The organism is Tepidibacter aestuarii (assembly GCF_934924865.1).
In the GTDB taxonomy this organism is placed as follows: Bacteria; Bacillota; Clostridia; order Peptostreptococcales; family Peptostreptococcaceae; genus Tepidibacter_A; species Tepidibacter_A aestuarii.
Genome location: NZ_OW235315.1, coordinates 3,056,585 through 3,287,270, shown reverse-complemented (window position 1 = coordinate 3,287,270; position 230,686 = coordinate 3,056,585). Strand labels below are relative to the sequence as shown.

175 protein-coding genes, 14 tRNA genes, 11 rRNA genes, 2 pseudogenes and 1 riboswitch (1 of these 203 only partly in view) are annotated in these 230,686 nt (G+C 31.6%); of the genes and pseudogenes, 164 read left to right on the top strand and 38 right to left on the bottom strand.

What is annotated here, in order from left to right; all coding sequences use genetic code 11:
• Positions 1 to 32: 32 nt before the first annotated feature.
• From M2214_RS15880 to M2214_RS15860, 5 genes are all read right to left on the bottom strand, one after another.
• Positions 33 to 689 (bottom strand): OLD family protein, encoded by a 657-nt coding sequence (locus M2214_RS15880; protein ID WP_248480978.1) that lies wholly within the window; start codon positions 687 to 689, stop codon positions 33 to 35.
• Positions 690 to 700: 11 nt separating this feature from the next.
• Positions 701 to 943: a hypothetical protein gene (locus tag M2214_RS15875; protein WP_248480976.1), complete on the bottom strand. Its 243-nt coding sequence runs from the start codon at positions 941 to 943 to the stop codon at positions 701 to 703.
• Positions 944 to 956: 13 nt separating this feature from the next.
• Positions 957 to 2,417: an AAA family ATPase gene (locus M2214_RS15870; RefSeq protein WP_248480969.1), complete on the bottom strand. Its 1,461-nt coding sequence runs from the start codon at positions 2,415 to 2,417 to the stop codon at positions 957 to 959.
• 21 nt (positions 2,418 to 2,438) lie between these two features.
• On the bottom strand, positions 2,439 to 3,452 hold the full coding sequence (locus M2214_RS15865; RefSeq protein ID WP_248480967.1) for a metallophosphoesterase family protein: 1,014 nt from the start codon (positions 3,450 to 3,452) through the stop codon (positions 2,439 to 2,441).
• Between the two features lie 104 nt (positions 3,453 to 3,556).
• A complete protein-coding gene (locus tag M2214_RS15860) occupies positions 3,557 to 4,270 on the bottom strand; it encodes a copper amine oxidase N-terminal domain-containing protein (protein ID WP_248480965.1) in 714 nt (237 codons plus the stop codon).
• Positions 4,271 to 4,703: 433 nt separating this feature from the next.
• Here M2214_RS15860 and M2214_RS15855 point away from each other — a divergent pair, with 433 nt between their 5' ends.
• The 5 genes from M2214_RS15855 (at position 4,704) to M2214_RS15835 (ending at position 16,532) form a co-directional block, all read left to right on the top strand.
• Positions 4,704 to 6,065: a S41 family peptidase gene (locus tag M2214_RS15855; RefSeq protein ID WP_248480963.1), complete on the top strand. Its 1,362-nt coding sequence runs from the start codon at positions 4,704 to 4,706 to the stop codon at positions 6,063 to 6,065.
• A gap of 161 nt (positions 6,066 to 6,226) precedes the next feature.
• A complete protein-coding gene (locus M2214_RS15850; RefSeq protein WP_248480961.1) occupies positions 6,227 to 7,822 on the top strand; it encodes a CTP synthase in 1,596 nt (531 codons plus the stop codon).
• An 893-nt stretch (positions 7,823 to 8,715) separates the two neighbouring features.
• Positions 8,716 to 12,363: an S-layer homology domain-containing protein gene (locus M2214_RS15845; RefSeq protein ID WP_248480959.1), complete on the top strand. Its 3,648-nt coding sequence runs from the start codon at positions 8,716 to 8,718 to the stop codon at positions 12,361 to 12,363.
• Positions 12,364 to 12,559: 196 nt separating this feature from the next.
• Positions 12,560 to 15,838 carry a preprotein translocase subunit SecA gene (secA, locus tag M2214_RS15840; RefSeq protein ID WP_248480957.1) on the top strand — a complete coding sequence of 1,093 codons (3,279 nt, stop codon included), beginning with the start codon at positions 12,560 to 12,562 and terminating at the stop codon, positions 15,836 to 15,838.
• Positions 15,839 to 15,860: 22 nt separating this feature from the next.
• Entirely contained in the window at positions 15,861 to 16,532 is a 672-nt protein-coding gene (locus tag M2214_RS15835; protein WP_248480955.1) for a DUF6042 family protein, read from the top strand.
• A gap of 539 nt (positions 16,533 to 17,071) precedes the next feature.
• On the opposite strand, the gene M2214_RS15830 is transcribed toward M2214_RS15835, so the two are convergent.
• The gene (locus tag M2214_RS15830) at positions 17,072 to 20,068 is read right to left on the bottom strand and encodes an S-layer homology domain-containing protein (RefSeq protein ID WP_248480953.1); all 2,997 of its coding nucleotides are present in this window, start codon (positions 20,066 to 20,068) and stop codon (positions 17,072 to 17,074) included.
• A gap of 363 nt (positions 20,069 to 20,431) precedes the next feature.
• Here M2214_RS15830 and M2214_RS15825 point away from each other — a divergent pair, with 363 nt between their 5' ends.
• The 16 genes and pseudogenes from M2214_RS15825 (at position 20,432) to M2214_RS15755 (ending at position 55,416) form a co-directional block, all read left to right on the top strand.
• Positions 20,432 to 22,126, top strand: a complete 1,695-nt coding sequence (locus M2214_RS15825) for a phospho-sugar mutase (protein WP_248480951.1) — start codon at positions 20,432 to 20,434, stop codon at positions 22,124 to 22,126.
• A 211-nt stretch (positions 22,127 to 22,337) separates the two neighbouring features.
• Entirely contained in the window at positions 22,338 to 24,806 is a 2,469-nt protein-coding gene (locus M2214_RS15820; protein WP_248480949.1) for an S-layer homology domain-containing protein, read from the top strand.
• Between the two features lie 219 nt (positions 24,807 to 25,025).
• Complete coding sequence (locus M2214_RS15815) at positions 25,026 to 27,437, top strand: S-layer homology domain-containing protein (RefSeq protein ID WP_248480941.1); 2,412 nt, start codon at positions 25,026 to 25,028, stop codon at positions 27,435 to 27,437.
• Between the two features lie 254 nt (positions 27,438 to 27,691).
• On the top strand, positions 27,692 to 30,103 hold the full coding sequence (locus M2214_RS15810) for an S-layer homology domain-containing protein (protein WP_248480941.1): 2,412 nt from the start codon (positions 27,692 to 27,694) through the stop codon (positions 30,101 to 30,103).
• Between the two features lie 555 nt (positions 30,104 to 30,658).
• Positions 30,659 to 33,064: an S-layer homology domain-containing protein gene (locus M2214_RS15805; protein WP_248480939.1), complete on the top strand. Its 2,406-nt coding sequence runs from the start codon at positions 30,659 to 30,661 to the stop codon at positions 33,062 to 33,064.
• Positions 33,065 to 33,516: 452 nt separating this feature from the next.
• Positions 33,517 to 36,216: an S-layer homology domain-containing protein gene (locus M2214_RS15800; protein ID WP_248480937.1), complete on the top strand. Its 2,700-nt coding sequence runs from the start codon at positions 33,517 to 33,519 to the stop codon at positions 36,214 to 36,216.
• Positions 36,217 to 36,388: 172 nt separating this feature from the next.
• The gene (secA, locus tag M2214_RS15795; protein ID WP_248480935.1) at positions 36,389 to 39,667 is read left to right on the top strand and encodes a preprotein translocase subunit SecA; all 3,279 of its coding nucleotides are present in this window, start codon (positions 36,389 to 36,391) and stop codon (positions 39,665 to 39,667) included.
• 26 nt (positions 39,668 to 39,693) lie between these two features.
• Positions 39,694 to 40,365 (top strand): DUF6042 family protein, encoded by a 672-nt coding sequence (locus M2214_RS15790; protein ID WP_248480933.1) that lies wholly within the window; start codon positions 39,694 to 39,696, stop codon positions 40,363 to 40,365.
• Between the two features lie 139 nt (positions 40,366 to 40,504).
• Complete coding sequence (locus tag M2214_RS15785; RefSeq protein ID WP_248480931.1) at positions 40,505 to 42,949, top strand: Ig-like domain-containing protein; 2,445 nt, start codon at positions 40,505 to 40,507, stop codon at positions 42,947 to 42,949.
• 11 nt (positions 42,950 to 42,960) lie between these two features.
• A complete protein-coding gene (locus M2214_RS15780) occupies positions 42,961 to 49,359 on the top strand; it encodes an IPT/TIG domain-containing protein (RefSeq protein ID WP_248480929.1) in 6,399 nt (2,132 codons plus the stop codon).
• Positions 49,360 to 49,362: 3 nt separating this feature from the next.
• On the top strand, positions 49,363 to 50,979 hold the full coding sequence (locus M2214_RS15775; protein WP_248480920.1) for a hypothetical protein: 1,617 nt from the start codon (positions 49,363 to 49,365) through the stop codon (positions 50,977 to 50,979).
• A gap of 336 nt (positions 50,980 to 51,315) precedes the next feature.
• On the top strand, positions 51,316 to 52,779 hold the full coding sequence (locus tag M2214_RS15770) for an S-layer homology domain-containing protein (RefSeq protein WP_248480918.1): 1,464 nt from the start codon (positions 51,316 to 51,318) through the stop codon (positions 52,777 to 52,779).
• Between the two features lie 81 nt (positions 52,780 to 52,860).
• Positions 52,861 to 52,980: pseudogene (locus tag M2214_RS18470) on the top strand (helix-turn-helix domain-containing protein); the annotation flags it as partial.
• A gap of 150 nt (positions 52,981 to 53,130) precedes the next feature.
• Entirely contained in the window at positions 53,131 to 53,403 is a 273-nt protein-coding gene (locus M2214_RS15765; RefSeq protein WP_248480916.1) for an exodeoxyribonuclease X C-terminal domain-containing protein, read from the top strand.
• Positions 53,404 to 54,158: 755 nt separating this feature from the next.
• Positions 54,159 to 54,713: an RNA polymerase sigma factor gene (locus M2214_RS15760; RefSeq protein ID WP_248480914.1), complete on the top strand. Its 555-nt coding sequence runs from the start codon at positions 54,159 to 54,161 to the stop codon at positions 54,711 to 54,713.
• Positions 54,706 to 55,416, top strand: a complete 711-nt coding sequence (locus M2214_RS15755) for a DUF4367 domain-containing protein (protein WP_248480905.1) — start codon at positions 54,706 to 54,708, stop codon at positions 55,414 to 55,416. Before M2214_RS15760 ends, M2214_RS15755 begins: the two co-directional genes overlap by 8 nt.
• A gap of 28 nt (positions 55,417 to 55,444) precedes the next feature.
• On the opposite strand, the gene M2214_RS15750 is transcribed toward M2214_RS15755, so the two are convergent.
• Entirely contained in the window at positions 55,445 to 55,906 is a 462-nt protein-coding gene (locus M2214_RS15750; RefSeq protein ID WP_248480897.1) for a DUF6147 family protein, read from the bottom strand.
• Between the two features lie 208 nt (positions 55,907 to 56,114).
• Here M2214_RS15750 and M2214_RS15745 point away from each other — a divergent pair, with 208 nt between their 5' ends.
• From M2214_RS15745 to M2214_RS15735, 3 genes are all read left to right on the top strand, one after another.
• On the top strand, positions 56,115 to 56,834 hold the full coding sequence (locus M2214_RS15745) for a hypothetical protein (protein ID WP_248480895.1): 720 nt from the start codon (positions 56,115 to 56,117) through the stop codon (positions 56,832 to 56,834).
• Positions 56,835 to 56,995: 161 nt separating this feature from the next.
• The gene (locus M2214_RS15740) at positions 56,996 to 57,508 is read left to right on the top strand and encodes a hypothetical protein (RefSeq protein WP_248480893.1); all 513 of its coding nucleotides are present in this window, start codon (positions 56,996 to 56,998) and stop codon (positions 57,506 to 57,508) included.
• Positions 57,509 to 58,029: 521 nt separating this feature from the next.
• Positions 58,030 to 58,206, top strand: a complete 177-nt coding sequence (locus M2214_RS15735; RefSeq protein ID WP_248480891.1) for a hypothetical protein — start codon at positions 58,030 to 58,032, stop codon at positions 58,204 to 58,206.
• Positions 58,207 to 58,380: 174 nt separating this feature from the next.
• Here M2214_RS15735 and M2214_RS15730 read toward each other — a convergent pair whose 3' ends face one another.
• Positions 58,381 to 58,638 (bottom strand): hypothetical protein, encoded by a 258-nt coding sequence (locus M2214_RS15730; protein ID WP_248480889.1) that lies wholly within the window; start codon positions 58,636 to 58,638, stop codon positions 58,381 to 58,383.
• Between the two features lie 142 nt (positions 58,639 to 58,780).
• On the opposite strand from M2214_RS15730, the gene M2214_RS15725 reads away from it, so the two are divergent.
• The gene (locus M2214_RS15725; RefSeq protein ID WP_248480887.1) at positions 58,781 to 59,413 is read left to right on the top strand and encodes a hypothetical protein; all 633 of its coding nucleotides are present in this window, start codon (positions 58,781 to 58,783) and stop codon (positions 59,411 to 59,413) included.
• A 334-nt stretch (positions 59,414 to 59,747) separates the two neighbouring features.
• Positions 59,748 to 61,013: a hypothetical protein gene (locus M2214_RS15720; RefSeq protein ID WP_248480885.1), complete on the top strand. Its 1,266-nt coding sequence runs from the start codon at positions 59,748 to 59,750 to the stop codon at positions 61,011 to 61,013.
• Here M2214_RS15720 and M2214_RS15715 read toward each other — a convergent pair.
• On the bottom strand, positions 60,979 to 62,307 hold the full coding sequence (locus M2214_RS15715) for an IS3 family transposase (protein WP_248480883.1): 1,329 nt from the start codon (positions 62,305 to 62,307) through the stop codon (positions 60,979 to 60,981). The genes M2214_RS15720 and M2214_RS15715 overlap by 35 nt on opposite strands.
• 237 nt (positions 62,308 to 62,544) lie before the next feature.
• Between M2214_RS15715 and M2214_RS15710 the strand changes: the two genes are divergently transcribed.
• The 3 genes from M2214_RS15710 (at position 62,545) to M2214_RS15700 (ending at position 67,005) form a co-directional block, all read left to right on the top strand.
• Positions 62,545 to 64,182 carry a bifunctional metallophosphatase/5'-nucleotidase gene (locus M2214_RS15710; RefSeq protein WP_248480881.1) on the top strand — a complete coding sequence of 546 codons (1,638 nt, stop codon included), beginning with the start codon at positions 62,545 to 62,547 and terminating at the stop codon, positions 64,180 to 64,182.
• A gap of 72 nt (positions 64,183 to 64,254) precedes the next feature.
• Positions 64,255 to 65,166: a hypothetical protein gene (locus M2214_RS15705; protein WP_248480879.1), complete on the top strand. Its 912-nt coding sequence runs from the start codon at positions 64,255 to 64,257 to the stop codon at positions 65,164 to 65,166.
• Positions 65,167 to 65,595: 429 nt separating this feature from the next.
• Positions 65,596 to 67,005, top strand: a complete 1,410-nt coding sequence (locus M2214_RS15700) for a Na+/H+ antiporter NhaC family protein (RefSeq protein WP_248480877.1) — start codon at positions 65,596 to 65,598, stop codon at positions 67,003 to 67,005.
• Between the two features lie 59 nt (positions 67,006 to 67,064).
• Here M2214_RS15700 and M2214_RS15695 read toward each other — a convergent pair whose 3' ends face one another.
• The 7 genes from M2214_RS15695 to M2214_RS15665 form a co-directional block, all read right to left on the bottom strand.
• On the bottom strand, positions 67,065 to 68,225 hold the full coding sequence (locus tag M2214_RS15695; RefSeq protein WP_248480875.1) for an iron-containing alcohol dehydrogenase: 1,161 nt from the start codon (positions 68,223 to 68,225) through the stop codon (positions 67,065 to 67,067).
• Positions 68,218 to 69,456, bottom strand: coding sequence for an S-methyl-5-thioribose kinase (gene mtnK, locus M2214_RS15690; RefSeq protein WP_248480873.1), 1,239 nt, complete (start codon positions 69,454 to 69,456; stop codon positions 68,218 to 68,220). The genes M2214_RS15695 and mtnK overlap by 8 nt, the downstream gene beginning before the upstream one ends.
• 36 nt (positions 69,457 to 69,492) lie before the next feature.
• A complete protein-coding gene (locus tag M2214_RS15685) occupies positions 69,493 to 70,545 on the bottom strand; it encodes an S-methyl-5-thioribose-1-phosphate isomerase (protein WP_248480871.1) in 1,053 nt (350 codons plus the stop codon).
• Between the two features lie 28 nt (positions 70,546 to 70,573).
• Positions 70,574 to 71,875 (bottom strand): Na+/H+ antiporter NhaC family protein, encoded by a 1,302-nt coding sequence (locus M2214_RS15680; RefSeq protein WP_248480869.1) that lies wholly within the window; start codon positions 71,873 to 71,875, stop codon positions 70,574 to 70,576.
• 128 nt (positions 71,876 to 72,003) lie between these two features.
• Positions 72,004 to 72,666, bottom strand: coding sequence for an L-fuculose-phosphate aldolase (locus M2214_RS15675; protein ID WP_248480867.1), 663 nt, complete (start codon positions 72,664 to 72,666; stop codon positions 72,004 to 72,006).
• A 93-nt stretch (positions 72,667 to 72,759) separates the two neighbouring features.
• Positions 72,760 to 73,680, bottom strand: coding sequence for a sugar-binding transcriptional regulator (locus M2214_RS15670; RefSeq protein WP_248480865.1), 921 nt, complete (start codon positions 73,678 to 73,680; stop codon positions 72,760 to 72,762).
• 247 nt (positions 73,681 to 73,927) lie between these two features.
• Entirely contained in the window at positions 73,928 to 74,872 is a 945-nt protein-coding gene (locus M2214_RS15665; RefSeq protein WP_248480863.1) for a magnesium transporter CorA family protein, read from the bottom strand.
• Positions 74,873 to 75,165: 293 nt separating this feature from the next.
• On the opposite strand from M2214_RS15665, the gene M2214_RS15660 reads away from it, so the two are divergent.
• A complete protein-coding gene (locus M2214_RS15660) occupies positions 75,166 to 75,357 on the top strand; it encodes a hypothetical protein (RefSeq protein WP_248480861.1) in 192 nt (63 codons plus the stop codon).
• Positions 75,358 to 75,567: 210 nt separating this feature from the next.
• Here the strand turns inward: M2214_RS15660 and M2214_RS15655 are convergent, their stop codons facing one another.
• Complete coding sequence (locus M2214_RS15655; protein WP_248480859.1) at positions 75,568 to 76,866, bottom strand: L-cysteine desulfidase family protein; 1,299 nt, start codon at positions 76,864 to 76,866, stop codon at positions 75,568 to 75,570.
• Positions 76,867 to 76,984: 118 nt separating this feature from the next.
• Positions 76,985 to 77,197, bottom strand: a pseudogene (locus tag M2214_RS15650) (IS6 family transposase); the annotation flags it as partial.
• Positions 77,198 to 78,030: 833 nt separating this feature from the next.
• Between M2214_RS15650 and M2214_RS15640 the strand changes: the two are divergent.
• A complete protein-coding gene (locus M2214_RS15640; RefSeq protein ID WP_248480857.1) occupies positions 78,031 to 78,222 on the top strand; it encodes a hypothetical protein in 192 nt (63 codons plus the stop codon).
• A 255-nt stretch (positions 78,223 to 78,477) separates the two neighbouring features.
• On the opposite strand, the gene M2214_RS15635 is transcribed toward M2214_RS15640, so the two are convergent.
• The gene (locus tag M2214_RS15635; RefSeq protein ID WP_248480855.1) at positions 78,478 to 79,014 is read right to left on the bottom strand and encodes a sigma-70 family RNA polymerase sigma factor; all 537 of its coding nucleotides are present in this window, start codon (positions 79,012 to 79,014) and stop codon (positions 78,478 to 78,480) included.
• Positions 79,015 to 79,955: 941 nt separating this feature from the next.
• On the opposite strand from M2214_RS15635, the gene M2214_RS15630 reads away from it, so the two are divergent.
• From M2214_RS15630 to M2214_RS15620, 3 genes are all read left to right on the top strand, one after another.
• Positions 79,956 to 81,137, top strand: a complete 1,182-nt coding sequence (locus M2214_RS15630) for a M20 metallopeptidase family protein (RefSeq protein WP_248480853.1) — start codon at positions 79,956 to 79,958, stop codon at positions 81,135 to 81,137.
• Positions 81,138 to 81,149: 12 nt separating this feature from the next.
• Complete coding sequence (locus M2214_RS15625) at positions 81,150 to 82,682, top strand: AbgT family transporter (RefSeq protein ID WP_248480851.1); 1,533 nt, start codon at positions 81,150 to 81,152, stop codon at positions 82,680 to 82,682.
• A gap of 69 nt (positions 82,683 to 82,751) precedes the next feature.
• Positions 82,752 to 83,183, top strand: a complete 432-nt coding sequence (locus M2214_RS15620) for a VanZ family protein (RefSeq protein WP_248480849.1) — start codon at positions 82,752 to 82,754, stop codon at positions 83,181 to 83,183.
• 332 nt (positions 83,184 to 83,515) lie between these two features.
• On the opposite strand, the gene M2214_RS15615 is transcribed toward M2214_RS15620, so the two are convergent.
• From M2214_RS15615 to M2214_RS15605, 3 genes are all read right to left on the bottom strand, one after another.
• The gene (locus M2214_RS15615) at positions 83,516 to 83,671 is read right to left on the bottom strand and encodes a YvrJ family protein (RefSeq protein WP_248480842.1); all 156 of its coding nucleotides are present in this window, start codon (positions 83,669 to 83,671) and stop codon (positions 83,516 to 83,518) included.
• Between the two features lie 49 nt (positions 83,672 to 83,720).
• Positions 83,721 to 83,939, bottom strand: coding sequence for a DUF2922 domain-containing protein (locus M2214_RS15610; protein ID WP_248480840.1), 219 nt, complete (start codon positions 83,937 to 83,939; stop codon positions 83,721 to 83,723).
• A gap of 86 nt (positions 83,940 to 84,025) precedes the next feature.
• Positions 84,026 to 84,247, bottom strand: coding sequence for a DUF1659 domain-containing protein (locus M2214_RS15605; protein WP_248480838.1), 222 nt, complete (start codon positions 84,245 to 84,247; stop codon positions 84,026 to 84,028).
• Between the two features lie 123 nt (positions 84,248 to 84,370).
• On the opposite strand from M2214_RS15605, the gene M2214_RS15600 reads away from it, so the two are divergent.
• From M2214_RS15600 to M2214_RS15520, 17 genes are all read left to right on the top strand, one after another.
• A complete protein-coding gene (locus tag M2214_RS15600; protein ID WP_248480829.1) occupies positions 84,371 to 86,560 on the top strand; it encodes an S-layer homology domain-containing protein in 2,190 nt (729 codons plus the stop codon).
• A gap of 122 nt (positions 86,561 to 86,682) precedes the next feature.
• A complete protein-coding gene (locus M2214_RS15595; RefSeq protein ID WP_248480827.1) occupies positions 86,683 to 88,260 on the top strand; it encodes a YcdB/YcdC domain-containing protein in 1,578 nt (525 codons plus the stop codon).
• Between the two features lie 168 nt (positions 88,261 to 88,428).
• Positions 88,429 to 90,255 (top strand): oligoendopeptidase F, encoded by a 1,827-nt coding sequence (gene pepF / locus M2214_RS15590; protein WP_248480825.1) that lies wholly within the window; start codon positions 88,429 to 88,431, stop codon positions 90,253 to 90,255.
• A 127-nt stretch (positions 90,256 to 90,382) separates the two neighbouring features.
• Positions 90,383 to 91,297 carry a DUF4430 domain-containing protein gene (locus tag M2214_RS15585; RefSeq protein ID WP_248480816.1) on the top strand — a complete coding sequence of 305 codons (915 nt, stop codon included), beginning with the start codon at positions 90,383 to 90,385 and terminating at the stop codon, positions 91,295 to 91,297.
• Positions 91,298 to 91,389: 92 nt separating this feature from the next.
• The gene (galU, locus tag M2214_RS15580; RefSeq protein ID WP_248480814.1) at positions 91,390 to 92,268 is read left to right on the top strand and encodes a UTP--glucose-1-phosphate uridylyltransferase GalU; all 879 of its coding nucleotides are present in this window, start codon (positions 91,390 to 91,392) and stop codon (positions 92,266 to 92,268) included.
• A gap of 11 nt (positions 92,269 to 92,279) precedes the next feature.
• The gene (locus tag M2214_RS15575; RefSeq protein ID WP_248480812.1) at positions 92,280 to 92,564 is read left to right on the top strand and encodes a Dabb family protein; all 285 of its coding nucleotides are present in this window, start codon (positions 92,280 to 92,282) and stop codon (positions 92,562 to 92,564) included.
• A gap of 340 nt (positions 92,565 to 92,904) precedes the next feature.
• Positions 92,905 to 93,525, top strand: coding sequence for a TetR/AcrR family transcriptional regulator (locus M2214_RS15570; protein WP_248480810.1), 621 nt, complete (start codon positions 92,905 to 92,907; stop codon positions 93,523 to 93,525).
• A 14-nt stretch (positions 93,526 to 93,539) separates the two neighbouring features.
• Positions 93,540 to 94,661 carry an efflux RND transporter periplasmic adaptor subunit gene (locus M2214_RS15565; protein ID WP_248480808.1) on the top strand — a complete coding sequence of 374 codons (1,122 nt, stop codon included), beginning with the start codon at positions 93,540 to 93,542 and terminating at the stop codon, positions 94,659 to 94,661.
• 12 nt (positions 94,662 to 94,673) lie between these two features.
• Positions 94,674 to 97,790 carry an efflux RND transporter permease subunit gene (locus M2214_RS15560; protein ID WP_248480806.1) on the top strand — a complete coding sequence of 1,039 codons (3,117 nt, stop codon included), beginning with the start codon at positions 94,674 to 94,676 and terminating at the stop codon, positions 97,788 to 97,790.
• Positions 97,771 to 98,883, top strand: a complete 1,113-nt coding sequence (locus M2214_RS15555) for a TolC family protein (RefSeq protein WP_248480804.1) — start codon at positions 97,771 to 97,773, stop codon at positions 98,881 to 98,883. The genes M2214_RS15560 and M2214_RS15555 overlap by 20 nt, the downstream gene beginning before the upstream one ends.
• Before the next feature lie 187 nt (positions 98,884 to 99,070).
• Positions 99,071 to 100,981, top strand: a complete 1,911-nt coding sequence (locus M2214_RS15550) for an S-layer homology domain-containing protein (RefSeq protein ID WP_248480802.1) — start codon at positions 99,071 to 99,073, stop codon at positions 100,979 to 100,981.
• Between the two features lie 17 nt (positions 100,982 to 100,998).
• Positions 100,999 to 101,352 (top strand): response regulator, encoded by a 354-nt coding sequence (locus tag M2214_RS15545; RefSeq protein ID WP_248480800.1) that lies wholly within the window; start codon positions 100,999 to 101,001, stop codon positions 101,350 to 101,352.
• Positions 101,353 to 101,493: 141 nt separating this feature from the next.
• On the top strand, positions 101,494 to 102,516 hold the full coding sequence (locus M2214_RS15540) for an HlyD family secretion protein (protein ID WP_248480793.1): 1,023 nt from the start codon (positions 101,494 to 101,496) through the stop codon (positions 102,514 to 102,516).
• 9 nt (positions 102,517 to 102,525) lie between these two features.
• Positions 102,526 to 103,653, top strand: a complete 1,128-nt coding sequence (locus tag M2214_RS15535) for an ABC transporter permease (protein WP_248480791.1) — start codon at positions 102,526 to 102,528, stop codon at positions 103,651 to 103,653.
• The gene (locus tag M2214_RS15530; protein ID WP_248480788.1) at positions 103,637 to 104,764 is read left to right on the top strand and encodes an ABC transporter permease; all 1,128 of its coding nucleotides are present in this window, start codon (positions 103,637 to 103,639) and stop codon (positions 104,762 to 104,764) included. The genes M2214_RS15535 and M2214_RS15530 overlap by 17 nt, the downstream gene beginning before the upstream one ends.
• Positions 104,742 to 105,233, top strand: a complete 492-nt coding sequence (locus M2214_RS15525) for a MarR family winged helix-turn-helix transcriptional regulator (RefSeq protein ID WP_248480786.1) — start codon at positions 104,742 to 104,744, stop codon at positions 105,231 to 105,233. Before M2214_RS15530 ends, M2214_RS15525 begins: the two co-directional genes overlap by 23 nt.
• A gap of 2 nt (positions 105,234 to 105,235) precedes the next feature.
• Positions 105,236 to 106,618 (top strand): TolC family protein, encoded by a 1,383-nt coding sequence (locus M2214_RS15520; protein WP_248480776.1) that lies wholly within the window; start codon positions 105,236 to 105,238, stop codon positions 106,616 to 106,618.
• Positions 106,619 to 107,058: 440 nt separating this feature from the next.
• On the opposite strand, the gene M2214_RS15515 is transcribed toward M2214_RS15520, so the two are convergent.
• A complete protein-coding gene (locus M2214_RS15515; RefSeq protein WP_248480774.1) occupies positions 107,059 to 107,727 on the bottom strand; it encodes a hypothetical protein in 669 nt (222 codons plus the stop codon).
• Positions 107,728 to 107,859: 132 nt separating this feature from the next.
• Between M2214_RS15515 and fsa the strand changes: the two genes are divergently transcribed.
• The 3 genes from fsa (at position 107,860) to pdxT (ending at position 110,244) form a co-directional block, all read left to right on the top strand.
• A complete protein-coding gene (gene fsa, locus M2214_RS15510) occupies positions 107,860 to 108,501 on the top strand; it encodes a fructose-6-phosphate aldolase (protein WP_248480772.1) in 642 nt (213 codons plus the stop codon).
• Between the two features lie 290 nt (positions 108,502 to 108,791).
• Entirely contained in the window at positions 108,792 to 109,667 is an 876-nt protein-coding gene (gene pdxS / locus M2214_RS15505) for a pyridoxal 5'-phosphate synthase lyase subunit PdxS (protein WP_334302866.1), read from the top strand.
• 1 nt (position 109,668) lies between these two features.
• Positions 109,669 to 110,244: a pyridoxal 5'-phosphate synthase glutaminase subunit PdxT gene (pdxT, locus tag M2214_RS15500; RefSeq protein ID WP_248480761.1), complete on the top strand. Its 576-nt coding sequence runs from the start codon at positions 109,669 to 109,671 to the stop codon at positions 110,242 to 110,244.
• A 60-nt stretch (positions 110,245 to 110,304) separates the two neighbouring features.
• On the opposite strand, the gene M2214_RS15495 is transcribed toward pdxT, so the two are convergent.
• The gene (locus M2214_RS15495; RefSeq protein WP_248480759.1) at positions 110,305 to 110,994 is read right to left on the bottom strand and encodes a polysaccharide deacetylase family protein; all 690 of its coding nucleotides are present in this window, start codon (positions 110,992 to 110,994) and stop codon (positions 110,305 to 110,307) included.
• Between the two features lie 344 nt (positions 110,995 to 111,338).
• On the opposite strand from M2214_RS15495, the gene glpX (M2214_RS15490) reads away from it, so the two are divergent.
• The 27 genes from glpX (M2214_RS15490) to atpC all read left to right on the top strand — a co-directional run bounded on the left by glpX (M2214_RS15490) (position 111,339) and on the right by atpC (position 134,632).
• A complete protein-coding gene (gene glpX / locus M2214_RS15490; protein ID WP_248480757.1) occupies positions 111,339 to 112,340 on the top strand; it encodes a class II fructose-bisphosphatase in 1,002 nt (333 codons plus the stop codon).
• Positions 112,341 to 112,438: 98 nt separating this feature from the next.
• Positions 112,439 to 113,407, top strand: a complete 969-nt coding sequence (glpX, locus tag M2214_RS15485) for a class II fructose-bisphosphatase (RefSeq protein WP_248480755.1) — start codon at positions 112,439 to 112,441, stop codon at positions 113,405 to 113,407.
• 310 nt (positions 113,408 to 113,717) lie between these two features.
• Positions 113,718 to 115,088, top strand: coding sequence for a transcription termination factor Rho (gene rho, locus M2214_RS15480; RefSeq protein WP_248480753.1), 1,371 nt, complete (start codon positions 113,718 to 113,720; stop codon positions 115,086 to 115,088).
• 97 nt (positions 115,089 to 115,185) lie between these two features.
• A complete protein-coding gene (gene rpmE, locus M2214_RS15475) occupies positions 115,186 to 115,386 on the top strand; it encodes a 50S ribosomal protein L31 (protein WP_248480751.1) in 201 nt (66 codons plus the stop codon).
• A 289-nt stretch (positions 115,387 to 115,675) separates the two neighbouring features.
• A complete protein-coding gene (locus tag M2214_RS15470) occupies positions 115,676 to 116,260 on the top strand; it encodes a thymidine kinase (RefSeq protein WP_248480748.1) in 585 nt (194 codons plus the stop codon).
• Positions 116,261 to 116,418: 158 nt separating this feature from the next.
• The gene (locus tag M2214_RS15465) at positions 116,419 to 117,120 is read left to right on the top strand and encodes a nitrite/sulfite reductase domain-containing protein (RefSeq protein ID WP_248480746.1); all 702 of its coding nucleotides are present in this window, start codon (positions 116,419 to 116,421) and stop codon (positions 117,118 to 117,120) included.
• 59 nt (positions 117,121 to 117,179) lie between these two features.
• Positions 117,180 to 117,614 carry a hypothetical protein gene (locus M2214_RS15460; RefSeq protein WP_248480741.1) on the top strand — a complete coding sequence of 145 codons (435 nt, stop codon included), beginning with the start codon at positions 117,180 to 117,182 and terminating at the stop codon, positions 117,612 to 117,614.
• 447 nt (positions 117,615 to 118,061) lie between these two features.
• Complete coding sequence (locus M2214_RS15455; RefSeq protein ID WP_248480740.1) at positions 118,062 to 119,018, top strand: DUF1385 domain-containing protein; 957 nt, start codon at positions 118,062 to 118,064, stop codon at positions 119,016 to 119,018.
• The gene (gene prmC / locus M2214_RS15450; protein WP_248480739.1) at positions 118,975 to 119,820 is read left to right on the top strand and encodes a peptide chain release factor N(5)-glutamine methyltransferase; all 846 of its coding nucleotides are present in this window, start codon (positions 118,975 to 118,977) and stop codon (positions 119,818 to 119,820) included. Before M2214_RS15455 ends, prmC begins: the two co-directional genes overlap by 44 nt.
• 40 nt (positions 119,821 to 119,860) lie before the next feature.
• The gene (gene prfA / locus M2214_RS15445; RefSeq protein ID WP_248480738.1) at positions 119,861 to 120,931 is read left to right on the top strand and encodes a peptide chain release factor 1; all 1,071 of its coding nucleotides are present in this window, start codon (positions 119,861 to 119,863) and stop codon (positions 120,929 to 120,931) included.
• A 154-nt stretch (positions 120,932 to 121,085) separates the two neighbouring features.
• Positions 121,086 to 121,763: a ZIP family metal transporter gene (locus M2214_RS15440; protein ID WP_248480737.1), complete on the top strand. Its 678-nt coding sequence runs from the start codon at positions 121,086 to 121,088 to the stop codon at positions 121,761 to 121,763.
• Positions 121,764 to 121,809: 46 nt separating this feature from the next.
• Positions 121,810 to 122,823 carry an L-threonylcarbamoyladenylate synthase gene (locus tag M2214_RS15435; RefSeq protein ID WP_248484891.1) on the top strand — a complete coding sequence of 338 codons (1,014 nt, stop codon included), beginning with the start codon at positions 121,810 to 121,812 and terminating at the stop codon, positions 122,821 to 122,823.
• Between the two features lie 482 nt (positions 122,824 to 123,305).
• Positions 123,306 to 123,755, top strand: a complete 450-nt coding sequence (gene rpiB / locus M2214_RS15430; RefSeq protein WP_248480736.1) for a ribose 5-phosphate isomerase B — start codon at positions 123,306 to 123,308, stop codon at positions 123,753 to 123,755.
• Between the two features lie 23 nt (positions 123,756 to 123,778).
• Complete coding sequence (gene upp / locus M2214_RS15425) at positions 123,779 to 124,408, top strand: uracil phosphoribosyltransferase (RefSeq protein ID WP_248480735.1); 630 nt, start codon at positions 123,779 to 123,781, stop codon at positions 124,406 to 124,408.
• Positions 124,409 to 124,718: 310 nt separating this feature from the next.
• Positions 124,719 to 125,207: a deoxycytidylate deaminase gene (locus M2214_RS15420; RefSeq protein ID WP_248480734.1), complete on the top strand. Its 489-nt coding sequence runs from the start codon at positions 124,719 to 124,721 to the stop codon at positions 125,205 to 125,207.
• A 21-nt stretch (positions 125,208 to 125,228) separates the two neighbouring features.
• Positions 125,229 to 126,266, top strand: a complete 1,038-nt coding sequence (locus M2214_RS15415) for a glycosyltransferase family 4 protein (RefSeq protein WP_248480733.1) — start codon at positions 125,229 to 125,231, stop codon at positions 126,264 to 126,266.
• An 11-nt stretch (positions 126,267 to 126,277) separates the two neighbouring features.
• A complete protein-coding gene (gene wecB / locus M2214_RS15410) occupies positions 126,278 to 127,423 on the top strand; it encodes a non-hydrolyzing UDP-N-acetylglucosamine 2-epimerase (RefSeq protein ID WP_248480732.1) in 1,146 nt (381 codons plus the stop codon).
• A gap of 269 nt (positions 127,424 to 127,692) precedes the next feature.
• A complete protein-coding gene (locus M2214_RS15405) occupies positions 127,693 to 127,923 on the top strand; it encodes an AtpZ/AtpI family protein (protein WP_248480730.1) in 231 nt (76 codons plus the stop codon).
• A gap of 4 nt (positions 127,924 to 127,927) precedes the next feature.
• Positions 127,928 to 128,320, top strand: coding sequence for an ATP synthase subunit I (locus M2214_RS15400; RefSeq protein ID WP_248480728.1), 393 nt, complete (start codon positions 127,928 to 127,930; stop codon positions 128,318 to 128,320).
• Between the two features lies 1 nt (position 128,321).
• Entirely contained in the window at positions 128,322 to 129,014 is a 693-nt protein-coding gene (gene atpB, locus M2214_RS15395; protein WP_248480710.1) for a F0F1 ATP synthase subunit A, read from the top strand.
• A gap of 51 nt (positions 129,015 to 129,065) precedes the next feature.
• Positions 129,066 to 129,323, top strand: coding sequence for an ATP synthase F0 subunit C (atpE, locus tag M2214_RS15390; protein WP_248484889.1), 258 nt, complete (start codon positions 129,066 to 129,068; stop codon positions 129,321 to 129,323).
• A gap of 68 nt (positions 129,324 to 129,391) precedes the next feature.
• The gene (atpF, locus tag M2214_RS15385; RefSeq protein WP_248480709.1) at positions 129,392 to 129,898 is read left to right on the top strand and encodes a F0F1 ATP synthase subunit B; all 507 of its coding nucleotides are present in this window, start codon (positions 129,392 to 129,394) and stop codon (positions 129,896 to 129,898) included.
• A complete protein-coding gene (locus M2214_RS15380) occupies positions 129,886 to 130,428 on the top strand; it encodes a F0F1 ATP synthase subunit delta (protein WP_248480707.1) in 543 nt (180 codons plus the stop codon). Before atpF ends, M2214_RS15380 begins: the two co-directional genes overlap by 13 nt.
• 16 nt (positions 130,429 to 130,444) lie before the next feature.
• On the top strand, positions 130,445 to 131,947 hold the full coding sequence (atpA, locus tag M2214_RS15375; protein WP_248480705.1) for a F0F1 ATP synthase subunit alpha: 1,503 nt from the start codon (positions 130,445 to 130,447) through the stop codon (positions 131,945 to 131,947).
• 27 nt (positions 131,948 to 131,974) lie between these two features.
• Positions 131,975 to 132,820, top strand: a complete 846-nt coding sequence (gene atpG, locus M2214_RS15370; protein ID WP_248480703.1) for an ATP synthase F1 subunit gamma — start codon at positions 131,975 to 131,977, stop codon at positions 132,818 to 132,820.
• A gap of 12 nt (positions 132,821 to 132,832) precedes the next feature.
• Positions 132,833 to 134,230, top strand: coding sequence for a F0F1 ATP synthase subunit beta (atpD, locus tag M2214_RS15365; RefSeq protein ID WP_248480701.1), 1,398 nt, complete (start codon positions 132,833 to 132,835; stop codon positions 134,228 to 134,230).
• Between the two features lie 6 nt (positions 134,231 to 134,236).
• Positions 134,237 to 134,632 (top strand): ATP synthase F1 subunit epsilon, encoded by a 396-nt coding sequence (gene atpC / locus M2214_RS15360; RefSeq protein WP_248480699.1) that lies wholly within the window; start codon positions 134,237 to 134,239, stop codon positions 134,630 to 134,632.
• A 12-nt stretch (positions 134,633 to 134,644) separates the two neighbouring features.
• On the opposite strand, the gene M2214_RS15355 is transcribed toward atpC, so the two are convergent.
• Complete coding sequence (locus tag M2214_RS15355; protein WP_248480691.1) at positions 134,645 to 135,577, bottom strand: hypothetical protein; 933 nt, start codon at positions 135,575 to 135,577, stop codon at positions 134,645 to 134,647.
• Positions 135,578 to 135,744: 167 nt separating this feature from the next.
• Here M2214_RS15355 and M2214_RS15350 point away from each other — a divergent pair, with 167 nt between their 5' ends.
• The 14 genes from M2214_RS15350 to M2214_RS15285 all read left to right on the top strand — a co-directional run bounded on the left by M2214_RS15350 (position 135,745) and on the right by M2214_RS15285 (position 147,066).
• On the top strand, positions 135,745 to 136,359 hold the full coding sequence (locus tag M2214_RS15350) for a coiled-coil domain-containing protein (RefSeq protein ID WP_248480689.1): 615 nt from the start codon (positions 135,745 to 135,747) through the stop codon (positions 136,357 to 136,359).
• Between the two features lie 94 nt (positions 136,360 to 136,453).
• Entirely contained in the window at positions 136,454 to 136,840 is a 387-nt protein-coding gene (gene acpS / locus M2214_RS15345) for a holo-ACP synthase (protein ID WP_248480687.1), read from the top strand.
• A gap of 2 nt (positions 136,841 to 136,842) precedes the next feature.
• Complete coding sequence (locus tag M2214_RS15340; RefSeq protein ID WP_248480685.1) at positions 136,843 to 137,292, top strand: CBS domain-containing protein; 450 nt, start codon at positions 136,843 to 136,845, stop codon at positions 137,290 to 137,292.
• 17 nt (positions 137,293 to 137,309) lie between these two features.
• Complete coding sequence (gerS, locus tag M2214_RS15335; protein WP_248480683.1) at positions 137,310 to 137,894, top strand: germination lipoprotein GerS; 585 nt, start codon at positions 137,310 to 137,312, stop codon at positions 137,892 to 137,894.
• 19 nt (positions 137,895 to 137,913) lie between these two features.
• Positions 137,914 to 139,074, top strand: a complete 1,161-nt coding sequence (gene alr, locus M2214_RS15330; protein WP_248480681.1) for an alanine racemase — start codon at positions 137,914 to 137,916, stop codon at positions 139,072 to 139,074.
• Between the two features lie 29 nt (positions 139,075 to 139,103).
• Positions 139,104 to 139,388, top strand: coding sequence for a CopG family ribbon-helix-helix protein (locus tag M2214_RS15325; protein ID WP_330651513.1), 285 nt, complete (start codon positions 139,104 to 139,106; stop codon positions 139,386 to 139,388).
• Positions 139,381 to 139,743: a type II toxin-antitoxin system PemK/MazF family toxin gene (locus tag M2214_RS15320; RefSeq protein ID WP_248480679.1), complete on the top strand. Its 363-nt coding sequence runs from the start codon at positions 139,381 to 139,383 to the stop codon at positions 139,741 to 139,743. The genes M2214_RS15325 and M2214_RS15320 overlap by 8 nt, the downstream gene beginning before the upstream one ends.
• 158 nt (positions 139,744 to 139,901) lie before the next feature.
• A complete protein-coding gene (locus M2214_RS15315) occupies positions 139,902 to 140,414 on the top strand; it encodes a hypothetical protein (protein WP_248480677.1) in 513 nt (170 codons plus the stop codon).
• Between the two features lie 55 nt (positions 140,415 to 140,469).
• Positions 140,470 to 142,530 carry a DUF5693 family protein gene (locus M2214_RS15310; RefSeq protein WP_248480675.1) on the top strand — a complete coding sequence of 687 codons (2,061 nt, stop codon included), beginning with the start codon at positions 140,470 to 140,472 and terminating at the stop codon, positions 142,528 to 142,530.
• Positions 142,523 to 143,647: a polysaccharide pyruvyl transferase CsaB gene (gene csaB / locus M2214_RS15305; RefSeq protein WP_248480673.1), complete on the top strand. Its 1,125-nt coding sequence runs from the start codon at positions 142,523 to 142,525 to the stop codon at positions 143,645 to 143,647. The genes M2214_RS15310 and csaB overlap by 8 nt, the downstream gene beginning before the upstream one ends.
• Positions 143,625 to 144,377, top strand: a complete 753-nt coding sequence (locus M2214_RS15300; RefSeq protein WP_334302865.1) for a WecB/TagA/CpsF family glycosyltransferase — start codon at positions 143,625 to 143,627, stop codon at positions 144,375 to 144,377. Before csaB ends, M2214_RS15300 begins: the two co-directional genes overlap by 23 nt.
• A gap of 18 nt (positions 144,378 to 144,395) precedes the next feature.
• Positions 144,396 to 145,262 carry a YitT family protein gene (locus M2214_RS15295; protein ID WP_248480669.1) on the top strand — a complete coding sequence of 289 codons (867 nt, stop codon included), beginning with the start codon at positions 144,396 to 144,398 and terminating at the stop codon, positions 145,260 to 145,262.
• Between the two features lie 56 nt (positions 145,263 to 145,318).
• A complete protein-coding gene (locus tag M2214_RS15290; protein WP_248480667.1) occupies positions 145,319 to 146,140 on the top strand; it encodes a transketolase in 822 nt (273 codons plus the stop codon).
• Positions 146,140 to 147,066, top strand: coding sequence for a transketolase family protein (locus M2214_RS15285; RefSeq protein WP_248480666.1), 927 nt, complete (start codon positions 146,140 to 146,142; stop codon positions 147,064 to 147,066). Before M2214_RS15290 ends, M2214_RS15285 begins: the two co-directional genes overlap by 1 nt.
• 25 nt (positions 147,067 to 147,091) lie before the next feature.
• Here the strand turns inward: M2214_RS15285 and M2214_RS15280 are convergent, their stop codons facing one another.
• A complete protein-coding gene (locus M2214_RS15280; RefSeq protein ID WP_248480664.1) occupies positions 147,092 to 148,171 on the bottom strand; it encodes a GerAB/ArcD/ProY family transporter in 1,080 nt (359 codons plus the stop codon).
• A gap of 363 nt (positions 148,172 to 148,534) precedes the next feature.
• Here M2214_RS15280 and M2214_RS15275 point away from each other — a divergent pair, with 363 nt between their 5' ends.
• The gene (locus M2214_RS15275) at positions 148,535 to 150,502 is read left to right on the top strand and encodes a sigma-54-dependent Fis family transcriptional regulator (protein WP_248480662.1); all 1,968 of its coding nucleotides are present in this window, start codon (positions 148,535 to 148,537) and stop codon (positions 150,500 to 150,502) included.
• Between the two features lie 381 nt (positions 150,503 to 150,883).
• Entirely contained in the window at positions 150,884 to 151,978 is a 1,095-nt protein-coding gene (locus tag M2214_RS15270) for a glycerol dehydrogenase (RefSeq protein ID WP_248480652.1), read from the top strand.
• Between the two features lie 114 nt (positions 151,979 to 152,092).
• Here the strand turns inward: M2214_RS15270 and M2214_RS15265 are convergent, their stop codons facing one another.
• Both M2214_RS15265 and M2214_RS15260 read right to left on the bottom strand, forming a co-directional pair.
• The gene (locus M2214_RS15265) at positions 152,093 to 152,566 is read right to left on the bottom strand and encodes a hypothetical protein (RefSeq protein ID WP_248480650.1); all 474 of its coding nucleotides are present in this window, start codon (positions 152,564 to 152,566) and stop codon (positions 152,093 to 152,095) included.
• Positions 152,554 to 152,889 carry a YtrH family sporulation protein gene (locus tag M2214_RS15260; protein WP_330651512.1) on the bottom strand — a complete coding sequence of 112 codons (336 nt, stop codon included), beginning with the start codon at positions 152,887 to 152,889 and terminating at the stop codon, positions 152,554 to 152,556. Before M2214_RS15260 ends, M2214_RS15265 begins: the two co-directional genes overlap by 13 nt.
• Before the next feature lie 179 nt (positions 152,890 to 153,068).
• Between M2214_RS15260 and M2214_RS18375 the strand changes: the two genes are divergently transcribed.
• Complete coding sequence (locus M2214_RS18375) at positions 153,069 to 153,368, top strand: iron-sulfur cluster biosynthesis family protein (RefSeq protein ID WP_334302864.1); 300 nt, start codon at positions 153,069 to 153,071, stop codon at positions 153,366 to 153,368.
• Between the two features lie 685 nt (positions 153,369 to 154,053).
• Here the strand turns inward: M2214_RS18375 and M2214_RS15250 are convergent.
• Complete coding sequence (locus M2214_RS15250; protein ID WP_248480646.1) at positions 154,054 to 154,374, bottom strand: hypothetical protein; 321 nt, start codon at positions 154,372 to 154,374, stop codon at positions 154,054 to 154,056.
• A 411-nt stretch (positions 154,375 to 154,785) separates the two neighbouring features.
• On the opposite strand from M2214_RS15250, the gene M2214_RS15245 reads away from it, so the two are divergent.
• A complete protein-coding gene (locus M2214_RS15245) occupies positions 154,786 to 155,868 on the top strand; it encodes a GerAB/ArcD/ProY family transporter (protein WP_248480644.1) in 1,083 nt (360 codons plus the stop codon).
• Between the two features lie 258 nt (positions 155,869 to 156,126).
• Here the strand turns inward: M2214_RS15245 and M2214_RS15240 are convergent, their stop codons facing one another.
• Positions 156,127 to 156,774, bottom strand: a complete 648-nt coding sequence (locus tag M2214_RS15240; protein ID WP_248480642.1) for a hypothetical protein — start codon at positions 156,772 to 156,774, stop codon at positions 156,127 to 156,129.
• A 750-nt stretch (positions 156,775 to 157,524) separates the two neighbouring features.
• On the opposite strand from M2214_RS15240, the gene M2214_RS15235 reads away from it, so the two are divergent.
• The 5 genes from M2214_RS15235 (at position 157,525) to M2214_RS15215 (ending at position 162,714) form a co-directional block, all read left to right on the top strand.
• Entirely contained in the window at positions 157,525 to 158,460 is a 936-nt protein-coding gene (locus M2214_RS15235) for a sulfurtransferase (protein ID WP_248480640.1), read from the top strand.
• Between the two features lie 145 nt (positions 158,461 to 158,605).
• Positions 158,606 to 160,177 (top strand): ABC transporter substrate-binding protein, encoded by a 1,572-nt coding sequence (locus tag M2214_RS15230; RefSeq protein WP_248480638.1) that lies wholly within the window; start codon positions 158,606 to 158,608, stop codon positions 160,175 to 160,177.
• Positions 160,178 to 160,341: 164 nt separating this feature from the next.
• The gene (locus M2214_RS15225; protein WP_248480630.1) at positions 160,342 to 161,310 is read left to right on the top strand and encodes an ABC transporter permease; all 969 of its coding nucleotides are present in this window, start codon (positions 160,342 to 160,344) and stop codon (positions 161,308 to 161,310) included.
• Between the two features lies 1 nt (position 161,311).
• A complete protein-coding gene (locus M2214_RS15220) occupies positions 161,312 to 162,202 on the top strand; it encodes an ABC transporter permease (RefSeq protein ID WP_248480628.1) in 891 nt (296 codons plus the stop codon).
• Positions 162,203 to 162,420: 218 nt separating this feature from the next.
• Positions 162,421 to 162,714 carry a hypothetical protein gene (locus tag M2214_RS15215; protein ID WP_248480625.1) on the top strand — a complete coding sequence of 98 codons (294 nt, stop codon included), beginning with the start codon at positions 162,421 to 162,423 and terminating at the stop codon, positions 162,712 to 162,714.
• A 21-nt stretch (positions 162,715 to 162,735) separates the two neighbouring features.
• On the opposite strand, the gene M2214_RS15210 is transcribed toward M2214_RS15215, so the two are convergent.
• Positions 162,736 to 164,538 carry a YcaO-like family protein gene (locus tag M2214_RS15210; RefSeq protein ID WP_248480623.1) on the bottom strand — a complete coding sequence of 601 codons (1,803 nt, stop codon included), beginning with the start codon at positions 164,536 to 164,538 and terminating at the stop codon, positions 162,736 to 162,738.
• A 154-nt stretch (positions 164,539 to 164,692) separates the two neighbouring features.
• The gene (locus tag M2214_RS15205; protein WP_248480621.1) at positions 164,693 to 165,025 is read right to left on the bottom strand and encodes a YlbF family regulator; all 333 of its coding nucleotides are present in this window, start codon (positions 165,023 to 165,025) and stop codon (positions 164,693 to 164,695) included.
• A gap of 164 nt (positions 165,026 to 165,189) precedes the next feature.
• Between M2214_RS15205 and M2214_RS15200 the strand changes: the two genes are divergently transcribed.
• Together M2214_RS15200 and M2214_RS15195 are read left to right on the top strand one after the other, a co-directional pair.
• Positions 165,190 to 165,618 (top strand): hypothetical protein, encoded by a 429-nt coding sequence (locus M2214_RS15200; protein WP_248480619.1) that lies wholly within the window; start codon positions 165,190 to 165,192, stop codon positions 165,616 to 165,618.
• Positions 165,619 to 165,804: 186 nt separating this feature from the next.
• On the top strand, positions 165,805 to 168,174 hold the full coding sequence (locus M2214_RS15195; RefSeq protein ID WP_248480617.1) for a Lon protease family protein: 2,370 nt from the start codon (positions 165,805 to 165,807) through the stop codon (positions 168,172 to 168,174).
• On the opposite strand, the gene M2214_RS15190 is transcribed toward M2214_RS15195, so the two are convergent.
• Entirely contained in the window at positions 168,171 to 168,737 is a 567-nt protein-coding gene (locus M2214_RS15190; protein WP_248480615.1) for a 5-formyltetrahydrofolate cyclo-ligase, read from the bottom strand. The genes M2214_RS15195 and M2214_RS15190 overlap by 4 nt on opposite strands.
• A gap of 273 nt (positions 168,738 to 169,010) precedes the next feature.
• Between M2214_RS15190 and ftsE the strand changes: the two genes are divergently transcribed.
• The 4 genes from ftsE to M2214_RS15170 all read left to right on the top strand — a co-directional run bounded on the left by ftsE (position 169,011) and on the right by M2214_RS15170 (position 172,971).
• Complete coding sequence (gene ftsE, locus M2214_RS15185) at positions 169,011 to 169,694, top strand: cell division ATP-binding protein FtsE (RefSeq protein WP_248480613.1); 684 nt, start codon at positions 169,011 to 169,013, stop codon at positions 169,692 to 169,694.
• Positions 169,687 to 170,574, top strand: a complete 888-nt coding sequence (gene ftsX, locus M2214_RS15180) for a permease-like cell division protein FtsX (protein ID WP_248480611.1) — start codon at positions 169,687 to 169,689, stop codon at positions 170,572 to 170,574. The genes ftsE and ftsX overlap by 8 nt, the downstream gene beginning before the upstream one ends.
• Positions 170,575 to 170,595: 21 nt before the next feature.
• The gene (locus M2214_RS15175; RefSeq protein ID WP_248480609.1) at positions 170,596 to 171,717 is read left to right on the top strand and encodes a murein hydrolase activator EnvC family protein; all 1,122 of its coding nucleotides are present in this window, start codon (positions 170,596 to 170,598) and stop codon (positions 171,715 to 171,717) included.
• A 102-nt stretch (positions 171,718 to 171,819) separates the two neighbouring features.
• On the top strand, positions 171,820 to 172,971 hold the full coding sequence (locus tag M2214_RS15170) for a S41 family peptidase (protein ID WP_248480607.1): 1,152 nt from the start codon (positions 171,820 to 171,822) through the stop codon (positions 172,969 to 172,971).
• 43 nt (positions 172,972 to 173,014) lie between these two features.
• Here the strand turns inward: M2214_RS15170 and M2214_RS15165 are convergent, their stop codons facing one another.
• A complete protein-coding gene (locus tag M2214_RS15165; protein WP_248480606.1) occupies positions 173,015 to 173,233 on the bottom strand; it encodes a hypothetical protein in 219 nt (72 codons plus the stop codon).
• 421 nt (positions 173,234 to 173,654) lie between these two features.
• Between M2214_RS15165 and M2214_RS15160 the strand changes: the two genes are divergently transcribed.
• From M2214_RS15160 to hprK, 36 genes are all read left to right on the top strand, one after another.
• Positions 173,655 to 175,170, top strand: a 16S ribosomal RNA gene (locus tag M2214_RS15160).
• A gap of 132 nt (positions 175,171 to 175,302) precedes the next feature.
• Positions 175,303 to 178,223, top strand: a 23S ribosomal RNA gene (locus M2214_RS15155).
• Positions 178,224 to 178,281: 58 nt separating this feature from the next.
• Positions 178,282 to 178,398: ribosomal RNA gene (gene rrf / locus M2214_RS15150) — 5S ribosomal RNA — on the top strand.
• Together the 16S, 23S and 5S rRNA genes form the textbook arrangement of a ribosomal RNA operon.
• A 430-nt stretch (positions 178,399 to 178,828) precedes the next feature.
• Positions 178,829 to 180,706, top strand: coding sequence for an oligoendopeptidase F (pepF, locus tag M2214_RS15145; RefSeq protein ID WP_248480604.1), 1,878 nt, complete (start codon positions 178,829 to 178,831; stop codon positions 180,704 to 180,706).
• A gap of 515 nt (positions 180,707 to 181,221) precedes the next feature.
• Positions 181,222 to 182,737 (top strand): 16S ribosomal RNA (locus M2214_RS15140).
• Between the two features lie 63 nt (positions 182,738 to 182,800).
• Positions 182,801 to 182,876 (top strand) — tRNA-Ala (locus M2214_RS15135).
• Positions 182,877 to 182,934: 58 nt separating this feature from the next.
• Positions 182,935 to 185,855: ribosomal RNA gene (locus tag M2214_RS15130) — 23S ribosomal RNA — on the top strand.
• A 48-nt stretch (positions 185,856 to 185,903) separates the two neighbouring features.
• Positions 185,904 to 185,977: transfer RNA gene (locus tag M2214_RS15125), tRNA-Gly, on the top strand.
• Between the two features lie 3 nt (positions 185,978 to 185,980).
• Positions 185,981 to 186,097, top strand: a 5S ribosomal RNA gene (gene rrf / locus M2214_RS15120).
• Between the two features lie 4 nt (positions 186,098 to 186,101).
• Positions 186,102 to 186,176, top strand: a tRNA-Asn gene (locus M2214_RS15115).
• An 8-nt stretch (positions 186,177 to 186,184) separates the two neighbouring features.
• A tRNA-Leu gene (locus M2214_RS15110) sits at positions 186,185 to 186,273 on the top strand.
• 6 nt (positions 186,274 to 186,279) lie between these two features.
• Positions 186,280 to 186,355: transfer RNA gene (locus tag M2214_RS15105), tRNA-Met, on the top strand.
• A gap of 4 nt (positions 186,356 to 186,359) precedes the next feature.
• Positions 186,360 to 186,434, top strand: a tRNA-Glu gene (locus tag M2214_RS15100).
• Between the two features lie 9 nt (positions 186,435 to 186,443).
• Positions 186,444 to 186,519, top strand: a tRNA-Val gene (locus tag M2214_RS15095).
• A gap of 7 nt (positions 186,520 to 186,526) precedes the next feature.
• A tRNA-Asp gene (locus M2214_RS15090) sits at positions 186,527 to 186,603 on the top strand.
• 29 nt (positions 186,604 to 186,632) lie between these two features.
• Positions 186,633 to 186,707: transfer RNA gene (locus M2214_RS15085), tRNA-Thr, on the top strand.
• 6 nt (positions 186,708 to 186,713) lie between these two features.
• Positions 186,714 to 186,799: transfer RNA gene (locus M2214_RS15080), tRNA-Tyr, on the top strand.
• Between the two features lie 8 nt (positions 186,800 to 186,807).
• Positions 186,808 to 186,884 (top strand) — tRNA-Ile (locus M2214_RS15075).
• A gap of 9 nt (positions 186,885 to 186,893) precedes the next feature.
• A tRNA-Phe gene (locus tag M2214_RS15070) sits at positions 186,894 to 186,969 on the top strand.
• Positions 186,970 to 186,984: 15 nt separating this feature from the next.
• Positions 186,985 to 187,101, top strand: a 5S ribosomal RNA gene (gene rrf / locus M2214_RS15065).
• 358 nt (positions 187,102 to 187,459) lie between these two features.
• Positions 187,460 to 188,975: ribosomal RNA gene (locus tag M2214_RS15060) — 16S ribosomal RNA — on the top strand.
• A gap of 63 nt (positions 188,976 to 189,038) precedes the next feature.
• Positions 189,039 to 189,114, top strand: a tRNA-Ala gene (locus M2214_RS15055).
• 58 nt (positions 189,115 to 189,172) lie between these two features.
• Positions 189,173 to 192,093: ribosomal RNA gene (locus tag M2214_RS15050) — 23S ribosomal RNA — on the top strand.
• A 47-nt stretch (positions 192,094 to 192,140) separates the two neighbouring features.
• Positions 192,141 to 192,214 (top strand) — tRNA-Gly (locus M2214_RS15045).
• Between the two features lie 4 nt (positions 192,215 to 192,218).
• A 5S ribosomal RNA gene (gene rrf, locus M2214_RS15040) occupies positions 192,219 to 192,335 on the top strand.
• 35 nt (positions 192,336 to 192,370) lie between these two features.
• Positions 192,371 to 192,487 (top strand): 5S ribosomal RNA (gene rrf, locus M2214_RS15035).
• Positions 192,488 to 192,883: 396 nt separating this feature from the next.
• Positions 192,884 to 193,171, top strand: coding sequence for a hypothetical protein (locus M2214_RS15030; RefSeq protein ID WP_248480602.1), 288 nt, complete (start codon positions 192,884 to 192,886; stop codon positions 193,169 to 193,171).
• A gap of 101 nt (positions 193,172 to 193,272) precedes the next feature.
• Entirely contained in the window at positions 193,273 to 193,488 is a 216-nt protein-coding gene (locus M2214_RS15025) for a hypothetical protein (RefSeq protein WP_248480600.1), read from the top strand.
• Positions 193,469 to 193,780 (top strand): YbjQ family protein, encoded by a 312-nt coding sequence (locus M2214_RS15020; RefSeq protein WP_248480598.1) that lies wholly within the window; start codon positions 193,469 to 193,471, stop codon positions 193,778 to 193,780. The genes M2214_RS15025 and M2214_RS15020 overlap by 20 nt, the downstream gene beginning before the upstream one ends.
• A gap of 372 nt (positions 193,781 to 194,152) precedes the next feature.
• Positions 194,153 to 196,147, top strand: coding sequence for an excinuclease ABC subunit UvrB (gene uvrB / locus M2214_RS15015; RefSeq protein ID WP_248480596.1), 1,995 nt, complete (start codon positions 194,153 to 194,155; stop codon positions 196,145 to 196,147).
• Position 196,148: 1 nt separating this feature from the next.
• The gene (uvrA, locus tag M2214_RS15010) at positions 196,149 to 198,980 is read left to right on the top strand and encodes an excinuclease ABC subunit UvrA (protein WP_248480594.1); all 2,832 of its coding nucleotides are present in this window, start codon (positions 196,149 to 196,151) and stop codon (positions 198,978 to 198,980) included.
• A 217-nt stretch (positions 198,981 to 199,197) separates the two neighbouring features.
• Entirely contained in the window at positions 199,198 to 200,028 is an 831-nt protein-coding gene (locus M2214_RS15005; protein ID WP_248480592.1) for a hypothetical protein, read from the top strand.
• Between the two features lie 138 nt (positions 200,029 to 200,166).
• A complete protein-coding gene (locus M2214_RS15000; RefSeq protein WP_248480590.1) occupies positions 200,167 to 200,535 on the top strand; it encodes an FMN-binding protein in 369 nt (122 codons plus the stop codon).
• A 64-nt stretch (positions 200,536 to 200,599) separates the two neighbouring features.
• Positions 200,600 to 200,709, top strand: a riboswitch (SAM riboswitch).
• Between the two features lie 149 nt (positions 200,710 to 200,858).
• Positions 200,859 to 202,175, top strand: coding sequence for a Na+/H+ antiporter NhaC family protein (locus tag M2214_RS14995; RefSeq protein ID WP_248480588.1), 1,317 nt, complete (start codon positions 200,859 to 200,861; stop codon positions 202,173 to 202,175).
• Positions 202,176 to 202,627: 452 nt separating this feature from the next.
• On the top strand, positions 202,628 to 204,433 hold the full coding sequence (gene uvrC, locus M2214_RS14990) for an excinuclease ABC subunit UvrC (protein ID WP_248480585.1): 1,806 nt from the start codon (positions 202,628 to 202,630) through the stop codon (positions 204,431 to 204,433).
• A gap of 43 nt (positions 204,434 to 204,476) precedes the next feature.
• Positions 204,477 to 205,400, top strand: coding sequence for an HPr(Ser) kinase/phosphatase (gene hprK, locus M2214_RS14985; RefSeq protein ID WP_248480583.1), 924 nt, complete (start codon positions 204,477 to 204,479; stop codon positions 205,398 to 205,400).
• A 161-nt stretch (positions 205,401 to 205,561) separates the two neighbouring features.
• Here the strand turns inward: hprK and M2214_RS14980 are convergent, their stop codons facing one another.
• Positions 205,562 to 206,920 carry an MATE family efflux transporter gene (locus tag M2214_RS14980; protein ID WP_248480581.1) on the bottom strand — a complete coding sequence of 453 codons (1,359 nt, stop codon included), beginning with the start codon at positions 206,918 to 206,920 and terminating at the stop codon, positions 205,562 to 205,564.
• A gap of 148 nt (positions 206,921 to 207,068) precedes the next feature.
• On the opposite strand from M2214_RS14980, the gene M2214_RS14975 reads away from it, so the two are divergent.
• The 12 genes from M2214_RS14975 to M2214_RS14920 all read left to right on the top strand — a co-directional run bounded on the left by M2214_RS14975 (position 207,069) and on the right by M2214_RS14920 (position 221,287).
• A complete protein-coding gene (locus M2214_RS14975; RefSeq protein WP_248480572.1) occupies positions 207,069 to 207,542 on the top strand; it encodes a MarR family winged helix-turn-helix transcriptional regulator in 474 nt (157 codons plus the stop codon).
• Positions 207,543 to 208,538: 996 nt separating this feature from the next.
• Entirely contained in the window at positions 208,539 to 209,015 is a 477-nt protein-coding gene (gene nuoE, locus M2214_RS14970) for an NADH-quinone oxidoreductase subunit NuoE (protein ID WP_248480570.1), read from the top strand.
• 45 nt (positions 209,016 to 209,060) lie between these two features.
• Positions 209,061 to 210,854, top strand: a complete 1,794-nt coding sequence (nuoF, locus tag M2214_RS14965) for an NADH-quinone oxidoreductase subunit NuoF (RefSeq protein WP_248480568.1) — start codon at positions 209,061 to 209,063, stop codon at positions 210,852 to 210,854.
• Positions 210,855 to 210,877: 23 nt separating this feature from the next.
• On the top strand, positions 210,878 to 212,680 hold the full coding sequence (locus M2214_RS14960) for an NADH-dependent [FeFe] hydrogenase, group A6 (protein ID WP_248480566.1): 1,803 nt from the start codon (positions 210,878 to 210,880) through the stop codon (positions 212,678 to 212,680).
• A 288-nt stretch (positions 212,681 to 212,968) separates the two neighbouring features.
• Positions 212,969 to 213,214, top strand: coding sequence for a TM1266 family iron-only hydrogenase system putative regulator (locus M2214_RS14955; protein WP_248480564.1), 246 nt, complete (start codon positions 212,969 to 212,971; stop codon positions 213,212 to 213,214).
• Positions 213,215 to 213,230: 16 nt separating this feature from the next.
• Complete coding sequence (gene hydG, locus M2214_RS14950) at positions 213,231 to 214,604, top strand: [FeFe] hydrogenase H-cluster radical SAM maturase HydG (RefSeq protein ID WP_248480555.1); 1,374 nt, start codon at positions 213,231 to 213,233, stop codon at positions 214,602 to 214,604.
• Positions 214,605 to 214,985: 381 nt separating this feature from the next.
• Positions 214,986 to 216,317 (top strand): [FeFe] hydrogenase H-cluster radical SAM maturase HydE, encoded by a 1,332-nt coding sequence (gene hydE / locus M2214_RS14945; protein ID WP_248480548.1) that lies wholly within the window; start codon positions 214,986 to 214,988, stop codon positions 216,315 to 216,317.
• Complete coding sequence (gene hydF / locus M2214_RS14940) at positions 216,295 to 217,527, top strand: [FeFe] hydrogenase H-cluster maturation GTPase HydF (protein ID WP_248480546.1); 1,233 nt, start codon at positions 216,295 to 216,297, stop codon at positions 217,525 to 217,527. The genes hydE and hydF overlap by 23 nt, the downstream gene beginning before the upstream one ends.
• A 268-nt stretch (positions 217,528 to 217,795) precedes the next feature.
• Positions 217,796 to 218,977 (top strand): MalY/PatB family protein, encoded by a 1,182-nt coding sequence (locus M2214_RS14935; RefSeq protein ID WP_248480544.1) that lies wholly within the window; start codon positions 217,796 to 217,798, stop codon positions 218,975 to 218,977.
• A 47-nt stretch (positions 218,978 to 219,024) separates the two neighbouring features.
• A complete protein-coding gene (locus tag M2214_RS14930; protein WP_248480542.1) occupies positions 219,025 to 219,843 on the top strand; it encodes a transporter substrate-binding domain-containing protein in 819 nt (272 codons plus the stop codon).
• Positions 219,844 to 219,872: 29 nt separating this feature from the next.
• Positions 219,873 to 220,541: an amino acid ABC transporter permease gene (locus M2214_RS14925; protein ID WP_248480535.1), complete on the top strand. Its 669-nt coding sequence runs from the start codon at positions 219,873 to 219,875 to the stop codon at positions 220,539 to 220,541.
• A gap of 11 nt (positions 220,542 to 220,552) precedes the next feature.
• Complete coding sequence (locus M2214_RS14920; protein WP_248480533.1) at positions 220,553 to 221,287, top strand: amino acid ABC transporter ATP-binding protein; 735 nt, start codon at positions 220,553 to 220,555, stop codon at positions 221,285 to 221,287.
• Positions 221,288 to 221,338: 51 nt separating this feature from the next.
• On the opposite strand, the gene M2214_RS14915 is transcribed toward M2214_RS14920, so the two are convergent.
• On the bottom strand, positions 221,339 to 221,710 hold the full coding sequence (locus M2214_RS14915) for a four-helix bundle copper-binding protein (protein WP_248480516.1): 372 nt from the start codon (positions 221,708 to 221,710) through the stop codon (positions 221,339 to 221,341).
• A gap of 266 nt (positions 221,711 to 221,976) precedes the next feature.
• On the opposite strand from M2214_RS14915, the gene M2214_RS14910 reads away from it, so the two are divergent.
• The 5 genes from M2214_RS14910 to M2214_RS14890 all read left to right on the top strand — a co-directional run bounded on the left by M2214_RS14910 (position 221,977) and on the right by M2214_RS14890 (position 227,850).
• Positions 221,977 to 222,117: a hypothetical protein gene (locus M2214_RS14910; protein ID WP_248480514.1), complete on the top strand. Its 141-nt coding sequence runs from the start codon at positions 221,977 to 221,979 to the stop codon at positions 222,115 to 222,117.
• Positions 222,118 to 222,704: 587 nt separating this feature from the next.
• Positions 222,705 to 222,941, top strand: a complete 237-nt coding sequence (locus M2214_RS14905) for a hypothetical protein (RefSeq protein WP_248480512.1) — start codon at positions 222,705 to 222,707, stop codon at positions 222,939 to 222,941.
• Positions 222,910 to 223,548, top strand: a complete 639-nt coding sequence (locus tag M2214_RS14900) for a response regulator transcription factor (protein WP_248480510.1) — start codon at positions 222,910 to 222,912, stop codon at positions 223,546 to 223,548. The genes M2214_RS14905 and M2214_RS14900 overlap by 32 nt, the downstream gene beginning before the upstream one ends.
• Positions 223,549 to 223,673: 125 nt before the next feature.
• Positions 223,674 to 225,425 (top strand): aerolysin family beta-barrel pore-forming toxin, encoded by a 1,752-nt coding sequence (locus M2214_RS14895; protein ID WP_248480509.1) that lies wholly within the window; start codon positions 223,674 to 223,676, stop codon positions 225,423 to 225,425.
• Between the two features lie 1,030 nt (positions 225,426 to 226,455).
• Positions 226,456 to 227,850 carry a PAS domain-containing sensor histidine kinase gene (locus tag M2214_RS14890; RefSeq protein WP_248480507.1) on the top strand — a complete coding sequence of 465 codons (1,395 nt, stop codon included), beginning with the start codon at positions 226,456 to 226,458 and terminating at the stop codon, positions 227,848 to 227,850.
• 132 nt (positions 227,851 to 227,982) lie between these two features.
• On the opposite strand, the gene M2214_RS14885 is transcribed toward M2214_RS14890, so the two are convergent.
• Positions 227,983 to 229,986 carry a methyl-accepting chemotaxis protein gene (locus M2214_RS14885; RefSeq protein WP_248480505.1) on the bottom strand — a complete coding sequence of 668 codons (2,004 nt, stop codon included), beginning with the start codon at positions 229,984 to 229,986 and terminating at the stop codon, positions 227,983 to 227,985.
• A 243-nt stretch (positions 229,987 to 230,229) separates the two neighbouring features.
• Positions 230,230 to 230,490, bottom strand: a complete 261-nt coding sequence (locus M2214_RS14880; protein ID WP_248480503.1) for a hypothetical protein — start codon at positions 230,488 to 230,490, stop codon at positions 230,230 to 230,232.
• Between the two features lie 167 nt (positions 230,491 to 230,657).
• On the opposite strand from M2214_RS14880, the gene M2214_RS14875 reads away from it, so the two are divergent.
• Positions 230,658 to 230,686, top strand: partial view of an H-type small acid-soluble spore protein gene (locus M2214_RS14875; protein ID WP_248480501.1) — the start only. The gene runs 166 nt beyond the window's last position; only the first 29 of its 195 coding nucleotides appear in the window; the start codon lies at positions 230,658 to 230,660; the stop codon falls past the right edge of the window.

The following is a 230,686-nucleotide window of genomic DNA, read 5'->3' as shown; positions in this document are numbered from 1 at the left end:
CTGTGTATAATGTGGATAAACAATGTGGATTATTAACAATCCACATTGTATTCATTAACATTAGAGATTCCGTTGTTCATGGTTACTACATATCTCTTGTCTGATATTTCGGATAAGTGGGTATTGTGAGTAACCATTATTATTTGTCTATTAAAGTTTGTGTTTATTTCTTTTAAGAATTTACCTACGTTTATGATGTATTCTTCTGATACATGCTTTGCAGGTTCATCTAGGATAAAAGGGCCTTCTATCATAGGCTTATGTGTTTGAAGCATACAGTATTTAAGCGTAAGAGATATTACATCTATTATACCTCCGCCTCGGCTGTCTTCTGGAGTATTTATTATCTTAGTATCTTCGTCTATTTGACTTATAACGTTAAAGGATGCCTCTGGGCGTCCTCTTTTTTGTTCAAATTCTATTTTAAACTCTATATTTTCCCCAGTTACGAATTGAAGTGCCTTAGTTACCATTACTTCGAATTTGTGTTTTACTTGTTCACGAGCAAATGTTGAACTTTCTTCAAGTAATAATTTTGCTTTTAAGAAAACTTCTTCTTGGGATCTAAAGTCTTCTATTTTCAATTTTATAGTTTTCATATCTTCTTCTATTTTTGATTTAATAGTTTTTTTATAGACTATGTAGTCTCTATATCTAGCGTATTTATCTTTTATTTCATTCAAGCTCATATAATCATCTCCTAGATATTAGGTATTGTATCGGGAAGCATCTCATTTATTTTTGAGATTAAATCCTGCTTTTCATTTTCTAGCTTAGATATTATTTCATCTAGTTTTTCTGGGTCGTATCCAAGAGATATTATTTCTTCTTTTAGGGTTTTTTCTTGCTTTTCAAGTTCCTCAAGTCTAGTTTCTGCTTTGTATTTGGTCATTTTGCCTTTTTCTATTTTATCTTTAAGTTCCTGTAACTGTTTTTCGTTCATTTTAAAATCCTCCTTATAAGTTAGATATTATATTTTGTACCGTAGTGTTATCTATATCATTAAAGCACGTTGGGCATTTTCCCATGTTTTTAAGCATATCGGAATATGCTTGTGTACATTGGTTTAGTCCTGCTTGTACTGTTTTTATGTAGTCTGATCCTTTTTTTAGCCTTAGTTTTGTATCTTTGTAGTTTGTGCTTAGTTGTTTTATTGTTTCAATTTTAGTTTGTATATTTGTATAGTCTAAGTGTAGTTTTTCTATTTGGTTAAAGTCTGGCATTTTGATTATGGCGTTTCTAAGTTTAGCTTTTTCATTTGATATTACTTTGTATTCTTTATTTATTTTCTGTAGAGACTCAGTTTTTGAGTTTAGATTTTGAAGTTTTAAGTATGTTTCGTTTATACTATCTATGTTTTGTAGTCTTGTAAGTGTTATTTTTAAGTTTTTATTATGGTTATCCAGATAATCTATTTTATTTTTCAGTAGTTGTATTTTACTTAGTTTATCTATTGTATTTATCAAGTTGCTGTTTATTTTTTCAGCTTCTTCTATGTTCGATAGTTTAGTTATAGTATCTTTAAGTAAATTTTTATTTGTATTTATCGATTTTAAAGAAGCAGATGTTTTTTGGAAGTTCAGAGATTCTTTGTGCTTTAATTCTAAGTCCTTTATGTTGAGTTGAGCTTCTTCTATATCAGATAGCTTGTCTATAACTTCCATGCATTTTGATTTTTGTAGTTTTATATTTTGTAGTGAGCTTATATACCTTTTAAGGGTATCTATGTTTTTCTCTGTTTTTTCAGCCTGAGATATAAAGTTTTCTATTTTAGAAAGCTTCTTTTCTTCTTCTTCGACGTCTTCGTATTGTTTTAGTTTTTCATTTAAAGCTTCGTATTCAGCTGATTTTTCTTTTGTTTTTCTGTTTATATCAAGTATGTCGGCTTTTATATCTCTTATTGATGAGTCGAATAAGTTGGCATTTATAAGTTTACCTATTGTCTTTGATCTTTGAGATCCATTTGATGATACCAAAAATGGAGGGTCTAGCTGGAAGGCAAAGTTTGGTATTTCAACTAAGTCCTTATCTATTTTAAGTATATTAACTCCACAGGCCTGAAGAACTTCTGGAATAGAGTCAACACCGAAGTTCTCGTTTTCAGATATATCTCCGTTTGGGTATTCTATTTTATATGTATTTTTAGAGGTTATTTTCTTTTTTCCACTTAGTTTTTTAGTACGAGTTATCTTTGTTTCGTCACTAAGGGTTAGTGTTACGCTGCATTCTTTAGTTCCTTGCCTTACCATGTTGTTTCCCTGAGGGTCGTTAAGTATTACCCATCTTATGGCTCTTATAATAGCTGATTTTCCTTTGTCGGATTCACCTATTATTGTGTTGAGGCCGTTTACAAGATCTAGGGTTGTGTCTTGGTGGCTTTGGAAGTTTTGAATGTGGAGCTGCTTTATATATTTCAAGTTCAAAATCCTCCTAACTTATTATTCGCTTGATAGACTTTCCTCAGCTATTGATAGTTTTGTAAGTGCATAGTCTACTACTTCTTTTTCCAGTTCTTTATTAGTTGCGATTTTTTTTACTATGCTTGTTATGTCCATTGATTCTATTGTTGATGCTACTTTGATTTCTCTCATGAATTCTTCTATTTGTATTTCTTTATATTGTGAGCTTTCTATATGAGATCTATCTAATACGTCTTCTCCCATTTGTTGCTTTAGAGGTATGAAGTCTAGTTTTATATCATCTTTTGATACTTCTATATATAGTACCCCAACTTTTCTTTTTATCTCAGTTTTATCTGATGATACTCTGGATAAAGATCCTGGATTTGCGAAGTACTTACCGTCTACTTGTATAGGTTCAAACCCTGCATGGTAGTGACCTGTTAATGTTAAGTCTGCTTTGGTTTCTTTAATCTGATCTATTGTTACTACTGTCATATGTGGGTTTAGTTGTTTTTCCATAAGCATACCGTGTATTATATGGATTGCTTTATTTCCATCTTTAGTATCCACAACATAGTCTTCTTTGATATCATCATGGTCTATACCAAAGTGAGAAGGAGTTCCCGTTATTTGGAGTGTGAGGTCATTTTTATTTATTATAAGTTTTTCTCCTTTGTACATAAGGTCTATAAGTCCTGCTTTTTCGAATAGTCCGAGTTGTGTTGATTTTATGTTGTCTATATTGTTACCGAATAAGTCGTGGTTTCCGGCAATTCCTATTATCTTATTAAAGTTTCTAAGTATTCTTGCTGTTCTTCCAGCCACTGCATTTGATACACTTGGGTTATCAAATAGGTCTCCTCCGAATAGTACAAAGTCGCAGTTTTTGGCTTTGGCTATATCATTTATTTGAGTAAGCTTATCAAGAACTGTATCCAAGAAGTTATCTTTTCTGCTTCTAGGATTTCTTCCACTTACGTGGACGTCTGTAAAGAATAGAGTTCTTATTACGCTGTCATTTCCATTTAAGGTTAGGTTGTTGTAGTCCAAAGAGAACACTCCTTTCTTATATAAGATTGTACATCTAAATTAAGATAATATAAAGTGGAATATAGTGCTTAAAAAAATAAAGCTGCTCAAATTGAGCAGCTTTACTAGTCTTCATATTCATATTCTATGTCTAAATCTCTATCGCTGTAATCGTATTCATATTCAGCACATTTGTCGTCATCTTCATCATATATGTATATTTGGATATCTTCTCTGAATTCGTCTGTTATTTCATCACATACTTCATCTTCTATAAAGTCTCTGAAATCTTTATCATCACGATCGCTCCAGTACTTAGAATCTCTCTCAAAGTCTCCAGTCATTTTAACCTTTATATCTCCATTAGAACGCTCTGATAGATCGTATTCAAACTCTAAATCTTTATATCCTTTAGTATATTCATCGTAGTCATCATTAAGCTTATCTTCTAAGTCTTCTAAATCTTCGTCATCATCATCGTCGTCGTCTTTAAGTCTTTCAATTTCAGCGTCCTTAGCTTTAAGTTGGTTTTTTAACATTTCTATTTCATATGAACTGTTATTGTTACCAAGAGATCCATCATCATGCATATAAACAGTCTTATTTCTATCATCCCAAGCAACATTAACTCCAAGGCTCTCTGATACGTCTCTTAAAGGAACATATACATTACCTCCGTATATAAATGGTTCGTTTGAGAAGTTAAGAGTTTTTCCGTTTAAAGACACTTTTATGTTATAGAAATAAGCAGTTATAGACTTAGTGTATCCACTTGAAAATGCTAGTGTTCCACATATTAGGATTAGTATGAATGTTAGGCATAAAATTCTTTTTTTCATTAAGTTACCTCCTTTGAAATTTGTATATATATAGGATATCGTAAAACTGTGCTATAATAAAAGGGTATTTTGAATTATTTTACATAAGAACATTTAAAGATTTCGTAGTATTTTTAGTTTAGTGGTTAATCGAAAAATAGAACTTATTGAAATAACGCTACTTGGTCAATATTTTAATAAAACTAAAGATTTCACCTTATTAAATATCCTAAAACTTCTGGAACTCCCTGCGGTCAGACACAGGAGTTTTTTAACGTATATTTAAACGGTGTAATCTAAGTTTTATAGAAAAATATTAACAAAAAAGTAGTTAACATTTAAATAAGTACCATTTTTAATTTGTGTTTAAGCGTAAATTATAGTTATTAAAATGCCACTACTTAGTTAATCGATATTAGTTAAATGTTTTGTAAAAATAGAAGAGGGTGAGAATGTGAAGAAGACGGGTAGATTTTTATGTAGTTTGGTAACTGTAATGATTTTGATTACAAACATTGCATTTGCTGATGATTTTGTTAAGAATGAGGAGTTCTTCAATGCTGTTAAGAAGTACATAATGAACAATTATGCAGGCGAGGTTACAGAAGATGAACTGTATGATTCAGCTATTAAAGGTATGTTTGAAAAGTTAGATAAGCATAGTATTTATATGGACAAGGAGACTAATGAGAGCTTTACTGAGTCTGTTAATGGAAAAATGTATGGAATAGGTGCTTTAATAAATGTTAAAGATGGTAAACTTAATATTGTAGAGCCAATAGAAGATTCTCCTGCTCAAAAGGCTGGTATTATGCCTGGTGATACTATAGTTGGTATAGAAGATGAAAGACTTGGAGAAATTAAGGATCTTAAAGAGGTTATCAATAAAATAAAGGGAGATAAGGGAACTAATGTTAACCTTACTATATCTAGAAATGGCAAGGAATTTAAAGTTGATATAAAAAGAGATGAGATAAAAATAAAATCTGTTAAGTATAGAGTAATAGAAGGAGATGTTGGGTATATTAAGATATCTCAGTTTACAACTGATGTAGAAGATGAAGTACAAGCTGCTGTTGATGAACTTAAGAAGCAAGGGATCAATAAAGCTGTACTTGATTTAAGGGGAAACCCAGGTGGAAGTTTATCTGCTGTAGTTGAAGTATCTAAACACTTCGTACCTAAAGGTAAGGTTGTTATAGTACGTGATGCAAAAGACAAGGTAATCAACCATTATTCAAAAGGTGAGGTTGCGTTTGATAAATTAGCTGTTTTAGTAGATGAAAATTCAGCATCAGCATCTGAGCTATTATCTGGTGCTATACAGGACACTAAGTCTGGAACTTTAATAGGGAAGACTACATATGGGAAGGGAACTGTTCAAACTATTCTTCCTTTAAAGAATGGAGAAGGGATTAAGCTTACAATAGCAAAGTACTATCTTCCGTCTGACAGAAGTATAGATGGTACTGGAGTTACTCCTGATATAGACTGTGATAGATATGATATAGATGCCGATAAGCTTATGGAGCTTGATAAAAATACAAAGTTATCTAAAGGAGATGCTGGTCTTGAGGTATTAGCTGTTCAGGAAAGGCTTGAGGCCATGGGATATGATATAACTGATCCTAAGGGAGTATATCAAGACTCTACATTTAAGGCTGTAGAGAAGTTTCAACAAGATACTGGTATTTATCCATATGGAGCAGCAGATTTAACAACACTAAGTAAAATCAATGAAGAATTTGTAAAATATATGCTTTCTGACAAAATGGACAAACAATTAAAAAAATCTATTGAAATATTAAAAAAGTGATGATACAATAGAGTAGTTGTTTAAAAAAAAGAAAATTTAAAAGCCTGACCCTAAAAGGGTGGTTTCTAATACATGGTAGGTCGCCCTTTCCTAGGGCGACCTACCCTTTTTTTAAGGAAAAAATTAAAATTTAAATAAATATAAATACAAGGAGGAACACAATGGCAACTAAGTATATATTCGTAACTGGTGGGGTTGTATCTTCATTAGGTAAAGGAATAACAGCAGCTTCACTTGGAAGACTTTTAAAATCTAGAGGACTTAATGTAACAATTCAAAAGTTTGACCCGTACATCAACATAGACCCAGGAACTATGTCACCTTACCAACATGGAGAGGTATTCGTAACTGAAGATGGAGCAGAGACAGATCTTGACCTTGGACACTATGAGAGATTCGTAGATATTAACTTAGGTAAGCACTCAAGTGTTACAACAGGAAAGATATACTGGTCAGTTCTTAACAAGGAAAGAAGAGGAGATTATCTTGGAGCTACAGTTCAAGTTATACCTCATATAACTAATGCAATAAAAGATAGAGCATATAAAGTAGGAAAAGAATCAAATGTAGATGTAGTTATAACTGAAATCGGAGGAACAGTAGGAGATATAGAGTCACTTCCATTCCTTGAAGCTATAAGACAAGTTAAGTACGATGCAGGTGAAGAAAATGTTATGTATATCCATGTAACACTAATTCCTTATCTTGCTAAATCAGGAGAGTTAAAGACTAAGCCTACACAACACTCAGTTAAAGAACTTAGAAGTATAGGTATTCAACCAGATCTATTAGTATGTAGATCAGAAAAACCTATATCACAAGATATGAAGGAGAAGATAGGATTATTCTGTAACGTAAAGCCAGATCACGTTATTCAAAACTTAGATGCCGAGACTTTATACAGCATTCCTTTAATGCTTAAAGAAGAAGGACTGGATCAACTAGTAGTAGACAAGCTTAAGCTTGATGCTAAAGATCATGACCTTACTAATTGGATTGAAATAGTTGAGAAAGAAAAGCAGCTTAAAAAGACTGTTAAAATAGCTTTAGTAGGTAAGTATGTAGAACTTCAAGATGCATATATATCAGTAGCTGAATCTTTAAAGCATGCAGGAATACACAATGATGCTAAGATTGATATAGACTGGGTAAATGCTGAAGATGTAACTGTTGATAATGCAGCTGAGTTATTTAAGAATACTGACGGAATATTAGTTCCAGGAGGATTCGGAGATAGAGGAGTAGAAGGAAAGATAGCTGCTGCTAAATATGCTAGAGAGAACAAGGTTCCTTTCTTTGGAATATGTCTTGGAATGCAACTGTCAGTAGTAGACTTTGCAAGACATGTTGCAGGTTTAGATGGAGCTCATTCATCAGAGCTTAACCCAGAAACTAAATATCCAGTTATAGCTTTAATGGAAGATCAAGAGGATATCGAGGATATGGGTGGAACAATGAGACTTGGAGTTTACCCATGTAAGATATACAAAGGAACTAAAGCTCATGAAGCTTATGGAGAAGATTTAGTGTATGAAAGACATAGACATAGATATGAGTTCAACAATGAGTACAGAGAATTATTAACTAAAGCAGGACTTATAATATCAGGAATATCTCCAGATGAGAGATTAGTTGAAATAGTAGAGCATAAAGATCACCCTTGGTTTGTTGCTGGACAATTCCATCCAGAATTCAAATCAAGACCAACAAGACCACATCCGTTATTTAGAGAATTTATAAAGGCTGCTGCAAAGTAGATATATTTAAGAGCTATATAGTAGAAAGTACTTTCTACTATATAGCTCTTTTTTTATTCATAAATTTAGATAAGTACTTAAGTGAAAAATGGAGGCAATTAAAATACCGCTACTTAGTCAACATTTTTGAGCAACGGAATTCATTAGAATTCGTTGGCGACATGAGTGTAAGCGAATTTTATACAACTAAAGATTATACCTTATAAGATATCCTAAAACTTCTTAAACTCCCTACGGTCAGACAAAGAAGTTTATTAACGTATATCTTAACGGCATAATTTAAGTTGTATGGAAAAATGTTAACCAAAAAGTATCTAACATTTTAATTACCTCAATTTTTTAGTTTGGTGGTTAATATCTGAAATCGCGTTTTAAAAAAGTTCTACAGACATACACGTAATTTTTTAATGAATTATTTAAGTTATAAAAACTAGACTGTAAAAATTAACCTTATGCCATGGTTATTAGAATTTAAGTTATATTTATACATAAAAGAAAGAATATTGAATAATGAGTTTAAAAAATAAGCGAATAAAATATGATAAATTTTCCAAGGAATAATTATCCTGAAAACTACTAATTGCAACCTATATAAGAAAAATATAACAAATATATTACAAAACAATTCTATTTTGTAATATATTTGTAATGGATTTTTTTCATGAATTAACATATAATTACTTTTGTAGGATCATAAGAAAATTTATCCATGTAAAATACAGACAAATATCTATAATATTACAAAAAAGTTGCCAATTATTACAAAAACATTACAAAGCAGCTTTCATTATTGACTGGAAAAATTTACAGTGGTATAATTTTCATGAATAATAAAGTAAAACCATTTTATAAAATAAATGGGTATTTACATAAATTAAGGGAGGAATTATAGGATGAAGAATACTAAAAAAGTTCTTTCAGTAGCTTTAGCTGGTGCTTTAGCATTCGGATCTATGGGATCTGCATTTGCAATGGACGCTAAGTTAACTGAAGGTATAGATAATCAAGACGTAGTAAAAGCTATTGAGAAATTAAATGCTTTCGATATAGTTAATGGTATGGAAGATGGAAAGTACCATGCAGAAATGGAATTAACAAGAGCTCAATTCTCTAAAATGTTAGTTGAAGCTTTAGGACTTGGATCAGCTGCTAAAAACAGCACTCACAAGCCAGCTTTCAACGATGTTGATGCATCTTGCCAATGGGCTTGGGGATACATTAATGTAGCTCAAGGACAAGGAATATTATCTGGATACCCAGATGGAACTTTCAAGCCATCTGCAAAAGTATCTTATGCTGAAGCATTAACTATGCTTGTTAGATCTTTAGGATACAAAGATGAGTTCTTAGCAGGATCTTGGCCAGGAAACTACATGGCAAAAGCTGCTGAAGTAGATGTAACTGACGGAGTTGAAGTTGAAGGAACTTCTGTAAACAGAGGAGCTGCTGCATTACTATTAAGCAATACTTTAGATGCTAATATAATAAAGCAAGCAACTTACGGAGATGAAGATAACTGGATAGTTGACGAAAATAAAACTTTAATCGAAGATAAATTAGATGTTGAGAAGTATGAAGATGCTCAAGTTATAGCTATACCAAGAGTAGACGGATCAATAGACAAAGATCAAATAAAGATAGCTTACAAAGATGATGATAATAAAGATAGAGAAAAAACTATAGATGTAGATTTAGAAAAAGTATCTATAGACAATTTACTTGGAGAAGGATTAAATGTATACTATGACACTACAGATAAAGAAGTAGTATTCGTAGAAGATGCTGATAAAGACTTCAAAACTTACTATGATGTAATAGATGAAGACGAAACAGTAGACGAAGATGAGTTCACTATAATCAATGCTGACAAAGAAGTTAATGTTGATGAAGATGTAGTGTACTATATAGACAATAAAGAAGTAAATCAAAAAGAATTTACAGAGCAAGCTAAAAAAGGAAACTTATTCGTTAAAGCTGTTGCTAATGAAAAAGGAAACATAGCTATAGTAGATGCTCAAGAGTGGGAAAAAGATGCTATTGTAGCAGTTAAAGCTGATGAAGACAAATTAACTTACTTTGATGCAGATGAAGACACTAGAGAAATAAAAGCTAAAGACTATGATAAAGTTGTAGTTATGGACGCTGCTGGAAATGTAATGAAGTTAGAAGACATCAAAGCAAATGATGTTGTATATGTAAATGATAAAGATTTAGATGGAGACGACTTAGAATTAGCTGCTGATAAAGATGAAGTTCTTCAATTAGTAGTTGTAAGAAATGCTGTTGAAGGTGCAGGAGAATCTTGGAATTCTTCAGAATTTGAAATAGCTAATAAAGATTATGATGTAGCTAAAAATGCAACTGTATCTGTAAATGAAAACAAAGATGTTGACTTATATGGAAGCTCAAGCAGCGAGTTAAATGATATAACTGGTGAAGATGCTAAAGTATTAGCATTATTAGACTTAGTAGGAGATATAAGACATATAACAACTGATGTTAAATCTTCTTCAGATGATTTATATGGGATAATCACAGGAACAGATAAGAGATATTCAGATGTAACTGTAAAAGTTCTTAACCCAGAAGGTAAAGAAGTAGAGTATGAATTAGATGTAGATACTGATGACTTTACAGCATATACAGATGCAGATGATGTAGCTGATCATGGTAAGAATGACATGATTAAATATACAGTAGACAAAGATGGAAAAATAGATACAATAGAAAAAATAAAATCAGTAGATGACACTGGTGTTATACCAACAGGAAAAGCAGGAACTGGTAAAGAGATAACTGAAAGTAGTATCGTTTTAGCAGATGGAACTCATATAGTATCTGACGATGTAGTAGTATTTGACTATACTGCAGCATATGAGTCAGGAAAAATCGGAGATGCAGATGATGCTGAAATAGTTAAGTGGGCAGACTTAGAAGATAAGACTGTTGCATCTAATACAGAGGTAGTTTATGCTAAGAATGATGATGGAGAAATTGAAGCTTTATTCTTCGTTAAAGATTTTGACTTAGTTGAAGATGATACATTAATGGGATATGTATTAAAGATCAACACTAAAGATGGAGATGAGTATGCTGAAATAATGCTTCCTGGAGCAACTGAAACTAAGAGATATGAATTAGATTCTGCATTTGATACAACAGGTAGCAATGCTAATATAGCTGAAGATACAGTTGTAAAATTCGTAGAGACTTCTAATGGAAAGATTAAGCCAGCTACAAGCTCTGATGTTGTTAAGTACACAGGAAAAGTAATGGATCTTTCAGGAAAGACTTTAGTAGTTCAAACTGATGCTAGTAGCTCAAGCTCAAAAGTTACTTTAAGATTAGCTTCAGATGCTCTTTACTATGAGACAGATGATGTTATGTCATACAGTGACTTAGATGAAAATGATTATGTGACTGTAGTTGCTGATAGAGGAATCGTTGAAGTAGTTAAGTTATATGATACAGATATGAAGAGCTTAGATGATGAAGCTGATAAGTTCTTAGATGAAGCAGGAGATAGTAGTGCAGATAGAACGGCTTGGTTAGGATTAAATGCTGATGATAATGATTCTACTCCAACTCCATCAGAAGACGGTAAGGTTACTTACATTAATGCTGATGGTAACATGATTGTAGGTGAAGACACTTATGAAATTGGTGCGACTACAATTCTTAAAGATGAAACTGGAAAAGTTATTGCAGTAGGTAAATCATCAATAGATAGTGCATTATCTGTAAATGATACAGTTAAAGATATAGTAGTAGAAAACGGAGTAGTTAAGACATTCGTAAGAGTTTCTACAGATGCTGAAATAGCAAATAAAGTAATAGCTTTAATTCATGATTTACCAGCAGCAGGTGCTGTAGCGGTAGCAGATAAAGCTGATATAGAAGCAGCAAGAGCAGCTTATGATGCATTAACAACTGCTCAAAAAGCTTTAGTTGATGCAGATGCAACAGATAATAATACTAGATTAGCTACACTTGAAGCTGAATTAGCAAGTCTTACAGTAGTAGAAGATGTAAAAGCATTAATAGCAGCATTACCAGCTTCAGCTGATGTAACAGTAGCTCACAAAGCACAAATTGAAGCAGCAAGAGCAGCTTTTGCTCCATTAACAGCAGCACAAAAAACAGCTGTAGGAGATATAACTAAATTAACTGATGCAGAAACAGCATTAGCAGATTTAGAAGCAGCATCAGCAGATGAAACAGATGTAGCAGATGCAAAAGCAGCTTTAACAACACTTGTAGTAACAAATGCTGATCAAGCAGCACCTAGTATAGCAGTACCAACTACTGCAAATGGAGTATCATATTCATTCGCAGCACCTGCTAACTTTAATGGAAATGATGATGTAACAACTCCAGGAGATGCAACTGATGCAGATCCAGTTGTTATAACAAGAGATGCTAGCACATTATTTACATTTGAAATCGAAGTAACATTTACAAAGAATGCAGCTACTGATACTAAAGTATTCGTAGTAACAGTTCCAACAGGAACAGATGCTGTAACAGTATCAGCAAAATAATTAAAGTAAATCATTGAGAATTTAGTTCTCAAATAAACAAAGACTCCGTAGGACTTGGGAGAAATCCCAAGTCCAAGGGGTCTTTTTTATTACATTTATTTTACATTATTACCAATCAACTTCCCATTTTCCCAAAATAATGATAAAATGGTACTTGTGAAATAATACCATAAAGCTTTACATGGGAGGAAATTATATGGCAGATCTTTTTGGGGGGATTCTTAATTCTCACGACAAAAAAATAAAACAATTAGAAAAAAGAGCTAATAAGATAATAAGTTTAGAAGATAAATATAAAGACTTATCTGATGATGAGTTAAGACTTAAGACTATAGAGTTTAAAAATAGAATACAAAGTGGAAGTACTCTTGATAGTATATTAGATGAAGCTTTTGCTGTTGTTAGAGAAGCTTCTTTTAGAGTGCTTAAAATGAAGCATTATCCTGTTCAGATAATGGGAGGAATTGTTCTTCATGAAGGTTGTGTATCTGAGATGAAGACGGGTGAAGGTAAGACTTTAGTAGCAACTTTGCCAGCTTATCTTAATGCACTTACTGGAGAAGGTGTATTCGTTATAACTGTCAATGACTATCTTGCTTCAAGAGATAGAGAAGAGATGGGTCAAATTCATGAGTTTTTAGGACTTTCTGTTGGACTTATCAAAAGAGGTATGATGCCAAAAGACAGAAAAGAAGCATATAAATGTGATGTTATATATGGAACTAATAGTGAATTTGGATTTGATTATTTAAGAGATAATATGGCTACTGTTAAAGAACAAGTAGTTCAAACTAGAAGAAATTTTGCTATAATAGATGAGGTGGATTCTATACTTATAGATGAGGCTAGAACACCACTTATTATAAGTGGTGAATCTTATAGACCTTCTGAATACTATATAACTGTTGATAGATTCGTAAAATCTCTTAAGAAAGAGGATTATGAGAAGGATAATGAAAGAAGAACTATCAACTTATCAGAATCAGGAGTTGATAAGGCTGAGAAGATTTTTAGTCTTAAGAACTTTGCTGATACTAACAATACAGAGCTTATACATCATATAAGACAGAGTCTTTATGCTACTCATATGTTTACTAAAGATAAGGATTATGTTATTAAAGATGGAGAGATTGTTCTTGTAGATAGATTTACAGGAAGATTAATGCCTGGAAGAACTCTTTCTAATGGTCTTCATCAAGCTATAGAAGCGAAAGAGAATGTAGAGATATCTAAAGAGAACAGAACTATGGGTATGATAACTTATCAGAACTATTTTAAGATGTTTAAGAAGATTTCTGGTATGACTGGAACTGCTTACACAGATAGAAAAGAGTTAAAGTCTACTTATGGAATAGATGTAATGTGTATTCCTACTAATAAACCTATCAAAAGAGTTGATAACAATGATTTAGTATTCGTTACTAAGAATGCAAAGTTAAATGCTATATTTAAAGAAATAGAGAAAAGACATGCAACAGGTCAACCTATACTTATAGGTACTACATATATAGATGAATCAGAGGAACTTAGTAAGCTCCTTAAGAAGAAAAACATTAAGCATAATATTCTTAATGCTAAGCAAGATGAAGGCGAGGCAGAAATTATAGGTAATGCTGGTCAAATGAGAGCTATAACTATAGCTACTAACATGGCTGGTCGTGGTACTGATATTAAGTTAGGTGAAGGCGTAGCTGATATTGGTGGATTATTTGTTCTTGGAACTGAAAGACATGATTCAAGAAGAATAGACAACCAGTTAAGAGGTCGTTCTGGCCGTCAAGGAGATATGGGAGAATCACAATTCTATATATCCCTTGAAGATAGCTTATTTGATAAAGTTAAGCCAGAAGTTATGGATAACATAAGAAAGCTTGTAGAGAAGCTTGGTCTTAAAGAAGATGAAGCTATACAAGATAAGCTAGTTTCTCAAGCAATAGCAGGGGTTCAAACTACTGTTGAGAATATGACATATAATATAAGAAAGTCTACTCTTGAGTTTGACCAAATACTTAATAAGCAAAGAGAGACTATATATAATGAAAGAAACAAGATTTTAAATGGCGAAGATATGAGTGATTTTGTTAAGGATATATTAAAGGATGTAATTACTGATTTAGTAGAGTCTCATACATCTATGAGTCCATATCCTGAAGAATGGGATCTTAAAGGGATACAAGATTACTTAAATGATCAATTATATTTTGATAATAAGATCAACTTTGATGATTTAACTGAACAAGAAATAGAAGATCTAAATAAAGAAGAGATAATAAATGATATTATAGAAGAAGCTTATAAGACTTATGAAGCTAAAGAAGAGATAATGGGAAGTACTCAACTTAGATACATAGAAAGACTTACTCTTATGAAGTCTATTGATGAGAAGTGGGTAGACCATTTAGATATAGTTGAACAGATAAGACAAGGTATTAACTTCCAATATATAGGTGGACAAAGCCCTGTCAGAATATTTAACCAAGAAGCATTTAAGATGTTTGATGAAATGCTAAGTGAAGTTAAAAAACTTACTGTTAAATCTTTATTCGTACTTACTGGTCTTAAGACTCAAATGGATAAAGAAGAAGAGATAAGAGAAGAAGAAAAAAGTGTTAAAATAGGCGAGTTAGAGGATAGATATAAGATAAATAGAAAGCATTTACCTAGAATACCTGCTAATCAGCCAAAATTAAGCTTTAATGTTGATATAAATGCTACACAAGATATAGCAGCAGATGTTATACTATGTTATATGGATAATGGTTTTGAAGAAAAACTTGAGGACTATGGAAAGAATGTTATAATCAATGGAGTAGTAAAAGTTGATTTTGATAAATATGAAAATAGAGATTGGAATATAGGATGGCATCAAGTTAAGGTTATTGTATCTGGTCAAGAAGCTATGCGTATAGATTTCTTAGTTACAGAGCCTGAATATATAGATGATAAGAATATGTTTAATGATATAAGATTTTTCTCTAATAAGTTATCTGATCTTAACTTTGAATTTAATGTTCCTGGATACAAGGAAGATAAGTTATCTTGTTCTTTAGTGTATAATAGAGATAAAAGAACTAAGATGTCTTTTGATGCTGCTGTTAAAGATGAAACTGTAAAGATAAAATTACCTAGACCATCTAATGGATGGAGAAATGGATTCCATGAGCTTATATTAGGGCTAGGAGAAAATAGTGTATTACCATTTGTTATAGTTGATTCTTATAGTGAACTTCAAGATAAGATAGATGTTCATTTTGATTTTGAAATAGGTGAAGATGAAGAGGCATTGATGAATGCTCAACTTATTAATATAGATGAAAAAGAAGTAATAGATAATATACAGATGAAGATAAATAAATCTGGAAGAGTTAAAGTTACTTTTGAGAAGAAAAAAGATAAGTGGTCAAAAGGAAAATACGAGTTCAGATTGTTTGCAATGAATCAAGTAGTATTAACAAAACATTTTATAATAGATTAGAAGAGATGGAAGGAGTTACAACATGAGGTCTAAAAAAGTAGTGAATTTAACGAAGGAAATAGAGTCTAAATTTTGGTTTAGATATTTGCCAGAGACAACTTATAAAACTTATTTAATGATGGCTCATTTAAAGATGAAAGGCTTAGAGGGCGAAGAAGGAACTAACAAATTATTAACTACACTTTTTGCTATAGAAAGTGAAACTGGAAAGTTAAAAGAAGAAAAAGAGAGAGTAATTAATAAGTTAGGAATCAAATATCCTACTAATAGAGTTGAGGATTTAGACATACTAGTTAAATACAATCTTGTTAAAGCAGTAAAAAATGAGAATGATGAATTAATATATCAATATAATTTCCCAATTCCAAACCCAGAAGAAGTTCTTAATTTAGATGAAGAAGAAAAAACTATATTACAAAACATAAGATTTGAAATCAAGCATCAAAATGCTTTTAATAATATATTAACTTTACTTATCAACAACAATGGTAACTTACTTACATCACTTGAGTACATATATGATACAACTAAGGTTAAACTTGCTGATATAAAGGATGTATTAGCTTACTTAGTGGATGAAGGATCTATAAATGTAAAAGCTGATAAAGAAGTTAAGAGCCTTAGAAAAGCTGATAAGGTTTATGTAAGTATAAATAAAGAGGTATTTGAGCAAAAGAGATTTGTTATATCTTAATATATAAAAAAACTGCACTCAATTGAGTGCAGTTTTTTATATTTGAGTAAAGGATGTGTGCAGACTAGTAGGTGAAAGTATCATATAGAGCTTGGTAGTGATAACCATTAGCTTAAGATAATGGTGCTACTGAGAAGTGAAATTTGAAGTAAGCTATCAAATCCGAAACAAAATATTTGACAAGTTGAGATACGATTTTATCTTTTGCATGTGCTTAGGATTTTTTATTGGTTCTACTTCATGAACTTTAGGAATCCTCCTCCTGCTGGTTAAATCTATTTTCACTTAGTTGCATATCCTTTCAATTTTGTTGACTTAGTTTAACTAATTCTTATTAGTCAGCATTCAGTTTTTATTTTTCATTGACTTAGTTCTCTCTATGCGTTGGTTTCCCTGTGTTTTTACGCTATTTATTTTCGCTGACTTCTTTAAGAAGTTAGCGAAAATAAAGTAAAAAGAAAAAACCTAGGAAAGATTTTTCTCTCTTAGGCTAGTTCTAGTTAATAACATATGTTCAAAATTTGTATTGTTTCAGAGTTCTATGCATCAGCATCATCCAAGTCAGCCGTTGGTACTGATGCTAATACATCTGCTGTTGCTGCTGTTCTTACTAATAATGTGTGTGCTCCACTTAAGTCAAGTGTTGCTGTTCCATCTGCTAATTCTGCTGTTACTGCTGTCCATTCATTAGCATCTAATTTGTATTCCATTGCTGTTGTTGCACTTTGTAATTTTGCTGCTGCACTTTCTGCATCATCTACTGTTACAGATGGAGCATCTGCTTGTGCTACTATTGTTGCTACTAATTTGAAATTAGTTGTTTTATTTGATTGTCTTACATATACTTTTCCTTCAGCAAATATTACTACTGTATTTGTATCTGAAGCTGCTGTCCAAGTTCCATTAGTTCCATCAGTAGAATCTAAGCTGTATTCCATTTCGGTAGTTGTTCCTGTAATGTTTCCTGCTGCTACATCGATTCCTGCTCCATCTAAACTAATTGAATCTACTTCATCAGTATCATCCAAGTCAGCTGTTGGTACTGATGCTAATGCATCTGCTGTTGCTGCTGTTCTTACTAATAATGTGTGTGCTCCACTTAAGTCAAGTGTTGCTGTTCCATCTGCTAATTCTGATGTTACTGCTGTCCATTCATCAGCATCTAATTTGTATTCCATTGCTGTTGTTGCACTTTGTAATTTTGCTGCTGCACTTTCTGCATCATCTACTGTTACAGATGGAGCATCTGCTTGTGCTACTATTGTTGCTACTAATTTGAAATTAGTTGTTTTATTTGATTGTCTTACATATACTTTTCCTTCAGCAAATATTACTACTGTATTTGTATCTGAAGCTGCTGTCCAAGTTCCATTAGTTCCATCAGTAGAATCTAAGCTGTATTCCATTTCGGTAGTTGTTCCTGTAATGTTTCCTGCTGCTACATCGATTCCTGCTCCATCTAAACTAATTGAATCTACTTCATCAGTATCATCCAAGTCAGCTGTTGGTACTGATGCTAATGCATCTGCTGTTGCTGCTGTTCTTACTAATAATGTGTGTGCTCCACTTAAGTCAAGTGTTGCTGTTCCATCTGCTAATTCTGATGTTACTGCTGTCCATTCATCAGCATCTAATTTGTATTCCATTGCTGTTGTTGCACTTTGTAATTTTGCTGCTGCACTTTCTGCATCATCTACTGTTACAGATGGAGCATCTGCTTGTGCTACTATTGTTGCTACTAATTTGAAATTAGTTGTTTTATTTGATTGTCTTACATATACTTTTCCTTCAGAAAATGTTACTACTGTATTTGTATCTGAAGCTGATGTCCAAGTTCCATTAGTTCCATCAGTAGAATCTAAGCTGTACTCCATTTCGGTAGTTGTTCCTGTAATATTTCCTGCTGCTACATCGATTCCTGCTCCATTCAAATCAAGTTCGTAAACACCATTAATATTAACTGGATGTACCTGTGATATATTACCTGAATTATCACTAGCTACAACATATACTGTATATTCAGTATTTGCTGTTAATCCTGTTATATTAAAAGTAGCTTCTGTTCCTGATGATATAGATTTACTTCCTTTTAATGTTACCATAGTATTATTGTTACTATCTTTTCCATATCTTACTTGTGTTTTACTTGGTGCAGCAGAGCCTTTTAGTAATACTACATAATATGCTGTTCCAGATTCATTTGATTTTAACTTCACATCTACGCTTGTAGCATTAACATTTGTACTAGATAATCCACTTACTGTTGGTGCTGTATTATCTGAATGTGAACTACTGCTTGATGACGAAGGCTTTCTAGTAGTGTAACTAGCTTTTGAGTTTTTATCTATTTTATCTATTTCGCAACCTCTATCTATATATATTCTTGCATCTTGTGCATATTTTGTTAACTCTAATTTTTTAATTTCTCCTTCATCTAGATAAATATCAGCATCATCTACATTTACCTGTACATCATCAAAGTCACCTCTGAATTTAACTCTATGATCATCTTCAATAACTACATGATCAAATCCTGATTTAGTTAATTTATCGCTTCCTGATGTATCTTCTTCGAGTATTGCTCCTGATTTTAATGTAACTGTATCTATAGATGTACGTCCTTGTGCAACTAATCTTACATCATCACCTTTTTTATCAACAACTACTTTTCCTAAATCACAATCTTCAAGATATATACTATTTTCTCCACCACCATATACATAGGTAGTTCCTTTTACTGTAACATCTTCAAAATATACTTCTCCATCTCCTACGTCTGATGATATAGTAAGATCTCCATCTATTGTTTTATTTTTTAGTTTATCTCCTTTATCATCTATTACTACATCGTCATCTTTGTCTTTTGATTTTTCATCGCTTTTAGAGCTGTGTTTACTAATTGAAGGTACATATCCTGATCCTTTGAATTTTTTATATATTACAGTGACAGCTTCTGCTCTAGTTATATATTTTTCTGGACCAAATGTTCCATCTGGATATCCACTCATATTTTTAGAATCTACTAATGCACCTATAGATTTTTTACTCCAATCTGCAATTTTATATGAATCTTTAAAGTTATTACATACATATGCCTTATTACTATTTTGTTTATTAAGTACTTTAGCCATAATTACAGCTACTTCTTGTCTTGTGATTTTATTATTAGGTCTCATAGTATTGTCTTCATATCCGGATATATATCCTTTTGCTTTTGCCTTTCTTAAATCTTCATAAAACCAATCTTGTGATGATACATCTTTGTAATCAATATTGTAAACCAACTTAAAATTAAAAGCTTTGTTTATTAATGATATAAACTCTGCTCTTGTAATATAGTTATCTGGTTTAAATGTACCATCACTATAACCGCTTACAATACCTTTGTTTACTAATGATTTGATTTGATTTGCTGCCCAGTGGTTATTGATATCTGAAAAATTAGCAGCAAAAGAAACTCCCATAGATCCGACTATCATAGATGTGGTTAATATGATAGCCATAGCACGTTTACTAATTCTCTTTAAAAGTCCCATGTTTACCTCTCCTTTATTCCATATTTTGTAAAAACGCCTTTCAAAAACTAATTATACAACATTATCCATATAATGGATATGGATTTATAAAATAAACTTATTAAATTAATAATGGTAATGAGCGTTTGAAAATTTAAAGTAAACGAAACAAAAATTGTGAAATTATAGAAAAGGTCTTAAAATATTACAAAGTTTATTTTATAATGAATAGGAAATTATATTCATTTAAAATTTTAAAAAGAAAATTTTTTTATTAATAAATATAAGCATAAAAAACGGATAAAAATAGTAAAATAATTTATTGGATTACATAATTATTATTTTGGATATAACTAATGTATAAGGAAATAAAGGGAGGTTATTATGGATTACTTAGAAATATATAAAGAATGGATTAACAATCCTTATTTTGAAGATGTTAAAGATGAGCTTTTGAGTATAAAAGATAATAAAGAAGAGATAGAGGATAGATTTTATAAGAACCTAGACTTTGGAACAGCAGGTCTTAGAGGTATAATAGGTGCTGGAACTAATAGGATGAACAAATACACTGTAAGACGTGCTACTTTTGCACTTAGCAATAAGATAATCAATGAAGGGAATAATTCAAAGAATAGAGGTGTTGTAATAGCACATGATAATAGACATAAGTCTAGAGAGTTTTGTATAGAAGCTGCTAAAACTTTGGCAGCTTGTGGTATAAAGGCTTACATATTTGATGATTTAAGAACTACACCTGAACTTTCTTTTGCTCTTAGACATTTAGATGCTATATCTGGTATTGTTATAACTGCAAGTCATAATCCACCAGAATATAATGGATACAAGGTATATTGGGAAGATGGTGCTCAGATACTTCCTGATGTCGCAAAAGAGATAATAGGGGAGGTTGAAAAGATAAATGACTACAGTACTATACCTAGTATAGATTATGATGAAGCTATAGATCAAAAGCTTATAATAGAGTTATCAGATGAAGTAGATACAGAGTTTATAGAAGCTGTTAAGAAACAATCTTTGAGATCAGATGTTATAGATAAAGTTTCTGATGATTTTAAGATAGTATTTACACCTCTTCATGGAACAGGGAATATACCTGTGAGAAGAGTATTAAAAGAGATCGGGTTTAAGAATGTGATGGTTGTTAAAGAGCAGGAAATGCCAGACCCAAATTTTAGTACAGTTGAGTATCCAAATCCAGAGGAGAAAGAAGCTTTAAAACTTGGGTTAGAGCTTGCTAAAAAAGAAAATGCGAATCTAGTTATAGGAACAGATCCTGACTGCGATAGAGTGGGAATAGCTGTTAAACATAATGGTGAATATGTATGTCTTAGTGGAAATGAAGTTGGAGCATTACTTACTAAGTACATTTTAGATAATTTAAGTAAAGATAATAAGCTGCTTGATGACAGTATAATTATAAATACTATAGTTACATCTGACCTTGGAGAAAAGATTGCTAAATCTTATGGTGTAGAGACTTTAAAGACATTAACTGGATTTAAGTTTATTGGAGAGAAGATAAAGGAGTTTGAACAAAATAAAGATAAAAACTTCGTGTTAGGATATGAGGAAAGCTATGGATACTTAGTTGGAACTCATGCAAGAGATAAGGATGCAGTTGTAGCATCTATGCTTATATGTGAAATGGCAGCATATTATTATTCTAAAGGCTTGAGCTTATGTGATGAATTAGAAGAGATATACAAGGAATACGGATATTATAAAGAAGGATTAAAGTCTATAACTTTAAAAGGAAAGTCTGGAAATGATAAAATACAGAATATAATAAAGTTCTTTAGAGAGAATAGTATGGACAGTATAGGTAACTTTAATATATCTGAAATAAAAGATTATCAAGATGGAATAGACAATTTACCGAAGTCTAATGTACTAAAGTATATATTAGACGATAATTTTTGGTTTACAATAAGACCTTCTGGAACTGAGCCTAAGATCAAGTTCTATTTTTCTGTTAATTCAAATTCAGAAAAAGATTCAAATGATAAGTTAAATAATTTAATTGAAATTATAATGGAAAAAATAGAGAGTATTTAGTTTGAATTTAATAGATTTGAAATTGTGGCAGATAAGTAAACTTATCTGCCATTTTGTTTTGTAATATTTTATTAAAACTACTGTAATATTACTGTAATTGTATTTGATAATTAAGGTATATATAATCAATCATAAAGTGAATGAACGGTAAGATATGATATAAAAATGCGGTAATTAGAAGATTATTAAAATTGAAAGGAGGAAAAGACATATGAAAAATAATAAAAAAATATTTACGTTAATATTAGTGTTATCTTTAGTATTCGGATCAATGGGATCAACTTTTGCAGCATCAGAAAAATATGCTGATAGAATAGATTACGAAATAGTAGTACAGAGATTATCAGCGCTTGATATATTAAAAGGATATGAAGATGGAACATTTAGACCAGATAGAACTATAACAAGAGCAGAACTTGCAGCAGTTGTAGTAAGAGCATTAGGACTTGAGAGTTCAGCCAAAGCTTCGATAGGAAATACTAATTTTAATGATGTTAATTCTAATCATTGGGCATCAGGATACATCAATATAGCATCAGCACTTAAAGTTATAAATGGTAGAGGAAACGGAATATTCGATCCAGAAGCACCAGTTAAGTATGAAGAAGCGGTAACTATGTTGGTAAGAACATTAGGGTATGAGCCAGCAGCACAAGCTAAAGGAGGATATCCTAATGGATACTTAATAGTAGCTGAACAAGAAGATATAACTGATGGTGTTAATGGGACAATAGGGATTGCAAATAAAAGAGGAACGGTATCTTTATTAGTAGATAATTCATTAGAAGTGCCTATGATGATTCAAATAGGATACGGAGATCAAGCTAGATTTGTAAAGTCAGGAACTTATGGTACTGATGTAGAAACTTTATTAACTGATAAATTAGATATTGAGTATAATGAAGGTATATTGAGTTTCGCTGACTCTCAAAAGGATAATAATAAAGTATCTGTAGCATCTAAAGAATTAGAGGTAAGAGAAGGATTCAATTTCGAGGGATTAAAAGGCGTTAAAGTTAAGGCGTACTTCAATGATGACAGCGAATTAGTATTTTATGAAGTAAAAGATGATGTATATGTAGATGCGATTGAAATAAATTCAGATGGCAGCGGCATAGAGGTTAAATTAGTAGGAATGGATAAGACTTATGATATTGCATATGATACTCGTATGGATTTATCAGGACTTACTGATGGACAAGAATTTGAGTACGCAAAAGTTATAATAGAAGACGGAAAGGTGGTAGCTCTTTATACTATAAATGCGTTTGATGGATATATTTTAGTAGAAGGCGTTTATGGAGATGTTATATATGGTCATGATGAAGAGTTAAAGTTAGATGATTATACTGTAATGAAGGATGGAGTAGAAATATCAGCTTCTAACATTAAAGAAATGGATATAGTATTCTTTAATTATGCTGAAAGTTTTGCAGATGTCTACACTAAGACTATAACTGGCAAGGTTGAAGATATATTAGAAGACCAATTTACAATAGATGGAGTAGAGTACAACTATGAAGGAGCATACTATTTAGATTCTAATTCAGAAAAGTCAAGAGTAGATTTAGTTAATAAGGTTCTTGATATGGAAGGTAAGGATACTACTATTCATATAAATAGACAAGGTGATGTTATACTCGTAGATGTTGATTTAGAAGAAATGAGTACAGTGGTTGGATTTTTAAAAGATGGAGCCGTCATATCGTACGAGAACAGAGGAAAAGAATACTATGCAGTAGATATAGTGAACAAAGATGGAAAAGAAGTAAGTTATGATGTGGAAGTGGGTTCTGATGTTGTATATGGATTAGATTTGGTAGATCCTACAACTAAAAAAGTATACTTCGATAAAGATTCAAATGGATCTTATGATGAGGGAGAAGAAATATCAGGGTTAGTAGAGCTTAAGATAGATGCATATGGAGAATTAGAAGAAATAGTAGTATTAAATCCAAAAGAAGTTAGTAATGTAAATGTTGACGATAGATATGCTGGAGGATATAAATTAGATGATTCAGCTCTAGTATTCAACATAGAAAAATACACTGATAACGTAGATAATATTAAGATAAGCACTTGGGGCAGCGTAGACTTTGATGAGGCTATAAGTGCTGTAGTATACGCCCCAGATGGAGTGGTAAAATACATGTTAGTTCAGGATGCAGATAAGCATACTGAAGATATTACTACAGAAAAAGCATTAGTAACAGAAGTTAAGAAAGTATCAGGAAAAAATGAATTAAGGCTCAAGGCTTATGTAGGTGGAGTAGAGAAGGTATTCTACACAGATACTAACGAAAAGTTAACTATAGAAGATATAGATAAAGACTCAGCAGCTGGACTTGATATGGACGATGCTAAAGGATTGGTAGGAAAAGTAGTACAGCTTGATATAGATGATGAGACTGGAAAAGTAGTTAATGAATCACCTATATCAGTAATAACTGGAATAACATTATCAGATGGAACTGTCAAAATATCTAAAAAAGAAATAAATTCAGGTGGCATAACGTATAGATTAGTTTCAGATGCTAAGGTATTTGAAGTAGATGGAACAGATATAGAAGTTATGTCAGTATCAGATATAGACTTTATGGGTTACAAAGTAACAGTAATAGAAGATGAAGCTGGAACAGCATTCGTTAAGTATGTAATATTAACTCCATCAGTTAAGTAATAAATAATTGTTAAAAAGAGACCTTTGGGTCTCTTTTTTGTTATATTAGCACCTATACTGTGTAATGTTTTATTAAAATTACTGTAATACTCCTGTAATTGTATTTGATAATTTATGAGTGTATAATGAATCTTGTAGCGAACGACAAAGTTCGACATGAAAAGGTGGTAATTAAAATCAAATTGAAAAATTATCAAAATTTGAGGAGGAAAAAGAGATATGAAGAACAATAAAAAAGTACTTTCTGTAGCATTAGCAGGAGCTTTAGCATTCGGATCAATGGGAGCGGCTTTTGCAGCAGTACCAGAAGATGTTAAGGGTACAGATTATGAAACAGCTGTAGAAAGATTAGCAGCACTTGATATATTAAAAGGATATGAAGATGGAACATTCAGACCAGATAGAACTATAACAAGAGCAGAATTTGCAACAGTTGTAGTAAGAGCGTTAGGACTTGAGAGTTCAGCGAAAGCTTCAATGGGAACTACAAGCTTTAACGATGTAGCTTCTAATCACTGGGCATCAGGATACATCAATATAGCATCAGGACTTAAGGTTGTAAATGGTAGAGGAGACGGAGTATTCGATCCAGAAGCACCAGTTAAGTATGAAGAAGCAGTAACTATGTTAGTAAGAGCATTAGGATATGAGCCAGCAGCAAAAGCTAAAGGTGGATACCCAAATGGATACTTAGTAGTAGCTGGACAAGAAGATATAACTGATGATGTAAACGGAGTTATAGGACTTGCAAGTGAAAGAGGAATAGTAGCTCAATTAGTAGATAACTCATTAGAAGTACCTATGATGGTTCAAGTAGGATACGGAGATGAAGCTAAATTTGTAAAGTCTGGAACTGATGGTACAGATAAAGAAACTTTATTAGTTGATAAATTAGATGTAGAGTACACTGAAGATGTATTAACTTTCACTGATTCTCAAAAAGATGATAACAAGGTATCTATAGGATCTAAAGAGTTAGAAGTAATGGAAGGATTCAACTTTGAAGGATTAAAAGATGTTAATGTTAAAGCATACTTCAATGATGATGATATATTAGTTTCATATGAAGCTCAAGATGATGTATATGTTGACGCTGTTGAAATAAATGTAGATGGTGACGATGTAGAAGTTAAATTAGTTGGAATGGATAAGACTTACAATGTAGCAGATGATACTCGTATGGATTTATCAGGACTTACTGATGGAGAAGAGTTTGAATATGCAAAAGTTATAATAGAAGATGGAAAGGTAGTAGCTCTTGATACAATAGCTTCATTTGATGGATATATCTTAGTAGAAGACGTTGATGGAGATGTTATATCTGGACATGAAGAAGAGCTAAACTTAGATGATTACACTGTAATGAAGGACGGAGTAGAAATATCAGCTTCTGATATTAAAGAAGGAGATGTAGTATTCTACAACGATTCTAAAGACTTCGCAGAAGTATACACTAAGACTATAACTGGTAAGGTTGAAGATGTATTAACTGATCAATTTACAATAGATGGAGTAGAGTACAACTACGAAGGAGCATTCTATTTAGATTCTGATTCAGAAAAATCAACTACAGATTTAGAAGATAAAGTTTCAGATATGGAAGATAAAGAAACTACTATCTATGTAAACAGACAAGGTGAAGTTGTACTTGTAGATGTTGATGAAGATGCAGAAGAAACAGGAACAGTAGTAGGATTATTAGATGGAAAGATTAAATCTTACTCAAACAGAGGAGAAACTTACTACGGAGTAGATGTAATCAACAAAGATGGTAAAGAAGTAAGCTACGATGCTGAGTTTGATGAAGATCTTATAGCTGGAGATGAAGACTTAGATGCTATATCAGGATTAGTAGAGCTTAAGATAGATGTAGATGGAAACTTAGAGGAAATAGTAGTATTAGATTCAAAAGATGTTGCTAATGTAGATGTTGATGATAACTATGCTGGTGGATTCAAATTAGATGATTCAGCTTTAGTATTCAACACAGAAAAATACACTGATGATGCAGAAGACATTAAGATAAGCGCTTGGGGAGATGTAGACTTTGATGAAGCGATAGCTGCTACAGTATACGCTGAAGATGGAGTAGTAAAATACATGGTAGTTCAAGATGCAGACAATGATGCAGAAGATGTTACTACAGAAAAAGCATTAGTAACAGAAGTTAAGAAAGTTTCAGGAAAAGACGAATTAAGAATCAAAGCTTATGTAGGTGGAGAAGAGAAAGTATTCTACACAGATACTAACGAGAAGTTAACTATAGAAGATATAGATAATGATTCAGCAACTGGACTTGATATGGACGATGCTAAAGCATTAGTAGGAAAGATAGTAGAGCTTGATATAGATGATGAGACTGGAAAAGTAGTTAATGAATCAGCAATAGCAGTAATAGATGGAACAACATTAGCTGATGGAACAGTTAAAGTATCTAAGAAAGAAATAGTATCAGGTGAAACAACTTACAGATTAATCTCAGATGCTAAGGTATTTGAAGTAGATGGAACAGATGTAGAAGTTATGTCAGTATCAGATATAGACTTCACTGATTACACAGTAACAGTAATAGAAGATGAAGCTGGAACAGCATTCGTTAAGTATGTAATATTAACTCCAGCATCTAAGTAATAGATGATTATTAAAAAGAGACCTTAGGGTCTCTTTTTTTTATCTTACTTACACTGTGTAACATTTTATTAACTGTACTGTAATACTTCTGTAATTGTAATACATCAATTATAGGAGTATAATGAATCTTGTAATAAGAAAACGACAAAATTCGACAAAATAAAATGCAGCTTAATTCCAGTAAGATTATTAAATAAGTAAGTACGAATAACTTATATATATCGATATCAAATTTCGAGGAGGAATAAAGAGATATGAAAAACAATAAAAAAGTACTTTCTGTAGCATTAGCAGGAGCTTTAGCATTCGGATCAATGGGAGCAGCTTTTGCAGCAGTTCCAGAAGATGTTAAAGGAACCGATTATGAAACAGCAGTAGAAAGATTAGCAGCACTTGATATATTAAAAGGATATGAAGATGGAACGTTCAGACCAGATAGAACTATAACAAGAGCAGAATTTGCAACAGTTGTAGTAAGAGCGTTAGGACTTGAGAGTTCAGCGAAAGCTTCAATGGGAACTACAAGCTTTAACGATGTAGCTTCTAACCATTGGGCATCAGGATACATCAATATAGCATCAGGACTTAAGGTTGTAAATGGTAGAGGAGACGGAGTATTCGATCCAGAAGCACCAGTTAAGTATGAAGAAGCAGTAACTATGTTAGTAAGAGCATTAGGATATGAGCCAGCAGCAAAAGCTAAAGGTGGATACCCAAATGGATACTTAGTAGTAGCTGGACAAGAAGATATAACTGATGATGTAAACGGAGTTATAGGACTTGCAAGTGAAAGAGGAATAGTAGCTCAATTAGTAGATAACTCATTAGAAGTACCTATGATGGTTCAAGTAGGATACGGAGATGAAGCTAAATTTGTAAAGTCTGGAACTGATGGTACAGATAAAGAAACTTTATTAGTTGATAAATTAGATGTAGAGTACACTGAAGATGTATTAACTTTCACTGATTCTCAAAAAGATGATAACAAGGTATCTATAGGATCTAAAGAGTTAGAAGTAATGGAAGGATTCAACTTTGAAGGATTAAAAGATGTTAATGTTAAAGCATACTTCAATGATGATGATATATTAGTTTCATATGAAGCTCAAGATGATGTATATGTTGACGCTGTTGAAATAAATGTAGATGGTGACGATGTAGAAGTTAAATTAGTTGGAATGGATAAGACTTACAATGTAGCAGATGATACTCGTATGGATTTATCAGGACTTACTGATGGAGAAGAGTTTGAATATGCAAAAGTTATAATAGAAGATGGAAAGGTAGTAGCTCTTGATACAATAGCTTCATTTGATGGATATATCTTAGTAGAAGACGTTGATGGAGATGTTATATCTGGACATGAAGAAGAGCTAAACTTAGATGATTACACTGTAATGAAGGACGGAGTAGAAATATCAGCTTCTGATATTAAAGAAGGAGATGTAGTATTCTACAACGATTCTAAAGACTTCGCAGAAGTATACACTAAGACTATAACTGGTAAGGTTGAAGATGTATTAACTGATCAATTTACAATAGATGGAGTAGAGTACAACTACGAAGGAGCATTCTATTTAGATTCTGATTCAGAAAAATCAACTACAGATTTAGAAGATAAAGTTTCAGATATGGAAGATAAAGAAACTACTATCTATGTAAACAGACAAGGTGAAGTTGTACTTGTAGATGTTGATGAAGATGCAGAAGAAACAGGAACAGTAGTAGGATTATTAGATGGAAAGATTAAATCTTACTCAAACAGAGGAGAAACTTACTACGGAGTAGATGTAATCAACAAAGATGGTAAAGAAGTAAGCTACGATGCTGAGTTTGATGAAGATCTTATAGCTGGAGATGAAGACTTAGATGCTATATCAGGATTAGTAGAGCTTAAGATAGATGTAGATGGAAACTTAGAGGAAATAGTAGTATTAGATTCAAAAGATGTTGCTAATGTAGATGTTGATGATAACTATGCTGGTGGATTCAAATTAGATGATTCAGCTTTAGTATTCAACACAGAAAAATACACTGATGATGCAGAAGACATTAAGATAAGCGCTTGGGGAGATGTAGACTTTGATGAAGCGATAGCTGCTACAGTATACGCTGAAGATGGAGTAGTAAAATACATGGTAGTTCAAGATGCAGACAATGATGCAGAAGATGTTACTACAGAAAAAGCATTAGTAACAGAAGTTAAGAAAGTTTCAGGAAAAGACGAATTAAGAATCAAAGCTTATGTAGGTGGAGAAGAGAAAGTATTCTACACAGATACTAACGAGAAGTTAACTATAGAAGATATAGATAATGATTCAGCAACTGGACTTGATATGGACGATGCTAAAGCATTAGTAGGAAAGATAGTAGAGCTTGATATAGATGATGAGACTGGAAAAGTAGTTAATGAATCAGCAATAGCAGTAATAGATGGAACAACATTAGCTGATGGAACAGTTAAAGTATCTAAGAAAGAAATAGTATCAGGTGAAACAACTTACAGATTAATCTCAGATGCTAAGGTATTTGAAGTAGATGGAACAGATGTAGAAGTTATGTCAGTATCAGATATAGACTTCACTGATTACACAGTAACAGTAATAGAAGATGAAGCTGGAACAGCATTCGTTAAGTATGTAATATTAACTCCAGCATCTAAGTAATAGATGATTATTAAAAAGAGACCTTAGGGTCTCTTTTTTTATACTTAAGCAAAAATCATCCTCATTCAAATACCGATACTTAGTCAACATTTTAATAAAACTAAAGATTCTGCTTTATAAAATATTCTAAAAGTTCTAAACTCCTTAAAGTCAGACAAAGAACTTTCTTAACGAATATTTTAACAGCACAATCTAAGTTTAATAGTAAAATGTTAACCAAAAAGTATCTAACATTTAAATGAGGATAATTTTTAAGTGTAGTTGCTTAGAGCATATGATAAGGATGATATATATTAATATAAAGGAAGCCCCTTATATTATAAATAATAAAAATGAGAAGTTTTAAAGTATCTAGTATGTAACATTTTATTAACTGTACTGTAATACTTCTGTAATTGTAATACATCAATTATAGGAGTATAATGAATCTTGTAATAAAGAAACGACAAAATTCGACAAAATAAAATGCAGCTTAATTCCAATAAGATTATTAAATAAGTAAGTACGAATAACTTATATATATTGATATCAAATTTCGAGGAGGAATAAAAAGATATGAAAAACAATAAAAAAGTACTTTCTGTAGCATTAGCAGGAGCTTTAGCATTCGGATCAATGGGAGCAGCTTTTGCAGCAGTACCAGAAGATGTTAAAGGTACAGATTATGAAACAGCAGTAGAAAGATTAGCAGCACTTGATATACTAAAAGGATATGAAGATGGAACATTCAGACCAGATAGAACTATAACAAGAGCAGAATTTGCAACAGTTGTAGTAAGAGCGTTAGGACTTGAGAGTTCAGCGAAAGCTTCAATGGGAACTACTAGCTTTAACGATGTAGCTTCTAATCACTGGGCATCAGGATACATCAATATAGCATCAGGACTTAAGGTTGTAAATGGTAGAGGAGACGGAGTATTCGATCCAGAAGCACCAGTTAAGTATGAAGAAGCAGTAACTATGTTAGTAAGAGCATTAGGATACGAGCCAGCAGCAAAAGCTAAAGGTGGATACCCAAATGGATACTTAGTAGTAGCTGGACAAGAAGATATAACTGATGATGTAAACGGAGTTATAGGACTTGCAAGTGAAAGAGGAATAGTAGCTCAATTAGTAGATAACTCATTAGAAGTACCTATGATGGTTCAAGTAGGATACGGAGATGAAGCTAAATTTGTAAAGTCTGGAACTGATGGTACAGATAAAGAAACTTTATTAGTTGATAAATTAGATGTAGAGTACACTGAAGATGTATTAACTTTCACTGATTCTCAAAAAGATGATAACAAGGTATCTATAGGATCTAAAGAGTTAGAAGTAATGGAAGGATTCAACTTTGAAGGATTAAAAGATGTTAATGTTAAAGCATACTTCAATGATGATGATATATTAGTTTCATATGAAGCTCAAGATGATGTATATGTTGACGCTGTTGAAATAAATGTAGATGGTGACGATGTAGAAGTTAAATTAGTTGGAATGGATAAGACTTACAATGTAGCAGATGATACTCGTATGGATTTATCAGGACTTACTGATGGAGAAGAGTTTGAATATGCAAAAGTTATAATAGAAGATGGAAAGGTAGTAGCTCTTGATACAATAGCTTCATTTGATGGATATATCTTAGTAGAAGACGTTGATGGAGATGTTATATCTGGACATGAAGAAGAGCTAAACTTAGATGATTACACTGTAATGAAGGACGGAGTAGAAATATCAGCTTCTGATATTAAAGAAGGAGATGTAGTATTCTACAACGATTCTAAAGACTTCGCAGAAGTATACACTAAGACTATAACTGGTAAGGTTGAAGATGTATTAACTGATCAATTTACAATAGATGGAGTAGAGTACAACTACGAAGGAGCATTCTATTTAGATTCTGATTCAGAAAAATCAACTACAGATTTAGAAGATAAAGTTTCAGATATGGAAGATAAAGAAACTACTATCTATGTAAACAGACAAGGTGAAGTTGTACTTGTAGATGTTGATGAAGATGCAGAAGAAACAGGAACAGTAGTAGGATTATTAGATGGAAAGATTAAATCTTACTCAAACAGAGGAGAAACTTACTACGGAGTAGATGTAATCAACAAAGATGGTAAAGAAGTAAGCTACGATGCTGAGTTTGATGAAGATCTTATAGCTGGAGATGAAGACTTAGATGCTATATCAGGATTAGTAGAGCTTAAGATAGATGTAGATGGAAACTTAGAGGAAATAGTAGTATTAGATTCAAAAGATGTTGCTAATGTAGATGTTGATGATAACTATGCTGGTGGATTCAAATTAGATGATTCAGCTTTAGTATTCAACACAGAAAAATACACTGATGATGCAGAAGACATTAAGATAAGCGCTTGGGGAGATGTAGACTTTGATGAAGCGATAGCTGCTACAGTATACGCTGAAGATGGAGTAGTAAAATACATGGTAGTTCAAGATGCAGACAATGATGCAGAAGATGTTACTACAGAAAAAGCATTAGTAACAGAAGTTAAGAAAGTTTCAGGAAAAGACGAATTAAGAATCAAAGCTTATGTAGGTGGAGAAGAGAAAGTATTCTACACAGATACTAACGAGAAGTTAACTATAGAAGATATAGATAATGATTCAGCAACTGGACTTGATATGGACGATGCTAAAGCATTAGTAGGAAAGATAGTAGAGCTTGATATAGATGATGAGACTGGAAAAGTAGTTAATGAATCAGCAATAGCAGTAATAGATGGAACAACATTAGCTGATGGAACAGTTAAAGTATCTAAGAAAGAAATAGTATCAGGTGAAACAACTTACAGATTAATCTCAGATGCTAAGGTATTTGAAGTAGATGGAACAGATGTAGAAGTTATGTCAGTATCAGATATAGACTTCACTGATTACACAGTAACAGTAATAGAAGATGAAGCTGGAACAGCATTTGTTAAGTATGTAATATTAACTGCTAAGTAATAGCTTATATAGAAAGAGACCTTAGGGTCTCTTTTTTTATGAAGCGAATTTTTATACGTAAGGAAATTATTAACATGGATATAAAAAGTAAATAAAATATAAATTAACATAATAAAACAGTTAATTACATGTATGTAAAAATACCCTTGGAAATTTTATGAAAATTACAAAATATGCATAGGAATAATATGGTAAAATCTAAAATTTAATATACTTTTAAAAATTGTAACATAATTGTAATTGAAATAAGTGGTATATAAGTGTATAATAACTTTGTAGTTTTACATATAAACAAGGCCTTTATAGACATTTTTAGGAAATTGACAATTAAAAAAAAGGCATTATTAGACAAAACAGACAACTAGAGGTAAATGACAGTTTTTATGTTAAAAATTGCAAATCCTCAGAAGACAGAATTTAAAAGACAACTAGGTTTACAAGGAGGAAATAAAATGAAGAATACTAAAAAAGTACTTTCAGTAGCATTAGCTGGAGCTTTAGCATTCGGATCAATGGGTGCAGCTTTTGCAGCAATGCCAGCTGATGTTAAAGGAACAGATTACGAAACAGCAGTAGAAAGATTATCAGGACTTAATGTATTAAATGGATATGAAGATGGTACATTCAAGCCGGAAAAAACAATAACAAGAGCAGAATTTGCAGCAGTTGTAGTTAGATCATTAGGACTTGACGATTCAGCTAAGGCTTCAATGGGAGCTACTGGATTTGGCGATGTACCTGCTAACCACTGGGCATCAGGATACATAAACATAGCATCAGGACTTAAAGTTATAAACGGAAAAGCTGAAGGAGTATTTGATCCAGAAGCACCAGTTAAGTATGAAGAAGCAGTAACTATGATAGTTAGAGCTTTAGGATATGAGCCAGCAGCAAAAGCTAAAGGTGGATATCCAAATGGATACTTAGTAGTAGCTGGACAAGAAGATATAACTGATGATGTAGATGGAACAATAGGAACATCTGCTCCAAGAGGAATAGTTGCTCAATTAGTTGATAACTCATTAGAAGTAAACATGATGGTTCAAGTAGGATACGGAGACGAAGCTAAATTCGTAAAGTCTGGAACTGATGGTACAGATAAAGAAACTTTATTAGACACTAAATTAGATGTTGCATTTGAAGAAGACATAGTAGATTTTACTTCTTCTCAAAAAGATGACAACAAAATAGAAGTTGGATCTAAAGAAATCGAAGTTAAAGATGGATTTAACTTTGAAGGATTAAAAGGAGTTAAGATCAAAGCTTACTACAATGATGATGATGAATTAGTATCATACGAAGTTAAAGATGATGTATACTTCGATGCTATAGAAGTAGATGAAGATGGAGACGACTTAGAAATCAAATTAGTAGGAATGGATAAGACTTACACAGTTTCTGAAGATAAGCGTGATTTATTTACATCTATAGAAGATGGAGATAACTTTGAGTACGCTAAAGTTATAGTAGAAGACGGTGATGTAGTTGGACTTGACGCTATAACTTCAATGGATGGATACATCTTAGTAGAAGATGTTGAGAAAGATGTTATATCTGGACATGATGAAGAAGTTGATTTAGAAGATTATGTTGTAATGAAGGATGGAAAAGAAATCAAGGTTTCTGACATCGAAGAAGGAGACGTAGTATTCTACAATGATTCTAAAGAGTTAGCAGAGGTATACACTAAGACTGTAACTGGAAAAGTTGAAGATGTATTAACTGATGAATTTACAATAGATGGAGAAGAGTACAACTACGAAGGTGCATTCTACTTAGATGAAGATTCTGAAAAATCTACTACAGAGTTAGAAGATAAAGTTGCTGATATGGAAGGTGAAAAGACAACTATCCATGTAAATAGACAAGGAGATGTTATTCTTATAGATGTTAACGAAGACTCTGAGAATACAAGTAAAATAGTTGGATTCTTAAAAGATGGAGCTATCAAGCAGTATGAAAATAGAGGAGAAACTTACTATGCAGTTGATATAATCAACAAAGATGGTAAGGAAGTAAGCTATGATGTTGAAGTCGATGATGATGTTATAGATGGAGATGAAACTGTAACTAATGGAAAAGTTGATGATATAACTGGATTAGTAGAGCTTGAAATAGATGAAGATGGAGAAATTAAAGAAATAGTAGTATTAGAAAATGATACAGATAACGATATAGATGTTGAAGATGATAACTATGCTGCTGGATACAAATTATCTGATGATGTATTAGTATTCAATGTAGAAAAGTATGACTACGCTGATACAGATGCAGATGATGTTGAGATAAGCACATGGGAAGATGCTGACTTTGATAAAGTTACAGATGCTGTAGTATATGCTAAAGATGGAAAAGCTAAGTATATACTTGTAAAAGATGCTGATAATGATTCAGAAGAATCTACAACTGAAAGAGCTTTAATAACAGAAGTTAAGAAAGTTTCTGGAGAAGATGAGTTAAGAATCAAAGCTTATGTAGGTGGAGATGAAAAAACATTCTACACAGATACTAATGAAAGATTAGACATAAGTGATGCAGGATTTGATATGGATGCAGCAGAAGCTTTAGTAGGTAAAGTTGTAGAATTAGAAGTAGATAACGATTCTGGAAAGGTTGTTAATACAGATTTAGATGCACTATCAACTACTACAGTAGCATCTGATGCAACTGTTAAGGTATCTGCTAAAGAAATAATAGATGGAGACACTACTTACAGATTAATATCTGGTGCAAAAGTATTCAACGTAACTGATGCATCTGATGTGACTGTTGAGTCTGTATCTGATATAGATTTAGATGAATACAATGTTGAGTTAGTTTTAGATGAAGCTGGAACTACATTTGTTAAGTACGTATTATTAACTGATATAGCTGTTGCAGATCAAGCTGATGTAGATGCAGATAAAGCTGCATTAACAATAGAAGGAGATTTAGACAACGTAACAGCTGATTTAACTTTAGAAACATCAGGATCTAATGGATCAACTATTGCTTGGGCATCAAGCGATGAAACTGTAGTTGCAACTAATGGAACTGTTACAAGACCTGCATCAGGAGAAGCAAATGCAACTGTTACATTAACTGCTACAATTGAAAAAGGTGACGTTACAGAAACAAAAGAGTTCACAGTTACTGTAATAGCTTTACCATAATAAATAAAGATATTTAATTATATAAGTTAAAGGACAAGAGAAGGATTATATCCTTCTCTTGTTTTTAATTTATAAGAAAATGTAGTATTTAAAATTAAGCGCAACTTTACTAATGAAATCGTAAATTTTTGGAATAATAATATTTAACAAAGCTACAGTAGGAGGAATATTTATGAAAGATTTTTTTAGTGGAATTATCAATCCTCATGATAGAAAAATTAAAGATCTTCAAAAAAGAGCGGATAATATATTAGCTTTAGAAGATAAAATAAAAAATTTATCTGATGAAGAATTGAAAGATAAAACAGAAGGATTTAAACAAAGGATTCAAAATGGTGAAAAGTTAGATAATATATTAGAAGAAGCATTTGCAGTAGTTAGAGAAGCTTCTTTTAGAGTATTTAAAATGAAGCATTATAAGGTTCAATTAATGGGGGGAATAGCTCTTCATGAGGGTAATATTGCTGAGATGAAAACTGGAGAGGGTAAGACTTTAGTAGCTACACTTCCTACGTATTTAAATGCATTAACAGGTGAAGGTGTATTCGTAATAACTTCTAATGAGTATCTTGCAGCTAGGGATAAAGAGGAAATGGAAAAGCTATATAATTTCTTAGGACTAACAGTTGGCCTTACTCATAGAGAACTAAATGTAAAACAAAAAAAGGAAGCTTATAACTGTGACATAGTATACGGTACTAATTCTGAGTTTGGATTTGATTATTTAAAAGACAATATGGTTACTGTTAAGCAAAATGTAGTTCAAAGAAGTAGAAATTTTGCAATAATAGATGAGGTTGATTCTATACTTATAGATGATTCTAGAACTCCGCTTATTATAACAGGAGAAGCAGCAAGACCTTCTCAATATTATATAACTGTTGATAAATTCATAAAATCTCTTAATAAAGAAGATTATGATATAGATAATGAAAAGAGAATAGCAAATTTAACGCAAAGTGGTATAGATAAGAGTGAGAGAATATTTGGAATAGAAAACATAGCTGATATAAAGAATACAGAGCTATATCATCATATAAGACAGTCGCTTCAAGCTAACTATGTATTTACTAAAGATAAAGATTATGTAGTTCAAGATGGCGAAATTATGATAATAGATAAATTTACAGGAAGAGCGCTTCCAGGAAGAAGATTTGGAAAAGGTCTTCACCAAGCACTTGAAGCTAAAGAAAATGTAGAGATAAAGAAAGAAACAAAAACTCAAGCTATGATTACATACCAAAACTATTTCAAGCTATTCAATAAAATAGCAGGTATGACAGGTACAGCATACAGTCAGAAACAAGAATTCAAAGACATATATGCTGTAGATGTTGTATGTATACCTACAAACAAAGAAATAAAAAGAATAGATAAGGCTGATTTGTTGTTTAAAACTAAAAAAGCTAAACTTAAATTTCTTGTAAATGAAATTAAAAAACGAAATGAAAAAGGACAGCCTATACTTATAGGTACTATATATATAGATGATTCAGAAGAATTAAGTGAAATGTTAACTAAAAATAATATAAAGCACAAGCTTCTAAATGCAAAGCAAAATAAAGATGAAGCTGATATTATATCAAATGCTGGACAAAAAGGTGCTGTAACTATTGCTACTAATATGGCTGGTCGTGGTACGGATATAAAACTTGGCGATGGAGTTGCTGAACTTGGAGGACTTTATGTAATAGGAACAGAAAGACATGATTCAAGAAGAATAGATAATCAGTTAAGAGGTAGATCTGGACGTCAGGGAGATCCTGGTGAAAGTCAATTTTTTATATCTCTTGAAGATTCTTTATTCTCTAAGGTGGGAAAAGAGGCATTAGATAGAATTGTAAAGATAGTAGATAAGATGAACTTAGGTTCAGATGATTTTATACAGGATAAATTAGTGTCTCAAGCTATAGATGGGATACAAAAGACTGTAGAAACTAGTAATTACAACGTTAGAAAGAATACTCTTGAATTTGACAAGATATTAAACAAGCAAAGAGAAACTATATACAATGAAAGAAACAAGATATTAAATGGAGAGGATATGAGCGAGTTTATCTACAGTATTTTAAAGGATACTATAGATAAAAATATAGATTTATGTACATCTAACAGTGAATATCCAGAAGAATGGGATTTAGATTCTATACAAAAGTATTTGAATGAAACGTTTAAATTCAATAATTATATAGATTTCACTAAAATGGAAAACGATGAGATTGAAAATTTAAACAAGCATGATATAAAGAAAAAAGCATATGATAAGGCAGTTGAACTATACAAACAAAAAGAAAAAATAACAGGAGAGACTCAGCTTAGATATCTAGAGAGAGTAACTTTAATGAAGAATATAGATGATAAGTGGACAGATCATTTAGATATGGTAGATCAAATAAGACAGGGAATAATATTCCAGTATATAGGTGGTCAAAGTCCTGTTAGAATATTTAATAAAGAAGCCTATGATATGTTTTCAAATATGCTAGAAGAAATAAAAGAAACTTCTATAAGATCTTTGTTTATAATAGCTAATATAAATGAAGAATTAGATGAGGTTCAAAAGATAAAAAAAGAACATGAACTTAATGAAGAGCAAAGAATAAAAAGAGTAGAGGAATTAGAAGATAAATATAGGATGAGTAGATGGTTCGTATCGAAAATTCCATCTAATATTCCTAATGTAAAGTTTAATGTAGATATAAATGCTACAGAAGAAGTTGATGCTACTGTAAGCCTTTATTATATGGATAATGGATATGAAGAAAAATTAGAAGAATATGATAGAGATGTTAAGATAAAAGGAATATATGTAGCTGATTTTGAAAAACCTAAAGATAGAAACTGGAATATGGGATGGTATCAAATAAAGGTATTTGTCTCAAACCAAGAAGTTAAGCACATAAACTTTATAGTAGATAAGCCATCTAGGGAGTTAGAATCACATGAACTTAAGAATATAATGTTTTTTGAAAAGCAAAAAGAAATATTTATAGATACTGATATAGAATGTTATGAAGAGAATATAAAAGGTGAACTTGTATATAATAAAAACGAAAAAACTAAGATAAAATTTGAGATGCCTGTTGAAGACAATAAGGTCAAACTTAAAATGAGAAGTTCTAATAACTCATGGGATAATGGATATTATGAGATAAGGATTAAAAGTGGTAAGAAGAAGATAATAATACCATTTATAGTATCTGATAAATATACAAAAGAAAAAGGTGTGTTTAAATTAGACTTAATCTCAATTAAGAAAGATCAAGAAGTAACAGGAGAGTTGATAAGTATAGACACTAATAAAATGCTTGCAAGTATTCCTGTAAAACTCGATGGAAACGGTAAAGCATCTATAACATTTAAGTCAGAGGTAATGCAAGAGGGCAGATATGAATTTAGACTTATAGATGATGAAGATGTTCTTTGCAGAAAAATATTTATTATAGATTAAATTTTATTCAAAAAGGAGAATTTAATATGGAGAATAGAGTGAAGATAAATGTACCAGAAGAACTTCAAAAATATATGTGGTTTAGATATATGCCCCTTTCAACTTATAAGACATACTTAGTTGTGGGTGCTACTAAATCTCAGCAGTTAAAAGGTCTTGAGGCTACTCAAAAAATATTAAATACAAATCTTGAAGGAGGAGAAGAACATCCTCAGGTTGTAGAAGATAAAAAGAATATTTTAAAGAAAATAGGTTTTAAATATCCAGAGACAAGACAAGATGATTTGGACCTATTGTTAAAGTATAAGCTAGTAGAACTTAAAAAAGATGAAGATGGTTCCATGTATTACGAATATACAAAACCAGTACCTAGACCAGAAGATGTATTGAATCTTGATGATGAAGAAAAACAAATTCTTCAAAACATAAAACTTGAGGTAAAACATCAAGGTGATTTAAATCAAATATTGACTCTTCTTATAAACAGCAATGGAAATATGCTTACGACATTAGATCATATTCATAATACGACTAAGGTCAAGCACGCAGATATAAAGACTGTTTTAGAATATTTAGTAAACGAAGGTTCTGTTAAAGTTAAATCAGACAAAGATATGAAAGATCTTAGAAAGAATGATAAGATATATGTAAGTATAGATAAAGAAGTATTTGAGAAGAAGAGATTCGTAATAAGTTAAAAAATATTTATAAATAAAGTAGATACCTAGATTTCGCATAAATGAAATCTAGGTATTTTTTATTTAAATTTATACTTCAAAAACTTATACTAAATACCGATATATAGTACATAATGTAAATATTTAGAGGGGGGATAATATGAATAGAAAAATAAGTTTAATGTTAATATTTTCAATAATATTAACTTTAATTCCTATAGATATATCAAATGCGGTAGGAATAGAAGATACTCTTACTCTTAGAACTAGCAAAGAGACTATAACTAAAGATCAAGTAGGTGTAAGCTACGATACAACATATATAGACGTGGTATATGGATCTAATTACACTAAAGATGGGTCAAAAGATATAAATGCTAATATGGATATATTAGTAAATGGAATTTCAGATAAAGATAATTACAATTTAACTTTATATCCAAGTGAGCATAAAGTTATAATAGAGCTGAAGGATTCAAGTAAAAGATTGAATCATAGCTCTTTATATACAGTACATATTAATGCTGGCTTATTTAAGGATAGTTCAAATATAGGTAGTCAAGAGATAAAATATAATTTTGTTACAAAGTCAAACACTACAAGCCAAAGTGGGATTATAACTAATACTGAATATAGTGGAGGGACTATAATTTACACTTTTTTAGATAATGTTGTATTAAATCCTGATGCAGTAGCTAATAAGCAGAATTACATAACAATAACATCTTCTTTAATAGATAATCTAAAGGATGATACTTATGTAGCTGATAGTATATCAAATTATACAGTAAGTGTAGATTCTACAGATCATAAGAAGCTTAAAGTTCAAAGAGTAGGAGGTTTTAAAGATCTCTCAAAATATACAGTTACTTTAAATCCAAACTGCGTATATCTTGAAAATGCAGCTGATATATATAATCAGCAAAATGTTATAAACTTTAGCACAGATGATATAGTAAGTATTACTGATCCTATAGATGGTTCAAGTAATGTAGGGTTACATCCTACTATAAGTGTTAAGTTTAAATATCCTATAGACAGTAATATAGACAAAACTAAGGTAAGTCTTATATCGAGAAGTGGAAGTACATATACTAATGTTCAAAATTATGTTTATGCAGATAAATCTGTTGGTTCTTTAGAGACAGATTCTTTAAAAATAGATATGAATAATCTATATAATGATACGAGATTTGAACTTTCAAAGAGTGAAGAGTATACTGTTAAATTAGCACCTGGAGCTGTTGGTTTGCAGGGAAAATTAAATTCAAGTAATACTTTATTTAGGTACAATAAGGATATAACTTTTAAGTTTAGAACTATAAAGGATAGACCTGAGATAATAGATACTATACCTAGCAATAGTTCATCAGCTAAATATGATGAAAATGATTTACATAAAGATTCAGATGGAACTTATTATTTAACAGCTATATTTGATGATTTAGATGGAAGTGTTAAATTATATAATGATAATAAAACTCCTAGTAGATTTAATCTTTATTCAGATGGAAGCAGTGAAAATCTTATAGATGATACTAAGGAGATTAAAATAGAGTATAAGTCATCTTATAAAAAGACTTATATGTACATACCTATAAAAGAAAAACTTAATGCGAATACTAAATACGATTGGTATGTGCCTGAAAATGTAGTAGAAAATGGTGCTGTAAATGAAAGTGGAGAAAAACTTTTAAATGCAGCAAAGTCATTCTCATTTTCAACGACGCCAATGCCTATAGTATCAAGAATTGTAGATGCAACTGTAGGTGAAGATTATGATGAAGATGAACCTATAATATTAGAAGGTGGAATGTTCTATTCAGGTGGAATTGAGGTATACTTTGAAAATGAGTTTGGACATAAAGAAAGAGCTGAAAGAGTAGTTATAGAGGATAAAATGGCTAAGGTATATCTTCCTGATGGAAGTGATAGATTAGAGCCTGGAACTTATAAGATAATAGTTGAAAATGATGATAACCACAAAAATATTATAGAATTTGATACGTTAAGTGTTATCAAAAAAGGAGATTTCGCTCCAACTGAAGATAAGAAAGTAATCAAAGATGATTCTAAGGGAAAAGTTGAGCAAGATATGAAGGTAAGTGAAGATACTTTAATACTTAGTTCTTCATATAAAAATAAGAGTAGTTTAGAATTAGATTTAGACGAGATTATGGGAGAAGATAGTTTAGTTAGAAAGATAAAGTACGAGGGAAGTAAAAGCAGCGTAAATTCAAATATTAATACAAAGTCAAAATATGCAGATATAGATATATACAATTTAAGACCTGTTGATTATGATAGAGATAAGGATATGGTTGTATCTCTTGGAAGGGTTGAACCTTTAGTTGTAGATAGTATAAAGAACAAGTTAAGATCAGCTCATGTAGTATCTGATTTTATACAGGTTGCGGGAGATAACTTTACTTTTGATAATGTAAATATTAGAATTCCATATGAGTATGCAGGTGATAATATAAATGTTTTAAGATATGATGAGGAAATGAGAAACTGGTATACAGTTCCATTTAGTATCGATAGAGCAGATAAAAATGTATATATTAAATCAAGTAGAAAAGGAATATTTGTAGTTGTAGATTAAGGAGGGGGAATATGAAACGTATTAATTGGATTAAAAGAGTTACATCTTTTATTCTTGTGTTTATGATGGCGTTTGGGATGATGCCGTGGCATGATATGAAAATATATGCATATGATTCAGATAAATATTATGTAGATTACATAACTATTACTAAAATTTATGAAGAATATGGATATACTGTTAAACAAACAAGACTTACTGTACATGGAGGATATTTGCAAGGGGTGGCAGTTGGTACTGATACAGATTTTGGATATAAGGAATTTAAAAATGCAGATCCAAATACTGATTCCGTAGTTGAATTTATAGTTGAAGGAGATATAGTAGGAAATAGTATAGATGTTGGAAGTGTATCTATACCTATTGACCAAAGTGGAATACCATCGTTTTCTAATATAAGTAAAAGAAACATAAAAGCTGGTGTTGACACTCTTACTATTAATGGATCTAATTTAGATAAGATAGGGACTCCTGGTTATAGTGCATATTATCAAAATGAAACTCAAGCAGGAGGTCCTACGGATCTTCCGTTAGTACCACCTAATAAGCCTGAAGAAGTAGTAACTGGTCCTTTAAGTGGTACTCCAGGATTCCAAAATATAGTTGTAAAAAAAGAAGAAGATACATATATAAATTTTAATAATAATAATGCTCTAAAAATTACAGATACATCATCTCCTAATGTTGGAAAAAATAGAGTGAAATTAACTATTAGGAATACTTATCCAAAGCAGTTTAGACTTATAAATGAGATAACTGCAACTAATTTAGTTATGAATCCAAACAGAGGAGAGGCAGGTACTTCATCAAAAATAGGGGATGAAGTTATATTCACTGCTGATTCTGGACTTGATAATTATGATGTGTTTTTTCTTAAGAGTTTAAGTAATAAGTTTACTGATTATAACAAGGGTGTAGATACGACATTTAAACCTGATGTAGATGGTAAACAACTATTAAAAACTCATCTACCAAATTATAGAAAAGATGTAATAGAAAATGGAGAATATTATGTTGTAATAACTAATAAAATACCTGAGGGTAAAAATCCAGAAGATTATGTTACAAAGAGCTATGTTCTTCCAGAAATGTTTACAATAATAGATGCTAAGCAAAAGATGAAAGTAGTATCTATATCACCAGATTCAGGACCAGATACTGGATCTAAGGCTGAAATATCTGGGGTATTCTTTGGAACTCTTAACATACCAGATTTAAAATTAAATGAGAATACAATAGATGTTCAGGATCCTGTATCTGGTGATCAGATATTAGATATAACTTATGGTAAAGGTAGTGATGGGGTTTATAAAGGAGGAACTTACAAAGGTGATACTGTTACTTCTGTAACTAGAGAAGTAAAAGTAATTGTAGGGGGTATAGCTACATTTGCTACAAATAAGGCACAAACAGAATATGAGAATAGTTTTACTAATGCACTTGATAAGATAAGTATAATAACACCTCAGGTTACTGATGCTGAAGATGATCCTGTTAAAGATGTTGTTATAGAAACTATTACAACTATAAAAATAGATGGAAAAAGTGATGTTGTTATAAAAGACAGAGCTGAGCTCCTTAAATCGTATACATATATAGCTAGTACAATGACTCCTGTGGTAAACTATATAACACCAGATAAGATACAAGTAGAGAAAATATCTCCAATACAGTATGATTTAAAAGAAGATATGCTAGTTTCGATAGAAGGAAATAGATTTTTAATACATAAGTATACAAAAGATGATGGAACCGAGGTTGTACGATATCCAGTAATTGAAATTGGAAATGATATAAGACTTAATAAAAACAATAATGGGCTAGATTCTAATGAAGACTTATATCTTAAAATATTTGATAGATATGGAAGAGAACTAGACGGAAGTCAAGGAAATGAAATAGGAACTAGAATAATAGTTAAAATACCTAAAGACTCATCTGTAACTAACATAGGTAAGACATTTGTAAAAGTTATAAACCCAGTAAAACATCAAGAGACAGAAGGTCTATCGGCATTGAAAACGGATGCTGTAGAATTTGTAGTGGCAGGTGATAAACCTATTATTAATAGTGTTAAGCCAAATATTGTAACTGTAGACGGTGGAGAAAACGTAGTAATAGAAGGAAATAACTTTGATAGAGGAGTTAAAGTATTTATAGATGGTAAAGAAGTTGGTGGAATTAATCGAGAGGGAGATGGAAAGAAAATAACATTTAAATCTCCTCCTGGAAGAGAGGGAAGTACTCAGATTCAAGTTATGAACCCAAGTGGTGCAATAGCTATATCTGAATTTATATATGTTACAACTTATACAGACCCAAAGATAATTTCTTTTTCTCCTAACAAAGGAAGTAATGGAACTTTAGTTGTTGTAAAGGGAGATAATTTCTTAAAACCACAACCATCTACATCTGATATAGATGGTGCTAATATATTTAAAGTTATTGGAACTAGAATACTTATTGGAGATGAAGATATAAATAGTTACAATAAAGATTCTAACAATAAAATAATACTAAGCGATTATGAATCATTAGATACTAATAAAGTAATATATATGGATAATAATAAGCCAAATATAAGAGATTATTACCAAAGCATTATATTATCAGAAAATGATACTATAAATATGACAGGGAATTCTTTTTATACATTCGATATAAATACTAAGGGTGATATAACTTTATCAAATGGAAAAGATGAAAATTATACAGTTACAAAACAAATTTCTGATGATAAATTTAGAGCTCTATTAGATTCAGGGAAAGAATACGATATAGATGTGTATACTGACAAAATAAAGATAACAGAAACTGGAGATACTTCTAATATAAAAGAGTTACATTTAAAAACTCCATATATTGTACAAGACAATGTTATAACAGGACATAGAGTTAAAGTAATTAATAAAAATGAAATATACTTTACAGTTCCTATGCTGGATGTTGAAAAATGGTACGATCTTACAGTTCAAAATCCGGATACGCAATATGATAAAAGAACAGGTACTCAAGGATTTTATTACTATAAAACTCCAAAGAAAAATCCTACTATAGTAAGTATAGAACCCGACAGAGGCTCGACTGAAGGTGGTTATACAGCGTATATTTATGGTTCTGATTTTGAATCAAATGGAGATATAAAATCTAGGATATTCATAGGCGGAGTGGAAGCAGACCCTAAAGAGGTAGTAATAAGTACAGATAGAAACAAAATAACTATTATAATACCAAAATATCCAGGAAATCTTAAAGAAGAAATAGATGGAGATAGAAAAACAGTTCCAGTTGTAGTTACTAACTCAGATGGAGGTAATTACTCAAAGGAAGATGGATTTACTTATGTTATCCCTACAAGTAATCCTCAAATAACTAAAATACTTCCGAATACAGCTAGTGCTGCTGGCGGAGATAAGATTCAAATATGGGGAACAGATTTTAGATACTTTGAACCATATGAAGATACTAATGGAAATGCTGCATATGATAAAGCGGAAACGTATGAAGATGCTAATAGTAATGGACAGTATGATGAAGGCGAAAATTATGAAGATACCAATAGTAATGGACGTTATGATTATGGTGAAAAATACCAGGACTTAAATGGTAATGATAAATGGGATAACCTTGAAAATAAAGATGAGTATGAGGCATTAAAGACTGAATATGAAAATCTAGATCCTGACATGAGTGAAGAAGAAAGAGCATCTAAAGATTATAGAAATATACTTCCTAAAATATATTTTGGAAAAAACACAGCTGAGATAGTAGATTTTTCTGATGGATATATATCTGTGGAAGTTCCTGTGGGAGAAAAGGGAGATGTAGATGTATATGTACTTAATAATGATTTTGGAACGTCAAATAAAGTTAATTTCACATATAAATCATCATCACCTGTAATAACTAAGGTAGTGCCTAACATAGGTAAGAAAAAAGGTGAAGATAATATAGAAATACATGGTAGTGAGTTTAATAGTACTAAGATAAAAGTACTTACACAATTAGATGTATCAAAAGCTGAAGAAAAGGAAATGCCTGTAGTTAGATTTGGAGATATAAATGATGTGAATATATCTAATATTTCTATAGATGCTGGAAAATTAAATGCTGGTACAATAATTGGAACTACAGGAAATACTCAGGTTGGAGATCTTGAGGTCCAATATGATTCATCTGATAAAAACAATAAAAAGATAAATTTAACTGCTAGAGTAAATGATAAAGACTATACAGCTCAAATAATAAATTACAATGATGAAGAAATATATGTATCTCTTAGAGACGTATTAGTTCATAACGATGGTTCAGGAATTGAAAAATATCCAGGATATGAACTTGTAAAGATAAAAATAGATGCATATGCTAGAAGAATTATAGTTGAGAGAGGATATTCTCCAGAAACTAATCTTTTGAATAGTGGACAAGTAGAAGTTAAAACTCCTTCTTATTACACAATAGGAAAAGTTCCTGTAACTATAATAAATCCAGATAAAGGTGAAGCAAGTGGAGAATTCGAATACAAAAATCCAGATAGTTTCCCTAAGATTACTGAGATAACTAGAGATGGTCAACCTTCTGTACCTGATAATATCAATGGAAAAGACGTTAAAGTAGTTAAAGTAAACTATAAAGGCGGAAGTATAATAAGTGTAATAGGATCTGATTTTAGAGAGAATGCAAAGATATCTATAGGAGATGTAATGGAAATTGATTATGCTAATATAACTCCAACTCTTCCTAATAAGCTTACATTTAAAATAGATGCTGTAGATGAAAGTGAAGTAGGAAAGCTTCATAAAGTAGTAGTTCAAAATGAAGATGGAGCATTTGCAAGTTCTGATGAACCAACAATACCTATATATATAATGTTCACAAAAGGAGAAACTTCTCCAAAGATAGATTCGATAACTCCAGATAAAGGTCTATCAAAAGGAGGAGACAAGGTAGTTATAAAAGGTCTTGATTTTAGAAAGACGATGGAAGGATATGAACCTAAGAAAATAGCTGTATACTTTGGAGAAAAAAAGGTTCCTGAAGAAGATATTACGTTTATAGATTATAAAACTATAGAAGTAATAACTCCTAAATATGATCCAAAAACTGTAGATGTTAAGATAGAAAATCCTGATGGAGAAATTTCAAATTCTGTTGAATATACATATTTGAGTGATCCTGATATAACTCAAATAGTAGATGCAAAGGATAATTCTATAAATATATCTACAATATTCGTAGATGGAGGACAAGAAATACAGATAAAAGGAAATGACTTCATGTCTGGAGCAAGAGTTGTATTTAGTCCTGTTCTTAAAGAGGCTACAGCTTCTGATACAGATACAATAACTATAGATGGAAAGAACTATGTTTTAGTATCTGGAACTGATGGTGATGTTGAGTTTATAGACTCTCAGAATCTAAAAGTTACAACTCCTCCTGGAAAACTAGGAACTAAAGGTGTTATGATAGTAAATCCAGATAAAGCTGGAAGTAATATATATGATGTTGTTTATGTAATAGATCAAATAGACGCACCAACAGGTGTAAACGCAGAGCTTATATACGATAAGTATATAAAAATAAATTGGAATGAAGTAAAGGATGCAACATCTTATGAAATATATGCAGTAGAGGATGATAAGGAAATGTACCTTGTTGGAACTACTGACTTAACTACATTTATATACAGAGATGTAAAACCAAAGACTGACTATAGATTCATAATAAAGGCTATAGGAGAATTTGGATTATCAAAAGGATCATCAAAAAGTAATGAAGTAACTACTAAATCAGGTTCAGGATATGATGATAAGGATGGAGAAATAAACGAAAAAACAGTTATAAATAGATCAGGCGATACAGTAAATGTACTTATTGGAACAGATGATTATGATGAGAAGGAAACTGTTATAGATCTTACAAAAGGAGAATATGCAGGAGCAAAAGAAGTAGTTATAAGCATACCAGCAAGGGTTGCTACGAGCTATTTAGCAAAGGATATAAGAGTAATTTTAAGTGATATGTATGTAAAGTTTAATCCTACTGCATTTAATGTATCAAAGCTTTATGAAGCTAAAGATAAAGATAAATCAGGGGTTAAGTTTAAAATAGGAATTAATCAAAAGAATGACTCAACTTCTTTATCTAATGAGTATGAGTTAAAGGCTGATGTATTCATTGGAGCAGATAATACTAGTATAGATTATCTAAAAAACAATATGGAGATATCTCTTGATTTTGACTCTGCAAAAGCGGATCTTAGAAGAATGAGAAATATATCTCTTAGAAGATACGATGAATACAAAAGTGAATGGACTTATGTAAAGCAGAGAATGGACAATTATTCTACTTCTATTAACTCTCCAGTAAATAGACTTGGAAGATATTCAATTATAGGTAGTAGGAGGTAGATTATGAGAAGAATATTATCTTTAACAATTATATTTGTGTTAAGCTTTTGCACATTGGTTCACGCAGATCAATTCTCTCCGTATATAGATAAGTATATAGAGGGTTATATAAAGGATGTATTAGATGGAACAGTTCAAATTGAAGAGTACGATGGTACTCTTCATACATTGAACTTTACAGATGATGTAGTATATATAATAGACAACAGAGATGCAACTCTTATAGATTTTAAACCTGGAATGGAAGTGTATGCTACTCTTAGAGGAAGGAAAATAGATTACATAGAGAGTTATTCAACTCAAAATACAGGATATATACCTAAGGGTTCTAAGATGAGAAGTGGATCTATTCAAAAAATAGACAGAAACCAAATAACTTTAAAGTATATAACTGGAGATGAAGAAATATTTTACACAACACCAGCAACACAGGTAACTAAGAATGGACAAATTACATCTTTAAATACTTTATATGTAGGAGATAAGGTAAGATTTTTATTTGATACAATAGATTCAAATACAGTAAATAAGATAGACATAAATGATAAATACACCAGCATAAAGAGTTTATATAAAGCTGTAATGAAATCAACTGATGATATATCAGAAAATATAACACTTTTTAATGTACAAACTTTAAAAAATGGCAAATGGGAAAAAGTAAATAATTACACTACTGTTCCTTACAATAACGAAGTTCCTGTATACTCAAATGGATCTAAAATAGAATACAGCGATTTAAAATATTACACAGGAAAAACTGTTTATTTAGTTGTAAAAGACTTTTTTGGAACAGAAAAAATAGAGAGAATGGTTGTAAAGGATTCTTATGAATACAATTTTTCAGATAAAATAGAAGATATAAATTTCTATAGCGATAAATTCGAGCTTGCAAATAAAAAAAATATATCTCTTAATGATGGAACTATAATAATAAAGAATTCAAGGCTTGTAGATAAATACTCTATAAATTCAAAGTCAGATGCATTCATAGTAGCTGAAGGAAGAAATAATTCTTTATCAGCAGATGTAGTTTATATATACAATGAAGATATTAATAATTCTAATATAGGTCAAAACTATATATATACTTCAAAACTTGAGGAGATAGATATTTACTCAGTTAAAATAGATAATTTTAATGTTTTAAATGAAAATGAATGGGAATCGTTTGATTCTGAAAAAGATTTATATTATGATGAAGATACGTATATATACGATTTAATAAATGATAAGAAGCTTACAATAAATGAATTTTCATCGCTAGATGCAGATCATAAAAACTATTATGGATATATATATACTGACGGAGATAGAATAAGTTCTATTTATGTAAATGACAAGATGGACTCTCTATCTAGACAAAGAACTACTATAGGTATGGTTGAATCTCTTGAAAATAATTCTAAGATAGGATGGTCTATAAAGATCCAAGATGCAAAAGATTGGAGCGAAAGAAAAGAATCTTGGATGTTAAAGAAAGTATCTATAAATGTAAGCATAGATAAGAGTGTAATTATTAAGGATGGAAAACATATAAACTATGAGGATATACAAGTTGGAGATAGGGTCTATATGGTTAGGGATGATTTATACTCTAAAGTGCTTATAGTTAAGTAACCTCTTGTGCTTAATGCATGAAATTTAAAATTTATATTAAATTCTCGCTACGGCAAATTATAGTTTCCTTATTAAGAACATAATAAGGAGGAAACAATATATTTGAAACGAGCTCTAATTTAATATAAATTCCAAATTTCTGGTGAGTACTAATAGGCAGAATTAGAGAGTTATATTAAATTTCCGCTAAGACAAATTATAGTTTCCTTATCAAGAACATATAAGGAGGAAACAATATATTTGGAACGAGTTCCAATTTAATATAAATTCCAAATTTATGGTTAGCGGATTAGAGTATAAAAATTTAGAGAGTATAAGATTGAAAGGAGGAGAAGAATGAGAAGATTTTTGGCATTTATATTTGTTACGGCCATGGTGCTTAGTCCTATGAATATTTGGGCTGCTCCTCCTGGATTTTCAGGTGGTGTTAATAATGAGTATGAGTATGAAGAAGTTGTTTTTATAAGTGGAGAGCCTATTGTTGTAAAGGGTGAGATAAAGGTTTCTGAGAGAATTAAGGACACTGAAAAGAGCGTTAGTTATTCTTTTAAGCTTGAGAATAAAGATAAGGATGCGAAGCTTAGTAGGAAGATTAAGGTTGAGACTCTTCTTGATAAAAGGGATGATAAGGGTCAGACTATAGAGCAAAGTTCTATAACCGGATATAGTGAGAAGGTTACAATAGGTGAGGATAAGTATGAACTTGAGGATTTTCAATTGTCAAAGTCTGATGTTATAGATAATAGACCCGCATCTGATTTTTATAATGGAAATATGCAGGGAAGAAAGTATTATAAGGTTAATAAAGATCAAGGTGAGGTTATAATAGATATTTCTGGGCAAGATGTAGGGTATAAAAACTTCTGGGGAAATAGTGAAACTCAGATTATAAATTATTCTATAAGAAATATAAAACCAGATGATTCAGATGGATCTTGGGAAGGTCATATTAAAGCATCTGTATCAGATAGTACAACTAAGGTTTTAAAGTACTCTGATAATGAAGCTAATTTTTCAAGCTTTAATGGGGGGCATATGAGGGTTACTAATGAGCAGATGGTATCTAGATATGAGTATGATCTTCCAGAGATTGATAATGGAGAAATAGATGACGATGAAAGAGATAAAGGAACAGTAAAGCTTAATAAAACTATGGTTCCGAAACTTGAAAGACTTATAGTTCCTAAATTTAGAGATTTAGGTGGGCATTGGGCTCAAAGTTATATAGAGAAGCTGTATTCTCTTGATGTATTTGATGAGAATGGTGAGTTTTTCTCTCCTGATCTACCTATGAACAGAATGGAATTTACTAAAGGTGTTATAAGGGCGTGTGATATAAGGACTTACATAGAAGAACCTAAGAGAAGATCCAGAAGGGAACCGCCTGAAGAAAGTGTATTTGAAGATTTAGATACTAAAGATGATGATTATAAGTATGTAAAAAGTGGATATGAAAAAGGAATAATACACGGTGAGAATAATAAATTCAAGCCAAATAATAATCTTACAAGAGCTCAAGCTATAACTATATTTGTAAGAGCTTTAGGATTTGAGAATAAGGCACCAACACCAGGATATTATACTAGTTTTTCTGATGATAGGGAAATACCTTATTGGGCGAAAGATAGTATATACATGGCAAAAGAAATAGGTCTTATCCAAGGAGATAAATTCAACAAGGTAAATCCAAACAAGGTTATGTCAAGAGCTGAAGCATCTGCAATGCTTGTTAGGTTCTTGGAATTTTTAGAAAGGGATTTACAAAGAGATTATAGAGAAAATATAATATATTTCAATTAGATAGTGTTTTGAAGTATTGTGTTTAAGTAAAAAGGTCATAGCCAACAGTTCAATGAGCAGGGGTTAACTAATAGAGAAAAAGAAAAGATAGAGAAAATAAAAAAAGTAAAAGAATTATATAATCAAGGATTAAAACAAATAGAAATAGCTAAAGAACTAGGAATTGCAAAGGGTACAGTAAGTAAATATATAAAATTATAAAAAAGTTTCCTGAAATATCCGTCTTATAATGATAAGAATGAAATAGCGACAGCTAATGATAATAACGTAGTTGAGATAAAGGACAGTGTTATCAATAGGAATCAACAAAAGAAACTATTTGCCATAGCATCACATGAAAAAATACATGAAGTGATAGAAGATATGGGCTATAGCTCAATAAAAGACATAAGAATATCAGACTTTAAAAGAATAGTTGATACATTAGAGAAAGAGAATATAAGCAAGAATCAGGACCTAATAAATCAAGTACCTAATATAATCATTCCTTTCGGAAAATACAAAGGAAAAAGCTTTAAAGACATTATTCAGGATAAACAATATATAGAGTATTTATATAAAAATACTAAGAATCAAAATATTAAAGAAGCTAGTGCAGTTGCACTTCAAATATACAAAGCCTAGAGAATAGCTCTCTAGGCTTTAATTATGCTTATATACAAGCGACAAGTTGTCGCTAATTAATTTAGTCGATTGAAAACCAAAATCGCCACAGACAAGCTTCTATAAGCTAAAAAGCACAGCCTAAAGGCTATAATTTGAGAACACTCCTCGTATTAGCGATTTCTTCTGACGAAGTGGAGATTATGCAAAGAAATTTTGACCCTATTATTTATCTCTAGAGTAAAAAATTTGTTTGAATAATCGGAGTGTAGGAAGATGACACTAGGGTGCGAGGGATATTGAGATAACTTGAAAAATAAATTTGGCCTGCGAGAGCAGGCCAACAATAGCGATAGCTATATCTATAGTGAAGTTTGCTATATGTGAAATTTAGATTTTATATAATGCTGTTATTAGGCTAGTGTTAAGCTAAGTAATCTTTGATTAGGAGGCGCTTTATACTTGCCATGGCTATTTAGTACACCAAATATACTAGGCTAATTTGAGTCATGCGAAGATATGAGTATGACTTATATTAGCCTTATTGGAGTAGATCGTTTGAGAGAAAAAGAATTTTTAGTTATTTTGATATTAAGATGAAGGTAAAATGAAACTTTTTTAGATTGTATTGGTCTATATATATAAAGAGGTATCTATTTTATGTAAAGTAAAACTTTTGGAGGGTTTTTATTTCTTCTATATTATGGTAAATTAAGAATATTGTTGTTAAATATTAAATATTGTGGAAAATAATATTCTAAACAGGAGGTCTCAAATTGGCGGTACTAAAAAGTAGCAATAAATCCAAAAGTTTAAGTAAAGATCAAAAGCATATTTTGTATAAAACCTATTATAAAGATGTTTTTAAAACGATTTATTATTTTACAAAGGATAAAGAAGTTTCTAAAGAACTAACTAATGAAGCATATATTAAAGCTTTTGAAAAGTATGACAATCTAGATGAGATAGATAAGTTTAAGCCATGGATATGTAGGATAGGACTTAATATAGCTAAGAATTATGTTAATAGAAACAATAGGATAACTTTAGTAGATGATAATGAAAAATTAAATTTGATATCTGAAAATATGGAAGATGAGGTAATAGATAAAATAAACAAAAAACATATTAGACAAAAAGTTAGAAACACTATATCAGAATTAGATGTAAAATATAAAGAAGTTATCTTTATGAGGTATTATAATGAATTATCGTATAATGATATTTCTGAAAAGCTAGATTTAAATGTGAATACGGTCAAATCTAGAGTAAATAGGGCAAAAGAAAAACTATATAATCTACTTAAGATGGAAGGTGATTATAATGAATAAAGAAGATAGAATGGATGATTTGATAAAAGAAATTTTAAAAGAAGATGTAGAAGACGTACAGATTTCAAACAGTGAAATTGAATTTGAATGGAGAAAACTACAAGGATTAGAAAAAAGCAAAAAAGAAAATAAGAAAAGTTATAAGAGAATAGCCTCAATAGCAGCTATAATAACTATTTCTTTAATGATGATAAACTCTTTTTCATCAACTCAATCATATTCATGGAAAATTTTTAAGACAAAGGATATAGATGAAAAAACAGAAGGAAGTATAAGCATAGAAGAACAATCTTCTTCACAAGAATTAAAAGAATATGACGAAACTGATGATTCATCTATTGAAATAAATAATATTGAAGAAGCTAGTAATTTTATAGATTTTGATTTTAGAGAATTACCTTATAAATTAGAAGAGGCAATGGTTGAGAACGAGTATACAATTATACTAAATTATGTCAATGAAAAAGGAAATATTGAATTTATTCAGAATTTAGAAGGTGATGAATCGAGTGAAGTAATAACCGTAGCTAAAGATTCTACTATAGAATTCTTTAAAATAAGAAATACAGATTATACATTAATTAATATAAATAATAGAAAGTTTAAAATCATGTGGTCTTCTTTTGGAGTAAAATATTGTATAACTACAAATTATTCTATATCAAAAGAAGAAGCTATAAATATTATAAAATCATTGAAATAAGAGTAAATTAAAAGGGGCTGAGCCCCTTTTAATTTACTCTTATTGTTTTTGTAGTATTTCTTTCGGTTTCTTTTGAAGAACCTTCTTTTAATTCATGATAAGACTGAGCTCTATATTTTCCGGATGGAACAGTATAAGACTCTGAGCATCTTATAGAATCTGAATTTCTTTCATTTTCTGATATTGTATAAATATTTTTCCATCTTCTTGATTTTTCATCATATTTTTGAACATAAATTACAATAGATACATTGTCCACATCATCATAAGCTTCTGTATGTCCACTCACTACTAATTTTCCGTTTTTGTAATAAAAATTTATTTTACAATCTGTTGAAGCAAGATAATCAGCCGATCTTTTAGAACGATTAATTCGAGTATTTCCTAATTCAATGTCATTACGTTCAGAGCTAATCTCTTCTCCAAAACTTACTAAAGTAAATGATAAAAAACAAATACTACATAAAAGCATTGCAACTAATTTTTTCATAATAAAATCCTCCTTAATTTCTCTTTCTACAAATAAAGACAAATTAAAACGGAAAAAGTTTCAAAAAAATATAAAAAAGTTGAAACTTTTTTGAATTTCATTTGTCTTTATTTCTGTAAAGGATATTTTATTAAGTATTTAAATGGCCATTTGAAACTGAAGATATCTATATTATTTTTACTATACAAATAATGGAGGAGTTGAAATTATGTTTAATAAGTTAAAACAATTTATAGCAACGTTATTAACACTTATAATGCTTTTTGTTCCAACTGCTAATGTATTTGCAAATACTTATGATGTTAATCCATCTAATAATGAAGAAGTAAATATTCATTTAGAAAATATTGATGAAATGGAATATATTCCTCAAGAGTTTTTTGATCCTAATCATCCAGATGCAATAAAAGATCCAGAAGTTATAGCTAAGTTTGAAAAGATGTTAGAAAAAATAGAAGAAGATTCTAAGCCAAGAAGAAGTAAAAGAAGTATTTCAGGAGGAGCAGCAATAATAGCTGTGTATGAGATTCCGGGTATAGGAGAAGTAGCTTTATTGGCTACTGGTGCAATTATAGTAGGTGGGGCTCTCTACAAAGCAGGATCATGGCTGTATGAAAAAGTTGCAAATTATTTAGGAACTAAAACAATGAGAGAAGGAAAGAATTGGACTCATGGAGGAAGTGAGAAGGAAATACTAGAAAAAGTAGGTGGAAAAAGAGGAACAGAAAAAGGAGATTGCGAAGTTAACCGACGCGATGGAACTAGAAAGTATAAAGTTAGAGGTAAGAAAACAAATAAACATATAGGAGATATTCATTATAAACAACCAGTTAAGGGTAATCCAAAGCAAAAAGAACCTCCTCATTATCATGATAATGCTAATAGATTAGGTAAAGGTTCAAGCCATCATTGGTATTGGGATTATTAAAAAAATATTGATTTCAAAAATCTTATAAATATCTATTTATAAGATTTTTGTTTATAATTATAAGTAAATATAGGCAATTGAAATAAATTATAAATCCTATAATAATTTCTATTAATATCTAAAATATCTATTATATTATTAAGCAAAGGCGGTTTTTAATCATGTTATCTAATACAATTTCTATCAAAATAGATAAACTTTTTAACCTTAAGAACTTTTCAAGATTTGTTAAGGCTTTTTCTATAAATAAAAAATTAGTTTTTGGAATCTATGGAAACTTAGAATATCATATTGATGATTATCATGATTTTGATGTTGAATCATTTATATTAAAAGTAAATCAAAATCATTTTAAAGCTTTGAAACTAGATAAAGAAGAAATTCTTCGCCTTAAAAATGAAACATGTCAAAAGCTTGATTTTTCAGAAGACACATTCTATATTGTAGATGATGTAGATGATATAGAGAAGTTTATGAAACTAGACCATTTCTGTTTTGCATGTCTTATTATAGAAGATAAGAAAGTTACTCACTCGTTTTATTATATGGAAGATGATGATGATATGGCAGTTGTTGTAGATTATGATATCAAATCAAATTTCGAACAATTTTTATTTGATTATAGTAAAAAATACGAAATCCCAATAGTTATTGAAAAAATTGATAAAATGTAATTTATTTTTACACTTTCTAAAAATAGATAAAATACCTGTCAAGCTTAAACACTAACAGGACTACACGCAACTGACTCCTTATAGGAGTCTTTTTACTCTATATAATGTACGATATTAGATAAGAAGGTAATCATTTTGAATAGGGTATATTATGAAAGATATCATAGCAAAACAAATCCATCAATAAAGTCATGAAATTAGGCTAGTGTTAAGCTGAGTAATCTTTGATTAGGAGAGGCTTAAGACTAGCCTTGGTTATAGCTATAGAGACACTTTAATTAATCATACACTAGGCTAATTTTAGGCTGACGAGCTTTGCGAGGAGATGCCTAATTAGCCTGATTGAGGTAGTCGCTTTATCCACCAAACTAATATTTATATATGACATGGCAAAATAATTTCCTTTCGAAGCTGAGACTAAGGTTTTTTTATAAAAAGCCATGGCACAAATTTTCATATTTGTAAGACGAAAAATGAAAGTTAGGGAAGCTATTGAGCAGGACTTAAGGTTTAATTAGAATATGGAGAAGCAAGACCCCAAAGGCTATGAGTACATATTTTATGTACCATATAAAGACGCTGATGATTTAGAAAAAACAGTTTATGATGTAATCGGTGAAATGAATACGGAAGCTGATATTAGAAATTGCTTTACTGAATGTGATGTTAGATGTGATGAATTAGGGCTTAGTTGGTAAGGAGCCATGGCAACAGCTCACGCAAAAATAAATAGGAATAGACTGAAAATCCCATTCACCCTATTCCTATTTATTTTAAACAAGTAACCCAGCAAGACTTGAATTAACATTTCCTTCGTCTCTCAAGCAATATTAATCCAAGACTTGCTTAGTATAGCTCTAAGACCAAAGTTCCTATGTATTCAAAGCATTTCTATTTAATTGGCCGCTATCGCGGTCCTCTAATTCATCTAACACTTTTGAAATCTCTTCATTTCCTAATAGCAATTTAATTTCCAAGTGCAAATATTTATATCCTTGAATTTTATTCAATAAAGCTTTCTTTTTATCTATTGATAAGTAATCTTTATAATTTGATAACGTATCTTCTAATTTGTCTATAGAAAAATTTAAAGATTCCGATGTTGTTTTCAACTGATTATTCTTAAACATAAATACTTCCTCCTTTAAATACTTTTCCTTCTAACTTTTGACCAATAAGTATTTTTTAATAAGTAGAAAGTATATATTCTTTATCATATAATAGAGTTACAAAAGTAATACTTTAGAAACACTTAGTTAGGGGGGATTGAAGTTGGATAGAAAAGAGTTTGATAAACTTGATATTTTAGAACAAATTGATTATTTTAATCAAAAATTAAAAGAAGTATCATCTATAAGTAAAATATGTGAAAGTATTGGAATACCAAGTTCAACTGTAAGAGATAGATTCAAAAGAGCAGGTTTTAAATATGAGCAAAATAAAAAGTGTTACCAAAGTAATACTAATGAAACACTGTCGAAGAGTGATAAAAGTAATACTTTAGTAACACCTAATGAAAGAACTAAAAATACTAAGAATATTATATCACAAGAAAATAACTATAACACTGAAAATACAAAGTTAATACAAGCAAATGACTTAAAGCAAATATCAGATATAATGAACTTTAAAAATGATATATTGGAGCTTATAGATTTAAAGCAAGAAATTAAAAATACAATAGAAGCAGTTAAGAAATATGAATTTGAAAGTAATGTAATAGACATTCCTGAACTTAAAATAGATTTTTCTAAAATGGAAGGATCAATTAAAAACAGATCATTTAAGGTATATGAGGGTGTACTTGAGAAGTTTTTAAAGTTTGCTAAGAAGAATAGTAACTTTAAACAACAAGATCTTTTGGCTCAGGCTATGGTTGAATTTGTAGAAAGATATGATAGATAACGATTAAATTTTATTAGAAATGACAAAATAAAGGATTTTTTTAGTAGTTTATTGTATAATTAATATAATATTATTTGTAAAAAGTTAAATATAATGAGTTATAGATAAATAAAAATAAAAAAGAAGTTCCTTCAAGGTTTGGCGGCCTAGGAACTTCTTCCAAGCAAGAACTCATAAAATGAGTCTTTAATAACTTTATCATGAACATTTTTAATTTTATTGATAAAATTATTATATATTATTATAGACATATATGCAACAATATATGTATTGTGTAAATAATAAAAGATTGATTTTATGAGTTCGCCTAATGAATATGAGGGGAACTTTTTTTATGCAAGCACTACGAAAGAGTAATCATATAAATAGAGAATTTAGTGATAATGAAATAAAAGAAATTCAAAAATTTTTAAGGCATATGTTAGTTGGAGTTAAACTAGAGCAGTATATAAAAATATTTAATTACATAGATTATTATTCAAATCCTATATATGCATATAGAAGTTTTACAGTAAAAGAATTATTAAGTTTTAAAAGACTTAAACAAATACTTAATGAAGGTCAATTCGAACCTGTAAACTTGTTTTACAGTGTAAATACATATAAATCTTATGAAAATAGCTCTGATAGCAATATAGGACAGATAACTAATATATTGATAGATATAGATTATAAGAAATCATATTTTAATAAATTAACTAAGGATGAGTTTATTAAAATGATGGAATATGAATACTTTGGAACAATAATTCCTTGCCCATCTGCAATAATCTATACAGGGAACAACTTTCATATTACATATAAAATAAAATATCCAGTTAATGCAACTGATAAAGCAAAGGCATTAGCTAAAAGGATACAAAAAGAAATATCCAATAAGCTAAGTGATTTCAATGCTGATAAATCAGTAAACTTAACTACTTCAACGAGATTTTTATATACATACAACTCAAAGACTATGAATATGGTTACAGCTAAAGTTTATGAGGACAAGTTATATGAGCTTAGAGATCTACAACAATGGATGCCAGAACTACCTAACTGGTATGATAAGTGGAAAAATCAAAAGAAGAAAAATAAAGGCAAGAAGAAAGTACATAATGTTTTTAATTTGTATAATTTACTTCAAACAAGACTTGGAGATCTAGAGAAGATACAGGAGCTTAGGGACTATAGCTGCCATGGGTATCGTGAGCTAATATGCTTTTTATATAGAAACTTTGCTATTCAGAGTTTATTAATAGGTGATAGTCCTGAAGATGCGGCAAAACAAGCTGAAAGAATGATGCTTGAGTTTAATTCAAGGTTTAAAAGACTACTTATAGAGAAAAATGCTGAGAGTAAGACCAGGAATGTAGAGAGAAAGCAATATAATTTCAAGAATGAAACAATAATTACTATGCTTAATATAAAGGATCATGAACAAAGGGAACTCAAAACAATAATAGATGATAATGAGTATATGAGAAGACAAAGAGCGTATGATGAAAAAAGAAAAGAAGAAAGAAAAAAAGCACGTAGAAATGTAAAATGGTACCTATGTCAAGGACACATAAAAAAAATAACTAAGCTGCAAGAAGATGATTTCTATATTGAATAGGAGTCATCTTTTTTAAATTCCATTGATAACGATAGTTATTGTAATAAGTTATGTAATGATTGGTTTTGAATTTAACTTCGTCTAAAGTATTACATGAATTATAATCGACTTCGTCTTTTAAATGACCAAAAAAAGATTCCTGCGGAGCATTATCCCAACAATTTCCCCTTCTTGACATAGATTGACCTAATTTATATTTCTTCAAAAGTGCTTGAAAACGTGGACTAGTATAATGACTTCCTTGATCTGAATGAACAAATGAAGTTTCATGTAAAAGTGATTTTTTCTTTTTCGTTAACTTAGTTATGGTAGTTGTAGCAATATCTAGGGTAATTCTATCTGATACATGATATGCTAAAATTTCATTCGTTGAACTGTCTTTTACAGTTGATAGATAAGCTCTTTGAGATTTTCCGTATGATAAATAGGTTATATCTGTTAATAAAACCTTACCAGGAATGTTTTGTTTAAATTCTCTATTCAATTTATTAGGAACTACAGTATGTTCTCTTGTAGCTTTTGCTATTTTCTTATAAGGATTAGATTTTCTATGAGGGCATACTATGTTGAATTTTCTCATGATTCTTTGAATTCTTTTTCTGCTATACTTTATATTAAATTTATTTTCTAAAATCATTTTTATAGAGCGAGACCCTTTCTTATATCCACGTCTATTAAATGCTTTTAATATGATTTTTTGTATTTCAACATCAGAACTTTCTCTTTCTTTTCTTTTAGCGATAGACTTTAAAAAGCTGTAATAGCCAGAACGAGAAACCTCTAAGAGTTTGCAAAAATATCGAGTTAAATTTTTGTAATTATATTTTTGAATTACATCATAAATCATTTGAAAAATATCACTTTTTTGTACTTTTTGTTTTCTATTTATCAACATCCTTTCTTTCTGATCGAGCTTTTTTAGTAAAGCGATTTGAGCCTCCAGTAATTCAATTTTAGATTTTTGAGTTTGTATAATTTCATCTTTGGAAAGTGTACGTTTTAAAGTTCTTCCAGAAGAAATTTTTCTACTATCATTGAGTCCGATAATACCATTTTTTTCATAAGCTTTTTTCCATCTTGATGTACAATTTTGGATTCTACGATCACCTAATATATCTATATCGAAGTTATTTTCTTGAAAAATTTGTTTTGGAAACTTACCAGCAAGGTATTCTTCAATAAATTTAATTTTAAAATCATCAGTGTATGTTATAGCTAAAGCGCTAACGCGTTTTACATTTGGATTTTTTTTCAATATTTTAATATCTTTTTCTGAAAATGTTTTTTTACTCACGATATAACCTCCAATACTTATTTCATTATACAAAAAAATACCTATAGAATAAGCACTTTTTTTAAGAGTCTTATCTATAGGTACCATTTTAGTTGGATATGACCTTTTTAAATATTTCAAAATAATATAATGTCAATAATTAATATATTTCCGGGGAAATAGTAAAACAATATACAATTTTCAACTTATATGTTATTATGCTGTATGAAATGTAAATTTTAACTAGGAGGGTTTTTTATGAAACCTTTTTATAGAAGATCTAATGCTAATGAAAAGGAGAAAATTAATATAACTATACTAGGTACTTCTGATGTTCATGGTAGATTTATGCCTTGGTATTATGCTTCTGATACAGAGAATAAGTCTGGAAGTTTAACTCAAATATATAGTGCTGTCGAGGAATTTAAAAAAGAAAATCCTAATACTATATTAGTTGATTGTGGAGATTCTATTCAGGATAACTTCGTAGAAACATTTAATAGATATGATGAAAATCCTATAGTTATAAGTATGAATGAGATGGGTTATGATACTTGGATAATGGGGAATCATGAGTTTAATTTCGGAACTGAAATTTTAGATAAAATAATATCTAAGTTCAAAGGAACTGCTCTTGCAGGGAATGTTTATAAAGAAGATGGCTTGAGATATCTAGAAGGATACAAGATAATTGAAAAAGATGGAGTAAGAGTGGGTATCATAGGTATGACTACTCCTATGATAGTTGAGTTTGAAAAGGACAGTGATCGTTTAAAAGGTTTAGTTGTTAAGCAGCCGATTGATGAAACTAAAAAGATAATAGATGAACTTAAAGGAAAAGTTGATGTTTTAGTTGGAGTTATGCATATGGGAGAAAAGAATGAAAATAATATTCCAGGAACAGGTGTTATTGATGTGGCTAATGTTTGTCCAGAACTGGATGTTATAATAGCAGGTCATATGCATAAGAATGTAAGTAGTAATATTATAAATGGAGTTTTAATTACGGAGCCATATAAATATGGTATGAATATATCAAAGGTTGATTTAACCTTTGAAAAAGATGATGATAAATTTATATTAGTAGATAAAAAATCTGAAACTATAGATGTTAAGAATTATCCTTCTAATAAATATTTAGAGAAAAAATTAGAATACTTTCATAATATACTTAGAAAAAATGTTAATGAAGTTATAGGTCAGCTGAAAGGAATGAATATGGTTGAAGAGGATGAGATAAAAGGTATCCCGACTGTTCAAATTCAGCCTACACCTCTTGTTAATTTTTTTCATGAGGTTCAGCTTTATTATAGTAAGGCTGATGTTGTATCAATAAGTATAGATAATGATAAGGCTAGACTTGATATAGGAGATATTAAGAAAAAGGATATAGCTTATAATTATCAGTATACTGGTGGAGAAGTTACTGTTTATGAAGTCACAGGTAAGGATTTAAAGGATTATATGGAATGGGCAGCAGGTTATTTTAATACTTTAAAAGAAGGTGACGTTACAATTAGTTTTAATCCTAAGAGAAGAGCTTCAAAGTATAGTACTAATGATATCTTTGGTGGAGTCACATATAAGATAGATTTAACTAAGGAAATGGGAAATAGAATAGTAGATTTAAAATTAGAAAATGGAACTACTAATATAGAGAATGATACTAAGTTAAAGTTGGGTATGAACTCTTATAGAATGGCCAGCTTAATAAGAGAAGGAGGAGCATTAGAAGGAAGAAGCTTTTCTATCCTTTGGAATTCAAAAACTGCTTTTGGGAAAAAAGAAGGACTTATAAGAAATCTTTGTATAAAATATATTAAGGAAGTTAAAAATGGAGTACTTGAGCCTAAATTAAATAATAATTGGGAGATAATAGGTTTAGATAAAAGATAAAAATAAGCATGTCCATTTATATATTCAAATTTCATATATAGATATAAGAGATATATAAATGGAGGGTTTGCTATGAGAAATTTGCCGCTTATACCTTATGATACTTTAAGAACTTTAATAAATGGAAGCTTTACATCTAAGCAGATAGATTATTTTATTAACTTATGCAGGATATGTAATAGCAACGGGGTAATAAAAGAAAAGAGTATGAACTCTGTTATAAATAAGATAGATATTTATACATCTTCTAGAGCTACTGGATATAGAGCTATTAATAGATTCATAGATAATAATCTTTTATTTATAAATGAAGAAGGAGATATAGAGATAAAAGGATATAAAGAAGGATTTAAGAAAGGTTCTAAGGGAATTGTAGTTATTCCTATGTTCTGCTTCAGCATGGAATTTAAAAAACTTTCTAAGATAGAGAAAAGAATAGCTCTTTATTTGATTGGTCAGATTAGAAAGCTTAATAAGATAAAGTATTTTACAGTTAATATAAATAAGATGGTTGATTTATTCGGTATCTGCTTTTCTTATATTCATAGTGCTTTTGATAATATTAAGACTTTCTTTTATTTTTCTTTTTTTCACAATCAAACTGTATGCAGGGCAAATTATAAACATGAATATCTTTTAAGTGAATTTATATTAGAAGATATGACTACAGATTTTAAAGAAAATCATGAACATAGTGAAAAAGGAGAAGAGATAATAAGTCTTATATATTCTAAGGATATAGACAAGCTTCTTTTAGATAGAAAAAAATCTTTATATATAGAAGAGTTGAATAAATATATTGTAAGCAAAAAAGAAGTAGATGTAGAGAATAATATAAATATTATATTAAATAATCTTTATAAATACAGCTATAAAGAAATAGTACATATACTAGATTTACTTGCATCTAAGTTAAGGCAGTTCTCAGATCCAATAATGCATTTTAATGCTTATTTAAAAACTTTAATTGAAGAGAGTATATGAATTTATACCCATGTTATTTTCAAAAACATGGGTATTTTTTATGCAGAAAAATAATAAACAATGTTTGTCCCAAAAATTCAAATACAAACACGATATCAACATTATTGTGTATCATTATTTAAGTTATCAACATAATTTTGTTTTAATATTAGAATTATCAAATAATTTTGTTTTGTTTTTCTAGTTATACACAGGAATTTGTACTATTTTTATATTTTGATAGTTACCTAACCTTTACTATTACTACTTTATAAGTATGTGTATAGACTTTAGATTGTTATACTTTTTTGATTAATATATTTATGTTATTTATAGTTTTGAAAGAATATATAAGCATTATCAGGATCAAAAATTAAAACGAACTCATATATATATAACAGCATATACTGTATATATGGCATCAAAAATAAGTTGTAAAGGGGGAGAACTATGTTCAATAACAAGAAGCTTGAGTTTTATGGTGGGGAATGGATGTCTTTTATACCGTTCATAGTATTTATAGTTCTTATTGTTATGACTACATTTGTAGCTGGTTCTATTTCTAATGGAGCACTTTGGATTCCTGCATTTATGGCGCTTATTTTAGCATTTTTCTTTGCAAAGGATAAAAAACTTTATAGTGAAGTAATTATTAATGGTATGGCTAGTAAAGAAGCAATCATTCCTGTAGTATGTTGGATATTTGCTGGTGTTTTTTCTAGAATTCTTAGAGAATCAGGTCTTGCATCTGGTATTGCAGGTATGTCAGCATCACTTGGTATTAAAGGTACATTTTTTATAGTGGTATCATTTATTTCTTCAGCTGTATTTGCAACTGCATCAGGTACTGGATTTGGTACTATTGCAGCAGGTATGGGAGTTTTATATCCTGCAGGTATAGCATTAGGTGCACATCCAGCGTTATTAGCAGGTTCTATTGTATCAGGTGCTGCTTTTGGAGATAACTTAGCACCTGTTTCTGATACTACAATTTGTTCTGCTACATCACAAGGAGTAGATGTTCCTGGAGTTGTAAAGTCTAGACTTAAATATGCACTTACTGCGGCTGTTATAACACTAATAGGTATTATAATATATGGAATGAGTTATAGTGGGAAAGTAGCTTCTGTAGGAACTATTGAGTATAATTCTATGACACTTTGGATGTTAGTACCTGTTGCTATTACGATATGGATTGCAATAAAATCAGGTGATATTATTATAGCAACTACTATAGGTACTGTACTGGCAAGTATTACAGCAGTAATGTGTGGATTAATAGATTTTATTCAGATAGATCCAGGTCAAGAGGTAACTAAAAAGGCTTTATTTAGAGTTGTAGGTTCAGGTCTTGATAGAACTGTTGATGGTGTTATTTATACTGGTATAAATAGTATGATTCAAGTTGTTATGTTGGCAATATTATTGTTTGGATCTATAGCAATTATGAGAGCTGGCCATGGCGATATAAAGCTACTTGAATCTCTTGGTAAAATCGCTAAAGGAGCAAAGGGAGCAGAGTTGTCTATTATGCTTATGACAATAGTTCTATCTGCTTTAATGGGATTAAATGCACCGGCTATACTTGCTGTTGGAGCATCATTTGCAAAACCTCTTTCAAGAAAGCATGGTATTAGTCCATATAGAACAGCGAATCTTCTTGATGCAACTTCGTGTACATTGGTTTATTCACTGCCGTGGACACCAGCTATTATTTACACTATAGGGTTTACAAGAGATAGTATTCATCCGTTAGCTGCAATGGAAGTAACACCGTTTGTATTCTATGCATTTGCAATGTTAGCTGTTATGCTTGTAAGTGTTGCTCTAGGTATTGGTAGAAACGATAATATGAAATAGAAACTATATTTTAGATATAAAAAGCCCCAAGAGATATATCTCTTGGGGTTTATTTTAATTTACCTTGCCATTTCTAATATTTTAATTACATCTTCTTCATATATCTTAACAAATCTTCCTACAGGGCCTGAAGATGTGCATTTCTTGGCCATTTCACTGAATTTATCACAAGGAATATTTTCATCTTGTAATTTTGTAGGTATATCTATATCCTTTAAAAAATCTTCGAATTTTTGAATTCCAATGAGAGCTATTTCTTCTTGTGTTTTATTATGATCAATACCGAATACTTGCTTTGCAAATCTAGAGAATCTCTCAATGTTTTCTTTATATACATATCTCATCCATGCTGGAAGTATTATTGATAAAGTTATTCCGTGTGTTGTTCCGTATAGAGCTGTTATTTCGTGACCTATTCTATGGCTAGCCCAATCTTCTTCTCTTCCAAGGCCGAGTATTCCGCTATGAGCCATGGTTCCACTTAGCATTATTTCAGCTCTTGCGCAGTAGTCATTAGGATCATTTAATAGTTTATATGCATTGTTTATTACTGTTCTCATTGTAGCTTCACATAGAGTATCTGTAAGTTCAACATCTTTAGTATTAGTAAAGTATCTTTCCATAACGTGAGATAGTATATCTACTATACCAGCAAATGTCTGTTTTCTCGGTAGCGTTAATGTAAGTTCTGGGTTTAATACTGCAAATTTAGGTCTTAGAAGATCGTTTTCTAGACCTTGTTTTTGAAGTGTATCCTCATTAGTTATTATTGTAGCTGAGCTGCTCTCACTTCCTGTTGCAGGGATTGTTAGTATTACACCTATTGGCATAGCTTTTTTTACTTCTATGTCTTTAGTGAATAAATCCCATACATCTCCTTCGTAGTATATTCCAGCGGCTATTGCTTTTGATGAGTCTATAACGCTTCCGCCTCCTACAGCTAGTATAAAGTCTATATTATTATCTTTGCAAAGATTTATACCTTCTTTTACTAGAGATAGCTTTGGGTTTGGTGTTACTCCTGAAAGTTCAATTATATCTATATTGTTATTTTTTAATATATCTATTACTTGATCATATAGACCTGATTTTTTTATACTGTCTCTACCGTAGTGAAGAAGTACTTTCTTTACTGTTTTAGGAATATGATCTTTTATTTTTGAGATAGAGTCTTTTCCAAAGATTAATTCTGTTGGATTATAATAATAGAAACTATTCATTACATGCCTCCTTGATATAATGGTGGACTGTAGTATTAAATATATTCACGTATTGATCTCCTGATTTGATAGAATCTCTATTAGTTATAAATAATTTAGCTGCTAGTATTAATATTCTTTCAGCATGGATTCTTTCATCTATATCTTTTATATCTGTAATATCTGCAACTTTTGAATCTCCAACGACTCTTCTTATTATTTCAAGTCCTGCTGTTCCAGCTGTATCAGATAGGATAGTGTCTAAATACCAATTCATATAATATTCTTCTTTTGCCATTACATCTGTTACTGATTCTTTGTATAGTGTTATAAATTTTTGCTTGAATAAAGATATTATGTCTTTTATAGTATTTGAAATCCATGAAGTGAATTTTTCTACATCATCGTTATGATTAGTAACGATATTATTTGCCCATGCGAAGAATAGATTTCCGATTACGTTTCCAAGATCATATCCAATAGGTCCGTAGAAAGCAAATTCTGGATCTAATATTTTGGTAGAACCTTGATTTACAAATATTGATCCTGAGTGTAAATCTCCATGTATTAGAGCTTGAGCGTTGTTCATAAAGTTGTTTTTAAGCTTGCCAACTTCAAGTATTAATTCTTTATCTTCATATAGTTCTTTTTTTACGAAGTCTATATTTTCTTCTAATATTATGTTTCTTCCTTTATAGTCTATATATGGCTCTGTGAATACTAGATCTTCTGATATTTTACAAAGTTCTTTATTGATGAATTTTTTTACGTTATCTTTCTTATTAGCTGAATTCATTACTAGGTCTGTAGTAGGTAAGAGTGTATTAACTATGAATGTCGTTATATGATCTGCTAGTTTTGGGAATGTCTTTCTTTTTAAAAGTTCTTTTCTTAGGTTTATGTGATCAGATATGTCCTCCATTGATAGAGTACACATTATAGGGTCGTATTTATATACTTTTGGAACCAATCCTGGAGCTAGATCTGATTGAAGCATTAAAACTTCAGCTTCAATTCTATTTCTATCTATATCTAGAGGATTTCCTGAAGATCTAATAACTACATCAGCATGTTTTATTATTACTGATTTTTTTGTATCTATATCCCATACTTTAAATACATAGTTTATATTTCCATCTCCAATTTCTTCTGCTTCGAGATTGGCATTTTCGTCGAATATATCCAGCTTTTCTTTTGCATATAGTACAGCATCTTCTATATTCATTCTAAAATGTGAGTTAAATCTAGACAATGTATTCACCCCTTAAGTTTCGCTTTATCTATAATTTTAATAATAGTTTTCTACTTCGGATTCAAAATATCTGTTTAAATCATAAGGACTAAGTATTCCCTTATCTGTTACTACACCGCTTACTAAGCTAGGAGGTGTAATATCAAAAGAAGGGTAGTATCCTTTAACTCCATCCATGGTGTTTTTAATTCCTCTGAATTCTAGTACTTGACTCGGATCTCTTTCTTCGATTTTAACTTGTGATATGTTAGTGTAGTCTTTGTCTGGGATTCCTGTTACGAAGTATGGAATCTTAAAGTATTTAGCTGCTATAGCTATTTGAAGTGTTCCAACTTTATTTACTATATGTCCGTCTAAGCAAATTGAATCTGCTGCTGATGTAAATAAATCTATATTCTTATTCTGCATAGTAAAGGCAGGCATATTGTCTGTTATTACAGTAACATCAAATCCTTGATCATAACCTACGCTTGCAGTAAGTCTAGCTCCTTGTAGGTATGGTCTTGTTTCTGGACAAAATAGTTTGATGTTATTATTTCTCGATTTTGCTTCTTTTAGCATCATACCTATTATTGTCTCTCCGAAGCATTGAGTCATTATATTTCCGTTTTGAGGGAACATATCTACTAGATATTTTGCTACTGTTCCTATTCTAGAGTAGCGGTTGTTCATAGATTTAACTGTATGCTCAAAAATAGCTTCATCAACTTTATTTCCATTTTCCATGGCAGTCTTAGCAACCCTCAAACACCCCTGAACAACCAAAGTCATACGATTTGCAGTTGTAGGTCTTGCGTTTGCAAGTGTGAAAGCTGCATCTTCTAAATAATTTATTTGATCTTTATAAGATAAGCTGCTGCATTCGTGAGCTGCAAGTGCCATCCCCATACCTGCAGCGGTATAGGGACCAGCACTTTGAGTTACCATATCTGCTATAGCTTTAGCAACCTCTTTGTGGTTATCACATGTAACGAATTTTACCTCTGTTGGATAAATTCTTCTATCTAATATTCTTACTTTTTTATTATCATACCAAGCTACATTTTCGTATCTAAGCATGAAAGCTAAGTCTTTATCTACTCGTTCCATATAGTCCTTCCTTTCTGTGTTGTTTATGTTATTTTTTCATTCTAGGGAAGTTGAACATAATTGCTGCTAATCCAAACACTATCATTAAGAATGAATATATTGAATAAGGTACTATTTCAACAGGTGATATTTGACCAATTCCTGCAGCTAATAAGAATTGTCCTCCGTAAGGGATTATACCTTGGAATGCAGATGAGAATATGTCTAAAATACTTGCAGTTCTTCTTGGGTCTATATCATATTCCTTTGATAAATCTTTTGCTAATGGTCCTGCTGTAATTATAGATATAGTGTTGTTAGTAGTAGCTATATCTATTAAACTAACTAGTGCAGCTATTCCTAATTGAGCACCTTTTGCTGTTTTAACCTTAGATGTAACTTTTTCTAATAGATAGTTGATTCCTCCGTAGTAATTCATAAGACCAACAAGTCCACCTACTACAACAGATATTATAGCTAGATCTTCCATCCATCCCATTCCTCTTTGTAATACACCGAATAGCTCAACTACAGTAAAGTCACCCATGAAAAGTCCTATTAATGCACCAGATCCTATACCGATTCCTAAAACAACCATAACGTTTAAACCTATTAATGCACTAATTATAATAGCAAAGTAAGGGACTATTCTAACTATGGAATACTCATAAGTTTCTAAATTTGCATTTCCACCAGATAAGAATGTTAAAATTACAAGAGTAGTTACAACAGCAGGTAAAACTATCAATCCATTTGATTTAAATTTATCTCTAAGCTCTACACCTTGAGTTCTTGTAGCAGCTATTGTTGTATCTGATATAAATGATAAATTGTCTCCAAACAAAGCACTACCTATAACAGTTCCTAAAACTAGAGGTAAGCTAAGACCTGTTTGCTGAGCTATACCTACACCTATAGGAGCAAGTGCAGTTATAGTTCCCATTGAAGTACCCATAGAGAAAGATAAAATACATCCAACCATAAATAATCCTGGTAATAACATATTTGCAGGTAATATACTTAATCCAAGGTTTACCATGGAACTAACAGCACCCATAGCATCTGCTATAGAGTAAAAAGCTCCAGCTAATAAGAATATAACTACCATTAAGATAATAGTTGAATCTCCACCAGACTTAGAAAAAATATCGATTTTATCAGATAAAGATGTTTTTGAACCTTCTTTATCAAGTAGTAAAGCAAATGCAGAAGCAAGGATAAAAGCTAATAGAAGCGGCATATTAGTAAAGTTGCCTGTTATAATTCCTGTTCCCATAAATAATAATAAGAAAAATATCAAAGGTAATAATCCTTTAAAACTACTTTTTTTATCTGTTCCTATTTTACTCATTCTATTCCCTCCTAAATTAAAAATATATAATTTTAAAGCTATGAATAATATTGATTAAAACACTACAGCATCAACTATTTTTGAGCAACGGAGCCCGATAGGGATCGTTGGCGACATGAGTCAGCGAGTTAGCGACTAGACGAATTTTTGACTTGGCCATAGCTTTGAAACAGAACTAACATTTTATTCATCTCTTCATCTGAAAGTATCTTAGGTTGACCTAAAGACTTACAGCGGCAATATAATTCAGCACAAAATTCAATTTCTTCTGCTTTACTAAAAGCATTAGGCAAGTCCTTTGCACCTGTTAATAGACCGTGGTTTGCTAAAAATACACCGTATCTGTCTTTCATAGCTTCAAATGCATTTTCTGCAAGCTCTTTAGTTCCAAAGGTTGCATACTTTGCGCATCTAACATTGTTTCCCCCTGAAACAGCTACTAGATAATTTAGAGCAGGTAAATCCCAATTCATACAAGCTAAAGTAGTGGAGTAGGTAGAGTGCACATGAACAACTGAGTTAATATCATCTCTGTTTTTATAAAATATCTGGTGCATGGAATATTCACTAGATGGCTTTTGAGTTCCATCAACGATACTTCCATCAAGGTCCATTATTATAATGTCTTCTGGCTTTAATTTAAAATAGTCAATTCCGCTTGGAGTTATAGCCATTAATTTTTTATCTCTTATAAATATACTGATATTACCTCCTGTTCCTTTAGTTAAGTTGCTTTGAATTAATTTTTTCCCATATTCGATAATCTGTTCTCTTTCGTCTTGAAATATCAAATAAATCCCTCCTTTCATATATATATACAAAAAACGGACACTTAATTACAGGTGGTTGTGAAAGTAATTGAGTGTCCGTTTTATTAAGCTGTACTATTCAATTAATCGTACTGCTGTATCTGCATCTGTTATAAGAACATCTAGGTAGTTGCCTTTTAATGCAGCTAATATAGATTCATACTTGTACTTACCACCTGCTACTCCTATAACTAGAGCATCAGACTTATTTTCAAGTATGTTATATCCTATAGTCTTATCAGTATAATCATGATCCACAGGTTCTCCAAATTTGTTATACCATCTAAACCCAATATCTCCAACGCATTCACGAGATATAAGGTGATTTGTGTATTCTTCGTTAAAGTATATAGTACTATCTGAATTTAATTCTCCTATACCAGCCATTATAATATTGCATTTTTCCATATTTTTAATAGTAGTTTTAAAGATTTCGTCAGAAACTATTGCATCTTTGGTTTCTTTATTCTCTACTATAGCAGGAGCATATAATAAATAAGGGTTGCCACCTAATTTTTCTGCAATAGTTCTAGTTATTTCATCTGGTTTTAAAGCTGAATACTCTATATTGAGTCCTCCTATTAGCTGAACGGCAGATATTTGTAATTTAGTATTAAAGGATAGTCTATTGGCAACTTCAGATAATGTTTTCCCAAGTGTAACACCTATAGTATCTCCTTTTGCAAGTGTTTTTTCTAAATACTCAGCACCAGCTATACCTAGACTTCTAGTTATACTTTTTTCATCTATAGAAGAAACTACAACGCTTTGAGATAGATTGAATTTTTCTTCTAGCTTTGATTCAAGATCAAAATTATATTTGTTCACATCTACGATTTGAATTTGAACTATATTTTCATTAAGAGCTTTCTTTAATAATCTATTCACTTTTTGTCTAGAGATAAGCATTTTTTTTGCTATTTCAGCTTGAGTTAATCCTTTTTTATAATAATAGTATGAGACTTTTATTAGTTCTCTATTGCTATTGTTTGTCATTAAATTCCTCCTTGCGTTACATATGCTCACTAGGTGATAAATTGTAACACCTTAACAGAATTATAACATTTATGGGAAAATAAAACAATATATATTGGGAAAAAATGTTATCGAAAGAATGGTTTAGTATGTGCTTAACTAAGTTATTATTTGCTAGTTGATAAAAGTCCAACCCAAGTCGTTGCCAAGAAGCTTGGTAACAAGGTGAGAACTTATAGTAATGAAGTTAAATAAATATGTTGTGATTTTAAATCCACTTTTTTCTTTTAAATATAATATAAAGGACTATGATTATTAAAAACATAGAAATTAATATCACAGGATATCCATAAACCCAATTGAGCTCAGGCATATATCTGAAATTCATACCATATAGTCCTGTTATTACTGTAAGTGGGGCAAAAAACACAGCTATAATAGTTAATTTTGTAGCGATATCATTAGTTTTTGTAGATATACTGGAATCATATAAATAAATTAGTTTGTCAGCTATATCTTTTAAATAACATGTAAAATCTAGTAGCTTATTTATACGTGTGTCTATACTTTTAAAAAATCTTAAATTATTTTTTGAAATAAATTTATTTTCATTAACTAAAAATTGATCTCCAATATAAAGAAGAGGGCGGATATGTTTAAGTGTTTTATTTAGCTGCTCTCTTATTTTATTAATTTGCAAAAAGTGATCTTTGTGCGTATTGATTATAATTTCATGTTCTAATTCTTGGATAATATCTTCAAGTTCTTGTAAAGAGTAAAACAGTTTTTTTAGGATATAATCAAATATCCAAAAATATATTTTATTTAGTATATCTTCAGTATTTTTTATTGTTTGGATTCTATTATTTATATAATTTTCTATTTCATTTATTATTTTAGTTTTATTTAGTCCCACTAAAATAATATAATTATGTCCTATATATAAATTAACTTCTTCTAATTCTATTGTTTCATTTACTACATCAAAATAATTTAAACTGATAAAATCATAATTATCAAAAATCTCAAATCTTATATTTTCATCAATATTGAGGCATTCTTGAATCGTTTCATCATCGAAATTGAAGATATTTTGAAAGCTTATTATTTCATCAGATGTACAAATAACAAAATATTTGAAGTCTTTACTATGCAAGTCGATGTTTTGTAAATTATCATAAACTATATTTTTTGTTATATTGTAAATATGCATATAATATCCTTCTTTCTGATTAAAAATTATTATAAATATAAGTAAAATAATATCAAGATATATAAACTTATTCTTTATGTATTTATCTGATTATAGACATCATATTAGTTTTTGCTATTTCGTTAATGGTATACAAATTTTAAATAAAAATTAAACAATATATATTGGAAAAAAAAGTTATTATGGTAAAATATAAAAGGTAAGAATTAATACGATTCATTGTGGGAACAATTTAGTATGTGTTTAAATAATATATATTAAATCGAAATACTATGCAGAAAGGAAGTATATCTATGTCAATAAAGATAAATTTTATTGATGGAAATTCTTTAATAGTACCAAAAGATGAACTGACACAGCTACAGATACAACAAATTCTACAGTGGTTTGAATCAGAAGGTTCTCCGATTATATCATTTACGGTGGGAGATATAACTCATAATTTACCTAGACATGCTATATATAATATTCTTTATGATATTTAGCCCAGATAGTTAGAATAGCTGTCTGTTTTTTTTTATTTTTAAGGACATTATAATTCTCTTAAATCTGTATAAAAAAGTTAAGATTAATAACTAAGACCATTGAATTATATAGTGCAATTTACCTTGATTGTAAAGATAAAAACTAGTAATAACGTACATTATGCGAAGTTAAAAAAGTTCCTGATATCAGGAACTTTTTTTGCACTAAAATCACCTCCTAGAGGAGTTGTTATTCATATCGTCCATAACTTTTATTATAATCTCATTTGTTATTGCCATCCCCTGCGAACTAACTTTTCCTAAATTTCTTATACTTTCTTCAACTTTATTTCCTACGATTCCGCTAAGTGCTGGTACTACACAGTTGTATTTTGCTATTACAGCACTTTGAACAGCCGCAGATGCAGCTGACGCAAGCTTCAGAGCACATCCAGCCTTTGCACCATCACATATCATACCAGTTAAGTTTGCAATCATATTGTCAATTGCTCCATCTATTTGATCATAAGTTCCATCCATAAGCCAAGTTATAGCTGCTGCTGAACCTGTCGATGCTGCTACTCCACATCCACAAACCGCAGATAATCTTCCTGTATAATTCTTTATATAAGCTGTAACCAAATGACTTATAGCTAATGCTTTTGATAATTTTTCTTTTGTTTGAGGATATATTTTATTATAAGCAGCTATTGGAAGTATAGCTGTAAGTCCATGATTTCCACTTCCATTAGAACTCATAACAGGCTTATTAACTCCCATCATTCTAGCATCAGAAGCTGCCGCTGTTAACATCATTGCCTTGTTCATAAGGTCATCTGAAAGAATTTTGTCTTCTATAGCTCTTTTAATTCCATATCCTACACCAATACCTACCTTATCATCCATAGCAACGTTTGCCATATCTATGTTCATATCTATACCTTCTAATAAGAAGTCTAAATCTGATTCATTCATTTTTTCTATTTCTTGAATTAATTCTTTGATTGTAAGCTTAGCTATTGGACTATCAATGCGTGCATATTCTACATCTAAGCTTATTTCTCTATTTAATAGTATACAATCATTTTTTTGAAGATGAACAAATTTATCATGTTTAGTCATTATTATAGTCTGTGATGTATTTTCTTTTCCTTTTAGATTAACTTCTATGTAAATATTTTCCTTAGTTTCTATAGGAGATATTTTAACCATATTTTGATCCATGAATTTTTCTGATATTTCAACTTCTTTTTCTCCTAATTTTTCTAATACTCTAAGACCAAGTTCAGAATCTCCTCCATTAAGCCCCATAGCAGCTGCTATTTTAAGACCTAATCTTGTTGTTCCAGGTATTCCAACGCACATACCATTTTTATATACATCAGGGCTTACAAATATATTACATTTAACTATTTCTTCTCCTAATAGTTCCTTAGCTTTGGCACAAGCTAGTGCTACTGCAACTGGCTCTGTACATCCTAAAGCTGGCTTTACTTCTGCTTTTAACAGAGCTATAAGCATTTTTTTCATTTTAAAACCCCCAATTCAATTTTTATATCATTTATATACAGCACAAATATATACAGCACAAACCATGCCAAATTTTGGTTGTGGTTAAAAAAATATCAAATGAAAAGCTTCAATTTCTTTTAATCTTAATATATGTCTCATCGACTCGCCAAGAATCATTAGTTGTCTTCAGATGTTTTCGTATTTTCTTTTCTATTTCTGATCCATATTGATGAACCCTTCTCATTATTGTTGTATGATTTATATGTAATTCTCTTTCTTGCATCATTTCTTCCAAATTTATATAGCTCAAAGGATATTTTAGATACCATCGAACTCATAATAAAATTATTTCTGATTGATAGTGTTTTCATTTGAAAGAATTTGGTCCCATGATACCAACTCCTGACCTTGTTTTTCTTACTATGACATTACATTATATTTTTTTGCACCAGAACCGGATTCTGAGGTCATATCAGGATGAAGTCCTGGACCTCATAAGATTTAAGGGATCAGAGCCGGTTTCATACCTAAGAACCTTCACGTGTAGGTTACTGGTGAAGTATTTAAGGTTACTAACGAGCAGGCATTTGAAACCTCAAAGGAAGTTGCTAAGACTGAAGGGCTATTGGTAGGAATATCTTGTGGTGCCGCATTGTATGCTGCTGAAATCACAAAGCGTAATGAAAGAATGTAGTAGTGCTTCTGGCGGATGTTGGGGAGCGAGTTGGTTAATAATTTTGCTAAAAGATGAGTCACTCAGGCACTTCTTTAGGTAAAAAGGAGGAGTACTTTTTTATTTATAAGGAAATTATACAATTTTTAATTGAGTTAAAAAACACATCTTGTGTAGCATATCACACATACCAAATTGTAATTAAAATGTACTTATAAAAATTTAATAAAAATTTTACTTATAACCTCAATGTTACAAAGCTTTGGAATTATATTTAAGTAAAAGATTAAAGTTTGGCACATAAATTGCTAATAATATATTTGAGAATGTAGAAATATCTACGGAAGATGGATTAAGGCGATTAGAAATCAAAGTTTGAGAGTAATAGCTCTTGAACTATTGGTTTTACTCCATTCGCCGTTAAGATAACAACCTTAAATTTTGAACTTTATGGTAGACAAAATTTATAGTTAAACTATAAAAATAAATTACTTATAGGAGGTGAAAATATGAAAAAATTATTATCTATAGCTATTGGTGGAATGGTGTTATTCTCTTCTTCTAGTTTAACATTTGCAGCAAGTCATGTATCGCAGATGGCTACTACAAAAGGAGGGCAACATGTAGCAGAATGTGCTCAAAAAATGGATAAAGGTGTATCAGAATGCGCACAGTTGACAGAATGCCAAAAAGAAATGTAATTTCAAACAAGTACGAGTAAATAGGGAAAAGCTTCTTGTTAAGAGAGGCTTTCTTTATTTTACGAGAACATCTGGATTGGCTTACCCACAGGGCACTTACGCAACTATAAATCCAGATGGAGTAAAAACTCCATCTGAATTAAATTTCACTTTATAATAATAAGTAAAACTAAAAATATATTCGATATATTTTTTATAGCCCACATAAAAGTAAAGAATGTATTCATTTGAAATATTTAGAATAAAGATTTCTTATCATATGGAGTAGTTTAGTGAGTAGTATTTTTCTAGTTTTTTAACTGATTGTGATTTAACTCTTTTGACCCAGCTATAGGATATACCCATTTCTTTTGATATTTCTAGTAGAGTATGTCCTTGTATCAAATTCTTTTCTACAATCTTTATTTCTGTAGCATTTAAAATAGATAATGCTTCTATAGTCTCTATATTTGAAAAGTCTTCAATGTAAACATCTTTACTTTGATTATCATCAAAGTTTACACTCACTTCTTTTGAATTAAGTTCGTCCTTTTTTTGATCCCAGTAAAAGCAGCTTATCATAAATTTCATATATCCTAAGAATTTTGTGTTCTTTTTAAAGTCAAAGTTTTGTATAAGTTCTATTGATTTTATAACTCCGTTTTGATATAAATCTTCATTTATATATCCGAAGTAGTGCTTACACTTGGATATGAGAAGTGGTTTTAATGTATCAAGCAGTTTTTCTAACGAGTCTTTATCACCGTTTTGAGACTTTTTAACTAATTCATTGATTTCTTCATATGCATTCATTGGTATCCCCCCTAAATTAACCAAACATATGTTCTGAAAATATTATATCGAACATTTGTTTGGTGCGCAATAGTATATACGAAATAATATGAAAATTTTGTAAGCATATGGACATACGTTTTTAAAAAATATAGAATGGGTATAAAATTAAAAATAGTAGAAGGGGAGCTAGAGGAGTCTGGCTAAGAGGAAACTGTATAAGTGTTTCGACCCTAATATCTGATCTGGATAATGCCGGCGTAGGAATCATATTGAACTAGTTAATCAATGCTACGCTATGCGCGTAGCATTTTTATTATGTATAGATTTATTCAATTACTTATAATGCATCGTACTTACTACCAGAACTTTTAATATCTATATGTATAGTTGGGTTGCTTTATAAATCGTTTAAATCATTGGCTGTTGCTTAGTATAAGCTATTGAGGGTTATCAAAAACTGGCTATAAAAATACCGCGAATGCAACAATATTTTGGATACAACTAAGCGTTTATCTTATTAATAATCCTAAAATTTACAAACTCGCTACACTCAGACATGCAAATTTCTTAACGTATTATTAAACGATAAAAGCTAAGTTATATTAGTCAAAATATCTAAAAGCATTCACTAACATTTTTATAGCCAGTTTTAATAGTGATGTTACTATATTATGAGATTCAGTTCATCCCGTTATTTTAATTATTATAAAAAACACGCTTATTAAAATTTAAGCTACTGTTACTTCAGTAGTTGGATTTTAATGAGCGTTTTTTTTATACAAAATCAAACGAATTTTTAAAAGAGATAAATTCAGAAAGTTCAGAAAAATACAATGTATAAATAAATTGATATATATATAAATATTAATTTGTTGAACCAGGTACTAAAATATGGTATCATTGCATAAAAATAAACTACACATGTACATAACACGTGGACAAGAAAGGGAGGGGTAAAAATGTATACGGACATTATAAATAAAATAGGCGATGATAATTATAGCAAAATGGTAGATTTAAGACACCAATTTCACATGTATCCAGAGTTGGGTTATGAGGAGTTCAAGACAGCAAAGACTATTGCTGATGAGCTTGAACGACTAGGTATTGAGTATAAAACTAATGTTGCTAAGACTGGGGTTGTAGGTCTTATAAAAGGAAATAGTCCTGGTAATACAGTTCTCCTTCGTGCTGATATGGATGCTTTACGTATTAATGAAGAGGCAGATGTAGAGTATAAATCTAAGGTTGAGAATCGTATGCACGCGTGTGGTCATGATGGGCATACGGCAGGTCTTTTAGGTGCTGCAATGATATTAAATAAAATGAGGGACAAGATTCATGGTAATGTAAAGCTTGTGTTTCAACCGGCAGAGGAAGAGCAGGGGGGAGCAAAGCCTATGATAGATGAAGGTATTATGGAAAATCCTAAGGTAGATGCAGCTTTTGGATGTCATCTATGGGGAGAAATGATTGAAGGTGAAGTTCATGTAAGAAAAGGGCATATGATGGCTGCACCAGATTTGTTTAGGTTTACGGTAAAGGGAAAAGGAGGACATGGAGCAGTTCCTCATCTTAGTGTAGATCCTATTGTTATAGCTGCTCAAGTTATTAATAATATGCAGTCTATTGTAAGTAGAAGAATAAGTCCTCTTGAGAGTGCTGTTGTATCTTTTGGTTCTATTAATGGGGGAAAAAGCCATAATGTTATACCTAATGATGTAGAGGTTGTAGGTACTGTTAGAACGTTTAGTGAGGAGCATAGAAAGTTTATACCAAAGGCCATGGAGAATATATTAAAGGCGTTAACTGAGTCTCAAGGAGCAAGTTATGAATTTAAATATGAAGAGAAATATCCAGCACTTATAAATGATGAGAAGATGACCGAGCTTGCTAGAAATTCGTTTAAGAAAATAGTTGGAGAAGATAATGTGTTCGATATGAAGGAACCTACTATGGGTGGAGAGGATTTTGCATATTTTGGTCAATTAGTTCCATCGTCTTTTATATTTGTAGGAATTAGTAAGGATAAAGATAATCTAGTAGCTCATCACCATCCTGAGTTCAAGTGGGATGATAAGAATGTACTTACTATTGCTAAAGGTCTTGCTCAGACTGCTATAGATTATTTGAATGGATAAGGGGGGAGTATTGTGGAAAAAGCACAGGTTAAGGAGAATAAGTTTTTTAGTAGATTTTTAAATGGGATTGAGGTAGTAGGAAATAAGTTACCTGATCCTGTAACCTTATTTGCTATTTTATGTGGACTAATAATTATATTGTCGAAGATATTATTTATGGCAAATGTATCTGTAGTTCATCCATTAACTCAAGAAACTGTAAATGTGGTAGATCTTATGAGTAAGGATGGGCTTAGAGGTATATTGACAAGTATTGTAGGAAACTTTCAAGGATTTCCACCACTAGGTTTAGTTTTAGTTGTTATGCTTGGTGCTGGTGTTGCTGAAAAATCAGGACTTATGGAGACAGCTCTTAAAAGTTCTATTAGTAAGGTTCCTAAAAATTTAATCACAGGTATGATAATATTTGTAGGAATACTTGCCAATGCAGCTGGAGATGCAGGATTTATAGTGTTACCTCCGCTTGCAGCTATTGTATTTCTTGGAATAGGAAGACATCCTCTTATAGGAATGTTTGCTGCATATGCCGGGGTTGCTGGAGGTTTTTCAGCGAACATTATGGTAAGTATGATAGACGTTTTACTAGCAGGGTTTACTATACCTGCAGCTCAAATGATAGATCCTAGCTATCAAGCAACTCCTGCTATGAACTTTTATTTTCTTTTAGTTTCTACTGTAATACTTGTTATAGTATCTGTAATTATAACTGAGAAAATAATAGCTCCTAGATTTGATAAATACGAGGGAAGCTCTGATTCAGAATCAGTTAGTGAAATTAGTAATGATGAAAAAAGAGGTCTTAAATGGGCTGGAATATCTTTGTTTGTGATTGTAGCTTTATTAGTAGGTCTTTGTATAGGGGATAATGCATTTATGAAGGATCCTGAAACTAATTCTTTATTAACTTTTAAGGCTCCTCTTATGAAGGGACTTGTACCTATAATAACTTTAATGTTCTTTGCTCCTGGACTTATATATGGAAAGATAACTAAAAAGATAAAAAATGATAAAGATGTAGTTGTTATGATGGGGCAATCTATGAGTGAGATGGGGATGTATATAGTTCTTGCATTTGCAGCATCTCAATTCTTAGCTTTATTTACTCTTAGCAACGTAGGTATAATAATATCTGTAAAAGGAGCAGAAGCATTAAAGAATATGGGCTTTACTGGATTTGGACTTATACTTGGATTTATTATATTGTCTGGATTTATAAACTTATTCGTAGGAAGTGCTTCAGCAAAGTGGGCTATAATGGCTCCTGTATTCGTTCCTATGTTCTTACTTTTAGATTATAATCCAGCTGTAACACAAATAGCTTATCGTATAGGAGATTCAATAACTAACCCTATAAGTCCACTTTTTCCATACTTCCCTATAATTTTAGCTTTTGCTAGAAGATATGATAAGAAGGCGGGAATGGGAACTATAATGGCAAATATGATCCCGTATTCAATAGCTTATGGAATACTATGGATGATTTTATTAGTTGTATTTATGAAATTCAATCTTCCTTTAGGACCTGGTGCTGGAATATTTATGTAGTATTAAAATAGATCCTATTTGTGCATAATAGATTAGAAAGTAAAATCTTGTTAAAAGGAATGAATAAACATGAAAAAAATATATTGGGTAATAAGTATGCTGTGGATGTGCCTTATATTTTACTTTTCTAATCAACCAGCAAGTATATCTGATGCGCAATCGGATATGACAATAGGAGTTATAAATTATATTACAAGTACTGATATAATTGAGATTAACAATATAGATTATATAGTCAGAAAGACAGCTCATTTTTCACTGTATTTCATATTATCTATATTGATGACTTTATCTATAGAATCTATTGTTCATAATAAAAATAATTCGTATAAATTGGGTGCGATAATATCTGTTGTATACAGTATGAGTGATGAGTTTCATCAGATGTTCACACCTGGAAGAGGTGCACAGATAAAGGATGTAGGAATAGATTCATTAGGAATAGTGTGTGGGATATTGATACTTAAGTTTATAGAAGTCATAAAAAAAGAAGTGGTTTAAAAATTAGATAGTGGTTAACCACAAATAAAGATTATTAAAATAACGTGTATGTGTTAAATGTTTTTAATAAAACTAAGTATTACGTCTTATTAAATATCCTAAAAGTTATAAACTCCCGTTGGTCAGACAAATAACTTTATTAACGGATATTCAAACGATGTAACACAAGTTTTATACAAAAACATTTAAATCATGCACTAACATTTTGATAATCTTTATTTTTAGTTCAGCTCTTTAGAGTTTAATTGTATTTAATAAAAAATTTTTAAAAAAGAAATTAAGACATTTCTTATGGGGCAAGATATTTTTAGATAACCCACAAATCTTTAAAATCAATATTCTTTTGCTTCTATTCTAGATATCACATTATTCAGCTTGTTAATACTTTGGGTTAAATTCTCAAGTTTTTCCTCTATCCTTGTTAAAAGATATATAGATAAAACTATCGGAAAACCTACATTAGAAACAAATCCCAAAAGTTCATTCATAATATCCCTCCTTATAATAGAAAAGGGACTAAAATTAGCCCCTTATCAATTAGTTAATATGAACATTTTCAGTTTGAGTAGTTATAATCTCAGCAGATTCTTTCTTGACTATACTTTCCCCGTTAAATTTAAACAAATCCTTAGAAACTATGTAATCCATTAAAGCATCTATAGCACTATCATCAACATTATCCTTTAAGCTATGAACCTTAACAGTTACCTTCTTACCATCAGATTTAATAAACTTCATATCAAGTCTCTTTTCCATAATATTACCTCCATATTCTTATTTTTTTTCTCTCAAAATTCTATTGCATGAACGGTATTCTCATAGATATATTTTGGATTATAGGATTACTCACTTAAATCAGTATCAACAACCTTTTTAACCGAAGCTAAAGAATTACTCTGCATATCCTTCATCAAAGCAGTCATTCCAAATAGATCATCATCAGTTGAGTCTAAATTTAGGTTTTTTATAGACAATGTCTTAAACTTTTCAACCCCTTTCTCGTTAAGACCTAAAGAATACTTTAATTTTAAACTTGTTCCTGTTTTAATGCTTGTTACTGCCATGTTATCATCCCCTTTCAACTTTATATATGGATATAAAAATATGAAAAGTACACTAAAAATGTAATTTATTTACAAAAATATAGTATAATGATAAAGGATATATATTAATAAGGGGGGAATGGTATGAATTTTAAAAGAATTGTTTTGACTATTTTTACAGTATTTTTGGTATTAGGTAGTTCTATACTATCTTTTGCTGAACCTAATGTATCTAAGGATGAGGCAAAGAAGGCAGCAGAAAATGCTTTAAAGAACTACTTAGGGGTTGAATTAGACAATAAGTTTGAGTCTAGAATAGAGTTTAGAAATGAAAAATATAGAGAAAGATCTGCATGGAGCATGGATTGGTATAAACATGAAGATAATATAGATATAGACATACAAGCAGAGATAGACTCTGATAATGGTAAAATATTAGAATTAAGATATTATAATTGGAACAATAATGAAAAGAATTCAGCAATTCCAAGTATGACAAAAGAAGAAGCTAAAAAAATAGCTGATGATTTTTTAAATCAAATAAACCCTGTTGAAAGTAAAAAAGTAAAACTTAGAGATGATTATTATTTCTCACAAAGATTTAGAGGCGAAAATTATCGTTTTAATTATGTAAGACAGGAAAATGGAATTGATTTTAATACAGATAGTATAGATATAGAAATAAATGGGTCTACAGGCAAAATACAATCATATAGATTTAATTGGGATTATGATGTGAAATTTGAAGATAATAAAAATATTATAGCTAAAGATAAAGCAAAGCAAGTATTAAAGGATAATACTGATATGAAGCTTGTATATTCTGATGTAGATAAAAATAATGATAATAAACCTGACAATATAAAATCATTCTATAAGCCATATAATGAAAAAGGATTTTTAGTAGATGCTAAAAATGGGGTAATGCTGAGATGGGATGGATCTAAGGAAGAGTTAAATTACAAGGATATAGATGATAAAGAAAAAGAAAAGATATACAAAAAAATCACTAAGCCTCAAAAACTCAGTAAAGAATTAACAGAAAAAGAGGCTAAAGATAGAATTAACTCTATTGCAAAAGATTTTATAAAAGATGATTTTGAAATTGATAGATTAAGATATGAAGAAGACGATGAGTATTTTATTACTAGAGGAAGAAAAGTATGGGAAGCTAGATTTAATATTAAAGATAAAGATAGAGATGGAAGAGTATCAATAGATGCAAATACAGGTGAAATTATATCTTTCGATACTTATTACTTTAATAATGAAGATGAAGATTTTACTCCTGAGATTACTTGGAGCCAAGGATATGATAAGGCTGTAGATGTTTTAAGTAAGTACTATGGATATAATATAAAAGAATTAGATACTAAATTACTAGAACAAAACAGTTACCATTATATAAATGGTAAAAAAATAAATGCAGATTCATATTACTATAATTTTGCAAGAATTAATAACAAAATAAAATATGAAAATAATAACATAGTTATAGTTATTAATGCAAGAAATGGTGATGTAGCAGAAGTACGATATACATGGGATAATGATATTGAATTTCCAAAGTGTGACAATGTAATCAATAAAGATAAGGCAAAGAACGTATACTTTGAAAATCGTGACTTTGAATTAAGTTATAATATTATTGGAAATAAAGAAGAGAATGATAAAAAGGCTACTTTAGCATATGGATTAAAAGATATGTTTGAATTTGATAGAGTGGATGCAATAAGTGGGAAAGCATTAGGTTATAATGGAGAAGAATTTAACAAGAAGGATGATAAAGATTATTCAGATAAAATAAAGAATCATTGGGCTAAAAAAGAGCTTACAATATTGAGTGATAGTAATATAATAGATCTTAAAACATTTGAACCGAATAACGAGATATCTAAAATAGATGCTTTAAAAATGATTGTTAATGTAAGAGGATATAGCCCTTATAGAGCACGTGATGTGAAGGACCTTAAATTTAAAGATATAAAAAATGACGATGAAGATATATCTTATATAAAACTTGCAGTTGAATATGGATTTATAGAAAATAAAGAAGAAAATTTCAATAAGGATGCTAAGATAACAAGAGAAGAAATGGCTAAGATGATAATTAAACTTATAGATAAAGAAGATATGGCTAAGATGAAGGGTGTGTATGCACTTGGATTTAGTGATGAAGCTAGTATAGATCAAAGTTACAAGGGATATGTAGCAGTGTGCAAGGGTATGGGCATAATAAATGGAGATAATTCAAGCTTTAGACCTAAGGATAATGCTACTATGACAGAAATGGCTGTGTCTATATACAAGGCTTTATCTGTTGGAATAAAATAAAGTAACTGATTGAAAGATGATGCTTATTAAAATGTTTTAGTAAGCATCATTTTTATTGTAAAAAACACCCATTATATGGTATTATCATCATGTGTATACAAAAAAAGTAAGGGGGCATTTTTATGAAAAATAGATGGATTTTGAGTTTGTTTGTATTAGTTTTTATAATTAGTAGTTGTACATTTGTTTTTGCAGATGAGAAGGTGAGTAAGGATGAAGCTAAGAAGGTAGCTATTAATACAGTTGAAAAATACTTCGATATAGATATTAATGATGAGTTTGATGTTACAGTTGATAAAGGTTATGAAGAAGGTACGTGGGATATAAATATATGCAGAGGAGATAAAAATTATATAGATATAGATGTGTTTATTGAATCTGATAAAACTGTATCTAGTGTATATATATATGCACATGATAAAAGTGATAAGGAAATTACTAAGTTTGGGGCTAGAAAGCTAGCAGACAATATAGTGAATAAAATGAATCCAGATAAATTAAAAAATACTAAATGCATAGAAGCAGAAGATGATTACAGTTTTGATTTTAAATATAGAAGAGTTTTGAATGGAGTAGATTTTGCATATGAAGGAATAAATATAACTGTAGATAAAGAAAGTGGTAGAGTATCTGATTATAGCTTGAATTGGAATAATGATCTGGATATTCCAAAGGTTGAAAATGTAATAGATAAGGATAAGGCTACAAAAATTATAGAAGATAATATAGAAATGAGATATATGTATATGAATACATATGATAAAGATGGAAATGAAAAAGTAAAACTTATGTATAATCCATATTACAAAACTTCAAGTATGGTAGATGCTAAAGATGGTGAACTTGAGTATTATATTAAGAATATTAATAGAGATATAATGAGTAAAGAAAACTATAAAGAATCTATATCAGTAAAAATGCCAAGCTATAATTTAACTGAGCAAGAGGCGAAAAATTTCTCAATACAAAAAATGAAAGAATTATTAAATGAAGATATTAATATAAAGAGCATAGAAGAACTTGGAGACTCTAATAAAGAAAATACATCAAAAGGAAAAGCTTGGGGCATTAAATTTAGTTATAAAGATGAAAAAGAAAATGAAGTAAACGGCAAATTAGTGATAGATAAAAATAACAAAGAAATAATATACATGGATACTGACTTCGATAAATGGGATGAGACAGATAAAAAGCCAAAGTATACATGGGAAGATGGATACGAAAGGGCTTTACAAGTTATAAAAGATAATTGCCAAACTAAAGGAACAAATATAAATACTGAAATTAGAAAGCAAAAGGAATATTACGAGGATGAAGAAGGAACTGTAATTTATGAAAAAGTTGCAAGATATACTTTTAATAGAGTTGTAAATGGAATAGAGTATGAAGATAATGATGTAACTGTGTATGTAGATTTAAATGACAATAGAGTATTGGCTATAGAATCTGAATGGGACAATAGTAAAATATTTGAAGATAAAAGTAAAGCTTTGGATAGTGAGAAGGTAAAACAATTATACCTTGATAAAAATGAAGTGAAGCTTTGTTATGTAACTATATACGATCAAGAAAGTAACAAAAAGGAGACAAGACTAATGTATAAGATGAGTAAAAAAGAAGGAATGGAAGATATATACTATATAGATGCTTTAACTGGAGAATTTTTAGATTTTGATGGTGAAATAATAAATATGAATTAATTAAGAGATGGCTAAATTAGCCATCTTTTTTAATTTCTGTGGGTTATCAAAAATCTCTATAAAAATACCGCGAATGCAACGATAGTTTGGATTAAGCACATAAATTTAATTATAATTTTTAAAAAAATACACAACATAGTTATATATAAGTGTAATTAGGAGGTTTTTATGAAAAAGTTATATAAATTATCTTGTATTGCTGTTTTAATTATAAGTTTATTTGCTTTTTATAGCTTAGATAGTAAGACTGTATCAGTGTTTAATAATAAAAGTACTAATAAGTATAAGTGGAATCTTTCAGATATGTATGCTTCTGATTCTGACTGGGAGAGAGATTACAAGATACTTGAGAAGAATATACTTAAGATGGAGGCTTATAAAGGTAAGCTTTCAAGAGGATCTAGATATTTGTATGAGGCCTTGGATATGACTGACAATATGAGTAGGATGCTTGAAAAATTGTATGCGTATGCTTATATGAGTAAGGACACAGATACCTCGAATAATAAATATCTTACGATGTGTGATAATATAAGTTATTTAGCTGTTAAGCTCAGCAGTAGTGTGTCGTTTATAGAGCCTGAGATTTTGAGTGTCTCAAAGGAAACTATAGACAAATTTGTAAAGAATAATAGTAAATTAAAGCCTTATAAATTTTATTTAGATAATTTATATAAGTCAAAGGAGCATATGCTATCTGATAAAGAGGAGAGGATTTTGTCTTTATCAAAGTCCATGGCAAGTACTCCAGAGAAGGTGTATACTTCGTTTAAGGATATAGATAGAAAGACGAATTTTACTCCTGGTGAATATTCTAGATTATTACAAGATGATAATCGTGAAACTAGAAAAAAAGCATTTGTAGAAGAGTTTGAAAGCTATAAAAAAAATATAAATGTTTTGGCATCGGCTTTATCTGGTCAAGTCAACAAGGATGTATTTTATTCAAAGGCTAGAAATTATAAGACATCTCTTGAGGCGTCTCTTGATAAGGATAATATAGATGTATCTTTGTACAATAATTTAATAATAGAGGTAAATAATAAATTGGATGTATTCCATAAATATGTAGGTCTTAGAAAGAAAATATTAAAACTTGATAAAGTTCATTATTATGATATGTACAATCCTTTGATAGAAAATAATAAAAAAATAGAGTATGATGAAGCAAAAGGCATTCTAACCAAGGCGTTGGTTCCTCTTGGAAAGCAGTATGTAGAAGATTTAGAATTTGGAATAGATAATAGATGGGTAGATGTATACCCAAATAAAAATAAAAGAGGCGGAGCTTATTCGTGGGGAAGCTATGATACACATCCTTATGTACTTTTAAACTATAACAATACATTAAGTAGTGTATCTACATTTGCACATGAGATGGGCCATGCGATGAATAATTATTATTCTTCTAAAAATCAGGAGTATGTAAACTACAATTATCCTATATTTACTGCAGAGGTAGCATCTATAACTAATGAAGCTCTGTTATTTGAGTATTTAATGAAAAATGCTAAGACTAAGGATGAGAAGATGTACTATATACAGGGATATATAGATCTTATAAGAGGAAGTATATACACTCAAGCTATGTATGCTGAGTTTGAGAAAATTATACATGATAGAGCTGAAAAAGGAGAGGCTTTAACATCTGATAATTTAAATAAGCTTTGGACAAATCTGATGAAAAAATACTACGGAGAGGATTTTTTCATTGATGATATATGCTCTATATGGTGGAGTAGGATACCTCATTTTTATTCTAATTTTTATGTTTATAAGTATGCTACAGGATGTTGTGCTGCTATAAGCTTATCTCAGGATATATTGAATGGTCAAAAAGATAATTATTTAAATTTCTTAGCTGCTGGAGGATCTGATTATCCTATAGATATATTAAAAAAAGCAGGTGTAGATATGAACGATACGAAATGTATAAAGGATGCACTTAAGAAATTTGAAAGCTTGGTAAATGAACTTGAAAAGATGACTTTTTAGAAAATTGAAAAAAATGATCCTTCAAATGACTATAAAATGATATAATAAAATGGTATAATAGACTTAGTACTGTATAGAAATAACCTTGTCATATAGATGAGGTTATTAATTTTTGGAGGATTAAAATATGAAAAAGACATTATTATTAATTATCATTTTGATACTTATGACATCAATGGTTGGATGTAGTAAAGATTTAGAAACGGGTAAAAGTAATATGATTTTGACTCAAGATTTTGGAAACGAAAAAATATATGATGAAGAATTAAATTTTACCAAAGATACTACTGTTATGGAATTAATGCAAAGTAGTTTAGATGTAAAAATTGAAAATGGATTCATAGATTCTATAAATGGAATAGAGACTGAGTATAGTGAAGAAAGCAAACAGGGTTGGTTTTATTATATAAATGGTAATTTAGCACAAGTTGGCCCTGAAAATTATCATCTAAATTCAGGAGACGATGTGTTGTGGGACTATCATACTTGGGAAAATGAAATTTATATATCTAGTATAATAGGGTCATATCCTAAAAATTTCACTAATGGATATGATGGAAAAGCATTAAAAACTGAGATTATATATTCTGATCAATTTAAAGAAGAAACAGATAAATTATATGATTACTTAAAGGATAATGGAGCAGATGATCTAGTTAAGAAGACTATAAATGAAAGATATGATAATGACGAAAAAATAAATACTGTACTTATTGGAACTTGGAGTGAAATTTCTAAAATAAACAATATAAAGGATGTATATAACGATAAACAAGGAGAACTTTTCTTTAAGATAGATGATAAAGTTAAAGCGCTTGATTGCTGTAAAAATGTATCTAAAGAATTCGAGAAAGCTGCTGTAATAGCGTCGGTTCCAAAAGGTTATTCTTATTTATCTAATATATGGATTGTAACAGGAAATGACGAAGATATGATAAAAAAAGCTTTAAACATTCTTTATGAAAATCCAGAAAAGATAAAAGGTAAATTTTCCGCTATAGTTACTGACGAAGAAGTAGTAAATATTCCTGTATCAAGATAATTAATTATACAGTATAATGATTAAAGGACTACGCTTGTGACATGAGTCAATGCAATAGCATTAGACGAATTTTAAATGAAGGGGATGTTTATGTGGATAAGGTCAGAAAAGCCATAATACCTGCAGCTGGACTTGGAACAAGGTTTTTACCAGCTACTAAGGCTCAACCAAAAGAAATGCTTCCTATAGTTGATAAGCCAACTCTTCAATATATAATAGAAGAGGCTGTTGAGTCTGGAATAGAAGAGATACTTATAATAACAGGAAGAAATAAACAATCTATAGAAGATCATTTTGATAAGTCTGTTGAGCTTGAAATGCAGCTTGAAAAGCAAGGAAAAGAAGAGTTGTTAGATATAGTAAAAAATATATCTAATATGATAAATATTCATTATATAAGACAAAAGGAACCTAAGGGTCTTGGTCATGCGATACACTGTGCCAAGCATTTTATAGGAAATGAGCCTTTTGCAGTAATGCTAGGTGATGATATAGTTGATGCTACAAATCCTTGTTTAAAGCAATTGATTGATGCTTATAGCGAGTACAGAACTACTATACTTGGGGTTCAAAATGTTCCGGATGAAGATGTAAAAAAATACGGTATAGTAGATGGTAAGCATATAGAAGATAGAATATACAAGGTTAAAGACTTAGTTGAAAAGCCGGAAAAGGATAAGGCTCCGTCTAATATAGCTATTCTTGGAAGATACATAATAACTCCTAGAATATTTGAGATACTTGAAAACCTTCCTGCTGGAAAAGGTGGAGAAATACAGCTTACAGATGGACTTAAAGAGCTTGCAAAGACAGAAGCCATGTATGCGTATAATTTTGAGGGAAGAAGATACGATGTTGGAGATAAGCTCGGATTTTTACAGGCTACTGTAGATTATGCTCTTAAAAAAGATGATATAAGAGATGAATTTTTAAATTATTTAAATGATATAGTTAAAAAATATAATATATAGGGGTGAGGTAAGTGATAAAGCATATAGTATTTTTTAGATTTGATGATAAAAAAGAGGTTGAAGAAGTAAAAAGAAGACTTTTAGATATGGATGGAAAAATAGATGTATTGAAATATATAGAAGTTGGGGTTAATTTTTTAGAATCTGATAGAAACTATGATTTATGTCTTACGACTTACTTTGGTTCAAAAGAGGATTTGAAAATTTATGCAGACCATGAGGTTCATGTGCCTGTTAAAGAGTATATAAAGTCGGTTGCAAGCTCTATGGCTTGTGTGGATTATGAGGTTATTTAAATACCGCTACTTAGCTGCCTAGATTTCGTATAAATGAGATCTAGGTTTTTTTATGTTTTTTTTCTTAGAGTCTGTGGGTTATCAAAAACTCTCTATAAAAATACCGAGAATGCAACGATATTTTTAATCAGTTTAATTAGCATCTTTTTATTGAAGAGTTTAATGCAAATTTAAATAATGCTCGTGTTTTGGGGGGTTACGAGTTTTTAATAGAAAGTATAATAATGAAAATTTCTTGAAAAAATTTGAAATTGTATATTGCAAAAATGCTTAAAAATAGTATAATGTTTATATGATGAAAAAATGAGTGAGCACTCATTCACTAAAAAGAGGTGACTATATGACAGTTAAAAAGAGCATCGATACTAAAGAAAAGATATTTAATGCGGCCTTAAAAGTGTTTGGTAAAAAAGGATTTTCGGCTGCAACTACTGCGGAAATAGCAGAGGAAGCTGGGGTTGCTCAAGGAACCATATTTAGGTATTACAAAACAAAAAAAGATATACTAAGAGGTGTAATGATTGAGTACATAGATAAATTTGAAGAATTTATAGATTTTGGTTCAATACAAAATATTATAGAGGATAATAAAGATAAACCTCTAGATGAAATTCTAAAGCTTATAGTCCTTAATAGGTATGAGGTATTTAAAAAACATTTTCATATATCAAAGGTTATACATTACGAGATGCAGTTTCATGAGGATATAAAGGATATGCATCTAAAAAAGTGTAAGGAAAAAGAAGGATTGGTAATGAAACATATATTAGAGCATATAGATGTAGATAGGGAAAAATATAAACAACTAGATCTAAAATCATTATCTGTAATATTTACAAGTATGATGTTTGGGATGTTTTTTCAAAGACTTAATGGAATAAGAGGAAATGATGAGATACCAATTGAGAAAGAGATAGATATAATAATAGATGTATTTTTTAATGGAGTATTAAAGAGATAGGGGAGGAATTAATAATGAAAAAAAGAATCAGCTTATTGGTTGTAATAGCTTTGACTTTAACTATGGCTCTTTCGGGTTGTGGAAAGAAAGAAGAAGCTTCACCTGTTGAAGAGAAGTTTGTGAGTGTTGAGACTAAAACTTCTAAAAAGCAAAATATAGACGTTAAAACAACTTTATCTGCAAAGGTAAAGCCTATAGAAGAGGCAGATATTGTTCCTAAGATACCTGGAAAGGTTACTAGTGTTAATGTTGAAATAGGTAAGAAAGTTAATAAAGGAGATGTTCTTTTTACTATAGATAAAACTGACTTAGTAAATGGAGTAAAAAGTGCTCAAGCTGCATATGACATAGCAGCTGCAAATCTTAAAAGAACAGAAGAACAAATACGAAATGCACAAATAAACTATGAGAGAATGAAATCATTATATGAAGAAGGAGCTATATCAAAGAAAGATTTTGAACAATATGAACTTCAAGCATCATCTACTAATCTAGATGCAGTACAGGCTCAAGTTAATCAGGCTAGAGTTGGTCTTGAAAATGCACAATCAAAGCTAAATGATGCAACAGTTACAGCTCCTATATCTGGAATAATAACTGCTGTTAATGTAAATGAAGGAGAGATGGCATCTTCTGCTCAAACAGCTGTTTCTATAGCAAATATGAATAAGATTGTTATAGATACTAATGTTTCAGAGTATCTTATAAACAAGATTAAGGTAGGAGATATAGTTGATATATCTATAAAATCAGCTGGAAAGGAAAACTTCCAAGGTAAAATAACTGCTCTGTCTCCTGCAACAGCATCAAATTCTATGACTTATCCTATAAAAGTAGAGATAGATAACAAAGATAGAATTATAAAACCGGGAATGTTTGCAAATGTAAACTTAGTAACAGATAAAAAAGAAAATGTTATAACAGTTCCATCAGAATCAGTAGTGATAAAAGATGGAGAAAGCGTAGTGTATACAGTTAAAGATAATAAGGCTCATATTAACAAAGTAGAAACTGGAATTGACAATGGAGAGATTGTTGAAATAAAAAAAGGAATAAAGCAAGGTCAAGTAGTTGTTAGCAAAGGGCAGAATTATCTAGAAGAAGGAATTAAAGTTGAAATCAACAAAAATAAATAGGGGGTAGTAAATATGAATATATCAAAAATGTCGGTTAAAAGACCTGTTACAACCCTCATGTTTATGTTTATAGCAATACTTATAGGATTTGTATCTCTTGGGCTTTTACCAATAGACCTTTATCCTGAGATGGATATTCCTGTTGCTATAGTTTCAGTTAATTATAGTGGGGTTGGACCTGAAGAAATTGAGACTTTAGTTACTAAGCCTTTAGAAAAGTCAGTGGCAACTGTTAGTAACTTGAAAAAAGTTACATCGTTTTCAAGAGAAGGAAGTAGTATAATCGTAGTTGAATTTGAGTATGGAACTGATATGGATTTTGCAACGCTTCAAATGAGAGAGAAGGTTGATTTAGTAAAAGGAGCTCTGCCTGATGATGCATCATCACCTATGGTACTTAAGATAGATCCTAATGCTGAAGCTATAGTAAATCTAGGAGTATCATCTGATATGGATCTTGCAAAACTACAGTCTTTAGTAGAGGATGATTTGCAATCTAGATTTGAGAGAATAGAAGGGGTAGCATCTGTTGATATATCAGGAGGAGATGAAAAAGAAGTAAGTATAAAAGTAGATCAAGAAAAATTATCAGGATATGGGCTTTCTCTTAATCAAATAAAAAATGTATTAAGAGCAGAGAACTTGAATTTACCTGGTGGTAATGTAAATAAAGGCGATAAAGAGATTTTAGTTAGAACTGTTGGAGAATTTAAAAATATAGATGATATAAAAAATATACCTATATCATTAAGAACAGGTCAAACAATAAAATTATCGGATATAGCTCAGATTGAGCTAGGATACAAGGATAAAGATACTCTATCAAGAGTTAATGGACAAAATAGTATAGGTATATCTATAACAAAGCAGTCTTCTTCAAATACTGTTAAGGTTGCAGAAAAGATATTAAAAGAAGTAGATAAAATAAGAGCTGAATATTCTCAGATTAATGTAACTGTTGGAACAGATCAATCTGAGTTTATAAATAAATCTATAAATAATGTAACGAGCAATGCTATAATAGGAGGACTACTTGCAGTTATTGTACTGTTCTTATTCCTTAGAAATATAAGATCTACATTTATAGTCGGTATTGCTATACCTATATCTGTAATAGCAACTTTTGCTCTTATGTATTTTGGAGGACTTACAATCAACTTAATATCTCTTGGAGGATTAGCTCTTGGAACAGGTATGCTAGTTGATAACTCGATAGTTGTTCTTGAAAATATATACAGACATAGGGAAGAAGGAAAATCAAGACTTGATGCTGCTATTATAGGAGCTAAAGAAGTTACAATGGCAGTATTTGCATCTACTATGACTACTATAGCGGTATTCTTACCAATAGTATTCGTAGAAGGATTCACTGCTATAGTATTTAAGCAGCTTTCATTCGCAGTAGTATTCTCACTGCTTGCATCTTTAGCAGTTGCAATAACTGTAGTACCTATGTTGTCTTCTAAGATACTTAAGGTTGGAGAACCTAAGACAAAAGAATTTAAATTTATAGAAAAAATATTAAATGTATTCACAAAATCTATAGAAAAAATCAGTAGCGCATATGGGAAATTATTAAACTATGTTCTAAATCATAGAAAAATGACAGTATTTGTAGCGGTACTTATATTTGTATCGTCTATAGCATTAGTAGGTGCTGTTGGTGGAGAGTTCTTCCCAGCAGAAGATGAGGGGAGTTTTAATGTAAAAATAGAAACTCCATTTGGAACGACTCTTGAAGAAAGCGATAGAATAGCAAAAGAAGTTGAGAAAATAGTAGAAAATATACCTGAAAAAGATAATGTGTTCTCAACTATAGGAGGATCATCTGGATTCTCAACTACTGCAAGTAATTCATCAAATGTGAATGTTGTTTTAGTTAATCAAAAAGAAAGAAAAAGATCAACTGCACAAATAGTAAATGAAGTTAGAAAAAAAGTAGAATCAATACCTGGAGCAAAAATAACTGTATCAGAGGCATCCTCTATGGGTGGCGGAGGAGGATCTTCAGCTGCTATAGCTATACAAATAAAAGGAGATGATCTTGAAATTTTAAGATCTACAGGATATGATATTGAAAGTATATTAAAACAAATTCCTGGAACAGCAGAAGTTACAACTGATATGGAAGATGGAAATCCAGAGGCTAGAGTTATCCTTAATAGAGAAGTAGCATCTTTTTATGGAATAACGGCAAGTGATGTTGCAAACACTATAAAATCTTCTATAGATGGGTCAAAATCTACTACATTTAAAGTAGATGGAGATGAAATAGATGTAAACATATCTTTAGGAGATTCAGTTAAAGATTCTATAGAGGATGTTAAGCAAATACAAATAACATCTCAAACTGGAAAGACTGTTCCTTTAGGGCAGATAGCTTATATAGAGTATGGTAATGCACCAACTCAAATAAGTAGAATAAATCAAACTAGAACAGTAACAGTTTCTTCTCAGCTTGATGGAAGAGATTTGAAATCTGTTACTGATGATATAAAGAAGGAACTTGAAAAGTATAATATGCCATCTGGATATACTTATACGTTTACAGGGCAACAACAAGATATGGCAGAAGCATTCTCAAGTTTAGGGCTTGCACTTCTTTTATCTATAGTAATAGTATATATGGTGCTTGCATCTCAGTTTGAATCATTAATACATCCATTTACTGTAATGCTTTCTGTTCCATTTGCTCTATCAGGAGGATTTATAGGATTATTCGTAACTGGAAGATCTTTATCAGTACCTGCTTTAATAGGTGTAATAATGCTTTCGGGTATAGTTGTTAATAATGCTATAGTCTTAGTTGATTATATAAACCAGCTAAGAGAATCAGGAATGGATAGAAGAGAAGCTATAGTAAAAGCTGGATTTACTAGATTTAGACCTATACTTATGACTACTTTAACTACTGTTTTAGGCCTTATACCACTAGCGCTTGGAATAGGAGAAGGGGCATCAACACAAGCTCCAATGGCTACTGTAGTTATAGGAGGACTTACATTATCTACAGTATTAACACTAGCGTTCATACCCGTTGTATATAGTATATTTGATGATTTAGTTATGAAAATAAAGAAAAAATTTAAAAAGAAAGAGGGAACTTTAGATGAAAAGATTGGTTCTTAGTGTGATGCTTGTATGTATGACACTTATAACATCTATACTAACATATGCGGATACTCCTCAAACAAATGACACTAAAAAATTATCTTTAAATCAAGCTATAGATGAAGCAATTAAAAATTCAACTGATTTAAAGGTAAGTGATTTAGATATTGAAATAAAAGAAATAGAACTTGATCAAGCTAAGAGAAGTGAGAAAAAATATGAAAATTCAGATTTTTCATTAGGAACAGTAGAAGGGTTTCAATTAGATGCTAATATGTATTCAAAGGCAGCTCAGAATGCTTTAGATGAAGAAAAGATAAAAAAAGATTACAAGATAGAAGATCTGAAGTATAAGACGACACAAGCTTACTATGGAGCACTTCAAGCAAAAGACTATTATGAAGTTACAAAAAATAATTTAGCTAATGCTCAAAAGAGTAGAGATAATGTAAAGAAGAAATATGACTTAGGTGTTGCATCAAAATCAGATCTATACATGGGGGATATAGCGCTTGATGAAGCTAAGGCTAATTTAGAAACATCAAAGATTAAGATGCAAAGTGCTTATAGAGGACTTAATATGGCTTTAAACTATCCTCTTGATACTAAGCTTGAGCTTACATCTAAGTTTGAACAGCAAAAATTTGATGTTGATTTGACTAAGGATATTTTGAATGCATATGAAAAAAGATTTGATATGATTCAGATTAATAACAATTATGAGATTGTAAAGCTTGACTTTAAGACTAACTCTACTAAGTACCCATCAAACACTTATGTTTACAAAACAAAGGAGAGAAACGTAGCTAAGGTCGAAAATCTTATGGCAAACTCTAAACAAATGGTTGAGTTTGATATAAAGTCAAAGTATGATAATGTAAATAATAACAAAAGACAAATAGAAATAGCAAAGTCTAATGTAGATAAAGCTAACGAGGTATTAAGACTTAAGAAACTTTCTTATGATGCTGGAATGAGTACTCTTTTAGAAGTTCAAGAAGCTGCAAATACAGCATATTCAGCTAATATAGCCTTATCGCAAGCTATATCAGCGTATAACTTATCTATTATAGATTATAATAAGGCTGTAAATATAGGGACTGTAAGATAATATTTTCTTGTATATAAGAAAATCTATAACCCAATAAAGGGTTATAGATTTTTTTGCGTAATATATATATAGTCTAAAGTTATAAAATGATTTATACTATATGTAGGAGTTATTATCTCTTTTATATTGAATAATTATATGGTAAAGTAAAAATATATATTTTAATATATATGTAGGGGGGTTAAATATGAAAAAAATAAAAGTAAAAAAATGGGTTAAAAGTACTCTGGCTATAATGCTAGCTGCATTTTTGATTTTAACAAGTGTTATGTATTCTTTTGGAGCTCAGATGTTTACGGATGTAACAGATAAACATTGGTCTAAAAAATATGTAGAGGATATGGCTTCTAAAAAGGTAATAACGGGATATGAGGACGCAACGTTTAAACCAGATAAGTCAGTATCTAGAATAGAATCGATAGTTCTTATAACGAGATTATTTGATCCAAAAGAAGTGCAATCTGTTTACGATGCGAATAAATCTAAATATGAAAAATCTCTTAAGGATTATGGTATATTAACCTATGCAGACTGGGCTAAAGAAGAGATAGTTTTTGCTCTTGAAAAAGATATATTGAATAAAGAGGAATTATTATCTCAGTTTATAAAAAATGGAAATCCACAAAATGCGCTTAGATGGGAGATTGCAGTATATCTTGCGAGAGGGTTAGATCTTGAAGATCAACTGAATAAAGTTGTTGTATTAGGATTTAAGGATGCAGACGAAATACCATCAGATGCTAAGCCGTATGTAGATATACTTATAAAAAAGGGAATAATAAATGGTTCTGGTGACTGGAAGGGAAATTTCAATCCTAAAAATCCTGTAACTAGAGCTGAAATGGCTAAAATGTTATCTGTTGGATATAAGTTAAATCATAAGGATGGAAATACAAATACAGGAACAGATAATAACACAAACACAGGTAATAACACAGACAATAGTCAATCTCTAACATCTGTTGAAGGTAAAATAGATGATGTAATAGATTATAATGGAAATATAACATTAACTATAAAGGATTCAAGAGATAAAAAGCTTGTATTTAGCAACAAAAAAAGTGATATAAGCATTAATCTTGGAAGTCAATCAGCAAAAGTTGAGGATTTAAAAGAAGGAAGAGATGTTAAATTAACTATAAGCGGAAGTAAGCTTTATGCTGTGAAGTTAAGTGATGTAGAAGAAGAAAAAGAAGGATACTTCTATACTGTTTCATTTGATGCTAATGGAAATCACACTATGAAATGTAAAATAGGAAGCAGCTATGAAGAATATAAATTAACCTCTACCACTAAGATAAAGATTGATGGAGAGAATGCAAGCGCTTATAATCTTGACAAGGAAGATAAGGTAACTTTAAAAATAAAAAACGGTGTTATAGAAGAAATAGATGCCGTATCTAAGAATTTTGAAGTGGATGGAATAATTCAAGAAGTATCTTCTTCAAGAATAGAGATAGAAACTGATGACAAGTATGAAAAAACTTATAAATTTGATATAGATAAAGATGCCAAAGTTAGAAGAAACAATGATAGAGCTGAAATATCTGATCTTAGAGTAGGAGATAAGGTAGAGCTTGAGGTTGAATATGATAAAGTAATAGATATAGATGCAGATACGGTTAAGACAAAGGTAGAAGGAATTTTAAAAGAAATAAAAATGGCACAAACTCCAGAAATAACTATATTAGATGAAGACAATAAAACAAAGACATATAAATTGGTTTCAGGATTTGAAGTTGAGGTAGACGATAACTCTGCGGGACTTTATGATCTTAGAATAAACCATAAAGTAGAGATAACTCTAGAAAGTGGAGAGGTAACTAAGATTGAAGCTGATGATAATGCAAGTGTAAGTACATATACAGGAAAGATAACAGATATAGACACTGGTGATAATGAAATTAGAATTGAAAATAATATAGATGGAAAAACTGTATATATAAGGTACTCGACTAGTAGTGTTAACTTTAAAGATATAGATGGACATTCTTTAAGTGAAAGTAACTTTGATGAAGATGATGTAATATCTGTTATTGGAGAAGATAAATTAGGTTCTGTTGAAGCCAAAATAATAATAAGAATAGAGAACCACTAACATAGGGGGATGTGTTTATGAAAAAAATACTTATTGTGGATGATGAGTTAGGATTAAGATCCCTTTTAAACAGTTTGTTCAGTGAAGAATATGAAGTTTATTTAGCAGAAGATGGAGAGCAGGCCATAGATACAGTAAAAAATAATAAATTAGATTTAGCTCTTTTAGACATGAGGCTTAAAAATATGGATGGTGCTGAAATACTTGAAAATATAAGAAAATATGATAAAGATATTAAGGTTTTTATATTAACAGCATTCACAGATCCTAAAAAGGTAAATATACTTAATGAGCTAAAAATAGAGGGAATACTTCAAAAACCTTTTGATATATTCGAGTTAAAACAAAAAGTTGATAGTGCGTTAATGTAAAAAGAGTGGATATTATATCCACTCTTTTTTTATGCATAAAATAAATTTTTAGTAAACATATTTACAAAATGTTATCGAGGTAATATAATTAACATATAAACTAATTAATAAACATGTTAACTATTTAGGGAGGTAAATACAGTGAAAAATAAAAAAAGTATTTTAATTTGTTTAATTATCATGACAAGCACATTGTTATTTGGATGTGCATCTGGTCAAGAAATTGAAACTAGTGATAAATATCAAGGAATCATAGAAGCTCAAGAGGTGGATATAAATTCTAAAATACCAGGTAAAATAGGAGAGGTAAAAGTAGAAGAAGGTCAAATGGTTAAAGAAGGAGACATAATAGTTACTATAGATTCAAAGGAACTTGAGGCTAAGAAAGATCAAATGGAAGCGCTTGTAAGTGCAGCCAAAGGACAGTTAGAGGCTTCTCAATCTCAGGTTGCGGCTGCGAACTCTCAGCTTACTAAAGCTCAAAATGGAGCTAGAAGCCAAGATATAGCAAAAGCTCAGACTTATTATGATCTTATGTTAAAAACTTATGAAAGAGTAGAAAATTTATATGAAAAAGGGGCTGTATCAGCTCAAAAGAAAGATGAAGTTAAGGCTCAGCTTGATATAGCAGAGCAAACGCTTAGTATGGCAAAAGAAGGAGCTAGAAGTGAAGATGTATCTGGAGCACAAGCCATGGTTGCAGCAGCTACTAATATGGTAGAAGCTGCAAGAGGTAAGTATGAGCAAGCTAAGGCTGGTCTTGATGAAGTTAATTCATATATACAAGATACAAATATAAAATCTCCTATAGATGGGAATGTAACTCTTTTAAATGTAGATAAAGGAGAATTAGCATCTACAGGAATGAGTATAGCAACTGTTTCTGATTTAAGTAATATGTGGATTGAGGTTAATTTAGATGAAACTAATTTAAGTGAGGTTTATGAAGGTCAAGAAGCTAAAATAACTGTTCCTGCATTTAAAGATAAAACTTTTAAAGGTAAGGTTATAAGAGTTAACAAAAAACCTGACTTTGCAGTAAAAAAAGCTACTAATGATAATGGTAACTACGATATAGTTTCATATGGGGTAAAAATAAAAGTAGAAGATGATAAAAATTTATTAAGACCTGGAATGAGTGCGTTTGTCGATTTTGAAAAGTAGGTGATGTTGTTGAATAAAATAAAAAAATATATAATGGCATTTAGTTTAATCTTCATAACGCCTTTAGTGGTAAATGTAATGCTTTGCTATATGTTCTCGGATCATCAACTAAAAGAAATTCCTACTGCTGTATATCTTGGAGACAATACTCAGTTTTCTAGAAGCATAGTAACTTATTTTGATGATAATGAAATATTTAATGTTAAGTATTATGTAGATAGTCCTTATGATATAGAGAAGTTAATAATTGAAAATAAAGTTAGATTTGGACTTGTAATTCCGGATGATTTTTATAAAGATTTAAAGGAATATAAATCACCTACTATATTGACTGTATATGATGGAAGTCAGCTTTCATATACTTCATTTGCTAAGGCTCAAGCATCAGAAACATTGATGACTATAAAAGGAGGGGCTTTAGTAAAGGTATTACAGGCAAAGCTTAATATTCCTTTTGATCAAGCTAAAAAGATAGTATCATCTATAAGTATACAAACTAGGATGTTATTTAATCCAACTAGAAACTATACTAATTATTTGATGCCTGGATTTATGACAGCAATTGTTCAAGCTGGTCTTGTTATAGCAGCTTCTGTTAGTATAGATAGAGAAAAAAGAAGAAGTATGGCTACTTATTTAGGATCAAAAATATTAGCATATACTGCTCTTGGTTTTGTATCACTTATGTTAAATATATGTATACAGACCAGTGTATTTGATGTTCCGCTTAGAGGGAGCATTAAACAGCTTATGATTCTTACGCTTGTATTCTCTATGTCTGTATCTACTATTGGAATATTTATATCATCAGTAGTATGGGATAAGATAAAGGCATCTCAGGCGGCAGCTTTACTTTTTTTACCTAACACTATTATGATAGGTTATACGTACCCTTTAATAGGTATGACTGATGGATATAAATTTGTAGGAAAGTATATACCTCTTTATCATTACGCAGATAATCTAAGAGATTTAATGGTTAAAGGATATATTATAAACTATGCTAAAGACATAAGATACTTACTATTTGTATCTGCTTTATTCTATGGGTTAGCTATACTAGTTGAGATATTAAGAGAAAACAGAATTAGTAAGAAAAAGAGCTTGGGAGAAGGTGAAGTTGTTGAAAATACTTAATGAAATAATAAAGTTTTTTGAGCAGCCTAAAAATATAGTTATATTAGTTTTAGGACCTTTATTTTTCACCTTTCTTATCGGCGGAGTTTATATGAAAGATTATTTAAATGATATACCTATAGTGGTGCTTGATATGGATAATTCATCTTCTTCTAGAATGATAGTAAATGAATTTGAAAATAACGATAGATACTATGTATCTTCTGCTGTTGATTCATTTGAAGAACTAAAATATGCTATAGATTCTAAAGAAGCTTATATGGGAATTTATATACCTAGGGATTTTAATAAGGATATAAAAAAGCAAAAGTCATCCAGTGTAGCTCTTATAATAGATGAAAGCAATATAACAATAGGAAATACAGCGTTAGCATCTGCATCTGAAATACTAGCTACTATAAATGCAGGTATAAATATAAAAATACTTCAAGCTAAGGGAATAGACCCTAAAACTTCTTATGATTTAGCTAAGATATTCAATTTTGAATCTAGGGTACTTTATGATGCTAAGTACACTTATAAAGGCTATGTTATGCCTGGTATAATACTTGTATTTGTACAGCAGCTGTTTTTATCAGCATTTATTCCAGCGATAATGGATGATAAAGAAAATATATTTATAAAATCAATTGTATATTCTATTGTCGGAAGCTTAACATATGTGTTATGTGCATTAATTCTGAAGTATGTTCTCCATATAAACTTCACTGGATCATTCTTATATGCATTTTTATATGTTACAGTGTTCATATTAACTCTTGTTGGACCAGGAATGCTAATAGCATCAATATTTAAAGATAAGCTTAAGGTTACGCAATTTACCATGCTTTTATCAATGCCTACGTTTTTAACTGCTGGATATGCATGGCCTGTAGAGCAAACTCCTGTTGTTCTTTCATATATAATAAAAATGATATGGCCTCTGATATATGCTATATCTCCTATAAGAGATATATTAGTAAAGGGTACGCCTGTAAGTATATTTACAAAAGATATAATTTGCCTTATATTATTTGGTTGTATATGGGCTTTTATTGGATATAATTTATTTAAACGAACATTTAAAAATAATAATAGAGGTGGTATGAGTGAACAACAAGGAACTGTTTAATTTTTTAGATAGCTACAATTTTATTGAGGATATGTCTGGAAAAACTATAATTAACTTATTAAAAAGTGTTGAGATAATGAGATTTATTTATAATAATTTATTTGCACACCATGGCATATCTGAATCAAAATTTTATGTCCTACTTCTACTTTCGTATTCTGAAGAAGGGATGGCTTTATCTGAAATAGGAGATAAGATGCTTGTAACAAGAGCTAATATGACAGGTCTTATAGATAGAATGGGAAAAGAGGGATTGGTAGAAAAGAAGGTTAATCCTAAAGACAAAAGATCCTCTATAGCTCACCTTACAGATAAGGGAAGAGAATTATTTGATAACATAAAAGGGACTCATATTGACTTTAGCAGACAAATGACTAGTGGGTTAAGTATTGAAGAAAAAGAGCAATTAAATACATTGCTTGAAAAGCTTCAAAATGACATAGTAAAGAGTTTTAGTGAGGAGGAATAAAAATGAATAAAAAAATTATTTCCGTGGCAATATCTGCAGCACTTGCTTTAACACCTGTGAGTACAGCGTTTAATGCATACGCACAAGACGTAAAACAAGAAGTAAATAAAAACGAGGAAAATTTAAATTTAACTTTAGATGATGCTATAAAGATTGCTACTGAGAATAACTATATATTAAAAGGACTTGAGGTAGAGTTAAGATCAACGGATTTATCTTTAGATAGAGCAAAACATAATGAAAGAAAAATAAAAAAGGGACAAGATAAGCTTGATGATGCGAGGGAGTATTACGGGCCTATATTAGATAAAATAAATGGTGCGCTTTCTAACCCCTCATTGCCTGAAGAGAAAAGGAAAGAATTAGAAGGTCAAAAACAACAAATAGAAGAAGGACTTAAAAATGGAGAAGGTTCTTTTGACTTAGCTATAGAAGATGCTAACTCAGTTATAGCTAATAAGTTGAATATAGATGTAGACAGAGTACTAGCTGTTAATTCTACAACTGAGCTTATGACTACTATGGCTGATCTTCAAAATGAGGTTACAAAGGATGGGTATTTAATTGCTCAAAAGCAGATAGCACTTCTTACTCGTCAAAAATACTATGAAGTAATAAAAGCTGAGAAGATAGAAGAGCTTAAGAAAATAGCTCTTGAAAGAGCTACTGCTCAATACAATATGGCAAAAGATGCATATGATGCTGGAATGAAGGCAAAAGATGATGTTTTGTTATCTCAGGCTCAAGTAAATCTTATGAATGTAGACTATAGAAAAGCTTGTATGAACAGAAAGAATGCAGAAATAGAACTTAAGAAGGTTATGAATGTAGATCTTAATAAAAATATAAACTTAGTTCAAGATTTTACTACTACAAAATTGGAAGCTAATTTAGAAGAGGGATTAAAGCAAGGTAGTGAGAAACGAATAGAGATAAGAAAGGCTCAAGCTCAGTACTTAGTTGACAAATTGAACTTTGAACTTACATCTAGTCAATATCCAAGTAATACTTATCAGTATAAGGAAGCTAAGATAAAGATGGAAAAGTCAAAGGTAAATATAGATAGTGCAGCTCAAGAAGTTGAAGCGAGCATAATACAATCTTATGAGGCTGTAGAGGCTACGGCTGATATGCTAGCTTATACAGAAGGAGTAGTTGAGAATGCTAAGGAATCTCTTGAAATAGCTGAGTATAGATATAAAGAGGGATATGGATTTGAAACTTCTGTTATAAAGAGTGCAGATCTTCAAGATGTGGCAGGTACTATGGTTGAGGTTATTGCAGCTCAAGAAAGGCTTGCTGATATAGAGGAGAAGGTTATAGAGGTTATATTTAGTTATAATTTGGCTAGAGATAAGTATTTAAATGATATAGGTAGTTATTAAAAATATAGCTTATTTCTAGTTAGGTATATTGAGAGGCAAAATGCTGATTATTAAAATACCGCGTATGTTTCAAATATTTTTAATAAAACTAAGCACTACGCCTTATTGAATATCCTAAAAGTTCTAAACTCACTTTGTTCAGACAACGAACTTTCTTAACGGATATTCAAACGACGTAATGCAAGTTTTATAAAAAAATATTTAAATCATTCGCTAACATTTGAATAATCAGCATTTTTTAGTTTGTGAGCTAAGAGAAAAAGTGTATTTTTAAAGCGGGGGAGTAAAAGAAAAAATAGCTAATATTTCAATTATAGACTACTAAAATAACTTAAATAATGAGATATTAAAATATAATATGGTAACTGAGCCTATTATAAAGAAAGATTAAAAAATAACTGCTTTAAAAAAGGCAGTTATTTTTATATATAAGCGAATTTTTATTCATTTTCTTCGAATTGTTCATCGTAGAACATTATATCGGAGATTATTCTTTGAGCTCTAGGAAGAAATTCTTTTTCTAAATCTCGTGGATATTGAACTATTACGTAGTACATTCTTTCGTTATGGTTGAATATTGATACTTTTCCTATTATGTCACTTTTGTTTTCTTGTTTTCTTATTATATCGAACTCTTCATCAGAGTCGTCTATTAGTGTGTAGTCGTTAACTGTCTGATCTGTTGTTTCAAATCCGTCTTCTGTAACGTTATCTCTTGCTACCTTGATCATGTTTTCTAGATTTGATGATACTGTTTTTATTGGTGAGAAGAATGTTATTTTAGCGTCTTTATTTTTTTTGTTGTTAAAGTTAGAGTATATTGTTAAAAAATCACCTTCTTTAGAAGAGGCTAACATATCTTGTGGTATATATGTTGTAAATTCTAGGTTAGTATCATCGTATAAGTTAAAGTATAGTGTTACGTCTTGATCTGCAATTTTTAGTGTTTCGTTCTTTGATTGAGCTCTTTTTTGTGCTTGAGTGTCTTTAGATATTTCTTCTTGTACTTCATTAGGGTCAGGTTCTTGGTATGAAGGTGAAAAATCAAAGCATGCCATTATATTGAATGCTATAAATATAATTAAAATAAAAAGAGATAATTTTCTCATTGTAAACCTCCTTGGTGGCAAAATATATAAGTTTTATATTAGTATGCCCAATGCAAAAATAAATATATATAGGACAAGCTAATATATGTTAAAATATAATATGAAAGCGATTACATATAAGGAGTTGATTTTATGAAACTATTTATAGATACAGCTAATGTTGATGAGATAAGAGAGATAAATGATTGGGGAGTTATTGAAGGGGTTACTACTAATCCATCTTTAATAGCTAAAGAAGGAAGAGATTTTAAAGAGGTAGTTAAGGAGATAACTAGTATAGTAGATGGACCTATATCTGCTGAGGTAATATCTTTAGAGGCTGAGGGTATGATTAAGGAAGCTGATGAGCTTGTTAAGATTCACCCTAATATAGTTATAAAGATTCCTATGACTAAAGAGGGATTAAAGGCTGTAAAGCATATGTCTGGTAAAGGAATAAAGACTAATGTAACTTTAGTATTCTCTCCAAACCAAGCTTTACTTGCTGCAAAGGCTGGAGCTAGTTATGTAAGCCCATTCGTTGGAAGATTAGATGATATAGGACATGAGGGAGCAGCTCTTATAAGAGAGATATCTGATATATTCGATATGCATGGAATAGAAACTGAGATAATATCTGCAAGTATAAGACATACTGAGCATGTTAAGCAATCTGCTCTTGCAGGAGCTGATATAGCTACTATTCCATATAAGATATTTGAACAAATGTTAAAGCACCCTATGACTGATCTTGGAATTGAGAGATTCTTAAAGGATTGGGAAGGTGTTAAGTAAAAAAATATTTTTTAGTTAAGTGATTGAGCGAAAATGCTGATTATTGAAATAATGCTATTAAAAAGTAGCTAACATTTCAATAATCAGCATTTTTTAGTTGGATAATCTAAGTATTTAAGCAATGGAGTGTACAAAGACCCATTAGCTCTTTATGATTGTAACGATACAATTACAAAAAATGTACAATTTTATATAATTATATTGATTAAATACGGTACAATATGAGACAATATTCTTAGAAAAGGAAAAAGTACCATCATTGTATGGATACAATTAAAGGGGGAGTTAACATGAGTAGATACGAATTGAATAAAAACTTAGCTCAAATGCTAAAAGGTGGAGTTATAATGGATGTTACAAATCCAGAAGAAGCAAAGATTGCTGAAGAAGCAGGTGCTTGTGCAGTTATGGCTCTAGAGAGAGTTCCTGCTGATATCAGAAAAGATGGTGGAGTTGCAAGAGCTTCAGATCCACAGATGATAAAAGGTATTAAAGAAGCTGTTTCTATTCCAGTTATGGCAAAGGTAAGAATAGGACATTTTGTAGAAGCGCAGATACTTGAAGCTTTAGAAATAGATTATATAGATGAAAGTGAAGTTTTAACACCTGCTGATCCAACTCTTCATATTGATAAAAAAGATTTCAAAGTTCCTTTTGTTTGTGGAGCTAAAAACTTAGGTGAAGCTTTAAGAAGAATTGGAGAAGGTGCTTCAATGATTAGAACTAAAGGGGAACCTGGAACAGGTGATGTTATAGAAGCTGTTAAACATATGAGAATGATGAACTCTGAAATTAGAAGAATTCAAGGGTTATCAAAAGAAGAATTAATGAATGCTGCTAAAGAGCTACAGGCTCCTATTCATTTGGTTGAGTATGTTCATGAACATGGAAAACTTCCTGTTGTAAATTTTGCAGCTGGTGGTGTTGCTACTCCTGCTGATGCTGCAATGATGATGCAGCTTGGTTGTGATGGAGTATTTGTTGGATCTGGAATCTTCAAATCAGGGGATCCAAGAAAAAGAGCTGCTGCTATAGTTAAAGCTGTTACACATTTTAATGATCCAAAAATATTAGCTGAAGTATCAGAAAATCTTGGAGAAGCAATGGTTGGAATCAATGTTTATTCAATAGATAAAGAAGAAAGAATGGCTAATAGAGGGTACTAAAATGAAAAGAATTGGTGTTTTAGCACTTCAAGGTGCATTTAAAGAGCATATAAATATAATTAAATCGATAGGTCATGAAGCTATTGAAATAAGAAAAGCTGAACAACTGGACGATATTGATGGAATTATTTTGCCTGGTGGAGAAAGTACAGCAATGGGAAAACTACTTGATGACTTCAAAATCAAAGAAGTTTTAGTAGATAAAATAAATAATGGCCTACCAACATGGGGAACATGTGCTGGAATGATTCTGCTTGCAACTGAACTAGACGGTGATGAAGATGCTCATCTTAAAGTTATGGATATAAAAGTAAGACGAAATGCATATGGTTCCCAGTTAGATAGCTTCATTACTAAAGAGGCAATTGAAGGAGTATGTGAAAAAGAAATTCCTATGGTGTTTATCAGAGCGCCATATATTGTAGATAATGGTGAAAGTGTTGAATTACTTCATTGTGTTGATAGCAATATTGTAGCCGCACGTCAGGGAAATATGCTTGCGACTTCTTTTCATCCAGAATTAACAGATGATACAACTTTTCATGAGTACTTTATTGATATGACAAATAAAATATAAGTATAGAAGGCTGTGAGTTTATATATAAACTCACAGCCTTCTGTTGTAGATCAAAGTTTTTTAGATGTTTATATAGTCTGATATTTCATCTAGAGGAACTTTAATTTCAGTGCTTTCATCATTAATATTATAAATTATAAGGTTTTTATCTGTAAAATATATTCTTTCGAATATATTTTCATTACCAATTGGATTTTCAACATTCAAATTTTCATTTTTAATAATATCATCTACAATTGATTTTACTTTTTCTATAGATTCCTCAGATTTAAATAAGTTTTCTGCATTTATTAATTTTCCGTTTTTCATATTGATATTAATATTAATTTCTTCATGAAACTCAACATCATCAGGTTTATTTACAAAATTATATTTAATACTTAAAACATTATCTGTTTTTGACGTTATTTCCAAGCTTTCATCAATAACATTACCTTCTGAAGTTAGAACTTCATTATAACTTAGAAATTTATCTTTTATAGTTTCGTTAATACTATTTTGTAACTCTTTATCTTCTAGTCCTTTTATTTGAGGATATGTAATTTCTAAATCTACATCTTCTTCATAAATCTTAGTTTTAAATATATTAGTAATAAATTCGACTTCATAAGAATTGTCATTTAAAACATTCTCTTGTTTTGCATTGCTGCTTACATCAGTAGAGCTGGTCATATCTTTTTTATTACATCCAACTGATAATAAAGTTAGTAAAAATAGTATTATACATGATATTTTTTTTAGGTTTTTCATAATTTAAACTCCTTTTACATATATTAAGATTTAATTTTATTTTATAACATAGATTATTTAATAAGGTTACAATTAGATTACAATAGTAAATTAATTAAAAAATATATAATGCAATTAAATAAATTAACAATATAAGAAAAGGTATGAATTCACTCTATAACTGGCGGTTTTTTGTATATATTAAGTACTAATAGGTATAAATAGATTAAATATTAGTGATATATAAGTAAAAATGAAAAGAAATATATCATAAATAATAAAAAATATGACATATATCTTTACAAAATGTTTAAATATGATGTATAATTAAAGTGAAATTTGTATTTAACGGGAGGAAGTTGATTATGGATAGAAATTTAGCGATGGAGATTGTTAGGGTTACAGAGACTGCTGCACTTGCTAGTGTTAGATTTATGGGTAAAGGTGATAAGAACGGAGCGGATGGGGCTGCTGTTGAAGGTATGAGAAAGGCTTTTTCTAGTGTTAAGGTAAGAGGAGAAGTTGTTATTGGTGAAGGTGAGCTTGATGAGGCACCTATGCTTTATATAGGTGAGAAAGTTGGATGTGGAACTGATTCTGATATGGAGGTTGATATTGCGGTTGATCCTTTAGATGGAACTTCATTAATTGCTAAGGGGCTTCCAAATGCTATTGCTGTAATTGCCATGGCTAAAAAAGGATGTCTACTTCATGCACCAGATACATATATGAAGAAGATGATAGTAGGACCTAAAGCTAAGGGATGTATAGATATAAATGATTCAGTAGAAAACAACCTAACAAGGGTTGCAAAAGCGCTAAATAAAGAAATATCTGATTTAACACTTATAATACAAGATAGAGAAAGACATGATGAAATAGTTGCTGAGGCAAGAAGACTTGGCGCTAGAATAAAAATGTTTGGAGACGGAGATGTAGCTGCTGGTATCGCAACTTGTTTTGAAGATACTGGTGTTGATATATTAATGGGAATAGGTGGAGCACCTGAGGGTGTAATAACTGCAGCTGCTGTAAAATGTATGGGCGGAGATATGCAAGGAATTTTACATCCTATGAGTGATGAAGAACAAACTAGATGTTATGATCTTGGACTTAATGATGAGGACATAAAAAAAGTATTAACTCTTGATGAGATTGCTAAAGGAGATGAGTTATTCTTTGCAGCAACAGGAATAACAGAAGGTGAGCTTTTAAAAGGTGCTGTATGTTATGATAAAAATAGAATAAAGACTCATTCTGTTGTTATGAGATCTAAAACTGGAACTATAAGATTTGTTGAGGCTGTTCATAGACTTGACAAGAGTAAGATAATAGAAGATCTTATGGAGAAATACGGAAACATATAGGTGAAAAATTTATAGAACATACATGTTGAAGAGGTTGACTTTTTAAGTAGTATAACATATTATATATATTGTGATATACTTGAAAGGGGGAGTTTGGTATGGATAGAAATTTGGCTATAAATTTAGTTAGAGTTACAGAAGCTGCTGCTATTGGAGGATCTAAGTACTTAGGTAGAGGAGACAAAAATATAGCGGATCAAGCGGCTGTTGATGGAATGAGAAAGATGTTTGATACTATTGATATAGATGGAGAAGTAGTTATAGGTGAGGGTGAAATGGACGAAGCACCTATGCTTTATATCGGAGAAAAAATAGGAAGACGCTCAGTTGATTCTATTAAGGTAGATATAGCTGTAGATCCTTTAGATGGAACTAACTGTGTTGCTAAAGGACTTCCTAATGCTATTGCAGTAGTTGCTCTTGCACCTAAGGGATGCTTACTTAATGCACCTGATATGTATATGGATAAAATTGCTGTTGGACCAAAGGCTAAAGGTCTTGTAAAACTAGATAATCCTGTTAGCTACAATTTAAACATACTATCTAATGTACTTAATAAGAGTATGGATGATTTAACAGTTACTATGCTAGATCGTGATAGACATTCTAAATTAATACAAGAATGCAGAGCGGCTGGAGTTAGAATAAAATTATTCAATGAAGGTGATGTAGGAGCTGCCATGGCTACTTGTTTTGATGACACAGGAATAGATATGATGGTAGGAATAGGAGGTGCTCCAGAAGGAGTACTAGCAGCAGCAGCGCTTAAATGTATGGGAGGAGATTTCCAAGGTAGACTTGTTCCTTTTGAAAAACAAGAAGAACAAAGATGCTTAGATATGGGAATTGACCATAAAAAAATACTTACTATGGAAGACTTAGTAAAAGGAAATGAAGTTTATTTTGCAGCTACTGGTATAACTGATGGCGACTTTTTAAAGGGAGTTATATATAAAGGTAACAAAACTGCTCATACACATTCTGTAGTAATGAGATCGGAAACTGGAACTATAAGATTTATAGAAGCTATACATAAATTGGATACAAAACCTAGTTATGCAAAGTAGGTATAAAAAATAAGCATATGGATATACATATAAAGAGAGATTTTATCTCTCTTTTTTATATGTAAGGGAATTACAACACATCTAATTTATGCATGCAATTAACGAATGAATAGGAGTAGCAACTGTTTTAAGCAACTGAGCCCATAGGACTAATTATGTCCATTAAGAATACGCTAAAATCAAGCTGTTTTTTTTCTCTTGACCTTGCAATATAACAGTGGTAATATTACCTTATTAGATTTTCACTTCTATATTCACATCTTATTTTCCCGAGGTTAAATTAAACGTTTTATATTTGGAGGGATACCTATTGAACCAAGAAGAATTAAAAAGTAAAACCATAGCACAGCTTAGAGAAATTGCTAAAGAACTGAACATAAAATCTGCAACTAAATACAAAAAACTTGAACTTATAAATATGATACTTGATATAGATAAAAATGAAAAAAATAGTGATGTTGAAAAAAAGAATGAAACCGAAAAAAAGAATAAAATTGAAAATAAGATAGAAGAGTTAAAAGTTCAAGATAATCATATTCCTAAGAAGGTAATAAATGAGTTGAGAAATGATCAAAAACAAGATATAGCACATGGAGTTTTGGAAATACTACCTGATGGATATGGTTTTTTGAGAGGCTCAAACTATCTTTCAACAGGACAAGATGTTTACATATCACCATCTCAAATAAGAAGATTTAACATGAAAACGGGAGATAAGGTAATGGGTATTACTAGACCTCCAAAGAGCGGTGAAAAGTTTAGAGCATTACTTTATGTTCAAAAGATAAATAATGAAAATCCTGAAAAGAGTATAAGAAGACCTTCTTTTGAAAAATTAACACCTATATATCCTGATGTTAGAATTAATCTTCAAAACGAGCAGCATCAAATAGCTACAAGGCTAATAGATTTAATAGCACCTATAGGTATGGGACAAAGAGGACTTGTTGTAGCTCCTCCTAAAGCCGGAAAGACTATACTCCTTAAAAACATAGCTAACAGTATATCTACTAATTATCCAGATGTTGAACTTATAGTGCTTTTAATAGATGAAAGACCTGAGGAAGTTACTGATATGCAGGAATCTATAAAAGGTGATGTTATATATTCAACTTTTGATGAATTACCATCTCATCATATAAAAGTAGCTGAAATGGTACTTAATAGAGCACAAAGACTTGTTGAGCATGGAAGAGATGTTGTAATACTTCTTGATAGTATTACAAGACTTGCAAGAGCTTATAACTTAACAATACCGCCAACAGGAAGAACTTTATCTGGAGGACTTGATCCTGGAGCGCTTCATGGACCTAAAAAATTCTTTGGAGCAGCTAGGAATATAAGACAGGGTGGATCGTTAACTATACTTGCAACAGCTTTAGTTGAAACAGGATCTAGAATGGATGATGTTATATTTGAAGAATTTAAAGGAACTGGAAATATGGAAGTTCATTTAGATAGAAAGCTTGCTCAAAAGAGAATATTCCCAGCGGTTGATATAGCGAAATCTGGAACTAGAAAAGAAGAATTACTTCTTACTAGTGAAGAGATGAGTCTTCTTTGGAAGATTAGAAAATCGATTGGAAACAATACTCAGGAGTATACGGAAAAGATGATAAAATTCTTAAAACAAACAAAAAATAATAATGAATTTGTAAATTTAGTAAATAAGAACATTTAATCTTGAAGAGAAAATAGTCATATGATATAATGTAAGAGTTGAATATTGATAAGAAAATAAAATTAACATAATCAAAAAGCTGAAAGAGGTGAAAAAGATGAGAAAAGATATACAACCAAAATATGAAGAAGTAACTGTACATTGTGCATGTGGTAATACATTCAAAGCAGGATCAACTCAAGATGAAATAAGAGTAGAGATTTGTTCAGATTGTCACCCATTCTACACTGGAAAGCAAAAGAACATTGAAAAAGGTGGAAGAATCGACAAGTTCAAGAAAAAATTCAACATTGGTTAATAGTGGAGGTTGGTTAATCCAGCCTCTATTTTATTTATATAAGATATAATATAAATTTAAATATATGAATAATGTTGGTCGAAAAAGTAAATTTGCAACTAATTTAAGCTGTGCATTAGCATGAAGCGAATTGATTACTCTATAGGAAATTATAATATTTTCAACTTGTGTATAACATTGATGAAAGTACTATAGTCTCAACTATTTTGAGCAACGGAGTCCATAGGACTCGTTGGCGACATGAGTCAATGCGTAGCATTAGACGAATTTTTCTTTGGAGGAGATTTTTATGTATAGACCTGTACATCATGGATACATAGAAGTAGTTATTGGCCCTATGTATAGTGGAAAAAGTGAAGAACTTATAAGAATACTTAAAAGATCAAAGATAGCAAAGCAGAATGTAGTAGCATTCAAGCCAGCTATAGACAATAGATATAGTAATGAAGATGTTGTATCTCATAATGGGTCAAGCGTTACTGCTATTCCTATAAAGAGTGCAAAAGAAATTTACAATCATATAGATTCAGATACACAAGTTGTTGGTATTGATGAGGTTCAATTCTTTGAAGATGAAGTTGTTGATATTGCTCTTGACCTTGCAGATAAAGGGATAAGAGTAATAACAGCTGGACTTGATATGGACTTTAGGGGAGAGCCTTTTGGTCCTACGCCAAGGCTCTTAGCTGTAGCTGAATTTGTAGAGAAACTTCAAGCTGTATGTATGGTTTGTGGAAACCCTGCACATAGAACTCAGAGATTAATAAATGGACAACCTGCTAAATACGATGATCCAATAATATTGGTTGGAGCTACAGAAAGTTACGAAGCAAGATGCAGAAAATGTCATGTAATTATAAAAGAAGATGATTAAATTATTATACATATAGGGTTATATCCTATATGTATTTTTTTGAAAAAAATTAAGCGAATTATTAGATAGGATACATAAAATGAGTATTGCAACAAATATCATATTTAAAGATTATATAAAATAATGGTATAATACTAACTGATTGGAGGAGGAAAATTATGGCTAAAGCTGTGTTTGAACAAATTAATGGATCTTTTGCACTTGTACTTGTTTCTAATTGTGGAGTTATAAGTGTTGAGAGTTTATGTGATTTATCTTGTCAGTTAAAAGAGATGGGGGTTCCTGTTGTAAAACTATCTAGTAGACAGACACTAGTTGTTGTTGGAAGTTTAGAGCAATTACAAGAGGTTGAAAAAGTAGCACCTGAGTTTGGATTTAAGATAGGTAATTTTGGTGCTCAGGTTAGAAATGTTAAAGGTTGTAGTGCAGGAGAAGGACTTTGCAAAAGACAACTTGATACAGCTCTTAATTTAGGAATAGAGCTTGAAAATGAATACTTTGGGATCGAGACTCCGCATGATTTTAAAATAGCGGTAGCTGGATGTCCAAGGGGTTGTACCGATCCTTTATGTGCAGATTTCGGAGTTATAACTAAAGGAAAAGACAAGTTTGATGTTTACATAGGAGGTAGAGGAGCGACTGTTAAGCCTATACATGCTACAAAGATATACAACAATATATCTAGAGAGAATGTGAAGGCTGCTTTAAAACATGTACTTGATGTTTATATAAAAGAGGGCAATAAAAAAGAAAGAATCTTTAGAACTATAAATAGAATAGGAATTGAAAAATTTGTAAACAAAGATATTGAGGAAAATAAAAAACAACATGTTGATGAAGAATTTTTAGCTTTTATATAATAGAGCAATAGGTTAGAATTAAGCTTCGCTTTATTATACTTAATAGGGGGAAAATTTGCATGAGTGATATTTTAGATACTATAGAAATATTGAATAATATATGTGAGGAATGTCCACTTTACAATACTGAAAATTGTAATAATAAAAAATGTTTGATTGGATATTCTAAAAAATTATTGGAATTTTCAAAGCTTAAAGGTGTTATACAAATAGAGGGTGCATCTAGCATGATTCCAAAGAATGATGTTAAATATTATGGAGAAGATTTAATATGCTCCGGTATAGCTAATACTTGTGCTCATTGCAAGAATTGTCAAGAAAATCATAATGAGGATTGTATTATAGCTATTCTTAGAAAATGTCTTGAAAATACGGTTATAAAGAAGAATATCCCGTATAAGGGTTCTGTTTTTATGTATTTGATGGATCTTAAGAATGAGAACTCAGAAATAGCAGCTCTTGTAAATGAGAGAATGAAAACTGTTAATGCATAGATTCGGCTATTAAGCAAAAAATGACGCTCATTGAAATACCGCTACTTAGTCATCATTTTTATAAAACTAAAGATTACGTCTTATTAAATATTCTAAAACTTCTTAAATTCGTTATCGTCAAACAAAGAAGTTTCTTAGCGCATATTTAAACGCCGTAATCTAAGTTTTATAGAAAAATGTTGACCGAAAAGTAGCTAATATTTTAATGAGCGTCATTTTTTATGTAGCTCTTCAGCGTTTGTGTGGACTAAAAAAATATTTATAATAAAAAATCTTTTATGCATAATAAAATTATATAAGTCTCAATCTATAGATAGCGTTTATAAAAGAGCTGAAGTATTAACTATTTTAAACAATAAAACCTTTAAAGAATTAATTCATAGGTTTCACGAATATGTGCGAATTTTATATTTTTATGATAATATATATTGGAAAGGAGATGAGCCTATGAGTAAAAGTACTGTCGGAGGACAAGCTGTAATGGAAGGCGTTATGATGAAGAACCAAAATAAGATAGCTGTGGCTGTTAGAAAATCAGATGGAGATATTGAGATAGATAAAAAGAATATTAAAAGCTGGGTTATTGATAAGGGATTTAACAAGATACCATTTTTAAGAGGTGGATTTATACTTCTTGAAACTATGGTTGAAGGGATTAAGGCTCTTAATTTTTCTGCTCAGTTTTTTGACGAAGAGGAAGAAGTTGAACCTTCTAAATTTGAAAAGTTCTTAGAAGATAAGTTTAAGGATAAGACTAATGATATATTGATATATTTTTCTATGTTCATAGCTTTAGTATTTTCTATTTTATTGTTCATATTATTACCTACTTTTTTAGGTGGTATATTAAAGAAAGTTACTGATAATGTGATGATTTTAAATTTTGTAGAGGGATTAGTTAGAATTGGAGTATTTTTAGCGTATGTTTCGATTATATCTTTAAACGAGGATATAAGAAGAGTGTTTCAATATCATGGAGCAGAGCATAAATCTATTTATTGTTATGAGGAGGGTCTTGATCTAACTGTAGAAAATGCAAGAAAATTTTCGACTCTTCATCCAAGATGTGGGACGAATTTTATGTTCATAGTTATGATTGTATCTATGCTTATATACTTTTTATTTGGGTGGCCAAATCCGTTAGTAAGAATTTTAAGTAGATTAGTATGTATACCTATTGTAGCTGGTATATCATATGAGATTATAAAAATTGCTGGAAAGTACGATAATGTATTTGTAAGAATTATTTCATTACCTGGAATGATGCTTCAAAAAATTACGACTAGAGAACCAGATGATGAGCAGTTAGAGGTAGCGCTATGTGCTCTAAAGGCTGCACTTGAAGAAGAGGTGGAAAAGAATGACTATAAGACAGATGATGAAAAAGTGGGTAAGAGAGCTTAGCAACAGTACTACTGCAAAGCTTGATGTTGAACTTGCTATGTGTAAGGTACTTGATGTAACTAGACTTTATATACATCTTAATTTAGATGAAGAGATTTCTAAAAAGAACGAAAATAGGATTGAAGCTCTTTTAAAGCAAAGAAGAAAAGGAAGACCTATGGCTTATATTATAGGGAAGAAAGAGTTTATGGGGCTTGATTTCTTTGTTAAAGAGGGCGTATTGATTCCAAGACCAGATACAGAAGTGTTGGTTGAAGATATCATAGAGCAGGCTAAAAAAATAGATAATCCTTTGATAGTTGATATAGGAACAGGCTCTGGTGCTATAAGTGTATCTTTAGCTAAGTATATAAACGGTTCAAAGGTATATTCTCTTGATATATCAGATGATGCTCTTGAGGTTGGAAGTATTAATGCTAAGAATAATGAGGTAGAAGATAAGATAACTTTCTTAAAGTCGAATGTATTTTCAGCACTTGAGAATGAAGATGTTAAATTTGATATAATAGTATCCAATCCTCCTTATATAAGACGCGCTGATATATCTGGTCTTGAGGTAGATGTTAAGGACTATGAACCTTCTTTAGCTCTTGATGGAGGAGAAGATGGACTTGATTTTTATAGAAATATAACTCAGGATTCTATTAAATTTATAAAGGATAATGGAATCTTAGGTTATGAAGTGGGATATGATCAAGCTGAGGATGTAAAAAAAATAATGATACAAAATGGATACGGTGATATAAGGATATTAGAAGATTTGGCTTCTATAGAAAGGGTTGTTATAGGGACAAAAATTTGATATAATGAAAAATTGATATACTGAGAGAGGTGGAAAACTTATGTTTGATAAAGTTGAAATTATAGAAGATAAGTATAAAGATTTAACTCAAAAGATTGGTGATCCTGAAGTAATTAACAGACAATCTGAATGGCAAAAATATATTAAAGAGCATGCGGAAATAGAACCTATAGTTATGAAGTATAGAGAATATAAGGAAGCTATTGCGGGAATTGAAGAATCAAAGCAAATACTTCAAGAAGAATCTGATGAAGAGTTGAGAGAACTTGCTAAGATGGAATTATCTGAGCTTGAAGATAACTTACCTAGCATACAAGATGAGCTTAAGCTTTTACTTGTTCCTAAAGATCCTAATGATGAAAAGGATGTTATCGTTGAGATAAGAGGTGGAGCTGGTGGAGATGAAGCTGCACTTTTTGCTGGAACTTTATTTAGAATGTATTGTAGATATGCAGAATCAAGAAGATGGAAAGTAGAATTAATGAGTAGTAATGAAACTGGTGTAGGTGGATACAAAGAGGTTTCTTTCTCTATAAAGGGAAAAGGAGCATATTCAAGACTTAAGTATGAGTCTGGAGTTCACAGAGTTCAAAGAATACCAGCTACAGAATCAGGTGGTAGAATACATACATCTACTGCTACTGTTGCGGTTTTACCAGAAGTTGATGATGTTGAAGTAGAAATCAATCCTAATGACTTAAGAATAGATGTTTTCCGTTCTTCAGGAAACGGTGGACAGAGTGTTAATACTACCGATTCTGCTGTAAGAATAACGCATCTTCCAACAGGAGAGGTTGTATCATGTCAGGATGGAAAGAGTCAGCTTAAGAATAAGGAAAAGGCACTTAAGGTATTAAAGGCTAGATTGTTTGATAAGGCACAAGCTGAACAACATAAAGAAATAGCAGCTGAAAGAAAGAGTCAGGTTGGAACTGGAGATAGATCTGAGAGAATTAGAACTTACAACTTCCCTCAAGGAAGAATTACTGATCATAGAATAAACTTAACTTTATACAAGTTAGATAGTTTTATAGAGGGACAATTAGATGAGATGATAGATTCACTTATAACTGTTGACCAAGCTGAAAAATTAAAGGCTGTAAATAACTAAAATATTAGTCCTATGTTATTCTTATGAATAATATTAGGGCTTTTTTTCTAAGAAAAGAATATTTTAAGCATAATTTTCATAAAACTTATTGAGTGTCTAACTGAAAATTATTATTAATTTTTATGGTTGCATTAGATGGTTTGGGGGGGTAGCTTTGCTTAAAATTACTTTGCTTGGTTTTTTGTGTGGGGTTATTGGTACTTTTATTGGTGGAGTTATAGCTTTTATATTTAGGAATAAGGCTGATAGATACTTAAGTATGTTTATGGGTCTTGCAGGAGGCATCATGTTGTCTGTAGTTACCTTTGATTTATTGACTGAGGCTATGGATTCAATAGGTGTTAATTTAGCTATAATTTTTACCTTTGTAGGTGTTTTTGTCAGCATGATTATAAAGCAGTTTACTCATTTTGAAGGTATGTTGAAGACTGGATATCTTATATTTTTTAGTGTTTTATTACATAATTTCCCTGAAGGGCTTGCTATAGGATCATCCTTTAGTTTAAAAGAATCACTTGGGATTACTTTGGTAATAGTAATAGGTATACATAATGTTCCTGAGGGGATTGCCATGGCGTTAAGCCTTATAAAAGGAAGAATGAATATAGTAAAGGTTATGCTATTTACTATACTCGCTGGTATTCCAATGGGAATAGGCAGCTATATAGGTGCCTATTTTGGAGAGGTATTTCATGGATTTGTAGGTTTTTTCTTGGCAATAGCATCTGGAACGATGCTTTATGTTACTATAGAAGAGATTTTTCCTAATTCAAAAACTATATACACTATAACAGGGTTTTTATTGGGAATTTTGATGGTTAGTATATTTTGATACTTATGATGAGGTGAGATAGTTGAAAAAGACTTTGGTTTGCAAAATGGATAAGGATAATATTGATATAGATAAAATACAGGAATTTGGAAAGATTTTAAGAGACGGCGGAACTGTTATATTTCCAACTGAAACAGTTTATGGATTAGGCGCTGATGCACTTAATGAAAAAGCAGCTAAGAAGATATATGAAGCTAAAGGAAGACCGAGTGACAATCCTTTGATAGTTCATATTGCTGATAAAGAAAAGATTCATGAAATTGCTGCTGATATAGATGAGAGAGCTTATAAGGTTATGGATAAGTTCTGGCCGGGACCTATAACAATAGTATTAAAAAAGAAGGATATAGTGCCAGCTATTACTAGCGGAAACTTAGATACCGTTGCGGTTAGAATGCCGTCTCATCCTATAGCTCTATCCCTTATAAAGGAGAGTGGAGTATGTGTTGCAGGTCCATCTGCAAATATATCCGGAAGACCATCTCCTACTGATGAGGAGAATGTATATGAAGAGATGAATGGTAGAGTTGATGGTATTATACTTGGAGGAGATTCAAATGTTGGACTTGAATCTACAGTTCTTGATTTAACTGGGGACATACCTATGGTATTAAGACCGGGTGGAGTAACTCTTGAAGAATTAAGTGAGGTTTTAGGAAAAGTTGTTATTGATCCTGCAATACTTGAAAAAAACGAGAATATAATTGCAAAGGCACCTGGTATGAAATATACTCACTATGCTCCAAATGCAGAGGTATTTATTGTTAAAAAAGATGATGGGGATTATGTGGATAAAATCAACAGATTAGTTGATGAAAAAGTTAAAGAAGGTAAAAAAGTGGGGATTATGTGTATAAATAAAAATAAAGATAAGTATAAAGGTGAAGTTATAGGTCTTGGAGATGATTTAAATGGAGTAGCTTATAGCTTATTCAAAACTTTGAGAGAAATGGATAAAAAAGGTGTGGATATTATATATTCTGAAGAGTTTGAGAAGGGTGGAATTGGGCAAGCTATAATGAATCGTCTAACAAAGGCGGCGGGGTATAAATTTGTATAGGTTTTAGTTTGATGATTTATGCGTTTAAGCGAAAAATGATACTCATAAAAATACCGCTACTTAGGTTAATATTTAAATATAACTATAGATTAAGCCTTATTAAATATCCTAAAAGTTCTGAACTTCCCGTTGATCGGACAACGAACTTTTTTTATGTATATTTAAACGTCTCAATCTAAGTTATATAGTAAAATATTAACCAAAAAGTAGCTAACATTTTGATGAGCATCATTTTTAGTATTGGGATTAAAATGAATATACAGAGCAACATAAAAATCTTCAGTCTATACAAATTTAAAGAGATAAGAAAATAAAAAAGATAAAAGCATTAAAAATAATAGATAAGATTTAAAAGAAAAAATAAAAAAACATAAAAAAATTAAAATAAAAAGAAGGAATATAAGAATTTATGTCGAAATACTATTAGGTTTGTAATTAATTCGATTAAAAAGGCTTTAAAATTAATTTGGAGGTGAACGTAAGTGAAGAAAATAGGAATTGCAAGTGACCATGGAGGATACAATTTAAAGGAAGAGATTAAAAAGCACCTACAAGGTGAATATGAAATTGTTGATTTTGGAACTGACTCATTGGATTCTGTTGACTATCCAGATTATGGAGTTAAAGTTGCTGAGGCTGTAATGAGTGGTGAGGTTGAAGAAGGAATACTTTGCTGTGGAACAGGAATAGGGATATCTTTAGCAGCTAATAAGGTGCCAGGAATAAGATGTGCTGTTGTTTCTGATACTTTCTCAGCTAAAATGTCTAAGGCTCACAATAATGCTAACATGATATCTTTAGGAGAGAGAGTAGTTGGAAGAGGACTGGCTCTTGAGATAATAGATGCATGGGTTAGCACTGAGTTTGAAGGCGATAGACATCAAAGAAGAGTTGATAAGATAACAGAAATAGAAAAAAAATATTCTAAATAGATTTTTAAAGGGAGGCAAATTAAATGTCAAAAGTAGTTATGATGAATCATCCATTAATACAACATAAGTTAACTCTTATAAGAGATAAGAATACGGGTTCTAAGGATTTTAGACAATTAGTAAAAGAAGTTTCTATGCTTATGGGATACGAAGTAACAAGAGATTTAGCTTTAGAAGAGGTTGAAATTGAAACTCCAGTTACAAAAACTAAGTCTAAGGTTATATCAGGAAAGAAATTAGGAATAATACCTATATTAAGAGCTGGTCTTGGAATGGTAGATGGAATACTTGAGTTAGTTCCAGCAGCTAAGGTTGGACATGTAGGTCTTTACAGAGATCCGGAAACTTTAAAGCCAGTTGAGTACTACTCAAAGTTTCCTGCTGATATAGAGGAGAGAGAATTTATAGTAGTAGATCCTATGCTTGCTACAGGTGGTTCTGCAGTTGCTGCTATTGATGTTTTAAAGAAGAGAGGCGCTAAATACATTAAGCTTGTAAACCTAGTGGCTTGCCCAGAAGGTATAGCAGAAGTTGAAAGATGTCACCCGGATGTAGATATATATGTAGCGTCTATTGATGAAAAATTAAATGATCACGGATATATAGTTCCAGGTCTTGGAGATGCTGGAGATAGATTATACGGTACTAAGTAATACTTTGAGTGTGTCATATGGCACACTCTTTTTTTATAAAAATATTTTTAAAATACAAGAAGTTTTATTATTCAATATAGATGCATAAGTATTCATTTTAATAATAGAAAATAAACAAAAAAGAGTATTTTGAAATCTTTATTTTTATGATTTGAAAAAAATAATATGCAAAACTAAAGTGTATATTTTATAGAAATTATTTACATTTATTCCTGTAGAATTATGAATTAACTTGTGTATAGTTTATATACATAATATAATGGAGATAGCTTGGTTAGAATTTTAGTTTTAAAGTAATGGAGGAAAATTTATGGAGAGAAGAGATAAACATAACTATTATTTAGATATAGCAAGATCAGTTCTTGAAAGAGGAACATGCCTTAGACGTAATTATGGAGCTATTATTGTCAAGAATGATGAGATAATATCTACAGGGTATACTGGAGCTCCTAGGGGGAGAAAAAATTGTAGTGATATGGGATATTGTTTAAGGGAAAAGATGAATATTCCAAGGGGTCAAAACTATGAAAAGTGTAGAAGTGTTCATGCTGAAGCTAACTGTATTATATCTGCTAGTAGAAGAGATATGATTGGATCAGTTCTTTATTTAGTTGGAAAAGATATGAAGACTAAAGAACTTGTAAAAAATGCCAATTCATGTACTATGTGTAAAAGGCTTATATTAAATTCTGGTATAGAAAAAGTAATAATAAGGGAAACTAATCAAAGTTTTAGAATTATACACGTAAATGAATGGATAGAAAATGATGATTCCCTAAGTAATGATATGGGATATTAAAATATTTAAAGAGGTGAAAATATGAGTCAGATTATTATTGCGATTATTTTATCGTTTGGAATATCTTATTTTTCAACGCCGCTTGCTATTAAGCTTGCACATAGAATAGGAGCTATAGATATACCAAAGGATGATAGAAGAGTACATAAAGATCCTATACCAAGGCTTGGTGGGATTGCGATATTTTTTGGATTTTTCCTAACTAGTATTTTTATTGTAGATATAGATAAGGAAATAATAGGAATACTACTTGGAAGTCTTGTTATAGTTTGTATGGGTATAATTGATGATTTAAATGAAATAGGAGCCAAAACTAAACTTTTAGGTCAGATAACAGCTGCCGTAATAGTTGTTACTTGCGGAGTTAGAGTTGAATGGGTTACAAATCCGTTTACTCAAAGTGGAATAACTCAACTTAGCTTAATATTATCTGTCCCTGCCACTATATTTTGGATAGTTGGTATAACTAATACTGTTAACTTAATAGATGGATTAGATGGACTTGCGGCAGGAGTATCTGCAATAGCTGCTATTACACTTGCTTTTGTAGCTTTTGCTAATGATCAGCAAACAGCAGCTGTACTGTTGATCTGCTTAGCGGGGTCTGCTATTGGATTTTTACCTTACAATTTCAATCCAGCTAAAATATTTATGGGAGATACTGGCTCTTTATTCTTAGGATATATATTAGCTGTTGTATCTATACAAGGGGCTATAAAATCAGCAGCAGCTCTTGCAATATTTATACCGGTACTTGCTCTTGGAATACCTATATTTGATACTACATTTGCGATAATAAGAAGAAAGCTGAGTGGAAAACCTATAATGCAGGCTGATAAGGGACACCTTCACCATAGGCTTTTGAGCAAAGGATTATCTCAAAAGAAAACTGTCCTTATACTTTATGGAATAAGCTTATTCTTGGGTGTTAGTGCGGTTTTAATATCTGAGAGTAATTTATTTGAATCAACTATTATACTTATGTTAGACGCACTTTTTATATACTACGGAATAGTTAGATTAAAGCTTTTATCACCAGAAGATAGTGAACTGAAATAGGGGGATTTACAATGAACAAAATAAAAGTTATGACTGTATTTGGAACAAGACCAGAAGCTATAAAAATGGCTCCTTTAGTTAAAAAAATGGAGCAAAATGAAAGAATAGAGTCTATAGTTTGTGTAACTGCACAGCATAGAGAAATGTTAGATAGAGTACTTGAAATATTTGATATAGAGCCTAAGTATGACTTAAATATTATGAAGCACGGTCAAACTATAACAGATGTTACTAATAGAGTTTTAAAGGAGCTTGAAAGCGTAATAGCTAATGATAGACCTGATATCCTACTGGTTCATGGAGATACTACAACTACTTTTTCTGCTTCTTTAGCAGCTTTTTATAATAAAGTGCCAGTTGGACATGTAGAGGCTGGACTTAGAAGTGGTAATATATACTCTCCATACCCTGAAGAAATGAACAGAAAGCTTACAGGAATGATCTCGTCTATTCACTTTGCACCTACTATTGGAAACAAAGAGAATCTACTAAAAGAGAATATAGATGAGGATAAAATATGTGTAACTGGAAACACTGTTATAGATGCACTTTTATCTGTAATAGATGAAGATTATAAATTCAACAATAAAGATATAGATGATATAGATTATGATAATAATAAGGTTATACTTCTAACTTGTCATAGAAGAGAAAATTGGGGCAAGCCTATGGAGGATATATTTAAAGCTATTAAAAGAGTGGTTCAAGATAATGAAAACGTAGAGGTTATATTCCCTATGCACTTAAATCCTAAAGTTAGAGATTGTGCAAAATCTATAATGGGAGATATGGATAAGATACACCTTATAGAACCTCTTGATTATGAACCTTTTGCAAACCTAATGAATAAAGTAGATGTAATACTTACTGATTCTGGAGGGATACAAGAAGAAGCTCCAGCTATTGGAAAGCCTGTTTTGGTTCTAAGATGTGAAACTGAAAGACCAGAAGCTGTAGAAGCTGGAACTGCAAGAGTTGTAGGCGTTGATGAGGAAGAAGTTTATAAATCGACAAATCTGTTAATAAGAAATGAACAAGAATACTCTAAAATGTCAAATGCAGTAAATCCATACGGTGATGGTAAAGCTTGTAATAGAATAATTGAGCATTTAATAGCGAATTATGGAGGAAACCTAGAAAAAACGAAGAATTTTTAAGTTAATAATCAAAAATGCTTGAATTTGACTTGGGAAAAAGATTTCATTAAATTTGATTTTTAATCCGCTGGAATATATAATATATATATGGGCGGATTTTATCCCAAATATACTCAAAATTTAGATTTATGAAATAAGGAAAATGTTTTCATTGAAAAATGTGGCATTTATAGTATATAATCTTGGTTAAAAGGTATTATAAATGAACATTATTACACATAATAGTTTTAAAATTAACAAAAATCGACCAGGTATAGGGGAATAAAACTATGAGTAAAAAAAATAAGTGGTTTGAAGCTGTAGTTTACTTAAGCTTAGTATCTCAAATAGGTATATACATGTTAGCCCCAATTCTTATATGTGGTTATCTAGGAAGTTTAATCGACAGAAAATTCAGTACAGGGCCTATTTTTTTTATCATATTGGTTTTGATAGGAATTGGAGCAGGCTTTGCAAATGCGTACAAAGTAGCTATATCAGTTATAAAAAAAAGGAAGTGATCCTTTGAAATCGACAATAGGAATGATTTTTAACATAATAAAAGTGATGGTTGTAGTATTTGTCCTTGTAGTCATCGTTGCTTTTTTAACAGATATGTTTTCGAAGGAACTTCTATGTGGACTTGCATTTGGCAGTATTTTTTCAATATTAAATCTTAGACTTTTGTCGCTTGCCTTGGAAAAAGCAGTAAATATGAATCCAGGAAAGGCACAAGGGTATGTCCTTTCAAGGTATATTATGAGACTTATTATAACAGCGTTAGTGCTACTTATATCTTTAAAAGCGACATACATAAATATTATAGGAACCATAATAGGTTTACTTTTACCTAAAATTAGTATATTGATTGTGAATCTATTTGGTATAGAAAAAATTATTAAAGGAAAGGAGGCGTAATATGAACGGCCCTAAGATTATGTTTACAATTCCCGGCGTTAATATACCTGTTAGTGAAACAGTAACCACAACATGGCTTATTATGATCGGGCTTACATTATTCGCATATTTTGGAACTAGAAAGTTTGACAAAGTTCCAAAAGGATTCCAAGTTTTTGTGGAATCACTTGTAGATGGATTATACGCTATAGTAAAACAAACTATGGGAGAAGACAAGATGAGATTTGCTCCTTATATAGGAAGTTTATTCTTATTCTTTATGTGTTCCAATCTTATAGGATTATTAGGACTTAGATCTCCTACAACAGATCTTAATACAACTTTAGCTTGGGCTCTTATAACATTTGGTATGGTCCAATACAATGGAGTTAAGAGCAAAGGTTTAGGAGGATATTTAAAAGGGTTCGCAGAGCCAATACCAGCTATGTTACCTCTTAATATAGTTGGAGAACTTGCAAATCCAATATCATTAAGTTTTCGTCCTTTTGGTAATATTACAGGAGGTATGGTTATAATGATGCTTTTATATCAACTACTTGCGTATTTAAGTGGTTTGATAGGTATAGGTATACCAATACTTCAGGTAGGTATACCATCAGTACTTCATATTTATTTTGATTTATTCTCTGGAGTACTTCAAGCATTTATATTTATAATGCTTACAATGGTTTTTGTTTCAGGTGCTATTGATTAAAGAATTATATAGAAAATACATAAAAATGATTAGGAGGAATTTAAAATGGAAATGGCAAAAGCGATAGTTTTAGCAGGATCAGCTATGGGAGCAGGTTTAGCAATGATAGCAGGTATAGGAGCAGGTATAGGACAAGGGTTTGCAGCAGGTAAAGGTGCAGAGGCTGTTGGAAAGCAACCAGAAGCACAAGGAGATATAATAAAGACTATGCTTTTAGGAGCAGCGGTTGCAGAGTCAACTGGTATCTATGGTCTAGTTATAGCAATGCTTCTTTTATTTGCTAATCCACTAATGAAGTTTTTAGGATAATAAAAATAGGAGATGGAATCATCTCCTAATAAAAGAAAGTGGAGCAATTAGCAGAAGGGAGGATTACGATGTACAAAAGCTTTGTAAGTTTAGACTGGGATTTTGTATTTCAACTTGTAAATACATTTATAATGTATTTAATACTTAAAAAGTTATTATTCAAACCCACTACAGAATTTATGGCAAAGAGAACTGCTGAAGTAGAAGGCTCTTATAAAGATGCAGAGGAAGCAGTTAAAAAAGGTGAAGAACTTAAAGCTGAATATGAATCAAAGATAAATTCGGCTAAAGAAGAGGCTCAAGAAATAGTTAAGAATGGTTCAAAGAGAGCTGAAGAAAGAGCAGATGAAATAATCAAGGCAGCTCAAGAAGAAACAGTTCAACTAAAAGAAAGAGCTAATAGAGAGATTCAAAGAGAAAAGCAAAAAGTTATGAATGAGCTTAAAGATGATATATCATCTCTAGCAATTTTAGCAGCTTCTAAAGTTATAGAAACTGATGTAGATGAAGCTAAGCATGAAAAATTGATAGGAGATTTTATAGAAGAGGTAGGCGAAGCTAAATGGCAAAATTAGTTGCTAGTAGATACGCTAATGCTTTATTCGAAGTTGGAATTTCAGAGGGGACTACTGCAGATTTAAATGATGAATTAAAGGTTATAGTAGATCTTTTTGATCAAAATGAAGACTTTTTAAAAATACTTAAAGCTCCTTTGATTTCTAAAGAAGAGAAGAAAGCATTAGTTGAAAAGATTTATAAGGATAAGACTTCTTTAGAAATGATGAACTTTTTAAAAGTTTTAATAGATAAGGATAGAATAGGAATTATAGATGAGATATTTACTGAGTATAACGCTTTGATAAATGAGAAAAATAACATCTTAGAAGCTGTTGCTATAACAGCAGTACCTATGAGTGAAAAAGATTTAAATAATCTTAAGCAAAAACTTTCTGAAACTAAAGGCAAGAATATAATACTTAAAAATGAAGTTGATAAGAGTGTTATAGGTGGAGTTTTAGTTAAAATGGGTAACGAAGAAATAGATGGAACAATAAAAACTCGTTTAGAAAAATTAAAAGATCAGTTATCTCAAATAATAGCGTAGAAGGGCGGTGAAACCCATGAATTTAAGACCGGAAGAAATTAGTTCAATTATAAAAGAACAAATAAAAAAGTATGAGAATAAATTAGAACTGACTGATGTTGGTACAGTTACTCAAGTTGGAGATGGTATAGCTAGAGTTCATGGACTTGAAAAGTGTATGGCAGGAGAGCTTTTAGAGTTTCCTGGTCAGATTTATGGAATGGCATTAAACTTAGAGGAAGAATCTGTAGGAGCCGTTTTACTTGGTTCTGAAGAAAATATAAAAGAGGGCGACACTGTTAAAAGAACTGGAAGAATAGTTGAGGTTCCAGTAGGAGAGGCTTTATCTGGTAGAGTTGTTAATGCATTAGGACAACCTATAGATGGTAAAGGACCTATCAATAGCGATAAGTTTAGACCTATAGAGGCTATAGCTTCTGGTATAATATCTAGAAAATCAGTTCATGAGCCTTTACAAACAGGTATTAAAGCAATAGATTCTATGATTCCAATAGGAAGAGGACAAAGAGAGCTTATCATCGGAGACAGACAAACTGGTAAGACTTCTGTTGCTCTAGATACTATAATCAACCAAAAAGGTAAAAATGTTAAGTGTATATATGTAGCAATAGGACAAAAACGTTCTACAGTTGCTCAAATAATGGATAGATTAGAGTCTAATGGTGCTATGGATTATACTACTATAGTATCAGCTACTGCATCTGAGCTTGCTCCACTTCAATATATGGCTCCATATGCTGGTTGTGCAATAGCGGAAGAGTTTATGTACAATGGTGGACATGTTTTAATAGTTTATGATGATTTATCTAAACATGCGGTTGCTTATCGTGCAATGTCACTTCTTCTTAGAAGACCACCAGGACGTGAGGCATATCCAGGAGATGTATTCTACTTACATTCAAGATTACTAGAAAGAGCAGCTAAATTAGCTGATGAGTTAGGTGGAGGATCTATAACTGCACTTCCAATAGTTGAAACTCAAGCAGGAGACGTTTCGGCGTACATACCTACAAACGTAATATCTATAACAGATGGACAGATATTCCTAGAGACTGAGCTTTTCAACTCTGGAGTTAGACCTGCTGTTAACCCTGGTATATCAGTATCAAGGGTTGGAGGTAGTGCGCAAATTAAACCTATGAAAAAGGTTGCAGGTACATTAAAACTTGCTTACTCACAATATAGAGAACTTCAAGCGTTTGCTCAGTTTGGATCAGACCTTGATGAGGATACAAAGGCAAGACTTGCTCAAGGGGAAAGAGTCGTTGAAATGCTAAAGCAGGGCGAGAACGATCCAATACCTGTTGAAAAGCAAGTTATGATAATATACGCTGTAACTAACAAATTCTTAACTGATATTCCTGTTAGTGAAATAGGAAGATTTGAAAGAGAATTATATAAGTTTATGGATGAGAATTACCCACAAGTTGGTAAAGATATACTTGATGGAAAAGATTACAAAGAAGGATTAGAAAGTGCCATAACAGAATTCAAAAAAAGATTTAAAATTGAAGAGTAATCCTCTTTAAACAGGAGGTGAAATAATATGGCTGGAATGAAGGATATTAAAAGACGTATTAAGAGTGTCGGTAACACTAAGCAGATAACTAAAGCTATGGAGCTTGTTTCATCAGCTAAGTTAAAAAGAGCTAAAGAACAAGCACAAGCTACTAAGCCGTATTTTGAAACTCTTTATGCTACTATAGAAAAGATAGCTAAAAGTGCTAAAGGAGTTCAAAGTATATTTTTAGAGCAAAGAGACTCGTCTAAAAAATGCTATGTAGTTATAGCAGGAGATAGAGGACTTGCTGGTGGATACAACTCAAACGTCTTAAAGACTGCAATAAATCATATGGAACACAAACAAGAGAGTATTATAGCTATTGGGAAAAAGTCTGTCGATTTCTTTAACAAAAGAGGCTATAATATTTTAGATAAATTTACTGGAGTTGAAGACTTAACTTATGCAGATGCTAGAAAGGTTGCAGCTACTGCAATTGACGCATATGCAAAGGAAGAAGTAGATGAAGTATATCTTGTGTATACTAAATTTGAATCAACTTTAACTCAAACACCAGAGGTGTTAAAGCTACTTCCTCTTTCTTTTGAAGAAGATAAGGAAATTACAAAGAGAGAAATGATTGAGTTTGATCCAGGAGAAGAAGAGGTACTTGAATATTTAGTTCCTAAGTTTATGGAAGGATCTATATATGGAGGTATAGCTGAATCTTCTGCATCAGAACAAGGAGCTAGAAGAACTGCTATGCAATCTGCTACTGATAATGCAGACGAGATGATTTCTAAATTAGAATTAAAATACAATAGAGCAAGACAAGCATCTATAACTCAAGAAATATCAGAGATAGTTGCAGGTTCAGAGGCGTTAAAATAAGGAGGTATGAAAATGCCAGAAAAGAATATAGGTAAAGTGGTTCAAATTATCGGACCCGTACTAGACATAAAGTTCAGTAGTGAAAACTTACCAAACTTACTAAATGCGATTGAAGTAGAATATAATGGAAACAAAATAGTGGCAGAGGTAGCTCAACATATAGGGGATGACACTGTTAAGTGTATCGCCATGAGTTCAACGGATGGACTTGTTAGAGGTATTGACGCTTTAGATACAGGAGCACCTATATCTGTTCCTGTTGGAAAAGGTACATTAGGAAGAATATTCAATGTACTTGGAGAGGTTGTTGATAACAAGCCTGCTCCAACTGATTCTCCAAAGTTACCAATACATAGAGAGGCTCCTTCTTTTGAAGATCAAGAGACTTCTACTGAAATTCTTGAAACAGGAATAAAGGTAGTTGACCTTATAGCTCCTTATGCAAAGGGTGGTAAGATTGGTCTGTTTGGAGGGGCAGGAGTTGGTAAGACAGTTCTTATAATGGAGCTTATCAACAACATAGCTACTCAACATGGTGGACTTTCAGTGTTTGCTGGAGTTGGAGAGAGAACTAGAGAAGGTAATGACCTTTATAATGAAATGATTGAGTCTGGAGTTATCGATAAGACTGCTCTAGTTTACGGTCAGATGAATGAGCCACCTGGAGCGAGAATGAGAGTTGCGCTTACAGGACTTACTATGGCTGAGTATTTCAGAGATCAAGAAGGACAAGACGTATTATTATTCGTTGATAATATATTCCGTTTCACTCAAGCAGGATCTGAGGTTTCTGCGCTATTAGGACGTATGCCATCTGCCGTTGGATACCAACCAACACTAGCTACAGAGATGGGTGCTCTTCAAGAGAGAATAACATCTACTAAGAAGGGTTCTATCACATCTGTTCAAGCAGTATACGTTCCAGCCGATGACTTAACTGACCCGGCACCAGCTACAACATTTGCCCATCTTGATGCTAAGACAGTTTTATCAAGAGATATAGCATCTCGTGGTATTTACCCTGCGGTTGATCCACTTGATTCAACATCTAGAATACTAGATCCAAATGTTGTTGGAGCTGAGCACTATGATGTAGCTCGTAGAGTACAATCAGTTCTTCAAAGATATAAAGAACTTCAAGATATTATCGCTATACTTGGTATGGATGAATTATCTGATGAAGATAAAATGGCTGTTGCTCGTGCAAGAAAGATACAAAACTTCTTATCTCAACCATTCAGTGTTGCTGAACAGTTCACTGGTATGGAAGGTAAATATGTACCTCTTAAAGAAACTGTAAGAGGATTTAAAGAAATCCTTGAAGGTAAGCATGATAACTTACCAGAATCAGCTTTCCTTTATGTAGGTTCTATAGAAGAGGCAATTGAAAAAGCTAAGAAGGGAGAGTAGATAAACATGGCAGGAGAATTTTCTGTAGAAATAGTTACTCCCGATAAAAAGTTTTTTGAAGGCACTGCTGAAATGGTAGTTGTTAGAACTATAAACGGTGATGTTGGTATACTTAAGAATCATGCAAGTTACGTAGCGCCACTAGATATAGGTGTATTAAAGCTTAAAAAGGATGGTTCATTTAAAGAAGCAACTGTTGCAGGTGGTTTTATCCAAGTTGATAAGGAAAAGACTACTATATTAACAGAAGCTGCTGAATGGGCTGATCAAATAGATATACAAAGAGCTAATAAAGCTAAAGAAGAAGCCGAAGCAAAAATTAAATCTGCTCATGGAAAAGAAATAGATCTTCTTGAAATTGATCTTAAAAAAGCGATTAATAGAATAAACACTTCTAAATAAAAGGGACTAGTTTTAACTAGTCCCTTTTTGTATGAACTCATTTAAATTAGATATAACTATAGGTGCGTTTATTTGTACTAATTTTAAATTTTTACTTTCAATTGATTTTTGAAGAGATTGAATTGCATATTTAAGTTTTGTGAATTTTTCTTTTTCTTTTGAATAAGTTTCAGCTTTTGAATTTAAAAGTTCTGAGAGATTGTTTATTGTTGTTAATGCTTCTTCGTAGTTTTCCATATCGCACAATAATACGGCTTTTCTTACAGAATACTTTGCAACATTGATATCATTGTTTGTGAAGGTTTTAAAGTATTGTCTAAAAGAGGACAAATACTTAGTCATATTATTACAATATACTAACGAATCAAATATATTGTACTGCCCGATTGAATCTGTTAGTGCGTTTAAATTTGTTTCAAAATTTTTGATTTGCTCAGGGTCAGCAGAAATTGTACTCATACTAGCTTGAAGGTTATTCCACTCTTTATGAATGTCTACTAAGTCCTTGTTTACATCAAGCCAGTATTCTTCTAGTTTGAATTTTAGCGGATCTTTTTCTAGTTTGTTTATATTCTCTATATCTTCAACTAATAGAGATGGATATATGCATGTATCCATTATATGGGTGGATAGTTTAACTTTATCTTTTTCAATGTCTTCAGGCGTTTTTAGTTTGTCTTTCTCTGGTAATCTATCCTCGCTTAATGAAGCTAATTCTTTTTCTTTTTGAAAGGAGATTTCTATTAGTTTATCTCTGGTTTCGATAGCATTGTTAACACTTGGCATTAAATCTATCTTAGCCATAATAGTCAATATACTATCTTGTAGTGTTTGTAAAGTTTTTGGTTCCTTAGGAAGAGTACTTTCGGATGTTTTTTCTTCCTGTTTTGTGCACCCGCTTAAAATAAGTACGAAAAATAGTAGTATACTTATAATTTTTCTCATAAAATCACCTCATGAAATTATTTTTTCCAAACACTAAAAAATAATTCAATAGATTCATTGACTTGATATATTTTATTTAGTAAATTTTTATTGAATAAATAAAATATAAATTAATTTTGACGATATAATATTGTAAGGGTATCTAAATAAAGGAAGGTTGGAAAAATATGATATTTGGGAATAATAAACTAGATATGAATTTAATTGAGAAAATAGTAAAAAAGAATAAAGTTCCTATATTAACGCAATATGAGCCATTTAAAGAGCTTATCAAGATGGAAACAAATGAATCAATATCTAGAAAGGTTAAAGAGTTAAATGATTTAATAAAAGAGAGAAAAGCTATGGAAAAACAACTTTTAGATATGCAGGGAAAAAAGCCTAAGTTGATGGCTAAGATAATATATATATCAAATGAGCTAAATGAAAATAAAAATATAAAAGCAGAGCAAGAATTAGATAAATTAAAACAGGAGATGGAAGAGATAAATAATAGTATAGATATGATATTTGAAAAATTAGAGGACAGGCCTATTCTAATAAAAGAAAAGAATTTAGAACTTTTGAGAGAAACTGTAAAGCATTCATACGAAAAAATAAACAAAGGGGAATCAAACCTTTCAGAGGTAAACGCTAAGGTAGCTAAACTTAGAAAAGAGCTAGATGATCTTAGAGTGCAAAAGGAAGATATAGAAGAAACGGTTAATAGTACTTATCATTTTATACATGCAATACTTGGGCATAAAGATATGGAAAAATTAGATGGTAAACTTTTAAAATAAAAATTCTCAAACCACTAAATGTGATTTAGTGGTTTTTTTATTATAAAAGGATTAAAATATATAAATATTAAATATAAATTTTTAGGAGTGGATTATGAATATTTTAGGTACTGGAATAGATATAATAGAAATAGAGAGAATAAAAAAAGCTATAAATAAAAATAATAAGTTTTTAGAAAGGATTTATACAGAAAAAGAAATCGAGTATTTTAAACAAAAGGATTATAAAGCTCAAACTATAGCTGGAAATTTTGCTGCAAAAGAGGCTATAAGTAAGGCGTTTGGAACTGGCATCAGAGGTTATAATTTTAAAGATATAGAAATATTAAGAAATAGTCTTGGAAAACCGGTTGTAACATTATATAATAAGTTATACGAATTATCAGAAAAGTTAGAAATGAAAGAAATTTTATTGTCTATATCTCATTCAAAAGAATATGCAGTTGCAAATGCTATTATAACGACTAGAAAGGAGGTTTGATTATGACTGCAAAAGATATAATGACTACTGATGTTGTAGTCGTAAAACAAGATTCTACTATAAAGGAAATAGCTGAGATATTCTTAAAGAATAGGATTGGGGGAGTTCCTGTAGTAGATGAGGAAAACAAGATAGTAGGAATAATATCAGAAACCGATATTATACAAAAAGAGAAAAATGTAAATGTACCATCTTTTATAAACATACTCCAAGGTTATATATTTTTTGATAGCTTTAAAGAGGTAGAAGAGGACATTAGAAAGATAGCAGCCTATAAGGCATCTGATATAATGTCAAAGGAAGTTATGACTGTTAGAGAAGATGATAGTGTTGAATATGTTGCAAATGAGATGATAAAGAGATCTATAAATAGGGTACCTGTTGTTGATGATAATAATTATATTAAGGGGATTATATGTAGATATGATCTTATAAAAGCTATGTACAATTAAATATAAGGGGGGATTTTGTGAAAAAGTGGATCTTATCTATCCTTGTAATTATACTAATAGGTATTAGTTTTACAGGATGTAGGGAGTCCACAGATGAAGAAGTGTATTATAAATTTCAAAAGAAGATAAATAAATTAGATTCGTATTCATGTATAGCAACTATAAGCGTATGCGGTAATAAATCTATAAAAGAGTATGAAGCAAGTCACTATTTTAAAAGCCCAAACTATTACAAGCTCGAAACATTAAATCCTAGTAATATAAAAGGAAAAATAACTATTTATGATGGTGATAAGATTATAATAAAAAATCCAAAATTTAAGGATGAATTAAAATTCACCCATAGAGGTATAGAAAATAGATATCTATTTGTAGGAGATTTTTTAAAAAATATTTATGAAAATGAGAATTTAAAGATAAGTTCCGATAAATATTTCTTGATTTTAGAAACTAATATACCTGGTTCTTCTTTTTATTTTAATAAACAAAAGGTTTACGTTGACAAAAAAACATTAAAGCCTAATAAGTTAGAGATAATGGATGTTAACTTGAAGAAAAGATTTGTTGTTAATTATAAGGAATTTAAGTACAACGGGGATTAAATTGAAGGGGGAAGTAATATTGAGTTATAAAACAAGACCTACTTGGGCAGAAATAAATATAGGCAATTTAAAGCAAAACTATAGAAACATAAAAAAATTACTCAAAGAAGACACAAAGATATGCGGAGTTATTAAAGCTAATGCTTATGGACATGGATCTGTACAAATTGCAAAGACGCTTGTAGATGAAGGCGTAGATTATTTAGCTATTGCTACACTTGAGGAGGCAATAGAACTCAGGAATAATGATGTAGAATTACCCATACTATGTCTTGGTTATATACAAGAAGATTGTTTTGATTTGGCGGTAGAAAACAATATAGATATAACTATATATTCAAAGGAACTAGCCCAAAGTTTAAACAAAGTTAGTGAGCAAAAGAATAAAAAAGCTAGAGTACATATAAAATTAGATACTGGAATGTCTAGACTAGGATTTCAAATAAATGATGAATCTGTAGACTTTATTGAGAATATATGTGGATATTCTAATTTGGATGTTGTTGGTATATACAGTCATTTTGCTATGGCGGATGAAAAGGATAAGACTTTTACCAACATGCAGTTTGATAAATTCACATATATAGTAAATAAATTAGAAAATAGAGGTATAAAAATCCCAATAAAGCATATATGTAATAGTGCGGGTATAATGGATTGTCCTGAGTACCATCTTGACATGGTAAGAAGTGGAATAATACTTTATGGACATTATCCTTCTGATGATGTTATGAAGGATAGGTTAGATCTAAAGCCTGTTATGACATTAAAGACAACGGTATCTAATGTTAAAACTGTAGTACCTGATACAGGAATAAGCTATGGTCAAAAGTATAGAACAAGTGACTTTACAAAAATAGCGACTATTCCTATTGGGTATGCAGATGGTTTTACAAGAATGCTAAATGAAAATGCAAATATGAAGATAAAAGATAAGCTAGCACCTGTAATTGGAAGAATATGCATGGACCAATGTATGCTTCAAATAAACGGACTAGATGTAAGTATAGGAGATGAAGTAAAGATATTTGGAGAAGATGCAGATATTAAAATAGAGAGAATTGCTGATTCTTTAAATACTATAAATTATGAAGTCCTATGCATGATTTCTAGAAGAATACCAAGGGTGTATTTGGAAGGAAATAGAGTTTTACACATACTAGATTATCTGATAAAATAGAAGTGTAATTAACTTTGGGAGGCGGTTTTGTGTCTAGTTGTATGGGTAAGAAGAAAATCGTTGTAAGTTTGCCAAATAACTTACTTTCAGAAGTGGATAAAATAGTAAAAGTAGAAAACAAAAACAGATCAGAATTTATAAAGGAAGCTATGAACCTCTATTTGAGAGAAAAAAGAAAAGTTCGAACTAGAGAATCTATGATAAAAGGTTATAGAGAAATGGGAGTTATAAACTTAGCTTTAGCAGAAATGGGTCTTAGCATGGATATGTCTTCTTTGACGGGGTATGAAGGGAAGATAGCAGAAGGTGAATAATAATTTAGAGATTAAACGAGGTGACATATTTTACGGTGACCTAAGTCCCGTAATAGGGTCTGAACAAGGGGGAGTAAGACCCGTATTGATCATTCAAAATGATATAGGAAACAAATATAGCCCAACAGTTATAATTGCAGCCATAACATCTCAGATTAACAAAGCAAAACTACCGACTCATATTGAAATTAATGCAAATGATTACGGACTTAATAGAGACTCAGTAGTATTACTTGAGCAGGTAAGAACCATAGACAAAAAAAGATTGAGAGAAAAAATAGGAAGTTTTGATAATGATATGATGAAAAAAGTAGACGAGGGTCTTCAAATAAGTTTAGGATTGTTTGAGATTTAGTGAGCTGATAACGGCTCTTTTTTTTTGCATATAAGCGAAATATAATTTTTTTAGCAACTAAGCCTGTTACGACTCGTTGATATGGAGCGAATTTTTGTTGATTTATTTAACGAATTTTGTAATAATGGATATTAGATGAGGATTGGAGGGAAAAGTTTATGCTTAAGGATTTAATTAGGAACAAAGTTGTGATATCTATTTTATCATGTTCAATTATTGTAACATCTACATACATAGTTAAGGCCTCTGGTTATGAACCGGGATCAAGTGGGGACCCTGTTGTAACTAAATCTTATGTTGATATGAAAATTGATGAACTTGCAAAAAATGTAACTGAGGTTATTGAAAATATAAATACAAACAAGCAGAAACCAGACACAGAGGTTAAGCCAGAAGATAAATCTTCTAATGAATTAGAGATAGTACAGATTGAAGCGGGACAAAGTATAATATTAGAATCAGGAAGTGAGATAATATTAAGAGGCGGTGAAGGATCTATAATAGATTCAGAACTTGGTGGAATAGCTGATTTAACTCAGGGGATAGATTTAAGAGGAGGATATGATGTTCCGGCAAACCATCTTTTAATGGTGCCAAGATCAGATGGAAGAGGTATTGTAGCAAAGACAAACTGCATATTCATGGTAAAAGGAGGATATGAAGTAAAATAATCTAAAGGGGATTAATACCCCTTATTTTCTTGTCAAAAGTGGAGGAGGAATGAACTTGAAGGTAAATAGACTATTTAGTATATTTCTAATCATAGCTATACTATTTTCTAGTGTGCTAGTGTTTCAAAGAAATGGTATTGAAAACGAATACAAAAATGTTGAGATTGTTCTTGATTATGATCAAGTGATTAAGATGCAAGATGAAAGTGATAAGGATTTAAAGTATTTTTTAGATGAGTTTAAGGATATGAAAATAAGTACGGTTGCTTTAAATGAATCTACTATAAATACCTTAAAAAACAGAAAAGAATATAACATAAAAACTAGTATAGATGGGTATGATTTAATAGTAAGTGCAGATGAAAGTATATACGATTTTATATTAGAAGGATTTAAAAGAAAAATAGGACCTAGTAGAGTAGAAGTTATAGACTCTAATACTATAAGAGTAAAAGGTGAAAACAAAGATTACATATATGATGAAACTAAGCTTTATGATGTACATGGAGATTATGTAGGAATGAGTAAGGTTTTAGAAGGGTCTAAGCTTGAGTTTTTGGGACTTGGGTTCTTACAATCAGATATAGATATGATAAAGTCTAGTGGACTTGAGGTTCTTCCAAGACCTATATACTTATCTGAGTATGAGGATGAAAAAAGCATAAAATATTATTTTGAATTTTTAGATGAACAGGACATTCATCCAAGTTCTATAATATTTGCTGGTGGAGAAGCTTTAGGTTTTGGTTATGATACTGATTACTTAAAAAAAGAGCTTAAAAATAGAAATATGGTAATAGGTATGATTGAAACTAATGTCCAAAGAGAAAATATAGATCAAAAAGGTCTTAATAAATTAGTTGAGGATAGTGGGTATTATGCTACAAGAGTTTTTAATGTATGGGACTGGGTTCAAGAACGATATGATTATGAGATACCTCTTCATCACCATGGAGAAGAGATAATAAATTCTATGTACAGAGCTGTAACAGAGAGAAATGTAAGAATTATATACTTTAAACCTTTTATAGATAAACAAGGTAAGTATGTAACAGATATGAGCATATACAAGCAACGATTTGAAGAATTTGATAATAGAATACAAAAAGGTCATAATATGAAAATTGGCAAGGTCAATTCTATGAGAGAAGTTCATCCTAATAGATTGATACACATACCTATAGTTTTAGGTATAATAGCTGCATTTTTAATATTAATAGACAACTTAGTAAATATAAAGTATAAGTATATGAATATATTATTTGGATTATCATCAGTAGGTACTGCACTTTTATACGGCTTAGGTATTAAAGCGGATCTTTTAGATAAAATCTTTGCATTACTTGCAACTATAGCAATGCCTTCTATAAGTATGGCGTTTATATTGTATATTGTTAGAGCTGCTTTAAAAACTAAAAACAATATGAATGCATTGAATATCCTATTAAAAGGAATAATAACATTGATGATAGCATGTATGATATCTTTAATAGGTGCTTTATTTGAAGTGTCTCTTTTACTTGATAGTAAGTTTTTACTTGAGATGGATATATTCAGAGGGGTTAAGGTATCTCAGATAGCACCTATAATGGTTACTGTATTACTTTATTTATCTATATTTGGATATAAGAGAGAAGAAGAAAGAGACGGAATAAGTTTAAATGAGATAATAAAACTGTTTAAAGAAGATATAAAAATAGGACATGTTATAGTTTTATGTGCATTTTTGGCTATAGGGATTGTGTTTATAGCTAGAACTGGACATGAAACTAATATAAAGCCTTCGAGCTTAGAGTTACTGTCTAGAAATATGTTAGAGTTATTTTTAACTGCAAGACCTAGAAATAAGTCATTCTTAATGGCTCATCCTGGATTTATTTTGATGATGTATCTAGCGTTTAAAAACCAAAAGTGGTCTATATTCCCCCTATCGTTACTAGTTGTAATAGGTCAAGGAAACATAGTCAACACTTTCTCTCATATAAGAGCACCTCTTTACTTATCTTATATTAGAACTAATTATGAGATAGTATTTGGAGTTATAATAGGAGGTATAGGTATTCTTCTAATCGATTTTATATGGAGAAAGATTGAAGGGAGAAAAATAAATGCCTAAAGTTGTTATATCTGGATATTATGGTTTTAATAATATCGGAGATGAAGCTATACTTAAAGGAATAATAGATGGAATAAAAGGTTTTAATCAGGATACTGAGATAGTTGTCTTATCTCAGTATCCTGAATTCACTTCAAAAAAGCATAATGTAAGATCTATAAAGAGAATGAATCTGTTTAGTATAATAAAAGAAATTAAAGACTGTGATTTATTAGTTAGTGGAGGAGGATCACTACTTCAAGATGTAACTTCAAAGAGGTCTATTCTTTATTATCTAGCTATAATAAATATAGCAAAGATCTTAAATAAAAAGGTTATGATATATTCTCAAGGAATAGGTCCTGTTAACAAAAATTACAACCGAAATCTTTTAAAAAGGGTTTTAAACAAGGTTGACTTTATAAATGTAAGAGATGAAAATTCTAAACAAGAGCTTATAAATATGGGTATACAAAAGGATATATTAGTTACGATGGATACGGTGTTTGGGATTAAAAAGCCAGATATTGAGATTGGAAAAGATATATTAAGGGATATAAATATAGATTTTGATAAGAAGATAGTTGGTTTTTCTATAAGGCCATGGAAGAATAATAAACAAATAGTAGAAGAAATCTGTAAGGTATGCGAAAAATTGGTTCAGGAATATGATTATCAAGTGTTATTTATACCTTTCCATTTTTATGCAGATTCGAGTATAATAAAAGAGATTTATAAGAGTATAGATAAAAAATATAGAAAAAATGTATTTGTATTAGATAAATATCTTTATGTAGATGAATATATATCTTTGGTCGGTAATCTAGATTTTTTAATAGGAATGAGGCTTCACGCACTTATATTTTCGGTTTTGATGGGTGTACCTGTTGTAGGACTTTCATATGATCCGAAAATAAATAATTTTTTAAATTTTATTGAAAAAAATAATGTTATATCTATTTTAAATATAAATTTTAATGATATAATGAATGAGGTAAAATGTTTAATAGATAATATAGATTACGAACGAGAGTTAATATCTAGAAAAAAAGATGAATTCAGGGAAATAACCGATATTCACAATAAGATATTGATGGATTTGATTGAAAATAGAGGTGAATACTTTGGAAAGAATTAATATTTTAGGAGTTCCAGTACATAAAGTAGATATGAACGAAGCATTGAATGCATCTAGTAATTTTTTTGATAGAGATAAAAAAAGTGTTATAGTAACACCTAATAGTGAAATAGTTATGATGGCTAAGGATGATGAGAAATTCTTAAATATAATAAAAGAGGCGGATTTAGTTATACCAGATGGAATAGGTCTTGTAATAGCTTCTAAAATAATAAAAAATCCTTTAACTGAAAGAGTTACAGGAATTGATCTTATGGAGAACATACTGAATTACTGTAATGAAAACAATAAATCTATATTCATACTAGGTGGGAAACCTGGAGTTGCTGATAAAGCAGTTGAGAATATAGTTAAGAAATATCCTAACATAAAGAACTCAGGAGCTCACCATGGGTACTTCAAAGGTCATCATATAGGCCATGAAGGTCATGATGAGGAAAAAGAAGTTATAAGAAAGATAAATGAAATAAAACCTGACATATTATTTGTCGCGTTTGGGGCACCAAAACAGGAATTATGGATTCAAAGATATAAAGATGAAGTAGATACATCTGTGTTTATGGGTGTTGGAGGAAGCGTTGATGTATATGCAGGAGAAGTTAAAAGAGCACCTGAGGTCTATCAAAAGTTTGGACTTGAATGGTTTTATAGACTTGTAAAAGAACCATGGAGATACAAAAGAATGATGTTGCTTCCTAAATTCATTGTACAGGTGATAGTCAAAAAATAGATAAAGGGGAAGTATAATATGAAGAAAAAGCACTGGAGTACTATACTAATTGAATATACACTTATAACTATTGGATGTGCTTTAATGGCAGTAGCAATAGATTTATTTCTAGCACCACATACAATAGCACCTGGTGGAGTTACTGGTCTTGCGATAGTTATCAAAAAGATCACAGGTATATCTGTTTCAGTAACAAACCTAGTTATAAACATTCCACTTTTTATAGCTGGAGTTATAATTCTTGGAAAAGCTTTTGGAGCAAAAACTGGTTATGCTACATTAGCATTATCATTTTTTATAGAGTTAGTTTCAAAAATGTCTTATGGATACATACCTACTAATGATATGTTGTTATCGACTATATACGGAGGTCTTATTACAGGAGTTGGAATAGGTCTTGTGTTTAAATCTGGAGGAACTACAGGTGGAACAGATCTAGCAGGAGCAATACTAAATAAATATTTTCCTAATATAAGTACACCTAAACTTATGATGTGTATAGACCTTTGCATAGTAGCACTTGCAGGTTTTGTAAATAAAAATATAGAAACATCTCTATACTCTATAATTGCTCTATACATACTTGTTAAAATGGCCGATTTTATAATAGAGGGTATGGGTTATTCTAAAGCATTCTTTGTAATATCATCAAAGCCAGATGAAATAAGTGATGAAATAATGCAAATTCTAGGAAGAGGAGTCACTTCTCTAAATGGAAAAGGAATGTATACTAAGAATGATAAAAATGTATTGTTGGTAGTGGTTGATAGGAGTCAAGAGGTTAAATTAAAAAATATAGTAAAAGATGTAGATGAATTTGCATTTATAATGGTTGCAAATGTACATGAAGTTTTAGGTGAAGGTTTCAAGCCTATGAGATCATAGTGTCAGTTAAATTTTTTAAATATATTTTAGTTAAAATATAAAAAGGAGGGTAATAAATGAGAGATCATAATGAATTGAAGCAAATTGCTACTAGTGTAAGAAAGAACATAGTTCAAATGATTAATGAATCGAAATCAGGTCATCCAGGAGGTTCTTTATCTTGTGTTGAAATAGTTACAGCTTTATATTTTGACGAGATGAATATAGATTCTCAAAATCCTAAGAAGGAAGATAGAGATAGATTCGTATTATCAAAGGGACATGCAGCCCCTGTTTTATATAGTGCTCTTGCTGAAAAAGGATACTTTGAAAAGGAAGAGTTATTCAAATTAAGAAAGATAAGTTCTATGCTTCAAGGACATCCTGATATGAAAGGAACTCCTGGAGTTGAAATGTCTACAGGATCTTTAGGACAAGGATTCTCTGTTGCTTGCGGTATGGCTATGGCATCTAAGATGGATAATGCTCCTTGGAGAGTATATACTATACTTGGAGATGGAGAAATTCAAGAAGGTTTAATATGGGAAGCTGCTATGAGTGCTGCTCACTATAAATTAGATAACTTAGTTGCTTTCTTAGACTTCAATGGACTTCAAATTGATGGTAAGAATGAAGATGTAATGAATATCTATCCAGTTGTTGATAAATTCAAGGCTTTCGGATGGAATGTAATAGAAATAGATGGACATGATTTTGATCAAATATTTGCATCACTTGATTCAGCTAGAGAAACAGTAGGAAAACCAACAATGATAATAGCTAAGACTGTTAAAGGTAAAGGCGTTTCATTCATGGAAGATCAAGCTGGATGGCATGGAACAGCTCCTAGTGATGAAGATCTAGAAGTAGCTTTAAAAGAATTAGGAGGTGTTAAGTAATGAAAAAAATAGCAACAAGAGAAGCTTATGGTAATGCCCTTGTTAAACTTGGACAAATGAACGAAAATGTAGTAGTACTTGATGCAGACCTTTCAAAATCTACAAAAACAGCAGGTTTCCAAAAGGCTTTCCCTGAAAGATTTTTTAATATGGGAATAGCAGAGCAAAACTTAATAGGAGCAGCAGCTGGTATGTCAACTGCTGGAAAGATTCCTTTTGCAAGTACTTTTGCAATGTTTGCAGCTGGTAGAGCTTTTGAGGTAATAAGAAACTCTGTTTGTTATCCTAAATTAAATGTAAAGGTATGTGCAACTCATGCAGGTCTTACAGTTGGAGAAGATGGAGCATCTCACCAATCAGTAGAGGATATGGCTATAATGAGATCTATTCCTAATATGACTGTAATAGTTCCAGCTGATGGAGTAGAAGCTGAACAAATTATATTTGAAGTAGCTAAATACAACGGACCAGTTTACGTAAGACTTGGTAGATCGGCAGTACCTACTATATTCGATGAAAACTATAAATTCGAAATAGGTAAAGGCGTTGAAGTTCTAGAAGGAACAGATGCTACTGTAATCGCTTGTGGAATAATGGTAAATGAAGCTATGAAGGCTCATGAGATGTTAAAAGAAGAAGGTATATCTTTAAGAGTTATAAATATGCCTACTATAAAGCCTATAGACACTGATATAATAATAAAAGCTGCTAAAGAAACAAAAGCTATAGTAACAGCAGAAGAGCACAGTGTAATAGGTGGATTAGGATCTGCAGTTAGTGAAGTTGTAGCTGAGAATTGTCCAGTTAAGGTTAAAAAAGTTGGTGTTAAGGATACTTTTGGTGAGTCAGGAACTCCTAATGATTTATTAGAAAAGTATGGTTTAACAGCTAATGATATAGTTAAAGCAGTTAAAGAAAGTCTTTAATATGTTAAAAGCTAGCATTTTTATGCTAGCTTTTTTTACTCTTAATTTCAGCAAAAAACCATATGAAAATAGGTAGAATTACTTGAAATGGAAAAGAAAAATGATACCATGCTTTCTCCGACCATTCCCAATATTCTTTTATATTATCAACCATAAAATAAGATATATTAAGTGAAAGTAAAGCAATAGGAGTTACTATGAATCTATAGTCTTTTAAATTAAATAAATGAGTTGTAGATATGCAAGCAGCTAATAAAAGAATGCTTATTTTTATAAATGCTGCTAATATCAATATTGTACTTATTAATATTTCTATCCCTCTCATATAAGGTCCAATGTTTATTCTTGCAGCGGCAAGATATGTAGGATGATATACAGATGTAGTAGAATTTATTCCTAAAACTAAAAGACTTGTTAGCGAAAGTATAAATATTAAAAGACCTCCTAAAAATAGGCTTGTAAAATATATATTATAGGAAGACTTATTTTTCTTTAAACTAGAGAATACTATAGTAAATCCTACTGTTTGTGCAAATGGAAACAAAAAAGTTTGAAATGTTCCTTTTGCAACCGGCTTTAATCCACTGCCAAGTATAGGATAAATATTACTTAGGTCCATATTTGGAATTGAAGATACAGAGAAAAATAATATAAAACCAATAAGTATAGGCAAAAAAAGCTTTGAGAACCTACTTATTACTTCAATTCCTTCTTTTGTTGCAAAAATACATAAGAGTGTTATAAATATTGTAGGAGTTATTAATGGAGTTTCAATAAGGCCAACTGTATAAATAAATTGTCCTGTATTTCTTAAGACCTCAAATGTTTCTTCTATCATATAAAAAGCAAATAATGCTATTAATATTTTCCCAATAAATTTTCCAAAACAAATCTCAGCAATATCTAATATATTCTTGCCTGGAAACAGTTCGTATAATCTAGAATATACAAACATTAGAGGTACAGCCATAAGTATTGACATGATAATACTCAGCCACAAATCTTGTTCAGATGCTAAGCCTGACACTTGCATTGAGGAAGTTCCTACTATGAACATAGTCATAAGACATATTCCATGTGTATCAGATATAACTTCTTTGTTCACCTTGAGACCTCCCATAAATATAAGTAATTATTTTATAGTTTAACCAAAAAAATTATATTTCTTCATAATACTGTTTGATTATAGTATGGGTTTTAAAAGAATAATTAAACGATTTACATTATGACAATTATAATACTGTGTTAGAAAATTATAGTTTAACAGATAATAATATAGTAAAAGCAGTTAAAGAAAGTCTTTAATAGGTTAAAAGCTAGCATTTTTATCTTAGCTTCTTTTAGTATACAGGAACTTATACAATAAGGTTATTAGTTTGAAGTTATAATTTTACTATATGTGGTATTATTAATATTAAGCATTTATAAAAACTATTTATATTAAAATATTTTTTGTAGAGGAGTTAATATGAAAAGAAGAATTGAAGAGACTAGGTTAGCTTGGCAAAATTTTATTAAAGGAAAAGAAGATTTACTTAATATAAGAACTGATATATTAGATTCATGGAAAAGATGCAAAAAATATAAAGTAGATTATAATAAGGGTTTTGGAGAACTAATTCCTAAAGAAGAACTAGATAATGTTTTAAAGAAAAATAGACAACTAATTGAAGTTTCAAAACCCATCATGATGGATTTATATAATATAGTAAAAGATTCTAGTTATGCCATTATATTATGTGATGAAAATGGCATTATAATTGAGGCTATATGGAATAAATTGGGGGCCAAAAAAAGAGATGAATTAAACTTTATAAAAGGTTGTAAATGGACTGAAAAAAATGTTGGGACTAATGCTATTGGAACTTGTTTAAGTTTAGATAAGCCAATTCAGACTTTAGGCACTGAACATTACTGTAAGCTTCAACATGGATGGACTTGTTCAGCAGCTCCAATTCATAACAATGAAGGTAAAATAATAGGAATTATTGATTTATCAGGAGATTTTTATGATTTTCATCCTCATACATTAGGAATTGTAGTTGCAGCTGCAAATGCAATTCAAAATCAACTTTCAATAATTGAACATAGAAAATGGATTGATGTGTCATTTGATTCCATTGAAGATGGTATTTTAATATTAGGAACTAATTATAAGATCAAAAATTTTAATAAAAAATTATGTGAAATTTTAAAAATACCTAAGAAACAAATACTTAATATTGATATTAAATATTTATTAAAAGACATATTAAAGGATAATGATATTTTTAACATAAACAATACTATAAAATATAGTGAAACAACTTTATATATAGGTACAAAGAGAATAGAGTGCAGTGTTACTATTTCACCAGCAATTGAAAAGGGTTCGTATTTTGGGGTTGTTATTTCTGTTAAAAAACTTGATATAGTTAGAGATGTTGTTAATAGAGTAGTCGGTAACTCCTCTAGTTATACTTTCAGTGATATAATAACAAAAAATCCTAGATTAATTTCATTAATTGAAACTGCAAAAAAGATGGCTCAAAATGATTGTCCGGTTTTAATTCAAGGGGAAAGTGGTACGGGAAAAGAGTTATTTGCTCACTCTATTCATAGTAGCAGTCCTAGAAAAAGTGGACCGTTTGTTGCAATTAACTGTGCTGCGCTTCCAAAAGAATTAGTTGAGAGTGAACTTTTTGGATATGAAAAGGGTTCGTTTACAGGAGCATCTAAAGAAGGAAAACCTGGAAAGTTTGAACTAGCAAATAAAGGAACAATATTTTTAGATGAAATTGGTGAACTACCATTAGAGATTCAAGCAAAATTGCTTCGTATTTTAGATAATTATGTAGTAACAAGAATAGGTAGTACTTATGAAAGAAAATTAGATGTACGAATTATAGCAGCTACTAATAGAAATTTATATGATGAGGTGGACAAGAAAAATTTTAGAAGTGATTTATTTTATAGATTAAATGTTTTAAAGCTATATATTCCACCACTAAGAGAACGTCCTGAAGACATTATACATTGCTCCCAGTATTTTTTAAATAAATTGAATGAAAATAATTATAAACAAAATAAGTATTTTGATAAATCATTTTTAAGTAATATAAAAAAACATGCATGGAATGGTAATCTGAGGGAACTCCAAAATGTAATACAAAGGGCTTATTATATATCTGATAGTGAGTGTATAGACGCTTCATTATTACTGGAACATATTCAAGAAGATATAGATGATAATAAATGCTTTATATCCGATTCTAAAGATGATTTAGAAATAAAACCTTTAAAACAAATGGAAAAAGAGCTAATTACTAAAGCATTGAAGCATTGTAATGGAAATGTTATCAAAGCAAGTAAACTTATTAATATTGGGAAATCATCTATGTATAGAAAAATAAAAGAATACAATATTGTTTTATCCCAAAATGGGAAAAAAATATAAAATATCCCATTTTGGGATAAAATTTTTCCCGATTCGAGAGTTTATACTAATATTAGACTTTTAATATAGAATAAAAGGTATATCTTTGTTGAATAAAGCAATTTCATTTTGTAAAAGTATTTACTTATAATAAGATATAGAAAATATCATTGTTATTTAATTATTTGTTGAAAAACAAATATTATGATATGTTTCTTGGTAAAATTAGTTATCTCAAAAAGATTTTATTTATAATGGCATTTACTTAATTAACAATTAATATCTTATAGTTTCTATAAAGTTGGCATAGCTATTGCTTATAAATAGTTATGAAAAATATATTATATTAATTATACATCGTATTTTTCATAATAACTGTATAAAATGATAGGAGTGAAGCATATGTTAGCTAAAATTATTAATAGTCCAAGTAAATATGTTCAAGGTTATGGTGAATTATCACGTATTGAAAATTATACAAAGTATTTTGCTAAAAAACCGTTCATTATTGCAGATAGCTTTGTTACTGGATTAACAAAAGATATTGTTGATGCAAGTTATTTATCAAATGATAGAGAGTATGTTATGGAAGTATTTAATGGAGAATGCTCAAAAGTAGAAATAAATCGTTTAAAAGCTATTGTAGAAGAAAAAGGTTGTGATATGATTGTTGGTATTGGTGGAGGTAAAACTCTTGATACAGCAAAAGCAATTGCTTTTTATACTGAATACCCAGTGATGGTTGTTCCGACTATTGCATCTACTGATGCACCGTGTACAGCACTTACGGTAATTTATACAGAAGAAGGAGTATTTGATGAGTATTTATTTTTACCAACTAATCCAGCAATAGTACTTATGGATACAAAAATAATTGCAGGAGCACCAGCACGATTATTAGTTTCTGGTATGGGAGATGCTTTAGCAACATACTTTGAAGTTCGTGCTTGCAAGCATTCAAATGAACTATCATTATTAGGTGCTTATGTAACAGAAGCAGCTTTTGCTTTAGCAGAGTTATGCTATAAAACCTTACTTTCTGATGGAGTTAAAGCAAAATTAGCTGTAGAAAATAATGTATCTAATACATCTGTAGAAAAAATTATTGAAGCAAATACATATTTAAGTGGGGTTGGTGCTGAAAGTGGTGGGCTTGCTGCTGCTCATTCAATCCATAATGGTTTAACAGCACTTGAAGAATGTCATCATTTTTCTCATGGAGAAAAAGTAGCATTTGGGACATTAGTTCAATTAGTATTAGAGAATGCGCCTATGGAAGAGATTAAAGAGGTAATAGATTTTTGCAACAATGTAGGTCTTCCTGTAACACTAGAGGCTATAAATGCACATACTGCAACAGAAGAACAATTACGTAAAGTAGCAAAATTATCAGTAGCTGAGGGTGAGACAATTCACAACATGCCATTTAAAGTAACAGCTAATGATGTTTATGCAGCAATATTAGTAGCTGATAAATTAGGAAAAGAACTTTCATAAACCTAGATAAAATACCTTAAATCTAAAATAAACCTCCTAAAGTAAACGTAATTACAATCGCAGCGTAAACTATCTTTAGGAGGTAATTTTATATATTAAACTTAATATAATAATTTACTCAATATTAGCCCCTTCAATTAGCTTGGTTTCTATCCAAATTTTTAATACATCTGTTAAGATTATTTTAGTTGCTTTAAGTTGGTATTCTTTGTTTTTTAGTTTGAAAATTCTTTTATCAATAATTTCTTCTATTATGTCAACATCAATAGTTTCAACCTCACGTCCTAATAATTTATGATATTTATCTTTAGCATACTTCTCAATCGTAATTTTATCTATTTCATCTCCTTCATGTGTTAATACAATCTGAATGTCTTTAAGAATTAATTTCTTATTATTTAGGGATTGTTCAAGCTTTTTTAATCGTTCGTCTCTTTCTTCTATTGCAACTTTAAGCTTTTGTATTTCCTCATAGTATTTATCAACTCTATAACTAACCAACGAAATAATAATAAATGCTCCTATTATTACCCCGATTATTATTCCTGACATTATAGAAAATAAATATTTTAGTTTTAATCTCCCCATAATTTTCCACTCTTCCATAATAACTTAATAATTAAATATCCAAGATTTGCTCCAGTAAGGGCAGACATAATGTATGCTAATTGTTTTACTACAGATTTAATTTCTCCTTTCAATATTCCTTGTTCAATAATTTCAAATGATGAAAAGGTTCCTCCTAGGCTAACAGCTATTGCCCAAATCTTAATTGAACTTGATATATCAATCATGGTTTTAAGTGGAGGATGATTATTAATCAAAGCTCCAATTCCAGCAAAAAAGCTCGCACCAATTATTACTCCTAATGCAATTAAAAATGTATATATAAGATTATTAATGAAAAACACACTTATGACCCCCTATGTACTTTATATTATGATATGTAAACAAAATTAGTTTTATCTCAACTAATAAAAAGAAAATAAAAAATGACATAATAAAAGTTGATATTACTTGACAAAATATAAATGAGAGTATAGAATTATACAGAAGATATACCCTTGTGGGGTATTTAGGAGGGGCGAAAATGAAAATAAATATAACTGAAGATGCACAAAAAGAGCTTAAACATTTTTTAGAGAAAAAGAATTTACCAAATCATTCATTAAGGATATTTAAACAATCTATTGGTTGAGGTGGTCCAGTTTTGTCAATGTCTCTGGATGAGTCAAAAGATGAAGATATATTTGTAGAAGAGAATGGGTTTAAATTTTTAATAGATAAAAATCTTTCAATGAATATGTCTACAATAAATATAGATTATGCAAATGGATGGTTTAGAAAAGGATTTAGAATAACACCAATTGGAGAATATGGGGGTTGCTAAATCAAAAAACACAACTAAAAACATAGTGGTAATTTATATTATGATATGTAAACAAAATTAAATTTATATAAACTAATAAAAAGATTAGATAGTATAAAACACAGTGGTTGATCAAATAAATGAGGCTTATTAAAATACCGCTACTTAGTCAATATTTTTATATAACTAAAGATTACGAATACTGAACATCCTAAAACTTTTAAACTCACTACGGTCAGACAAAAAAGTTTTTTAATGTATATTAAGTATTAGTAATCTAAGTTATATGGAAAAATATTAACCTAAAAGTAGCTAACATTTTAATGAGCCTCATTTTTAAGTTTAGAGTTTAAACTTTGAGTATGAGTAAGAAATAATATGTAAAGATTCATCTTAAAATTCATCTTAAAGGCTTTTACTAAGTTATACATAGAACTGGGGGTAATATAAATATATAGATTCTATTTATCTAAAATCAGTATATTATAAAATACGTGTTTTAGAACAAGAAAAACAGTTCTAAATAAACAAGATCCATATATGTCTACGCTGTTTATTTAAACTATAGTCTATTCACACTGTAGAATTTAAAATTTTCAGTTCCATTCAAGGCTAATACAACTTAAAAACTTAAGTTTCTGACACCTCTCCTATTTTCTCAATCAGCTTTTTGAGGGAAACTACAATTAGCCTCTATTCAAACCGTTTATCCATGTCTACTAAGATAAAAAGAAAACCATATAAATGCGATATATATAACCAAAAAAGTTATATTAATACTTAAACTAATTACAAGATTTTTCAATGTAATGGTTTTGTTAATAAAATTTCTAGCTGCAATAATAGCACTTACAACTGCTGGAATAAACGACAGATACACATAATAAGCTAATATTTGATTTAAGTTAAAGAATTCCTTTGTATTATATCTTGATTTATTTCCTATGCTTAAAAAAGCAATTATTACTATTATCCAATTTAAAATTGTTAATAATATTGATATGTTAAAATTTAATATGCTTTTCATTAGAAAATTTCTCCTTTATAATTTGATTTGCAATAAAATTACTATGTTTTTACCATTTTTACAATGAATTAAGCATAAATTAACTACTATTTTACAATAAAATAATAAAAAAAGCCCCTAACTAGTTCCTAAAGCAGTATTTAAGGATTAATTAATGGACTTTCTATTAACGTAATTTTATTTTTAGACAATATAGAAGTGCAATATATATTAATATTTAGATTAACAGCTATCTGATTTTGAAATTTATTTCAAATTTAATTGTTTTTGTTTTTACATATTTACGTTGTATTCTATTCATTGTATTAGTACTCAACAAGCGTTTTTTAATAAATTTGGGTAATTGAGGAATAATATAAAATATGATATTTAATATAAAATTTATAATAAATAAACTTGAAGGAGTAAGCAATGAATAAAGAAGTTATTTCAGATAAGCAAGGTATTGCAATTTTATTTTTGTTTCTAGTAGGCGGATCTTCCATATATGCACAAGGAATAGAGGCTAAACAAGATATATGGTTAGCCTTTATTCTAGGCATATTACTTGTATTTCCTATGACACTTATATTTGCAAGACTGCATCATATTTTTCCTGATAAAGATTTATTTGATATTGTTGAAATTTGCTTTGGAAAATTCATAGGCAAAATAATCATTATATTATATACTTGGTTCGCTTTCTTTTTAGCTAGCGATATATTAGTTACCTATGGTCAATTCATTAAAATAATCAGCTTTCCCGAAATGCCTCAAATTATTCCAGAGATAGTTTTAGCTATTTTATGTATTTGGGGAATAAAAGAAGGCATTGAGGTCTTAGGCAGATTTAGTGGATTTTTTCTTAATATACCGATTATAACTTTAGTCATTATCATAATATTATTAATTCCTAATATGGACATAAATAATTTTCGTCCTGTATTAAGTGATGGTATCCAACCAGTTTTAGAAGGTGCTTTTACTGTTTTTATATTTCCTCTTGTTCAATTAGTCGTATTTACAATGATCTTTTCAAATTTTGAGACAAACGGATCTCCTTATAAAGTTTATACTACAGGTTTATTGACAGGAGGAACATATTTAGCGATACTTTCTATCACAAATCTTTTAGTGTTAGGAATCCATACTGTAGTAAGTTCTTATTACCCTACTTATACTACTATATCAAGAATAGACATTGGTTTTGTCCTACAAAGAATAGAAATCATTATAACCATTACATTTATTTTAGGTGGTTTCATTAAGATATGTATATTCTTACTGAGCATGTGTAAAGGAATTACAAAATTATTCGGATTTACAGATTATCGTTTTATTATAACACCTGCTTCTTTACTTGTACTTAATTTATCCTATAATCAATATAAAAGCGTAATGTATTATTATGAATTTAGTATACATACATGGCCCTATTATCATTTTCCCTTTTATGTAATATTTCCAATTACCACATGGATTACTGCTGAAATAAAGAATAAGTATTTGTATTGAAATGAAAAATTCAATCTATGTGGCCGGCTTTTACATATATTTCGTTGTCCACCGATATAGAATTGGGAGGTTTTTTATAAAAAGTGTTTATTTAGAGTTGCTTTTCTTGTTTCAAACATGTGTTTTATAACATTTTGGTTTTATATAAACAAAATTTATATATTTTAGGCATAAATAAAATTAAAAGCACAAAAAACTCCAAGATAAACAACAGATTTTTTTGTGCTAATGGGTTATGTAATTTAGTATGTAGCTATTTTATTTAGATTTTTCAAAATCAAAGTTTATAGAAGTTACTTTTTTATTGCTAGTATCTATTGTCATGTATATTACTTTATCATCTCCTGTTTTTTCATCTTTTCCATATACAAAATCATATTCTGCATTATTTCCTACTCTTAAAAAGCTTATTTCTTCAGCATTTTTTACAAATCCTTTTTCAAGTATAAAAGCTTTTCCTATTTTAATAGCTTCTTCTTTATTTGAATTTGCTTTTTCTATAGCTTGTTCAATTTCTCCCAACGATTTATTGTCTCCTTCATATCCTATCTCTTTAACTTTTCCATCTTTCTCTAAAGTTGCAAAATAAACCTTATTATTAGCATTATCTAGGTATACTGAAGTCCAAAAGCTATTAGTTTTTAAGAATTCAATATCATTAAAGTTTTTAATATCTACCTTAATCCCAAAATATTTATCATATGAATTAGCAACAATGTCTAAAGCTTCTTCTTTTGATATATCACTTTTAACTTTTTCTAGACTTTGTAAATAAATTGCTTCTTGCTTTTTCATTTCAGAATCTGACAAATTATTAAAATCCTTAGCCGATGCATTAATGCCTACTGTCCCTCCTGCTAAAATTCCCATTATTAGAAAACCTGCTATTTTACTTTTTATTTTCATTTGAATCAACCTCCTGTGTTTTTGATAATTTATTTATTAATTTAATATGATAATAAACTATGAATATTATAAAACTTTCATATAGTTGTAAATTAGTTGTAATCTTTATATTATTTATTTCATATAGCCACTTAAATCTATGCTATCAATCACTTCATGTATTTCTTTCCATCCATTACCATAAAACACAGGTTATTAGTATTTACAATACTACAATAAAAGGTATTAGAGGTAGAACCAGCAAACATGCCACCAGGCGTAAAGTAACTGGTTAAACTTTGCATAATCTTATAATTTAGATAGAAACTATGCCCTAAACATAAATTTAGATATTTATTCAAAAAAGACTCCTAACTAGGAGTCTTTCTACTTCGCATAATGTAGGTTATGAATAGCTAATGATATAGTATGGCAAAATAAAGCTAACTATAAAATTCAAAACAACTGCAATAGCAAATGAGTATAGCAAATTCACATTGATTTAAAATGCTGAGGATTAAAATGTTAGCTGCTGATTTAAATATTTTTTAATAAGACTTAGATTATACCGTTTAAATATCCGTTAAAAAAATTCATTGTTTGACCAACCGGAGTTTAGAATTTTTAGGATAATTAATAAGGCATAGTCTGTAGTTTTATAAAAAAAATAAATACAATGCATCTCAGGTATAGAAAAAACCTATTATAACATTTAGACACCCTATGATATACTTCAAGTGTATAAAAACATAAGAAAAGGGGAGTTTATCTATGAAAAAAGTATACTTAGTAATAGTTGCTATTTTAACTGTAATTTTAGCAGTTGGATGCACTAGTAATAATGTAAGTGATAATAATACTGAAGCTAATACAACTGAAAAATATACTAACAATGATTACATAGTTGAGGCTGATTGGCTAAATGATAATTTAAATAAAGAAGATATATTAGTATTAGATACAAGAAGTGAAGAAGAATATAAAAAAGGACATATACCTGGGGCTGTAAATGTGTCTTGGACTCAATTTGCTGATATGAGTGGAAAACCTGGAGACAAAGGTTGGGGTGTAGTTCTTAAACCCGAAAAACTATCTGAAAAGTTATCAGAAGTAGGAATAGATGATAAAAAGACTATAGTTGCTTACTCTGATAATAAGAATGGATGGGGAGAAGACGGAAGAATAGTTTGGATGCTTAGAATGGCTAATTTAGAAAATACTAAAATGTTAAATGGTGGATGGCAGTATTGGAATGTAAAAGGATATGATGTATCTAAAGAAGAGCCTACTATTAATAAAACAGACTTTAAAGTAGAGTCTTTTGATAAATCTTTAAATGCTGATACAGATTGGATCAATGATAACTTAGGAAAAATAAAGATAGTAGATAGTAGAGATTCATCAGAATATGATGGTGCTGTTAAATATGGAGAAAAAAGAGGAGGACACCTTCCAGGATCTATAAATATAGTATATACAGATTTATTTAAAGAAGACGGAAGAATCAAGAGTCAAGAAAATCTTGAAAAAATATTTGAATCAGCTGGAATAGATAAGGATGACACTGTTGTTTCTTATTGTACGGGAGGTATTCGTTCAGCATATATAACTATGGTGTTCAAGATGACTGGATATGAAAATTCTATGAACTATGATGCTTCTTTTTATGAATGGGCTGGAGATGAAAGTTTACCATTAGAAAAATAATGTTTACATGTTTTTAAAAGTATGATAAAATTGTGTCAAATAAATATATGAATATATTAACCATGAAGGTAATAAATCCCATAGGAATATGGGTTTGTACATTCATGGTTTTTTGTTGTTTAATAAAAAATAAAGGGGGATAAATATGAAAAGAAAAATTTTAAGTTTATTTTTAAGTGTTGCCATGGTTGTTTTAATGTTAGCTGGATGCAGCTCTACTACAGAAGATCAATCGAGTAATGATGTACAAGGTGAGAAAGTATTAACTTACGGTACAGCTAATGTAAGTGAGACTGGAAGAATAAATCCAGCACTTGATGAACATGCAGAGATACATAAGCTTATATTTACAGGACTTACTAAGCATGATAAGGACGGAAAAGTTGTACCTGATTTAGCTAAAGAGTGGACATTTGATGAGAGCACTAATACATATAATTTTATACTTAATGAAGGTGTTAAGTGGCATGATGGAGAAGAATTTACAGCGGATGATGTTAAATTCACAATAGAGAGTATAAAGAATCCTGACAATGCTTCTGAGATAGCATCAAATTATGAAGAGATAGAAAGTGTTGAAGTTGTGGACAAGTACAATGTTAAGTTACATTTAAAAGATCCATGTGTTGCTGTACTTGATTATTTATCTGTTGGAATGCTTCCCAAGCATTTATTAGAGGGCAAGGATTTAAACACTGATGAGTTTAATCAAAATCCAGTTGGAACAGGACCTTATAAGTTTGATAAGTGGGAATCTGGACAATACATACAGTTAGCATCAAATAAGGACTATTACAATAATATCCCTAAGATTACTAAAGTAATATTTAAGATTATAAAAGATGAAAAGGTTAGAGCTATGCAGTTAAAATCAGGTGAAATTGACTTAGCTCAACTTGAACCAAAGGATACAGAAGTTTTTGAAGGTGTTGAAGGTATTAAGTTATATAGAGAAAAGACTGCTGATTACAGAGGGGTAATGTACAACTTTAATAACGATTTATTCAAGGACAAAGAAGTTATAAAGGCATTAAGTTATGCTGTTAATAGACAAGAGATAGTAGACAGTGCGCTTAACGGAATGGGAAAGGTAGCTTATGGACCTTTACAAATGAGTTCATACAATAACGAAGATGTAGAAAAGTATGAGTATAATCCTCAAAAATCAAAAGAAATATTAGTTCAAGATGGTTGGAAATTAAATTCTGATAATATTTTTGAAAAAAATGGTAAGAAATTATCTTTTAAATTAACTTGTTTTGAGGGAGATCCAGTAAGAGTTAATATGTCAAATATAGTGAGTCATCAATTTGAAAAAATAGGAGTAGATGCAAAAGTTGATATACAATCAGAGATAGACTGGGGAAATTTAGAGGCATTTTTAATAGGATGGGGAAGCCCATATGATCCAGATGATCATACTTATAAGGTGTTCCATTCTTCTCAAATAGAATCTGGAATGAACTTAAATGCATATTCAAATTCAAAAGTGGATGAGCTTATAACTAAAGGAAGAACTACTCTTAAAGAAGAAGATAGAAAACCTTATTATATGGAGTTCCAAAAAGAACTAGCACTTGATCCACCGTTTACATTCTTAGCTTATATAGATGCTGTTTATGGAGCCAAGGATAATATAGTTGGTATTAAAGACACTGTTCTTGGACATCATGGAATAGGATTTTTATGGAATATAGAAGAGTGGGATATTAAGTAAATATATTTACATTCTATGGTATTTATGCTATCATAAAGATAATTGAAGTGTTAATCATGAAGATTATCTTCTAATGAATGTACGCCATGAAGGCAAGAAATCCTATAAGGGTTTTGCTTTCATGGCTTTTTTTATTATATATTAGGAAGGAGTTAATATCTTAAATGATGAAATTTATCTTTAAAAAAATTAGAGAATCTATATTAACTATAATAATATTGTCATTTGGGGTATTTATGATTTCTCATTTAGCTCCAGGAGATCCTCTTGTATCTGTATATGGTTCTGGAGTAGAAAGAATATCAAGTGAAGTAAGAGAACAGGCTATCGAAGATCTAGCACTTAATAAGCCATTGATGTATCAATATGGAATATGGGTCAAAAATTCTATAAAAGGTGACTTAGGATATTCATATAAGTATAAGATGCCGGTCAAAGATGTTATAAACACTCATTTGCCAAACACTGTTTTATTAATAGGTCTTTGTCTCATTCTTACGTTTATATTATCTATAATGTTTGGATTAGTAGCCGCACTAAATGAAGGAAAACTAATAGATAGAGTTATTACAAGGTGTACTACACTACTTTATTGTATACCAGGATTTTGGATTAGCTTGATATTAATCTTAGTATTTAGTGTAAACTTGAGGATGTTACCATCATCTGGAGTTTATGATATAGGTAAGGAAAATGATATTTTAAATAGAATAAGCCATCTTATATTACCACTTACAGTTATAGTAATTGGGCACTTGGGATATTATTCGAATTTCGTAAGAAATAAAGTTTTAGAGGAATTGAAGGAAGATTATATACTGCTTGCTAGAGCTAAGGGGCTTTCAAAATCTCAAATAATAGTTAGACATCCACTTAAAAAGATAATGCCGTCTATTATAATACTGATGTCTTTATCTTTTAGCCACTTGATAGCTGGCGGTTTTGTTGTAGAGTACATATTTTCATATCCAGGTCTTGGACAATTGATATTTGAATCAGCTAAGTATCATGATTATCCTCTTTTAATGGGAGGGGTTATGCTAACAGGTATTATAGTTGTATTAGCAAGTTTAGTATCTGACATATTAAGTAGCTTAATAGATCCGAGATTAAAAGAGAGAGGAATGAATTAAAATGGATTTTACCCCTATTGGAGTTTTAAGAGAAACTAATAATATAGAAAAGAAGAAATTTTCTTTTAAGAATTTAAAATTTAAAGGAGATATATTTCTTTCACCTCTTGTATTGTTTATAATAGTATCTTCATGCATGTTGGCACCTTTAATTACGAATATAGATCCAACTAATATGGAGTTATCTAAGATATTTATGTCGCCGTCTGAAGGACATATATTTGGAACAGATCATTTAGGTAGAGATATATTTTCAAGAGTTTTATATGGAGGAAGAATATCTATTATTATAGGGGTATTATCTATGGTTATATCTACTGTAATAGGAGCTGTATATGGAAGTATAAGTGGATATTGTGGTGGTATTATAGATGATATTATGATGAGGTTTATAGATATAATGATCAGTATTCCGTCTTTGCTGATAATGACACTTATTCAAGCGATACTTCAAAGTAATAAGGTTAGCAGTATTATATTTGTAATAAGCATAACTAGCTGGATGAATATAGCGAAGATAGTAAGAGGTGAAGTACTTGAATTAAAGCAAAGAGAGTTTGTCTTAGCATCTAAGATCATGGGTGCGGATTTTATATACATAATGAAGAAGCATTTGATACCTAATTATATGACTAGCATAATATACATGTCAGCAGTAAATTCAGCTAATGCAATTATGGCAGAGACTACACTAAGCTTTTTAGGATTAGGACTTCCTATAGATCTACCATCTTGGGGTTCTATGCTTATGGACGCTAGAGAGAGTATACTTTTAAATAAATGGTGGGTAGCTTTATTTCCGGGTGTATTTATGATAAGCACTATATTTTGCATAACTAATATAGGGGAACACATAAGGGTTAAAAGTAATAGAAGATTCAATAATATATAAAATTCGCTTCATGCTAACGCATGGCTCATGGCGCCAACAAGTCTTACGACTCTGTTGCTTAAAAATAGTTGATACTCTAGTTCTTTAGAGATAAAAACACACTATAAGTTGAATTAATGGTAGAAATTACATGTTAACTTTGGTGCTCATTTATCGATTAATAGTATATAATTATCTTGTTACTTTTTATACAAAATTAATCGATGGAGGAGTTCTATATGTCAAGACAAATTAAGATAGTCATCAACTTGGAAGTTAATGTTAATGAAATGGAAAATGAAAGAATCCTAAGTGAATTAGTAGAAAATGAAGCAGCTATGAACGAGTACATAAATAATGAAGTGATTACTATTTTAGAAGACTTAAACGAGAATAAATTGAAATCTTTAGGATTGGATAGAAAAACTAAAAATTCTCATTTAAAAGAGATGGTAGATAATATAGATGAAGATAAAATAGAAAGCATTCGAAATAATATAGTTACAAAAATTAAAGATATAGAAGTTATATAAATGGAAGAGCTTATCTTTAGATTAATCTAAAGATAAGCTCTTTTGGTTTACATTCGATAATATATATCTGTCTTTTAATGATTTATATATAATATCATTTGGATTACTAGATATTTTTTCATTTCTATAGTTATATTCATCTATATAGTTTATATTCAATATGTTTTCTGGGTATTTAAATTCACTTATAACACTATTGACTGAATTATTATTATAAAATAGTTTTAGATTTTTTTCTATATTTTCATCGTCTATATTATCATCACGCATAGATATATAATCTCTAACACATTTATAGTGATTTATAATATTTTTATTACAATATTTTGGATTTAAAGATTTTAAATATTTGTTGAAGTGATTGTAAGATTTCTCAAAGTATTTTTGATTATAATTTAATGCACTTAAGAATAATTCCATGTTGGAATAATACCAAGGTATATTATTATCATTATCTAGATTCAATATTTGCGTTACAGATGCATTTGGACTATACCCAACTTCATTTATTAAATCTATTAAATCTGTAATTTCTTGATTTGATAAATTGCGTAGATTTTTTATATGTTTTTTTATTTGAATAAATTTTATATAGTAATCTAGTGAGTCCGTATCATCGAATTTATCTACTTCGCTAAGGCCTGGAACTATTACATGATAAGAAGGAAAATCTAAAAAAGAACAATCTCTAACAAATATATTAAAGCCTTTATCATTTAATAGTTTTGTAACATGATTTAACATTTCTTTGTTATCTAAATCTGAAGTATCTTCAAATTCATTAAAATCATAATCTGAATTTGAACTAAAAAATTCACTTGGATAATATCCAGAGCCATTAACTAGTATTCCAAGTAAATTCTGATACTCATCAGAGACATTACTTTTGTGTGAATACTCTTTAAGACCCATCATATTACTGATATCCTGACCTTGTAAAAGCTCAGTTAAAGTTCTTTCTAGTGATATTTCAAATACTGGGTGAGAGCCGAATTTAATAAAGTAGTTTTGATTATCTTTATTTATAAATATAGCAGCTAGCACTGGATAATTTTCATTTAATGAACAGTCTTTTATTACAACTTTGTAGTTACCTTTAGACTCTATTTGAGTTATCATTGAATCTAATTTGGGGAATTTTTGTATATATGTTCTAGGTATATCTGGCGGAGTTATTTTTTCCTTTATTATAACTTGATTGACATGTCTTTCTAAAACTTCGGATATGCCTTGGATTAATGCTTCTTCAAATGTATTTCCTGCACACATTCCGTTTGACATATATATTTTTGATACCATGTTAACGGGTATGTACGATAGTTTATTAGTATTTAAATTTTTATAAGGAATGCTTACAAAATCAAGCGGTGTATGCTCATAAGATGTTTTTGCCCATTTATTTAACAGTTCGTATTTATCTTTTTTAGAGCTGATTTTACTTAGCTGATATAAGCACCATTCGTCATTTCTTTTTATAAAGTCATCTACACTTAGGTACTCTTCATCAGGAGCATAATAAAAATCTTTATATGACATGGCACTTTCGCTTAAGGTGTCGTTTAATCTAAAGAAAGTCTGGTTTTGGATTCTTTCCATAAGTTCTGCATAAGCACTGGCAAGAGCGTATTCATGAGAAGTTCCTTTTCCGTTAGTTGCAATTGAAGTATTTGCAATTTGGACTCTTACAGAACAAAATCCTTTAGCTGAGTTTTTCCAATCCGTTTCTATTGTAGTAATTCCTAAGTCGGAAAGTATTTTTCTTATTTTGTTTACGGTATTGAGGGGTAAATCATCTTTGTACTTTCTATCTCTTAATGAACTCAAATTAATCACCTCTTTATTTTATTCTATAGGAATTATATAGTTTTGAATATGTGGGTAACATTGATTAAATATTTACATTTGCAATTATTTTGAGCAACGGAGCCCATAGGGATCGTTGGCAACATGAGTCAGTGCGTAGCGAATAGACGGAATTTTATTTTGAATTTAACCTTGAATCGAGAAGTATATTGATTTCCTTGAATAAATTGAACATCATGGAGTTAAATTCTTGGGTAGACTTAAAAAATTCATTAACTTGAGGTATTTCGTGTAGAACTTTGAAATCATGGTCAAGTCTCGTCATTTCCGAGTTTAATTGTTCCTTTGATAGTTTTGATTTTTGAATTTTTAATTGTCTTTTTTTAAAGTCTTCTACTTGTTTTTTTAGGTTTTTATTTTTATCTATATTTTTCTTTGCATTTTTAAGTCTTTTAAATTCATCGGTCTTACAAATAAGTTCTACTAGTTCCTTTGTTTTGTTTTTCATAAAATCACTCCCGATTAAAAATAAGATACACTTTACTAGTATATTCAGGGGTAAAGAAAATGTGATTAAAAATATTACATAGACATATCTTTTTGAATATCTGGGAAGTTCTAATATTCAAATCATATTCATATAATTATAAAAAGATTTGGAGGTGATATGGTTTGAAAATTAAATGGAACACTAAGGCGGTATTGTATGGAATTATCGCGATTATACTAGTTGTTGGGGGATTTTTAGTAGTTCCCAAATTTTTAGGTGATAAGGCTGAAGCTGTAGAGTTTACTGTGGTAGAAAGAGACAGTATACCAGATAAAATACTTGATATAATGCCGAAATACGTTAATGAAGAAAGAGCTCTTGCTTGTAAGATTAAGGATAAAGTATACGTAATAGTTACAAGAGGAGAAAATAAAGATTACGGAGTTGAGATAGACAAAATAGAAATGGTCAAAGAAGATGACAAGATGAATATGAAGGTTTATTCTGTTTATAAAAAACCAGAAGATTCTCATCCGTACATAGTAGTTGAAAGTACTTTAGCAGAGCTTCCTGATAAGGTAGAATTGATTAGTACGTTTGAGGATAAATAAAATTTATTTTAAAGATTTGCCACTTTTGTTCATTCATCTACGGTATACATAAGTTTAAAATATTATAATTTGATTAAAGATAAAAAAATTGCTTACAAATATTTTGTAAGCAGTTTTTTTTTTAGATTTTTGGGTAAAAATAATAAAAATTAAGATTAATATGAAAACTTAAAAAAGGAGTTTTTTATGAAAACTATAGACAAGTTCAAAATTGGTATAAACGATTTGAAAAATGAATATGATATTGATAAATTGGATTTTGAGACAACAGAGGATATAAGTCCGCTTAAGGGTATCATAGGGCAGGATAGAGCTGTCTGTGCCATGGATTTTGGGCTTAACATGAAAAGAAGAGGGTACAATGTATATGTAGCTGGTATGAGTGGTACGGGAAGAACTAGTTATACAATGTCTATGATAGAAAAGATAGCTAGATATAAAAGAGATAAATTTGACTATGTTTATGTCTACAATTACAAGAGTCCTAATGAACCTATATCTCTTAAATTTAGAGCAGGTAATGGTAAAAAATTTAAAAAGGATGTAGAGGATGTCTTGGAAAAGTTAAGATCGGACATTCCAAGAACATTTGAATCCAGAGAATATGAAGATAGAAATAAAGCTATAACAATAGAGCATGAGACTATGACTCAAGCTGTTATAAATGAATTAAATGAATTTGCAAGATCAAAAGGATTTACATTCCAGATAACACAAAGAGGTTTGGTAAGTATTCCTTTAAAGGAAGACAATACTCCGATGGAAGATGAAGAGTATAAAAAGTTATCTCAAATGCAGCTAAATAATATAAGACAAAGTGCTGCTAGGTTAAACAATGATATAGGTGAATATTTAAAGAAAATAAAAGAAATAGAAGAAGAATTTAAAAATGAGATATCTAATTTAGACAAAAAAATTGGAGAGAGCATAATAAGCTTTTATATAAATATACTAATAGAGAATTATGGATACAATGAGAAAAAGCTAAACTTCCTACATGATATGAAGGACGATATGGTAGAGAATATAGATAAGTTTAAGCCTAAAAAAGAAGCTGAACAAAATATATTTGGATTTATGCAAAAAGATGATAGTAAATTCTTTATAAGGTATCATGTTAATTTATTTATAGACAATAGTGAGCAAAAAGGATGTAGGGTTATAAATGAGACTAATCCAACTTATTATAATTTAACTGGTATGATAGAGTATAAAAATGAAATAGGAGTTCTTACTACAAGCTTTATGGAACTAAAACCTGGTGCTATTCACAAAGCAAACGAAGGATTTTTGATATTGAATGTAAAGGATTTGTTTTCTCATCCATTTGCATGGGAAGCACTTAAGCGAACTTTAAAAACTGGAAAGATAAATATAGAAACACTAAACAAGCAATATGGATATATAGTTACATCGACATTAAAGCCAGAGCCTATAGATGTGGATATAAAGGTTATCCTAATAGGAGATAATCGTATTTACAATCTTTTATATGCGTATGATGAAGATTTTGCAAAGCTTTTTAAGGTCATGGCTGATTTTGATGTTGAAGTAGATAGAAATGAAGAAAATATATATAAGGTAGCTAGATTTATTTCATCTCATTGTGAAAAAGAAGGTTTGAAGCATTTTGATAAAAAGGCTGTTCTTAAGATTATAGAATATAGCTCCCGAATATGTGAGAACAAACAAAAGTTGACAGCTAGGTTTAATCAAATAGTAGATATTCTTTATGAGGCAGAAAATTTGAGCGATGAGAATTCAGAATATGTTACAGATAAGGATGTCAAAAAAGCAATACAGTCTAAAAAATATAGAAACAATAAGTATGAACAAAAGCTTAATGAAATGTTTGAAGATGAAACCCTTATTTTAAATGTAGAAGGTGATAAGGTAGGCCAAATAAATGGATTAGCTGTAATGGGTACAGGAGAATATTCATTTGGAAAACCATCTAGAATAACAGCATCTACTTATAGAGGAAAGCGTGGAATAATAAATATAGAAAGAGAAATCAAGCACAGTGGAAGTATACATGATAAGGGAGTACTGATATTAAGTGGATATTTAGGTGAAAAATACGGTAAAGAAAGACAATTATCACTTAATACATCTATAACGTTTGAACAAAATTATTCTGGTATAGATGGAGACAGTGCTTCAAGTACAGAACTTTACGTAATAATATCCAGCATTGCATCTGTTCCTGTTAAGCAAAATATTGCAGTTACAGGGTCGGTTAGTCAAAAGGGTGAGATACAGCCTATAGGAGGAGTAAATCAAAAGATTGAAGGTTTCTTTGATGTATGTAAAATAAAAGGTCTTACAGGAGATCAAGGTGTTATGATTCCTATACAAAATGTAAAGAATCTTATGTTAAACGATGAAATAATACAGGCTGTTAAAGATGGAGTGTTTCATATATATGCAGTATCAAATATAAGCGAGGGCCTTGAAGTTCTTACAGGACTTTGTGAAAGTGAAATAGATGAAAGAGTAAATAAAGCTTTAGATGAATTAATAGATGAAGAAGATAAGGATGAAAAGGATAATTAAATTTTAATTATCCTTTTTTCTGTTATTATGTAGTCCAGTTGCGCGTCGTGATCTTCTTTTGGAATTTTATCAAATAATTGAATTTCAAATGCTATTCCAATTGTTAAACAGTCATCTCTAATAGATTCTAAGAATCTATCGTAATACCCGCCTCCATAACCGAGTCTATATCCATTAATGTCATATGCTACTGCAGGAACTATTACTATGTCTAGCTCTTTAGCCTCTACTGGTCTTATAAATCCTGACTTAGGCTCTCTAATTCCGTAAGTTCCTATAGAAACATCCGTTTCAATATCCTTTATTTCAGATAATAAAAGTTTTTTTTCATCAAGTATTGTTATTGGAACTACAACTTTTTGGTTCTTTGATAAGAAATAATTTACTATATTATCCGTTTTTACTTCGTTGTTAAAGTCAAGGTATGCCATTATATTCTTGGCTTCTTTTATTTCACTTAGTTTCAATAAATTTTGAAATATTAATTCTGAGTTTGAGTTTATTATGTCTTGATTTTGTTTTTTTCTTTCTGATATAACTTTTTTTCTAAATTCTTTTTTCAATAAAATCATCCCCTTTATACAATTATATCAAAATAATCTATTAAATATATTTTATATATTAAAATAATTAGAAATATATGGATTGTGATAAGTTTTGAGAAATGGAGTCCGTAGGGATCGTTGTCGACATGAGTCAGTGCGTAGCAATTAGACAAATTTTTATGTATCTAAAGTTCTAAATTTAACTAATTTCAACATCTGAATTGGAGTTTTATCTTATTTATTGTTATAATAAAGAAGTCAAAGTCAAAATTTTGGATGGAGTTGGTGTAAGTGATAGAATTTAAGGACGTTAGTAAGAGTTATAAAAATGGTAAATTAGCACTTTTTAATATAAATTTAAAGATTGATAAAGGAGAATTTGTATTTTTGGTGGGTTCATCAGGAGCAGGTAAATCTACTTTTATAAAGTCCCTTCTAAAGGAAGAAGATATAACAAGTGGGAAAATACTTGTACATGGAAAGGATATAGGAAAAATTCCGAAGAGAAAGGTCCCGAAGTATAGAAGAAGTATAGGGATTGTTTTTCAGGATTTTAGACTACTTCCGAATAAGACTGTTTATGAAAATGTGGCTTTTGCCATGGAGATAATAGGGCAAAACAGTAAAAATATAAGAAGAAGGGTTCCTTTTGTTTTAGGCATGGTAGGTCTTAGTGAAAAAGCAAAATCGTATCCTTCAGAATTATCAGGAGGAGAACAACAAAGAGTTAGTATAGCAAGAGCTATAGTTAATAACCCTTCTATAATAATTGCGGATGAACCAACAGGTAATTTAGATCCTCAAACCTCGAATGAAATAATGAACATTATAACTGATATCAATAGAAGAGGAACTACTATAATAATGGCAACTCATGCAAGTGATTTAGTTGATAGAATGAAAAAACGAGTTATTGCTCTTAAAAAAGGAATAGTCATAAAAGATGAGGAAAGGGGAAGCTACAGTTATGAATAGTATTATTTATAATATAAAAGAGGGGTTTAAAGGAATATTCAGAAATCCTACTATGTCACTTGTATCTATAGGATCTGTTTCAGCGGCTTTATTTGTACTAAGTATAATATTTAGTATAGTAATAAATATAAACAATTTTACATCAATGGTTGAAGGGCAATTTGACAATGTTCAAGTTTATTTAAATGAGGATATGACATCACAACATATATTTAATCTTGAAAAAAAGTTAGGTCAAATAGATGGAGTACAAAATGTAGAATTTGAGTCAAAACAGGATGCTTTAAATAAAATGAAAGAAAAATGGGGAGAAGATGCATATCTTTTAGAAGGAATAGATAATCCTCTTGATAACTCATTCATAATAGAAGTTAGTAATATTGAAAACACAGAGCAAATAGCAAATCAAGTTAATAAATTTGATGGTATAAAAGAAGTTAAATACTACGACGATGTTGTAGAAAAAGTTATACAATTATCTAATATAGTCAAGATATCAGGACTATTTATAATAGCAATGTTAGCTTTGATATCGCTTTTTATAATTTCAAACACAATAAAGTTAGCACTACATGGAAGAAGAAGAGAAATAAACATAATGAAGTACGTTGGAGCTACTGATTGGTTTATAAGATGGCCTTTTATAATAGAGGGAATGGTATTAGGATTAATAGGGGCTTTAATATCTCTTGCAATTACTTATTTTGGATATGATTATTTTTATGCAAAATTAGATTTACCAGCATACTCTATTTTCTCGGGATATATTTTACCTGTAACAGGGGTCATGGAGAGCTTAATAAATATATCTATTGTAATGGGAATTGGAGTTGGGATAATAGGAAGTATTATTTCGCTTAGAAGATATTTGAATGTCTAAAACGTAAGGTGGGATATTGGAATGAATAAAAAAATAGTATGGACATGTATAATAGTAATGTTTATTACTTCTTTTAATGTATTTGCTGCAAACACAAGTTATGAGCAGAAACTTAAAGATACAAAAAAGAGTAAAGATAATATACAAAAGGCCTTAAATGAAAATAAAAAGGATCAATCTAAAATAGATAATAATATCGAGGAATTAGGTTATCAAATACACAATACTCAACAAAAAATAAACAAAGCTCAAGCAGATTTAACTAGTGCACAATCAAAAATAAAGAGCACGACTGAAGCGATAGGAAAATTAGAAAATGAAATTGAAACAAAAGAGGGTTTGCTAGGTGAAAGAATAAATGTTATGTATAAAACTTCGGATGTGAGTTATATACAAGTGATACTTAGTTCAAAAGATATGAATGAATTATTATCTAATTTGGATATGATAAAGAAAATAGTAAATGGTGATAAAGAGTTACTGACAGAATTATCAGATCAGAAAAAAGAAATAGAGGTAAAGAGAACAGAGCTTAAAAATAAAGAAAAAGAAATAATTTCCTTAAAGAATAGCATAGAAGTAGAAAAGTCAAGACTTGTAGCTAGTCAAAATAAGCAAACCGCTTTAAAAAGAGATCTTCAAAAGGATGCTAAAAAGCTTGAAGCTAATATAGATGCTTTAAATAGATATGCAAAAGCTTTAGAATCGCAAATACTGAAAAAACAGTCTAAAGGTTCTTATGTAGGAGGAGCAATGGGATGGCCAGCTCCTGGGTATACTAGGATAACATCTTATTTTGGATATAGAATTCACCCTACATTAAAAACTAAGAAGCTGCATACAGGGCTTGATATAGGAGCTCCTATGGGAGCAAATATAGTTGCTGCAAATGATGGTAAGGTAATGTTTGCTGGATGGCAAGGCGGATATGGGAATACTGTTATGATAGACCATGGCGGAGGAATAGTTACTTTATACGGACATAATTCAAAGCTTTCAGTTAAAACTGGACAGACAGTAAAAAGAGGACAGACAATAGCAAAAGCAGGATCAACAGGAAGATCAACTGGGCCACATTGTCACTTTGAGGTTAGAAAGAACGGAAAGTACGTAGATCCGCTACCTATGCTTAAATCAAAGTAAATATAATTTCTACTCGTTATATAAAAAGGTAATTACACATATAATATAAAAAGATAATTACACATATAATATATATAGATTACTTAAAAGGAGATGCATTCTATGATATCTAGAAAAAAAGCCGTTATATGGGGGGTTGTATTAGTTTTACTAAGTTCTATATTAACTATGAATATAGAACTTGCATTCGGGGAGAAGGTATTAGTTTCAAAAGAAGCATTTGATGAATACAAGAAGTATAATAAACTGTATTCTCTTGAAAAGGTTATCGAGGATAACTACTATACCGATGTAGAGGAAGAAAATTTAGTTGATGGATCTATAAAAGGATTATTTGAGGGGCTTAATGATCCGTATTCACAGTATATGAATAAAAAAGAGTTTGAAAGCTTTATGCAGTATACTGAAGGGTCATATAGTGGTATAGGTGTTATTATAACGCCTGGAGAAGATGGATACATAACAGTAGTATCTCCTATTGAAGATTCACCAGGATTTAAGGCTGGGATAAAGAGTGAGGATAAAATAATAAAGGTAAATGGAGAAGATGTTACTGCAAAAGAGATGGATAAGGCTATATCTATGATGAAAGGAAAAGCTGGAACAGAAGTAGAAATAACTATTCTAAGAAATGGCAAAGAAACAATAAATATGAAAATAAAAAGACAAGAGATAAGACTAAAGACTGTAAAATCTGAAGTATTAGAAGATAACATAGGATATATAAGAATAACTACATTTGATGAACAGACTGCAGGTGAGTTTAAAGCTCAGTTGAAACAATTACAAGACAAGAATATAAGTGGATTAATTCTGGATTTAAGAGATAATCCAGGTGGACTACTAGATCAATGTCAAGAAATAACTGATGAATTAATCGGAGAGGGAACTATAGTTTATACAAGAGATAGAAAAGGAAAAACAAAATATCTAAAATCTGATAAAAATAAGATAGATGTTCCTCTTGCTGTACTTGTAAATAAAGGATCAGCCTCTGCATCTGAAATATTATCAGGAGCTGTAAGAGATAATAAAGAAGGAGTATTGATAGGAACTACAACATTTGGAAAAGGATTAGTTCAAAGTGTAAGATCTCTTAACGATGGATCTGGATTTAAGCTTACAGTATCTCAATACTTTACTCCGAATGGAGAGTATATACACGGTAAAGGAATAACGCCTGATATTGTAGTTGAAGATGTAGATAAACAACTTCCAACGGCAATAAACTATATAAAGAAAGAGATTAAATAAAAAAAGGCTGCTATTAGCAGCCTTTTTTAGTATTATACGAATTCTAGCATGGATTAGGTCTGAAGTATTCTACATGCTTTATATTATCTTTTTTAACTTCTTTATAAGACCATTGTCTAGAACAAGGATCCCATCTACATAGATAATAATAGTTTTTATCGTCTTTTTTTATAAAAGCGAGATAATTAAAACCATTTTTATGGTATACATAGCAAAATTGATCTATTTTCTTTCTGTCAAAATCATTATTAAAATCAAACATAAAAAAAAACCTCCTTAATTATAATAAAAAAACAAATTTATCCGAAAACTAAAAGTTCTTATCTCTATACTCTTAAGTCTGGAGATAAGAACTTAACAGCTTCTGGATTAACTTAACTAAAAATTCAGCTGAAGTAAAAATTTCATCTGAATTAAGTTTCGTTTTATGAATAAAAATGCTTTCTTAAGATATACTATGTATAGAGTTGCTTGAAGGGTGACCAATTAAAATATAAATAAAGTTTTAAAAAAAATGTTGACGAAATAATTCAAAGGTGATAAAGTATTACTTGTCCTCGAAAATGAGGTAAACACGAAACACAAAATGAACTTTGAAAATTAAACAGTAGGTTATAAATAAATCACAACAGTGATTTTCGGAAACAACACATAAAGTCAGTTTACTGAGTACTGACAAACTTTTATTTAAGAGTTTGATCCTGGCTCAGGATGAACGCTGGCGGCGTGCCTAACACATGCAAGTCGAGCGGAGATTAAAAAGCTTGCTTTTTAATCTTAGCGGCGGACGGGTGAGTAACGCGTGGGTAACCTGCCCTATACACACGGATAACATATCGAAAGATATGCTAATACGAGATAACACATTTTTAAGGCATCTTAGAAATGTCAAAGCGTTAGCGGTATAGGATGGACCCGCGTCCCATTAGCTAGTTGGTGAGGTAAAAGCTTACCAAGGCGACGATGGGTAGCCGACCTGAGAGGGTGATCGGCCACACTGGAACTGAGACACGGTCCAGACTCCTACGGGAGGCAGCAGTGGGGAATATTGCACAATGGGGGAAACCCTGATGCAGCAACGCCGCGTGAGCGATGAAGGCCTTCGGGTCGTAAAGCTCTGTCCTAAGGGAAGATAATGACGGTACCTTAGGAGGAAGCCCCGGCTAACTACGTGCCAGCAGCCGCGGTAATACGTAGGGGGCAAGCGTTATCCGGAATTACTGGGCGTAAAGGGTGCGTAGGCGGCCTTGTAAGTCAGAAGTGAAAGGCTACGGCTCAACCGTAGTAAGCTTTTGAAACTGCAGGGCTTGAGTGCAGGAGAGGAGAGTAGAATTCCTAGTGTAGCGGTGAAATGCGTAGATATTAGGAGGAATACCAGTTGCGAAGGCGGCTCTCTGGACTGTAACTGACGCTGAGGCACGAAAGCGTGGGGAGCGAACAGGATTAGATACCCTGGTAGTCCACGCCGTAAACGATGAGTGCTAGGTGTCGGGGGTTACCCCCCTCGGTGCCGCAGCTAACGCATTAAGCACTCCGCCTGGGGAGTACGCTCGCAAGAGTGAAACTCAAAGGAATTGACGGGGACCCGCACAAGTAGCGGAGCATGTGGTTTAATTCGAAGCAACGCGAAGAACCTTACCTAAGCTTGACATCCCTCAGACCGCTTCTTAATCGAAGCTTTCCCTTCGGGGACTGAGGTGACAGGTGGTGCATGGTTGTCGTCAGCTCGTGTCGTGAGATGTTGGGTTAAGTCCCGCAACGAGCGCAACCCTTATCTTTAGTTGCCAGCATTTTGGATGGGCACTCTAGAGAGACTGCCGAGGATAACTCGGAGGAAGGTGGGGATGACGTCAAATCATCATGCCCCTTATGCTTAGGGCTACACACGTGCTACAATGGCTAGTACAGAGAGTTGCGAAACCGCGAGGTCAAGCTAATCTCTTAAAGCTAGTCTCAGTTCGGATTGCAGGCTGAAACTCGCCTGCATGAAGCTGGAGTTACTAGTAATCGCGAATCAGAATGTCGCGGTGAATGCGTTCCCGGGTCTTGTACACACCGCCCGTCACACCACGGAAGTTGGGGGCGCCCGAAGTCAGATATCCAACCGTAAGGAGGAATCTGCCGAAGGTGAAATCAATGACTGGGGTGAAGTCGTAACAAGGTAGCCGTATCGGAAGGTGCGGCTGGATCACCTCCTTTCTAAGGAGAAATAACCTACTGTTTAATTTTGAGGGTTTATTCCTCAAAATTAGTACTTTGAGCAACGGAATTTTTAATTCGTTGGCGACGTACTTTAGTACTTTGAAAATTGAACAGATTTAAATAAATTTAGGTTAAGTTATTAAGGGCGTAGGGCGGATGCCTTGGCACCAAGAGCCGATGAAGGACGTGGTAAGCTGCGATAAGCTTCGGGGAGATGCAAGCAATCTTTGATCCGGAGATTTCCGAATGGGGAAACCCACCTAGAGTAATGTCTAGGTATCCTTAGATGAATACATAGTCTAAGGAGGGGAACCGAGGGAACTGAAACATCTAAGTACCTCGAGGAAGAGAAAGAAAAATCGATTCCCTAAGTAGCGGCGAGCGAAAGGGGAAGAGCCCAAACCTATGAAGTTTTCTTCATAGGGGTTGCGGATATGCTCACAAGAAAGAGGTATTGTAGTCGAAGAGGTTTGGAAAGACCCACCATAGAAGGTAATAGTCCTGTAGATTAAACAAGAAGACTTTCGAGCATACTCCAGAGTACCACGGGACACGTGAAACCCTGTGGGAAGCTGGGGGGACCACCCCCCAAGGCTAAATACTTCTTGGTGACCGATAGCGTATAGTACCGTGAGGGAAAGGTGAAAAGAACCCCGGAAGGGGAGTGAAATAGAACCTGAAACCCTATGCCTACAAGCTGTGGGAGCACATTTTTAGTGTGACCGCGTACTTTTTGTAGAACGGGCCAACGAGTTACGATAAGTAGCAAGGTTAAGGACTTAGGGTCTGGAGCCGTAGCGAAAGCGAGTCTTAACTGGGCGATTCAGTTACTTGTCGTAGACCCGAAACCGAGCGACCTACCCATGGCCAGGATGAAGCGAAAGTAAAATTTCGTGGAGGTCCGAACCCACGCACGTTGAAAAGTGCGGGGATGAGCTGTGGGTAGAGGTGAAATTCCAATCGAGCTCGGAGATAGCTGGTTCTCCCCGAAATAGCTTTAGGGCTAGCCTCAAGCTTAGAGATGAGGAGGTAGAGCACTGAATGTCCTAGGGGCCCTGTGGGTTACCGAAGACTATCAAACTCCGAATGCCTTTATCTTTTGCTTGGGAGTCAGACTGTGGGTGATAAGATTCATAGTCGAGAGGGAAACAGCCCAGACCGTCAGCTAAGGTCCCTAAATGTAAGTTAAGTGGTAAAGGATGTGGGATTGCACAGACAACCAGGATGTTGGCTTAGAAGCAGCCATTCATTCAAAGAGTGCGTAATAGCTCACTGGTCGAGTGATCCTGCGCCGAAAATTATCGGGGCTAAAACTTACTACCGAAGCTACGGCATTGACTTTGTCAATGGGTAGGGGAGCATTCACTGCGGGTTGAAGCTAGACCGGAAGGACTAGTGGACTGCAGTGAAGAGAGAATGTTGGCATGAGTAGCGAGACGTAGGTGAGAATCCTACGGGCCGAAAACCCAAGGTTTCCTGAGGAAGGTTCGTCCGCTCAGGGTTAGTCGGGACCTAAGCCGAGGCCGAAAGGCGTAGGTGATGGACAACAGGTTGAGATTCCTGTACTACCGATAATCGTTTGAAGAATGGGGTGACGCAGAAGGATAGGCTATCCTACTATTGGATATGTAGGTCCAAGCATTAAGGGAGCATTGATAGGCAAATCCGTCGGTGCAATCCTGAGGTGTGATGGGGAGCGAAATTTAAGTAGCGAAGTAGTCGATTTCATGCTGCCAAGAAAAGCCTCTACTGAGATTAAAGGTACCCGTACCGCAAACCGACACAGGTGGGTGAGAAGAGAATTCTAAGGCTAGCGAGAGAACTTTTGTTAAGGAACTCGGCAAAATGACCCCGTAACTTAGGGATAAGGGGTGCCTCATTAGGGTGTATGCCCGAAGAGGCCGCAGAGAATAGGCCCAAGCGACTGTTTACCAAAAACATAGGTTTCTGCTAAGTCGAAAGACGATGTATAGGAGCTGACGCCTGCCCGGTGCTGGAAGGTTAAGGGGATGTGTTAGACATTAGTCGAAGCATTGAACTTAAGCCCCAGTAAACGGCGGCCGTAACTATAACGGTCCTAAGGTAGCGAAATTCCTTGTCGGGTAAGTTCCGACCCGCACGAAAGGCGTAACGATTTGGGCACTGTCTCAACAAAAGACTCGGTGAAATTGTAATTCCGGTGAAGATGCCGGATACCTGCGACAGGACGGAAAGACCCCATGGAGCTTTACTGTAGCCTGGCATTGGATTTCGATATTACATGTACAGGATAGGTGGGAGACTGAGATACGAGAACGCCAGTTTTCGTGGAGTCATCCTTGGGATACCACCCTTGTAATATTGAGATTCTAACCATAGACCATGAATCTGGTCTTGGGACACTGTCAGGTGGACAGTTTGACTGGGGCGGTCGCCTCCCAAAATGTAACGGAGGCGCCCAAAGGTTCCCTCAGCACGGTCGGAAATCGTGCGAAGAGTGCAAAGGCAAAAGGGAGCTTGATTGCAAGACATACAGGTCGAGCAAGGACGAAAGTCGGGCTTAGTGATCCGGTGGTTCCGCGTGGAAGGGCCATCGCTCAACGGATAAAAGCTACCCTGGGGATAACAGGCTTATCTCCCCCAAGAGTCCACATCGACGGGGAGGTTTGGCACCTCGATGTCGGCTCATCACATCCTGGGGCTGTAGTAGGTCCCAAGGGTTGGGCTGTTCGCCCATTAAAGTGGTACGCGAGCTGGGTTCAGAACGTCGTGAGACAGTTCGGTCCCTATCCGTCGCAGGCGTAGGAAATTTGAGAGGAGCTGTCCTTAGTACGAGAGGACCGGGATGGACATACCTCTGGTGCACCAGTTGTCACGCCAGTGGCATAGCTGGGTAGCTATGTATGGAATGGATAAGCGCTGAAAGCATCTAAGCGCGAAGCCAACCTCAAGATAAGATTTCCCATCTTTATGAGTAAGATCCCAGGAAGACTACCTGGTTGATAGGTTCAAGGTGTAAGCTCAGTAATGAGTTCAGCTGATGAATACTAATAGATCGAGGACTTAACCAAATTTTAAATCTGGTCAATTTTGAAAGTATTAATATTAATACTTAAAACTAAAAGATTATGTGGTTATTACAGCAAGGAGGATACACCTGTTCCCATTCCGAACACAGAAGTTAAGCTCCTTAGCGCCGATGGTACTTGGGGGGCAGCCCCCTGGGAGAGTAGGACGTAGCCACGTAATCTTTTTTTATTGTTCTTAATCGAAAAAGATGGTTATTTAAATACCGTGAATTCATTAAATAGACTAAAAAAACTAAGTATTGTATCTTATTAAATATACTAAAATTTCTTAAACTCGCTAAGGCTCAGACATAAGAAATTTTTTTACGTATATTTAAACGATAAAACACAAGTTTTATTGAAATCTAGTTAAAAGATTCACTAACATTTAAATAACCATCTTTTTTAGTATGTGGATATATCAACAAAGCTAACGCTCTAAGAAAAAGATTACGTGACTACTTGAAGAGTCGGAAGAAGAAATTATAAAAATATAATTAACAGAATATTCGGTTGATACCATTGACTTGCAGAAGGTGAATATGTTAGAATTATTTCAAAAATATGGGAATAGAATATATTAATAATTATTCGGAGGGGGATTTTTTTTGAAGGTTAAAAAACAAATTATATCAGTTATATTGACTGCTTCAATTGCAACTTTTCCGTTACTATCTTTTGCAGATCAAGTAAGCTATACGAACAGAAGTGATATTCCAAAGGAATATACTTGGTCAACAGAAGATATTTATTTAACGGATAATGCTTGGGAAGAGGACTTTAAAAAGCTAGAAGAAAGTATACCAAAGGTAGAAAGCTACAAAGGTAAACTAAAACAAGAAAAATATATACTAGAGGTATTAAACTTAAAAGAAGAAATGTTTAGACTTGAACAAAAGTTATATGTTTATGCTAGCCTAAAAAGAGATGAGGATAATTCAAATGAAAAATATTCAGCTATGGCAGATCGGGCAGAGGGTATTAATACAAAGGTGACAGAAGCATTCTCTTTTGTAGAACCTGAAATATTATCTTTATCAGAAGAAAAACTAAAGAGTTTTACAGAAAAAGAAGAATTCGAAGACTATGATGTTTATTTAAATAACCTTTTAAGAACCAAACAGCATTCTTTGTCACAAGAAGGAGAAAGAATATTAGCTTTAGCATCAGATATAGGAGCTATGCCTGAAACTATTTATTCAAAATATGATGATTTAGACAGAAAAGCAGAAGATATTACTCTGGATAATGGTAAGACAATAAAGGTAACTTATGCTACATATTCAAAATTATTAGATAATCCCAATAGGGATGTAAGAAAAAAAGCTTTTGAATCTATGTTTAAAAGCTATGAAAAAAATATAAATACTATAGCAGCTAATCTATCAGCAGAAGTTAAAACTAATATTTTTTTCGCTAAATCAAGAAATTATAATTCTGCACTTGAAGGATCATTAGATTCGGATAATATAAAGCCTGAAGTGTATAATAATATAGTTGAGGCAGTTAATGATAACTTAGAGCCTCTTCATAGATATGTATCTCTTAGAAAGAAGATTTTAGGGATAGAAGATAAGGTTAGATATTATGATATGTATGTTTCTATGGTTAAACAATCAGGAAATGAATATATAGATTATGAAAAGGCTAAGAATATGGTAAAAGAAGCACTTTATCCATTGGGAGATAATTATATAAAAGATTTAGATAAAGCTTTTCAAGAAAGATGGGTAGATGTATATGAAAATGAGAATAAAAGTTCAGGAGCTTATTCTTGGGGGACTTATGATACACATCCATATGTTCTGTTAAATTACAATGGAACTCTTGACTCCGTATCAACTTTAGCTCATGAATTAGGGCATGCAATGAATTCATACTATTCAAATAAAACTCAACCTTACTCAAAATCAGATTACCCTATATTTACAGCAGAAGTTGCTTCTACTACTAATGAAGCATTAATGCTTGACTATTTAATTAAAAATGCTAAAACTAAAGAAGAAAAAATGTATTTAATAAATTCATATTTAGAACAGATAAGAGGATCAATATATACTCAGATTATGTATGCTGAATTTGAAAAAACAATTCACGAAGCTGCAGAAAATGGAGAAGCTTTAACTAGTGAATTTTTGAATAAAACTTGGGGCAATTTAATGAGTAAATATTATGGGGAAGATTTTGAGGTAGATGATTTATCTAAAGTATGGTGGTCAAGAATTCCTCATTTTTATTATAATTTCTATGTGTATAAATATGCTACAGGACTTTCTTCAGGTATAATATTATCAGAAAATATGATAAATAATGAAGAGGGTGCAAGGGATGCTTACTTAGAGTTTTTGGCATCTGGAGGGAATGATTATCCGGTTGAAATGCTTAAAAAAGCAGGTGTAGATATGACTACGACTGAGCCTGTTGAAAAAGCTCTTCAAAAATTTGATGAATTACTAACTGAGCTTGAAAATCTTATGAATGAATAATTTACAATAAAAAAATTCGCTTCATGCTAACGCATGGCTCATGTCGCCAACGAGTCCTAACGGGCTCCGCTCTTAAAATTCACATGCGTTCATGGCGCCAACAAGTCCCACGACTCTGTTGCTTAGAATAGTTATAAGTGCAGTTCTTTCATCAATGTTATCTACAGAACGAAAATTTTATAATGCCTTAGTATATAAAAGATCCTAGGATGACCTAGGATCTTTTTTGTCGGGTAAAACGTATAAACTTATATCGGTCATGGCAGACCTAAAGCATATGATATAAAGTTTTAAAGAAAAATAAGAAATTAATTTAAAAATAAAATATTAAAAAATTTTTTAAAAAGTGTTGACGAATATGTCGAAAGATGATATATTATTACATGTCCTCGAAAACGAGGCAAACAAGAAACACAAAATGAACTTTGAAAATTAAACAGTAGGTTATAAATAAATCACAACAGTGATTTTCGGAAACAACACATAAAGTCAGTTTACTGAGTACTGACAAACTTTTATTTAAGAGTTTGATCCTGGCTCAGGATGAACGCTGGCGGCGTGCCTAACACATGCAAGTCGAGCGGAGATTAAAAAGCTTGCTTTTTAATCTTAGCGGCGGACGGGTGAGTAACGCGTGGGTAACCTGCCCTATACACACGGATAACATATCGAAAGATATGCTAATACGAGATAACACATTTTTAAGGCATCTTAGAAATGTCAAAGCGTTAGCGGTATAGGATGGACCCGCGTCCCATTAGCTAGTTGGTGAGGTAAAAGCTTACCAAGGCGACGATGGGTAGCCGACCTGAGAGGGTGATCGGCCACACTGGAACTGAGACACGGTCCAGACTCCTACGGGAGGCAGCAGTGGGGAATATTGCACAATGGGGGAAACCCTGATGCAGCAACGCCGCGTGAGCGATGAAGGCCTTCGGGTCGTAAAGCTCTGTCCTAAGGGAAGATAATGACGGTACCTTAGGAGGAAGCCCCGGCTAACTACGTGCCAGCAGCCGCGGTAATACGTAGGGGGCAAGCGTTATCCGGAATTACTGGGCGTAAAGGGTGCGTAGGCGGCCTTGTAAGTCAGAAGTGAAAGGCTACGGCTCAACCGTAGTAAGCTTTTGAAACTGCAGGGCTTGAGTGCAGGAGAGGAGAGTAGAATTCCTAGTGTAGCGGTGAAATGCGTAGATATTAGGAGGAATACCAGTTGCGAAGGCGGCTCTCTGGACTGTAACTGACGCTGAGGCACGAAAGCGTGGGGAGCGAACAGGATTAGATACCCTGGTAGTCCACGCCGTAAACGATGAGTGCTAGGTGTCGGGGGTTACCCCCCTCGGTGCCGCAGCTAACGCATTAAGCACTCCGCCTGGGGAGTACGCTCGCAAGAGTGAAACTCAAAGGAATTGACGGGGACCCGCACAAGTAGCGGAGCATGTGGTTTAATTCGAAGCAACGCGAAGAACCTTACCTAAGCTTGACATCCCTCAGACCGCTTCTTAATCGAAGCTTTCCCTTCGGGGACTGAGGTGACAGGTGGTGCATGGTTGTCGTCAGCTCGTGTCGTGAGATGTTGGGTTAAGTCCCGCAACGAGCGCAACCCTTATCTTTAGTTGCCAGCATTTTGGATGGGCACTCTAGAGAGACTGCCGAGGATAACTCGGAGGAAGGTGGGGATGACGTCAAATCATCATGCCCCTTATGCTTAGGGCTACACACGTGCTACAATGGCTAGTACAGAGAGTTGCGAAACCGCGAGGTCAAGCTAATCTCTTAAAGCTAGTCTCAGTTCGGATTGCAGGCTGAAACTCGCCTGCATGAAGCTGGAGTTACTAGTAATCGCGAATCAGAATGTCGCGGTGAATGCGTTCCCGGGTCTTGTACACACCGCCCGTCACACCACGGAAGTTGGGGGCGCCCGAAGTCAGATATCCAACCGTAAGGAGGAATCTGCCGAAGGTGAAATCAATGACTGGGGTGAAGTCGTAACAAGGTAGCCGTATCGGAAGGTGCGGCTGGATCACCTCCTTTCTAAGGAGAAATAACCTACTGTTTAATTTTGAGAGTTTATTAAAACTCTTAAAAATACAATATGGGGGCGTAGCTCAGTTGGGAGAGCACTTGCCTTGCAAGCAAGGGGTCAGGAGTTCGACTCTCCTCGTCTCCACCATTTAGTATTTTATATACTACTTAGTACTTTGAAAATTGAACAGATTTAAATAAATTTAGGTTAAGTTATTAAGGGCGTAGGGCGGATGCCTTGGCACCAAGAGCCGATGAAGGACGTGGTAAGCTGCGATAAGCTTCGGGGAGATGCAAGCAATCTTTGATCCGGAGATTTCCGAATGGGGAAACCCACCTAGAGTAATGTCTAGGTATCCTTAGATGAATACATAGTCTAAGGAGGGGAACCGAGGGAACTGAAACATCTAAGTACCTCGAGGAAGAGAAAGAAAAATCGATTCCCTAAGTAGCGGCGAGCGAAAGGGGAAGAGCCCAAACCTATGAAGTTTTCTTCATAGGGGTTGCGGATATGCTCACAAGAAAGAGGTATTGTAGTCGAAGAGGTTTGGAAAGACCCACCATAGAAGGTAATAGTCCTGTAGATTAAACAAGAAGACTTTCGAGCATACTCCAGAGTACCACGGGACACGTGAAACCCTGTGGGAAGCTGGGGGGACCACCCCCCAAGGCTAAATACTTCTTGGTGACCGATAGCGTATAGTACCGTGAGGGAAAGGTGAAAAGAACCCCGGAAGGGGAGTGAAATAGAACCTGAAACCCTATGCCTACAAGCTGTGGGAGCACATTTTTAGTGTGACCGCGTACTTTTTGTAGAACGGGCCAACGAGTTACGATAAGTAGCAAGGTTAAGGACTTAGGGTCTGGAGCCGTAGCGAAAGCGAGTCTTAACTGGGCGATTCAGTTACTTGTCGTAGACCCGAAACCGAGCGACCTACCCATGGCCAGGATGAAGCGAAAGTAAAATTTCGTGGAGGTCCGAACCCACGCACGTTGAAAAGTGCGGGGATGAGCTGTGGGTAGAGGTGAAATTCCAATCGAGCTCGGAGATAGCTGGTTCTCCCCGAAATAGCTTTAGGGCTAGCCTCAAGCTTAGAGATGAGGAGGTAGAGCACTGAATGTCCTAGGGGCCCTGTGGGTTACCGAAGACTATCAAACTCCGAATGCCTTTATCTTTTGCTTGGGAGTCAGACTGTGGGTGATAAGATTCATAGTCGAGAGGGAAACAGCCCAGACCGTCAGCTAAGGTCCCTAAATGTAAGTTAAGTGGTAAAGGATGTGGGATTGCACAGACAACCAGGATGTTGGCTTAGAAGCAGCCATTCATTCAAAGAGTGCGTAATAGCTCACTGGTCGAGTGATCCTGCGCCGAAAATTATCGGGGCTAAAACTTACTACCGAAGCTACGGCATTGACTTTGTCAATGGGTAGGGGAGCATTCACTGCGGGTTGAAGCTAGACCGGAAGGACTAGTGGACTGCAGTGAAGAGAGAATGTTGGCATGAGTAGCGAGACGTAGGTGAGAATCCTACGGGCCGAAAACCCAAGGTTTCCTGAGGAAGGTTCGTCCGCTCAGGGTTAGTCGGGACCTAAGCCGAGGCCGAAAGGCGTAGGTGATGGACAACAGGTTGAGATTCCTGTACTACCGATAATCGTTTGAAGAATGGGGTGACGCAGAAGGATAGGCTATCCTACTATTGGATATGTAGGTCCAAGCATTAAGGGAGCATTGATAGGCAAATCCGTCGGTGCAATCCTGAGGTGTGATGGGGAGCGAAATTTAAGTAGCGAAGTAGTCGATTTCATGCTGCCAAGAAAAGCCTCTACTGAGATTAAAGGTACCCGTACCGCAAACCGACACAGGTGGGTGAGAAGAGAATTCTAAGGCTAGCGAGAGAACTTTTGTTAAGGAACTCGGCAAAATGACCCCGTAACTTAGGGATAAGGGGTGCCTCATTAGGGTGTATGCCCGAAGAGGCCGCAGAGAATAGGCCCAAGCGACTGTTTACCAAAAACATAGGTTTCTGCTAAGTCGAAAGACGATGTATAGGAGCTGACGCCTGCCCGGTGCTGGAAGGTTAAGGGGATGTGTTAGACATTAGTCGAAGCATTGAACTTAAGCCCCAGTAAACGGCGGCCGTAACTATAACGGTCCTAAGGTAGCGAAATTCCTTGTCGGGTAAGTTCCGACCCGCACGAAAGGCGTAACGATTTGGGCACTGTCTCAACAAAAGACTCGGTGAAATTGTAATTCCGGTGAAGATGCCGGATACCTGCGACAGGACGGAAAGACCCCATGGAGCTTTACTGTAGCCTGGCATTGGATTTCGATATTACATGTACAGGATAGGTGGGAGACTGAGATACGAGAACGCCAGTTTTCGTGGAGTCATCCTTGGGATACCACCCTTGTAATATTGAGATTCTAACCATAGACCATGAATCTGGTCTTGGGACACTGTCAGGTGGACAGTTTGACTGGGGCGGTCGCCTCCCAAAATGTAACGGAGGCGCCCAAAGGTTCCCTCAGCACGGTCGGAAATCGTGCGAAGAGTGCAAAGGCAAAAGGGAGCTTGATTGCAAGACATACAGGTCGAGCAAGGACGAAAGTCGGGCTTAGTGATCCGGTGGTTCCGCGTGGAAGGGCCATCGCTCAACGGATAAAAGCTACCCTGGGGATAACAGGCTTATCTCCCCCAAGAGTCCACATCGACGGGGAGGTTTGGCACCTCGATGTCGGCTCATCACATCCTGGGGCTGTAGTAGGTCCCAAGGGTTGGGCTGTTCGCCCATTAAAGTGGTACGCGAGCTGGGTTCAGAACGTCGTGAGACAGTTCGGTCCCTATCCGTCGCAGGCGTAGGAAATTTGAGAGGAGCTGTCCTTAGTACGAGAGGACCGGGATGGACATACCTCTGGTGCACCAGTTGTCACGCCAGTGGCATAGCTGGGTAGCTATGTATGGAATGGATAAGCGCTGAAAGCATCTAAGCGCGAAGCCAACCTCAAGATAAGATTTCCCATCTTTATGAGTAAGATCCCAGGAAGACTACCTGGTTGATAGGTTCAAGGTGTAAGCTCAGTAATGAGTTCAGCTGATGAATACTAATAGATCGAGGACTTAACCAAATTTTAAATCTGGTCAATTTTGAAAGTATTAATCTTAATACTTAATATGCGGGTGTAGCTCAGTGGTAGAGTTCCGGCCTTCCAAGCCGGCTGCGAGGGTTCGACTCCCTTCACCCGCTCCAATATGTGGTTATTATAGCAAAGAGGATACACCTGTTCCCATTCCGAACACAGAAGTTAAGCTCTTTAGCGCTGATGGTACTTGGGGGGCAGCCCCCTGGGAGAGTAAGACGTAGCCACGTATGTTCCAAGGTAGCTCAATGGTGGAGCAATCGGCTGTTAACCGATAGGCTGTGGGTTCGAGCCCCACCCTTGGAGCCAAAAAAAATGCCGAGGTGGCGGAACTGGCAGACGCACAGGACTTAAAATCCTGCGGTCCTTACAGATCGTACCGGTTCGATTCCGGTCCTCGGCACCACAATAACGCGGGATGGAGCAGTTGGCAGCTCGTCGGGCTCATAACCCGAAGGTCGTAGGTTCAAGTCCTGCTCCCGCAACCAGTATGGCCCCTTGGTCAAGCGGTTAAGACACCGCCCTTTCACGGCGGTAACAGGGGTTCGATTCCCCTAGGGGTCACCATTAATAATTGGGCTCATAGCTCAGCTGGGAGAGCACCTGCCTTACAAGCAGGGGGTCACAGGTTCGAGCCCTGTTGAGCCCACCAATTATTTGGCCTGGTAGTTCAGTTGGTTAGAATGCCAGCCTGTCACGCTGGAGGTCGAGGGTTCGAGTCCCTTCCAGGTCGCCAAAAAAATACTTTTAAAATAAATAATATACGCTAGTGTGGCTCAACGGTAGAGCAGCTGACTTGTAATCAGCAGGTTGTAGGTTCGATTCCTATCACTAGCTCCAAAATATGGAGGGGTTCCCGAGTTGGCCAAAGGGGGCAGACTGTAAATCTGTTAGCATCGCTTTCACTGGTTCGAATCCAGTCCCCTCCACCAAAAAAAGTGGGCCTTTAGCTCAGTTGGTTAGAGCGCCCGGCTCATAACCGGTAGGTCTGGGGTTCGAGTCCCTGAAGGCCCACCACTTTTTTTTGCCCAGATAGCTCAGTCGGTAGAGCAGGGGACTGAAAATCCCCGTGTCGGTGGTTCGATTCCGCCTCTGGGCACCAAAATTAAAAAGATTATGTGGTTATTATAGCAAGGAGGATACACCTGTTCCCATTCCGAACACAGAAGTTAAGCTCCTTAGCGCCGATGGTACTTGGGGGGCAGCCCCCTGGGAGAGTAGGACGTAGCCACGTAATCTTTTTTTATAAAGTTTTAATTATGATTGATGAGTTTAATAGTATATTTCGAGTGAATGATAAAAAAGCCTTTCTTTGAAAGATTATATATAGAGATTTTTTTGAAATTCGTAACGGAAATTATACTTATATGCAATTCAAATAGGAATACAAATTCTTACTCATTATAAAAAAACTTTTAAAAAAGTATTGACGAATATGTCGAAAGATGATATATTATTACATGTCCTCGAAAACGAGGCAAACAAGAAACACAAAATGAACTTTGAAAATTAAACAGTAGGTTATAAATAAATCACAACAGTGATTTTCGGAAACAACACATAAAGTCAGTTTACTGAGTACTGACAAACTTTTATTTAAGAGTTTGATCCTGGCTCAGGATGAACGCTGGCGGCGTGCCTAACACATGCAAGTCGAGCGGAGATTAAAAAGCTTGCTTTTTAATCTTAGCGGCGGACGGGTGAGTAACGCGTGGGTAACCTGCCCTATACACACGGATAACATATCGAAAGATATGCTAATACGAGATAACACATTTTTAAGGCATCTTAGAAATGTCAAAGCGTTAGCGGTATAGGATGGACCCGCGTCCCATTAGCTAGTTGGTGAGGTAAAAGCTTACCAAGGCGACGATGGGTAGCCGACCTGAGAGGGTGATCGGCCACACTGGAACTGAGACACGGTCCAGACTCCTACGGGAGGCAGCAGTGGGGAATATTGCACAATGGGGGAAACCCTGATGCAGCAACGCCGCGTGAGCGATGAAGGCCTTCGGGTCGTAAAGCTCTGTCCTAAGGGAAGATAATGACGGTACCTTAGGAGGAAGCCCCGGCTAACTACGTGCCAGCAGCCGCGGTAATACGTAGGGGGCAAGCGTTATCCGGAATTACTGGGCGTAAAGGGTGCGTAGGCGGCCTTGTAAGTCAGAAGTGAAAGGCTACGGCTCAACCGTAGTAAGCTTTTGAAACTGCAGGGCTTGAGTGCAGGAGAGGAGAGTAGAATTCCTAGTGTAGCGGTGAAATGCGTAGATATTAGGAGGAATACCAGTTGCGAAGGCGGCTCTCTGGACTGTAACTGACGCTGAGGCACGAAAGCGTGGGGAGCGAACAGGATTAGATACCCTGGTAGTCCACGCCGTAAACGATGAGTGCTAGGTGTCGGGGGTTACCCCCCTCGGTGCCGCAGCTAACGCATTAAGCACTCCGCCTGGGGAGTACGCTCGCAAGAGTGAAACTCAAAGGAATTGACGGGGACCCGCACAAGTAGCGGAGCATGTGGTTTAATTCGAAGCAACGCGAAGAACCTTACCTAAGCTTGACATCCCTCAGACCGCTTCTTAATCGAAGCTTTCCCTTCGGGGACTGAGGTGACAGGTGGTGCATGGTTGTCGTCAGCTCGTGTCGTGAGATGTTGGGTTAAGTCCCGCAACGAGCGCAACCCTTATCTTTAGTTGCCAGCATTTTGGATGGGCACTCTAGAGAGACTGCCGAGGATAACTCGGAGGAAGGTGGGGATGACGTCAAATCATCATGCCCCTTATGCTTAGGGCTACACACGTGCTACAATGGCTAGTACAGAGAGTTGCGAAACCGCGAGGTCAAGCTAATCTCTTAAAGCTAGTCTCAGTTCGGATTGCAGGCTGAAACTCGCCTGCATGAAGCTGGAGTTACTAGTAATCGCGAATCAGAATGTCGCGGTGAATGCGTTCCCGGGTCTTGTACACACCGCCCGTCACACCACGGAAGTTGGGGGCGCCCGAAGTCAGATATCCAACCGTAAGGAGGAATCTGCCGAAGGTGAAATCAATGACTGGGGTGAAGTCGTAACAAGGTAGCCGTATCGGAAGGTGCGGCTGGATCACCTCCTTTCTAAGGAGAAATAACCTACTGTTTAATTTTGAGAGTTTATTAAAACTCTTAAAAATACAATATGGGGGCGTAGCTCAGTTGGGAGAGCACTTGCCTTGCAAGCAAGGGGTCAGGAGTTCGACTCTCCTCGTCTCCACCATTTAGTATTTTATATACTACTTAGTACTTTGAAAATTGAACAGATTTAAATAAATTTAGGTTAAGTTATTAAGGGCGTAGGGCGGATGCCTTGGCACCAAGAGCCGATGAAGGACGTGGTAAGCTGCGATAAGCTTCGGGGAGATGCAAGCAATCTTTGATCCGGAGATTTCCGAATGGGGAAACCCACCTAGAGTAATGTCTAGGTATCCTTAGATGAATACATAGTCTAAGGAGGGGAACCGAGGGAACTGAAACATCTAAGTACCTCGAGGAAGAGAAAGAAAAATCGATTCCCTAAGTAGCGGCGAGCGAAAGGGGAAGAGCCCAAACCTATGAAGTTTTCTTCATAGGGGTTGCGGATATGCTCACAAGAAAGAGGTATTGTAGTCGAAGAGGTTTGGAAAGACCCACCATAGAAGGTAATAGTCCTGTAGATTAAACAAGAAGACTTTCGAGCATACTCCAGAGTACCACGGGACACGTGAAACCCTGTGGGAAGCTGGGGGGACCACCCCCCAAGGCTAAATACTTCTTGGTGACCGATAGCGTATAGTACCGTGAGGGAAAGGTGAAAAGAACCCCGGAAGGGGAGTGAAATAGAACCTGAAACCCTATGCCTACAAGCTGTGGGAGCACATTTTTAGTGTGACCGCGTACTTTTTGTAGAACGGGCCAACGAGTTACGATAAGTAGCAAGGTTAAGGACTTAGGGTCTGGAGCCGTAGCGAAAGCGAGTCTTAACTGGGCGATTCAGTTACTTGTCGTAGACCCGAAACCGAGCGACCTACCCATGGCCAGGATGAAGCGAAAGTAAAATTTCGTGGAGGTCCGAACCCACGCACGTTGAAAAGTGCGGGGATGAGCTGTGGGTAGAGGTGAAATTCCAATCGAGCTCGGAGATAGCTGGTTCTCCCCGAAATAGCTTTAGGGCTAGCCTCAAGCTTAGAGATGAGGAGGTAGAGCACTGAATGTCCTAGGGGCCCTGTGGGTTACCGAAGACTATCAAACTCCGAATGCCTTTATCTTTTGCTTGGGAGTCAGACTGTGGGTGATAAGATTCATAGTCGAGAGGGAAACAGCCCAGACCGTCAGCTAAGGTCCCTAAATGTAAGTTAAGTGGTAAAGGATGTGGGATTGCACAGACAACCAGGATGTTGGCTTAGAAGCAGCCATTCATTCAAAGAGTGCGTAATAGCTCACTGGTCGAGTGATCCTGCGCCGAAAATTATCGGGGCTAAAACTTACTACCGAAGCTACGGCATTGACTTTGTCAATGGGTAGGGGAGCATTCACTGCGGGTTGAAGCTAGACCGGAAGGACTAGTGGACTGCAGTGAAGAGAGAATGTTGGCATGAGTAGCGAGACGTAGGTGAGAATCCTACGGGCCGAAAACCCAAGGTTTCCTGAGGAAGGTTCGTCCGCTCAGGGTTAGTCGGGACCTAAGCCGAGGCCGAAAGGCGTAGGTGATGGACAACAGGTTGAGATTCCTGTACTACCGATAATCGTTTGAAGAATGGGGTGACGCAGAAGGATAGGCTATCCTACTATTGGATATGTAGGTCCAAGCATTAAGGGAGCATTGATAGGCAAATCCGTCGGTGCAATCCTGAGGTGTGATGGGGAGCGAAATTTAAGTAGCGAAGTAGTCGATTTCATGCTGCCAAGAAAAGCCTCTACTGAGATTAAAGGTACCCGTACCGCAAACCGACACAGGTGGGTGAGAAGAGAATTCTAAGGCTAGCGAGAGAACTTTTGTTAAGGAACTCGGCAAAATGACCCCGTAACTTAGGGATAAGGGGTGCCTCATTAGGGTGTATGCCCGAAGAGGCCGCAGAGAATAGGCCCAAGCGACTGTTTACCAAAAACATAGGTTTCTGCTAAGTCGAAAGACGATGTATAGGAGCTGACGCCTGCCCGGTGCTGGAAGGTTAAGGGGATGTGTTAGACATTAGTCGAAGCATTGAACTTAAGCCCCAGTAAACGGCGGCCGTAACTATAACGGTCCTAAGGTAGCGAAATTCCTTGTCGGGTAAGTTCCGACCCGCACGAAAGGCGTAACGATTTGGGCACTGTCTCAACAAAAGACTCGGTGAAATTGTAATTCCGGTGAAGATGCCGGATACCTGCGACAGGACGGAAAGACCCCATGGAGCTTTACTGTAGCCTGGCATTGGATTTCGATATTACATGTACAGGATAGGTGGGAGACTGAGATACGAGAACGCCAGTTTTCGTGGAGTCATCCTTGGGATACCACCCTTGTAATATTGAGATTCTAACCATAGACCATGAATCTGGTCTTGGGACACTGTCAGGTGGACAGTTTGACTGGGGCGGTCGCCTCCCAAAATGTAACGGAGGCGCCCAAAGGTTCCCTCAGCACGGTCGGAAATCGTGCGAAGAGTGCAAAGGCAAAAGGGAGCTTGATTGCAAGACATACAGGTCGAGCAAGGACGAAAGTCGGGCTTAGTGATCCGGTGGTTCCGCGTGGAAGGGCCATCGCTCAACGGATAAAAGCTACCCTGGGGATAACAGGCTTATCTCCCCCAAGAGTCCACATCGACGGGGAGGTTTGGCACCTCGATGTCGGCTCATCACATCCTGGGGCTGTAGTAGGTCCCAAGGGTTGGGCTGTTCGCCCATTAAAGTGGTACGCGAGCTGGGTTCAGAACGTCGTGAGACAGTTCGGTCCCTATCCGTCGCAGGCGTAGGAAATTTGAGAGGAGCTGTCCTTAGTACGAGAGGACCGGGATGGACATACCTCTGGTGCACCAGTTGTCACGCCAGTGGCATAGCTGGGTAGCTATGTATGGAATGGATAAGCGCTGAAAGCATCTAAGCGCGAAGCCAACCTCAAGATAAGATTTCCCATCTTTATGAGTAAGATCCCAGGAAGACTACCTGGTTGATAGGTTCAAGGTGTAAGCTCAGTAATGAGTTCAGCTGATGAATACTAATAGATCGAGGACTTAACCAAATTTAAAATCTGGTCAATTTTGAAAGTATTAATCTTAATACTAACATGCGGGTGTAGCTCAGTGGTAGAGTTCCGGCCTTCCAAGCCGGCTGCGAGGGTTCGACTCCCTTCACCCGCTCCAAACATGTGGTTATTATAGCAAGGAGGATACACCTGTTCCCATTCCGAACACAGAAGTTAAGCTCCTTAGCGCCGATGGTACTTGGGGGGCAGCCCCCTGGGAGAGTAGGACGTAGCCGCGTGATTCATAAAGAATCAAGCAAAAAAATAAAGATTATGTGGTTATTATAGCAAAGAGGATACACCTGTTCCCATTCCGAACACAGAAGTTAAGCTCTTTAGCGCCGATGGTACTTGGGGGGCAGCCCCCTGGGAGAGTAGGACGTAGCCACGTAATCTTTTTTTATGCGTTTTTTTATTGGATAGATAGGCGAAAAAGATGGTTATTTAAATACCGTGAATTCATTAAATATATTTATAAAACTAAGTATTGTATCTTATTAAATATACTAAAATTTCTTAAACTCGCTAAGGCTCAGACATAAGAAATTTTTTAACGTATATTTAAACGATACAACATAAGTTTTATTGAAATCTATTTAAAAGATTCACTAACATTTAAATAACCATCTTTTTTAGTATGTGAATATTCCAATAAAGCTAACGCTCTAAGAAAAAATATTACGTTACTACTAGAAAAGTTAAAATAAGAAAAATATTTAAATATCAATGAAGATGAATCGTTATGGTATAATTTAACATATGGTATTTTGAGGGAGATGTATGAATCATGTTAGATTATAAAAATGAGAATTGGTGGGTATATAAATTAGGAAGAAAAATATGTATGGCTATTGTGTTTATATGTGGAATTATATATTTTTTAAATATAAAGAATTTAGATATTGAATCGGTTTTCATATTAACAAATATACAGCATATAATGCTTATGATAATGTTTGCTTTGAAAGGAAGTAGAGAGCTATTTGCAAAAAATTCTAAAATGGGATATTTAGCTTATTTCACCTCAGTGTTCATATTTATATTCTTGATAGCAAGAAGTAAAATAAATATATAATTTCAAAATAATTAAGTTTTAAATACATTTGAGTAATATCAGTTTATATATGCTATAATAAAATAATTTCATAGAATATATAAGGAAAGGAGAATATATTAATGAAAAAGTTTATTGCTCCTATAATATGTGGTAGTTTAACAATTGTAGCTATTTGTTTATATTTTTTACTTATAGCATATGGTATAGATAGTATTATATCTAATATAGTAATAGGTATAATTGTTACAGCGTTAATTAGTGCTATGATATTTACGATAAATCAAAGAATTAAAGAAATTAAGGAGGAAGAGAAGGATGATATTAGTAAATACTGATTTTATAACGGGAAAAGAAATTGAGACTTTAGAGGTTGTTAAAGGTTCGACGATAAGATCTAAGCATGTAGGAAAGGATATTTTAAGTGGATTAAAAACAATTGTTGGCGGAGAGCTTACAGCATATAAAGAGATGTTGGATGAAGCTCGTAAAATAGCGGTTAAAAGAATGGTTGATGAAGCAGAAAATCTTGGGGCGGATGGAATAATAAATATAAGATATTCAACAAGTAACATTATGCAAGGTGCAGCCGAAATTTTAGTTGTTGGAACAGCAGTAAAATTTAAATAAAATAAAAAAATTTTTAAATATATGTATAAAAAATATAGATACTGTCCATTATATAATTAAGCTTGTAAATCAAGTTAACTCAATCTCCCCCAAAAAAGACTTCTACCCCCCATGGAAGTCTTTTTTTTTATGTCTAAGAAAACTATATAATTATAAAACAGCACATATTTTCAATTAAAGAACAATATTTTTAACTATTTTTGAGCAACGGAGCCCGTAGGGATCGTTGGCGACATGAGTCAGTGCGTAGCGACTAGACGAATTTTTTATGCAATTTAACACTGATTAAATCTACTATATTTAGGTATATTAATATAGAGTGTTGAATTTAAAAAAAATTAAATGTATAATTTACATATGATATAAGAACTAATGTTCGAAAAAAGAGGTGGTTTGGTGGAATTTAAGATAGAATCTAACTTTAAGCCGACGGGGGATCAGCCACAGGCTATAGAGCAAATTGTAAATTCAATAAATAACAATAATAAGTTTACGAGTTTATTAGGAGTTACGGGATCAGGTAAAACTTTTACAATGGCAAATGTAATAGAGAAGGTTCAAAAACCAACGCTTATTATGGCACATAATAAGACATTAGCTGCTCAATTATACAGTGAGTTTAAGGATTTCTTTCCAAATAATGCAGTTGAGTATTTTGTAAGCTATTACAATCACTATCAGCCAGAGGCTTATGTTGCGCATACAGATACTTATATAGAAAAAGACGCATCTGTTAATGATGAGATAGATAAGCTACGACATTCTGCGACTGCAGCAATACTTGAAAGAAAAGATGTAATAATAATATCATCTGTATCTTGCATATATGGACTTGGAGATCCTAAAGATTATAAGGAACTTATGATATCTTTAAGACCTGGTATGCAAAGGGATAGAGATGTAGTTATAAAGGAATTAGTAAGCATACAATATGAGAGAAATGATATTAACTTTGAAAGAGGTACATTTAGAGTAAGAGGTGATATTATAGAGATAATGCCTGCTAATTCAGATGATACAGGAATTAGAATAGAATTTTTCGGAGATGAAATAGATAGAATAACAGAGATTAATTACATAACTGGAGAAATAATAGGCAGCAGAAACCATATAGCTATATTCCCTGCATCTCATTATGTAACAAATTCTGAAAGGCTTGAAAAAGCTCTACAAAATATAGAGGAAGAACTAAATGATAGAGTGAAATACTTTAAAGAAAATGAGAAACTACTAGAAGCACAAAGAATTGAACAAAGAACTAACTACGATATAGAGATGTTAAAGGAGATAGGCTTTTGTCAAGGAATAGAGAATTATTCAAGACACATAACAGGAAGAAAAGAAGGAGATAAACCTTATACATTGATGGACTTTTTTCCAGACGATTACCTCATAATAGTTGATGAATCACATGTTACAGTACCGCAGGTAAGAGGTATGTATGGAGGCGATAGATCTAGAAAAGAATCATTAATAGAGAATGGATTTAGACTGCCGTCTGCTTATGATAATAGGCCTTTAAACTTTAGTGAATTTGAGGAAAACATAAATCAAATGCTATTTGTATCTGCAACACCTGGTCCTTATGAGATTCAAAATTCTAATGAATTTGCAGAGCAAATTATAAGACCTACGGGGCTTTTAGATCCTGAAATAGACGTAAGACCTATAAATAATCAAATAGATAATTTATTAAGCGAGATAAATGATATAGTTTCTAAAAAAGAGAGAGTATTGGTTACAACACTTACAAAGAGGATGTCAGAAGATTTAACTGATTACTTAAAAAATGCTGGAATTAAGGTTAAATATCTACATTCAGATATAGAAACACTTGAAAGAACCGAGATTATAAGAGATTTAAGGATTGGTAAGTTTGATGTATTAGTAGGAATTAACCTTTTAAGAGAAGGTCTTGATATTCCAGAGGTATCATTAGTTGCGATACTTGATGCTGATAAAGAAGGATTTTTAAGATCTGAAACATCTCTTATACAGACTGTAGGAAGAGCTGCAAGGAATAAGAATGGTAGGGTTATAATGTATGCAGATAAAATAACAAGATCTATGGAAAGCGCCATAAATGAAACTAATAGAAGAAGAGAAATACAACAAAAATACAATGAGGAAAATAATATAATTCCTCAAAGTATAAACAAGGATATAAAGGATGTAATAGAGGCAACTCAAGTAGCAGATGAAGAAGTTGCATATGGAATAAGCAGTAATATAGATAAAGATGAATTAAAGGAAAATATAAATAGACTTAAAGATGAAATGATGGAAGCTGCAAAGAATCTTCAATTTGAAAGAGCTGCTAATTTAAGAGACAAAATAGCTGAGCTTGAGGAAAGGATTGAAAAATAATATGGAAAACAAGAACATCGTGATAAAAGGAGCAAAAGAGCATAATTTAAAAAATATAGATATAACTATTCCTAGAAATAAGTTTATAGTGTTTACAGGACTTTCAGGATCAGGTAAATCTTCTCTTGCATTTGATACTATATATGCAGAGGGACAAAGAAGATATGTAGAAAGCCTATCGGCTTATGCTAGACAGTTTTTAGGACAAATGGAAAAGCCTAATGTTGATTATATAGAGGGATTATCACCTGCTATATCAATAGATCAAAAGACTACTTCAAAAAATCCTAGATCTACAGTTGGAACAGTAACTGAGATATATGATTACTTAAGGTTGCTATTTGCAAGAATAGGGGAACCCCATTGTCCTATATGTAATAAAAAAATAAGTCAAATGACAGTTCAAGAGATAGTAGATAAAGTATTAGAACTTCCAGATAGAACTAAAATACAGATACTATCTCCAGTTGTAAGAGGAAAAAAGGGAAAACATGATAAGGTATTTGAAAGAATAAAAAAAGAAGGTTTTGTAAGAATTAAGGTAGACGGAGAAAACCACGAGGTTACAGATGAAATAGATTTAAATAAGAATAAAAAACATAATATAGAAGTTGTAGTAGATAGAATAATAATAAAAGAAGATATAAAAAATAGACTTAGTGACTCTATAGAAACTGCTATCAAACTTTCAGAAGGCCTTGTTATTATAGATCTTATAGGAGATAAAGAAATATTATTTTCTACTAAGTTTACATGTCCTGAGCATGGTATAGGAATGGAAGAGCTTTCTCCTAGAATGTTTTCTTTTAACAGCCCATTTGGAGCTTGTACAAGCTGCAATGGACTTGGGAATACGAAAAAGGTTGATAAAGATTTGGTTATACCTAATAAGGATCTATCTATAAAAAAAGGTGCTATAGCTCCTTGGTTTTCAGTTGGTGGAGCTGGTAGTGAAGATACATATTACTACAAAATGGTAGAAAGTCTTGCATCAAAGTTTGGAGTATCATTAGAAACACCATTTAAAGATTTACCAGATGATTTTATAGAAGAGTTATTATATGGAAATAATAATACGTTAATACAATTTGAATATGAATCAAAATTTGGAGGATACAGAACTTATCAAGCAAATTTTGAAGGAGTTATAAACAACTTAGAAAGAAGATATAAAGAGACTACATCTGAATATATGAGAGAAAAGATAGAAGGATTTATGATAGAAAGTCCATGTAGAACATGTAAAGGAGGAAGATTAAAAAAGGAAAGTTTATCTGTTCTTGTAAACAATAAAAATATAACGGATATAACTGATATGTCTATAAATGAATTACTAGATTTTATAAACAATATAGATTTGACTCAAAAGCAGAAGATAATAGCATCTGAAATATTAAAAGAGATAAAAAATAGAACATCTTTTTTACAAAATGTTGGTCTTAACTATCTAAATCTATCAAGACAAGCAGGTACTTTATCAGGAGGAGAAGCTCAAAGAATAAGGCTTGCAACTCAAATAGGTTCTGCATTAGTTGGTGTACTTTATGTACTAGATGAGCCGAGTATTGGTCTTCATCAAAGAGACAATGACAGACTTATAAAGACTTTAAGACATTTAACTGATATAGGAAATACACTTATAGTAGTTGAACACGATGAGGATACTATGTTTGCAGCAGACTATGTAGTTGATATAGGTCCTGGGGCTGGCGTACATGGAGGAGAAATAGTTGCACAAGGAACTGTTGAAGAAATAAAAGAATGTGAAGGATCTATAACAGGACAGTATTTGAGTGGAAAACAAGAAATATCTATTCCTGAGGAATTTAGAAAACCAGATGATAGATATATAGAAATTAAAAAAGCTAGTGAAAACAATCTTAAAAATATAGATGTTAAAATACCTGTTGGATTATTTACTTGTATAACAGGAGTATCAGGATCTGGTAAGAGCTCATTAATAAACGAAATCCTATATAAAGGAGTTGCAGCCAAAACTCAAAATCTAAGAATAAAGCCTGGAAAGCACAAAGAAATATTAGGTATAGAGCATGTAGACAAGGTAATAGATATAGATCAATCACCTATAGGAAGAACTCCAAGATCAAACCCTGCAACATATACTGGGGTATTCGATATGATAAGAGATGTATTCGCAATGACTAATGAAGCAAAGGCTAGAGGATACAAAAAAGGGAGATTTAGCTTTAATGTAAAAGGCGGAAGATGTGAAGCTTGTAAAGGTGATGGAATTATAAAAATAGAAATGCATTTCTTACCGGATGTATACGTTCAATGTGAGGTGTGTAAAGGAGAACGATATAATAGAGAAACTCTAGATGTGAAGTATAAAGATAAGACAATATCAGAAGTATTAGATATGAATGTTGAAGAAGCTTTAGAATTCTTTGAGAACATACCTAAGATAAAAAGAAAGCTTCAAACTCTTATGGATGTAGGACTTTCTTATATAAAACTAGGACAACCATCTACTCAACTATCAGGTGGAGAAGCACAAAGAATAAAGCTAGCAACAGAGCTTAGCAAGAGATCTACTGGAAAGACATTGTATATACTAGACGAACCAACTACTGGTCTTCATATAGCAGATGTAGATAAGCTTATTAAGGTTCTTCAGAAATTAGTAGATGCAGGAAACTCTGTTGTAGTAATAGAGCATAATTTAGATGTTATAAAGACATCTGATTATATAATAGATTTAGGTCCTGAAGGTGGAGATGGTGGAGGAATGATAGTTGCTACTGGTACACCTGAGGATGTTGCAAATAATGAAAAGTCTCATACTGGAATGTTTTTAAAGAAATATTTTTAAAAAATTAAATATAGTGATTAATTGAAAAATGACGTACATTAGAATAACGCTATTTAGTAAAATATTAACATAAAAAAAATAGCTAATATTTCAATGGACGTCATTTTTAATTATGCTGTAGCGTAAGTTATATATATAGAAACATTTAAATCAAAGCTAAGAATACAAACAGTATAACAATAAGACTATATCAAAATTTAATTAAGGGGAGGTAGAAATGAGAAAAAACATATTTATATTTATGACAGTTCTTGTATTGAGTATTTTATTTTCAGGCAGCAAAGCAAGTGCAATGACTGAAAATAGTAAAATGAATACTATAAAAAACAATAGCATATATGATATAAAATCAGCAAATTTAGATGAAAAAAATCAAGGAGAAAATATTAATGTTGATGCTATTCCTAAAATAATTGCTTCTATTCCTGAAGAAAAAATTTATTTGTACGCTTTACAGGAACAAGATCCCATGTATCAAGGTTTAGTACTAAGTATAAATGGGGTCAACAAATTTTTTGACTGGGAAACCATATCTATGGCTTCGGATTTACCTGAGTTATATTATTTAGATTTAAATAATGATGATAAAAAGGAACTAGTTGTTATATTAAGTGAAGGAAGGGGAACAGGTAGCTGGATTAGAAAAGTTCATATTATAAATTGTGAAGAACTCACAGAGTATAAAGTTAAAAATGCTTTAGAGATAATTAAAGACAACGTTGAGACTAAAATATTATCTAAAAAAGAAGTAGCAATAAAAATAAATGATATTATTTATAGTATAAAAATAGGGACTATTCCTAATGAGTTTTTAGGAACTAACCCTAGTGAAGTTTTAAAAATTTACTATACAGATTATATAGATTATTACTTGATAGATAATAAATTAATAGTGGATGTAGGAGTTGAGACTGAGTCTTTAAAGTACCTAGGATATATTATTATTGATTATTCTTTTAAAGATGGTGAATTTAAGGCTAATAAAATAATATTTGAGGGGAATGATACTGTAACTGTAACAATTCACAAATTAAATAAAACAAAATAGCTATTTTGTTTTATTTTTTTGTCTTTATAGATATAATAAATTTTTATTAGTTTGTATTATTTATAATGTTGACAATATAGAATGAAAATGATAATATTAATTAAGTGAAAATGACTATTAATAACAAGGAGAAATGTTATGAGAAGACTTAAATCAATATGCTTGCTTGCAGTTATTACTTCGTTATTTGCAACAGGCTGTGCATCAAAGGAAGTTAGTGTTATAAATGAAGGAAATACATACAAAAATGGAACTTATATAGGTGAAGGAGAAGGTAATAGTAGTAACATAAAGATCGAACTAACTATAGATAACAATAAAATAGCAGATATAAAAATGCTTTCGCAAAATGAGACTGCTGGATATGCAGATAAAGCATTTGACGGTATAAAGAGTCAAATATTAGAAAATGGTAAAAGTGAGGTTGATAATGTAACTGGTGCTAGTAAGAGCAGTGAAGGTATAAAGGGTGCTATTCAAGATGCACTTCAAAAATCTCAAAAATAATTTCTTGACAAATTTACAATATGATTGTATCATTAGAGAATAAGAAAATTAAATAAATTTTTACTTCTTATCAAGAGAGACGGAGGGAATGGCCCTATGAAGTCTCGGCAACCTTCAAACACGGTTTGAAAAGGTGCCAAGTCCAACAAAGCTTGTAGCTTTGAGAGATGAGAAGATGATGATAGTTTAAGTTTGGCTATTAGAGTCTTCTCGATTTAGGGAAGACTCTTTTTTATATTTAAGTTAAATACATAGTATAAAAAAAGTAATAACTAAATCGCTTTAGAACTATACTACATTAATTTAGTGAAGGAGTGTATACTATGAACAAAAAAACAGGAAATCCTTGGGCATTATTACCTTTGGCAGTATTTTTAATTATTTTTATAGGATCTGGAGTTATAACTAATGATTTTTATAAGATGCCTGTTATTGTAGCTTTTTTAATATCAGCAGCTGTTGCTTTATTTATGAATTCAAAAGAGAGTATATCTACTAAGATAGATGTATTTTGTAAAGGTGCAGGAGAAAGTAATATTATACTTATGGCAATTATATTTATATTAGCTGGAGCATTTGGAAATGTAGCAAAAGAAATGGGAGGAGTAGATGCTACTGTAAATTTAAGCTTATCTATTCTACCTGAAAATCTATTGATAGTTGGATTATTCATTATTGCATGTTTTATATCTTTTTCAATGGGAACATCTGTAGGAACTATAGTAGCACTTGCACCAATTGCTATAGGAGTTGCTGAAAAGATATCAATCCCAACTGGATTAGCGCTTGGGGCAGTAGTTGGTGGTGGAATGTTTGGAGACAATTTATCTATGATTTCGGATACTACTATTGCAGCTATTAGAACTCAAGGTTGTGAAATGAGAGATAAGTTTAAAGTTAACTTTATTATAACTTTACCAGCAGCTATTATAACTGCAATAATTCTAGGAGTTATAACATCTGGAAATCAACTTAGCTTAGATACTGAATATACTTATGAAATAGTAAAGGTATTACCGTATTTATCTGTACTAGTGGCAGCTTTATTTGGAGTAAATGTATTTATAATATTAGGTGGAGGTATTTTATTTGCAGGAGCTGTAGGTCTTTATTATAAATCATTTGGATTATTTGGATTTATACAGGCTATAGCCACTGGAATTTCTGGAATGGAAGATTTAGCTATGATAGCTATAATAGTTGGTGGAGTAGTTGAACTTATAAAATTCAATGGAGGAATACAGTTTATATTAGAGTTTATAAGAAGTAGAATAAAGACAAAAAAGGGTGCAGAATTTGGGATAGCAGCTATTGTAAGTATTGTAGATATATGTACTGCTAATAACACTATAGCAATAGTTATGGCAGGTCCTATAGCAAAAGATATAGCTGTAGAATATGATATAGACCCAAGAAGAAGTGCTAGTATATTAGATATATTTGCAGCATCTTGCCAAGGGATAATTCCATATGGAGCACAGATATTGATAGCAGCAGGTCTTGCATCTATATCGCCTTTAGATATAATGAAGTATTTACACTATCCTATATTAATATTTATATTTGGAATATTAGCTATATCACTTGGATATCCAAATCTTGAATCTAAAGCTAAGAAAGCAAGTCAAGTTGTAAGTTAAAATTCGCTGTATGCTAATGCATAGCTTATTTCGCAATGAGTTCTCTGAACTCCGTTGCTAAAAATAGTTGTAAGCATAGTCATTTAATTATATATAAAAAAAGTCTACCTAAATAGGTAGACTTTTTTTAAAATATTCCGATTAAAAAACTAGAAATAAAGTACATTATTAATAGTATTGATAAACATGCTGAATAGTCTTTGACTCGGGTTGGAACAGACCTGTCACCGTTGGACATGTCAGAAATCACACTCCTTAATTTTAGTTATTATATATTATATTATAAAACTTTAGTTATTATTATTATATCACAAACTTATATTTTGGGAACTATCAAATTTTGTAATATATGTATATTTAAAAAAGTTTATATATAAAATCTTTAAAGTAGGGACTTTTTTATTTTAAAATTTCAAAAAATTAATTATAATAAGTCATAAGGAGTGAATAATATGTTTGACATAAAGGAACAGTTAAAGAATCTACCTAGTTCACCAGGTGTATATATAATGAAGGATAAATATAAAAATGTTATATATGTAGGAAAAGCTATTTCCTTAAAAAATAGAGTAAGACAGTATTTTGTATCAAAGAACCATACATTAAAAGTAAAATCTATGGTTAAAAACATTACTGAATTTGAATATATAATTACGGATTCAGAAATTGAAGCATTGATACTTGAATGTAATTTAATAAAGGAATATAGACCTAAATACAATGTTTTATTAAGAGATGATAAGACTTATCCTTATATAAAGATAACATTAAACGAAGATTATCCAAGAGTGTTAAAGGTTAGAAAGATAAAGAAGGACAAGGCTAAATATTTTGGACCTTATACTAATATAAGTGCTCTTAATCAAACTTTAGAGCTTATAAAAAATATGTATCCTATAAGAACATGCAGTATAGATATAAATAAAGCTATACAAAGAAAACAAAGACCATGCCTTAATCATCATATTAAAAGATGTATAGGTCCATGTACCGGCAATGTTACTAAACAAGAATATATGGAAATGATAGATGAGATAATAATGATTCTGTCTGGCAAAATAGAAAACCTCAAAAAAGATCTACAAATGAATATGGAATTATGTTCAAAGAATTTTGAGTTTGAAAAAGCGGCAAAATACAGAGATAAGATAATAAGTATTGAGAATATAATACAAACACAAAAAATAGTATCTACTAATGATATAAATCAAGATGTAATAGCTATGTCAAACCTAAATGATGAAGCTTGTGTTCAAATATTTTTTATTAGAAATGGAAAAATAGTTGGTAGAGAACATTATATACTAAAAGGTGTACTTGATAATGAAAGAGAAGAAGTAATGGCTTCTTTTATAAAACAATTTTATTCATCTGGTGTATTTATACCTCAAGAGTTAATAATAGAAAATGAAATAGAAGATATGGAGATAATAAAGAAATGGCTAAGTGGTATTAAAAATAAGAAGGTAGATATTAAGATACCTAAAAGAGGAGAAAAGAAAGATCTTATAAATATGGTTAGGAAAAATGCTTTAGAGTCATTAGAAAAGTTCACCAATCTAGAAAAAATTAAGTTTGAAAAGACTGTAGGTGTTTTAGACCAAATAAAAGAATTAATTAATTTAGATAAAAAGCCAAGTAGAATAGAAGCATACGATATATCTAATATACAAGGAGTAGATTCAGTAGGTAGTATGGTTGTATTTACAGATGGAAAGAAAGATAAAAAAGAGTATAGAAGATATAAGATTCAATCTGTTATAGGGCCAAATGATTATGCATCTATGCAAGAGATAGTTAGTAGAAGGTTAGAATCTGGCAATTATCCAGATTTAATATTGCTTGACGGAGGTTTGGGTCAAGTAAATGCTGTTAAAAAGGTTTTAAAGAATAAGAACATTGATATTCCTTTATGGGGAATGTACAAGGATGATAAGCACAGAACAAAAGGACTTATATCAGCTGATACAGAGATTGAACTAGAAAAAAGTTCTAATATATACAAGTTTATATCTTTGATACAAGAAGAGGTACATAGATTTGCTATAGCTTATCATAGGTCTTTAAAGCTTAAGAATATGACTAAATCTGTATTAGATGATATACCTAATATAGGAAGTAAAAGAAAGATGAATCTATTATCTCACTATAAAACTGTAGATAATATAAAAAAAGCAACTTTAAGTGAACTTGAGAGTGTAGAAGGTATGAATAAAAAATCAGCAAAAAGTGTATATGAATTCTTTAATTCAAAGTAAATAAGAAGTTACTTGTTAGGATAAAGCAGAAAGGGATGATGACATGGAGAAGGTATCAGTAAAAGAAATGATAGAGGATTTAGGTTTAGAAATTGTATATATGCCAGAAAATGTAGAACAGTATATAACATCGTCTGATGTTAACAGGCCGGGTCTTCAGTATGCGGGATTCTTTGATTATTTTGCATATGATAGGATGCAAATTGTAGGAAGAGGAGAATATGAATATTTTCAATATCTAGACGAAAAAACTAGATGGGAGAGACTCGATAAGTTATTTTCTTATGATATTCCAGCTCTTTTATTGACTAGAGGACTTGAGCCTAGTAAAGATGCAGTAGATGCGTGTAAGAAGCATAAAAAGATTTTTTTAAGAACACATATGAGTACTACTAGATTTATAAATAAAATCTCAAATTACTTGGATTCAAAACTAGCTCCAACTACAACAATACATGGAGTATTAGTAGATGTTTATGGAATCGGTGTTTTAATAACTGGTGAAAGTGGTGTAGGAAAATCAGAAACAGCACTAGAACTTATAAAAAGAGGGCATAGACTTGTAGCTGATGATGCTGTTGAGATAAAAAAGACAGAGGAAGACCTATTAACAGGACAAGCGCCTGATATTATAAAATATCTTATGGAAATAAGAGGTATTGGAATACTTGATATAAAGAGTCTTTATGGAGTAGGTGCTATAAAGCCTAGTAAGTTAATAGATATGGTAGTTTATCTTGAGTCTTGGAAGGAAGGAAAGTATTATGATAGACTTGGTATAGATGAAGAACATATGGATATACTAGAAATTCCTGTTGAAAAGATAACAATACCAGTGAAGCCTGGAAGAAACTTAGCTATGATAATAGAGGTTGCGGCTAGAAATTATAGACAAAAGGCCATGGGATATAATGCTGCTAGAGTGTTTAATGATAAGTTAATGAAAAAATTAGATGATGATAGATAGAAAAAACACTACATTATATTTATATAATGTAGTATTTTTTTACGCTATAGAGATTATATGACTTTCAACTTTTAAATAACATTTATGGAAGAACTAGACTTGCAACTATTTTTAAGAAAACTATATAATTCTAAACTTATTGCTAAAACTCTTCTTTATTATTAACAGAATTGATTTTTATCAAGTAAATATACATCCTTATACTGTTTTGTTACAAATGCTAAAGAACATAAAGATGACAATAAATCTGATATAGGAAATGATATCCAAATACCTAATATTCCTAAGTTCAATACAGAAGGCAATATAAGTGAGAGTGGGATAAAGAATATTATTTGTCTAAGTAAGGATAGTATTAAGGATTCTTTTCCCTTACCTATAGATTGATAAAAGCCTACAGAAATCATATATGCTCCTAATATTGGATACATAAGAATTACTATTTTTAAAACAGCGCTACCTTGAGATATTAGATATTTATCTGTCGTAAACAATTTAACGATAAATTCTGGAGATAAAAATATCAATGCTGTCAATATGCTAGACATGCAAGTAGAGAATATTAAGCTGATTTTAACTGTATTTTTAATTCTATCAATATTTTTAGAACCCATATTATAACCTATAAGAGGTTGCATACCTTGTATAAGTCCAGCTAATGGCATTTGTATAAATAAAGTAAGTTTGTATACTATTCCATATATAGAAACAGCTTGATCTCCCCCGTAGCTATATAGAGAATAGTTTAGTAATAAAGTTACTATACTCATGGATAACTGGGTAATAAAAGCAGATGAACCTATTGATATAGTTTCTTTTGATATATCAGTATTTAATCTAAAGTGTTTTAATTTAATATCTATAGAAGATTTTTTTATAAAGTAATAAGCTATATATATAAACGTCAATCCTTTAGATATAGAAGTAGCTAATCCAGCTCCAGATATACCCATATCAAATATATATATAAACAAGTAATCTAAAAATACATTTGAAATCATCCCTAATATCATACTTATCATAGCATCTTTTGCATTTCCTTCTGATCTAATTATATTATTTGAAGCTACACAAATAGGAAAAACTAATACACCTAAAAACATCATCTTAGCATAATCAGTTGCATAAGGGAGAACTTCATTACTAGCACCAAAGATTTTGACTATTTCTCTAGCAAATATAGATCCAAATACAGAAGTAAAAAGTGAAAATATAACTATAATAAAGAAGAGATTACCGCTGGCTTTATTTGCACCTTCTAAATCTTTACTTCCTAATTTTCTAGAAATTATTGAAGCTGTTCCAACTCCTATCAATAAAGAAATAGACATTATTATCATTTGTATTGGTAGATAGATTGATACACCTGCTATACCAAGAGAACCCACACCTCTACCTATAAATATTGTATCTACAATGTTATAAATAGCATTTACAAGCATTGCTATAGTAGCTGGAATACTAAGCTTCATTAAAGCTTTAAACTCTTTTTCTTGACCTAATATATAATTTTTATTCATGAGATACCTCCAAAAAGAATAGTTGCAACTAACAACTATTATAAACTATATTGTTGCTAATTACAACTAATAATATTTTATAGTATATTTGATTATATAGGTATAAACTATATAATATATATATAAATAAGCAAAGGAGAAAATTATAATGGGTATAAAAGATGAAGAATTTATAACTGAAAAAGTATCATTTGGTAAATTTATAGATCGTATATACAGAAATAACAATTATTATGTAGGTAAACATCTTGAAAAATATAATTTAAATAAAAGTGAATATAAGTATTTGATTCAAATATATTTAAATGAAGGTATATGTCAGGATGATATAGTAAACAGATTAAAAGTAGATAAGTATGAAGTAGCAAGAGGAATAAAATCTTTAATTGAAAAAGGATATGTATATAAAGAAAAAGACAGTATAGATAAAAGAAAACATAGATTATATATAACAGAAAAGGGAAATAGCATTAGAGATGGATTCACAGCAATTTTAAGAGAATCATCAGAAATTTTAACTAAGGGTTTTAAAGAAGAAGAAAAGGATCTAGTTTTAGGATTTCTTATAAGAATGGCACAAAATATATGTGAAGAGACAATAAAATTAAAAAATAATAAATAGTTGGAATTATAAAAAGTCTGAGGCCAAAGTTTTGTCCTCAGACTTTTTTATATACTAAGGCATTATAAAACATAAACTATTTTTAAGCAGCGAAGTTCATTATGACCAGTTGGCATATGAGCTATGGGATAAAATGATGTAAATTTTTTTGTATATATGAAAGTATATTGTATTCTTTTTCTTACAATGTTAAAACTTTACTTATATATTGTTAAGTATAGTATTAATAACTTAATATTAATAACTATAAAAAAATATCAAAATTAAAAAGAATAAAAACCTACAAGTTAGAATAATTCAATCAAAAAATAACTATATAAGGAATGAAATGTATTTTATTATATTAAAATCAAAAAAAAATTTATTAAAAAAATAATTTATTTCAAAAAAAGTCTGAAAAATATGTTAATTTAATAATTAGTATAATTATAATTGTGTTATTAAATTATCAAGATGCTCACTAAAAAAATATTTACAAAAAGTGAAAATATATGTAAAATAAGAATTAATATTCAAAAGGGAAAGAAAATTCTGAAAAAAGTATTTATACGCAGGCGGTGAGAGGGTGGCGTTAAAAAAATAACGAAAACCACATAAATACTCATGAAAAATACATAAATAAAGTTTAATAAAATAAAAAAATGAATTTTTATACACATGAATGAATAAAAAATAGTGTGCGAAAATTTAGATTTTATGTCTTAAAAATTGATCACGATTACTAGATAATGATATTCAATATCGCATTAATGTATTAAAATACAGCTTTATCAATAAATATACATATACTAAAATAAGGAAAACGATATCAAGAGACAAATTATTAAGAACTATTTAAATTATTGAAAATAAAAGATTTGCAGAAAAATTTAAATCTATGCTATAATATTTTTAACAAAACGAAACGACAATAAATTAACAAACTTTCGAATTAAATTTGTTTTTTTTGTTATAACTTAAATAAATTAATATTTTAAAATTATGGGGAGGTACATGATGGCAAGAAATGTCTTCACTAAAGAGAACTTTGAAAAATTAGACCATGTTATACAAAAATATAAGGGTAAACCTGGACCATTAATGCCTGTGCTTACAGAAGCTCAAAAGATATTTGGATGCGTTGCAATTGAGGTTCAAAAGAAAATATCAGAAGAACTTAATATTCCACTTGCTGAAATTTACGGAGTTGCAACTTTCTACTCTCAATTCTCGCTTCAACCAAAAGGAGAATATGTAATAGGAGTATGTCTTGGAACAGCATGTTACGTTAAGGGAGCTCAAGATATAATAAATAAAATATCAAAAGAGATTGATGTAGAAGTAGGAAAGACAAGCGAGGATGGAAAATTCACATTAGTAGCTACAAGATGTATAGGAGCTTGTGGACTTGCACCTGTATTGACTGTTAATGAAGATGTCTATGGAAAACTAACAGTTGATGATGTTGAAGGAATACTTAGCAAATATAAATAAGACAATTTATTAGTATAGAAGAAATTATTCAAGGAGGGACTATTAATGGCTTATAAAAACCAGGTATTAGTTTGTGGGGGTACTGGTTGTACTTCATCTAGTTCTCTTAAAATATTAGAGAAAATGGAAAATTTACTTGAACAAAGAGGAATAAAAGAAGACGTTAAAATGATAAAAACAGGATGTTTCGGACTTTGTGCGGCAGGACCTATAGTTATTGTTTATCCAGAAGGAGCTTTTTATGCACATGTTAAGCTTGAAGATGTAGAAAAGATAGTTGATGAACATATAATAGGCAAAAAAATAGTAAAAGATCTTTTATATAAAGAAGCGGTTACTGAAGAGGGAGAAGTTAAATCTTTTGAAGAAGTACCTTTTTATAAAAAGCAAATGAGAATAGCTCTTGAGCATTGTGGAGTTATAGGAGCAGAAGACATAGATGATTATTTAGAGAAAAAAGGATACGGAGCTCTTAAAAAAGCGTTAACTGAAATGACTCCTGAGCAAGTTATAGATGAAGTTAAAAAATCAGGACTTCGTGGACGTGGAGGCGGAGGATTCCCAACAGGTCTTAAATGGGAGTTTACGTATAAGACAGATAGTGATCAAAAGTATGTTGCATGTAATGCAGATGAAGGAGATCCAGGAGCATTTATGGATAGATCTATACTTGAGGGAGATCCACATGCTGTAATAGAGGCTATGGCTATAGCTGGATATGCGGTTGGGGCAAACCAAGGATATGTATATGTAAGAGCTGAGTATCCAGTTGCAATCGAAAGACTTCAAATAGCAATAGATAAGGCTAGAGAAGCAGGATATATTGGTAAAAACATATTCGGAACTGATTTTGACTATGATATGGAAATAAGACTTGGAGCTGGAGCTTTTGTTTGTGGAGAAGAAACAGCACTTATAAATTCTATAGAGGGTAGAAGAGGTATGCCAAGACCAAGACCTCCATTCCCAGCAGTTAAAGGTTTATGGAATAAGCCAACGCTACTTAACAACGTTGAAACTTACGCTAATATACCAAAGATAATATTAAAGGGAGCAGATTGGTTCTCATCAATTGGAACAGAAAAATCTAAGGGAACAAAGGTATTTGCTCTTGGAGGTAAGGTAGAAAATACTGGTCTTGTAGAAATACCTATGGGAACTACTTTAAGAGAGATAATATTTGAAATAGGTGGAGGAATTCCTAATGGTAAGAAGTTTAAGGCAGTTCAAACTGGAGGACCATCTGGTGGATGCTTAACAGAGGAATATTTAGATACTCCAATAGATTATGATTCATTAACAGCCCTTGGATCTATGATGGGATCTGGTGGAATGATTATACTTGATGAAGATAACTGTATGGTTGATATAGCTAAATTCTTCTTGGAGTTTACAGTTGAAGAATCTTGTGGAAAATGTCCACCTTGTAGAATAGGAACAAAGAGAATGCTTGAAATATTAGAGAAAATAACAGAGGGTAAAGGTGAAAGAAGTGATATAGAAAAGCTTGAAAAGCTTGCTGAAAATATTAAGACTTCTGCACTTTGTGGACTTGGTCAAACAGCTCCCAACCCAGTACTTTCAACTATAAAGAGATTTAGACATGAATATGAAGCTCATGTAAATGAAAAGAGATGTCCATCAGGAGTATGTCAAGCACTACTTGAGTACAAGGTTACTGAGGATAAATGTAAGGGATGTACATTATGTGCTAAGGCATGTCCAGTTAATGCTATAAAAGGTAAGGTTAAGGAAGCACATATAATAGATACAGATGCTTGTATAAAGTGTGGAGCATGTGTTGCTAAATGTCCATTTGGAGCGATATCTAAACAATAATCATGAAAAGAGAGGTGTTTATAGTGCAAAAAGTTACTTTAACTATAGATAATGTAAAAATAGAAGTTCCTAAAGAGTATACTATACTTGAAGCTGCTAGAGAGATAGGAATAGATATACCGACTCTTTGCTACTTAAAGGATATAAATGAAATCGGAGCATGTAGAATGTGTTTAGTTGAAATAGAAGGAGCTAGAAATCTTCAAGCTTCATGTGTTCATCCGGTAGCTGAGGGAATGGTAATAAAGACTAATACAAGAAAAATAAGAGAAGCTAGAAAGGCTAATCTAGAATTAATACTTTCAGATCACAACAGAGATTGTTTAGCTTGTTTTAGAAATGGAAATTGTGAATTACAAAAGCTTTCAGAAGATCTAAATGTTAAAAATGTTGAGTTCGAAGGAGAAAGAGAAGAAAAAGCTATAGATGAATTATCAAGCTCAATAGTAAGAGATCCTAATAAATGTATACTTTGCGGAAGATGTGTTGCTGTATGTTCAAAGGTTCAAAATATAGGAGCATTAGCATTCACTAACAGAGGTATAGAGACTGAAGTTGCACCTGCATTTGATACAAGTATGGCAGATGCACCATGTGTGTACTGTGGACAATGTATAAATGTATGTCCAGTTGCAGCACTTAGAGAAAAATCTGATATAGAAAAAGTATGGGATGCTATAGAAGATAATACTAAGCATGTATTAGTTCAAACTGCACCAGCAGTAAGAGCAGCTCTAGGAGAAGAATTCGGTCTTCCAATAGGAACTAGAGTTACTGGAAAGATGGTATCAGCTCTTAAGAGACTTGGATTTAACAAGGTATTTGATACTAACTTCGCAGCAGACCTTACTATAATGGAAGAAGGACATGAGCTTCTAAATAGAATTCAAAATGGTGGAACACTTCCAATGATAACTTCATGTTCACCAGGTTGGATAAGATACTGTGAATTCTATTACCCAGAGCTTTTAGATAATTTATCAAGCTGTAAGTCACCTCATCAAATGATGGGAGCTATACTTAAGTCTTACTACGCTAAGATAAATAACATAGACCCTAAGGATATATATGTAGTGTCTATAATGCCATGTACATCTAAAAAGACTGAATCTGCAAGAAAAGAAATGGAAGTTGATGGATTAAGAGATGTAGATGCAGTTTTAACAACTAGAGAACTTGGAAAGATGATAAAAGAAGCTAGAATAGAGTTTAATAAATTAGAAGACGGAGTATTTGATGAGTTCTTCGGAGATTACACAGGAGCAGGAGTTATATTCGGAGCTACAGGTGGAGTTATGGAAGCTGCTATTAGAACAGTAGCTGATGTACTTTCTGGTGAGGACTTAGAAGAAATAGAATATAATGTTGTTAGAGGAATAGAAAACTTAAAAGAAGCTGAAGTTAAAATAGGAGATATGGCTGTTAAGGTAGCTGTAGTTCATGGAACAGGAGCTGCATCACAACTTCTTGATTTAATTAAAGAAGGAAAAGCTGATTATCATTTCATAGAGGTTATGGGATGTTCAGGAGGATGCGTAACTGGTGGAGGACAACCACAAGTTTCTGCTAAGGTAAGAGAAGAAGTAGATTTAAGAGTAGAAAGAGCTAAGGCTTTATATGAAGAAGATGCACTTATGGCTGTTAGAAAATCTCATAAGAATGAGTCTATTCAAAAGCTATACTCTGATTTCTTAGGAAAGCCAAATGGACATATGGCTCATGAGTTACTTCATACTCATTATTCTAAGAAAGAAATATACCCAATTAAAGAAGAAGCTTGCGCTGGAGATTGTAAATTAAAAGAATGTGCATGTGAGTCTTGCTAAAAGCATAATATATAAAGAGGTCAATTAAATATTGGCCTCTTTAATAAAATATCTAATAGTATTATGAAAATAGTTACAAAATGATTTGTAATTATTTTGACAATATTATTAACATAATAATCTAAATCTAATTGATGGATTTATTCATCAAGAGGAGAGTATAAAAAATTCTAATTACGAGGAGTTATATCTGAGTAAAAGGTGAGAGGGTGATATTAAAATTATGAGCTTTCCTTATCTTTTAAGGAGGGCTTTTTTATATTCTTAGACTGAAAGAGAGGTATTTACATGAATAAAAGAATTGGAGTAATTGGTATTTTAGTTGAGAATAGGGATAGCATTGAAAGTGTAAATAAGTTACTTAGTAAACATGCTGAGATTGTAGTTGGAAGAATGGGAATACCTTATAAAGAAAAGAATTTGAGTGTTATATCTATAATAGTAGATGGTACTAATGATGAAATAGGGGCTTTAACGGGAAGGCTTGGAAGGCTTGAAGGAGTTAGTGTAAAAAGTGCTTTAACACAAAAATAATGGGGAGGTTTTCGATATGAATACTTTAAATATAATTAATGAGGAAAAAATAAATAATATTCTTGAGGATGCAAAGTGCGTATCTAAACAAGATGTTTTAAATATAATAGAAAAATCAAAGGATTGTTTTGGACTTACATCAACAGAAGCTGCTGCTTTACTTCAGGTTAATGATGAAGAAGTTTTAAATAAGATGTTTGAGGCTGCTAAATACATAAAAGAAAAAATATATGGAAATAGAATAGTAATGTTTGCACCTCTTTATACTAGTAATGAGTGTACTAACAACTGCCTATACTGTGGATTTAGAGTACATAACAAGGAATTACATAGAAGAACTCTTTGTCCAAGTGAGGTTGTAGAAGAAGCAAGTGCAATAGAAAAGCAAGGTCACAAAAGAATACTTATGGTATGTGGTGAAGATAAAAGAGTTACTCATATAGATCATATAGTTGAATCTGTTCAAGCTGTATATGACAATGTAGATATAAGAAGAATAAATGTAAATTGTGCGCCTCTTGAAGTTGAAGAATTCAAAAAGCTTAAAGATGTTGGAATAGGAACTTATCAAATATTCCAAGAGACTTATCATAGACCTACTTATAAGAAGATGCATGTAAGTGGATCAAAGTCAGATTACGATTATAGATTGACTGCTATTGAAAGAGCTTTTGAAGCAGGTATTGATGATGTAGGCATAGGTGTATTACTTGGACTTTATGATTATAAATTTGATGTTCTATCAACTCTTATACATTCTGAATATCTAGATAATAAGTATAATGTAGGACCTCATACAATATCTGTTCCAAGACTTAGACCAGCAATTGGTTCAGCTCTTGAAGAAACACCATATCCAGTAAGTGATAGTGATTTTAAGAAGATAGTTGCTGTATATAGATTAGCTGTTCCGTATACTGGAATAATAATGTCTACAAGAGAAAGTGCAGGCTTAAGAGATGAACTACTTGAACTAGGAGTATCTCAAATGTCAGCAGGTTCTAAGACAAATCCTGGTGGGTACGAGGAAGACGATAGAGAAGCTAAGCAGTTTGAAGGAAATGATGAGAGAGGTCTAGATGAAATTCTAAGGGTTGTATGTAAGCAAGGTCACCTGCCAAGTTTCTGTACTGCGTGCTATAGAAACAATAGAACAGGAGAGGCATTTATGGAACTTGCAAAGGATGCTCATATACATGAATTTTGCCAACCTAATGCAATACTTACATTTAAAGAAAATTTAGTTAATGTAGCATCTGATGATACTAAAAAAATGGGTGAAGAATTACTTAAGGCTGAGATAGAGAAAATAGATGATGAGAAGGTTAAGACTGAGACATTGAAGAGACTTGAGAGAATAGAGGCAGGAGAGAAGGATCTTTATTTCTAAGATACTTATGTAAAGAATACTATGTGGTTGAATGAAAAATGAAGCTTATTAAAATACCGCTCATAATTAAATATTTATAATAAAACTAAGTACTACACCTTATTGAATATACTAAAAGTTCTAAACTCCCTTACGGTCAGACAACGAACTTTCTTAACGTATATTCAAACGATGTAATACAAGTTTTATTTATAAATATTTAAAAATTCGCTAACATTTTAATAAGCTTCATTTTTAGAATATGTACTATGTATAAAGTATTGTTATATAAGAAAATCTTAAAAATAAAGAGATAGGAAATAAAGACATAAAAGCAAAACATCTAATAGTAAAGAATAAATTGATGAATATTATTAAGACAAATATCGGTGGAGGAATTGTATGGATAAAGATAAGAAATACTTTCTTATAATGGCTGGGTCTACTAATCATATGTTAAGGGGAGATAAGTTGTTAAAGGATAAGGGGATTAAGACTTCTTTGGTTCCTGCTCCTGCTGAGTATGGTTCGGTTTGTGCTATAGCTATAAAGGTTGAGGACAAGGATAGGGGCATAAGTGAAAAGTATTTAAGAGAAAATGATATAACTATAAGAGGTATATATGAGGAAAAGCCAGAAAGACTTACAGGTCTTATAGATAGACTTAAAAACAGTATAATAAGAGATGAGTTTTTAGATGTTCTTAAAAAGATAGAGGATGGCAAAGAGCTTACTCATTCTGATATAGTTCTTCTTCTTAAAACAGATAGAAAGGCTGAGAAGGAAGCTCTTTTTAAGGCTGCTGATGAGATGAGAAAGAAGATTGTTGGAGATGTTGTAGATATAAGAGGGGCTATTGAGTTTTCTAATTACTGCAAAAAAGACTGTAAGTATTGTGGAGTAAGAAGAAATCTTAATGATCTTCAAAGATATAGAATGACTGAGGATGAGATAATGGAGGTTGTTCATTCTCTTAATGATATAGGAATAAAGACTGTAATACTTCAATCTGGAGAAGATGCTTGGTGGACTAGGGATAGAATAGCTAATTTAATAACTAGGGTGAAAAAGGAAACTGGAATGAAGATAACTTTAAGCTTAGGTGAGCGACCAAGAGAAGATTATGAATACTTCAAAGAGCTTGGAGCTAATAACTATCTTCTTAAAATAGAGACTACAAATGAAGAAATATTTAATTATATCCATCCAGATGATGATATAAATCATAGAAAAGAATGTTCTAGTTGGTTAAAAGAACTTGGATATTTAAATGGTTCAGGATGTATAATAGGTCTTCCAGGTCAAAGAGAAGAAGATATTGCAAATGATATACTTTACTTTAAGGACATGGGTATTAATATGATAGGAATAGGACCTTTTATACCTGCAAAAGGAACTCCTCTTGAAAATTATCCAACTGGAGATGTAGATATGACTTTAAAAGCGGTTGCTGTTACAAGGCTTGTATGTAAGAGAGTATTCTTGCCAGCTACTACTGCACTTGCATCGATAGATTCAGACCTTCAAGCAGAGGCTCTAAAGGCTGGAGCTAATACTATAATGCTTATAAATACTCCAGCTAAGTACAGATATAATTATCAAATATATTCAGATAAAAATATGGTTGATTTAAAATCTGCATATGATGCAGTAACGGGAGCAAGTAGAGAGTTTCCATCTTATTTAAAAATAGACATGGAGGTGTATAAGAATGCAGCAAACACCGAGAAGTAATAGACTACACATATCTATATTTGGAAGAAGAAATGCAGGGAAGTCAAGCCTTATAAATGCACTTACTAATCAAGATATAGCTTTGGTTTCAAATGTTGCGGGAACTACTACAGACCCTGTTTATAAAGCTATGGAAATACTTCCAATAGGACCTGTTGTTTTAATAGATACAGCAGGTATTGATGATGAGGGAGATTTAGGTGAGCTTAGGGTAAAAAAGACGCTTCAGGTATTAAATAAAACTGAGCTTGCAGTGCTAGTTATAAGTGCAGTGGATGGAGTAACTGATTTTGATAAAGAGACTTTAGATAGAATAAATGATAAAAAGATACCAGTAGTTGGGGTTATAAATAAGTCTGATAAAAAGAATTTATCAGATGAAGAAATAAGAAATATAGAAGGTGAGCTTGGGATTGAGTTTACAAATGTAAGTTCAAAGACTAGGGAAGGAATAGATGAGCTTAAAAATTTAATTATAAAGCATTCTCCAAATACTGATGTTGAAAAGAAGATAGTAGGAGATTTAATAGAGCCAAATGATTATGTGGTTTTAGTTACGCCTATAGATAAGGCAGCTCCAAAAGGAAGATTAATACTTCCTCAACAGCAAACTACAAGAGATATAATAGACCATGGCTCAATAGCAATAATAACAAGAGAAACAGAGCTTGAAGCAACTCTTAAAGGTCTTAACAAAAAGCCGAAGATAGTTATAACAGACTCACAGGCTTTCGAAAAGGTAGATAAGTTGACCCCAAAGGATATACCTATGACGTCATTTTCAATACTATACGCAAGATACAAGGCAGATTTAGAAGAACTTGTTCTTGGAGTTAAGCAAATAGAAAAATTAAAAGAAAATGATAATGTTTTAATATGTGAGGGATGTACTCACCATAGACAAGAAGGAGATATAGGAAGAGATAAAATTCCTAAATGGATAGAGGGTATGTGTGGTAAGAATCTAAACTTTGAATGGACTTCTGGTGTTAACTATCCAGAGCCAGATGAAATGAAAAAGTACAGCTTAATAGTTCACTGTGGTGGATGTATGCTAAATCCTAAGGAGATGGAGTTTAGGGTTATGCAGGCTAGAGAAAACAAGACTCCTATTGTCAATTATGGAATATTAATAGGTCATATAACTGGAGTTTTAGAAAGAGCACTTGATCCATTCCCAGTTGCAAAAGCACTTTATATTGGAGAGTAAATAAAAATATTTGGTAGATACCTAGATTTTGTATAAACAAGATCTAGGTTTTTTTTATTGTCTTCCCAAGAAAAATATTAAAAGGAAGTTCTAATATGAAAATATGAAGTATATTAGCATAAAACTGTTCTATAATACAGGTGTGTAAAATAAAGGAATTCTATTGGATTATTTTAGAATCGTAAGTTATAATTGAATTTGCATCATTGGCAAAAATAGTAAATATATATATCGAAAATATTCTTAAGGATGAAAGAAAGGGTTATTTATGAAATATAATTTTGATGAAGTAATTAATCGTTTAAATACAAATTGTTTAAAATGGGATGGATTAGAAGAACGGTTTGGGATTTTGGATAAAGATTTACTACCTTTATGGGTAGCAGATATGGATTTTAAATCACCACAGTGTGTAATGGATGCAATTATTAATAGGGGGATTCACGGTATTTTTGGATATGCTGGAGGATATGATACTTATTATGACGCAGTGATTTATTGGATGAAGTATCGTCACAATTGGGATATAAAAAAAGAATGGATTGTATTTACACCAGGGGTTGTTCCAGCATTAAATATTATATTAAAAGCATTAACAAATCATGGAGATAAAGTAATCATTCAATCTCCTATATACCCACCATTTTTTAAATCAGTTAAAAATAATGGATGTGATGTAGTTGATAATCCTTTGAAGTTTGATGGAACAAAATATGTAATGGATTTTGATGATTTAGAGAAAAAAATTGATGGTAAGGTAAAACTTATGTTTTTATGTAGTCCTCATAATCCAGTAGGAAGAGTGTGGAGTAAAGAAGAATTAAAAAGGCTTGGAGAGATTTGTATAAAAAACAATATAATACTTGTGTCTGATGAAATTCATGCTGATTTAGTATTAAAAGGTCATAAGCATACGCCTTTTGCTTCAATAAGTGAGGAATTTGCTCAAAATACAATTGTTTGTACAGCGCCGAGTAAGACTTTTAATATTGCAGGTCTTCAGACTTCAAATATTATTATCACAAATGAAATAATAAGAAACAAGTTCTTAAAAGAAAGAGAAAGCTGTGGTATTTCAAAGCCAAATACATTTGGAATAGAAGCATTAGAAGCAGCTTATAGACATGGAGAAGAATGGTTAGATCATCTTTTGGTATATTTAGAACAAAATTTAAGTTATTTGACAAAATACATAGAAGAGAATATTCCTAATGTAAATGTGATTCAACCTGAAGCAACATATTTAGTATGGCTAGATTTAAGAAAATTAGGATTGAATAAAAATGATTTAGAAAATATTATTTTTAACAAAGGAAAGTTAATATTAAATCAAGGATATACATATGGGAAAGAAGGAGAAGGTTTTGTAAGAATAAATATTGCTTGTCCACAATCTATATTGAAAGAAGGACTAAGTAGGTTGAAAAAATCTATAGACAATCATCTATAAGAAAAAAGCATAGATGAAGAATACATTATAAAAAGAGGAGGATTTATATGTTTAAAAAGATGAAAGCAGCAATATTGTTAGTAGTAGTATTAATGACTACTATGTTATTTGCAGGATGTAATACAACAGAAGATGTAAAAGCTGATGAAAGCACATCACAAGAGACTGAAAAAGTAATAAGAGTGGGAACTGGTGGTACATATAGTCCATGGTGTTTTAAGGAAAATGATAAGCTCCAAGGATTTGAAGTAGATGTTTGGAATGAAATAGGAAAAAGAGCAGGATATAAGGTTGAATTTACAGTATCAAAGTTTAGTGGATTGGTTGGATTGTTAGATGCTGGTAAAATTGATACAGTGGCACATCAAATGTCTATTACAAAAGAGAGACAAGAAAAATATAATTTTACTGAACCATATGCTTATAGTAAATATGATTTTATAGTAAAAAAAGATAGTACTTATGAAAAAATAGAAGATCTTAAAGGTAAAAAAGTTGGAGCTTGGTTAGGTGGAAATGGAGAAAAAACATTAAGAGCATTAAATGAAGAATATAAACTTGATTTAGATATGTCATTTTATGATGGGACACCTTTAGAAAAGGAAGTGGAAATGGGAAGACTAGATGCATGCTGGCAAGGAGCAATCAAATCTCAAACAGTTATTAAACAAGGAAATCTAGATGTAAAATTAATGGGAGCAAATACAGAAATAGGATCAGAAATCAATGCATATCCATTTACAAAAAGTGAAGAGGGTAAAGAAATGTCAGGAAATATTAGCAAAGTCATTAAAGAAATGCATGAAGATGGGACACTAAGTGAACTATCTAAAAAGTGGTTTGATTTAGATACAACAAAAAAATAATAATTTAGCAAGTGATTGGTGGTAGAAATATGGAAGTTTTCAGTTTTGATTTTGCATTGGGTCTACTTCCGTTAATGTTAAAGTATTTGCATGTGACCCTCTTAATGTCTGTGTTATCTTTAGTGTTTGGATTGATGATTGCAATTATAGTTTCATTAATTATTCAAACTAAAATAAAAATTTTATATCCTATTACAAGGGTATATGTTTCATTTTTTAGAGGCACACCTCTTATAGCGCAACTGTTTTTCTTATATTTTGGATTGGTTCAGATATTCCCAAGTTTAAAAGGAATGGATGCTTTTACAACTGCAGTGATAGGACTAAGTTTGAACGCTTCAGCATATATGTCTGAAACAATTAGAGGTGCAATATCATCTGTAGATAAAGGACAAATGGAAGGGGCTTTATCTATAGGAATGACTTATCTTCAGGCGATGAGAAGGGTTATTTTACCACAAGCTGCAAGGGTGGCTATACCAGCTTTGTCTAATAATTTTATTGATATTATAAAAGGTTCTTCTCTTGCCTTTACATTAGGGGTAACAGAAATAATGGCTACAGCTCAAATGGAAGGAGCTGCAGCCTATAGATTTTTTGAAGCTTTTACAGATGTAATCATTATATATTGGGTGGTTATATCATTGTTTGGATACTTACAAAAGAAATTAGAAATTAAGATGACCAAAGCGTATTAGGATGTGTTCATATGATAAAAATTAAAAATTTATATAAAAGATTTAACAAATTAGAAGTCCTAAAAGAAATTAATTTAGAAATTAAAAAAGGTGAAGTGGTTGCAGTAATTGGTCCTTCAGGTACGGGAAAATCTACTTTACTTAGATGTATAAATTATTTAGAAGTTCCTGATAAAGGAGAAATTGAAATAGAAGATTTAAGGATAAATACAAAAAATGTAACTAAAGAACAAATACATAAATTGAGAAAAGTTACATCTATGGTATTCCAAAACTATAATCTTTTTAAAAATAAAACAGCAGTGCAAAATATTCTTGAGCCATTGATTGTAGTAAAAAAGATGGATTATAAAAAAGCAGAAAAGATTGCATTGGATATATTAGAGAAAATAGGACTAATAGATAAAAAAGATAGCTACCCTTCAAAATTATCAGGAGGACAGCAGCAAAGAGTTGGAATTGGTAGAGCTATGGTTGTAAGCCCTAAAATTATGTTGTTTGATGAACCAACATCTGCATTAGATCCTGAACTTGTAGGAGAAGTTTTAGATGTAATAAGAGGATTGGCAAAAAATCATACTACTATGATTATTGTTACTCATGAAATGAGATTTGCAAAAGAAGTAGCAGATAGAGTTTTATTTATGGATGGTGGAAGTATTGTTGAAGAAGGTTCGCCGGATGATATTTTTAATAATCCCAAAAATGAAAGAACAATAAAATTTTTAAAACAAGTGAAGTCTTAAAGTTATAGCTAGAAAAGCGATCAAAATTTTGATCGCTTTTCTAGTTATGAACTAGTATCCCATGGCAAAAGCTTGACACTCTCTTGCGCAGTTTAGACATATTTTTGAACATCTTTGAGATTCTCTATCAGGATACTTAGCGCATTCCATTCCACAGCGGTAACATATATTTGCACATAATCTAGCTGCATCTCTTGCAAATGGACTCTGTCGTGCAATATACTTTGCAGTTAGTCCACAAATATCTGCACAATCACGAAGGAGTATAAGTTGTAATTTTCTTTTAGGGTATTTCTTCTTTATGAAAGTAGTCATATGTTCGCAAGTAGCTTCACATTCTTGAAGAGTTTCTAATAAATCCCCATGATATGGGCGGTTATAATCTATATTTTCATAATAACTATCTGGATAATCAGATCTCATATTGTTTATGCCCCTCTCTTAAGATAGAATTTGAATAAGTAAGTTTTTAAAACCTACTCAATTAAATTATATGAATATGTATATAGAAAAGTGCCATGGTAAAATAAAAAGAACATTAGAGATGCACTAGAATAGATAGTCGGAATATATTTAATTAATTGAAAAGATTCTAAGAAAGGAACTCCTTATTTATTAGAAGTGGAGATAAAATAGACTTCTCATCCTGTGAAGGATTAAATCTTCTTGCAAAAGATCTTAAGAATTATATGAAATCAGTTAGTCTAGAAGAAGAAAAAATAACATCTTATACTATGGTATTAAACCCTAATTCTGGTGAATGGATAAAAGGAATAAACATTGTTATTACAGAAATAGGACTAGTTTCTTTTAACGGTAAAGTTCCATGAGCAGACGACATCTTTGATGGAATAGGAAATAAAGCTAATAGACGTAGATATATAGTTAACAGGTTAGCTTTTGTAAGAGTATATTTCAGTATATTGAATATTATGGAAGTAGGTAAAGTATTTAGGACTTATTGAAAGTAAAAGAAGATGATGAATTAATATATTTTAAACTAAATAAAAAATAGAAAACAATAAATTATTAACAAAATCTTATTCTTGATGTTAGCATAGTTTCATTGAAACAATTTCGATAAATAGATATTAAATTATATTTCCCTGAATACACTAAACAAATTGACATCTCGAGTCAAATTTTGTATAATTCTGTTAATAGATTCTATAAAAAACAGATTTTAGAAGATACAGTACATTTCCTAAAGTTAAATTAAATATATAATTCTTCATAAAATGAAAAGCAATTAAAGATAATAATCTATACTTATAAAAGCTTTGACTGCATCACAAAAGATAGAATTTCTTTTTTGTGGTGGAGTTTTTTTATTTTAATTGTTAGTTACTGTGTAGTAATATTTTCTACATATGTAAAAGGCGGTTTTATTCATCTAGATCAATCTATCTTAATTTTATTGAGTAAGCTATCAATGTTCTTATTTATATTTTTAAATTCATATATAGCCAAATATCATATACCCCAATCTAATAATATAAAATCTATGTTACTAATAATCGAAGAAAAAATTGAAAGCCATGGCAGATATATAGAAATAAATTCAATTGAAGGAAAAGGATGTACACTCGAAATACAAATCCTATTTGAAAGGAGCTTGAAAAATGAAGAGCATCAAGATATTAATTGTAGATGATATGCCTCTTATAAGAGAGACCCTCCGAGCAATTTTAGATCTGGAAGAGGATATGCAGGTAATCGGTGTTTGTGAAAATGGCCTTAATGGGTATGAAAGGACAAGAGTGCTATTGCCAGATGTAGTTCTTATGGATGTAAAAATGCCTGTATCCAACGGAGTAGAAGGTCTAAAATTGATAAAAAAAGATTTTCCAAAAACAGTTGTTCTTATGCTTACCAGCTTTGATTATGATGAATACATTATTGAAGCCTTAGCTAATGGTGCCAATGGATATCTTTTAAAAGATGTGAATATAGACAATTTAATACAAGCAATTCGAAGTGTAGTCAATGGAAAACTCTTAATAGAATCAGATATAGCTTTTAAGCTTGCCGAATATATACTTAAATCTAAAATAGATGACAATCAAGCACAATTTCTTTCTTTATCAGAAAGAGAAAAAGAAATTTCAGATTTATTAATCCAAGGATATAGCAATAAAGAAATTTCTAATCAGCTTAATCTTTCCTCTGGAACAATTAAAAATTATGTTAGCTCTATATATGCAAAACTTGGAACAAATAATCGAGAAGATGCAATTAAAATATTAAATGATATATTTTAATTAAACAGGACTTTTATACGGGTTTATTTTTGTTTTTTAGGACTTATCATATGACTCTCCTTATTTATATAATGAAATTACAAACTATTCTAAATAATACAAAATTAAAAAGGAGGAGATAAAAAATGGGTTTAAAAAATACACTTAAAAAAGTTACTAGCTGTTCATTAATTATGATGCAGCTTATGAGTTTCATGCCTTCTCAAGCTGTTTTTGCTGCAACAGATGATATTCCAAGTCAAAGTCCTGCAATATTTTCTATGCAAGATGAAGAATCATTAAAAGCTAAAATTATTCAAGATCCTGCTTTTATTAAAGATTTAGCGAATCTTGCTCATCAAATGGGATTAGGTTGGTGTGGAGGCACAGCATCTCAATATGTTGGTGATGATTTTGAATTTGAAAAAATTGGTCCAAATCATTATATATTAAAGGCTCGTTATAACGAAAATGATCCATATGCTAGTGGTTATAGAGCTGGTGAAAGATTAGAAATTGATATTACTAACGTAAAATTTTATATTGATACTGATTCATTAAAGCTTGGAAAACCTAAAGTTACTGAGTTAAAAGCAGCTAATTCAACATCAAAAATAATAAGAAACGGTGGCGACTGTGAGAATACCTTTGTTGTTGACTATTCTGCTACAGAAGAAACAAGTTTTACAAAAACAGATGGTGGCCAGTGGGCTGTAACTGCAGGGGTAAAGCAGACATTTACGGTTAAATCTTCAGAGGTAACAGGTGGAGTAGATAGTGCTACAGAGCTCTCTGTTTCAGCTACAGGTGGTGAGTCTTGGTCAGAAGCAAAAGGTACTTCAACAAGGGTAACACAGTCTTCACAAGAAAGAATTAATGTACTTCCTAATAAAAAAGCTAAGGTGACTACACTTGCTTTCCAGCAAAAATCAGATATACCATATACCGTTAATATGTATTTAGACTATGACGTTCAATTCAAAGGGTTCATGAGATGGAAGGATAATTCAAGATTTGGTCACGACGAAAGCAGACCTACTTATGATGATATTAAATTTGGAGGTAAGCCAAGTTATTTAGGTGGTACTTTAGGTGGTCCTGAGGATATTTTAGACCAATATCTTCATAGAGACATAAATGGTTATTCAAAATGGGACTGGGATTGGATATTAGATAAGTACAAAGATACTACTGGTTACTGGAGTACTAAGTCAGTTTTAAGTCGTATTACGAAAAAGAAATATGCTACAACCGTTTCAGGTAAATTTACTAATATTGGGGGTATGCACTTTGATACATTAGTAGAAGATCTAGGAGAGTTAACAGATGAGGATAAAGGTCTTCCAGAGATAAGTGATGCACCAGCAAGTCGTGAGAGAAGATCTACTGATGATGACACACCTGAGTCTAATATAGAATTTAATAGTATGAGTGTTACTCCATTAACAGATTCATCACAGCTAAAAATCATACCACAAACTGAAATATCTGCGAGTGCATCAAGTGAAGAAACAGAACAAGCATCAAATGCTGCAAGTTGTGCTATAGATGGTAATGACGATACAATCTGGCATACAAAATGGGATGATGATAATACAAATCCTCATTCTATTACATTAGATCTTGGTGATAACTATGATGTTAGTCAATTAAATTACCTTCCAAGACAAGATTCAGAAGCTTATGGTGGAAAAAATGGAAGAATTATAAAGTATAAAATATTTGCAAGTACAGACGGTGTAGGTTTTACAAAAGTAGCTGAGGGAACTTGGTCAGATGATTATTCTGAAAAGATAGCACATATCTCTTCTTTAAATGCTCGTTATATTACTCTTGAAGCAGTTGAATCAATTGGTGGATTTGCTTCTGCAGCAGAAATTAATGTTTATAGTAAATAGATTTGAATAGTGCGTTATCAAAAAAATTCCTTGTATTTTATTGCAAGGAATTCTTTTATAACGAATAAAAATTTATAGACTTTTTACATTGTACATTCAGCTTGGAAATAGTAAAGCGTTTAGTGACTTTAACAAAGAAAATAAATATAGAATTTAGTACTAAGAATTAATATAATATGCACTAAATTCTATATCTTAATAATAAATTAATTTTGTTTTCTATTGATAGAAAAAACAATCAGATGTGTATATTGTAGAAAAGTGTGTGGGGTAAATTAACCATAAATGTTAATAAACAGGATGTATATCCACAGAAGATGATACACAGGGTAGCATTAATCAAATGATATCATTGAAATCTATGGGTTCTGAGTTTTCTAAAAATATCAACAATAAAAAAGATATGTGGATAAAATAGGATGTTTAAACGAAAAGAAAGGATTTAAAACCATCCTTAGTGTGGATAACAAACTTTTAGATATAGGTACAAATCAAAAGAGATATATTTAAGGATAAAGGGAATATAACAGCTTGGTAAAAAGAAAAAATATGAACTATAGTATGCTGTCTGTAGTTTTTTTTGTACATGAGCATACAATTAATAGTTTTATGTTTACTTATGCAAGATCATTCTATTTTGGCTTAATGCATGCTATAGGAAACTTTACTTTTACATATTTATTGGGGAAAGTTTTATAAATATATTATTTAGATTTAAAGATAGGATAAGTTATAGTGAAATTCCTGTTGAAGAAATAGAATAAAAGCAACACGTGCACAAGCTGCAGTAATGCTCCATAGATTGTATAATTTAATAATGAATTAGTTGAATTAAAAAATCCCACATTATTAGAAATAATGTGGAATTTTTCTATTATTTGGGATGATTTATGCTAAAATAATGAGAGGTATATTTTAGTAAATATATTTTTACTTAAGAATTTAGTTACTAATGACTATAATTAGTAGTTAATGATATAGAGTATAATATGTTTTTCCAATATTATAGATTCTTTAGGAGGGCTTTTTAATGAAATTACAAAAGATAGGCCAAGCAGATATTGTATCTAGCTTGATTAATTGTTTGACTATATTATTAGGTTTAATTTTTTATTATTATAAAATTAAGCTAAATTATACTATTGTTATAGGTGGAGTTATTTTATTATTAATTTTAAATATAATAGCAATAATAACAAATTTAAAATCAAAAGATTATATAAACAAAATGGAGGACAAGCTTGATTTGCTTGAAGAAATTATTGAGTCATCACCTAATGCAGTTTTTGTACATAGGAAATTAGAGTTCAAATATTTAAATAAAAAAGCGGCAGCAATTTTTGGATTTCAAAATCCAGAAGAGGTGGTTGGAAAACCTGTAGAAGATTTTGTTAAATTCAATATAGATGCAATAGGACAAGAAAGGTATGATGCTGTTACAGAAGGAAGATATTTCGAACCTATCATAGAAGAAATGTTTTTTAGAGAAAATGGAGAAGTTATTGAAATGGAGATCTATGGAAGTTCTATAAAGGTAAACGGTAATAACTATGCATTAGTCTTATGTAAAAATGTCACTGAAAAAAAGAAAATATTAGAGCTAGAAGAAAAAGTATATCAAGAAGAAAAAAAATTAAGAGAAAAAATAGAACATGATAGAATTAAGGATGAATTCTTCGCTAATTTATCTCATGAATTAAGAACGCCATTAACGATAATTTTAGGTGCAATACAACTTCTTGAAAATACATCTGAATCAATTGTACCTAGACAAAATAAAAGCTTTAAAACATTAAAACAAAATGGTTATAGATTATTAAGATTAATAAATAATTTATTAGATATTACTAAAATAGATGCAGGGTATTTTGATATAAACATGGATAAATATAACATAGTGTCTGTAGTTGAAGATATTACATTATCAGTTGTAGACTATGTAGAAAATAAAGGATTATACATAGAATTTGATACAGAAATTGAGGAAAAAATAGTTAGTTGCCACATAGAGAGCATGGACAGAATTATACTTAATTTAATATCAAATGCTGTAAAATTCACGCCAGAAGGTGGAAGTATATTTGTTAATATTTTTGATGAAGTTGATAATGTGAAGATTGTAATAAAGGATACAGGTATAGGGATAAAAGAAGAGAATATTGATTTGATTTTTGATAGATTTAGACAGGCAGATAAATCATTTACAAGAAATCATGAGGGTAGTGGAATAGGATTATCTATAGTTAAATCTCTAGTAGAGATGCAAGGGGGAACAATATCCTTAAGTAGTCAATACGGTAAGGGAAGCGAATTTATTATAAAACTACCAGTGGAGGATGTATCTATAAATCATAATTTAAATACAACAATGGAAAAAGAAACTTATATAAAACAAAAAATTAATATCGAATTTTCTGATATATAAAACTTCAAGATAAAACCTTGATAATATTTAATAGTCTCAATTAATCCAATAATATTTGTGTGGTAAAATATTTAATGAATGATAGATAAACCGCGAACTCATTTATATTTAAATGAGTTCGCGGTTTATTTTTTAAATTTTAAAATTTCCAACTAATGAGTTTAGATATTCTGCCATTTGGGCTAGTTCATTTGATGTAGCTGCAATTTCTTCTACAGATGCTGACTGCTGCTGAGCTGATACACTTACCTCTTCAATACTTGATTCAAATTCATTTGTGATACTTGCAATTTCTTCAACAGATTGAGCTGCTTGCTCTCCGTTGTATCTGATTTCTTCTATTCCAGAGCTCACTTCTTTTATTTTTTCTGTAGTTTCTTTTATTGTTTTTAGTATTTTTTCAAATGTATATCCTGTTTGGTTTATTATTTTTTTACCTAAGTCAACTTCTACACTAGTATTTTCTATAGAAGAAACAACTACAGATATTCCATTTTGTAAATCAGCTATAAGAGTATATATTTCTTTAGAAGAATTTTGTGATTGTGCTGCTAGCTTTCTGATTTCTTCTGCTAATACTGCAAATCCTCTTCCTTGTTCACCAGCTCTAGCTGATTCTATAGCTGCATTTAATGCAAGTAAATTCGTTTGTTCTGAAATATTTGATATAACTTCTAGTATTTGCCCTATTTTTTTTGATTTCTCATTTAATTCTTGTATTACCTCATTTGCACTACATGTTGTTGTATTTATTTTGTCCATTTGGTTAGTTGCTGTATCCATAACTTCTTTACCTAAATTAGCCTGAATAGAGACATCATTTGATAATTGAGCCATTTTATATGAATTTTCATTTACCAGATTAATATGATCCATAAGATTTACAATTAGTTTATTTGTTTTTGTTGTATGATCACTTTGATTGCCCACACCTATAGCTAACTGCTTCATAGTTTGCGCTACTTGTTCTGACATTTGAGCATTTTCTTCAGAAACCATGGCTAATTGTTGACTAGATGAAGATACATTATCGGCACTATTATATAAATTGCCAATTAAATTTCTTAAGCTTTCCTGCATAGTTTTTAAAGAAGCTGTAAAATCACCAATTTCATCTTTAGAATATACTTTTATTTCTTGTGTTAAATCTCCAGATGCAATTATTTGTGTTTTATCAACCATTTTCTTTATTGGTTTAGTTATTAATTTTGATATGTAAATTGCAGATAAAACTGCAAAAACATTAATAAGAATAATACTTATAATAGTTTTTCTTATCTTATTTTGTGCTTCCTGATCTATTTCTGTCATAATATTTTTATGAACTGCATCTACAAGTGGCTCAAGGCTATGAATAGTCTTTCTATAAGCTCCTATTAGCCCTTGTGTCTCTTTAAATCCTATTTCCTTATCAATAGATACTACTTTATCAAAGCTATTTTTATATTCTTCAATTAATGTATTTATATCTAATTTAGTTTCTTGATTATATTTTGTACTGTTTAATAAAGTTTTAAATTGGTAAACAGTTTCATCCAATTTAGCAGGATACTGCACATCTTTTCTTAGAAGATAGTCTTTTTCATTTCTTCTAGCTTGTAAAAGTAAAATTTTCAAGTCTTTGTTTCGTGGTAAAATTTCTACACTATTTTCTATAGTGTTTGCTGCCTTTCTTAACTCTCCAATTAAACCATAGTCCTTAAAGCCTTTTGTTTTTGTTTTTTCAACTACTTTTAGAAATTTATCATGATATTCTTGTGATAAAACTATCATTTGATTTAATTTTTTTATGTCATCTTCATTACTAAGAATCATTTTATTTTTCTTAATTAAGTTAATTGTATCTATAAGTTTGTTAAAATTAGATTCAAATTTATCGATATGTTCACTTTTGCCTGTTTTAAAAAATTCTAGATTTGTAGAGTCTCTAATAAAAAAATCTTTTTCATTTTTTCTCAGTTCTAATGTAATATTATAAATATCATCGACATTTCTCATCAAAGGGATTTTTTGATTACTAATTTCATATATTGACATGTATACTGTAACTCCAAACAATATAAAAAGTAAAATTAACCCCAAAAATCCTCCAAGTAGTTTTTTTCTAATTTTCCAATCTCGAAACTTTAATATCATATCAACCCACCTTTGGCTAAAAATTTTCGCTCTCTTAATTTCCAAAATTTACCCATAGTTTATATTTTAACATGATTCGTCAAAAAAATATACAATATTATGAATTTTGAGAATTATTTTGATTTTAAAATATAATTCTAATAAAGTAAAAAATACCTCACAAAACTTTGAACTCAAATTTTTTTCAAAGTTTTGCGAGGCATAATTATTTTTTTAGATTATTATAATTAATATTTTTTAGCTTTATTTACTTTCATCTTCTTCTGTCATATTATGACTTGCACTTGCATTATAATCCATTTCGTAAATCTTCTTTAATTCTTCAATTTTTCCCAAGGTTTTCTCACTAAATGGAGCTTTTCCTTCAAAAGAGTGAAGTACAATTCCTTCAAGTAAATCTCCTAAAGATATATCTAAATACTCTGCTAATCCTTTTAAAACTTTTACCATTCTTTTTTCCATACGAACTCCAGTTTGAACACGCTCAATTTTCATTTTACTCATTATATACCTCCTTATATTATAAAATTACCACGGTAACAATGTAACATACAATCTTGTATTTGTAAATATTTTACTAACAAAGATTCAATAATTATTTAAAAGTAAAGAATATGTTATTACTTTAATACAAATAATATAGTTGATTAGATTATAAAGGAGGTATTATTATGAATAACCAACGTGCTAAAGAAATTGC

Coding starts and splice junctions, on each gene's coding strand:
- uvrA (WP_248480594.1), top strand. CDS start 196,149: ATGGAAAACAAGAACATCGTGATAAAAGGAGCAAAAGAGCATAATTTA.
- pdxT (WP_248480761.1), top strand. CDS start 109,669: ATGAAAAGAATTGGTGTTTTAGCACTTCAAGGTGCATTTAAAGAGCAT.
- prfA (WP_248480738.1), top strand. CDS start 119,861: ATGTTTGATAAAGTTGAAATTATAGAAGATAAGTATAAAGATTTAACT.
- M2214_RS14910 (WP_248480514.1), top strand. CDS start 221,977: ATGAAATCAGTTAGTCTAGAAGAAGAAAAAATAACATCTTATACTATG.
- M2214_RS14995 (WP_248480588.1), top strand. CDS start 200,859: ATGAACAAAAAAACAGGAAATCCTTGGGCATTATTACCTTTGGCAGTA.
- M2214_RS15000 (WP_248480590.1), top strand. CDS start 200,167: ATGAGAAGACTTAAATCAATATGCTTGCTTGCAGTTATTACTTCGTTA.
- M2214_RS15230 (WP_248480638.1), top strand. CDS start 158,606: ATGAAAAGAAAAATTTTAAGTTTATTTTTAAGTGTTGCCATGGTTGTT.
- M2214_RS15830 (WP_248480953.1), bottom strand. CDS start 20,068: ATGGGACTTTTAAAGAGAATTAGTAAACGTGCTATGGCTATCATATTA.
- M2214_RS15810 (WP_248480941.1), top strand. CDS start 27,692: ATGAAAAACAATAAAAAAGTACTTTCTGTAGCATTAGCAGGAGCTTTA.
- M2214_RS15665 (WP_248480863.1), bottom strand. CDS start 74,872: ATGCATATTTACAATATAACAAAAAATATAGTTTATGATAATTTACAA.
- M2214_RS14980 (WP_248480581.1), bottom strand. CDS start 206,920: ATGAATAAAAATTATATATTAGGTCAAGAAAAAGAGTTTAAAGCTTTA.
- M2214_RS15005 (WP_248480592.1), top strand. CDS start 199,198: ATGAGAAAAAACATATTTATATTTATGACAGTTCTTGTATTGAGTATT.
- M2214_RS15695 (WP_248480875.1), bottom strand. CDS start 68,225: ATGAATAGTTTCTATTATTATAATCCAACAGAATTAATCTTTGGAAAA.
- M2214_RS15815 (WP_248480941.1), top strand. CDS start 25,026: ATGAAGAACAATAAAAAAGTACTTTCTGTAGCATTAGCAGGAGCTTTA.
- M2214_RS15020 (WP_248480598.1), top strand. CDS start 193,469: ATGATATTAGTAAATACTGATTTTATAACGGGAAAAGAAATTGAGACT.
- uvrB (WP_248480596.1), top strand. CDS start 194,153: ATGTTCGAAAAAAGAGGTGGTTTGGTGGAATTTAAGATAGAATCTAAC.
- wecB (WP_248480732.1), top strand. CDS start 126,278: ATGAACAAAATAAAAGTTATGACTGTATTTGGAACAAGACCAGAAGCT.
- M2214_RS15030 (WP_248480602.1), top strand. CDS start 192,884: ATGTTAGATTATAAAAATGAGAATTGGTGGGTATATAAATTAGGAAGA.
- M2214_RS15215 (WP_248480625.1), top strand. CDS start 162,421: ATGTCAAGACAAATTAAGATAGTCATCAACTTGGAAGTTAATGTTAAT.
- M2214_RS15415 (WP_248480733.1), top strand. CDS start 125,229: ATGAGTCAGATTATTATTGCGATTATTTTATCGTTTGGAATATCTTAT.
- M2214_RS15595 (WP_248480827.1), top strand. CDS start 86,683: ATGAAAAATAGATGGATTTTGAGTTTGTTTGTATTAGTTTTTATAATT.
- M2214_RS15225 (WP_248480630.1), top strand. CDS start 160,342: ATGATGAAATTTATCTTTAAAAAAATTAGAGAATCTATATTAACTATA.
- M2214_RS15735 (WP_248480891.1), top strand. CDS start 58,030: ATGGAGAAGCAAGACCCCAAAGGCTATGAGTACATATTTTATGTACCA.
- atpC (WP_248480699.1), top strand. CDS start 134,237: ATGGCAGGAGAATTTTCTGTAGAAATAGTTACTCCCGATAAAAAGTTT.
- M2214_RS14900 (WP_248480510.1), top strand. CDS start 222,910: ATGAAGAGCATCAAGATATTAATTGTAGATGATATGCCTCTTATAAGA.
- M2214_RS15630 (WP_248480853.1), top strand. CDS start 79,956: ATGTATACGGACATTATAAATAAAATAGGCGATGATAATTATAGCAAA.
- M2214_RS15600 (WP_248480829.1), top strand. CDS start 84,371: ATGAATTTTAAAAGAATTGTTTTGACTATTTTTACAGTATTTTTGGTA.
- M2214_RS15495 (WP_248480759.1), bottom strand. CDS start 110,994: ATGAAAAACCTAAAAAAAATATCATGTATAATACTATTTTTACTAACT.
- upp (WP_248480735.1), top strand. CDS start 123,779: ATGTCAAAAGTAGTTATGATGAATCATCCATTAATACAACATAAGTTA.
- hydF (WP_248480546.1), top strand. CDS start 216,295: ATGCAGCAAACACCGAGAAGTAATAGACTACACATATCTATATTTGGA.
- acpS (WP_248480687.1), top strand. CDS start 136,454: ATGAATATTTTAGGTACTGGAATAGATATAATAGAAATAGAGAGAATA.
- M2214_RS15705 (WP_248480879.1), top strand. CDS start 64,255: ATGAGAAATTTGCCGCTTATACCTTATGATACTTTAAGAACTTTAATA.
- M2214_RS15780 (WP_248480929.1), top strand. CDS start 42,961: ATGAAACGTATTAATTGGATTAAAAGAGTTACATCTTTTATTCTTGTG.
- M2214_RS15565 (WP_248480808.1), top strand. CDS start 93,540: ATGAAAAAAAGAATCAGCTTATTGGTTGTAATAGCTTTGACTTTAACT.
- M2214_RS14975 (WP_248480572.1), top strand. CDS start 207,069: ATGGGTATAAAAGATGAAGAATTTATAACTGAAAAAGTATCATTTGGT.
- M2214_RS15880 (WP_248480978.1), bottom strand. CDS start 689: ATGAGCTTGAATGAAATAAAAGATAAATACGCTAGATATAGAGACTAC.
- M2214_RS15745 (WP_248480895.1), top strand. CDS start 56,115: ATGTTTAATAAGTTAAAACAATTTATAGCAACGTTATTAACACTTATA.
- M2214_RS15655 (WP_248480859.1), bottom strand. CDS start 76,866: ATGAAAAAAATGCTTATAGCTCTGTTAAAAGCAGAAGTAAAGCCAGCT.
- M2214_RS15775 (WP_248480920.1), top strand. CDS start 49,363: ATGAGAAGAATATTATCTTTAACAATTATATTTGTGTTAAGCTTTTGC.
- M2214_RS15235 (WP_248480640.1), top strand. CDS start 157,525: ATGAAAAAAGTATACTTAGTAATAGTTGCTATTTTAACTGTAATTTTA.
- M2214_RS15640 (WP_248480857.1), top strand. CDS start 78,031: ATGAAAAAATTATTATCTATAGCTATTGGTGGAATGGTGTTATTCTCT.
- M2214_RS15275 (WP_248480662.1), top strand. CDS start 148,535: ATGAAAAGAAGAATTGAAGAGACTAGGTTAGCTTGGCAAAATTTTATT.
- M2214_RS15265 (WP_248480650.1), bottom strand. CDS start 152,566: ATGGGGAGATTAAAACTAAAATATTTATTTTCTATAATGTCAGGAATA.
- M2214_RS15350 (WP_248480689.1), top strand. CDS start 135,745: ATGATATTTGGGAATAATAAACTAGATATGAATTTAATTGAGAAAATA.
- M2214_RS15800 (WP_248480937.1), top strand. CDS start 33,517: ATGAAGAATACTAAAAAAGTACTTTCAGTAGCATTAGCTGGAGCTTTA.
- M2214_RS15635 (WP_248480855.1), bottom strand. CDS start 79,014: ATGAATGCATATGAAGAAATCAATGAATTAGTTAAAAAGTCTCAAAAC.
- M2214_RS15755 (WP_248480905.1), top strand. CDS start 54,706: ATGAATAAAGAAGATAGAATGGATGATTTGATAAAAGAAATTTTAAAA.
- M2214_RS15245 (WP_248480644.1), top strand. CDS start 154,786: ATGAATAAAGAAGTTATTTCAGATAAGCAAGGTATTGCAATTTTATTT.
- M2214_RS15660 (WP_248480861.1), top strand. CDS start 75,166: ATGTCAATAAAGATAAATTTTATTGATGGAAATTCTTTAATAGTACCA.
- csaB (WP_248480673.1), top strand. CDS start 142,523: ATGCCTAAAGTTGTTATATCTGGATATTATGGTTTTAATAATATCGGA.
- M2214_RS15240 (WP_248480642.1), bottom strand. CDS start 156,774: ATGAAAATAAAAAGTAAAATAGCAGGTTTTCTAATAATGGGAATTTTA.
- M2214_RS14890 (WP_248480507.1), top strand. CDS start 226,456: ATGAAATTACAAAAGATAGGCCAAGCAGATATTGTATCTAGCTTGATT.
- M2214_RS15455 (WP_248480740.1), top strand. CDS start 118,062: ATGAGTAAAAGTACTGTCGGAGGACAAGCTGTAATGGAAGGCGTTATG.
- M2214_RS15315 (WP_248480677.1), top strand. CDS start 139,902: ATGCTTAAGGATTTAATTAGGAACAAAGTTGTGATATCTATTTTATCA.
- ftsX (WP_248480611.1), top strand. CDS start 169,687: ATGAATAGTATTATTTATAATATAAAAGAGGGGTTTAAAGGAATATTC.
- fsa (WP_248480772.1), top strand. CDS start 107,860: ATGAAACTATTTATAGATACAGCTAATGTTGATGAGATAAGAGAGATA.
- pepF (WP_248480825.1), top strand. CDS start 88,429: ATGAAAAAGTTATATAAATTATCTTGTATTGCTGTTTTAATTATAAGT.
- glpX (WP_248480757.1), top strand. CDS start 111,339: ATGGATAGAAATTTAGCGATGGAGATTGTTAGGGTTACAGAGACTGCT.
- M2214_RS15025 (WP_248480600.1), top strand. CDS start 193,273: ATGAAAAAGTTTATTGCTCCTATAATATGTGGTAGTTTAACAATTGTA.
- M2214_RS15710 (WP_248480881.1), top strand. CDS start 62,545: ATGAAACCTTTTTATAGAAGATCTAATGCTAATGAAAAGGAGAAAATT.
- M2214_RS15175 (WP_248480609.1), top strand. CDS start 170,596: ATGAATAAAAAAATAGTATGGACATGTATAATAGTAATGTTTATTACT.
- hprK (WP_248480583.1), top strand. CDS start 204,477: ATGGAGAAGGTATCAGTAAAAGAAATGATAGAGGATTTAGGTTTAGAA.
- atpB (WP_248480710.1), top strand. CDS start 128,322: ATGAACGGCCCTAAGATTATGTTTACAATTCCCGGCGTTAATATACCT.
- M2214_RS15295 (WP_248480669.1), top strand. CDS start 144,396: ATGAAGAAAAAGCACTGGAGTACTATACTAATTGAATATACACTTATA.
- M2214_RS15875 (WP_248480976.1), bottom strand. CDS start 943: ATGAACGAAAAACAGTTACAGGAACTTAAAGATAAAATAGAAAAAGGC.
- M2214_RS15790 (WP_248480933.1), top strand. CDS start 39,694: ATGGAGAATAGAGTGAAGATAAATGTACCAGAAGAACTTCAAAAATAT.
- atpG (WP_248480703.1), top strand. CDS start 131,975: ATGGCTGGAATGAAGGATATTAAAAGACGTATTAAGAGTGTCGGTAAC.
- M2214_RS15165 (WP_248480606.1), bottom strand. CDS start 173,233: ATGTTTGATTTTAATAATGATTTTGACAGAAAGAAAATAGATCAATTT.
- M2214_RS15730 (WP_248480889.1), bottom strand. CDS start 58,638: ATGTTTAAGAATAATCAGTTGAAAACAACATCGGAATCTTTAAATTTT.
- M2214_RS15750 (WP_248480897.1), bottom strand. CDS start 55,906: ATGAAAAAATTAGTTGCAATGCTTTTATGTAGTATTTGTTTTTTATCA.
- atpD (WP_248480701.1), top strand. CDS start 132,833: ATGCCAGAAAAGAATATAGGTAAAGTGGTTCAAATTATCGGACCCGTA.
- M2214_RS14920 (WP_248480533.1), top strand. CDS start 220,553: ATGATAAAAATTAAAAATTTATATAAAAGATTTAACAAATTAGAAGTC.
- M2214_RS15550 (WP_248480802.1), top strand. CDS start 99,071: ATGAAAAAAATAAAAGTAAAAAAATGGGTTAAAAGTACTCTGGCTATA.
- M2214_RS15470 (WP_248480748.1), top strand. CDS start 115,676: ATGTATAGACCTGTACATCATGGATACATAGAAGTAGTTATTGGCCCT.
- M2214_RS15555 (WP_248480804.1), top strand. CDS start 97,771: ATGAAAAGATTGGTTCTTAGTGTGATGCTTGTATGTATGACACTTATA.
- nuoF (WP_248480568.1), top strand. CDS start 209,061: ATGGCTTATAAAAACCAGGTATTAGTTTGTGGGGGTACTGGTTGTACT.
- M2214_RS15460 (WP_248480741.1), top strand. CDS start 117,180: ATGAGTGATATTTTAGATACTATAGAAATATTGAATAATATATGTGAG.
- M2214_RS15560 (WP_248480806.1), top strand. CDS start 94,674: ATGAATATATCAAAAATGTCGGTTAAAAGACCTGTTACAACCCTCATG.
- hydE (WP_248480548.1), top strand. CDS start 214,986: ATGGATAAAGATAAGAAATACTTTCTTATAATGGCTGGGTCTACTAAT.
- M2214_RS15670 (WP_248480865.1), bottom strand. CDS start 73,680: ATGACAAACAATAGCAATAGAGAACTAATAAAAGTCTCATACTATTAT.
- M2214_RS15770 (WP_248480918.1), top strand. CDS start 51,316: ATGAGAAGATTTTTGGCATTTATATTTGTTACGGCCATGGTGCTTAGT.
- M2214_RS15585 (WP_248480816.1), top strand. CDS start 90,383: ATGAAAAAGACATTATTATTAATTATCATTTTGATACTTATGACATCA.
- M2214_RS15355 (WP_248480691.1), bottom strand. CDS start 135,577: ATGAGAAAAATTATAAGTATACTACTATTTTTCGTACTTATTTTAAGC.
- prmC (WP_248480739.1), top strand. CDS start 118,975: ATGACTATAAGACAGATGATGAAAAAGTGGGTAAGAGAGCTTAGCAAC.
- M2214_RS15740 (WP_248480893.1), top strand. CDS start 56,996: ATGTTATCTAATACAATTTCTATCAAAATAGATAAACTTTTTAACCTT.
- M2214_RS15620 (WP_248480849.1), top strand. CDS start 82,752: ATGAAAAAAATATATTGGGTAATAAGTATGCTGTGGATGTGCCTTATA.
- M2214_RS14895 (WP_248480509.1), top strand. CDS start 223,674: ATGGGTTTAAAAAATACACTTAAAAAAGTTACTAGCTGTTCATTAATT.
- M2214_RS15435 (WP_248484891.1), top strand. CDS start 121,810: ATGGATAAGGATAATATTGATATAGATAAAATACAGGAATTTGGAAAG.
- M2214_RS15340 (WP_248480685.1), top strand. CDS start 136,843: ATGACTGCAAAAGATATAATGACTACTGATGTTGTAGTCGTAAAACAA.
- M2214_RS14930 (WP_248480542.1), top strand. CDS start 219,025: ATGTTTAAAAAGATGAAAGCAGCAATATTGTTAGTAGTAGTATTAATG.
- M2214_RS15465 (WP_248480746.1), top strand. CDS start 116,419: ATGGCTAAAGCTGTGTTTGAACAAATTAATGGATCTTTTGCACTTGTA.
- rpmE (WP_248480751.1), top strand. CDS start 115,186: ATGAGAAAAGATATACAACCAAAATATGAAGAAGTAACTGTACATTGT.
- M2214_RS15270 (WP_248480652.1), top strand. CDS start 150,884: ATGTTAGCTAAAATTATTAATAGTCCAAGTAAATATGTTCAAGGTTAT.
- M2214_RS15380 (WP_248480707.1), top strand. CDS start 129,886: ATGGCAAAATTAGTTGCTAGTAGATACGCTAATGCTTTATTCGAAGTT.
- M2214_RS15290 (WP_248480667.1), top strand. CDS start 145,319: ATGAGAGATCATAATGAATTGAAGCAAATTGCTACTAGTGTAAGAAAG.
- uvrC (WP_248480585.1), top strand. CDS start 202,628: ATGTTTGACATAAAGGAACAGTTAAAGAATCTACCTAGTTCACCAGGT.
- M2214_RS15615 (WP_248480842.1), bottom strand. CDS start 83,671: ATGAATGAACTTTTGGGATTTGTTTCTAATGTAGGTTTTCCGATAGTT.
- nuoE (WP_248480570.1), top strand. CDS start 208,539: ATGGCAAGAAATGTCTTCACTAAAGAGAACTTTGAAAAATTAGACCAT.
- M2214_RS14885 (WP_248480505.1), bottom strand. CDS start 229,986: ATGATATTAAAGTTTCGAGATTGGAAAATTAGAAAAAAACTACTTGGA.
- M2214_RS14880 (WP_248480503.1), bottom strand. CDS start 230,490: ATGAGTAAAATGAAAATTGAGCGTGTTCAAACTGGAGTTCGTATGGAA.
- M2214_RS15520 (WP_248480776.1), top strand. CDS start 105,236: ATGAATAAAAAAATTATTTCCGTGGCAATATCTGCAGCACTTGCTTTA.
- M2214_RS15405 (WP_248480730.1), top strand. CDS start 127,693: ATGAGTAAAAAAAATAAGTGGTTTGAAGCTGTAGTTTACTTAAGCTTA.
- M2214_RS15860 (WP_248480965.1), bottom strand. CDS start 4,270: ATGAAAAAAAGAATTTTATGCCTAACATTCATACTAATCCTAATATGT.
- pdxS (WP_334302866.1), top strand. CDS start 108,792: ATGAGTAGATACGAATTGAATAAAAACTTAGCTCAAATGCTAAAAGGT.
- M2214_RS15545 (WP_248480800.1), top strand. CDS start 100,999: ATGAAAAAAATACTTATTGTGGATGATGAGTTAGGATTAAGATCCCTT.
- M2214_RS15820 (WP_248480949.1), top strand. CDS start 22,338: ATGAAAAATAATAAAAAAATATTTACGTTAATATTAGTGTTATCTTTA.
- M2214_RS15605 (WP_248480838.1), bottom strand. CDS start 84,247: ATGGCAGTAACAAGCATTAAAACAGGAACAAGTTTAAAATTAAAGTAT.
- M2214_RS15420 (WP_248480734.1), top strand. CDS start 124,719: ATGGAGAGAAGAGATAAACATAACTATTATTTAGATATAGCAAGATCA.
- M2214_RS14925 (WP_248480535.1), top strand. CDS start 219,873: ATGGAAGTTTTCAGTTTTGATTTTGCATTGGGTCTACTTCCGTTAATG.
- M2214_RS15570 (WP_248480810.1), top strand. CDS start 92,905: ATGACAGTTAAAAAGAGCATCGATACTAAAGAAAAGATATTTAATGCG.
- M2214_RS15195 (WP_248480617.1), top strand. CDS start 165,805: ATGAAAACTATAGACAAGTTCAAAATTGGTATAAACGATTTGAAAAAT.
- M2214_RS15250 (WP_248480646.1), bottom strand. CDS start 154,374: ATGAAAAGCATATTAAATTTTAACATATCAATATTATTAACAATTTTA.
- M2214_RS15835 (WP_248480955.1), top strand. CDS start 15,861: ATGAGGTCTAAAAAAGTAGTGAATTTAACGAAGGAAATAGAGTCTAAA.
- M2214_RS15850 (WP_248480961.1), top strand. CDS start 6,227: ATGGCAACTAAGTATATATTCGTAACTGGTGGGGTTGTATCTTCATTA.
- M2214_RS15785 (WP_248480931.1), top strand. CDS start 40,505: ATGAATAGAAAAATAAGTTTAATGTTAATATTTTCAATAATATTAACT.
- M2214_RS15845 (WP_248480959.1), top strand. CDS start 8,716: ATGAAGAATACTAAAAAAGTTCTTTCAGTAGCTTTAGCTGGTGCTTTA.
- hydG (WP_248480555.1), top strand. CDS start 213,231: ATGAATACTTTAAATATAATTAATGAGGAAAAAATAAATAATATTCTT.
- M2214_RS15515 (WP_248480774.1), bottom strand. CDS start 107,727: ATGAGAAAATTATCTCTTTTTATTTTAATTATATTTATAGCATTCAAT.
- M2214_RS15170 (WP_248480607.1), top strand. CDS start 171,820: ATGATATCTAGAAAAAAAGCCGTTATATGGGGGGTTGTATTAGTTTTA.
- secA (WP_248480957.1), top strand. CDS start 12,560: ATGGCAGATCTTTTTGGGGGGATTCTTAATTCTCACGACAAAAAAATA.
- M2214_RS15825 (WP_248480951.1), top strand. CDS start 20,432: ATGGATTACTTAGAAATATATAAAGAATGGATTAACAATCCTTATTTT.
- M2214_RS15720 (WP_248480885.1), top strand. CDS start 59,748: ATGCAAGCACTACGAAAGAGTAATCATATAAATAGAGAATTTAGTGAT.
- atpF (WP_248480709.1), top strand. CDS start 129,392: ATGTACAAAAGCTTTGTAAGTTTAGACTGGGATTTTGTATTTCAACTT.
- M2214_RS15680 (WP_248480869.1), bottom strand. CDS start 71,875: ATGAGTAAAATAGGAACAGATAAAAAAAGTAGTTTTAAAGGATTATTA.
- M2214_RS14955 (WP_248480564.1), top strand. CDS start 212,969: ATGAATAAAAGAATTGGAGTAATTGGTATTTTAGTTGAGAATAGGGAT.
- M2214_RS15205 (WP_248480621.1), bottom strand. CDS start 165,025: ATGAAAAACAAAACAAAGGAACTAGTAGAACTTATTTGTAAGACCGAT.
- M2214_RS14915 (WP_248480516.1), bottom strand. CDS start 221,710: ATGAGATCTGATTATCCAGATAGTTATTATGAAAATATAGATTATAAC.
- glpX (WP_248480755.1), top strand. CDS start 112,439: ATGGATAGAAATTTGGCTATAAATTTAGTTAGAGTTACAGAAGCTGCT.
- atpE (WP_248484889.1), top strand. CDS start 129,066: ATGGCAAAAGCGATAGTTTTAGCAGGATCAGCTATGGGAGCAGGTTTA.
- M2214_RS14935 (WP_248480544.1), top strand. CDS start 217,796: ATGAAATATAATTTTGATGAAGTAATTAATCGTTTAAATACAAATTGT.
- atpA (WP_248480705.1), top strand. CDS start 130,445: ATGAATTTAAGACCGGAAGAAATTAGTTCAATTATAAAAGAACAAATA.
- M2214_RS15610 (WP_248480840.1), bottom strand. CDS start 83,939: ATGGAAAAGAGACTTGATATGAAGTTTATTAAATCTGATGGTAAGAAG.
- M2214_RS15685 (WP_248480871.1), bottom strand. CDS start 70,545: ATGGAACGAGTAGATAAAGACTTAGCTTTCATGCTTAGATACGAAAAT.
- M2214_RS15285 (WP_248480666.1), top strand. CDS start 146,140: ATGAAAAAAATAGCAACAAGAGAAGCTTATGGTAATGCCCTTGTTAAA.
- M2214_RS15805 (WP_248480939.1), top strand. CDS start 30,659: ATGAAAAACAATAAAAAAGTACTTTCTGTAGCATTAGCAGGAGCTTTA.
- secA (WP_248480935.1), top strand. CDS start 36,389: ATGAAAGATTTTTTTAGTGGAATTATCAATCCTCATGATAGAAAAATT.
- M2214_RS15220 (WP_248480628.1), top strand. CDS start 161,312: ATGGATTTTACCCCTATTGGAGTTTTAAGAGAAACTAATAATATAGAA.
- M2214_RS15700 (WP_248480877.1), top strand. CDS start 65,596: ATGTTCAATAACAAGAAGCTTGAGTTTTATGGTGGGGAATGGATGTCT.